Raw genomic sequence first — 225332 nt, 5'->3', positions numbered from 1 at the left:
GGGGCCGCCGATCTGGGAGGTCGTGTCGAGCTATCTGCAGCGCCAGAAAACCGTTCGTCTCGAGCCCAACCGGGCCGTCAAAGTCTCCGGAGTGTGACGACGATGTCCAAGGACAAACTACTTCCCTCAGCCACACGCGCGTCGCGCCGTGGTTTCCTGACCGCAGCCGGCGGTCTTGCCGCCACGGCGCTGGCCTCGCAGGCGCGTGCCGGCGTCGGCAATCCCGCCAACCAGCCGCCGAACGTGCCGGAATGGACGCGGACCCTCGGCGAGGGCGTCGCTGTGCGCCCCTATGGCAAGCCGTCGAAGTTCGAGAAGGACGTCGTCCGCCGCGACGTCGAATGGCTGACGGCTTCGCGCGAATCCTCGGTCAGCTTCACGCCGCTGCATGAGCTCGAAGGCATCATCACGCCGAACGGGCTGTGCTTCGAGCGCCATCACGGCGGCGTGGCCGACGTCGATCCGGCCGATCACCGGCTGATGATCCATGGCCTGGTCGAGCGGCCGCTGCTGCTGACGCTCGACGAGCTCAAGCGCTACCCGCGCGTCAACCGCATCCACTTCATGGAATGCGCGGCCAACTCCGGCATGGAGTGGCGCGGCGCCCAGCTCAACGGCTGCCAGTTCACGCATGGCATGATCCACTGCGTGCAATATACCGGCGTCTCGCTGCGCACCCTGCTCGAAGAGGCCGGCGTCAAGACCAACGGCAAATGGCTGCTGGTCGAGGGCGCCGACTCCGCGTCGATGGATCGCAGCCTGCCGATCGAGAAGGCGCTCGACGACTGCATCATCGCCTACAAGATGAACGGCGAGGCGCTGTATCCCGAGCAGGGCTATCCGATGCGCCTGGTCGTGCCGGGCTGGCAGGGCAATCTCTGGGTCAAGTGGCTGCGCCGTATCAAGGTCGGCGACCAGCCTTGGCACACCCGCGAGGAAACCTCGAAATACACCGATCTTTTGCCGAACGGAAAGGCGCGGCGCTTCACCTGGGCGATGGATGCCAAGTCGGTGATCACGAGCCCGAGCCCGCAGGCGCCGATCAAGCACGGCAAGGGCTTCACGATCGTCTCGGGACTGGCGTGGTCGGGCAACGGCAAGGTCAAGCGCGTCGACGTGTCGCTCGATGGTGGCCGCAACTGGTGGCCGGCGCGGATCGACGGCCCAGTGCTCGACAAGGCGCTGACCCGGTTCTACTACGAGTTCGACTGGAACGGCGAGCCGCTGCTGCTGCAGTCGCGCGTCCAGGACGAGACCGGCTACGTCCAGCCGTCCAAGGCCGAGCTGCGCAAGGTCCGCGGCTACAACTCCATCTATCACAACAATGGCATCCAGACCTGGCATGTGCAGGCAAACGGTGAGGTCGAGAATGTCGAGGTCGCCTAAGCTCATCATTGCCGCCGCAGCGCTGGCAGCGCTTGCGGGCTCGGTGGCGTTCGCCGGCGGTCCGAGCGAGAAGACCGAGGCCAAGTCCGATGCCAAGCCGGCGCAGCGCTTCAACATCGGCCGCGCGCCGAGCGCCGAGGAGATCCGCGGCTGGGACATCGACGTCCGTCCGGACGGGCAGGGGCTGCCAGTCGGCAAGGGCACCGTCGCCCAGGGCGAGAAGCTGTTCATGGACAATTGCGCCAGTTGCCATGGCGAATTCGGCGAGGGTGCCGGCCGCTGGCCGGTGCTCGCCGGCGGCAAGGGATCGCTGACATCAGACAATCCCGTCAAGACGGTCGGTTCCTACTGGCCCTACGCCTCGACGCTGTTCGACTACGTCCGCCACGCGATGCCGTTCGGCAGCCCGCAGTCGCTGAAGGTCGACGAGTACTACGCGCTGGTTGCCTATGTGCTGTATCTGAACGACGTGATCACCGATCAGAACTTCGAGCTGAGCAACAGCAATCTCGCCACGATCAAGATGCCGAACGAGGGCGGGTTCATCATGGATGACCGGAGCACGAGCGAGAAGGCGTTCTGGCAGAAGGATCCTTGCATGAAGAACTGCATCGCGCCGGTCAAGATCACCGGACGCGCGACAGCGGTCGACGTCACGCCGGAAGACAAGGACGGCAAGCCGCGAGGCGTCGAGTGAGGATTGCCGGATGCAGCCGCCGCCAGATGCTGTTGGCGGCCGCATCCGTCGCCCTGGCCGGAAGCGGGGTTGCGTCCATCGCCACTGCAGCCGAGCCACATAGGCTCGCGTTGCAGATCAGCGACGAGGATCCTGCCAAGATGCGCGCGGTGCTCGACGTGGCCGCGAATGTCTCCCGCCACTATTCGGGCGAGGGCGCGGAGGTCGAGATCGTGATCGTTGCGTTCAATGGCGGCCTCGACATGCTGCTGGCCGACCGCTCGCCGGTGAAGGAGCGGGTGCTCGGCTTCGCCAAGTCGATGCCCAATGTGAGCTTCATCGCCTGCGGCAATACCTTGGAGACGCTCGCGAGCAAGGAGGGACGGCAGCCGCCTCTGCTCGACGGTGTCACGGTCGTCAAGACCGGGGTCGCGACCCTGCTGGAGCTGTCCGAGAAGAACTGGACGATCGTGCGTCCCTGAGGAATTTGCGATGCGGTGGTGGCTCGCTCTTGTCGTCTCGTTCATTGCGTCGATCGCCTTCGCGGCCGAGGAGCCGCGCGAGCTCACGATCGGCGGGCGTACGGCGCTCGGCACGCTCCGACTGCCGGCGCAGTCTGGACCGGATGTACCGCTGGTGCTGATGACGCACGGCACGCTCGCGCACAAGGACATGGAGACCATCCAGGGTCTGTCCAAGGCGTTGGCCGAGCGGGGGATCGCGTCGCTCGCGCACAATCTCGTGCTCGGTCTCGATCGCCGCACTGGCATGTACGATTGTGCCAAACCCCATGACTATGTGACGGACGATGCTGTCGTGGAGATCGCCGCCTGGCTGAGTGAAGCGCGCAAGACGTCGTCGCACGTCTTCGTCCTCGGTCATTCGCGCGGCGCCAATCAGGTCGCGCGCTATCTGGCCGCCAATCCCAAAGCGGCGGTCGACGGTGCGATCCTGCTGGCGCCCGCGACGGCGAGCATCGAGGCCGGTTTGAGAGACGCCTATGCGGAGAGCTACGGCCAGCGATTGGCGCCGCTGCTCGACAAGGCTGAGGCAGCGATCGCCGCCGGGCGCGGCGGTGATTGGATGTCGGTGCCGGGCTTCATCTATTGCCGCGATGCCAAGGTGACGGCGCGCGCATTCGCAGCATTCTATCGCGCCGACCGGCGTCAGGATACGGCGGCGCTGGTCGCCGATGTGAGCCTGCCGGTTCTGGTGCTTGCGGCAGCGCAAGACAAGACGGTACCGGACGTGGCAGCGTCGTTCGCGCCGCTGGCGTCACGCGCCGGCAGCCGTGTCCGACTGGAGACGATTGACGACGCAGATCACTTCTTTCGCGATCTCGCCGCCGAGGATGCCGCTGATCGCATCGCAGGATTCATTGCAGCCGCGCGTTAGGAGCCACCATGGAACGTCGATCTTTGATGCAAGCCGGTCTTGCCGGCCTGTTTGGAATCTTCGGTGTCAGCAGCGCACGCGCGGCGACGGAATCTCCGCGCCAGCGCGTCGCCTATCATCTCGCCGATCAGGACCGCGCCCTGTTCGTTCTCGGCAACCTCCTGAACCACGTCGATGGCACCGGAGGACCTGGACGCGCAGACATTCGCCTGGTGATCCACGGTCCGGGCTTGCGGGCCTTTCATGCGATTTCGGCCGACCAGACCATCTCGGCTCTGGCCGAGCGCCTCATGAAAGCCGGCGTCGGCTTCGAGGCCTGTGCGAACACCATGAAGGCGCAAGGCGTGAAACTCGACGATCTCTTGCCAGGGTTCGCGGTGGCGGAGAAGGGCGGCGTCGTGCGCCTCACGGAGCTGCAGCAGAGTGGATACGCCTACCTGCGCCCGTGACGGGCGCATGCGTCCTTGCCGATGCCGCCCGGCATGTTGAGCGGCAGGCCTGAACGACGGGAGCGCCTGTGCTCACCGCATTGATCGACCTTCTGGGTGAGGAGCTGGTGTCGCTGCTGTGCGGGCTCGCGGCCGGCGGCGCGTTCGGCTTCTTCGCCCAGCGCAGCCGCTTCTGCCTCCGGGCGGCCACGGTCGAGTTCGCGCGCGGGCAGGGCGGTCCGCGGCTGGCGGTGTGGCTCCTCACCTTCGCCTCGGCGCTGCTGGGCACCCAGGCGCTGGTGGCGATGGGCCTGCTCGACGTCTCCGAAGCGCGCCAGCTGGCGCAGCAGGGCAGCATTTCCGGCGCGATGATCGGCGGCACGCTGTTCGGCTGCGGCATGATCCTGGCGAGAGGCTGTGCCAGCCGTCTGCTGGTGCTCTCGGCCAACGGCAATCTGCGGGCGCTGCTGTCCGGCCTCGTCTTCGCGGTGACGGCGCAGTCGGCCTATCGCGGCCTGCTCGCGCCGGCACGCGAGTGGCTCACCAATCTTTGGCTCGTCGACGGCGGACCGTCGCGCGACATCATGAGCCTGTTCGGCGGGGGGACGCCCGAGAAGCTCGGCTTCGGCATGCTGTGGTTCCTGGCCGGGCTCGCCGCCGTGTCGAAGTTTCAGGTTGGCCCGAAGATCCTGCGCTCGGCGGTGGCCGCGGGCGCGGCGGTCGCCGGGGGCTGGCTCCTCACCTATCAGCTCGGCCAGGCCTCGTTCTCGCCGGTGCCGCTGAAGAGCCTGACATTCAGCGGTCCTTCGGCGGAGCTGCTGATGCAGGTGCTCGCCAGCCCGCAACTGAAGCCGGGCTTCGATCTCGGCATCATTCCGGGGGTGTTCATCGGCTCGTTCGTTGCGGCTGCGCTGGCGCGTGAACTCAATCTCGAAGGCTTCTCGGATGGGCGCGGCATGCGCCGTTACATGATCGGCGCCGTCCTGATGGGATTCGGTGCGATGCTGGCGGGCGGCTGCGCCGTTGGCGCCGGCGTAACCGGGGCATCGGTGTTTGCGCTCACAGCGTGGATCGTGCTCGGTGGCATGTGGTTGGGTGCGGCCGTCACCGATTTTGTCGTCGACCGCTGGCTGTTCGCCACCAAGCCGGCGCAGAGCCCGGTTCAGTCGCCCTCCGTCATGCCTTCTTGAGGCATCCTGCGGAAGCGAGCCTGCTTCTGCTGAGCGGCATTGGACATGCGGCGTCAAGGTGCAGCATCCATGAATCTCCGGGACCTGTCTGTCACAGGCTCGTCGACGCGTGGCGTGTCGGCGCACTTCAAGCCTCCGACGAAGAACATTGTCTGATCAGATCGGATCGAGCCCGAAGACACGCGTCTTTGCGTCGTCACGCCGGAGCGCAGATCGCGTAGTCCGCGGATTGGCCACAGGAGATGCGTGCCGAACACGGCATTCGGACCATCGTGCCCGATCATGACGTTGGTAGATTCCAGTCTGGAAATCCCGCCCGTTAACCAATTTGCGAAGGTCGGGTGATACCGTCGCGAGGGGACGACGCAATCATGCGGCGGACCGATACGAATCGCCGGGACTACGAAAGGCACGCGTGATGTCGCAACTCTCCATTCGAGCAAAAATGGCGGCCGTCATTGCGCTGCTGCTGGTGGCGATGACCATCGTCGGGTTGCTGGCCGTCCGCGGCATGCAGACAATCAATACGCATACCGAACAGATCGCCAAGAACTGGCTGCCGAGCGTGCGCGTGCTCGGCGAGTTGCGTTCGGCGATCAATCTCAATCGGGCGCAGCTGCGAGCCTACATGACGGCAGATACGACTGAGGAGAAGGACAATCTCGACCGCAACATGAAGGCAACGCTCGCCGTCATCGCGACGGCGCGCCGCTCCTATGAGGCGATGATCTCGTCGGCCGAGGAGCGCAGCCTGTTCGAGAGCTGGTCGCGGGGCTGGGAGCAATATGTCAAGGCTGCCGATGGTGTGCTCGAGGTGCTGCGCGCAGGGAACGGCAACGCGACCAAGCAGGCGAGCGATCTGTTCAACAAGACGGTCCGGAGCGTCGCCAATCAGTCGGACGAATTTCTTCGAAAGCTGATTGACCTCAACAATCGTGGCGCCGACGCCGAAACCAAGATCGCCGCGGATGGCTATGCCGAGGCATTTGCATTGATGTCGACGGTCATCGTCCTTGCCGTTCTCACCGGCATCGGCGTCGGAAGCTGGTTCGTTCGCGACATTTCCCGGTGCATCGCTTCCATCATCAGGCCGATGCAGGCGCTCGGTGAGGGTAACCTGGCGATCGAGATCCCCTATCGCGGTCAGAAGACCGAAGTAGGCATGATGGCCGACGCCCTGGAGGTTTTCAAGACCGCCTTGATTGCGAAGAAGCAGGCCGACGATATCGCTTCGAGAGAGGCAGAGGTGAAACTGGAACGCGGCCGGCGCCTCGACGAGATCGCTGGCCGCTTCGAGGCCGTGGTCGGCGAGATCGTCGACACCGTGTCCACGGCATCGAGCACTTTGGAAGGTCACGCCGGCGGGCTCAGCAACACGGCGAGCCGCGCACAGAACCTGGCCACATCCGTCACCGCGGCTTCCGAGGAAGCCTGCACCAATGTGCAGTCGGTGGCATCTGCGACCGAGGAGCTCTCCGCGTCCGTCAACGAGATCAGCAGGCAAGTCCAGGATTCAGCCCGGATGGCCAATGAGGCGGTGGCACAGGCCCGCAGGACCAATGAACAGGTCAGCGAGCTCTCGAAGTCCGCTGCCCGCATCGGCGACGTCGTCGAGCTGATCAATACGATTGCCGGACAGACCAATCTGCTCGCGCTGAATGCAACGATCGAGGCCGCACGCGCCGGCGAGGCCGGCCGTGGATTTGCGGTGGTCGCATCCGAGGTCAAGGCGCTGGCCGAGCAGACGGCGAAGGCCACGGGCGAGATCGGCCAGCAGATCTCCGGCATCCAGTCCGCCACCCAGCAATCGGTCGGTGCCATCCGCGACATCAGCATCACCATCGAGAAATTGCAGGAGATTTCGTCGACGATCGCATCGGCCGTGGAGCAGCAGGGCGCTGCCACGCAGGAGATCTCGCGGAACGTCCAGCATGCGGCGGCGGGAACGCAGCAGGTCTCAGCCAACGTTGCGGATGTGCAGCGCGGTGCCGTCGATACCGGAGCCGCCGCGTCCCAGGTGCTGTCCGCCGCGAAATCGCTGGCCAACGACAGTGCCAGACTGAGCATGGAAGTGAAGAAGTTCATCGCCGGCGTGAGAGCCGCCTAGGAACTCGCAGCGACTGAGAGCCGCGCAGATCCGATCTCGCCGCCATTCGCCGGCCCGCGTCGGAGTGCTGGACAGGTGCGCAGGCCCGGCCACCACGCGCCGGGCATCGCTTCTGCGTTGGCCTGCGAGCCTCATCTCGAGGACTTCTCCCGCGGCCGCGGCAAGCGGCGCGACCGAGTCGCGTGGTGACGATGGACCTGCGAGAGGCCGCGCCGACATGAACAGAGCGTGGGGCTGCGGCGGATCATGCTCCACTGCGGCTTGCTCGGGCCTGCCATCCCCGAGGTCGTCCGTGCCGCTGATTCCTCGCCGTCACGCTGCCGCAGGACCTCGCCTTTCACCTATCGGCACCGGCCGATTTATAATTGCATAAATTCGAATATATGCATATAGTGGCGTACGTCGGTCGCGGCGCTGGGCCGCGTCAGCAGGGAGGACCCGTCGTGGCAATGATGAACGACGTCATGGTCAAGGATCTGGGCGAGTCCGGGCGCATCGACTGGTCGCCTTATCTGGTCGGCGCCGGCATCGGCATCCTAAGCTGGGTGGCCTTTGCCGGGTTCGGCGATCCGCTCGGCGTGACGACGGCGTTCTCGCGCATCGCGTCGCTGTTCGCCGTGCCGGTGATCGGATCCGACGCCGTCGCCGCCAACAGTTATTGGAAGTCGATGCCGCTGAAATGGGATTATGGCGTCTGGTTTCTGGTCGGCATTCCGCTCGGCGCATTCCTGTCCGCGGTCATCTCCGGCACGTGGCGACTGGAGCTGGTGCCAGAGGTCTGGAGGGAGCGCTTTGGCCCGTCGGTGTTCAAGCGCTTCGTCGCTGCGTTTCTCGGCGGCATCGTCATCATGTATGGCGCGCGTTTGGCCGGCGGCTGCACCAGCGGCCACGGCATTTCAGGCGGTCTGCAACTGGCGCTGTCGAGCTGGCTGTTCCTCGCCGTGATGTTCGCGACCGGCCTGGTGGTGTCGCGCGTCATGTTCCGCAAAGCATAGGAGAAGGGCCATGACGTCATTGATGAGCATCGCCGGTCCGCTGTTGATGGGCGCCGTGTTCGGCTATCTCCTGCAGCAGGGCAAGGTCACGAGCTGCAACGTGATCGAGAACCAGTTCCGGCTGCGCGACTTCACCGTGCTGAAGGTGATGGGCACGGCGATCGTGGTCGGCGGCATCGGCGTTCTGCTGCTGGTCGATACCGGCAACACCAAGTATTACGTCAAGGACGCCAACATGCTTGCGGTCGCGCTCGGCGCGGCGCTGTTCGGCGTCGGCATGGTGGTTTACGGCTACTGCCCGGGCACTGCGCTCGGCGCCATTGCCAGCGGCAGCGTTCATGCTGCAGTGGGCGCTTTCGGCATGATCGTCGGGGCGATCCTCTATGCGCTGAGCTTCGACTGGGTGAAGGCCCATGTCCTGAATGTTTGGGCGCTCGGCAAGGTGCGGCTGCCCGACATCACCGGCGTGCCGGATGGCGTCTGGTTCGCCGCGCTCGCGATCGGTGCAAGTGCGTTCTTCTTCTGGGTCGAAGCGTCCGCGGCCAAGGCGAAGCGGACACAGGGCTAGGCTGAGTCGCCCGAGTGCCCCTATGTCAAACAGTGAGAGGTTCCTCCCATGCTATCAGGACTGTTCAGCAGGTTGACCGGGTCGACCAGCGTGCCGGCGATCGAGCATGATGAGCTGGTGCGGGCGCATCAGCAGCGGAGCTGCGTCATCGTCGACGTGCGCGAGCCGCATGAGTTCAAGGGCGGCCACATCCCCGGCGCCGTCAATCACCCGCTGTCGCGTTTCGACCCGGGCAGCCTCGTGCACGACAAGCCGGTGGTTCTGATCTGCCAGGCCGGCGGCCGCTCGGCCACCGCCCTGCGGCGGGCGCTGTCGGCCGGGCGGCAGGATATCCGCCACTATGCCGGCGGCATGAGCGGCTGGCGGGCGCGCGGCGGTCCTGTCGCCTGAACGCGCCCTGCCGGACAGGTCGGACGCTCTGCTCTGTCAGCATGTTCCGACGGGACTTGTGAAGGGTTGAGGTGAAGTGATCTGCAACCAGCATGGATTGCGGCAGGTTAAGAGCAAAGTGTGCGGCGGAAGGCTCCGATAGCCGTTCCCGCCCCGCAGCAGCTAATTTGTTGTTGGTCCAGTCCATTGGTTGACTCGTTCAGGAATAATTAGTTGCAACGCTGCAATACTCGAACACCGGTCGACGTTCGAGGATCGCATGTTGAAGTTTGTTGGCTTGAGAACCCGGATCACCCTTTCTCTGGTGATCGGTGCGGCAGCGACGGCCCTCTTCGTGCTGCTGGTCGCCATGTGGATCATCGGCGGCATCATCGACCGCGCCAATGAGCGCGAGCTCCACGCCCAATATGACGCCTTCAATTCGCGCCTGCAGCTGGAGTCGACCCGCGCGGAAGCCATGAGCGCGGTGGTCGCCAAGATCCCCGCAGTCCAGGACGCCATGGCGCAGAACGACCGCGACGCCTTGATGCGGCTGTTCGGCGCGGGCATGGCCAGCCTGAAATCCGATTACGGCGTCGACCAGTTTCAGTTTCACACGCCGCCAGCGATGTCCTTCCTGCGGGTGCACCAGCCGGCCAAGTTCGGCGACGATCTGTCGGGATTCCGCAAGACGGTGGTGGCCGCCAACACCGACCGCAAGCCGATCGTCGGGCTGGAGGGCGGCGTTGCCGGCCTCGGCCTCCGCGGCGTCGTACCGATCGTTTCCGCCGGCAGGCATCTGGGCTCGGTCGAGTTCGGCCTGACCTTTGGCCAGAACTTCTTCGACGAGTTCAAGCGCAGCCGGAATGTCGAGGTCGCGTTCCGCCTGGCTGGCGACACCGGCTTCAAGCTGTTCGCGACGACGATCGGGGAGACCTCCTTCTTCGCAAGCGGCGACTATCGGGAGGCATCGGCCGGCAGCTTCCTGTCGCGCCAAGGACAGCTCAAGGGTGTTCCGGTCGTCGCGCTGCTGGGCCCGATCAAGGATTTCTCCGGCAAGCCGATCGGGGCCGTCGAGATCATCATGGACAACAGCGAGTTCATCCAGGCTCGCAATCGCGCCGGGGCGTTGGCGATCGGGATGACGCTGGCCGGCCTCGTGCTGATCGCGCTCGCCGGGCTGTTGATCGCGCGCGGCATCTCCCGCCCGATCGTCCAGATGACGAGCGCGATGCGCGAGCTCGCCGACGGCAACTTGGACGTTCGCGTCCCGGCCGACTGGCGCAAGGACGAGGTCGGACAGATGGCACGCGCCGTTTCGATCTTCAGGGACAACGCCGTCCGGATGAGGGATCTGCAGGCGGAGCAGGAGAAGGCCCAGGCTCGTGCCGAGGAGGACCGGCGCCGCATGCTGATGGAGGTGGCCGATGGCTTCGAGGCCAGCGTCCGCGGCGTCGTCGACGCCGTGTCGGCTGCGGCCATCGAAATGGAGGCGACCGCCCGTTCGATGTCGGTGACGATCGATCAGTCGAAGCAGCAGGCCCTGACGGTATCGCAGGCGTGCGGCTCCGCGTCGGACAATGTCAACACCGTTGCCTCGGCGGCCGAGGAGCTGTCATCCTCGATGAACGAGATCAGCAAGACGCTCGAGCGTGCGTCGTCCGTGGTTCGCAAGGCCGCGGACGAAGGGCAGCAATCCAACGACAAGGTGCAGCGGCTCAACATTGCGGCCAGCAAGATCGGCGAGGTCGTCGCACTCATCACCCAGATCGCCAGCCAGACCAATCTGCTGGCGCTGAATGCGACGATCGAGGCCGCGCGCGCCGGCGAGTCGGGCAGGGGATTCGCCGTCGTCGCTAGCGAGGTGAAGACGCTGGCGACCCAAACGGCCAAGGCGACCGAAGAGATTGGTGCTCAGATCGCCGCGGTTCAGGCCGAAACCGCCGCCGCGGTCCAGAGCATCGGTATGATCTGCACCACGATCCAGGAGGTCGACGAGATCTCGACCATCATCGCCTCATCGATCGCGCAACAGGACGCCGCGACCCGCGAGATCGCCGGCAATGTGAACGTCGTCGCCGGCAAGACCCAGGACGTCACGCGCAACATCGAGGGCGTCACGTCCGGGGTCGTGCAGACCGGCCACGCCGCCAACGAGGTGCTGTCGGCGGCCGGCGAGCTCGCGCAGCAGTCGACCCGGCTGCGTAGCGAGGTCAACCAGTTCCTAGCCCATATCAGGGCGGCCTGACCGGTCGTTGGGTGGTTGAAGTATCAAGCTCGCCGACACGCCGATCGCTCCGGCGTAGCCACGGGCGCGAGCTGGGGTGGGGGCTCCTGTCCCGTGGCTCATCCCTGCTTCGCGGCCGCCTTCTCGAGCCGCTTCGCCATCACGCGCCAATAGGTGCCCGGCATGAAGCGCTGCAGGAGATCCATGAAGCGCGCATCGCCGCCAATCAGGATGCGGGGCTCATTGCGCTCGATGCCCTCGATGATCCGCAACGCGGCGTCGCGCGGGCTGGTCCTGGCAAGCCGCTCGAACCGCTCGATGGCCTGCACGCGGCGCGCATTGTCGGTCATGCCCTGGCCGGCGCGGGCATTGCGCGCAATCGCCGTGGCGATGCCGCCGGGATGCACGACGGACAGCCGCACGGGACTGCCGGCGGCTGTGAGCTCGTGACGCAGGCTCTCGGAAAATCCCCTTACCGCGAACTTTGCCGCGGCGTAGGCCGATTGACCGGGCGGAGCGATGATGCCGAAGATCGAGGACAGGTTGACGACGTGCGCTTCGCGCTGGCGCGAAAGATGCGGCAGGAACGCGCGCGTGCCGTGCACGACGCCCCAGAAATTGATGTTGAACAGCCACTCCATCTCCGCCTGATCGATCTCGGCGAAGCTGCCGAACAGTGCCACGCCAGCATTGTTGACGACGATGTTGAGGCCGGGATGCGCGCGGGTCGCGTCTACTGCGAACTGGGTGACTGCAGCCACATCGCTGACGTCCAGCCGGTGCGTGGTCACCTTGCGGCCGGTTGCGGTGAGCTCGGCGGCGAGGCTTGCGAGGCCCGCCTCGTCGCGGTCGGCGAGCGCGAGATCGCAACCGCGGGCCGCCAGCTCCTGCGCCAGCGCACGGCCAATGCCGCTGGCTGCGCCTGTCACGGCGGCAGATGCGCCTCGAATGATCGTCATTGTCGCTTCACTCCCCTGATCGACCGGTTCTACGTGCCTGTTCCAATTGCAGCTGGGTTTTCGGCCACTTTTTCTGATTGGAACCGAACCATCCGGCCGTTCAGCTTTTAACTCACATTACTTTGCGAGCACACATTCGTGGAGGACCTGCATGGGACAGTCGCAACCTTTTCGCGCCACCGCACTGATCGTGGAAGACGATCTGGCGCAGCGCGAGATGATCACGCTGCTGCTCGAAGAGAGCGAGTACGACGTGATCGCGTGTGAGAGCGCGGAGGCCGCCGAACTCGTCCTGAACAAGCCGGGTCATCGCATCGTGCTGCTGATGACCGACGTCAATCTGGCGGGCCGCATGAACGGGGTCGAGCTTGCCCATCTCGCCAAGGCGCGTCACCCCCACATCAATGTGGTCGTCACTTCTGGCCGGCCGTTGTCGCAGCCGCTGCCGGGCGGCACGAAGTTCTGGAGCAAGCCGTGGGCGCCGCTGGACGTGCTGCGCGAAGCCGAGGTGACGCTCGAGCGCACGCCCGATATCAGGTGAGGCGTGTTGCGTGGCAACCGCCGACCGGTGGAGACGTAGGATCGGCTACCGGGTCGAGCTGACTGAGAGCCGGGTGGAAGCCGCGCTCCCACCCGGGAAGTGCAACTACTTCTTCTTGGCGGCCTTCTTGGTCTTCTTCGCAGCTTTCTTGGTGGCCTTTGCGGCCTTCTTCGCCTTCTTCGCCATGGAATCCTCGTCAGGAGTTGATGGATTGCAACGCGACTTTGAGGCTTCGCTGGCGCACGCCAGCCATGCATCAGCCTCGGGTGTCGATCCCAGCAGATTCGCGAAGCTCTGCCTCACGCTGTCACCCGCGCGGTTGCGCTTATCCACAGCTCGATGCATTCGCCGGCCAGCTGCGCCGCTGGCGCTCGGGGCGTGACAAGGTTAGCGGATCGTAAAAGGTGTCTTCATTGATTCAAAACCAAGGCGCAACCTTGGTTGGGCCCTTGAGGAACCGTTAACTGCGCCGCGCCCATGTTGCCTCGAGCAACAGGGTAGCTCATGCGCGCGGCGTTATTGAACATCGAGGACAGGACCTGCGGCGTCCTGCTGTCGGGATGCTGAACGTTCCGACGCTGTGGACCGCCTTCGTGGTCAATTTCCTCGCGTTGGGCCTGATCTGGGCCTACGTGATGCGCAGCTATCCCAATCTGGATTCGGCGCGGTACTGGACGGCATCTGCGTTCATGTGCGCGCCGGCGGCGGCGTTCGCGCTGACGCGGTTCTATTTCGGCTCGTTCGTTCCGCTGCTGGTCGGCGGCTCGCTGATGACCTTCGCGATCTGCCTCGCGGCGATGGGCGTCGAGCGCTTCTATGGCTCCAGGGCGTCGTGGCGGCTGAGCTTGACCGTCGTCGCGATGACCTGCTCGTCGATCGCATTTTTCCAATACGGATACGACCACGGCCCGCTGAGGATCCTGTGCTACTCGATCGGGCAGGCGGTCCCCATGGCGATCATCGCGCGGCTGGTGCTGGATGCGAGGCGCGGGCCCGTCAATCCGGGAGCGCGGCTGGCCGGCCTGCTGTCCGTTCTGATCATCGCGGTGTTTGCCGCGCGCTCGATCGGGGCGTTCATCGGCGCCGATTTCAATTTCAGCCGCTCCACCAGCGGTCAGGCCGCCGCGGTGCTGCTGCTGATCTTCCTGTCGATGTCGCTCAATTTCGGCTTCCTGCTGATGGCGGTGGACCGGCTGCGCAACGAGGTCGCCGACCTCGCGCTGCTCGACGATCTCACCGGCGTCGCCAACCGCCGTCACCTGATGCAGCGCCTGAGCGAGGAATGCGCGCGCGCCGAGCGCTCGCGGCGGCCGTTCGCGCTATTGGTGATCGATCTCGACGGCTTCAAGATCATCAACGACACCCATGGCCATGCTGCCGGCGATGCCTGCCTGCAGCACTTCACGCTGATGGCCCAGACCCGGCTGCGCCCCGGCGACATGCTGGCGCGCACCGGTGGCGACGAATTCTGCATCGTGCTGCCGGCGTCCGCCTTGCGCGAAGGGGCGATGATCGCGCGGCGCATCCTGCAGGTCTGCCGCGACGATGCGGAGGCCTGTGCCGGCGCCGAGGTGCCGATCGAGGTCTCGATCGGCATCGCCGAATGGACCGAGGATGTCGGCGCCTTCCCCGACCGGCTGATGGCGCGGGCGGACCAAGCGCTCTATGCCGCCAAGAAGGAGGGCAAGAATCGCTATGCCGTGTTCGCCGCCGACCACGAGACACCGACATTGGCGCCGGACCAGATCGAGCCGATGATGGCGCCGCGTCGGCAGGATGCCGCCGCCGGGTAGCCGGTGCTATCGTTGCCGACCATGAGGCCGGTCCTGTTCTCCCTCCGCGCAGCGCTCGCGCTGCTTCTCGTCGCGCTGCCTCTGCCTGTTGCGGCTGAGGATCTCACGTCGCTCGCCCGTTCGTCGGGCACGCCGGACATCCCGGGACTGAAGATGGTCTGGCTGGCGCCGTGGGGCGATCCGCACCTCGCCCATCCCTGGACCAACATCATCGTCCACCAGACCGAGGGCCCGGCCGGGTCGGCGCGAGCGGGGGCGCTGGCGCAGGCCAAGAATCCGAAACGGCGCGGCGTCACCGTGTGGGTGGAAACCGACGGCACGGTGTATTGGGCGGTGCCGGACACCCTGGTGACCTTGCATGGCGACGGCGCCAACCGCAACGACAGCCGCTATATCGACAACGGCCCCACCTATCGCAAGGTCGTGCGCGACAATTCCATTGGAGTGGAGTTCGCCGGCAACTATCCCGACGTCACCACGCCTCCGACGGACGCCCAGGTCGCCGCCTGGCGCGTGCTCTCGAAGCTGCTTCGGCTGCGCTATGGTATCGCCCGGGAGCGGATCTATGCGCACAACTGGATCGACTACAAGGACGCCCGCTACTGCGAGGGCTGTGCGCTCGCCGAGCTCGCCCGCGCCGCGCCCGACTAACTGCACCTAACAAGAAGCCGGCGTCTCCGCCGGCTCCGATCGCATCCAAAAACCACCTTCAAGCAAGCCGCGCGTCTAGTGCGCGGCCTCCAGGGCCGCCGCTTCCTGCCTGGCGATGGCGCCCTTGACGGCGGACTGCACCTTCTCGAACGCGCGCACCTCGATCTGGCGCACGCGCTCGCGCGACACGCCGAACTCGGCCGCCAGGTCCTCGAGCGTCATCGGCTCGTCGGCCAGGCGCCGCGCCTCGAAGATGCGGCGCTCGCGCGCGTTGAGCACGCCGATCGCGCCGTTCAGCGCCTGCCGCCGGTGGTCGTATTCCTCGTGCTCGGCCATGATGGCTTCCTGGTTGGGCGTATTGTCGACCAGCCAGTCCTGCCATTCGCCCGCTTCGCCGTCGTCGCGGATCGGCGCGTTCAGCGAGGCGTCGCCGCCGAGGCGGCGGTTCATGTCGACCACGTCCTGATCGGTCACGCCGAGGCGCTTCGCGATCAACTTGACCTGATCCGGATGCAGATCGCCTTCATCCAGCGCGTTGATGCGGCTCTTGGCCTTGCGCAGGTTGAAGAACAGCTTTTTCTGGTTCGCGGTGGTGCCCATCTTCACGAGCGACCACGATCTCAGAATGTACTCTTGTATCGACGCCTTGATCCACCACATGGCGTAGGTGGCGAGGCGAAAGCCCTTCTCGGGCTCGAACCTTTTCACCGCCTGCATCAGGCCGACATTGCCTTCCGAAACGACTTCGGATATCGGCAGGCCGTAGCCGCGATAGCCCATGGCGATCTTGGCCACGAGCCTGAGGTGGCTGGTAACGAGTTTATGCGCTGCGTCGCTGTCGTCATGCTCGCGCCAACGCTTGGCGAGCATGTACTCCTCCTGCGGTTCCAGCATCGGGAACTTGCGGATCTCGGCGAGGTAGCGTGAAAGTCCCGATTCTCCGTTGAGAACCGGCAGTGTAGCTGTACGGGCCATCGAGCGCCCTCCAGTTGGTTCAGGCCCCCGATAGCGGCGGGCCAGGCAAAGCGGTCGCTTGGTTAAAGCCGGCCGGTTTGCGACGTTCCATGCGTCGACCATTCGACGCAGGCGCAACATACACCATTTTCGCCCCCCGGTGGAAGGATTCCGGGGGTCACGTCCCCGTGTGGCTGCCATAACCTGTTGGCATGCTTGCGGTTTTCTGAAGGTGCTGCGTCATAGCGCCGCTCGCAGGGCGTCTCTCAAAAGCATGAGATCCTTTGGCAGCTCCGATTCCCAGTGCATTATTTCTCCCGTCCGCGGGTGCTCGATGACCAGCAGATAGGCGTGCAGCGCCTGCCGCCCGAGCGCCGCGAGCGCGTCCCGCGCGGCCGGCGCGAGCTGGTTCGCCTTGGTCTTGAAGTGCGGGCCATAGACGGCATCGCCGAGCAGCGGATGGCCGAGATGGGCCAGATGCACCCGGATCTGGTGGGTGCGCCCGGTCTCGAGATGGCAGGCGATCAGCGACGCCACCGGCTTGCCGTCGCGGCCGGCAAAACTCTCCCGCACCTCGTAATGGGTGATGGCCTCGCGGCCTTTGGGCCGCACCGCCATCTTGTCGCGGGCATGCGGATGCCGGTCGATCGGGGCGTTGACGGTGCCATGCGGCCGGTGCGGCACCCCCCACGCGAACGCCAGATAGCCGCGCTCCATCGCGCCGGTGCGGCCGTGGTCGGCGAACTGCGCGCTCAGCGAGGCGTGCGCGTGATCGTTCTTCGCCACCACCATCAGCCCGGTGGTGTCCTTGTCCAGCCGGTGCACGATGCCGGGGCGCTTGACCCCGCCGATCCCGGAAAGACTGGCGCCGCAATGCGCGATCAGCGCGTTCACCAGTGTTCCCGTCTCGTGTCCGGCGGCGGGATGCACGACGAGGCCGGCCGGCTTGTCGATGACGACGATGTCGTCGTCCTCGTAGATGATTTTCAGCGGGATCGCCTCGGCCGCGGGCTCGGCGGCGACAGCCTCCGGCACGTCGATTGTGATCGTGTCGCCGGCTGTGACGTGATAAGCGGGGTCCCGCACGGCCTCGGCGCGGAGCGACACCTGTCCGGCCAGGATCAGCGCCTTCAGCCGCGACCGCGACAGCTCCGGCAGCCTGGCTGCCAGCACGCGATCGAGCCGCGGCGAGCCTTCGTCGCCGGCGACAATGACCGTCATCAGACCGTGGGATTGTGAAGTCGAGATGTCCATGAACTCTACCGTTGCGCCCGAGCCGTCCTCGCCCGAGCAGGCCCAGCTGATGGCGCGGCTGCGGCGCATGATGATGATCGCGGGCGTGACCACCTCGATCGCGATCGCCGTGCTTCTGGTCGCCATCGGCTACCGCCTTTTCCGCGGCGATGGAAGCACGGCGTCAGGCCCGGACCTCACCGCGATGCTCCCGAAGGGCGCCCGCATCGTCGCCACCGGCACCGCCGGCGACCGCCTGGCGGTGACCCTCGATGTCGGCGGCACCACCGAAATCCGCACCTTCGACGCCAAGACCCTCAAACCCACCGGCCGCCTCCGCTTCGCGGTGGAGCCGTAAGGGGCAGGGGCGGTTTCGCCCGGCCGCCAGCACTTGCGCCTGAGGGCCCATCTCCCCCGCCACGAGCAGTCAGCGCCTCCCCCGCCTGCGGGGGAGGTCGCATCGCATCGAAAGATGCGATGCGGGCGGGGGAACTCTCTCCATTGGCACCGGCGACGTGGCGCCCCCACCCCAACCCTCCCCCGCAAGCGGGAGAGGGAGCCCACCGCCGTCGCGGCCGCCTGACTCCATCCCCATTGATGACCACTTCCCTCACCACCCGGGCAGTGAGCTCCCCTCCCCCTTGCGGGGAGGGGTCGGGGGTGGGGGTCCCCACGGGGATTCTCTCCTCCGCCCGCCCCCACAAATTCTGCATCCCCCGTCTTGCGGCGCGGCGATTTCGAGGCTATGCGGTTCACCTCACGCTCCCTTCGTCTAGCGGTTAGGACGCGGCCCTCTCAAGGCTGAAACAGGGGTTCGATTCCCCTAGGGAGCGCCATTTCCCGGCGCTCACCCCTCAATCTCCGGCCTGTACGCGCGGCTCCTCAGCCTCGCGGCGCGTTTGCGCGTCCGAGCTTTGCTCTTCGGGACGCCCTTCATAAAGAAGGGCGCAGGGAAGGCCGGGTGCAGGCCGCACCCATGGCCCGCCTGCAGAAAGAAAAGCAGGCGGCAGTCACCACAGGATTGGCCGAACAACCGGCCTTCCCTGCGCGATGGGTTGAACGGCTGCTCCGTGCTCTCCCAGGGGACCGGGCTTGCTTGCCCCCGTCATCGGGATGTCGCCGATCAAGACACCAGCGTCGGGGTGTCGGGACCACACGGCTTGACCGTCCGCTCAAGGTCGTTCGTCCGCACGCGAAACGCGCACTGCGACCCCAGGCGGCCACCGCATCTCCCGCTCCACGGTCCGTGACGATCGCGAAACGCCCCTTCAGTGAGCGCGAGACGGCGAAGAGCATCGATCTGATTTGCCCGACGACACAAGGGGGAAGTTGCCCGACGGAATGCGGCAGATTGGCACGACGGGCAGTTTGAAGTAGGCTGATGGAGATTTTGAGCCAAGACCGCTACGACCTGATCGCAGTCGGCGTCATCGAGCTAAATGCACTATCACCGTAATGCTGGACTATCGGCCATTAACGTCGCGGGCCGCCGAATGTCATCAGACAAAAAAGTTGGCACACGCCAGGCAGCCACGTCGACGGCGAACGAATATTTTGGTATCGCCATCGTATGAAAATTTCTGCCATAGATATCTTTTGCGGCATAGGCGGTCTCAGCTACGGCTTCAAGCAGGAGGGTATCAAAGTCCTCGCAGGCTTCGATTCCGATCCGTCCTGCAAGTATGCCTTCGAGACGAACGTGAGGGCGACCTTCCACGAGGTTGATGTAAAGGCGCTGACCGGGCGCCGACTTAAGACAGTATTTGGCAAGGAAAAGTGCTATCGAGTGCTGATTGGGTGTGCTCCGTGTCAGCCGTTCTCCAGCTATACGAAGCGGTATCGGAAAAGGCCGGAGACTAGCGATGGTCGCTGGCAATTGCTCGTCGAGTTCTCTCGTCTGGTTAGACAGTCTCGTCCGGACGTCGTGTCGATGGAAAACGTGCCACGACTATCAGCCCATCCGATCTTTGATCAATTCATCCAGGAGCTCAAATCACTTGGATACCACGTGACCTATGCGAATCTTCGCGCCGAGAGATATGGCGTGCCCCAGCGTCGTACTCGTCTGGTCGTCTTCGCATCGCGTTGGGGAGAGGTAAGAATCCCGCGAGCAACCCACGCTGACCGCATTAAAACCGTGCGCGAAGCAATCGGAGCCTTGCCGGAGATCAGGGCCGGCGAGGCTTGCGCTACCGATCGAATTCACTTCGGAAGAGGTCTTTCGCCGAGAAACTTGCAGAGGATCAAGGCTACCCGTGAGGGCGGCAGTTGGAAGGACTGGGATCCCGAACTCCAGTTAGAGTGTCACAAGAAGAATAACGGCAAGTCGTTCCGCAGCGTGTACGGACGCATGCGCTGGGACGAGCCTTCTCCTGTGATCACCACCCAGTGCCTTGGTATCGGAAATGGTCGCTTTGGCCATCCGTCTCAGGATCGCGGTATTTCGATCAGAGAAGCAGCACTACTGCAGTCATTCCCGAAGACGTTCCGTTTTGTGCCACCGAAAGAGCCCATCAACGGGCTCGTGCTTGCGCGCCAGATCGGAAATGCTGTCCCGGTAAGGTTAGGACGGATCATAGCCCGCGCGATAAAGAGCCACTTGAAGGAAGTTTCAAACGCCTCGACTGTAGCCGCTGAATAAGCAATCGAAGCGCTTTCGAAGGATCACGCAACAGATCTTTTTCCCAGAGGCGAATGACGCTCCATCCGTGACGTCTCAGGCGGGCCGTCTGACGCCGGTCTCTTTCGACATTATTGACTATTTTTGTGATCCAGAATTCACGTCGAGCCGACTTGAAGGATCGGTACAGAGCGCGACGGCCACCATCGATCAATAGTCGACCATGCCAGAAATCACCGTCGACAAAAACTACGACCCTCTCATCTAAGAAAGCGAAGTCGGCGGTGCACTTCAAGATCGACACTTGCCGCCTATAGGCTAGCTTGGCTCGCTTCAATGCCGTTTCGAGCACGGACTCACATTCGGTCCCTTGACGTCGAATCGCTCGCATCCGCATTGACGTTGCGGCGGGAATGCTACTCATCTGGAGGACTAATAATGAAATTGGGACTTCCTGTCGGCATCACCAGCGTCGGATACCATCCTTCCGGTCGGGCCGCATCGCCGACGTACAACAGCACGAGCGCGGGAAGATTATTGCTTGCCTGACGAATAATCCTGACTTCGTTTCCCGACAGTCGTGCGCGTGTTCGGCTCGGATCGCCATCGAGCTTGCGGACATAAACGAACCCAAAATCCCCATTTTGCTGACGATAGTTGTTCAGAATTTCTATGACGGCATCTGGATTCCAGAGACCGGGGTCATCCTCGACCAAGGGAACAGCGTTGACCAAATCGATTACCTCTTGGAAAGGCACCGCAGTGACGCGAGCTTCGCGATCGTCAGAAACGATAGGCACGCGAAGCTCCTCCAGCTTTTGTAGGATCGGCTGCGCAAGGGTGGCATCCATGCGGATGCGGCGAGGAATGACTTGCTCTGTGCCGGCTGGAATAACGCGAAGATAGCTGCTGTCAACCGCGTTCGGCCGCGTAGCTCTCGTTCCTCGGGGAACGAGAAGGATGGGTCTGGTGCCTGCCGGGTCGCGGCTCAACAAATCGCGAAGGCTGTTCTCCGACTCGTGAATCCCTCGGAAATTTGCCGCTACGCCTCGCGGGACGAACACGCGAGTATAAGGCATCAAGTCGTTTCGATAGCCATACATTCGGGCATGTTGCCAGACTGTGTCCATCTGCGAAACCTTTGCTTCCCTGACGTAATAAGTCACGAGGAGATCTTCGATGGTTAGGCCACGACCCAGGATGTTTCCACCGATGAAGAAATTGATCCTAGGTCCGGGATCACGCGGCAATTCCGTCTCCGAATTGAAGACGATGATCGTGTCCTGTTCGACAACCGTCCTGAGCCGGTCGATCAACGCTTCCAGTGCGGGCGGGTTCTGCACCGTTCGAGTTAGCTCCTGATAAGCGTCGCCGAACCTTTCAATCGCACCAGCACGGTCGCGTCGCAGAAGCCTCCTAACTTCTGTGAGGTGACGCCGAACGTGATTTTCCAGCATCGTATGATGTCCAATACTGGCGCTCGCGTGGGATAGGTGCTTGAACCCCTCTTCTGGCCATCGGCCTGCGGCCGTTGCACATGTAGTCGCCGCAATTAGGAAAAAATCGATCGAACGCGCTAAGCCGCTCGGCACCTGCCGACGCGATATGGCCTGCAGTTCGTTCGGGGGAACGAGCACCAGCGGAGGTGGAGGATCGCCGGAATCGGTCGGGTCAAATGCCTCGAAAAACTGCTCGCCTCCACAATAGCCGGCGCCGGCTTCCAGCAAGAGTGTCTCATCCGGCCGAATCGGAGACTCGGGAGGCTGCAAAAAGAAAACGTAGGGCGTTGCAGTCACCTGGACATAAAGTTTATGAGGAAATATCTCTCCGAGGGACTCACCCTCTTGTCCCGTCTTCGGATTATCGAAGACGCGCCGATGGATGGCGCTAGGGATGTCCGGTGCACTTGCTCTGCCTTCGGCGCGCGCCTTCACAGTCGTATCAGGGGTAGCGGCATCTGCTTCATCATCAAAGATCAAGGTCGGATAGGAAGGCGCGTCGATCTCCTGAAGAAATGCTACGATCTGACCTAGATGAATGTCGTTCTTTGCTGAGACGAGGACGATTCCGTCTTCTGGAAGAGAGTCCCGGAGTTCGTCCTCGAGACCCTCCCATTCATACCGGCCCATGCTGGGACGGCGAGTGGAGAAGACGCGAGGGCCACTCAGGGCTCTGAACCGATTTGCAGTCTGTTCAACCAATATTAGGTTGTCCGACGTCAAGACGACAATGACGCGGAAGCCGTTATCAAGGCACAAAGCCGAGGTCAGGATCATGGCGGCGGTTTTTCCGCTTTGAACACGACCATACATCAACATTGTTGGCGATCGGTTGGCCAAAATCGGCTCTTCCGTTGCCACCGCTGAACCATCTGGGCCCACTTCTCCGGCTGCAACAGCCGTCGAGTATTTCTCGATGAGTTTTTCCGTAAAGCCGATTGCTTGCTGCTCTGCAGCGTTAACGGCTGCAACTGGCATAGGTCTGTTCCGAAGCCCATCCACAAGATTTTGCCGAGTCCCACCCAAAACCGGGCCGTCTGTTCTAATTGGCATTGCGGAGAACCTTAGAAAGCGCTGTCGTAGTGGTCGGTAAGAACCGAGTCCTGCCACCTAAGAGCGATAATTGATTTTGGTCGGCGTGCCAAGCCTTGCACATCGCTTGCGCAAACGGAGTTCCGTTCCAAAAAACCGAGACAGTAGCGACTTTCTGACAACCGCAAAGCCCTGACCGGGCCGCCGATCGTCTGAGGCGGCGCGTCTGCTGGGCCGCTGTTTGGGCAATCTTGTGCAGTTGGTGTCGTGCGCGAACTGAAGAGAGCGAGGAAGTGACGAAAACCTAACTCGGCGCAAAGTGGCAGCCCTTGCCCGAACCCAATTACGAATTTCGGTGACGGTGCACCTAACTGCCGTCGTGGACCGATGGTCTCAGGGCACTATTGCGTGTTTAGGCTGCCAGCCGTCGTTCCCCGGAATATTTGATGAGTACAAGATATCTCGGTATCTGTCAGAGGTCATGAATGCGTTATTGTGGTCATCGGAACAACGCTGGCAATTTCGGAGACTGCGGGGGCTTGGGACCATGTCTATTCATCGCTTCGGTCTAAGTGCGCTCTTTGTGGTTTGGTGCAGCGCGGGTCTCTCTCAAGAAATTAAAGACATACAGACCTTTTACCGGAGCCTTGAGTCGGAGACTCACGCCGATTACCAAAGATTTTGGGATGGCGTAGCGCTCGAGGACAAACGGAAGATCGCGCGGGGGAAGGCACCATCCTCAAGTAGTGAACGAGCGGAGGCCGAAAAGGGCATCAAAAGCCTGCTATACAGTGTCGCGGTAGCGAAAGCTAATTGCGTAGAGCAAGCGGTCAATCGTGCAGTTGGCGTTGATCAGCGCATGCAGGTGATGAACAATTGCCTCAAGGAGAAAACGGATCAGTTCCTCAAGTTCAGCAAGGCGAGCGAATATGCTCCCGTCGTTCCCCGCCTAAAGAGCGCGCGATGCGAAATGAGATCGCGCGATTATGACAGCGAACTGAGATTTCCACCTTTCGAGTTCTTACGTGGCCCGGATAATCAAGAGCCACATCTCTTCGACTACAAAGCTCTTTTAGAATGCCTAATTTCCGACCGCGATTAGCCGAGTTTCACTCATGAGGTTACTGCAACCTCACCGCCAAATTCAGCGGCCCCCGAAGCCCGAACCCATGCCACCGCACGCGGGCCGCATCCACCAGCTCCATCCCCGGAAACCGCTCGAACAGCATCGGCAGCAGGATGGCGCCGACGGTGCGGCGGGAGAGGTGGGCGCCGGCGCAGTGGTGCGGGCCGTTGCCGGATGCCTGGTGGGGGTTGGGGTCGCGCAGCGCATTGTAGATCTCGCCGTCGGTGAACAGCTTCTCGTCGTGGTTGACGGAGGCCTGGATGGTCATCACGGTGTCGCCCTTCGGGATCAGGCAGCCGCGGATCTCGGTGTCCTCCATCACCAGGCGTGAGCTCGCCTGGATCGGCGCCACCCACCGCACCCTTCCTCGAACGCGGAGCGCCACTTGTCCTGCGCGCGCACAGCGGCGAGCTGCTCCGGGTTGGTGAGCAGGCCGTAGAGGATCGTCAGCAGGGCGTCGCACGGCTCGTTGATGCCGCGGCAGCGGCCTCCGCACAGGAATGTGCGAGACGGGACGTTCGCCTTTCGAGATCGCCGCTACGGCGTCCAGTTCCCCGGGCCGAGCAGGGTCGGAGGAATGAGCGCGCCGGTCATGGCGTGGATGAAGTGGAATCTCGTGCAGGCCGGGCAGCTCACGGTCTCGAAGGTCACGGTCTCGAACCGACAGTCGTCCTTCGGCTGGTGCAGGATGGCATCGACCTCGGACCCTGTCTGGGGGCAGCGAAATGTGATCGGACAATCCATCATCCCATCTCCGGTGCAGACTCGAAAGTTGGGTCGCCGCAGGTTGCGCCTGATTCTCCGGGGTTGACTGAGCAATATTGACCAGCCGCGCGCGTTCGCCTCTGGCAGTCTGGTCGCGGGATACATTGGGAGACGCGCTCGAACGGCCGCTTCGTCCCGCCCGAAAGGCCCCGAGGCGGATCAAGCGTCGCTTCAGGCCCGCTGTATCACGGGGCGTCCAGTCGTGGCCGCCGCCCGCGAACGGCGCGTCATGGCGTCGCGGGCCGTGCGGCGACGTCGAAGCCTGGATGACGATCATGCCGGGGAGCTGATCATGATCGCGAATTCCATCTTGCGACGATTGACGCTTCACCTGAAGGAGACACGGATGTTGATCGATGTCAGGACCGATGGAAACGTCGAGGACGGCGAGCAGTTGTCGCAGGGCGTGAAGGCGTCGCTTCATGCGGTGCTCCATCGCTATGAGGATCAGGTCAGGCGGATCGACGTGCAGCTCAGCGACGCGGTGAGCCACAAGCCCAGTCACGACGACAAGAGCTGCAAGATCGAGGTGCACCGTGACGGCGGCGAGCCGATCGTCGCGGCGCATCAGGACAGCTTCATGGAGCAGGCCGTGCGTGGCGCGGTCCACAAGCTGAAGCGCGCGCTCGACCATGCCTTCGGCAAGGAGGCGGTGTCCGATCAACTTCGGGATCATCGCTAGACGCGTGGCGGGACGGTTTGCCGGCAAGGCCGCCGGGTGGGAGATCCGATGATGGACATGCTTGCTGAGATCACCGACATCGGGCCGCAGCCGCAGGCGTTCGACATCGAGCGGGCGACGCGGGACAATGCCAATTATCGGTCGGTCGCCTGGAGCGGGCGCTATCTGCAGGTGACGCTGATGTCGATTCCGGTCGGCGGCGACATCGGCCTGGAGGCGCATCCGAAAACCGATCAGTTCCTGCGGCTCGATGCCGGCCGCGGCCGGGTGCAGATGGGATCGAGCGACGGCGTCCTGATCGCAAGGAACCAATGGTCCGACACGGAGATTGGTATCGAGACCGGGCTGGCCCCACTCCGGCGATGCCGCACAGGAAGGCCTTTCAATGAACAAGCGCAAATCAAATGGCTCCCACAAGGGGAACAGCGCGAAACCCGTCGTGGCGAAGCCGGTACCAATGCCCAAACACGCCGACGCGACAGCGAGGCAGAAGCGCGCTCGCGTGCTAACCGAGTTCGTAAGCTCGGACGCAGACGAACTGCAGGCAGTTCCGGAGACCGAAACGAGGCTCCCGGGACGATCAGCCCAGGAGACGGAAACGATCCTGCCGCCGCTCCCGCCTCTTGAGCCCGAATCCGCGCCGGCGCGCCTGCCGCCTCTCAGCGAGCTGAAGCCCGATGCCGTTCAGCCGGTCGGCGCTGGGACGGACTCGCACGAAGCCCAGCCAACCCCGATCGCTGAAGCCAGGGCGGCCGATCCCTCGCCCGTGGCGGGCGGACCGCCGCCGGCGCTCGCCGGCATGGAGGCCTGCCAGACTCTGCTTATGGAGATGACGCGAGACAATCTCGATTTGGCGGCCAGCCTCGCCACGATGCGCTCGCCTCTCAGCATGTTCGGCGTCGCGACCACGTTTGCCGGCAGACAGATCGACATCTACCGCAGGTTCACGAAGGCCGTCGTCGAGATCGCCGCCGGGCCTGCCAAAGCGCGATAACTCGAACGTGGTGATCCCAACCAACCCGGGGCCGGCTCAGGTGCACTGAGACAACGCGAAGAACAACGCCCTTCGTGCCGGTCCTACTGCAGCCGTACCGGCAGATTGAGCGGGCCGCGGAAGCCGAATCCGTGCCACCGCACGCTCGCGGGATCGGGCAGCGTCATCTTCGGGAAGCGCTCGAACAGCATCGGCAGCAGGATGGCGCCGACGGTGCGGCGGGAAAGGTGGGCGCCGGCGCAGTGGTGGGGGCCGTTGCCGAAGGCCTGGTGGGGGTTGGGGTCGCGCAGCGCGTTGTAGTGCTCGCCGTCGGTGAACAGCTCCTCGTCGCGGTTGGCGGAGGCCTGGATGGTCATCACGGTGTCGCCCTTCGGGATCAGGCAGCCGCGGATCTCGGTGTCCTCCATCACCAGGCGTGAGCTCGCCTGGATCGGCGCCACCCAGCGCACGCCTTCCTCGAAGGCGGAGCGCCATTTGTCCTGCGCGCGCACGGCGGCGAGCTGCTCCGGATTGGTGAGCAGGCCGTAGAGGATCGTCAGCAGCGCGTCGCGCGGCTCGTTGATGCCGCCGCCGATCGCGATCTTGATGTTGGCGATGATCTGGCTTTCAGGGATCGGATTCTTCGCGTTGACCATGAAGGAGAGCGCGGAGGAATCCGGCGCGGCACGGACGCGCGCCATGTTGGCGCGGATGCAGCGGTCCATCTCCGCGTTGGCGATATCGGACGCGTCGAACGGCCCCGGCGTCCAGCCGAAATTGCCGGCGCCGTCGATCAGGGCCTGCGACCAGCGCTGCATGTCCGCATCGCTGGCGTCCGGGATGCCCATCACTTCAGCGAGGATGCGCGCGGCCAAGGGGCCGGCGAGGGCGGGGAACAGATCGACGATCTCGCCGCGCGGCAGCCGGTCGAGATAATCAGTGGCGAATTTGGTGTAGAGCGGCTCCCAGACGGCTTCGATCGTCTTCGGCATCAGGGCCGGCATCATCGCCATGCGCTCGGCGCGGTGCTCGTCGTGATCCTTGCGCATCAGGGTATGCGCGAGGAAGGCGCGCTTCATCGGCGTGTTCGGATCGTCGGACGAGAACAGCGCCGCATTGTCCTTCACATATTTGGTGTCGGCCGCCTTGGTGAGGAACGTCCGGCCCACCGACTTGACCCGCAACACCGGCGCTTCGCGGCGCAGGCGCCGGTAGATCGGATAGGGATCGCGCGTCAGCTCCGCGATGGTGATGGTCTCGTCCAGGGGAGCCAGGGTCTGAGCCGGGGTCGCGGTCGGCATGGGGCGCTCCTGTGGGATGCGGGCCAGCGCGTGTCTCACCTCAAGGATAGTGGCCGGGACGGACCCGTGCAATCCTGGTCCGATGCATTGGCCGGGACGAGCGTCCGTGCTGAACGAATTCTGACCTCGCCTGTTCCGTTCCTTCAGCGATTCCGCGGGTTTGCGGTGACAGCCGGAGGGGCGACATTCCGCCCTGCGGGGCGTCAGCTCCGACATCGTCGGCGCTCCACCGCCATTGCAGGACGCGGATGGATCGCGAGATCGTCGTTGCCAGCGCCTCTGCGCAACGCGGTGCGACGTGCGCTCCGCGGGGCGGCTGTGACGCGGCGTTCGGGCCGAGAATCCCGGCACGCATTCAGCCGGTCAGTCCTGCGCCGCCGGCGAGGCCTCCTGCGGCCTGGTCAGCAGCGCTCCTTCGCGGCGCAGGTGTCCTGCGTCGAGAAGACTTCTGAGACTGCCCTGCACGGTCTCCCGCAGCTGGGCGCTGGTCGACCCGAAGCCGAACAAGCGGGCCACCGCCTGGATCAACTGGTCCTCCTCGGCACCGAAGTTCTGCTCGACAATCTGCATGATGGCCGCCTTGATCTCATCCGGCGGCAGCATCTCGGGCTTGCGCAGGGACTGCGATTGCACGTCCTCGCGCGTGCGGACGACGATCGCCTGTCCGGGCACGGCGTAGAACGGACCTCCGGCGATCTGTCCCCTCGCAACTGCCGATCCCAGCGCCGCTCTCACGGCATCGCGGATGCGATTGCCGGCGCGGGCAAGGCCCCAGGCCGATCTGATCCGGACGATGATTTCCGATTCATGCACCGGCCCCTCGATGGCGACGATCTCGACGACATGCCGCGTCATGTCGGCAAGCGGCGTCTCGTGCGGCTCGATCTCCCGACGGACGCGCAGCTTCGCCTCTTCATAGGGGGCCACCGTCGGTGCCTGTGCGAGGATCTCCTGAGGGCGCTGCTCGGTCTGCTCCGGCGCCGGCACATCGGAGGTTGCCGGAGGCTCGGGTTGAGCTCGCGCAGTCCCTTGGTCGATGTCCCGCCAATGCGCCTTCGCAGCGTCGATCGCGCGGAGGACCTTCTCGGTTTCCTCCTTGGGACGGAGAAACCAGTCGGTCGACCAGATGCGATGCAGCACCCAGCCATGCGCTTCCAGCACATTCTGCCGAAGGCGGTCGCGGTCTCGCGCCGAACGAGACGCATGGTACTGGGCGCCGTCGCATTCGATTCCGAGCAGGAAGCGGCCCGGCTTGTCGGGATCGACGACGGCGAGGTCGACGAAGAATCCGGCGGTGCCGATCTGGGTCTTCACGTCGTGGCCGAGCGCCCGCAGCCTTGCGGCGACCTGCTCCTCGAACACCGAGTCGGGATCGCGCCCGGTCTCCTGCGCGATGCCGAGCTGCCCCGTCTGCGCGAAGGTCAGGAACGTCTTCAGGGCCGCGATGCCGCGGCCCTTGGCGCGCGACAGGTCGATGTCGTCGCCGGTGATCGACGAGAACACCTCGCATCGGAGCTTGGCGCGCGAGATCAGCACGTTCAGCCGGCGCTCGCCTCCGTCGGAGTTGAGGGGGCCGAAGCTCATCGAGACGAAACCTTCCTTGGTTCGCCCATAGCCGATGGAGATGAAGATGACGTCGCGTTCGTCGCCCTGGATGTTCTCGAGGTTCTTCACGAAGAACGGCTCGCTGGCCCCGCGGACGAAGAAGCTCTCCGTTGCCGGGTTTTCCTTGCGCAGGATTTCGAGCTGATCCTGGATCGCCTGGCGCTGCGCCACCGAGAAGGTCGCGACGCCAAGGCTTCGGTCCGGCGTCTCGCGCGCATGGCGCATGACGGCCTCGGCGACGAGCCGCGCTTCCCTAGGGTTGGTCCGGCTGCTGCCGCGTTCGTAGTGCGCATCGGGGTTGTAGTTGAACTTCAATCCCATTCCCGCGACGGCGTCGTACGGGCTCGGCACGATGAACAGCCGGTTGTCGTAGAACTGCTTGTTGGAAACGGCGATCAGCGACTGGTGTTTGCTGCGATAGTGCCAGTTCAGCATCCGATGCGACAGGCCCTTGGCAAGGCAGAGGTCGAGAATGCTCTCGGCGTCCTTGACCTGGAAGGTCGGCTGATCCTCGTCGTCATTGTCCTCGTCGTCGTTACCTGTCAGCTTCGCGAAGAAGCGCGTCGGCGGCAGCTGCCGCTCGTCACCGACGACCACGATCTGCCGGCAGCGCGCGACCGCGCCGAGCGCGTCGACCGGCTCGATCTGCGAGGCCTCGTCGACCACCAGAAGATCGAAGGCGATCGCGCCAGGCTTGAGGAACTGGGCCACCGACAGCGGGCTCATCAGGAAGATCGGCTTGATCTGCTGAATGACCGGACCTGCCCGTTCCAGGAGCTGGCGGATGGGCAGATGATTGCGCTTCTTGGCAAGCTCGCCGTTCAGCACACCGAGCGGCCCGATGCCGCCGGCGTTGCGCGGCAGGGCCGCGGCATGCTCGTGGGCGATCTGATCGCGGGCCAGTTGCATCCGTGCGACGTCGAGCTTGCGGAAGCCGTCGACCAGCCGATCGTGCGATTCGCCGTCGAAACGTTTCAGTTCTGGATGATCGGCGAAGATCACGCTGCGCATGGCATCGTAATAGGACCGGTCGAAGGCGGCTTCGAGCGCTTCGCCCGGCAAGGAGCCGTCGAGCGTGCGGTCGACCAGCGCGGCGAGGCCTTGCGCGCGCGCAAGGCGGACCCGGCCCATGAACGCGATCCAGCGGGTGAGGCGCTCGGTCGCGCTCTGCCACTCCGACAAAGTCTGCGACAGGTCGGCCAACCGGATCTGGTCGCCGGCCTCGAGCGGGATGCGGGCAGGCTCCAGCTGGAGAGAGTCGATCAGCCTGCCGAGGCCGGACCTCAGACTTGCGAGGTCGTGGTTGAGCTGTTCGATCGATTGCCGATCATCGGCCGACAAGGCCAGCTGCGTCAGCCGCTGGCGCGTTTCGTCGTTTGCGAACGGCTTGGGGAATGCACTCCACCAGGTCGCCAATCTGGACAACGCATCCCAGTCCGACCGTTCCTTCTGCCACGCCGTTCCGAATGCGGTGCTGCCGGCAGCTTCGACCTCCGCGAAGGACCGGCGTGCGGCTTGCGCCGCGATGAGGCCGTCGAGCAGCAGGAGCCGCTGCTCCAGCGTTTTCGGCATCGGCACCTTCAGGTACGAGGCCAGCAGCGCCACCTGCTCGCGATAGCGCGGGCTGAGCAGGCGCAGCCAGGAGCGGCCCTTCTCGGCGATGACCTTGCGGCACTCGGCGATCGGCGCATCCCAGGCGGCCTCGACGAAGGCGCTCTCGAAGGCCGTCCTCAATTTCGCGTAACGCAGCCCCTTGTCGATGATGTCCGTGATGAGTCCGGTCTGGCTCCAGACGCCGTCGCGGAAGGACGTCCGATCGCACTCCGGCATCGCGGCCGCGGCCTCGGCGAAGGCGAGTATCCCCGCGGCATCGGCCAAGGTGGCGGGCGGCGGGAGATCGAGCAGCGTGCCGAGGCGGGCCGCGCCAGTGGATACGCTGCCGACAACGTTCGAAATGTCGTCGAGCGATTTTCGCAGCTCGGTCATCTCGGCTGGATCGAGCGCGTCGCGGCCGACACCGCGCCAGGGATGCAGGTGCGGCGCGCCGTCGGCCGCAATTCGTTCGGCGAGTTCGGCGATCAGCTCACGCCGCCGCTCCAGATCCAGAGGAGACCAGGAGGGGGCGCCCTGCAACGGATAGGGATGCTGCGCGGAGTTGTCCCCAGAGCGCACGAGATGACCCAGCAGCCTGAACGGTGTCAGCTCGCTCGGCTGATGCGGCTGGTGCATCATCTCCGCATGCCGGTTGAGGCCGTCCCGGCTGTCGGTCAGGCGCTGCACCAGCGTGGCTTCGCCGCGCGGGACCGGGACCTCAGCCGATTTGCAGCGTTTCAGCTCTTCGAGCAGAACGCGCTTGTTGGCCTTGTTGGAGTGCAGCTCCAGCGCGAGCGCGCCGAGACCGACATGCTTCAACCGCCGGTGCACGACCTCGAGCGCCGCCATCTTCTCGGCGACGAACAGCACCGTTTTCCCCTCGGCGGCAGCCGACGCGATGATGTTGGTGATGGTCTGCGATTTGCCGGTTCCAGGCGGTCCCTTGACGACGAGGTCGCGTCCGCGGACCACTTCCTCGATTACCACGGCCTGCGATGAATCCGCATCGACGACATGGTTCATCGCCACTGGTTGGATGACGGAATCGATCTTTCTGTCGTCGGCCACGATCGGCTCCGCGCCCTCGAAGCCGTCCTGAAGCAGCGCTGCGATGAGGGGGTGACGATCAAGGCCACCATCTGCCGGCCAATTCTCGGGATCCAGATCGCGATACATCAGGAACTTGGAGAACGAGAAGAAGCCGAGAACGATCGCGTCCGCCCTGACCTCCCACCGCTGCTTGGTGGCGACCGTCTCCGCGACGCCGGCAAGATAGGTCGCGATGTCGACGTCGTCCTCGTCGCCAAAATCCTCGATCTTGAGTCCGAATTCGGCGTCGAGCTTGGCCTGGAGCGAGAGGTTCGGCGACGGCGGCTCAGCGCGCGAGACCAGGTGAAACCGATCGGCGGCGCTGCTGCGTTCCAGGCGGACGGGCAGCAGGACGAGCGGTGCGAAGCGCTCGACATCGGATTTGTCGTCCTCGAACCATCTCAGCAGCCCGAAGGCGAGATAGAGGATATTGACGCCCTGTTCTTCCTCGAGCGTTCGTGCGTCGTACCACATATCCAGCAGGCGCTTCTGCAGCGCCTCCGATGACAGCCGGGTCCTGAGCCGGGTGTCCGGCTGCCGCGTCTGCGACTCCGAATCATCACCTTCCTGGTCCACCTTGGTGGTCGGCGTGTCGGATCGAGGTGCCGGCACGCTCAAGGGCAGGGTGCCTTCCGCCTCCGCAGTCTCTGCCTTCGTCGGAAGGAACGTGAAGCGCTTGCCTTCGCCGAGAAGCTCGAAGAGCGCAGCAGAGCGCGCGCCGACGATGTCGATGGTGCGGATGGTCTTGGTCTTGAGCGGGATGTGCACGAGCCGGTTGCGCGTGCCCAGATCGAGCAGCGCGCGCCGGTCCGCCAGCAATCGGTCTCGTACGGATGTGGTTGCCACGTGCAATCCTCCTGCGATTCGAGGATTGCAACCCGGAATGATCGCGGTCAAGCATCCGGCACGGTGGAGAAGCGGTCAATGAGCGATGGTTCATCTTCCCCATGAAGAGGTCTCATCTCCCAATCGAGGGAGATGAGACTCGTATGTTCCCAGGCCGCCTGTTCCTAGGCCGCTGCCTTATGCCGCGCCAGTTCCGTCTTGTAGAGCTCGAACTCCTCGGCGATGGCACGGGCGATCGACGGCCGCGCGCGCAGGCGCTCGTAGTACGCCTTCACGGCCGGCCATCTCGCGAGCTGGACCGGCGGCGTTGCCATGGTCCAGTTGATCACGGTGACGAGATACGCGTCGGCGACCGTGAAATGATCGAGCAGATAGTCGCGATCCCGCAGATGGTTCTCGAGATGATCGAGCCGCGACAGGTTCTTTTTCAGGACATGAGCCTTCATTTCCTCGGGCGCGGTCTTGTCGAGGATCGGAATGAACAGGCCCTTGTGCAGCTCGGTGCCGATGAAGCAGAGCCATTGATGCAGCCGGCTGCGGTCCATGCCGGGGCCGGTGCCGAGCTTCGCCTCGGGGAAGCGATCGGCGACATATTGCAGGATCGCGGCGTTCTCGGTCAGCAGGTCGCCGTCATCGGTGCGGAGCGTCGGGACGAGCCCGAGCGGGTTGACGGCGCGGAAATCGGAGCCGTCGTTGAGGACGATCTTGGTCTTGGGATCGACCTCGAGATAGTTCGCCTTCGCGCCGGCTTCGTAGAGCGCGATGCGGGTGGCGAGCGAGCAGGCGAGCGGCGAGAAATACAGGTCCATGGACGTCTCCCTCGGGCTCCGGACCGGAGCATTGGTTGATTTTTATACTGTCTCGCATAATATGGGCTCGGTCAAGGAATTTAGTGCGAAATGGTACAAAAAAAGAAAGGGCCGCCGCAAGGCGACCGTCCGATAGAAAAGGCGGGTGCCCCCGACCAGCCGAAGCGGCGCGGGAGGCCGCGGGCGTATGAGCCGGATGTCGCGCTCGGCAAGGCGCTCGACCTGTTCCGGTCGACCGGCTTCGCCGCGACCTCGCTCGACGATCTCAGCGCCGCCACCGGCATGAACCGGCCGAGCCTCTATGGCGCGTTCGGCGACAAGCGCGAGCTCTACATCAAGAGCTATCAGCGCTATCGCGACAATGCCCGCGCCCTCATGGGCGACGTCTTCAGTAACGATTGGCCGGTGCGACGGCAGCTCGAGCAGATCTTCGCCACGGCGCTCGACATCTATCTGTCGGGCGAGGAGGGACCGCGCGGCTGCTTCACGGTGATGACGGCGGGCTCGGAGGCTGTCGCCGACCCCGACATCCGCGCCATGGTGCAGAACGCGCTGACCGAGCTCGACAAGGCGTTTGCGCATTGCTTCCGCCGCGCCAAGGAAAAAGGCGAGCTGCCGGCCGACGCCGATCCCGTCGTGTTGGCGCGTCTGGCGTCGGCGACGATCCACTCGATCGCTGTCCGGGCGCGCGCGCGGGCGCCGCGTCAGGAGCTGGAGGCGATCGTCGCCGGCGCGATCGATGTGATGGTCGGCAACAAATAGCGGTTCAATATCCCCTGACGCGATCGACCAGATTGCGCAGCGCCCCGCCGGCCTCGAAGGTCGCGATCTGCTCGGCGACGTAGCGCGAGATCGCGTCGGCGTCGGTGTCGGCCGCATTGTGCGGCGTCAGCACCACCTTCGGGTGGCTCCAGAACGGGCTGTCGACCGGCAGCGGCTCCTGGCCGAACACGTCGAGCGAGACCGAACCAAGTGTGCCGTCGTCGAGGCAGGCGAGGATGTCGGCCTCGTTCTGCAGGCCGCCGCGCCCGGCATTGATCATGACGGGGGCGCCGAGCGGCGAGCTGCGCCGAAGCCTCGCGAACATCTTGCGATCCAGAATGCCGCGCGTGTCCGGCGTCAGCGGCAGCAGCGACACCAAAATGTCGGTCCGCGCCAGGAACGCATCCAGCTGCGCCGCACCGTGGAAGCACTCGATGCCGTCCGCCTGCTTTTCGCTGCGGCTCCAGCCGGCGACCTGGAAGCCGAGCCGCTTGAGCACTTCGGCCGCATCGATGCCGAGCGTACCCAGTCCGAGAATACCGACTCCGATCGCGGCCGCCGGCCATTGATACTTGGGCGCCCAGCGCCTCACGCGCTGCGACTCGCGCAGATACAGCTCCTGCCGATGATGCATCAGCACGTGCAGCACGACATATTCGGTCATCCGCGCCGTAAGATCATCGACCGCGACCCGGACCAGCGGCACGCTCGGCAGCGTCTTGTCGGCCATCAGTGCGTCGACGCCCGCGCCGAGATTGAAGATCACGCGCAGGTTCGGAAAGCCGGCGAGCTCGCCGGGGACCGGCTTCCACACCGCGGCGTAGTGCACCTCCGCCGGATCGAGGCTCGCATCCGGCAGCAGCACCACCGGGCGGTCGCCGCAGACGTCGTCGAAACGCGCCTTCCAGCGCTGCGGCGACCAGTTATCGGTGCCGCCATGGATCAGGAGCGCCAGCGCGCCTTTGGTCATCGGGGGGTCCTCGAGCTTATGTGACGTGTTCCACATACCAGATCGCGCGCGCAGGCCAATCTCCAGCCATCAACACGGAGACATCGTCATGCGCAAATTGCTTCTCGCCGCCGCTTTCGTCATCGCATCCGCCTCGGTCCAGGCTCAGACCATCGATGTCGGGTCGATCCTGTCGGCCAACGGCATTTCCATTGGCAAGGGCGGCGGTCAGCCGCAGGCCGCCAGTCAACAGGGCGCCGCGGACGGCATGGCGCAAGGTGCGGGCGGCCAAGGTGCCGCAGGGCAAGGTCAGGGGCAGGGCCAAGGCCAGTCGCAGCGCCAGACGGGCCGAGCCAGGCAGCCGCGCGAGAGCGCGCAGGAGACGCGGGCGCGCAACATCGCGGCCAAGTACGGCATCTCTTGGTAGGCGGCTTGTTCCTGCAGGCGGAACCCGCGAAAATACTTCGTGGGTCTGTCGGCCGGAGGCATACTCCGCCGTCTTGAAGACGAATGGAGATGACTTCCGATGCTGTATGCACTGCTCTGCTATCATGACGAGGATGTCGTCTGCGCCTGGAGCAAGGACCAGGATGCCGCGGTCATGGCCAAGCTTGCGGTCATCCAGGAGAAGCTCGCCAAGCAGGGGCGGCTCGGGCCGGTGGCGCGGCTGCTGCCGACCACGGCCGCGACGACGCTCCGGAAGGAGGATCCGCCGCTCGTCATCGACGGCCCCTATGCCGAGACCAAGGAGCAACTGCTCGGCTTCTATCTCGTCGACTGTGCCAATCTCGACGAGGCGCTCGAGGTCGCGCGCGAGCTCGGTGAGGCCAATCCCGGCGGCTCCTACGAGATCCGTCCCGTCGGCACGTTCAGGCCGGGTGGAGCGCTGGCATGACCGATACGGCCTGGATCGATGCAGCCCTGACATCAGCACGTCCCCAGGCCGTCGGCGCGCTGCTGCGCTATTTCCGCGACCTCGACACGGCGGAGGAGGCATTCCAGAACGCCTGCCTGCGCGCGCTGAAGAGCTGGCCGCAGAATGGTCCGCCGCGCGATCCCGCGGCGTGGCTGATCATGGTCGGACGCAACGCTGCCATCGACGATGTCCGCCGCGCCCGCCGCGAGCAGCCGCTGCCGGAGGACGAGGCGATCTCCGATCTCGACGACGCCGAGAGCGCGCTGGCCGACCGGCTCGACGGCTCGCATTATCGTGACGACATCCTCCGCCTGCTGTTCATCTGCTGCCACAGGGAGTTGCCCGCGACGCAGCAGATCGCGCTGGCGCTGCGCGTGGTGTCCGGGCTGACGGTGAAGCAGATCGCCCGCGCCTTCCTGGTCAGCGACGCAGCGATGGAGCAGCGCATCACCCGCGCCAAGGCGCGTGTCGCGCAGGCCAACGTGCCGTTCGAGACGCCGGGCGCGGTGGAGCGGTCGGAGCGCCTGACTGCGGTCGCCGCCATGATCTACCTGATCTTCAACGAGGGCTATTCGGCCAGCGGCGAGACCGCCGCGCTGCGCCAGCCGCTGTCGGAGGAGGCCATCCGGCTGGCGCGGCTGCTGCTGCGCCTGTTTCCGAGCGAACCGGAGATCATGGGGCTGACGGCGCTGCTGCTGCTGCAGCACGCGCGCAGCGCTGCCCGCTTCGATGCAGAGGGGATGCCGATCCTTCTCGACGACCAGGATCGCTCGCTGTGGAACCAGCCGATGATCGCGGAAGGCATAGCCCTGATCGACAAGGCGATGCGCCATCGCCGCAGCGGCCCGTATTTGATCCAGGCCGCGATCGCGGCGCTGCATTCGCGTGCCGCGCGCCCCGAGGACACCGATTGGACGCAGATCGATCTGCTCTATGGCGCCCTGGAAGTGGTGCAGCCCTCGCCGGTGGTGACGCTCAATCGCGCCGTTGCGGTGTCCAAGGTCCGCGGCGCCGAGGCGGCGCTCGACCTGATCGCGCCGCTCGAAGGGCGGCTTGCCAACTATTTCTATTTCTTCGGCGTGCGGGGCGCGCTGCTGATGCAGCTCGGACGCGCCGACGAAGCACGGACCGCCTTCGACCGCGCCATCGCGCTGGCGCACAGCTCGGCGGAGGCCGCGCATATCCGCATGCAGCTCGACCGGTTGATGCGCGACGGCTCGGGCTCGGGTCGGCCAGTGAAATCTTGCCGAGATTCGATCTAAAATTCTGCACCGGGCTGTCGGGGGCTCGCTCCTTCATTCGTCCTTGGAGCAGCATCACGGGGAGGAGCTGCAGATGACGACGATCACCTTGGAAGAGCCGGTCTCGCGCGCCGAATTGTGGAGCGGCCGCATCCTGAGCGGGCTGGTGACGCTGTTCCTCCTGTTCGACGGCGCGATCAAGCTCGTTCCTCTGCCCGTCGTCACGGAAACGCTGGACCAGATGGGCTATGGTGCCAGCGACGCCATGGCGCGTGCGCTCGGGCTCATCACGCTTCTCTGCACCGTGCTCTATATTCTGCCGCCGACATCGTTCGTCGGCGCGATCCTGCTGACAGGCTATCTCGGCGGCGCCATCGCCTCCCATGTCCGGATCGGCAGTCCGCTGTTCAGCCATGTCCTGTTCGGCCTCTATCTCGGGCTGATGCTGTGGGGCGGCTTGTGGCTGCGCGACCGCCGGCTGCGCGCGCTGCTGCCGCTCTCGCGCTGACGAATGATCTTTCAACCAAGGAGGATGACGATGATCTGTCCCTATCTGACGTTCAACGGCGACTGCGAACAGGCGTTGAAACACTACGGCGAGGTGCTCGGCGCCAAGGTCGACATGATGATGCGCTATGGCGAGGCGCCGCCGGAGATGCCGTGTGCGCCGGAGCACAAGGACAGGATCATGCATGTCCGCTTCTCGATCGGCGGAGGCGTCCTGATGGCCTCGGATTCGCCGCCCGAATATTATCAAGGCAAGCCGCACGGAATCTCGGTTTCGCTCCAGATCGCAGACCCGGCCGAGGCCGAGCGCAAGTTCAACGCGCTGCTTGCAGGTGGTGCCGTCACCATGCCGTTCGGCAAGACCTTCTGGTCGAAGGGCTTCGGCATGGGCGTCGATCGCTTCGGCATTCCGTGGATGATCAATTCCCCGGCGGAAGGCTACGCGGCGTGACGCCGCTAGCGGCACGAGGGGTACATCGCCTTGAGCTCGCGCCCGCGCAACAACAGAAGCCGCGACGTCAGGCCGCCGCGGCGCTCGATCCAGCCGCGCACCGGCGTGGGATAGGTCTGCAGCACCAGCTTGGAGGCTTCGGGTTCCGCATAAACGCGGCCGCGCCGGTCGACCGAGCGTGCGGCGTGGAAGCCGAGGGAGGCTCGCCGCGTCACGCAGATGCGGTCCTCGGGCACGACGCTGAGCACCAGCGTGCAGGCCGACAGGCAGGGACCGTCGATGATGACACGCTCCCCGGAGGCGCGCACCTTCTCGAACAGATCGAGGAACGGTCCCACCTCGCCGCCGGGCGAGGAGATGATGCGGACGTCGGCGCGCGCCAGCATCGTCGCGATCCCCCACAAGAGGACGGCGAGCAGCAAGGTCAGGATGATGCGCGTCCGGCTCGGCATCGTTTCATGTGTTCCTGCGTTGGCCGCGCAAGGTCGGCAATCCGATTCCCGCGGCATCGAAGCCGCCATCGACGGCCAGGATCTGTCCGGTGATATAGCTGGAGCGTTCGGAGCTGAGAAACAAGATGGCCTCGGCGAGCTCGTCCTCGAGGCCGTAACGGTTGAGTGGAATGGCGTCGTGATAGTCGGCGCGGATCTCCGGCGTGTGCACGTCCTTGGCCATCGCGGTCTCCACCGGGCCCGGCGCCACCGCGTTGACGCGGATGCCGGCGGAAGCGAGCTCGACCGCGAGCTGCTTGGTCAGATGCGCCAGCGCCGCCTTGCTGGTGCCGTAGGCGGAGCGCAGCGTCGAGGCGCGGACGGCTGAAATCGAGGTGATGTTGACGATGGTGCCGCCGTGCTCGCGCATCAGCGGCACCGCGGCGCGCGTGCACAGAAACGGCCCGGTCAGGTTGACGTCGAGGATGCGTTGCCAGTCGGCTTCGCTGGTTTCCATGATCGGGGCGAAACGCGCCACGCCGGCATTGTTGACCAGTGCATCGAGACGACCGAAACGGCCGGCAATGCGCGCCAACGCATCGGCGACCATCGCCGCGTCCGCGACGTCGCAATGCAGCGCGAGCGTTCGATCGGGGGATTTGAGTGCCGATGTGGCGTCGTCGAGCAGCGTCTTCTCGATGTCGAGAAGCGCCACGCGCCAGCCTTCGTGCAGAAATCTCTTTGCCGTCGCCAGCCCGATGCCGCGTGCCGCCCCGGTGATCAGGGCGACCTTGTCAGTCAGCGTCGTCGTCGATGTTTCCGTCACGGGGGTCGACTCCTCGGGCCGGCAGCCCGGCTCTCCTCGTCGTTGAGTCCTAACATGCGCTGCGCGGATCGGCTGTGAAGGCCGTCACATCTGTCAGTGTACGTTCAATCCAGCTCCGAGCGATGCGTATAGCCAGCGAAGTTCGTGGGCGTTGTCAAACAGCCAGGGGTGGTAACGACGACGTCAATTCGCGCGGTGTCGAAGCACCCGAGTCGTGCTCGCCCTGGCCTCCCTCTCGGGTCGGAGGGCGCAGGGAAGACCGGGAGCTTGCCCGCCCCATGGCCCCCGCGGGAAAAATGCACGGGGCAGGAACCACAGATTCGGCTGAGACATCCCGGCCTTCCCTGCGCGATGCCCGGGGACCGGCTGTCTTGCCCCCGTTTCCGCCACAATACGCTCCCGCATCGGACACGGCATCAGCATCGGGATGCCAGGGACCACATGATTTCGCCGTACGCGCCGCGTTGTTCGTCTGCGTGTCCTCATATGAGCATGATCTTGTCGGAAAGCTGTGGCGCAATAGCCGTCAACGGCCTCCGGTTCCGAATCATGCTCCACGCTGCAACATCGACGCGTCCACCGAATCCTGCTCCCCACGTTCGTGACGACCGCGAAACGTCCCTCTCGATCGGGAACAGGACGTGGCTAAAGGAGCATGAATTCTGGAAAGGCGAAAGAGGGATTTTTTTACGGGAAGCACTGGACAAGGGTGATCGACTTGAAAGTCTTCAGGAAAAGAGCAGCCTCTCCAGGCGCATTTCCCCGTGGAATTGGACAGTCCCGCCGTCGGCTGATTTGCCCGTCGTCGGGTGGCTCTCGGACGTGTCCGGGACGAATCTGAACCGGTAGCGTAGAGTTTAAGAGTCTCGGTAGAATCGACATGGGCGATCTATTCATCAGCCGGCGAATCACCCTCGTCAGAACCACGGAGCTGCACGCTTTGTCGCACGGGTCGAATGGTCTGAGGCGCGGGTGCGGCGCGTTGCTGTTGTCGTGCATTGTCCTCGGGCTCGCGGCGTCCGGCGCGGCCGGAGCGGATGGCAGCGTTGCTGCGAAACCGGCAGAGACCGAGCAGGCTGCGCACGATGTCGCGCCGCCGCAGCAGCCGCAGACGGTGGAGCCCGAGACGGTGGGGCGGCCGTCGGACGTGCAGACGCCGGCTCTGAAAGTGGTCGTTCCACCGACCGAGCCTGCGAAGCCGATCGCGGTCGAGCGCAAGGGCGACCCGCGGAGCGACGCCAAGACCACGAAGAATCTGTCGGTGCCTCAGCGCGCGCTGCCGGCCGACGTCGCGCAGATGATCGGCCGCAAGATCTGGCTCAACGAGGCCGGGGGACGGCGCGACGCGATCACGTCGTGGAATGCGGGTGAAGAATTCGCCTCGCTGGGAATCGGGCATTTCATCTGGTACCCGTCCACCGCGAAGCCGCCTTATGAAGAGGGTTTTCCGGGGCTGATCGCATTTCTGCGCAAGGGCAAGACGCCGTTGCCTGCATGGCTCGACAAGACGCCGATTCCGGCATGCCCGTGGACCAGCCGGGCCGACTTCAAGCGGAATTTCAACTCGCCGCAAATGCGGCAATTGCGGCAGTTCCTGCTCGACACGATTGCGGAGCAGACGCAGTTCCTGGTGGCGCGTGCGCAAGGCGCGATGGACAAGATCCTCGCCAACACGCCCGACAGCGCCGAACGCGAGCACATCGTCGCGCAATATTCGCGGGTCGTGCGCGCCTCCAACGATCTCTACCCGCTGATCGACTACATCAACTTCAAGGGCGAGGGCACCAATCCGTCCGAGACGGCCGTGGACAAGGAGACGGGCCAGCGCCAGGGCTGGGGTCTCAAGCAGGTGCTGCTCAAGATGAACGGCACCACCACCGAGTCCAAGGCCGTGCTCGCCGAATATTCCGACGCGGTGCAGGTCGTGCTGCAACAGCGGGTTCGCAATCTGCCCTCGAACCGCGTGTGGGAGGCGGGCTGGCTGCGTCGCGCCGAGACCTATCGCCGTCCGATCGCGCAGCTCGAGCAGGCCCCCGAACGCGCCCCGCGCAAATCATCGCGCTACAGGGCCGACAACACGCGGTTCTGATGCGGGAAGCGACGCGCACGATCCGTGCGCGTCGCGAGGCATGCGATCATCGGCCGCCTGTCTCGGCCTTCTTGGCAGCGACGACGTTCTGGTAAGCGGCTTGCAGCCGCTCGCCGACGCTCGGTCCAGCCCTCCTGCGCCGTTTCGCGCCGAGATGGGTTTCACGCAGCTCGTCCATGAATTCGGCCCACATCTTCGGGCCGCCTTCCATCAATAGCTTGGCGCGGATGCCGAGCTCCTCCGAGACGGGCAGATACTTGTAACCCCAGCCCGCCATCTGCGCGAGGATCGGCAACAGCTCGATGCCCTGCTCGGTCAGGGAATAGATGCCCTTCTGCTTGTGGCTCGGATCGTCCTCACGGCTGATGATGCCGGCCGCGAGCAGCGTCTTCAGCCGGTCGGCGAGAATGTTCGAGGAGATGCCCTCCTCCGAGCCGCCGAGCAGCTCGCGATAGTGCCGGCGATTTCCGAACATCATGTCGCGGATGATCAAGAGGCTCCATTTATCCCCCACCACTTCGAGCGACAGGTTGATCGGGCAGCCGGAGCGCTGAGGGTCGGACATCGAAGTCTCGTGAGCAGGGATCGCGCATAAACCGCTTGCAATATTGCACCGGTCTGGGCATTCTCCAACTGCTTGCAAAATGAAAGCAGTCAGGGAGAGGCAGTCGATGGCGAGACTGGTGATGTGGAACATGATGACGCTGGACGGCATGGTTGCGGGCCCGAACGGCGACATCTCCTGGCACGAGGATGTGTGGGGCCCGGAGCTGGAGCAGATCTCCGAGACGCAGCTGCACGAGGCGGGCGGATTGCTGTTCGGCAGGGTGACCTACGATCTGATGGCCGGCTATTGGCCGACCGAGAAGGGCGTGATCGCCGACGTCATGAACAGCATCCCCAAATACGTCGCCTCCCGCACGCTGTCTCGCCTGGCATGGTCAAACGCGCATCTGCTGGGTCCGGAGCTCGCGGCCGAGGTCGACAAGCTCAAGCAGGAGAATGCCAAGGACCTGTTCCTGTTCGGCAGCGCCGACCTCGGCTCGACGCTTGTGGCACACGACCTGATCGATGAGCTTCGAATCGCGATCAATCCGCGCGTGCTTGGCGCCGGACGGCCGCTGTTCAAGCCGGGGCAGGCCTCGAAGCTCAGCCTGATCGACAGCCGGGCGTTGTCCAACGGCGTTGTCATCGCGCGCTATGCCCCCGTTCGGGGCGTGTGAGCCCATATCTCGCGGCGCGCTCCGGGTTCCGGGGCAGCGCAGGTCTTTCCACTCACATCATCCGTGCGTCAAGGGCCTCACCTCAACCCTCTCCCGGTGAACAGCGGGCCGCGGGAGCGCACCGTTCTGCGGCCGCGCGTTCGGGACCAAACAACTTGTTCTCACTCAACTCAGCAGGAGCGTACGATGTCCCTGACCCTTTACTATCATCCGCTGTCGTCGTTCTGCTGGAAGGTGCTGATCGCGCTGTATGAGAACGACGTTTCGTTCACGCCGAAGCTGATCAATCTCGGTGACGCGGATGAGCGCGCGGCGTTCTTGAAGCTGTGGCCGATCGGTAAATTTCCCGTGCTGCGCGACGAGCAGCGCACGATTCCGGAATCGAGCATCATCATCGAGTATCTCGACCAGCACTATGCGGGCAGGACGCGCTTCATTCCCGATGATCCCGATCTCGCTTTGCGGACACGTCTGCGCGATCGCTTTCTCGACCTCTATCTGCACATGCCGACGCAGACCGTCGTGTTCGACCGGCTGCGGCCGGCCGATGCCCGCGATCCGCTCGGCGTCGCCGACGCCCGAAGCCGGCTCCGCACGTCCTACGCCATGCTCGAGGCCGAGCTGCCGCCGCGTGGCTGGGCGATGGGCGACCCTTTCACCCTGGCGGATTGCGCGGCCTTCCCGGCGCTGTTCTACGCCGACAGAGTGGAGCCGCTGGGTGATGGGCTGCCTGGGGTCACAGCCTATCTCGACCGGCTCAAGGCGCGGCCCTCCGTCGCGCGGGTGCTCGCCGAGGCCGAGCCTTATTTCCACATGTTCCCGCAAGAGCCGGGCTGAACCGGGAACCCGGCCAAAATAATTGCGGGAGCGTGTCGGCCGTGCCGGGGCCGGATCGTCCTACTGATGAGGGCAGGGCAGTCCTGCCGGACAGCATCAGGGGAGAGCAGCCATGCGGTTCATGGTGATCGTGAAGGCGACCAGGGACACGGAAGCCGGAATCCTGCCGACCACCGAGGAGTTCGCGGCGATGGGCCGGTTCAACGAGGGCTTGGTGAAGGCCGGCATGATGGAGGCCGGCGAGGGCCTGCATCCGACCGCGAAGGGGGCGCGCATCGACTTCTCGAACGGGACGCCGAGCGTCGCGCGCGGTCCGTTCGATCTCTCCCGCGATCTCGCGGCGGGCTTCTGGATGCTCAAGGCCGGCTCGCTCGAGGAGGTGATCGAGCACATGAAGCGGGCGCCGTTCCCGAGCGGCGAGATCGAGATCCGCCAGGTCTATGCCGCGGAGGATTTCGGCGAGACGTTCACGCCCGAATTGCGTGAGCGGGTCGAACGGCTGCGTGCGCAGGCCGCCAAGAGCTGAACCGACCCTGATCAAGAGAGGAGGATAAACGCGATGCGATTCATGATGCTGATGATCCCGCTCGGCTATGAGAGTGCGCCGCCGGACGTGCAGCTCGATCCCGAGCGTGTCAAGGCGATGATGCGCTACAACGAGGCCCTGAAGGACGCCGGCGTGCTGATCACGTTGGAGGGCCTGCATCCGCTGTCGATGGGGGCGCGGGTCTCGTTCGCGGGCGGCAAGCCTGTGGTGACCGACGGCCCGTTCGCGGAGGCCAAGGAGGTGCTCGGCGGCTATTGGATGATCGAGGTCGCCTCGCGCGACGAGGCGATCGCCTGGGCCAGGCAGTGCCCGGCCTCGGACAACGAGATCATCGAGATTCGCCAGGTCCAGGAGATGGCCGACTTTTCCGAGGAGGTGCAGCAGGCGGCGGCGGGCTTCGCCGAGCTGCCGCATGCCGGCCGTGTCTGATCGATCCGTTTCACAGCAGGAGAGGGAAGTGCAATGAGTGACAACAGCAACACCTATCTCGCCGTCTTTCTCGGCAGCAAGACCAGTCCGGTCTGGAAAGCCTGGGAGGCGCTGTCCGAGACGGAGCGCAATGCCAGGGGACAGCAGGGCATGGCGGCCTGGCATGCCTGGGTGGACCAACACAAGGACGCGATCGTCGCGATGGGCGGGCCGCTCGGCAAGACCAAGCGGGTCGACAAGGGCGGCGTCAACGACATCGCCAACGAGATGGGCGCGTTTACCGTGGTCCGCGCCGCGTCGCACGAGGATGCCGCGAAGATGTTCGTCAACCATCCGCATTTTGCGATCTTCCCGGGCGAGCGGGTCGAGATCATGCCGGTGCTGCCGATTCCGGGCGGCTAGTTGAGCGGCCTGCAGGGCGGAGCACGTCGGCCGAGGTGAACGTCCCGCTTGCTGCGGGCGCCCGGCGTTTGTGCCGGGCGCGCTGATCCCGCGGCGACTTCGGTGCCACCCTGCCCCTTGCGGGGGCCCTCAAGGGGCGAGGGTGGCACCTGTTCGCGGGGGGCTTAACCGAACGGCGCGATAGAGCGTCCCGGAAGTCGGCGGCTGACCCCGCCCAAAAGTCGCTGGCTTCCTTCGACCCGGCTCATGTAAAAGCCATTTACATGAGCTGGCGCAAGGAAGAGCGCCGCGCCGAGCGCGGCTATCATCACGGTAACCTCAAGGAGGCGCTGCTGCAGGCGGCGCTCGACCTGATCGCGCAGAAGGGGGCTGCCGGCTTCACCTTTGCCGATGCGGCCCGCATGGCCGGCGTCAGCCCGGCCGCGCCCTATCGCCACTTCCGCGACCGCGATGAACTGCTGTCGAGCATCGCCCAGCGCGGCTTCGAGCAGTTCGAGGCGCAGCTCTCGGCGGCGTGGGACGACGGCCGGCCCGACACCGTCACGGCGTTCGAGCGCGTCGGCAAGGCGTATCTGGCATTTGCCCGTTCGGAGCCTGCGTTCTACTCGGCGATGTTCGAATCCGGCGTGCCGGCGGACTCCACCGCGGGCCTGTTGGCGGCGGGTGAGCGCGCTTTCGGCGTCATTCGGGCCGCCGCGGAGCGGCTGGCGGCGCTGGCGCCGCCCGGGATGCCGCGGCCGCCGGCCCTGATGATGGCGCTGCACATCTGGTCGATGGCGCATGGCATCGCCTCGCTGTTCGCGCGCGGCGATGCCGCCCGGCGCAAGCTGCCGATGTCGCCCGAGGAGCTGCTGGAGGCCGAGCTGCTGATCTATCTGCGCGGGCTCGGCTTCCCGACCGACCGCCGGCCTGCGCCGTCCTCCGCTGCCGAGCCGCCGCCGCTGCCGGACGATGACAAGCCGGCAGGGCCCTGGGGCCGCCCGAAATAAGGTTCAAAGAACGCCGAAAAATAATTCGAGCGACGCGTCAGGCGGTCGCCTTGACAAAATCCCGGGTTGAGCTAGCTATGTAAATGTTATTTACATTCACACGGCATGGCGCCGCGAATGGAGAGGGAGATGGCCTACACCGCAGATGTCAATCGTTGGCGCGGTTCGGAGGAGGAGCAGAGGTACCGGCCCCGCATGATGGAGTCGCCCTGGCATCCCGGCTGGATCGCCGTGACCGTGCTCGGCTTCATCATCTGGTGGCCGATCGGACTTGCCCTTCTCTTTTTCACACTCGGGAGCAGAAAGATGTCGTGCTGGAACGGCGGCGATCGCTGGTCGAACAAGATGGAACGGATGCAGTGGAAGATGGACCGCATGCGCGACAAGATGGAGCGCCGCGGCTTCGGCTTCGGTTTCTCGCAGCCGGCTTCGAGCGGCAACCGCGCCTTCGACGAGTACCGCATGGAGACCCTGCGGCGGCTCGAAGAGGAGCAGCAGGAGTTCCGTGACTTCCTGACCCGGCTGCGCCACGCCAAGGACAAGGAGGAGTTCGACGCGTTCATGGCCCAGCACAAGCCGCGTCCGACCCCGCCGAACGACCAGCCGCAGAGCTGATCGCCTCTCACCTGACGCCGCAGGGCTTTCAGCCCCCGCCCTGACGGCACAAGACGCCCGCCTGCGGTTCCCCCGCCGGCGGGCGTTTTGCGTTCTCCGATACCGCCCGCCTGCGGCGGCTGGCCGCTGTCCGCCGCCGGCCAAAACGGTCAAGCGGCTGATCACAAAGGCTCTATCTGGCTGGTCCGGCTGGACCTTTGACCTCGGCAATACTCCGCGGTAACCCCGCCTTAACCCCGGAGGGGGTTTGGTTAAGGGGCGCTTACGCGCGCCAAGAGCCCTTGTTTTGACACGTTGGCAGAGGAAGCAGGCCGCTTATGGCTTCGGCGGGCCTCTTAAAGCGATCAGTTCAGGGTTTTCTCGCGCAGGCGCTTTCCGCCGCGACGGCATCCGGCATGGAACGGCGGCTGCATGGTCCCGGGCATCCCGGGATGATTGGTTGAGAGGATACTGCAGATGTCTGTCGATAGCGGCGGCCTGTCCCTGATCGATCTGTTCGGCAATGCCGGCTGGGTGGTTCGGATCATCATGCTCGGCCTGATCTCCTGCTCGATCTGGGTCTGGGCGATTGCGATCGACAAGATGTTCCTGTTCTCGCGGACCCGCCGCTCGATGGACCGGTTCGAGCAGGCCTTCTGGTCCGGGGAATCCATCGAGGAATTGTACCGGGTGCTATCGGCGAAGCCGACGCAGTCCATGGCGGCGTGCTTCGTGGCGGCGATGCGCGAGTGGAAGCGCTCGTTCGAGGGCCACGCGCGCTCCTTCGCCGGCCTGCAGATGCGCATCGAGAAGGTGATGAACGTGTCGATCGCGCGCGAGGTCGAGCGGCTGGAACGCCGTCTCCTGGTGCTCGCCACGGTCGGTTCCGCCGGCCCGTTCGTCGGTCTGTTCGGCACGGTCTGGGGCATCATGACCAGCTTCCAGGCGATCGCGGCCTCCAAGAACACCTCGCTGGCGGTGGTCGCGCCGGGCATCGCGGAGGCGCTGTTCGCCACAGCCATCGGCCTGATCGCGGCCATCCCGGCGACGATTTTCTACAACAAGTTCTCTTCGGAGGTGAACCGGCAGGCGCAGCGGTTGGAAGGCTTCGCAGATGAATTTTCGGCCATCTTGTCCCGTCAGATCGACGAGCGGGGATGAGGGCAGGTATAGTGGCATCCGGATCGTGAGTACCACAGCATGGGCATGAGCATGGGCAGCGCGTCCGGCGGCGGTGGTCGCCGCGGTCGGCGCAAGGCGGCCGTGATGGCGGAGATCAACGTCACGCCGATGGTCGACGTCATGCTGGTGCTGCTGATCATCTTCATGGTCGCGGCGCCGCTGCTCACCGTCAACATCCAGGTCGACCTGCCCCAGGCGCAAGGCGGCTCGGCCTCGACGGCCGACGCCAAGCCACCGCTCGAGGTCACCGTGAAGAAGACCGGCGGCGGCTGCGCGTCGAAGGTGGACGTGTATCTCGGTGACTCGCCGATCGCGATCAACGAACTTGGGCCGAAGATCAAGGCGATGAAGGAGGTGGGCGCCGGCGGCGGCGACAACGTCGTCAAGATCCGCGGCGATCGCGACGCCTGCTACTCCGACATGATGAAGGTGCTGGGCCTGGCGCGCGATGCCGGCTATCGCGCCAGCATCGTCGTGCTGCCGGATCAGGGCTCATGACGTCGAAGGACCTCATCCGGTTCGTGCGCACGCGCAAGGGGACAGTGCTGTCCGTCGCCCTGCACGTGCTCGTGCTGTGCTGGGGCCTGTTCAGCTTCTCCGCGCGCTCGATGGTGGCGCCGCCGGAGGACCTTGTGCCGGTCGACGTGATCTCGGAGGACAACAGCTCGAAGGCCAAGGCCGGCGCGCTGACGGGCAAGAAGGAATCCCAGAAGCTGCTGGCCGACAAGATCGGCGAGAAGAAGCCGACCGAGGACATCGTCGGCAAGGTCGATACCAAGCAGGTCACCGAGACCGACGCCGCGCCTGAGCCGCAGCCCAAGCCGGAGAAGCCGGTCGAGAAGAAGCCCGATCCGCCGAAGCCGGTCGAGAAGCAGCCGGATACGCCGAAGCCGGTGGCCGAGAAGAAGCCGGAGCCGCCGAAGCCCGCGCCGGCCGAGAAGCCGAAGCCGGAGGAGAAGAAGCCGGACCCGTTCAATCCGGACCAGATCGCCAGCGTGCTCAACAAGGACAAGGCGAAGCAGCCGCCGAAGCCGCAGGCCGCCGCCGCGCCGCCGGAGCCGCCCAAGCACAAGAGCGAGCGCAAGTTCGACGCCGAGAAGATGGCGAGCTTGATCAATCAGAAAGATCCGACGCGGCAGGCGGTCACGGGATCCGAGATCAATGCGAATGCGGCGCTGGGCTCGGTGCGAGGAACGGCAGAGGCCAATGTCGCGAGCTGGCAGGCCGCGTTCCAGGAGGCGGTCACCCGCTGCTTCAATGCGCCCTATAGCGGCGTGGATGAAGACAAGATCTCCGTTGATCTCGATATCCAGCTACGGCCGGATGGATCGCTCTTTGCTGCTCCCGCCGTCGTCGGCATGACCGGACCGTCCCGTACCGTCAGCCTGGCCATGGCGGAAAATGCCAAGCGTGCGGTCGAGAACTGTGCGCCCTACGCGTTTCTGCCGAAGAACCGGTACAATGAGTGGAAGTTGATACCCGCGACATTCAACCTCAAAATGATGAATTCGATGCGAGGCCGAACTTGACGACACCTCCGACGCGCAAGATAGGATCCACCACGCGGCGCCAGGTTCTGCTGGGCGGAGGAGCCGCCATGGCAGCCTTGGGCGCGGGGCCCGCGTTCGCGCAACGTGTGATTATCGGCCCTGGCGAGTTCAAGCCGATCCCGATCGCGATTCCGCCATTCGTGCCCGGCGGTGCCGGTGACGCCGATGTCGGCAACGGTATCGCACAGGTGATTACCAACAATTTCAAGCGCAGCGGGTTGTTCGCGCCGGTGGACCCGGCCGCCTTTCCCGAGCGCATCAGCAATTTCGAGGCCCCGCCGCAATTCGCGAGCTGGAAGCCGCTCGATCTGCGCGGGCTCGTCACCGGCCGCGCGACGCGGCAGCCGGACGGGCGGCTGAAGGCCGAGTTTCGGCTGTGGGACCCGAACTCGGGCCAGCAGCTCACCGGCCAGCAATATGTGACGGCGCCGGAATACTGGCGGCGCATCGCACATATCATCTCGGACCAGATCTACACCCAGATGACCGGCGAGAAGGGCTATTTCGACAGCCGCGTCGTGTTCGTCGACGAGAGCGGCCCGTCCGAGCGGCGCGTCAAGCGGCTCGCGCTGATGGATCAGGACGGGGCCAACGTCCGCTACCTCACCCGCGGCGCCGACCTCGTGCTGACGCCGCGGTTCTCGCCGTCGAGCCAGGAAATCACCTACATGGAGTTCGGGCAGGGTGACCCGAGGGTCTATCTGTTCAACATCGAGACCGGCCAGCGCGAGATCGTCGGCAACTTCCCCGGCATGTCGTTCTCGCCGCGGTTCTCGCCGGACGGCCAGCGCATCATCCTCAGCCTCCAGCAGGGCGGCAACTCCAACCTGTTCGTGATGGATCTGCGCTCGCGCACGACGACGCGGCTCACCGACACGCCGGCGATCGACACCTCGCCGTGCTACTCGCCGGACGGCAGCCAGATCTGCTTTGAAAGCGATCGCGGCGGCAAACCGCAGATCTACGTAATGTCCTCCAGTGGCGGCGCAGCGCAGCGCATCTCGTTCGGCGAGGGCAGCTACTCGACGCCGGTGTGGTCGCCGCGTGGCGACTTCATCGCCTTTACCAAGCAGGGCGGCGGCCAATTCGCGATCGGCATCATGAAGACGGACGGCTCGGGCGAGCGCATCCTCACCGCCGGCTTCCACAACGAAGGGCCGACCTTCTCGCCCAACGGCCGCGTGCTGATGTTCTTCCGTGACCCCGGCGGCACCGCTGGTCCTTCGCTATATTCGATCGACGTCTCCGGCCGCTTCGAGCAGAAGGTGCCGACGCCGGGCTTCGCCTCGGATCCGGCTTGGTCGCCGCTGCTGTCGTGATGGAGCGAGCCTCTGGGCCCGCTCACGTCGTGGTGGACGCGATTTTTCCAGTCGCGCGATGCGTGTTCTATGGAAAGGCAGAACTATTAGTTGTAGTAGCCGGGTAGTGTTTGCCTAGTTCTCTGAATTTTCGAGCGAATTCGTGCACTTCGCGAACGCGGAAACGCTCCGCTAACGATGTTCCCTCAGAAAGACTTCACCTGCGAGCGGTAATGTTTGTGCACCGAACAGGACGCGTGCGCACGAATGCAGCTTGCCACTCAGAACGGAGAAGACGATCGAAAGTTGTCGCCTGCGATCCAGGCGGCTCTCGTCGACTCCCTCTTCCAGGATCCCGGCCCGATGTTCGCCGGCGCACTCTGCGCCGCCGTCGCCGCCGTCATGACCGCGATCAAGAGCGGCGACGTCAATCTGTGGCCGTGTGCCGCGATGCTGATCATCGCAGGGGCGTTCCGTTCGCTCGACATGCGCTACTATCGAAGCCTGTGCGACAACGGCCGCCTCACGCAGGAGGCGGTCGAGCGCTGGGAGGTTCGCTACCAGATCGGCGCCATGATCTATGCGCTGGTGCTCGGCGTCTGGTGCGTGGTCGCCCTGGTCGACAACAGCGACCCGGTGGTGCACCTGATCGCGATCACGGTGACGCTCTGCTACATGTCGGCGGGCGCGGGCCGGACCTACGGGCGGCCCTGGATCTTCCACGTCCAGATCCTGCTCGCCTGCGGACCGCTCGCAGTGGCCCTCGCGATCCACGGCAGCCCTTATTACCTGGGCATGGCGGCGTTCTGCGTCCTGTTCTTCGTGTCGCTGAAACACATCTCGACCAACCTGCAGCGGATCTTCGTCCAGGCCTTCGTGGCGCGCGAAAGCGAGGCCGCACTGGCCAAGCAGTTCGATACGGCTCTGAACAACATGCCGCACGGCCTGTGCATGTTCCGCTCCGACGGGCGTCTGGCCGTGATGAACCATCGCTTCGGCCAGATGATGAGCCTGCCGGATGACATCCTGCAGCGTGGCGGCAAGGCGGCCGACATCATCAACGCCTGCGTGATTGCAGGCTCGATCTCCGCTTCGAGCGGCCGGCTGATCCTGGCCGAGATCGAGCACACCAAGACCCATAATGTCATTACCAGCGATCCCGACGTCGCGCGCGACCGGTCGCTGTCCTGGACCTTCCAGCCGATGGCCGACGGCGGCGCCGTGGTCCTGCTCGAGGACATCACCGAGCGCCGGCATGCCGAGGCGCGCATCTCGCATCTGGCGCGCTACGACGAGCTCACGACCTTGCCGAACCGCGTCAGCTTCCGCGACGAGATCGAACGGCTGCTCAGGATTCCGCAGCGGCACGGCGAATTGTCCGCGCTGCTGTTCGTCGATCTCGACCGCTTCAAGCAGGTCAACGACACGCTCGGCCACCCCTGCGGCGATCAACTGCTCTGCGCGGTCTCCGAGCGGCTGCGCGACATGCTGCGTCCTGAAGACTTCGTCGCGCGCTTCGGCGGCGACGAGTTCGTGGTGTTCCAGCGCAACATCCGCTCCAACGACGACGCGGCGATGCTGGCGCGCCGGATCGTCGACCAGCTCAGCGAGCGCTACAAGATCGACAATCACCTGGTCGAGATCGGCGCCAGTGTCGGCATCGCCATGACCGCGCCGGGGATCAGCGCCGACACCCTGCTGAAGAATGCCGACATGGCGCTGTATCGCGCCAAGGCGGAGGGACGCGGCACCTTCTGCTTCTTCCGCGATGAACTCGCCCAGACGGTGGAAGCACGCCGCATCCTCGAGCTCGACCTGCGCAAGGCGCTGGCGAACGAGGAGTTCGAGCTGTTCTACCAGCCGCTGGTCAACCTGAAGTCCGGCAAGATCTCGACCTGCGAGGCGCTGCTGCGCTGGAACCACCCGGTGCGCGGCACGGTCTCGCCGGTCGACATCATTCCCGTCGCCGAGGACATGGGCCTGATCGTTGATCTCGGCCGCTGGATCCTGCGCAAGGCCTGCCTGGAATGCATGAAATGGCCGGATGCGGTCAGCGTCGCCGTCAACTTCTCGCCGCAGCAGTTCCATCAGCGCGATGTGCTCAGTGAGGTCCGCTACGCGCTCGAAGTGTCCGGGCTGCCGCCGCATCGGCTCGAGATCGAGATCACCGAATCCTCGCTGTTGCGCAACACTCAGCTCACCCACGATGTGCTGTCGCAGCTGCACATGCTCGGGGTCCGTATTTCGCTCGATGATTTCGGCACCGGCTATTCGAGCCTCAGCTATCTGCACAACTTCCCGTTGGAGAAGGTCAAGATCGATCGCTCATTCCTCGAAGGAATCGACAGCGATCGGCCGCTGACCCTGTTGCGCGGTGTCGCAAGATTGTCCGCCGATCTCGGCATGTCGGTGGTGGTGGAGGGCATCGAGACCAACGAGCAGCTCGAACTGGTCAGCGCCGACGGTACGGTCACCGAGGCGCAGGGCTATCTGTTCAGCCGGCCCGTCCCCGCCATCCGCATCCGGCAGCTCCTGAATGCATCGCATGGGCGCCGTTCGAGCGACGGGGCGATCGCGGCCGCCGGCGGGACACGTTCGATCGCTTGATCGCCCGACCTCCGCCTTGATGCGGTGGTGCCGGGAAAGACCGACCAGTGCTGAAGGCGGCTCTGTGCGCAGCATCCCGCCGGTCCGAGCATGGCTCGTATGGGAATGGCAATGTAACAACCCCACGTCGCATCGTTCGGAAACATCGCACGTGCATGCCAAGCGAATCCGTTTCGATTTGATACGCAAGTGATCCGAAGCAATCGTCCAGCGTAGCATCCAATCCCGTAAGTCACGGTTACGCCTCCGGGATTCTACGTGCCGTTAACTTTGTACCGGCGAAAGCTTTGCGTCGGCATTAACCCGCTGTTAAGCTCATACTGCTCGTAGGAGTTGTGTGAAAAGGGGTTGCGGATGAAGTCGGCGGCTAGAGTGAGTGCCGTTGCTGAGCAGAAGTCGGATGTGCTGGAGAACGTGGACTATCGACTGGCGTTGACTGCTGAAGACAAGGACGAGATCTATCGGCTGCGCTACCGCGCCTACCTGCGTGAAGGCGCCATCCTGCCGTCGCCCAGCGAACGCGTCAGCGACGAATATGACGATCTTCCCAACAGCTTCATCTTCGGCGTCTACGTCAATGGCGAGCTCTACAGCTCGATCCGCATCAGCGTGCTGAACTCGCAATGGCGCCGATCGCTGTCCTCGGACATGTTCGCCGACCTGCTGCATCCCGAGCTCGATCGCGGCAAGGTCATCATCGACCCGACTCGGTTCGTCGCCGACCATGAGAAGGCGCGGCTGTTTCCGGCGCTTCCCTATGTGACCGTCCGGCTCGGCTACGTTGCCTGCGCCCATTTCAATGCGGACATCGGTCTCGCCAACGTGCGCCCCGAGCATCGTGCGTTCTACAAGAAGGTGTTCCTGCAGGAACCATGGGGTGAACCGCGGCTCTACTCCGGTCTCACCAAGCCGGTCGGCCTGGTGGCGGCGCATTATCCTTCGATCCGCGATCGCGTGTTCCAGCGCTTTCCGTTCATGCGATCGAGCGCGTTCGAGCGACGGATGCTGTTCGATCGTCCGGCGCCGGACGCCTTCACTGATTCGTTCAGGATTCACGCGGTCGCGAGGGCTGGCTGATCGTCGGCCGATATCGGGGCCAGTTCGGCCGTCCGGCCGGTTCGCACCGTGGCAGCGATGCAAAAATCAGCGAAAAAGCGCCCTGCTGCAGGCGCTGAGCGGCTTGCCTTCACCCTGGCGCCACATTTACAACCCATTAACCATCGCGGTCGCTTTTCGGGTTTCGTTAGCATTTGACGGGGTTCGGCAAGACCCCATCAAGGTTGACGGAACGTTCGCTTAACCATCGCCCTGTAGACCGGATGGCAGTCTAAGAACGTGAGCGTGGAGGCTCCGGGAATGAAATATCAGATGCGTATCCTCCAGGGATTGAAGTTGGCCGCCGTGCTGGCCGTGGCGCTGTCGATGGGCGCCTGCGCCAACAAGAATCTCACCGGGGCCGACGGGGCGATGGCCAGCGCTGCGACTCCAGGCAGCCAGCAGGACTTCGTCGTGAATGTCGGCGATCGCGTCTTCTTCGAGAGCGATCAGACCGATCTCACGCCGCAGGCGATCGCGACCTTGGAGAAGCAGGCGCAGTGGCTGCAGAGCTATCCGCGCTACTCCTTCACGATCGAGGGCCACGCCGACGAGCGCGGCACCCGCGAGTACAACATTGCGCTGGGCGCGCGGCGCGCGCAGTCGGTCCGCAACTTCCTGGCGTCGCGCGGCATCGACCAGGGCCGCATGCGCACGATCTCCTACGGCAAGGAGCGGCCGGTGGCGGTCTGTAACGACATCTCGTGCTGGTCGCAGAACCGCCGTGCGGTGACGGTCCTGAACGCCAGTTCATAAAGCTGAACGAATCCGTTGCTGATGAAGCCGGCGTCGCCCATCGACGCCGGCTTCATCGTTTGTTGTCGGCGGGTCTCGGCCGGACTTGGTTTTTTCTTCGCTTGAACGTCATTTGTATCCGTCGCATTTCTGCTTTACAGCCACGCTCACAGGCCTGTTTTCAACGTCTCGCCGATCTGGTCGTCAGGGCAGCATGTCGTTCATGTTTCTTCCACGGAGCGCCGCCGCGATCCTCGCCGCGCTCGTCATTTTCTCGTGCCAGGCATTTTCGTCGCGGGCGCTCGCCCAGACCGATGATGATGATCCCGAGATCCGGATTCAGCGGCTCGAAAATCAGCTCCGGCAACTGACCGGTCAGAACGAGGAGCTGCAATATCGCAATCGCCAGCTCGAGGAGCGGCTGCGACAACTGCAGGGCGCAGCACCTGGGGGCGCCGCCGCGGCGCAGCCGACCGCGGCCGCGCCGGCGCAGGCCAATCCCGCCTACGGCCAGGCTGCTCAGCCGGCCAACGGCCAGCAGCAATATGGCCAGCAGCCGTACGGCCAGCCGCAACAGGCCTATCCCCAGCAGCAGCCGGGCTACGCGCAGCCGCAGGCCGGCGCGCCGGTGCAAATCGTCCAGGAGCCCGCGGCCCCTGGCCGGGGCCGCCGCGGCGATGCGTTCGATCCGAGCCAGAATCCGACGGCTCCCGGCGCCCCGCAAGCGCTCGGCGGCGGCCAGTTGCCGATCCAGCCGGGTGGCGGCCAGCCCGCCGGCCGTCCCGCCGGCGATCCCACGACTCTCGCCAACACGGGCGGTCGCTATCCCCAGGGTGCTCCGCCGGCCGCCGCTCCCGGCGCTGGCGGACTGGAGACCGCGCCGCCGCGGCAGACGCCGCGCGACGAATACGACCTCGGCATCGGCTACATGCAGCGCCGCGACTACGCGCTGGCCGAGCAGACGATGCGCAACTTCACCCAGAAATATCCGAACGATCCGATGGTCGGCGACGCGCAATACTGGCTCGGCGAGAGCTTCTACCAGCGTCAGCAATATCGCGATGCCGCCGAGGTCTTCCTCGCCGTGACGACGAAATATGAGAAGTCGGGCAAGGCGGCGGATGCGCTGCTCCGGCTCGGCCAGTCGCTGGCCGCGCTGAAGGAGAAGGAGGCCGCCTGCGCCGCGTTCGGCGAAGTGACGCGTAAATATCCGCGCGCCTCGGCGGGCGTGAAGGCGACCGTCGATCGCGAGCAGAAGCGGGTGAAGTGCTGAACGTCCCCGGGCGAGGGGGAGCCTCTCGCCTATAATCGGCGGGGCGGGTAGGCTGCGGCGCCATGTCGAAGGCCCGTTCCGAAGCCGATCCTGCGATCTCCGCAGCCGAAGCCGAGCGCCTGTTCGCCCCGCTTTCGGGGGCGCCCGCGCTGGTGCTCGCCGTGTCGGGCGGTCCGGATTCGATGGCTCTGATGTGGCTCGCGGCGCAGTGGCGCGCGGGGCTCGCGGAGGGGCCGCGCCTTGTGGCCGTGACGGTCGACCATGCGCTGCGGCGCGAGTCCGCCCGTGAAGCCCGCATGGTGAAGGAGACCGCGCGCAGGCTGGCAATTCCACACCGGACCCTGCGCTGGAACGATGAGAAGCCGGACACTGGGATTCCCGAAGCGGCGCGCCTGGCAAGATATCGCCTGCTGGCACGCGCCGCGCGGCAGGCTGGCGCCGGACACGTCGTCACCGCCCACACCCGTGACGACCAGGCCGAGACCGTGCTGATGCGACTCTTGCGCGGCAGCGGCATCGCGGGGCTCGCGGCGATGGCACCGCTCAGCGAGCGTGAAGGGCTGTTGCTGGCGCGGCCTCTGCTCGACGTTGCCAAGGCCAGGCTGGTGGCGACGCTGCGCTCGGCCGGCATCCCTTTCGCAGATGATCCGACCAATCAAGATCCCGCCTTCACCCGGCCGCGGCTGCGCGCCCTGATGCCGGCTCTGGCCGCCGAGGGCGGCGATGCCCGGACGCTGGCGACGCTGGCCGACCGGCTCGGACGGGCCAATGCCGCGATCGAATTGATGGTGGATGGCGCCGAACGCTATCTTGCACTGCGCGCGGCCGGGAGCAGGCCGGTGGGCGCGATTCACGGCGAGACCTTCGAGGCGCGCGCCTTTGTCGCACTTCCAGCCGAAATCAGGCTGCGGCTGCTGATGCGCGCGATCAACCGCGTTGGAACCGAAGGTCCCGTGGAACTCGGCAAGGCAGAGTCGCTGCTGGCGCGGCTGGACCGGACTCTTGCGGAGATCGCAGATGGTGGTACGTCTGCTCCGGGCAGGCTAAAACAGACCCTGGCTGGTGCACTGGTAAGCATGACGAGAGAGACGATCCGCATCACGCCCGCGCCGCCGCGGCGGTCGCGCGGGGTCTGAAGCGGTTCACCGCCTTCGCGGACGCTTAACCACCTGCCTTGGCGGCGCTTTCCCGCGCCATTTTTTGAGCGGGAATCGGGCTAGGATGCGATAAATAGTCCTTTCTAGTTCCCTTGGCATTGCGGCGAGTGGTACCTAGATTACGAGATGGTCGACCGGGGGATTCCCTCGTGGCTACCCAGGGATGAGTCCGAGGACGAACGGCCGCGATCCGCGCGACCACGAAGGAAAATCGATGAACGCCAATCTGCGCAATTTCGCCCTTTGGGTCATTATTGTCCTGTTGCTGTTGGCGCTGTTCACACTCTTCCAGAACCCGGGGCAACGCGCGTCGTCGACCGACATCAACTTCTCGCAGCTGTTGACCGAGGTCGATCAGGGCAATGTGCGCGACGTCGTGATCCAGGGGCCGGAGATTCACGGCACCTTCAAGAACGGCTCGTCGTTCCAGACCTACGCGCCGAGCGATCCGAACCTCGTGAAGCGCCTGTACGACGCCAAGGTCAACATCCAGGCCAAGCCGCCCGGCGACAACGTGCCGTGGTTCGTGTCGCTGCTGGTGTCGTGGCTGCCCTTCATCGCGCTGATCGGCGTCTGGATCTTCCTCTCCCGGCAGATGCAGGGCGGCGCTGGCAAGGCGATGGGCTTCGGCAAGTCGCGCGCCAAGATGCTGACCGAGGCGCATGGCCGGGTGACGTTCGAGGACGTCGCCGGCGTCGACGAGGCCAAGCAGGACCTGCAGGAGATCGTCGAATTCCTGCGCGATCCCGGCAAATTCCAGCGGCTCGGCGGCCGCATCCCGCGCGGCGTGCTGCTGGTCGGCCCTCCCGGCACCGGCAAGACGCTGATCGCGCGTGCGGTGGCCGGCGAAGCCAACGTACCGTTCTTCACCATTTCGGGTTCTGACTTCGTCGAGATGTTCGTCGGCGTCGGCGCCAGCCGCGTCCGCGACATGTTCGAGCAGGCCAAGAAGAACGCGCCCTGCATCATCTTCATCGACGAGATCGACGCCGTTGGTCGTCATCGCGGCGCCGGTCTCGGCGGCGGCAATGACGAGCGCGAGCAGACCCTCAACCAGCTGCTGGTCGAGATGGATGGCTTCGAGGCCAATGAGGGCGTGATCCTGATCGCGGCCACCAACCGGCCCGACGTGCTCGATCCGGCGCTGATGCGTCCCGGCCGCTTCGACCGCCAGGTCGTGGTCTCGAACCCCGACATCATCGGCCGGGAGCAGATCCTCAAGGTTCACGTCCGCAAGGTGCCGCTGGCGCCGGACGTCAACCTCAAGACAATCGCCCGCGGCACCCCCGGCTTCTCCGGCGCCGACCTGATGAACCTCGTCAACGAGGCCGCTCTGACCGCCGCCCGCCGCAACAAGCGGATGGTAACGCAGTCCGAGTTCGAGGAGGCCAAGGACAAGGTGCTGATGGGCGCCGAGCGCCGCTCGATGGTCATGACCGAGGAAGAGAAGATGCTGACCGCCTATCACGAGGCGGGACATGCGATCGTCGGCCTCAACGTCCCGAGCCACGACCCGATCCACAAGGCGACCATCATTCCGCGCGGCCGCGCGCTCGGCATGGTGCAGTCGCTGCCCGAGGCCGACCGCCACTCGCATACCCGTGAGTGGTGCGTCTCGAAGCTTGCGATGATGTTCGGCGGCCGTGAGGCCGAGGTGCAGAAGTTCGGTCCGGAGAAGGTGACCAACGGCGCCACCGGCGACATCCAGCAGGCCACCAACCTCGCTCGTGCGATGGTGATGGAGTGGGGCATGTCCGACAAGCTCGGCCGCGTCCGCTACCAGAGCAACGAGCAGGAGGTCTTCCTGGGTCATTCGGTGGCGCGCTCGACCAACATCTCCGACGATACCGCCCGCCTGATCGACTCCGAAATTCGCGGCCTGATCGAGGCCGGCGAGCAGGAGGCGCGCCGCATCATCACCGAGAAGCGCGACGACTGGGAAGCGATCGCCCAGGCGCTGCTCGAATACGAGACGCTGACCGGCGAGGAGATCAACGACCTCCTGAAGGGCAAGAAGCCGAACCGCGAATCGGCGATCGAGCCGTCGACGCCACGGGCGTCGGCCGTGCCGCCGGCCGGCAAGCCGCGGCCGCGGCCCGATCCGGGCCTGGAGCCGCAGCCTCAGGCGTGAGCCAGGGTTGATATGCAACGGACATCCGGCGGTCAGCCCGTCTGATCCGGAAGATTAAGAGAAACGACAGGCCCGGCTTGCAGCCGGGCCTTTTGTTTGCTTGGAGATCGGTGCCGGCGGTGGTCCGAACCGCGGGTTATGAGCGTGGGAGAAGTCCGTGTGTTGACGGGGTTGCCGCGGACCGCATCCAGCGGCGCCGCGCGCATCACGGCTTGTCGAACCAGGCCTTCCACTGCGGGACGGCGGTCGCGAACGTGCCGCGATGGCTGGTCGGTCCCGTCGACACCGCCTCGACCTTGCTGTTACCGGCCCCGATCGCCTGCTGGTAGGTCATCGCCAGGCGGCCGAGACCGGTCGAGATCGCCTCGTCGGTCTCACCGTAATAGTTGCGCACCGGCGTCTTGATGATCCAGCGATAGGCCTGCGTCTGCGCGACCAGGCGGCCGTAGGCCGACGCCGCGAAATACTCCGCATCGAAATAGTCGGGCTTGAGCAGCTTGTGCAGATCGGTCGGGACGTCGGCGACGTTGAAGGGCTCGCGCTCATAGGCCTTGCGCGCCACATCGTAGTAGCTGTCGCTGATCACCGAGCGCGCCAGCCCCGGCACCGCATAGTAGTTCTCGAACGCGAACGCCGACAGGATGAACAGCGAATTGACCCAGGCGGCGTCGTTCTTGCGCGGGAAGCTGAGGAAGCCGTTGAGCGCCACGGACACGTCGACAGGAGCGCTCGCGGTCGCCGCCGCCGTCACCGGCACGCCGGCGCTTTCGAGCTTCTCGAGAAAGGCCATGGTCACGAAGCCGCCTTGCGACCAGCCGGCGATGTCGAGCCTGGCGCTCGTCAGCTTCATCTGGTCGAGCACCGCGCGGCTCGCCCGCAGCATGTCGTAGGTGGCCTGCTGATGGCTGGCCTTCACCATGTAGCCTTCTGGCTCGGTCGAGATGCCCATCCCGAAATAGTCGGCGCCGATCAGCAGATAGCCTTGTCCTGCGAACTGCGCGATCATCAGCTGGGTCTCGGGCGACTGCTCCGGAAACGACGGCACCTCCTGCTTCCCGTACACCGTGCCGTGCTGATAGGACACCATCGGCAGGCTGGTCTCGCCGGTCTCGGGCACCGCGAGCAGGCCGGTCGCCGTGATCGGCTTGTTGCCGCGCTCGGGGATGACGGACGCATAGGTGACGCGATAGAGCCGGACGGCGTTGCGGGCCGGGGTGTAGGTCACCGAAACGCCCGCGAATTTCGGCGTGTCGACGGTGAGGATGGTGTTCAGCCGGGCGACGTCCCAGCGGGCCAGATATTCATAGCTGACGTCGGAGGAGACGCGCACGGGCCCCTTGTCCTGGGCGCGGCTTGCGGCCGGCCAAATGACGCAGACGAGCAGGGCGATGAGAGCGCGATGAACGAACATGGGATCTCCCCGGCCTGCCGCCGTTGGTTGCATTCGGACCCCTGCGATACAGTTTGCGAGTAAACAATCGGTGCGGCGCCGGCAGTCGCGCGCCGCTGCCCGCGCTTAAGCCTTCTTCAAGCGTCCGCGCCTATGTCTCGATCGGGAATGCATCCATGCAGCGCGGGGCGAGGTCCAGATGGCCGACAATCCTGATGCCGCCGCGATCCCATCGCAGCGTCGTGACGTTCCGCTCGGCCTGTTCGCGGCCTGCTTTGCGCTCGCCTGCATCAACGCCTCGTTCTTCCCGGCCGGACTGTGGTCGGGCACCTGGATCTGGGACCAGGCCGGGCTCGGCATTCCGACGGACTTCGTCAATGTCTGGGCGGCCGGCAAGCTCGCGCTGCAGGGACATCCGGCGCTGGCCTGGGACTGGGACGTGCAGCGCCAGGTCGAGCTCGCTCTGCTGCGGCAGGATTTTCCGGGCTACTTCGCCTGGCACTACCCGCCGCCATTCCTGTTCGTCGCGGCGTTCCTGGCGCAGTTTCCCTACACGCTCGCCTTTGTCGGCTGGGTCTATGCCAGCTTCGTTCCCTATGCGCTCGCGATGCGCGCGATCGTCGGCCGCGGCTTCGGCCTGCTGCTCGCAGCCGGCTTTCCGGCCCTGTTCTCGAACGCTCTGGTCGGGCAGAACGGATGCCTCACCGCCGCGCTCGTCGGCGGCACACTCTATCTGCTGCCGGTGCGGCCGGTGCTGGCGGGGATCTGTCTCGGCCTGCTGACCTACAAGCCGCAATATGGCCTGCTCTTCCCGATCGTGCTGATCGCCACCCAGCGCTGGACAGCCTTCATCTCTGCGAGCGTCACCGCCATCGTGCTGGCGCTGCTGTCATGGCTCGCCTTCGGGTTGGAGAGTTGGCAGGCCTTCTTGCATTGGCTGCCGATGTTCTCGCAGGCGTTCCTGACCGAGGGCAAGGCGACCTGGTGGAAGCTGCAGAGCCTGTTTTCGCTGGTCCGCTATTTCGGCGGCTCGGAAGCGCTCGGCTGGACCTTCCAATGGGTGCTGACCGCGGCCGTTGCGATCGTGCTGGTGATGCTGTGGCGCAGCCCCGTGCGCTATGCTCTGAAGGCGGCCGCGCTGGCCGTCGGACTGCTGCTGACGACGCCTTATCTGTTCATGTACGACATGATGGTTCAGGCCATCGCCGTGGCGTGGCTGGTGCGGATCGGCCTCGCCGAGGGCTTTCGCCGCTACGAGCTGCCCGCGCTCGGCGGCATCGCGGCGCTTCAGATCACGTTCATGCTGTCCGGGATTCCGCTTGGGCTCGCCGCCAATCTGATCATGGCCGGCTTGGTGCTGGCGCGCGCCGGCTCGTGGTGGCGTCGGCAGCCGGCGCCCGCCGGCAGGGCGCTCGCGCACGCCTGACCCATCGATCGCGCAGCGCAGGGTCATGATTTCTCTTGTCTTATCGCCTGAACAGGTGTTCAGTTCTTCCCAGCCATTTGTGAGGTCGATCCTCCAAAAATACTGAACCAGCGTTCGCCGGGTGCCCTGGACGAGCGCGTCCGGGACGAGAAACGCCATGGTCTATCGGCGAACCCATCAGGTCGTGAAGCGGCTGGCGGCCCGCCGCAGTGCGATTCTCGCAGCCGCGCGCGAGACTGCTGCGGAAGGCGGCATGTCGGCCGTCCAGATCGCCCCGGTGGCGATCCGGGCCAATGTCGCAGCCGGCACCGTCTATCGCTACTTTCCTTCCAAGGCCGATCTGATCTCGGAGCTGATCGCGGAAGTCTCGCGCGACGAGCTCGCTGCCGTGCGGCGCGCCGCCGATGCCGCGCCTGGGCCGTCCTCGGCCCTGGCTGCCGCGGTATCCACGGTGGCAGTGCACATCCTGTCGCAGCGCAAGCTCGCCTGGGGCATCCTGGCCGAGCCGGTCGACGTCGACGTGACGGCGTCACGGATCGCGAGCCGCCGCGAGATCGTCGGCGAGATCGCCTCGCGGATCGACGCGGCCGTCCGCGCCGGCCACCTTCCGGCGCAGGACACCCAGTTGGCCGCGACCGCGCTGCTCGGCGCGCTGCACGAGGCGCTGGTGGGGCCGCTGGCGACCGAGAATCCCGACGACCCTGCCAAACTCCGCGACACCGTTCAGGCGGTCACCCTGCTGGCGCTGCGCGCGGTCGGCGTCATGGATGCGCGTGCGCGCGGTCTCGTCGTGCAGGCCGTGCTGCCGGTCAGGAGCCTGGTCGGCGCGTAGTCCGCGTCACCCATGCCTGTCGGGCAAGGCCGCGCTTAAGCAAGGATTCACCCGTCGCGGCGATGGTGGGGGCTGGCGCGCTGCGAGAGGCCGCCCTTGCCTCACTCCAGGTGTCTCCTCGGACGATGTCGATTGCACGCAACCCTCTGGCGACGCGCCTCGTCATCGCCGGATCGGCCGCCGCCGGCGCCGTCTATGCGTATCTCGCCGGCGAGGATATCAACTGGGACTGGCAGAACTATCACGACTATGCCGGCTTCGCGCTGCTGCACGGCCGCTTCGATGTCGATGTGGCGCCCGGCGGCTTTCAGAGCTTCCTCAATCCGCTGATCTACCTGCTGCCTTACGCGGTCCGCCACGGGCTCGAGGCGCCGTGGTGGGGCGTCGCGCTGGGCGCGCTGCACGGCCTCAATCTCGCGCTGGTCTATTGGGTCGCGCGCGTGCTGCTCGGGCGCGCGGCTGACGCATCCACGCTCAGCGCCGCTCTCATCATCGCCGCCCTCAGTCCGATGGCGCTGTCCGAGGTCGGCACCAGCTTCGCCGACATTCTGACGACCATTCCGATCCTCGCCGGCATCGCGCTGATCTTCGGGGAAGATGACGCGCGCGGCCGCCGTTTCGTCGCCGCGGGCCTGCTGATCGGCGCGGCCACGGGATTGAAGCTCACCAATGCGACGTTTCTGGTCGGAGCGGGCGTGTCGCTGCTGCTGGTGGCGCGGCCGTGGCGCGCGATCGTCGCGTTCGGGGCCGGCAGTGCGGCCGGCGCGATCGTGACCGCGGGGCCGTGGGCGCTGAAGATGGCGCGCGACTACGGCAGCCCGCTGTTTCCATTCTACAACACGATCTTCCGTTCGCCCGAAGCGCCGCAGGCCTCGATCGTCGATACGCGCTTCATGCCGCAGGGACTGCTCGATGCGCTCGCCTATCCATTCTATTGGGTGATCGGCAAGCATCCCTCGTCGGAATGGCCGTTCCGCGATCCGCGCTTCGCCATCGTCATCGTGCTGCTCGTCGCGCTGATCGTCACCGGCCTGTGGCGGCGGCGCGAGGTGCTGCCGCTGCGCGAGCGTCGCCTCCTGATCTTCTTCTGGCTCAGCTACGTCCTGTGGATGCTGGCCTTCTCGATCCAACGCTATCTGATGCCGCTCGAGCTGTTGTCGGCGCCGCTGATCGTCCTGCTGCTCATCCGCCTGATCGATTCCTGGCAGGCGGGCTCTGGCCTGGACGTGTCACCGTCGCGGCGGATGACGCAAGCCGTCACGGTGATGGCCGCGCTCGGCATCGCGCTGGCGTCGCAGCCGACCGACTGGATGCGGCGGTCGTGGTCGGACCCCTATCGGCCGCAGCTCGCGGCCAACCTGCAGCGTCCGGCGACATTCCTGCTGCTGCAGAAGCCGCTCGGCTACGTCACGTCGTTCCTGCCACAGGGCTCGCGCGTCTATCAGTTGTCCGAGCTCGTGGTGCCGATCGTGCCTGGCGGCGTGCTTGACCGCCGGGTTCGCAACGGCCTCGCCAACCCGCTGCCGGGAGGCGTATGGGCGCTGTATCTGTCCAGAAGCCCGGCCGACAACCCGCCGCGGCTCGAGGTGCTCGCCGACTACGACCTCCAGATCGATGCGTCGCGTGGCTGCGAGCGCATTCCTGGCGCCGCCGGCATTGCCATCGAGGCCTGTCCGGTGATCGCGCTGCTCAAGCCCCCGTCCACGGCCGGATTGGGTGCGATCGATACGACCCAATAGGTCGTCTCAGATATGGGCGTCGCTCGACGGCCCGACATAGGCGATCCGCACCATGTTCGTGGTGCCGGGCGTGCCGAGCGGCACGCCGGCGACGATGATGACGCGCTGTCCGGCGCGGACGAACCCGTCGCGGAACGCGATCGAGCCGGCGCGCTCGACCATGTCGTCCTGGTCGCGCGCGTCCTCGGCCACCACGCAGTGCACGCCCCAGACGACCGACAAGCGGCGCCCGGTCGCCAGATTGGGCGTGATCGCGACCACCGGCGGCTTCGGCCGCTCGCGCGCGACACGGATGGCGGTGGAGCCGGACGAGGTCCAGCAGATGATCGTAGGAAGATCGAGATTTTCCGCGATCCGCCGCGCGGCCTCGGCGATCGCATCGCCCGCGGTCGATTCCGGCTCGGGACGCTGCGCCGCGATCACCGAGCGATAGACCACGTCGCGCTCGACCTCCTCGCCAATGCGGTTCATGGTCGAGACCGCCTCGACCGGGTATTTGCCGGCGGCCGACTCGGCCGACAGCATGATGGCGTCGGCGCCTTCATAGACGGCGGTGGCGACGTCGGAGACCTCGGCGCGGGTCGGCACCGGCGACTGGATCATCGATTCCAGCATCTGCGTTGCCACCACCACCGGCTTGCCGGCGCGGCGCGCCAGCCGGGTCATCTGCTTCTGCAGTCCGGGCACGCGCTCCAGCGGCAGCTCGACGCCGAGATCGCCGCGCGCCACCATCAAGGCATCGGAGACATCGATGATGTCGTTGAGCCGGTCGATCGCCTGCGGCTTCTCGATCTTGGACATCACCGCGGCGCGGCCGCGGATGATCTTCTTGGCTTCCAGCACGTCGTCTGCGCGCTGCACGAATGACAGCGCGATCCAGTCGATGCCGACGTTCAAGGCTGCATCGAGGTCGGCGCGGTCCTTCGGCGTCATCGCCGAGACCGGCAGGTCGGTGTCCGGCAGGCTCACGCCCTTGCGGTCGGACATCCTGCCGCCGATCACGACCCGGGTGACGGCGCGGGTCGGCGAGGTCTCCTCGGCGATCAGCCGCACCTTGCCGTCATCCAGCAGCAGCGCATGTCCCGGCTGCAGGGCGGCCAGGATTTCCGGATGCGGCAGGTGGACCCGCGTCACATCGCCCGGCGTCTTGTCCGAATCGAGCACGAAGCTCTGGCCGTTGTTGAGCTGAACCGGGCCCTCGGCGAAGGTGCCGAGCCTGAGCTTCGGGCCCTGGAGGTCGACCAGAATGCCGATCGGGCGGCCGTAGCTCGCCTCCACGCTGCGGATCGTGGCCACCAGCTCCCGCAACTTGTCGTGCGAGGTGTGGCTCATGTTGATCCTGAAGATGTCGGCTCCGGCCTCGAACAGCTTGCGAATCATCGTGCTGTCCGAGGAGGCGGGACCGAGCGTGGCGAGGATCTTGATGCGTCGCAGCCGCCTCATGGCTTGGGTGCTTGCCCTGGCGGCAGGGCCGGCGCGGCCGCCGGCGGCGTGCCCTGCGGCCCATTCGGCAGACCGGGGACGTTGCCTCCGGGCCCGAGCGTGCCCGGGATACCCGGAACGCGCTGCTGCGCCGGCTGCTCATTGGCCTCCGTGAGCTGCACGGTCCAGGCACGCTGGTCGCCGGTGTCGACCTCGAAGAAGCCGGTGCGGTCGAAGCCTCGGGCCAGGCAATTGTCGGTGCCCTTGATGGTGAATTCCTTGTCACGCGAGCACATGAAGGCCTGTCCCGACCATTCACCGCCGCGGTCATAGTCCAGCGCATAGATGTAATAATAGCGCGCCACCAGCGTGCCCTTGAGCAGCGTCTCGCAGCTGCGTGACGACACGTTCCACCAGCCTTCCGTGGTCCAGCCTTCGGCGTCCTTGTAGCCGAGGGCGATCCCGACCCGGCTGGAGGTGTTGTTGCAGAGCCGAAAATCGGCGGCCGCCGGGGACGACCACAGGCAGAGCGCGGCCAACCCAAGCAGCGAAAGCAGTCCGTAACCGGGGCGGAAGGGATTGCGATGCAAGAGAGAGGAGATTTTCGGGATCATTGCGCGACGCTATATCAACCGTTGAACGATGTCGCTGGGCTTGGCTGCGGCCATCAACGCCATGACGATCTCGTGCGAAGCCGCTGCGATCCAGCGCCTCGCTCCTCCTGACGGTGCTGCGATATGGCCAAATCTGCGACGAAGCCTCATTATATAGCAGACATCCGTCACGGCGCGGAACAGGGAACAAAGAGATGACGATGGACAGCACCACCCGGACCGAGCTCGAAGCCGCCGCCTTTCGCCGGCTCGTCGAGCATCTGCGGACCAGAACCGACGTTCAGAACATCGATCTGATGAACCTGGCAGGCTTCTGCCGCAACTGCCTCTCCAACTGGCTGAAGGACGCCGCCGACGCCCAGGGGGCGCCAATGACCAGGGACGAGAGCCGCGAGGCGGTCTATGGCATGCCCTACGAGCAATGGAAGGCGAAGTACCAGCGCGAGGCGAGCGCCGAGCAGCACGAAGCGTTCAAGAAGGCGCATCCGGGCCACTGAATCCGGAACGAGCGCGCAGGAGACGCGCTGTGTTGCCCTGCGCGCGCGAGTCCAGACTTGGCAGGGGCTTCGAACGGCGAATCGGGTGCTGCGCGCGATGGCGACGAAACACAAGTGGCGCGGGCGGCTTGCGCGGGCTTGACGCTGCGCAGGCCAACAAGATGTGGGCGCTCTGTGGATGAGGTCGATGTCGCCTTGACGCAGGGCACGCCAGATTTGAGGGTTCGCGGCGAACACGCAGCGCCCTTTGGCGCCTTCCTTGGACACAGAGTTCCACTCAGGAGTATCAGATGGCCACCTCCGCCGCCGCGAAGGACGACGACTCGCCCGCGACCCGCTTTGCCGTAGACCAGCTCAAGTCGATCATCGAGCGGATCGAGCGTCTCGAGGAGGAGAAGAAGGCGATCTCCGAAGACATCAAGGACGTCTACGCCGAGAGCAAGGGCAATGGCTTCGACGTCAAGGCGCTGCGCACGATCATCCGGCTGCGCAAGCAGGACCCGAACGAGCGCCAGGAAGAGGAAAGCATCCTCGAGACCTATATGCAGGCGCTCGGAATGATCTGAGCAGCCGGCCTCGCTCACCAGCAGGAGACCTCCGCCGGCCCCTGACGGGGCATTCGCTTTCTCGCGATTCGGCTCGGCGCGCCGGCGGCATGCGCGTGCTGCGGCGATCGACGCCGCACTCCAAACGCGTCAATGCTGAGGAGAACGACGAAGCCGGCCGCCTCGGCGTCAGCGCAAGGCTGCGGCGCGCATGGCGAAGGATTTGGTTTCGAGCTTGATGATCGCCGGCCCTGTGAACTGGTCATAGCTCAGTCCCGGCGTCGGCTCGGCGGCGAAGCTCATCGCCAGCGCGACCTGCGGCTTGACGAAATAGCTGCGCATCACGGTGAGGTCGACCTCGCCCATTTTCGTCACGGACATCGATGACGATGCGCTCGGCGTCAGCATGATGGCCCGCATCCAGGTCGAATCGGGGCCCTTGGCCGCGGAGATTCGCGTCGCCATCGTGATGGCGCCGTCCTGACCTTGCCCGTTCTTCGCGGCCACCGGGGCGGGCTCCGGCGCCGGCGTGACGCTGCGGGTCGCCGGGCGGGAGTTTCGCACCGGGATGGCGGTCGTGGAGGCGGCATTGGCGCGATCGAGCGGAGAGGAGGCCGGGGGCGCGAAGGCCATGGCCTGCATCAGGCTCGCGGTCTGTTGCTGATCGATCGACGACAGCGCACGGCGCGCCGTGATCGCGGCAACCTGCTCGGGGGTTGCCTGCTTCGGCGTCCCAGGATTGTCACCCCAGAAGCCGCGCGAATTGATGATGTCGGCGACGCTCTGCGGCGCGCCGTCCCTGGATTTGCTGCCGACAGCACCCGTCGTTTCGGACTTCGTCTCGGGCCTGGTCGCCACGGGGTGAGCGGCAGATTGCGCATCCGCGGAGGCCAACTGCAGCGCATTGGCGATCTTGCCACGCGCGGTGGCGGCTTTGCTGTCCACCGCTCGCTCGGCGGTCCGGCTGTCCTTGTCGGAGCTCTTGTCAGCCGGCTTGGCGGCGAGTGCCGCGGTTTGGACCGGCTTGGCGTCGGCCTTGCTCTCGCTCTCGCCAGACTCGTCGTCATCCTCGCTCGGACGACCGCGGAACAGCCGTGCAAACAGGTTGGGGCGGCTGGACGACGCGTCATCGCCATTGCCGCGTTTCTCGATCTCGGCCTTCGCCAGCTCATAGCCCTTGAGCGGAACGCCGTTGCTCGGCACGTGAACGGTCTTTCCGTCCGGGAAGACGCGGGCAAGCTGGTCAGCCGTCATCCGCGGCCAGTGCCGGATGTTGCCGGTGTCGAGGTGCACGAAAGGCGAGCCGGAGGTCGGATAGAAGCCGACACCGCCGCGCTGCAGGCGCAGGCCGGCGAAGCGGATCTGCTCCAGCGGCACGTTGGGAATGTAGAAATCCATCGCGTGGCCCAGCATGTGCTGGCTGTGCCGCGCCACACCGGAATGCGCCGAGCGACGGCGCAGCATCGAATTGGTGGCGGGCGACCGGTACGACGAGATGATCTGGATCGGCTGCTTGGCGTCGACGTCGCGATAGACTTCCCAGAGGATGTCGAACAGGCGGCGGTCCATGACCGTCTCGTCCTGGGTACGCCAGTCGCGGAGGAAGTGATTGAGCTTCTTCAGCGCGTCTTCGTCATAGCGGCCCTCGCGCTTGAAGGTGACCGTCAGGTCCTCGCCGGAATGGGTGTGGTGGAAGGAGAGGGTGTGGGTTTCATTCAGCGCCGCTGCGTCATGCACCGAGCCGGCGCCGATGAGCAGCAGCAGCGCCGCCAGCCCGCATTGGCATCCAGCCTTCCAACCCGCCCTCGTGAGCGAAACAGATTGGCGCGCGAAAACAGACAGCAAGATGCAGCCCACCCCGTCGACGAGCGTTTACTCGATTACCCTCTTGCGGCCCGTCCGGCGGAAGAGAGAGGAAACGCTTACCTAAGGCGGGATGGTTAAGGGATACTGACCGGCCCGCCCCCCAATTACCCTTAACATATACTCTTGAGTGTGGCGAAAAAGAGCCATCGAATCTTGGTTGATCCTTGTGGTTAACCTAAAGCAAAGGCCCCGCCGATCGGCGAGGCCTTTGATCTCCAAACGGAAATTGTGACCGTGATTGGCGGCCTGATCAGCGGGTGAAGACCCGCCGGGCAGGACGGCCGACCGGCGCCGGCGGCGTCGGCGGGCCACCGCCACCGAACAGACGCTCGAAGAAGTTCGGGCCGGAGGAGAAGCTGTTGTCGCTGAGGCTGACCGAGTTCGGCAGCGCCCCCTTCGGACGCGCGTAGCTGGGTTGGGCGTGGGCGACGACGTTCTCGAGATCCTTGCCGCGGTTGTTCTTCAGGATCGCGATCATGGTGGCGTCGCGGCCATAGATGTCCTTGCGGAATTGCAGCTTGCCGGCATCGTCGACGAAGGCGGTCTGGTAGGTGATGTTGACCGGGATCGGCGTCGGGAATTTCAGGTCGATCTCGCTCCGGCCGTACATGCTGCGGATGCGCTCTGGCGTGTAGCGCTCGTTCGGCATGGTGATGTTGAGCAGCACCGACGCGTACTGATCCGGATACTGCACGCGCATGCAGCCGTGGCTGAAGGCGCGCTCGTCACGGGCGAACAGGTTCTTGTCCGGCGTGTCGTGCTGATAGACCAGGAACTTGTTCGGGAAGTTGAAGCGGATGCGGCCGAGCGCGTTGGCCTCGCCCGGCGGCTGCGAGATGTGGATCGAGCCGTCGCGCGCGCGCTCCAGCCGCAGGCCCATGCGGTCCAGCACGGTCGGGTCCTGCTGCAGCGCCGGCAGATACTCGTTGTAGATGATCGACGGCGGCACGTTCCAGGTCGGATTGACCGTGATGAACTTCATCGTCTCGCTGAGCAGCGGCGTCGCATGCTGCCCGGGCTTGCCGGTCACCACGCGGGTGGTCCACACCTGCGCGCCGTGCTGCATCACCTTCAGCGTGTAGTCGGGAATGTTGAGGATCACATAGGCGTCGCCGATCGCAGGCGCGCCGAGGTCGCGCGGCAACCAGCGCCAGCGCTCCATGTTGACGAGGACCGTATCGATCTGCTTGTCACGCTTGGGCGTGTTCAGCGCCTTCACGGTGCGGTCGTCGAGCACCCCGGTCGGCTTGAGGTCGACACTCTCCTGGAACTTGCGGACGGCGGCGGCGACCTTGGCGTCGTAGCGGATGTCGTCGGCATTCTCGGTGAGACCGAGCTTGGCGCGCAGCTTGGGCACGCGCGGGTCGGACATCTGCGCCTCGGCTTCCTGCGCATTCTTGCCGCGGGCCGGGGTGTATTTCAGCGGCTGGCCTTCGTCGATGATGACGGGCGCGCCGTCGGTGACGCCGCGCAGCTCGGCAAGCTTGGCCTTCAAGAGCTTGTAGAGCCGGTGCGGCGGGTTGTAGCTCTCCAGCGCCGCGGAGGCGTCCTTGGCGCCGGTGACGTTGGCCAGCACCTCGTTCGGGTCGATCGGGTGCTCGGGATACTGGATGTCCGCCGAGACCTGCGACCAGTGCATGCGGCCGCTCTGCGCCTGGCGGGCGTAGTCCATCATGCTCTCGGTGAGCCTGAGATCGGCCTCCGCCAGTGCGTCCGGTGCGGAGGCTGCGGCCGCGAAGTCCGGCACCGGATAGTCGCCGGGATTGAGGCCATCGGCCGCTGCATCCTTGAGACGGGCGATGACGCCCTTCGCGGCGGCCGTCAGGTTGCCGCCCTGGGTCCAGATCGGCGCGTAGTCGCGGCCGGTGTAGAATTTCTCGACGGCGGCGCGTTCGGCCTTGCGGTCGAAATACCTTGTCGCCTTGGTCGCCATCAGGTCGCGCAGACGGTCGGCAACCGGCTGATCGGCGGCGGGAACGGTGCTGGCGGCCTTGACCGGCTCTGGGACTGTCGCGGTCGCAGGGGCTGCTGCAGGCGGCGTGGCGATGGTCTTGGCAGGATCGGCCGCAGGCGCCGCGGCAGAGTCGAGCGGCTTGGTCGTCGTCTCCGGCGCCTTGGCCGGGTCGGGCGACACGGTGGCGGTGGTGTCGAGTTTGAAGTCGCTGGCGGTCGGCGGCGGCACGTTGGCCGGCTCGGGGAACGGGATCGCCGCATCGATGGCAAGCTCGGCCGCGCTGCTGCGGGGCGGATCGCTCTGGGCGAAAGCGGAGGTCGAGGACACCGCGAGGAAGGTCGCCGCGACAGCCATGAGCACGCGGTCATATCCGCCACGGGTGGTCACACAATCTCGCATCGTCAATCCCTCGGATGATCTGTCCCGGCTGGAACAGGTGTAACAAGGTCGATCTGCCAGCTTCGGCGTCGGTACCGCCGGTGAGGATGGTTCACGTCTGCACGCAATGATTCACGCCCAAACGATACTCAAGCCCCACTTCTGCGGCCAGCGCCACACGGGACAACTCACGACAAACTGACTCTTGGGAAACCCCGGCCAAACCGATCGTGCGCTTGTGCCACGCGTTATTTCCTTTGTCTGTCACCGCAAGGCAACGGTTCAGATGTTCCAGTGTTGCCAAGACTTGCGGCCTTTTTCGGACGACAGCCGAGCGCGACCATGGTGAGGATCCGAGCGGCTCAGCCAAGCGGCGGGCTTTCCGTCGCGGGCGTCTCGCCATTGGCTTCGTCGAGCTTGCGGTAGAGCGTCGAGCGTCCGATTTTGAGGCGGCGCGCCACCTCAGACATCTGGCCGCGGTAATGGGCGATGGCGAAACGGATGATCTCATGCTCCATCTCCTCGAGCGGCCGCACCTCGCCGCTTGCGGTGAGCAGCGGCAGGAACCCATGCGAGGGCAGGGGGGCAATGGGGACTTCACTCCCCGGCACCATCGCAGGCAGGGGAGGAACGGGCCGCTCCACGGTGAGGGCCGGCGCAGGCTCCACCGGCGGCGCGTGGGTGGGAATCAGCGGAAAATCGGCAACGCTGAGCTGGTCGCTCTCGCCCATGACGACGGCGCGGTAGACCGCGTTTTCCAGCTGGCGGATATTGCCGGGCCAGTCGAGCTTGGTCAGATAGGCGACGGCCTCGCCGGTGATGCCCGAAATGGCGCGGTTCTCCTCAGCCGCAAACCGCGCGAGGAAATGCCGCAACAGATGCGGGATGTCCTCGCGGCGGGTGCGCAGCGGCGGAACGGTGAGCGGCAGCACATGCAGCCGGTAGAAGAGATCCTCGCGGAAGTGGCCTTCCTTGACGCGGTCTAGCAGCCTGCGATTGGTCGCCGATATGATGCGCACGTCGACCTTGACCGGCTTGCGGCCGCCGACGGCTTCCACGGCGCCCTCCTGCAGGGCGCGCAGCAGCTTGACCTGGGCGGTGAGCGGCAGCTCCGAGACCTCGTCGAGGAACAGCGTGCCGCCATGGGCTTCGACGAACTTGCCCATGTGACGCTCGGTCGCGCCGGTGAATGCGCCCTTCTCGTGGCCGAACAGGATCGATTCCACCAGATTGTCCGGGATCGCGCCGCAATTGACGGCGACGAACGGCTTCGTCTTGCGCTCGCTGGTGCCGTGGATCGCGCGGGCGAACAGCTCCTTGCCGACGCCCGATTCGCCTTCGATCAGCACGGGAATCGACGAAGCCGCGGCCTTCTCCGCGATGCGCAGGATCGGCGCCATCGCCTCGGCGCGGGTGATGATGTCCGCGAAGGTCAGGCGCCCCTCGCGGCTGTGCCGGATGCGCTGCAATTCGCCCTTCAGGGCCGAGGTATTGAGCGCATTGCGCAGGGAGACCTGGAGCCGCTCGATGCCGACCGGCTTGACGACGAAATCCTGCGCGCCGGCGCGCATCGCGGAGATCACGTTGTCGATGCCGCCATGCGCGGTCTGCACGATCACGGGTATCGAGATCCCCGTCTCGCGCATCTTGGAGAGCACGCCCATGCCGTCGAGGCCGGGCATCACGAGGTCGAGCACGATGGCGTCGATGGGGCCGGCATCAGGATTCGTCAGCTTCTCGATGACGGCGTCACCGGTCTCGACGACGACCGCCTCGTAGCCGCATTTCTGCACCATGTTCTCCACCAGCCGGCGCTGGACCGGATCATCATCGGCAATCAAAATGCTGGCAGCCATGGCTTTCCTTGCACGCTACGACTATCTGTCTCGAATCGGGGCACTCTCGCCGACGCCGATTAACGCAACCTTAAACCTCGCTGATCGGGATAAACGTTCGAACAACAGGTTACCCATCCGATGACCTCGCGCGCCTCTTCTGCCCTTCGCAAGCCGACCAAAGCTGCTTCTCCGCCCAAAACCGCGTCAAAGACTGCCAAGGCCAAGCCGGCCAAGAAGTCCGTCGTCAAGACTCCGTCGAAGCAGGCAGCCGCCAAGACCAAGCGTGGCGCGACGGCCAAATCGTCTGCAAAGCCGGCGAAGAAGGTGGTCGCGGCCAAGACGGGGATCGGGACGCTGCCCGAATGGAATCTCGGCGATCTTTATATGGGCATCGACGCGCCGGAGATCGCTCACGATCTCGCGAAGATGGATGCCGAATGCGTCGCGTTTGAGACCGACTACAAGGGCAAGCTTGCCGAGCATGTGGCGCGCGAAGACGGTGGCGAATGGCTCGCAGAAGCCGTGCGGCGCTACGAGGCGATCGACGACCTCGCCGGACGGCTCGGCTCCTTCGCGGGTCTCGCGCATGCCGGCGACAGCGTCGATCCTGCGATCTCGAAATTCTACGGCGACATCTCGGAGCGCCTGACGGCCGCGTCGACGCACCTGCTGTTCTTTCCGCTCGAGCTTAACCGCATCGACGATGCCGTGATCGCGCGCGCGATGGAGACGCCCGCGCTCGGTCACTACCGGCCGTGGATCGAGGATCTGCGCAAGGACAAGCCGTATCAGCTTGAGGATCGCGTGGAGCAGCTGTTCCACGAGAAGTCGCAGACCGGCTATTCGGCTTGGAACCGGCTGTTCGACCAGACCATCGCCGGTCTACGGTTTCAAGTCGGTGGCAAGGAGCTTGCGATCGAGCCGACGTTGAATTTCCTTCAGGACCGTGACGGCGCCAAGCGGAAGGCCGCCGCCGAGGCGCTGGCCAAGACCTTCAAGGCCAATGAGCGAACGTTCGCGCTGATCACCAATACGCTCGCCAAGGACAAGGACATCTCCGACCGCTGGCGCGGCTTCCAGGACGTTGCGGATTCGCGCCATCTCAACAATCGCGTCGAGCGCGAGGTGGTCGATGCGCTGGTGGCCTCGGTGCGCGCGGCCTATCCGAAGCTGTCGCATCGCTACTATCAGCTCAAGGCGCGCTGGTTCAAAAAGAAGAAGCTCGCGCATTGGGACCGCAACGCGCCGCTGCCCTTCGCCGCCAATGCCACCATCGCCTGGCCCGAGGCCAAGAACATGGTTCTGACGGCGTATCGCGGCTTCTCGCCCGAGATGGCCGACATCGCCCAGCGCTTCTTCGACCAGAGCTGGATCGATGCGCCGGTGCGGCCGGGCAAGGCGCCAGGCGCGTTCTCGCATCCGACCACGCCCTCGGCGCATCCCTATGTGTTGATGAACTACCAGGGCAAGCCGCGCGACGTCATGACGCTCGCGCATGAGCTCGGCCATGGCGTGCACCAGGTGCTGGCAGCGAAGAACGGTGCGTTGATGGCGCCGACGCCGCTGACGCTGGCCGAGACCGCGAGCGTGTTCGGTGAGATGCTGACCTTCAGGCGCCTGCTGTCCGAGACCAAGGACGCGAGGCAGCGCCAGGCGCTGCTCGCCGGCAAGGTCGAGGACATGATCAACACGGTGGTGCGGCAGATCGCGTTCTATTCGTTCGAGCGTGCTGTCCACACCGAGCGCAAGAACGGCGAACTGACCGCGGAGCGGCTGGGACAGATCTGGCTGTCGGTGCAGACCGAGAGCCTCGGCGAGGCGATCGAGATCAAGCCGGGCTACGAGAACTTCTGGATGTACATCCCGCACTTCATCCATTCGCCGTTCTACGTCTACGCCTATGCCTTCGGGGACTGCCTCGTGAACTCGCTCTACGCCGTCTACGAGCATGCCGCCGAGGGGTTCGCCGAGCGCTATCTGGCGATGCTCGCGGCCGGCGGCACCAAGCACTATTCGGAGCTGCTCGCCCCGTTCGGCCTGGACGCCAAGGACCCCAGGTTCTGGGACGGTGGTCTCTCGGTCATCGCCGGGATGATCGACGAGCTGGAGCGGATGGGGTAGGGGCGTATAACATGTGTTGAACGGGTCGGAGAGGCGCGCCGGCGAGGTCAGCGAGGCCAGCCTGACGCGCTGGATCCGTGATAATTGGCCTTGCCAATAGGGCGATCGGAAAAGGTGATAAAACTGCCTTGCATGCCAGCCGTTGCCCTTGCATCGGCTTTGGGGTATGCGACCTTAACAAAGCATATTTTCTCTGGGGGACCCCGATGGCAAACCATGGCGAGATCGCCTACTCGACGGCTGACGGCAACGACTATCTGGCGCATGAGGCCACCTACGAGGGCTTCATCAGGCTGGTGAAGTACGGCACGATCAGCGTCGCTCTCATCGTCATCTTGATGGCTATTTTCCTCGCTTAATGTCGCGATCGGCCCGCCGGCATCCCCGCTGGCGGGCCTTCAGCTGACTGCCGAAGCCGATTGCTGACCAGGCGTCACGCTGTAGCCCATGGACGTCCCGCCCTCTTAAAGCTCGCGCGCGCATTCGCGCCGGAGGCCTCATGAAGATTGCCGTCGCCAAGGAAATCGACCCGTTGGAGCCGCGGGTCGCCGCCTCTCCCGACACGGTGAAGAAGTTCAAGGCGTTGGGTGCCGAGATCGCGGTCGAGCCCGGCGCCGGCATCAAATCCGGCCTGCCGGATTCGGAGTTCACGGCGGCGGGCGCAACCGTGAGCGCCGATGCGCTCAAGGACGCCGACATCATCATCAAGGTGAAGCGGCCGGAAGCCTCCGAGCTTGCCAACTACCGGCGTGGCGCCTTGGTGTTCGCGATCATGGATCCCTACGGCAACGATACCGCGCTCAAGGCGATGGCCGATGCCGGCATTGCCTCGTTCGCGATGGAACTGATGCCGCGCATCACCCGCGCCCAGGTGATGGACGTGCTGTCGAGCCAGGCGAACCTCGCCGGCTACCGTGCCGTGATCGAGGGCGCCGAGGCGTTCGGTCGCGCCTTCCCGATGATGATGACCGCGGCCGGCACCGTGCCGGCGACCAAGGTCTTCGTGATGGGCGTCGGCGTCGCCGGCCTGCAGGCAATCGCAACCGCGCGCCGGCTCGGCGCCATGGTCTCCGCCACCGACGTGCGCCCCGCCACCAAGGAGCAGGTGGAGAGCCTCGGCGCCAAATTCCTGGCGGTCGAGGACGAGGAGTTCAAGAACGCGCAGACGGCCGGTGGCTACGCCAAGGAGATGTCCAAGGAGTACCAGGCCAAGCAGGCGGCGCTGACGGCGGAACACATCAAGAAGCAGGACGTCATCATCACAACCGCGCTGATTCCCGGCCGTCCGGCGCCGCGCCTCGTCACCATGGAGATGGTGAAGTCGATGCGCCCGGGCTCGGTTCTGGTCGACCTCGCGGTCGAGCGTGGCGGCAATGTCGAGGGCGTCAAGCTCGGCGAGACTGTCGAGATCGACGGCGTCAAGATCATCGGCTACCCCAATCTCGCCGGCCGGGTCGCAGCGTCCGCCTCCGGCCTGTACGCCCGCAACCTGTTCTCCTTCATCGAGACGATGATCGACAAGAAGGAAAAGACACTGGCGGTCAACTGGGACGATGAGCTGGTCAAGGCCACGGCTTTGACAAAGGATGGCGCCATCGTCCACCCGAACTTCCAGCCGAAGGCCTAAGGAGCAGAGCCATGGAACATGTCGTCCAAGCCGTCGACCCCTTCGTCTTCCGGCTGTCGATCTTCGTGCTGGCGGTGTTCGTCGGCTACTTCGTGGTGTGGTCGGTGACGCCGGCCCTGCACACGCCGCTGATGTCGGTGACCAATGCGATCTCCTCGGTGATCGTGGTCGGCGCGCTGCTGGCGGTCGGCGTTCCCATGCTCTCGAGCGGCAGCGGTCTGGCGCGAGCGTTCGGCTTCGTCGCGCTGATCTTCGCCTGCGTGAACATCTTCGGCGGCTTCCTCGTCACCCAGCGCATGCTGGCGATGTACAAGAAGAAGTCCAGGTAACAACGCCGCACGACGCGGGATGACAGGCACAACGGGGCATCTGCAATGAACGCCAATCTGTCGGCACTCCTTTATCTCGTGGCAGGTGTGCTGTTCATCCTGTCTCTTCGCGGGCTGTCGAGCCCGGCCTCGAGCCGGCAAGGCAACTTCTTCGGCATGGCCGGCATGGCGATTGCGGTCGCCACCACCCTGGCCGGGCATCCGCCGGCGGATGCGATCGCCTGGGTGCTCGTCATCCTCGGCGTTGCGATCGGCGGCGGTATCGGTGCGGTGATTGCGCGCCGGGTGCCGATGACGTCGATGCCCGAGCTCGTGGCGGCGTTCCATTCGCTGGTCGGCATGGCCGCGGTGCTGGTCGCCGCCGGCGCGTTCTTCGCGCCGGAAGCCTTCGACATCGGCACGCCCGGCAACATCCATCCGCAGAGCCTGGTCGAAATGTCGCTCGGCGTCGCCATTGGCGCGCTGACCTTCACCGGCTCGGTCATCGCCTTCCTCAAGCTGTCCGCGCGGATGAGCGGTGCACCGATCATCCTGCCGGCGCGCCACATCATCAACATTGCGCTCGCGGTCGCGCTCGTTTTCTTCGTGGTCCGCCTGGTGATGACCGGCGGCGGCTTCGACTTTCTGATGGTGACGCTGCTGGCGCTGGCGCTCGGCGTGCTCATGATCATCCCGATCGGCGGCGCCGACATGCCGGTCGTGATCTCGATGCTGAACTCCTACTCGGGCTGGGCCGCGGCCGGCATTGGCTTCACGCTCGGCAATTCGGCGCTGATCATCACCGGCGCGCTGGTCGGCTCGTCCGGTGCGATCCTGTCCTACATCATGTGCCATGCGATGAACCGGTCCTTCATCTCGGTCATCCTCGGCGGCTTCGGCGGCGAGACCGCCGCGGCCGGCGGAGCGACAGGCGAGCAGAAGCCGGCCAAGCTCGGCTCGGCCGACGACGCGGCCTTCATCATGAAGAACGCCTCGAAGGTGATCATCGTCCCCGGCTACGGCATGGCGGTCGCCCAGGCGCAGCACGCGCTGCGCGAGATGGCCGACACGCTGAAGAAGGAAGGCGTCGAAGTGAAATACGCGATTCATCCGGTCGCGGGCCGCATGCCCGGCCACATGAACGTGCTGCTCGCCGAAGCCAACGTTCCCTACGACGAGGTGTTCGAGCTCGAGGACATCAACTCGGAATTTGCCCAGGCCGACGTCGCCTTCGTGATCGGCGCCAACGACGTCACCAATCCGGCGGCCGAGGAGGACAAGTCCTCGCCGATCTACGGCATGCCGGTGCTGCAAGTCTGGAAGGCCGGCACCGTGATGTTCATCAAGCGCTCGCTCGCCTCGGGCTATGCCGGCATCGACAATCCGCTGTTCTACCGCGACAACACGATGATGCTGCTCGGCGACGCCAAGAAGATGACCGAGAACATCGTCAAGGGCATGTAGCCCACGGCGTCGGGAGCCATGACGTTTCTGAAATGGCTCCTGATCGTCGTGGCGGCGGTCTACGGCATCGTGCTTGCGACCCTGTTCGTCCGCCAGCGTGCGATGCTGTTTCCCATTCCGCCGGTCGGCCGCACGGCACCGGCTGCAGCCGGGTTTCCTCAGGCTGAGGAGCATGTGCTGACCTCGGCCGATGGCGAGCGGGTCATCGTCTGGCATGTGCCGGCGAAGCCGGGCCGCAAGGTCGTTCTGTACTTCCCGGGCAATGGCGATTTTCTTGCCGGCGTGGCGTCGCGCTTCAAGGCGCTCACGGCCGACGGTACCGGTCTCGTTGCGCTTTCCTATCGCGGCTATGCGGGGTCCAGCGGCAGTCCCAGTGAGCCCGGGCTGCTGCAAGATGCCGCAGTCGCCTATGCGTTCACGACAGAGCGCTACGAGGCGGGACGGATCGTCGCCTGGGGCTTTTCCCTCGGCAGCGGTGTCGCCACCGCCATCGCGGCGGAGCACCCGATCTCCAAGTTGATCCTCGAAGCCCCTTATACGTCGACCGTGGACGTCGCCTCCGCGATGCTCAGGGTCGTCCCGGTCAGCCTGCTGATGCGCGACCGCTTCCAATCCGACCAGCGCATCGCCAATGTGCATGTGCCGCTGCTGATCATGCATGGCGAACGGGATCCGGCGATTTCGATCCGCTTCGGGGAACGATTGTTCGCACTTGCGCATGACCCCAAGCGCTTCGTACGGTTTCCCGGTGGCGGACATAACGACCTGGATCTTTTCGGTGCGACTGAGACGGCAAAGAGCTTCATCGACAATCCGTAACGTCCGTGGATCGCGGTGGCCGGCCCTGCGCGGGACCATCCTGCTCCTTGTCTTTGCGAGCCTGCCGGTGCAGGCGCATGCGGCCGGGCTGAACGGCTCCGCGATGACCTGGCCGTTCGCGCTGCCGTTCGCGGGACTGCTGTTGTCGATCGCGCTCGGGCCGCTGCTGTTTGCCAGGTTCTGGCATCATCACTACGGAAAGATCGCCGCGGCATGGGCCTTGGTGACGTTGGCGGCGTTGACCTGGAATGCAGGGCTCGGCACGGCGCTCGACGCCTTCGTCCACGCGCTGCTCGCCGAGTATCTCAGCTTCATCGTGCTGCTGTTCGCCCTCTATACGGTGGCCGGCGGCATCCTGGTGACCGGCGACATCAGAGGTACACCTGCGACAAATACGGCCATCCTGGCACTCGGCACGATCATCGCGAGCGTCGTCGGCACGACGGGCGCCGCGATGATCCTGGTGCGCCCCCTGATCCGCGCCAATCTGAGCCGGCCGCATAATGTGCATGTGCTGATCTTCTTCATCATTCTGGCCGCCAATGTCGGTGGTGCACTGAGCCCGCTCGGCGATCCACCGCTGTTCGTCGGTTTTCTGCGTGGTGTCGACTTCTTCTGGACGACGCAACATCTCTGGCTGCAGACCGCGATCGTCGCCGGATTGCTGCTCATCGTCTTTGCCGCTACCGACTGGTGGCGCTTCCGCGCGGAGAAGCTTGCGTTGCAAGCGTCCGTAACAAAGGAACCGGTGCGCATTCGCGGCCTCATCAATGTCGTTTTGATCGCCGCGATCGTTGCCAATACGCTGCTATCGGCGACCTGGAAGCCGGGCATCTCCTTCGACGTCTTCGGCACGCATGTCGAGCTTCAGAACCTCGTGCGCGATGCCGTCCTCGTGACGATCGCCGGACTGTCGCTGTGGCTGACGCCGGACGAGCACCGCGAGGCGAACGGGTTCAACTGGGAGCCGATTCGAGAGGTCGCCAAACTGTTCGCGGCGATCTTCACCGCGATCGTCCCGGTCATCGCCATGCTGAATGCGGGGCGCAGTGGCTCTTTCGGCTGGCTCTTGGATGCCGTCACGACACCCGCCGGCGCGCCGCGGGAGGTCGCCTATTTCTGGTTCACCGGGCTGATGTCGGCCTTCCTCGACAATGCCCCGACCTATCTCTTGTTCTTCGAATTGGCGGGCGGCGATCCCAAGGTGCTGATGGGCGAACTCTCGGGAACGCTGGCGGCGATCTCGATGGGCGCAGTCTACATGGGCGCGCTGACCTATATCGGAAATGCGCCGAACTTCATGGTCGCAGCGATCGCCACTGAGCGCGGCATCAAGATGCCGAGTTTCTTCGGCTACATGCTGCGGGCAGGTGCCGTCCTCATTCCGCTGTTCGTGCTGCTGACCGTGCTTCCGATCCATCCGCTGCTCAGCCCGCATTGACCTGATCGACGGCACTTTCAGAGACCGTCTAGGTTGACCCGGTCACGGCCGGACCGCGTGACGATCGCCTCGCGGTCGCGCATAGTCGGACAGAACGGATCGAAGGACGCGAATCATGAGCGTGAAGGGCGCAACGCCCGCATCATCGGTGATCTTTCCCGGCCTGGCGGTCGCGCTCGTCGCGATCGTCACGGCGACGCATTATGACTTCACGCCCTCGGCCGCCGGCGTGGTCTTCGCCGCGGTGCTGCTGGTGATTCTGTTCGGCACGGTGTTCGCGGCCGTGCACCATGCCGAGGTGATCGCGCATGAGATCGGCGAGCCGTTCGGCACGCTGCTCCTGACCCTGGCGGTGACGGTGATCGAGGTCGCGCTGATCGCCACCATCATGCTCGGCGACAAGGCTGCGCCCGCGCTGGCCCGCGACACCGTGTTCGCGGTCGTCATGATCGTGTGCAACGGCCTGGCCGGCATCTGCATCTTCATCGGCGGCCTGCGCTATCGCGAGCAGGACGTGCTGGTCTCCGGTGCCAATCTGTATCTCAGCGTACTGTTCACGATGGCAACCATCACACTGGTGCTGCCGAATTATACCTTGACGTCGCCTGGTCCGGTGTATTCTGCCGTGCAGATCGCCTTCGTCAGCGTCGTGACGATCCTGCTCTACGCGGTGTTCCTGTATACGCAGACCACCCGCCATCGGGATTATTTCGTCGGCGGCTCGGCTGGGTTCGCCGATGACGATGTCCGGCTGCCGCGTGCGAAGCTGTTGCTCAGTGTCGGGCTGCTGCTGGTTGCACTGCTCGCTGTGGTCCTGCTTGCCAAGAAGTTCTCGCTGGTGGTCGACGCCGGCGTTGCCGCAACGGGGGCGCCGCAGGCGGTCGCAGGCGTGCTGGTGGCGCTGTTGATCCTGCTGCCGGAGAGTGTCGCCGCCCTCTCGGCCGCCCGCGCCAACGACCTTCAGAAGAGCATCAATCTCGCGCTTGGCTCCTCGCTCGCCACCATAGGGCTGACCATCCCGGCAGTGGCGGTCGCCGCCCATGTGCTCGACAGGCAGCTCGTCCTCGGGCTGGACCCGCAGGGAACAGTGCTGCTGGTCCTGACCTTCGTCCTGAGCATGCTGACCTTCGGCACCGGACGGACGAACATCCTGTTCGGGCTGGTGCACATGGTGGTGTTCGCGATATTCGTGTTCCTGCTCTTCGTCCCCTGATTCAAGAGATCCCCCATGCTCAGCGCTCAGTCCGACGTCCAGGTCGATACGCCCGAAGTCCGCGTCACGGAGTGGCGGCTATTGCCCGGCAGTGCCACGGGGCGCCACGTTCATGAGATGGATTACGTGATCGTGCCGGTCACCGCGGGCGAGATGACGATCGTGGCGCCGTCCGGCGAGCGCTCGAAGGCGCAGCTCGCGGTCGGCAAATCCTATTTCCGAAAGGCCGGTGTCGAACACGATGTGCTGAACGAGACCGGTTCCGAGATCGTTTTCCTCGAAGTTGAATTGAAGCCGTAACCAATTGTTTACCGGGATGCCGCTGATTGTGGTATCTTGAGCCGGCGATCCGGAAGCTGTGGCAACACCCTCGGATTGCTGGCTCCGGTTTCAAAGGATTTCAGGAAACGACTTTTCGGCGGTCGCGTCTGCGCGGAGTGCAGTCTGCGAGCTTCGGAAGGTGTGGGATGGTCCCTTAATTGTGCCTCAAAGTTCCCGCAAATACCGCGCGGGAGTGGTCAGCATGCTGAAATATCTCACAAAGTTCGCCATGGAGATCATCCCGTCGGTGGTTGCCACCATCATCGGGGCCTACATCGTCAATCACTACATCAACACCAAGCCGGACTCGCCGCCATCGACCGTGGCGTCGGTGGCGTCGGCTGCCTACGCCAAGCTCACCGGCTCAAAGAGCGACGCTCCGAAATCCACGGGCAAGGGGACCGACCCTGCCAAGCTGGAAGCGAAGGCCGATCCCAAGTCTGACGCCAAGCCGGCGGAAACGTCGAACGAGATCTCGAGCATTCCCGCTCCCGGCATCAAGGCCAAGGGCGTGTCCGAGAAGTCGCTGGCCGACAAGGCTGCAGAGAAGGCAGTCGAAGTGAAGCCGGCCGAAACGGCGAGCCTCCCGGCCGATCCGCAGGCCTCGCGCCATCCCGCGTCGCCGCGGGAAAAGCTGATTGCGCGCGGTACTCCGGCCGAGGCCCCAGCGACCCAGCAGGAAGATCGCCGGGATGCCGCTGATCTCGCCCGCGCGGCGATCGAGCGGTTGCGCGCGAGCGAAGGTACCGGCAAGACGGCTGTCGAGAAGCCGTCGAGCGACGCACCCCGGGGCGCTGGCGAGGCGCCGCGCATCGCGACCGTCGCGCCACCGGTGTCGCCGGTCCGTCCGCTGCCGCCTCCCGTGACGGTGTCTGCGCCACCGGTCGAGCAGGGCTTTGCCTTGCCGTCGGCCTCGAGCCCGCCCTACACGGGATCATTGCAGCCGGACGGGCGCCCGACGCCTCCGGCGGAGATCCCTGTCCAGCAGTTGCGTCCGCTCGACCTGCGCGCCGACAAGACTGATCCATCGATCAAGGACCAGATGTCCAACGTGGCGCAGGACATGATGTCCGCAGCCAAATCGGTGTTCCACTCGGTGTTGCCGAAATAGCTGACCGAATCGTTCGCCGACGTGATCGAGGCGGTGGGCCCGGGCGGTCTGCCGCTTTTTCTTTGGAGTGGCGAACTCTGCAGCGATGCGAGGAGTGGCGGCGCAACCCGGATTGACCCCGGTCGCCGGATGGCAGGAGGCATGAAATCAAAGAGAGGCGCCCAAAACAAAAACGCGAGCCAAAGGCCCGCGCTTCAGACGACGTCAGATCAATCTGGCCAGATCAGCGCGGCGCGCTGGGACGGGCACCTGCACCCGGACCACGACCAGCACCACGGTCGCCGCCGGGGCCAGCGCCGAACACCGGCTTCGGCTTCATCGGCAGCAGGCCTTCACGCTGCAACTTCTTGCGGGCCAGCTTGCGCGCACGACGCACGGCTTCGGCCTTCTCGCGGGCTTTCTTCTCGGACGGCTTCTCGTAATGGCCGCGAAGCTTCATCTCGCGGAAAATGCCCTCACGCTGCATCTTCTTCTTGAGCGCCTTGAGGGCTTGATCGACATTGTTATCGCGAACGAGAACCTGCACGCGGCATCCTCTTTCTCAGTCTATCGGTTTGAAATCTGGTGAAGCCAGGGCTGGCAGATGGCCGCGCCCTTGACCTTGAGCGCGCCCGTGTATCAGAGGACATCCTCGCTGTCCACCCGCTGACGGGCTCTTGACCGCAAGTTTAACCCCGCCGGAGCGGTTTATTTCAGCCCTGCCTCGGCGGCAGTGGTGAGACCTGGGTCACATGCCCCATCTTGCGGCCCGGACGAGCGGCGCCCTTGCCGTAGAGATGCACGGTGGCGCCCGGAACCGTGAGCCACTGCTCGTAGCTGTCGATCTCGTCCCCGATCAGGTTCGTCATCGTGACGTGACCGTGGCGCAGCGGCTTGCCGAGTGGCCAACCGGCGATCGCCCGGATGTGCTGTTCGAATTGGGAAATCGAGGCGCCATCGAGGGTCCAGTGGCCGGAATTATGCACCCGCGGGGCAATTTCGTTGACCAGGACGCCTGGAGTGGGACCGTCCGACACCACGAACATCTCCACGGCCAGCACCCCGACGTAGTCGAGGGCGGTGGCGATCCGGCTGGCAATGTCCCTGGCCTCGTCGGCGAGCGCATCAGGGATACGCGCCGGCGCCCGCGACACCTTCAGGATGTGATCGCGATGCTCGTTCTCGGTCACGTCGAAGCACTCGACCTGACCGTCGGCCGCTCGGGCCGCCACGACCGAGATCTCGCGCTCGAACGGAACGAACGCTTCGAGGATGGCCGATTTGGTGCCGAGCTCGGCCCAGATCCGCTCGAGATCGTCACCCTGTTGGATCTTGATCTGACCCTTGCCGTCATAGCCAAATCGCCGCGTCTTCAGCACGGCCGGTAAGCCGATCCGGAACGCAGCTTCGCGCAAGGTGGCGACCGAGGACACATCCGCATAGGGCGCGGTGCCGATGCCCAGCGAGGTGACGAAATCCTTCTCGGTGAGGCGATCCTGGGTGGTCTCGAGCGCCGAACGCCGCGGCAGCACCGGGCGTCTGGCCGCCAGCACCATGGCCGCAGCCGAGGGGACGTTTTCGAACTCGTAGGTGACGACGTCGACATCATTGGCGAACAGCTCGAGCGCCTCGACGTCGGCATATTCGGCGCAGGTTGCGTTCAGCACGACGTCGAAGGCGGGGGAGTCCGGGTCCGGCGAGAACACCTGGCAGCGCAGCCCCAGCCGCGCCGCAGCAAGCGCCAGCATGCGGCCGAGCTGGCCGCCGCCGAGAATACCGATGGTGTCGCCGGGCTTGAGCTTCACCCGATTGGAGTCGGTCACGCCGTGCCCTCCGGACGTTCGGCGATCGCATTGGTCTGCGCCTGGCGCCAAGCCGACAGACGGCCGGCGAGCGCGGAGTCCGAGAGAGCGAGCACGCTGGCCGCCAGCAGCGCTGCGTTAATGGCGCCGGATTTGCCGATGGCGAGCGTTCCGACCGGAATTCCGGCCGGCATCTGGACGATGGAATACAGCGAATCGACTCCCGACAGCGCCTTCGACTCGACGGGAACGCCGAGCACGGGCAGTTCCGTGAGCGAGGCCGTCATGCCCGGCAGATGGGCGGCGCCGCCGGCACCGGCGATCACGACCTTGTAGCCCGCCGCCTTGGCACCCTTGGCGAAAGCATACAGCCGGTCCGGGGTGCGGTGCGCCGAGACGATCCGGGCGTCGTAGCTCACGCCCAGGGCGTCAAGCGTCTCGGCGGTATGGCGCATGGTATCCCAGTCCGACTGGCTTCCCATGATGATGGCGATCGGGGCGGTCATGACCTCAATTCTTCTCGGGAATCCATCAGCATGGGCCGGAGTATAGGATCGGTCCTGACAGCGGCAAGCCATGGCATGGAGGTCCGAATGGACTATCCTGTCTTGGTCAAGCCCGGCAAGCCCAAACGATGGCGCGGCAGGTGTCCGATGAAAAAGAAGCGCATGGCGGCCGCGTGGCGAGCCGGGAAGCGAAGAACCCGGTACCGTCATCGGCCTTCGCGGCGCGCGCGGGCTCCTGAACCCGGTTCCGTACCGGCAGGCGCGCGGCACACGATCCGACGCCTCAAGGCCGAGTTGGCGACAGCACAGGCCCGGATCGCCGAGCTGACGGCCTCCGCTGAGCGCGATTTCCTGCTCGACATCTTTAATCGTCGCGGCTTCGCCCGCGAACTCCATCGTTCCATCGCCTTCATCAAGCGCTACGACGCGACCGGTGCTCTCATCGTGCTCGACGTCGATCGGCTGAAACCGATCAATGATACGTTCGGCCATGCCGCCGGTGATGAGGTCCTGAAGGCGGTTGCGCGTGTCCTCGGCGAGCATGTCCGATCCTCCGACGTGATCGGTCGGCTCGGCGGCGACGAGTTCGGCGTGCTGCTCTGGCACCTCAGCGCGGCGGACGCACATGCCAAGGCGACGGAGCTGGAACAGGCCATCGACAGCCTGACCTTCACCTTCGGCGATCAGACCGTGCGTGCCGGCGCGTCGGCCGGGATTGCCCTTCTCGACAAGCGCGTCAACCCAGTACGTGCGTTGGAGGAAGCCGACCGTGCGATGTATATGCGCAAGGCCCAGCGGAGGTACGAGAGCCCCGCGCACGGCACGGCCCTGTCGGGCGACCAGCGGTGACGCTCGTGGGCCGTCCGCTCCGATGACAGAGCTGTGCACGGCGCTCACAACTCGCCGAGATCGTCGGGCAACTCGCCGAACTTGTGCAGCAGCCGGGCGTCGCAGAATTCCCCCAGCAAGGGATCCCCGCTGCGGCTGAAGGCAATGGCGCCGATGTTGTCCGGCAAGCGCGACATCGCTTCGGCACGACGCAGCGCTGCGGACGAGCTCTGGCATTCCTCGGCCGCGCCTGCGACCAGCATCCCAGTCTCGTCCCGTCTGAACGGCATGGCGACGTAATAGGTGATGTCAGGCATTGCACGCACCTCCCGGCCTTCGTCGAAGCTGCGAGCGAGCGCGGTGGCAATCGTCCGGAGAGCCTCGACGGCCTAGGGCTCAGGCCGCATTGTTCTGCGCATCGTCCGAAATGGTGTTGGGCATGCAGCCGCAGGAGATTGCCGCCCGCAGCTCCTGCAGCTCCAGCTCGAGATACTCGTTCGCCATGATCAGCGCCTTGATCGTGGAGCGCAGATTGCCGTCGCACATCGCGATGGCTTGGTCACAGGCCTGTTCATAGAGGCGATCCTGTGGGGAGAAGGAGGCGGGCATCACAACCATCCTTGTTGTCGTCAGGAGTTACGAGGGACTGGTCCGATTGTTCTCTTTTTGTTCTTGTTGTCAAGGCGCTTCGGCAAATCCTGCACCGCTGTTGCGTATTGCTTGTGTGCATACGGTCAGCCGTGCTGACGCTTCGCCTCAGGCGATGATGTCGGGCGTGATCTGGTCTTCGATGAAGGCGATCCGATCGCGTAGCAGAAGCTTCCGCTTCTTCAGTCGTTGCAGCCGCAACAAATCGGGGGCGGGCGATTGATGCAAAGCGTCGATCGCCGCGTCGAGATCGCGGTGCTCCTGCTGCAGGCGCGCGAGTTCGGCCTGCAGTTCGCGCTCGTCTTGGTCAGCCATGATCTATGATAGCAAAAAAGCGGAAGGAAGTGGAAAGCCTTGCGAAGGCGGGCGCAAATATTGCGCCTGCGAAGCTGATAAGCAAGTCGCACTCCTCGAGATCGGTGCAGCTGTCCCGTGAATTTCGGGTTGGCGCCGGCTTTAGATTCGTCCGGATCTGCTCACGCTTCGTTACACACGGCGCTCAAATTTGCATGTGCGGTCTTTTGGCCCCATCGACAGGTCAAGCGACTTGTGTACACTCATTAGCCCTGGTCGAATCTCAGGTTCACCTACCGAGGAGGTTTCGAATGGCCATTCAGGCGCATCTCGTTGAACTGGAGCGTAAGCATAAAGTTCTTGAAAACGAATTGCATCAAGCTCTCCTGCATCCATCGACGGACGACCTGCGAATTGTCGAACTGAAGCGACGCAAACTGATGGTGAAGGATGAGATCGAGCGCTTGAGACAGGTAACCAGCGAAACACTTCACTGACATGTGACCATCATCCGCCGTACCATCTGATCGTAAGACCGTGCGCCTGGGATGGTGACGAGTCCATCCCAGACGCAACTCCAATCAAATTAGTTGCGATATACGATGACGCGGACGCATCTGCCTGCGTTGTCTGCCGGCGCATCTATCGCGACACGCCGTTCATCGCGATATCTGGGGTCTTCAGCTCGAGGCGAGATCGCAGACGTGAGCCGCAATCGCGAGCGATGACGTCAATCCAGGCGATTCAATTCCGAACAGATTGATGAGTCCGGGCACCCCGTGATCGCGCGGGCCCTGAATGACGAAATCCTGCGACGCCACGGCCGGCGGTACGATCTTCGGCCTGATACCGGAATAGCTCGGCATCAGCGCCCCATCCGGCAGCGACGGCCAGTACTTGCGGATCGCCGGGTAGAAGCGCTCGGCGCGCGCCGGATCGACCGTATAGTCGATCCGGTCGATCCACTCGACGTCGGGGCCGAATCTGGCCTGGCCTGCCATGTCGAGCGTGAGGTGCACGCCGAGGCCGCCTGGTTCCGGCACCGGGTAGATGAGCCGGCTGAACGGTGCCCGGGCGCTGCAGCTGAAATAGTTGCCCTTGGCGAGATAGGCCGTCGGCACCAGCGACGACGGCATGCCGTCGATCAGCCGCGCCAGCTCGGGCGCGTCGAGGCCGGCGGCGTTCACCAGCAGCCGGCAGCTCAGCGTCATCGGTTGCGCGCCGCCCGCATCGACCTCGATCGATCCCCCGGTCGCCTTGGCCCGCAGCAACGGCGTGTGGAAGGCGAAGGCACCGCCGGCGTCCTCGATCTCGCCGCGCAGCGAAAGCATGAAGGCATGGCTGTCGAGGATGCCGGTGGACGGCGACAGCAGCGCAGCCTGGCAGGCCAGGGCCGGCTCCAGCGCCAGCGCTTCGGTTCCGGATAGCAGCCGCATACCTTCGACACCATTGGCTTCGGCGTGCGCGCGGATGCCCTGCAGCTTCTCGGTCTCGGCCGGATTGGTCGCAACGATCAGCTTCCCGCAATTGCGGTAGGGCACGCCATGGTCGTCGCAATAGCGGTAAAGCATGCGCTTGCCGGCCACACAGAAGCGGGCCATCAGGCTCCCGGCCTTGTAGTAGATGCCGGCGTGGATCACTTCGCTGTTGCGAGACGAAGTGACGGTTCCGATACCCTCGGCCGCCTCGAGAACGATGACCTCGCGTCCGGCCCGCGCCAATTGACGTGCGACGGCAAGTCCGACGACGCCGGCGCCAACGACGACGCAATCCACTCTATCCATGCATAGTCCTGAGACGATTGGGAGAAGTCATGTCTCGCTGCAATCCCTGGTGGGTGGAACCCCGGTCCGGAGTGCGAGGGCCCTTAGCAAACCATTCATCATAAGGCGCCATTGACCAAATTTGCTTCGTCTTTTTCGAAGTTTGCAGAACCCGTTTACCCGATCCCAATAGGTGAAGCCAGATACTGTCGCCGAATACCGCGGGTGATTGATGGCTGGCAAGAATTGGCAGGCGAGCGACCGAAACGCGTTTTCTGCGCGTGTCGTTGCGGCCTCGGTGGCCGCCATGGCAGCGTGGGCGGCTGCGCCGACCCGAGCCTGGGCCGCTTCCGCCGATTTCTCGCCCTCCGGTTACCTGGCCACCATCGAGCCGGACGTGCTCTGGAAGGTGTTGATCGCCGGCGTTGTCGTCTGCGCCTTCCTCGCGTCGGTCGTGATCTGGATCCATTCGGCCTTGCGGCGCGCCAAGCGGGCACAACTGCGGCGTAATGTTTTCATCAGCTCCGCGCTCAACAATCTGAGCCAGGGGCTGATGCTGACGGACGCCGCCAACCGCGTCGTCTTCTACAATCATCGCTTTCTCGAGATCTACGGCATGAGCCGGGCCGACATTCCGCCCGGTTGCACCGGCCGGGATCTGGTCGAGTTGCGGCGGCAGCGTGGCCTGCTCAATCTGACGGTCGAGGACTATGCTCGCCAGGCGCGGGCACCGGACGGGTGCCTGACCGAACTGCCCGACGGGCGTGTGGTGCGTGCCCAGATTTTCCGCCTTCCCACCGGAGGATCGATCGGCATCCATGAAGACTGTACGGTGCAGCACCGGCTGGAGCGCGAGCTCGCCTCGACCAAGCAGTTCCTGGAATCGGTGGTCGATCAGGTTCCCGTCTGCGTCGCCGCCAAGAACATCGAGGACGGCCGCTACATCTTCGCCAACCGGGCGTTCGAGCAGTTCGCGCAGGTGCCGCGGGATCAGATCATCGGACGGCGCCCGAGCGACCTGTTCGGCGAGGAGACCGCGGCCGACATCGCGGCGGCCGATCGCGAAGCGATGCTGGCACCTGGCACCACCTATTGCAGCGAACTCGTGGTTCAACGCGGTGACGAGAAGCGCATCCTGGACGCCCACCGGGTCGTTGCACGCAACGACAAGAACGAACCGCAATTCCTCATCGCGCTGTTCGACGATGCCACGGAGCGGCGATCGCTGAGCCGCGAGCTGGAGAACAGCAAGAAGTTCCTGGAACTGGTTGTCGACAACATTCCGGTTTCGCTCATCGTCGAGAGCGTCAGCGACGGCCGTTATCTGCTCGCCAACCGCAGCGCCGAGATCATCCTCAACCGCAAGCGCGAGGACGCCACGGGCCTGACCACCGCCGACATCTTCAATCCGCGCGAGGCCAGACTGATCACGGCGCGCGACGAAGCCGCCATCAAGAAGCGGGGCCTTCTGACCGAGGAACATCCGATCTCGACCAAGGACGGCCTGCGGCTGTTCCTGACCCGGCGGGCAACCGTGCTGGGCGAGACCGGCGAGCCGCAATATCTGATCAAGACCTATGAGGACGTCACCGACCGGCGCCAGACCGAATCGCGGATGGCGCACATGGCCTATCACGACGGCCTGACCGATCTGCCGAACCGCGCCGCGTTCCTGCAGGCCCTGAGCCAGATGATCGAGGCCTGCGCGGATACGGACGAGGAGTTCGCGGTCCTGAACGTCGATCTCAAGGGCCTGAAGGACGTCAACGACGTCTTCGGCCACGCCATCGGCGACAAGCTGTTGATCGAGGTCGCCCGTCGCGTCCATGCCGTTGCCCGGGGCGGGGTGGTCGCGCGGCTCTCCGGCGATGAGTTCGGGCTGATCATCGACGGCAAGCAACCGGAAACGGGCAGGGCGCTGGCCGAGCAATTGGCGGCGGCGATCGCGGTGGACTTCCAGATCGAGGGCAAGTCGATCCGCACCGCGCTGACGACGGGCATCTCGGTGTTCCCGCACAATGGTTCGGATCCGGCGTCGCTGCTCGCCAATGCGGGTGCCGCTCTGTTCCGCGCCAAGGCCAAATCGCGCGGCAGTATCACCTTCTACGAGCCTGAAATGGATCAGCAGATTCGCGACCGCCGCGTTTTGCATCAGGAGCTGTCTGTCGCGATCAAGCATGGCGAACTGTCGCTGTACTTCCAGCCGCAGGCCGTCTCGGGCCGCACGGTCGACGCCAGCGAGATCATCGGCTTCGAGGCGCTGGCGCGCTGGCAGCACCCGGTCCGGGGTTTCGTGCCGCCGAGCGACTTCATTCCGCTCGCGGAAGAGAGCGGCCTCATCGTCGAGATGGGCGAGTGGATCCTGCGCGAGGCCTGCCGCGAGGCGGCGTCGTGGCCGAAGCCGCTGCAGGTCGCGGTCAACCTGTCCCCGGCCCAGTTCGTCCATGGCGACCTCGTTGCGCTGGTCCACTCGATCCTGATCGAGACGGGGCTCGCGCCCGGCAGGCTCGAGCTCGAGATCACCGAGGGTGTGCTGATCGAGGATTTCGATCGCGGTGTCGCGCTGCTGCGCCGGCTGAAGGCACTCGGCGTTCGCGTCTCGATGGACGATTTCGGCAGCGGCTACTCGTCGCTGAGCTACCTGCAGGCATTCCCGTTCGACAAGATCAAGATCGACCGCGCCTTCGTCATGAACATCGGCCGCAATCCGCAATCGGCGGCGATCATTCGTGCGGTCATCGGTCTGGGTCACGGCATGAACATGTCGATCGTGGCGGAAGGCGTCGAGACGCCCGAGCAGCTTGGCTTCCTCGCCGAGCAGGGCTGCGACTCGGTTCAGGGCTATCTGCTCGGCAAGCCCCTGCCGATCAACAAATACGACGGCATTGTCGGTCGCGCTCACGACGACGACGTCGCGTCCGTTCGCAAGACGGGCTGACCAGGCACGCCGGTCAGAGGCTGTTGCGCAACAGCGCGAATTTATCCGCGCGCACGACAGCTCGGCCGCTACGAGAATCATTTCCGCCGGTCTACGATCATTCGCCCTGGCACGCTCGAAGACCTTGCGTATGGCGGACTACGATCTTGCGATCATCGGCGGCGGTCTGAACGGCGTCAGCCTGGCACGCGATGCGGCCGGCCGCGGCTTGCGCGTGATCCTGGTCGAGCAGGGCGATCTTGGCGGCGCCGCCTCGTCGGCCACGTCGCGGCTGGTGCACGGGGACCTCGCGGCGCTGGAGCGCCGCGGCTTTCTGCGCGTGCGCCGCGCGCTCGCCGAGCGCGACGTCTGGCTCACGGTCGCGCCGCATCTGGTGCGGCCGATCCGCTTTGCGATTCCGGCTCACGCCAATGAGCGGCCGCCATGGCAGCTGCGCGCAGGGCTCTGGCTCTACGATCGCCTCGCTACGCGCAACCGGCTGCCGGCCGCGTCGGTGCTCGACGTCACGCATCATCCGATCGGCGATGCCCTGAAGCGTCCGATCGGGACGGCGTTCGACTATTCCGACTGCGTGGTCGACGATTCCCGCCTGGTGGTTCTGACCGCGATGGATGCCGCCGAGCGCGGCGCAGAGATCCGCACCGGCGCCCGCTGCGTGCGAGCCGACCGTGACCATCTATGGCGGCTCGCCATCATCGACCGCGGCCATCGCCGCATCGTCACTTCGCGCGCGCTCGCCAACGCCACCGGCGCGTGGAGCGTCTCGACGGCGGAAACCGTGCTGCGTCAGCCGCCGCCGCGGGTCACCGCGCGGCAGGTCAGCCAGATCATCGTGCCGCGGCTGTTCGATGTCGAAGCGGTCTACGTGTTTCAGAATTCGGATGGAAGGCTGATCTTTGCCCAGCCCTACGAGCAAGATTTCACCCTGATCGGCACGGTGGCCCACGGCTTCAAGGGCGACCCAGCCGTGGTGGCGGTGCCGGCGGCGGACGTGGCCTATCTCTGCAAGGCGGCGAACCGCTATTTCCGCTCGGACGTCCAGCCCGCGGATGTGGTCCGGAGCGTGTCCGGCGCCAACATGATGGTGCTGCGTGCTGCCGACAGCGGGGAATTGGAAACGATCGTGAGCCTTGATGCCGGCCGCGCCAAGGAGCCCGCCAAGGCGCCGCTCCTGACCATGTGCGGCGGCGATGTCACGACAGCCCGGTACCGGGCCGAGCGGGCGGTCTCGCGGCTTGCGCGCTTCTACCCGATGTCGCCGCGCTGGACTGCGAGCGCGCCGCTTCCGGGTGGCGATTTCGCCTGGGATCGGTTCGAGGATCTCGTCGACGACGCACGGGAGCGCTGGCGCTTTCTCGGCGAAGCCGAGGCCCGGCGGCTGGTCGGCGCCTATGGCACCCGGCTGGCGGAGATCCTCGGCGGGGCGAGATACCGGGCCGATCTCGGACAGGCGTTCGGGCCGAAGCTGACGGAGGCGGAGGTCCGCTACCTCATGACGCGCGAATGGGCGCGGTTTCCCGACGACGTTCTATGGCGGCGGACCAAGCTGGGCCTGACGCTTCCCGCTGCCGAACGCGATGCGCTCGCCGCGTTCATGGCGACGGTCGCCTGTGGCCGGGGCTCGCCGCAGGCCGCTGACGCGAGCGGGGATAGTCCGGCCCGTGCGGTTGAGCTGCAATCCATGGGCGGCTAGCTTGCCGACCGGCCGGGCGTTGTGTCCGGGCAGGGTGATTTGATCAGGACATGGCTGACGACATCGCAAATCCAGCGCCCGCCGAGGAGCCGGCGGCATCACCACTGCCGGAACCGCGCCCCGATCCTCAGCCGCCGATCCTGCGGATCGAGAACGTCGTCAAGACCTTCGGCAGCTTCCGCGCCGTCGACGGCGTCTCGCTCGACATCCGAGCCGGCGAGTTCTTCGCGCTGCTCGGCCCCAGCGGCTGCGGCAAGACGACCTTGCTGCGCATGCTGGCCGGCTTCGAGACGCCGGATGAAGGGCGCATCCTGCTATCGGGCGAGGAGATCGCGCAGGTGCTGCCGCATCAGCGGCCCGTCAACATGATGTTCCAGAACTACGCGCTGTTCCCGCATCTGAACGTGCGCGACAACATCGCCTTCGGCCTGAAGCGCGCCGGCATGCCGCGCGCCGAGATCGCCACCCGCGTCGCGGAGATGGTGGCGCTGGTCCGGCTCGAAGGCCTGGAGAAGCGCAAGCCCGATCAACTGTCCGGGGGACAGAAGCAGCGCGTCGCGCTGGCACGCTCGCTGGCGCGCCGGCCGAAGGTGCTGCTGCTCGATGAGCCGATGGCGGCGCTCGACAAGAAGCTGCGCGAGAGCACGCAGTTCGAGCTGATGGAGCTGCAGCGCAAGCTCGGCATGACCTTCATCATCGTCACCCACGACCAGGAGGAGGCGATGACGGTGGCGAGCCGGATCGGGGTAATGAACGCGGGAAGGCTCGAGCAGGTCGCTGCACCGCGCCGCCTGTATGAAGAGCCCGTGTCGCGGTGGGTCGCGGAGTTCGTCGGCGACATCAACCTGTTCGAGGGCGAGGTGACCGCGCGTGAGTCGCACCGGCTCCGGATCACGACCGCCGCTGCCGGCGAGCTCGCCGCGGCGCAACCCGTCACTCCGATCAGCGAGAGCAAGGTCGCAGTCGCGATCCGTCCCGAGAAGATCCGCCTCGCGCTTCGCCGGCCGGCGGCTGATGCCGCAGCGATCAACTGTGTCGAGGGCGCCATTTCCGATGCGAGCTATCTCGGCGGCAAGACCGTGTACAAGATCAAGCTCGACGGCGGCGCTGTCCTGCACGCGTCGCAAGCCAACACGGCCCGGCTCGACGCCGACGGCTATGGGCTGAACCAGCGCGTCGTGGCCTGGTTCACGCCCGATGATTGCGTGGTGCTGGAGCGATGAGCGCGCGCCGCATCTTCTCGCGTCCGGCGCGATTTGCGGCGATCGCGCCTTACGTCTGGATGGTGCTGTTCTTCCTGGTGCCGTTCGCCTTCGTCGCCAAGATCAGCCTGTCGCAGACTGCGATCGCGCAGCCCCCCTATACGCCGGTGTTCTCGCTGGCTGATGGTTTGTCGTCGCTTCGGGATGCATTTGCGGCGCTGTCGCTCGACAATTTCCGTCTGCTGCTGTCGGACGATCTGTATCTCGCGTCCTATCTGCGCAGCGTCGTCGTCGCGGCGACGTCGACCGCGATCCTGCTCCTGATCGGCTACCCGATCGCCTATGGCATGGCGCGGCTGCCCAGGCGTTGGCAGGGCATCGCGATGATGCTGGTCATCGTCCCGTTCTGGACCTCGTTCCTGATTCGCATCTATGCCTGGGTCAACATCCTGCAGCATGACGGCCTGTTGAACCAGATCCTGCTCGCGCTGCATCTGGTGTCCGCGCCGGTGGTGTGGCTGTCGACGGACAGCGCGATGTATGTCGGGATCGTCTATTCCTATCTGCCCTTCATGATCCTGCCGCTGTTTGCGACGCTGACGAAGCTGGAGCCGGCCCTGGAAGAGGCCGCCGCCGATCTCGGCGCCTCGCCGCGCCAGACCTTCTGGCTGGTGACGTTTCCGCTGTCGCTGCCAGGTGTCGGCGCCGGCGCGCTGCTGTGCTTCATCCCGATCGTCGGCGAGTTCGTCATTCCCGATCTGCTCGCCGGCTCGAAATCGCTGATGATCGGCCAGACGCTGTGGCTTGAATTCTTCACCAACAAGGATTGGCCGGTGGCTTCGAGCATCGCCGTCGTGCTGCTCGCGGTGCTGCTGCTCCCGCTTCTGCTCTACGACCGGCTGCAACGCCGGCAGTTGGAGGAGAGCAGGTGATGGATGGCGTACAGCAAGGCACGTTCTCTCGCTCCCCTCCCCCTTGCGGAGAGGGGTTGGGGGTGGGGGTCCGCATCGGCGATCTTTGCTGGGTGCCCCTCTCCCTGACCCTCCCCCACAAGGGGGGAGGGAACGGAGAGGGTTTCACTGGGATTGAGGGAGGAGGAGATCGTGCCTAATCCCTCCCGCCTGTCGCGCTTCAACGTCGCCTCGCTGACGCTTGGGCTCGCCTTTCTTTACCTCCCGATCCTGATCCTGGTGATCTATTCGTTCAACGCCTCGCGGCTGGTCACGGTCTGGGGCGGCTGGTCGCTGCGCTGGTATCACGAGTTCTTCAACGACCGCGCGATGATCGATGCAGCCTGGATGAGCCTGCGCGTCGGCGCCACCTCGGCGACGGTGGCGACCTTGCTCGGCACCCTTGCCGCGGTGGCGCTGTCGCGCGGCCAGGGATTTCGCGGCCGCATGCTGTTCTCCGGCATGCTGTATGCGCCGCTGGTGATGCCCGAGGTGATCACCGGCCTGTCGCTGCTGCTGCTGTTCGTGGCGCTGGAGGCCGAGCGCGGCTTCTGGACGGTGACGCTCGCCCACACGACCCTCACGATGTGCTTCGTTGCGGTGATCGTACAGTCGCGGCTGGTCTCGCTCGACCGCAGCCTGGAGGAAGCCGCGATGGACCTCGGCTGCGATCCCTTGCGCGCGTTCGTGATGGTCACCTTGCCATTGATCGCCCCGGCGGTGGTCGCCGGCTGGATGCTCGCCTTCACGCTGTCGCTCGACGATCTCGTGATCGCGAGCTTCACCACCGGCCCGGGCTCGGCGACATTGCCGATCCGGATCTATTCGGAAGTACGGCTCGGGGTGAAGCCGGAGATCAACGCGATCTGCACGCTGGTGATCGGGCTGATTGCCGTGGTGATCGTCGTGGCGTCGTTAGCTTCAAAGCTGTCGAGTGATCGCGGCGAGAGCGCTGCGCCACTATAGAAGTCGTCATTGCGAGCGTAGCGAAGCAATCCAGGGCCGCGCCAGGACTCTGGATTGCTTTGCTACGCTCAAAATGACGGAGAATGCTGCGGCAGCGTCGCTCAGGCCTCGAACAGATGCAACGCGGCGGCCACAACCGTGCGGTGGATCGCGCCGCGGTCGACCGACGGCGGATCGACGCAGCACGCCGGGTCGGCGCTGCGTCCGAGCGCGGTGCTCTTCGGCAGGAACACATAGTGGCCGGCCTCGTCGGCAACGACATCAAAGGTGCTGCCGCTGAGCCGCTCATGCAGCCAGCGCGCGGATGGCAGCAGGGCGTCCCCACCGCCGACCATGATGCGTGCGGGTACGCTGATTGCGGCGACGCTCTCGTCGGAGAAGCCCTGCACCGATCGGCCCGGCGCCAGCAGCAGCGCAGCCTTGATGCGGGGATCGCGATAGGAGGCCGACATCCGCCCCCAGGAGTCGCGGAAGATCTGGCTCTTCTCCATCAGCCGCGGCAGATGATCGACGAGATCGGGAAACTCGCGCGGTCCGCGGCCCAGATTGGCGCCCGGCTCGAACGGCGAGCGGAGCATGATGGCGCCGAGCAAGGCGGTGGCGGTGACGCCGCCGAGCGAATAGCCGACGGCGTAGATGCGGTCGGGGTTGATACGGCCTTCGAAATCGGGATGAGCGGCGATGTGGTCGATCAGCAAGGACATGTCGCGCGGGCGTTCCCATGAGCAGAGGAAGCCCTCTGCCCGGTAGGGCTCAGCGTTGCTGTTGCCATGATGATTGACGGCGACCGCGACAAAGCCGCGGGACGCCAGCTCGCGCGCCAGCCATTCGAACTGCAGGCCGTTGCAGCCGGTGCCATGCGAATACACGACGAGCGGGCAAGTCCCGTTGGGACCGAGCGGCGCATCCAGCGCCGCAGGTCCCGCCTCGAACCATCCTTGCGGCCATGGGGCGACCGGAAGCGCTGCTTCGATCGCGCTATCCGCGGCCGGATACCAGGCGAACCAGTCGATGGGCCGCGGCCCGTCGTCGTCCCAGTTCGGCCGCGAAGCGTCGGCGAACCGTCCCTGACGAAATCCGACCCTCATCGCTCCGTCACGACTTCACGGCGCCGGCGGTCAGGCCGCCCACCATGTAGCGCTTGAAGGCATAATAGACCGCCGCGGGCGGCAGCGCGTAGATGAAGCCGGTGGTCATCAGGAGCTCCCACGGCGAATCGTCGGCGGCCAGGAAGTTGCCGAGCGCCACGGGCAGCGTGATATCCTTGTCGTTCGACAGCAGGAGGAACGCGTAGAGGTACTCGTTCCAGGCCAGCAGCACCGCATAGGTTCCGATCGCGACCAGCGAGGGCATCATCAGCGGCACATAGACGAGGCGGAAGATCTGCAGCGGGCTGGCGCCATCCATGACGGCGGCCTCGTCCAGCTCGACCGGCAGCTTGTCGGAGGCCTGTTTCAGCACCCAGATCGCGTAGGGCGAGGCAATCGTCACCATCGCCAGGATCAGCGACCAGTCGTTGTTGAGCAGGCCGTATTTGCCCATGGTGCGATACATCGGCACCGCGAGGAACGCCGCCGGGATGAAATAGGTGAACAGCGCGAGGTTCATCACCACCCGGCTGCCGGGCACGCGCAGGCGCGAGATGGCGTAAGCCGCGCAAGTCGCGATCACCAGGGTCAGCGCGCCGACGGCGGCGGCAATGATGACGGAGTTGCCGAACTGGATCCAGAAGTCGCGCAGGAAGTAATGCTGCTGATGGAACACGATCGAGAAATTGTGCAGCGTCGGATGGTCCGGCCACAGCTTGCCCGAGAACGCGTCCTCCTTCGGCGAGATCGCGAACAGGAACATGTGGTAGATCGGGATCATCGTCCAGATGAAGACGGGGATGCCGATCAGCAGCAGCCGGGCCTCGGTGCCGACTTCGCGCAGGGTGGGGAGCTTCATCGCGACAACCGCTTCATCATGAAATAGACTAGGGGGAGCACCAGCGGCATCGCGCAGACGATCGAGGCCATCGCGAGGCTGAGCTGATCGAGCCGGAGATAGCGGATGCCGAGTGTCGCCAACACGTGGGTGAGATCGGCCGGACCGCCGCCGGTCAGGAGATACACGCTGTTGAAGTCGCCGAGCGTCCAGATCATCGAGAGCAGCGTGCAGGTGACGTAGAGCGTCTGCATCGACGGCCAGGTGATGTAGCGGAACTTCTGCCACCAGGTGGCGCCGTCGACCTCGGCGGCCTCGAACAAATCGTGCGAAATCGCCAGCCGCCCGGTCATCAGGATCAAGGTCCAGAACGGCAGCGACTTCCAGATGTGCATGCCGATCGCCATCGACAGCGCGACCGTCGGGTCGTTCAGCCAGTTGGGGCCATCTTCGCCGGTGAACTTGAAGATCAGCTGGTTCACCACGCCCCATTCGGGATTGAGCATGAAGCGCACCGACAGGATGGTCGGGATCGAAGGCACCGCCCAGGGCAGGATGAAGATGACCGACAGCCATTTGATCCAGCCGCGCTGCTGAATGAAGAAGCCGGACAGGAACAGTGCGATCACCATCTTCAGATTGATGCCGACCACAAGGAAGATCAGCGTGTTGACGGCGGCGCGCGCGAAGATGGGGTCGTTATACAGCGCGACGTAGCTGGCCGGCTCCCGGGCGAGCCACAGGCCGTAGCCGACGGGATAGACGACGAAGGCGAGGAAGACGAGCAGATAGGGGGCAAGCATGACGATGCCCCACACCTGTGACGGTGTGAGCAGCACCGGGCGCGGCGCCTCCGCGAGTGCGGAATCGGAAGCTGAGAGCGTGATCGCCATGGTCGTTTTTCCCGGGTCGTCTCTTCCCGCCTATAAGCCATCCCGGCCGCATGCGCTGCGGCCGGGTTTTGTTGTCGTTGTCAGGATCTCGAGCTAGTGCCTCGCGAGGCGAGAGACTAGCCGGCGACCTCCTTCAGCCGCGCGATCAGCTCGTCGACGGCCTTCTCGACCGGCACCTTCTCGCTGACCACGCGGTTCATCGCCTTGGCCCAGACGTTCTCATTGTTGAGGATCGTGAACTTGTAGTTCTTGGTGAAGTCGAACGGCGTCGTGCCGCCGGTGAACTGGGTGTAAACGGCCTTGCGATGGCGGTCGGCCTGCCAGAACGGGCTCTTCTGGCCTGCGGTCGTCACCGGGAACCAGCGGCCCAGCGCGCCCTCGATGTAGGGGCCGAGGTTCTCCTCCTGCATCAGGAACTTGATGAATTCCTTGGCCTGCGCCTTGTGAGGAGCATTGGCGAAGATCAGTCCGGTCTTGACGTCGGAGCGGTACTTGATCGGCGTGCCGTCCGGCTTGTTGGGGAAGGACGCGGTGATGATGTCCTCCTCATAGGCCTTCTTGCCGGCCGCGCGCTGCTCGGGCGTCAGCGCCGGGTTGGTGGAGTCCTCGAACCACTTGGCCGCGATCGAGATCGTGAAATTGTGGGTCATCACGATCGTCTTGTTGTGGAACGCGACGTTGTTGTCCGGATCCTTCCAGGTCGTGGACGAGGGCGGCGTGCAGCCCTTGATGTAGGTGTCGGTATAATCCTTCATCGCCTTGACGAGGCCGTCGCGCACCTTGGGGTCGTCGACCAGCAGCTTGCCGTCGTCGTCTACCAGCTTGACGTTGTAGGCGTCCATAAAGGTGTAGAACGACTGGAACGAGTCGGTGGATTCCACGCCCATCGGCTGACCGACGCCATACATGCGCTGGCCGGTGGCCTTGCGGACCGCCGGCTGCACCTTGTCGCACCAGAACGTCCAGTAGTCTTCCCACTTGGTGGGGATGTCGCTCTGCTTGAAGCCGGCCTTGCTCAGCAGGTCGCCCCAGATCTGGACGTGCATGCTCTGTTGCTTCAGCGGGAAGCCGTAATAGGCCTTCTTCTTGGTGACGTTGTTGTAGAGGTAGGCGGTCTCGAGCGTGTTCGGAGCGAACGCCGACTTCATCGGCTCCAGGATGTCGGTGAGATCCTCGAGCTTGCCTTCGTAGGCCCACTTGCCCTGGGCCTGAACGTCGTAGGTGTCGGCATAGGCCACGTCGGGCACGGTGCCCGAATCGAGCGCGGCGACCGTCTTCGGAATCATGTCCTGGATCGCGTATTGCGACAGCTCGACCTTGATGCCGGTCTTGGCCTCGAACTTCTTGACGACGTTGAGCAGCGCATCGTCCTCGGACTTGTAGAAGCCCTTGCTCCACCAGATCGTGATGGTGTCCTGAGCGATGGCTGGTGCTGCAGCGCAAAAAAGCCCGGCGGCTGCGACTGCGATCGAAAGCGCACCCATTCCCCTGGATTTCACGTGTCTCTCCCTGATCCGCCGATCTTGCTTGATCGGTTGCGGCCGGACACTAGCCCAGGGACCCGACGTGATCCAGAAGTAATATATCAGACATAGGTCGTGACGGCGGCCGCGTATCGGCACGCGAAGCAAGCCGCGTCGGTCAGTTCTGCTTGGTGGGAGGGTCGCCCGTCGGAGCGTCAGCCTGCGGCGCAGTGTCTGGCTGCGCCGGGCGCAATCCGCCGCCGGTGAATCGTTCCAACACCGAGCGCACCGCATCCCTCGTCTTGCGGTCCTTGACCGCATCGAGCAGAGGGGCGGCGGCCGGAGCGCGGCGGATCAGGCTTTCCGGATCGGGAAAGATCAGTGGATCTTCCCAGGGGCCCTGGACAACGAAAGGCAGTTCGAAGCCGTTGCTGCCGTTGCCGGACGACAGCAGGCTCGCGACGCCCTTGAAATCGTATTCCCGTGTCGGCACCGAGGCCGTACCGGTCATCGTGATGCGCGCGGTCGGGCTCTCGACGCGGATGTCCTCTGCGGTCGCGATACCCTCGGAGAACTTGACCGCGATCGTCAGCGAATCGTAAGGCGTCGAACCGGAGCGGAAATTGCCGCCGCGCGACAGCGGGCTGCGCTCGAGGCGCTTCAGGAGCTGCTCGACGTTGAAGCCGGAGATCGCGCCATCGCGGCCCTGCAGGTTGGCGCTGCCGTCGAGCGACTGGGCGAGCCCGAACGGGCTCGAGCCCGAAGCCGTCAGCGAGACGTTGAGATTGCCGCGTCCCGACAGCGACGACACGCCGAACATCTCGTTCGCGCAGGCCTGCAGATCGACATCGTTGAATTGCAGCTCAGCCTTCACGTCGGCCACGGTGTCGGCACGGGCGATTCCGAACGAGCCGCGCACGATGCCGCCATACATCTGAGCCTCGCCGACCGAGAGGGCGAGCACGCCGTTGCGCAGGTTGGCGCCGAAGGCCGTGCGTCCGATTTTCGAGGAGCCGACCGTGACCTTTGCGGCCGATAGCCGCATGTCGAGGTCAGTGGTGGACAAGGCCTTGAGGTCGAAGAGTTGCCGATTCCAGTCGCGGGCCCCATTGGCCAGCAGCCGGACCGTCGAGATGTAGGGGGTGAAGTCGAGCGCGTCGGCCGCCAGCGTCGCCTGCAGCGTCTGCCGGCCGTTATTGGCGTAGGTCATCACGCCTTCGGCGGTATTGCCGTCGAGTTCGACGTTGACATTGGTGAGGGCGATCGAGGCGCCGACCACGTTGGCGCGGGCACGCAAGGCGAAGCGCCCGAAGCCGCCGCCGCCGAGCGGCGTCTGCCCCGTCCAGCGCAGCGCATCGCGGAGCGAAGGGCTATCCACCGTCAGCATGCCTTCCATCAGCGCGCTGGTGCGGTTCGCGACCGTGCCGTCGAAGGCGACTTTCAGCGGCGCGCTGGCGAGCCGCATCTTCAAGCCGGACCGGTCCCCCGACAGCGCAGCCAGGAAGTCGCTGACGCTGATGGAGCCCTCGATGCGCTGGCCGCGCCAATCGAACTGCCCGGTCGCCGCGAACGAGCGCGAGATCGACGGCCAGGCGAGCGACAGGTCGATATCGTCGAGCCGCTCGGACGCGTGGTGGGCGGTGTCCTCGTAGACCAGGATGCCGTCCTGAATGCGGATCTCGGAGAACGACATCTGGCTGTCGGGCCCCGGACGCATCGTGCGCGCGATGGTCTCGATGAAGGGAGTCCAGTTGCTGTTGCCGTCGGCCTCGCGGGTGACGTTGATCTGCGGCCGCAGCATCATGACATCGGCGATTTCGAACCGCTGCAGCAGCAGCGGCAACAACTGCAGATTGGCGGTCAGCACGTCGACGCGCAGGGCCGGATCCGCGGTGCCGCTGCCCTTCAGGCCGACATCGTGGAACGAGACATAGCTGCCCGGAAACAAGGAGACGTCGATATGTCCCTTGACGACGAGCTCGAGCCCGGTCACGGCGCGGATCTGGCTCTCCACCGCCTGCCGCAGTGCCTCGCGATTGACCAGCCAGGAGCTCGCCAGCAGGGCCACGAACGCGATGCCCAGCAGCACCGCGATCGGTGTGCCGAGGCGCCTCATTCCTTGGGCCATGGTCACGGACATGTCCTGGGATCGTCGGATCGCTGGTTACGCGGGATGGGCAGGGTGCGCCGAAAACCCCTGCCAACATCAACAACTTGATGCGCTTTCTTGACGCTTTCAAGGCCACGCCGCCGGTGTGGCCGGATTGCGGCGGAGCCCTGATATTCCGGACTCCGGATCGCCACGGAGGCGCAGGCTGGTGCGACAGCTAAAGCAGGATGTGCGCGTTGGGAAGGCATCATTGACGCATTGCGAAGATTTCGCCTAATAATCCGGTCGATATCCGCGCGCGGTCGCCGCTCTCCATCAGGTCATTCCCGTATGAACAAGGTCTATCCGGACGCCAAATCCGCCCTTGCCGGCCTCCTCAAGGACGGCATGACCATCATGTCGGGTGGGTTTGGTCTTTGTGGCATCGCAGAAACGCTGTCCGACGCCATTCGCGAGTCCGGGGTGAAGGACCTCACCGTCATCTCCAACAATGCCGGGGTGGACGGCATCGGCCTCAGCCGGCTGCTGGAGACGCGGCAGATCAAGAAGATGATCTCGTCCTATGTCGGCGAGAACAAGCTGTTTGCCCAGCAATATCTGGCCGGCGAGCTGGAGCTCGAATTCTGCCCGCAGGGCACCCTGGCCGAGCGCATCCGCGCCGGCGGCGCCGGCATCCCGGCCTTCTTCACCAAGACCGGCGTCGGCACGCTGGTCGCGGAGGGCAAGGAGGTGCGGGAGTTCGACGGCGAGAAATATCTGATGGAGCGCGGTCTGTTTGCCGATCTGGCGATCGTGCACGCCTGGAAGGGCGACACCGCCGGCAACCTCGTCTACCGCAAGACCGCGCGCAACTTCAATCCGATGATGGCCACTGCGGCCAAGGTGACGGTCGCGGAGGTTGAGCATCTGCTGCCGGCCGGCCAGATCGATCCCGACCACATTCATACGCCGGGCATCTTCGTGAAGCGCATCATCCAGGTCGGAACTGCGCTCAAGCGCATCGAGCAGCGCACCGTGCGCAAACGTGAAGCCGCCGCCGCAGCCGGGGAGGAAGTCTGATGGCCTGGACGCGAGAGCAGATGGCGGCGCGCGCCGCCAAGGAGCTGCGGGACGGCTACTACGTCAATCTCGGCATCGGCATTCCGACGCTGGTCTCCAACTTCATTCCGCCGGGCGTCGACGTCGCGCTGCAGAGCGAGAACGGCATGCTCGGCATGGGTCCGTTCCCCTATGAGGGCGAGGAGGATCCCGACCTCATCAATGCCGGCAAGCAGACCGTTACCGAGCTGCCGATCACCAGCTATTTCTCGTCAGCCGAATCCTTCGCCATGGTCCGCGGCGGCCACATCGACCTGTCGATCCTCGGCGCCATGCAGGTCGCCCAGAACGGCGATCTCGCCAACTGGATGATCCCCGGCAAGATGGTGAAGGGCATGGGCGGCGCGATGGATCTCGTCGCCGGCGTCAAGCGCGTGGTCGTGGTCATGGAGCACAGCGCCAAGGACGGCCCGAAGCTGCTCAAGCAGTGCACCTTGCCGCTGACCGGCGAGCGCGTGGTGGACATGGTGGTGACCGATCTGGCGGTGTTCACGATCGACAAGCACGGCAATGACGGCATGGCCCTGATCGAGCTCGCCGACGGCGTGACGCTCGACGAGGTCAAGGCCAAGACCGAAGCCGAGTTCCGGGTCGCGCTGAAGAATGCCTGAGGGCGCGGCTACCAGCGCCGGCACAGCATCTCCGCGACCTTGACGGCGAGCCGGCATGCCGCTCGCCGCGGCGGGCTCGCAGCAGTGGACTGCGCGGTCTCCGCCAGCCCCTGAATGATGAGACACGGCACACTGCGGCTGAGGCAGATCAGCCCCATCGCATAGGCCATGTTATCCGTCGCAAGCGCGCCTGGAAACGCTGCCGAGATCTCGGCATTCGTGCCGTCGCCATCGCACGTCACCGTCATTCCTTCGAAGAACACGCCGATGTCATCCAGCATGCCATCCGCGGCCTCGTGCGCGAGGCGGCAAAGCTCGGGATCGGCCGGAATGATCATTCCGCTGTCATCGACCAAGGGCGGCTCGGCAATGCTGAGCGCGTCGCGCAGCTTGATCTGAATCCGGAATGGCGCGACCGAGGTGGCGATGACGAGATCACCGGGGCCGGCGCCGACGAATCGCGGGCCGCGGGCCGCGTGCGGGAGATTCGGGCCCAGTGCTTCGGCCCGTCCCGGCATGATCAGCCACTGCGCCCCATGCTCTTCGATCGCCACTGCGGCCGCGCTCGCCACCTCGGCCATCGATCGCCCGAGGCACACGACCGCATGGAAGCAGGAATGCCTGATGATGGCGCGCGCCGCGTTGCGCTGTTCAATCAGTGTGCCCGCGCCCATGGCCTGGACCAGGGCTTCGATATCCTCCGGCGTTTCGACCACGAAACCGATCGTGTTGGCTTTGGCATGGAGAAATCGCAGCGCGTCGAGCATCGCGTTGATGCTGGCCTTCTCCCGACCATCGAGCTGCTGCCACAGCGCTTCGAGCACGTCCAGGGAGGCCTCGATGTCGGCGCCGATCACGCCCTGGCCGAGCGGGCGGCCGGGTGTCTCGCAGCGATAGAGCTCTTCGAAGGCCTGCAGGACGGTCCTGCGGTCCTTGACGGCGTAGGCTCCTTGCAGGATGCGCGCGAGAACCTGGGCGCGCTTGCCAAGTTCGAGCGGAACGGCGAGCCAGGCAAAATCAGCCAGCTCGGCCGCCTGCTCGCTTGCGGCGCGCTGGAATTCGCCGACGACCTGACCGTAGTGCCAGCTCAATTGCCACGGCGTCACCTGCCGTCCGCGATACCTGCCGCGCTCGATGCGTTCGAGCGATTGCGCCTGCAACTCGTTGCGCAGGTCGGGATCTATTCCCGATGCGCGGGAATCCAGCAGACGATAGGCGCGTGTTGCGATCGCCGGTCCGAACCATTCGTGCTCGGGGTCGCCGACCGAGAGACCGCTCGGCATGCGGATGTGGACGGTCCTGCGAAACTGGTCGAGCTCGCGTCTTGCGACCTGGGCCGCGGTCACCGAAACCTGCTGCACCTCGCACAAACCGTCGACCACACTGGCCCAGTCCCAGAAGTCGTCGCCATAGAACGGAATGCGATATTGGCGGCTCGCGACGATCCGTGCGCAAGCCTGTTCGATGGCGGGAGCCACGCGATCGAGAATATCCTTGCGCGCCAGCGCGCCGTCCGTGAGACATTGGTGCACGAGACGCGCCGCGCCCGCATTCACCACGTGCCAGTCCCTGGCGGCGAATTTAGGCGACGTCCGCAGATATTCGAGCGCGTCGATGAGGCAGCGTCCAGCCAGTGCGCGGGGCGAATCGTCGTCGAACCAGCTGGTGTTGCCAATTCCGTAACCATGCAGGTCGGACGTGAAGAAGACCGGCGGATGTCGAGAATTCACACTCGCCTCCTGGTCCGCTTATCGCGTCTCTCAACGAAAATTGTCTAACGTTTGTAGCTTACATCTCGCAATCGAAAGTTGATTTTGCGTGACTGTCATTTGTGCCAGTGTCAGGGCACCGCCGATCCGGCACCGGCGTGGGTTGCTGTCGAGCGTGCTTAACGCTGAGCACGCCGCGTCAGGCGCGAATGGCGCCGAGGAGCCGGCTGAGACGCTGCGTCATGCTGCGGCTCCATGAGGGCTGTTCGCGGACCAGCCGGAAGCCGAGATTGGCAGGTGGCGTGCCGGAGGCGCAGCCGCCGGCGCGCGCGTCGCGGATGAAGTCGGTCACGTAGGCTCGATGCGCGCCTTCGGCCAGCCGCACGCCGCAATTGCTGACGGTCTTGGTGACGCGACCTGCACTATCCTGCGTCTTGCGTGTGAAGCAGGTCGAGGTCCACTCCCAGACATTACCCGCGAGGTCGGCAATGCCGTGCTCGTTGATGCCGAAGCTGCCGAAGCCGCGCGTCTCGGAGTCCTCTTGCAGCGCGGCTTCCCGCTCGTAGCGGGCAATCCAGCGTCGGGAGGGATCGGCGTCGTCGATCGAGACGCCATCGTCCTTGAAGCGGCTGCCCGCTGCATAGGCCCACTCGGTATCGGTCGGCAGACGATAGCTGTGGCCGGTCCGGTGTGAGAGCCATTCGGCGTAGGCCACCGCGTCATGCCAACTCACCTGCACGGCCGGGCGATCGCTGGCGATGGGAACGTTGCGATCGAGCGCGCGGCACGCATGCGCTTCGACGCAGGCGTGGTAGTCCGCGGCACTGACCTGGTTCGTCATGATCGTCAGCGGATGATCAAAGCGGACCGTCGTGATGGGCGCTTCGGCCTGCCGCCCGCTGCGGAGATGGTCACCGGAGTCGCGGTAGCTGATCGTACCAGGTGCGATCTCGGTGAGGGCGGGGCCGTCGAAGTCCGCAACGCGGTTTGGCAGATCGGCAAGGATCGGTGCCATTGCGGTCGGGCCAGCCAATCCGACGACGCAGGCGATGGTGAGCTTGAGCTTGAAAGCGAGCAGCATGGCAGCACACTCAGGAGAGTGGGGGCCGGATACGCCGGCCCCCAGGGCCGATCAGTTCGTCGTGCCGGTCGGAATGTCCGCCGGGGCCTTGACCTGCGTCATCAGGTCGTCATTCCACTTGCCTTCGACCTTGAAATGGGCCGTCGCGCCGAGATTGGCCGCCTCGATCAGGTTGTGGGTGACGTAGGCGTAGATGCCGGGCTGCAGGAATTTGTAGAGCGCGGCGCCTGCCGAGCCGCCCCGGATGAACCAGGTCTCGAGCCCGGTCTCCGGCGCGTTGGAAAATTTGCCGGTCTCCCAGACATAGTCGCCGTGGCCGCCGATCAGATGCGGACGACTGTCGCGGTTCGCCTGCGAGTGCACGATCAGAACGTTCTCGCCGACATTGGCCGTGAGCGCATTCTTTCCGGTGAGCGCGCCGGCCTTGCCGTTGAACACCACATGGGTCGGCGTGAGCTTGCGCATGACCTCCTCGGTGTCGCTATAGGCTTCGCCGGGCGAGTCGTAGGACTTGAAGTTTCCCTTCTCGTCGCGCGGGACGTAGAGGTCCTGCTCGCCGATGTAGTAGACGCGATCGTAGCGCAGCGCGTGTCCGCGGCCGTCATTGAGACCGTCGCGCGGCAGCACCATCACGGCGCCGTTCATGCCGGAGACGACATGCCAGGGGATCATCGGTCCGCCGGGGGCGCAGTGATAGACGAACACGCCGGTCCGCGTCGCCTTCCAGCGTAGCACGACCTGTTCGCCCGGATTGACCAGGGTCAGCGCGCCGCCGCCCAGCGCTCCGGTCGCGGAGTGGAAGTCGATGTTATGCGGCATGCTGTTGGTCGCGGGATTGACCAGGGTCACCTCGACATAGTCGCCCTCATGGACCACCATCAGCGGGCCTGGCATCGAGCCGTTGAACGTCATGGCCTGGAAGGTGGTGCCCTTCTCGTCGATCACCATCTTCTTTTCCTGGACCACGAGCTTGAACTCCATGATCTTGGGCCCCTGCTTCGTCGCCTGCTCGTGCGCATGCACGAACGGCGGAGCCACCAGATCGACCTTCTGGCGCGGCAGCTTGAGGTCCTCGGCCATCGCGGGAGCCGCAAGCATCATCGCGGCGATGGCTGCACTGAACATGGCGGTGCGGCGGGTCAACATGGATCGCTCCTTCATTGGATCTGTTGTAGTGCCGCAATCATCATGCTCCCGTTGGAACTCGGCTTGTTTGTGCTGCAACAAGCAACTTCGCAATTGCGGAATCAGGCGGCAGATCTTGAGCGAATTTGGCGCGGCTGCGCCCGCGCAGCGCGCGAATGAGTTGCATCGGCGCGCAGTTTCGTGGGAGGCCGGACAGGGTGCGGAGCAAAGCGGGCCGGACTGTCCCGCGCGACGACGCGATAAGATGATAGGATCTGTCCGTCTGCCCATACGGCACGAGAATCGCGGGCGCTATGATGCGCGCTTCAGAGCGCAGCTCTGGACCGATCGACGATGGGCTCCCGAACTCGTCAGCTCAGCCAGCGCACCGCCAGCAACACGACGAAGGCCACTGCCGCCGCGATGCAAAACACCGTGGTCATGAACATGGCGATGTTGCCGAGCAGGCCTGTCGGCCCCGACTCGTCGCGGAACGATTCGAAGCCGTCGGACTGGGGGATATGGCCGCGGATGCCGGCGAGGAGAGCAAATGAACGGATCAGCAGTTGCACAGCTTCCATTGCGATTTCCTCGAATCGTCGATGATTCGATGATGACGGGAAATGAGCCGGCCACTTTGAGGAAGCGCAAAGTCCGCGGTGATCACCGGCGTTCTACTGCTCCAACAGGGTATCTGCCGGCCGCGCCTTGAGAAAGCTCAAGGTCGTCCCTCTTGCCTTGTGTCAAGAACCTCCGAACCCCAGGTCGACACGCTCAGGTGACAGGCAGGACATGAGACCAGATCTTGCAGCATGCTACGGACAGGAGCGCCTCCCGCGCTACACCAGCTATCCCACGGCGCCTCATTTCTCCAACGCGGTCGGCCCGTCCACCTACGCAGAATGGCTGCGTGCGATACCAGCAAGCGCGACGGCATCGTTGTACCTGCACGTGCCCTTCTGTCGCTCGATGTGCTGGTATTGCGGCTGCAACACCATGGTCGCCAAACGCGACGAGCCGATTGCGGTCTACGAATCGGCACTACGTTGCGAGGTCGACATGGTGGCGCGCCAGATCGGCCGGCGGCTGCAGGTCGGGCACATCCATTTCGGCGGCGGCACGCCGACCATCATGGCGCCGGAGTCCTTCGTCGATCTCGTCGGATCGCTGCGCCATTCCTTTTTCGTGTTGCCATCGGCGGAGATCGCCATCGAGATTGATCCGCGCACGCTGACGGCGGAGATGATCGCGGCGCTGGGGGTGAGCGGGGTCAATCGCGCCAGTCTGGGCGTGCAGAGTTTCGATCCGCGGGTGCAGCAGGCGATCAACCGGGTGCAGAGCTTCGAGCAGACTGCGGCGGCCACGAACGGGTTGCGTCAGGCCGGCGTTGCCGGCATCAACTTCGACCTGATCTACGGACTGCCGCATCAGAACGTCGAGTCGTGTCTCGACACCGTCCGGCGCGCCATCGACCTGCGCCCCGACCGGCTCTCCGTGTTCGGCTACGCTCATGTGCCATCGTTCAAGACGCACCAGCGCAAGATTCAGGACTCGGCGTTGCCGGACAGTCTGGAACGCTACGATCAGGCCTGCGCGATCGCTGACGCGCTGAAGGACGCAGGCTACGTCCAGATCGGGCTCGATCATTTCGCCTTGCCCACGGACCCGATGACCATCGCGTTCCGCGAAGGCCGGCTGCATCGTAATTTCCAGGGCTACACGACCGATGCCAATGATCTGCTGCTCGGCTTCGGCGCCTCGGCGATCGGACAGCTGCCGCAGGGCTATGTCCAGAACGCGCCGCAGGTCCGGGCCTATGAGCAGAAGATCGCGTCCGGCAGCCTCGCGACCGTGAAAGGCTATGGCCTGACCGATGACGACCGCCTGCGGGCGGACATCATCGAGCGCATCATGTGCGACTACGGCGTGGATCTCGACGTCATCTGCACCCGCCATGGCACGGACACCGACGACATGCTGAGATCGGCGCCGCGGCTGCAATCGCTGATCTCCGACGGTGTGGTGGAGCTCAACGGCGGTGCGCTCGCGGTGACCGAGCATTCCCGGTTCCTGGTGCGCAGCGTCGCTGCGGCGTTCGATGCGCATCTCGACGCGTCGAAGCAGCTGCACAGCCGGGCGGTCTGACTGTCGAGGTGCCGCGGTGCTTGTGCCGCGACAAAGACCGCAAAGGGCATGCCCGCTACCGTTCGCGCTGGAATGGAGGCGCGCATGCCAATCTCCTTCGATGAACTGGTCGACGATGTCATGCGGCGAAGGCCGGAGACGATCGGCGTCTTTCTTGCTTTCCAGATGCGTTGCGTCGGTTGCCCGATCGCCTGTTTTCACAACGTCGCGGATGCCTGCCACGAGCATGGCGTCGATCCCGACGCGTTCCTCGCCGCCCTGTGTGCCTGCTCGTGATCAGGTGCGGGATGCGGCCGCGTCGCCGGCGCCCTGCTGCGCCAGCAGCACGATCTTGTGCGGCTCGCGCAGGACGATCTTCTGACGGCCGCTTTCGACCAGGCCGAGCTGCTCCCAGCCGGAGAGGATGCGGCTCACCGTGTGCAGCGTCGTCCCGGTCATCTGCGCAATGTCCTGCCGGCTGATCGGGAAATCGATCTGCACGCCATGATCGAGCTTGCGGCCGGCCTGGTTGGCGAGCCGAAGCAGCGCATGCGCGATGCGCTGCTCCACCTGCTGCGTCGACATTTCGATCACGCGCGCGTGGGTTTCCTGCAGCCGCTGGCCGACCGTCTGCAGCGTGTTCGCCGCCAGCGATGGGAACTTCGCGACCAGCCGCGGCCATGAGGCGGACGGCCAGGCCAGCACGATGCTGTCGTCGACGGCGGTCGCTGTCGCCGGATAATGTTGGAGTCCGATGGCGGGGGCGACGCCGAACGTGTCCCCTGGCACGACATAGCGCACCACGATCTGGTCGCCGGTGGGCGTCGTCTTGCTGGCGCGGACATGACCGTGGAGCAGCAGGAAGAACGAGGTCGCATCGGCGCCCTGCTCGAACACCGCACCGTTGCGGGGGACGCGAAGGGAGCGGGCCTCCCGCAGCACGTCCGTGAGATCCTCAGCGGACAGCCCTGCAAACAGCGGCAGATGCGCGACCAGCGAACGGTCGATGGAAGCCATGATGTTCTCCGGGGCCGGATTCGGCTCAATTTTGCGGCGCTCAATAGCACGTTTTTGCGATCCGTCGGAAGTTTGTGCTGGCGCAAGCCATAGTGGGCGACGCGCAACTACATGTTAAGCACAGCGCCGCGATCGGTGCGGTTCCCGTCCTTCATCGAGCGAGCTTGCACATGGCCATTCCACGCAACTATCAGGGCTGGACCGTCCTCGCCAACGGGTTCAGGCCGTTCTTCCTGCTCGGCGCGCTCCAGGCTGCGCTGGCGATCCTGATCTGGCTCCCGGCCTTTTACGGTGAGCTGAAGCTGAGCTCGGGCTTTGCCCCCCGAGACTGGCACGTGCACGAGATGCTCTACGGCTACCTGCCGGCCATCGTCACCGGCTTCCTGTTCACGGCGATCCCGAACTGGACCGGACGGCTGCCGATCCGGGGCCTGCCGCTGCTCACCCTGGTGCTCGTATGGACAGCCGGACGACTGGCCGTCACGGTGTCTGCGCTGGGTCCCTGGTGGGCCGCGCTGCTGATCGATGCGAGCTTCCTCGTGCTCGTCGTCCTGGCCGCGGCGCGCGAGATCGTCGCCGGGCGCAATTGGCGCAATCTGCCGGTGGTCGCGATCGTCACGGTGCTGTGCGTCGGCAACATCGCCTTCCACGTCGAGGCCCATCTGCGTGGCTCGGCCGATTACGCGATCCGCGTCGGCGTTGCCGTGATCGTGCTGCTGCTCGCGCTCATCGGCGGCCGCATCACGCCGAGCTTCACGCGCAACTGGCTGGTCAAGCACAATCCCGGCCGGCTGCCGGCGCCGTTTGGCCGCTTCGACATCGCGGTCGTGCTGTTCAGCGCGCTGAGCCTGCTCGGCTGGATCCTGGTTCCTGAGAGCGCGCCGACCGCGCTCGCGCTGGCTGCGGCCGGCATGTTGCATGTGGTGAGGCTCGCGCGCTGGGCCGGCGATCGCACCTTGCGCGAACGGCTGCTGGTCATCCTGCATGTCGGTTACATGTTCGTCCCGCTCGGCTTCCTGCTCACGGCGGCCGCCAGCCTCGGATGGATTCTGCCAAGCGCCGGGCTGCATGCCTGGATGGTCGGAGCCGCCGGCATCACGACGCTTGCCGTGATGACGCGGGCCACGCTCGGCCACACCGGCCAGGCGCTGACGGCCGCGCCCGCGACCCAGGCGATCTATCTGGCGATCATCGTCGCAGCGGTGACGCGGGTCTGCGCCGCAGTGGCGCCGGCGCACGGCGAGGTGCTGCTGCACGTCGCGGCGTTGGCCTGGATCGTCGCATTCGCCGGCTTCGTCCTGGCGTTCGGTCCGCTTCTGCTCGGTCTCAAGCGTCGGTCACTGGCCGTGCGGCGGGCGGGATCGGCTCAGCCGGTGCTCTGATTGCGCGCCACGGCGCGGGGAAACACCACCTCGATCAACGTGCCGGATTTCGGCGCCGCCTTGATATGAAACTGCGCCCGGTTGGCTTCGACCAGCGCCTTGGTGAGCGACAGGCTGAGACCGGCGCCATCGGGGCCTTGCTCGGAAGCCGAGGGCGCACGGAACGGTTCGAGCGCGGCGGCCACCTCCTGATCGTTCAGGCCATGACCGGTGTCGCGCACGCGCAGCGCGACCTCGCCGAAATCGGTCAGCGCGGTCGAGACGATGACCTGGCCGCCGGGATTTGCCAGCGAGATCGAGGCCGAGATCAGGTTCATCGCGATCTGGCGCAGCGCCCTTGTGTCGGCGATGACCGGCGGCAGCAGTTGCGACAGCGAGGTGCGGATGATGATGCGGGCGCGGTTGGCCTGCGGCTGCATCACTGCGACACAGCTCTCCACCAGCTCGTTGAGGTTCTGGCTGGTGAAGGTGAGCTCGAGCTTGCCGGTCTCGATGCGCGACAGCTCCAAGAGATCGTCGATCAGGGAGACGACGCGCTCGCCCGAGGCGCGGATGTCCTTCATGTATTCGGCGTAGCGCGTGTTGCCGATCGTGCCGAAACGTTCGCCGATCATCACCTCGGCAAAGCCGATGATCGCGTTCAGCGGCGCGCGCACCTCGTGGCTGATCCGGGCCAGCATGTCGGCCTTGGCGTTGGCGGCCCGATCGGCCACGCGACGAGCCTGCAGCAACTCGCTATCGCCGCGATGGAGTTGCGACAGGTCGCGGAACACGGCAAAGAAATTCGGACCGTCGGGCCGGGTCCGGCCAATTGCCATCGACAACGGAATGACGCCGCCCTGAGCGACCTTCCCGAGCACCTCGCGGCCCTGATCGAGCCCGCTCGACGCGCCGTCCTGCTGCACGCTGTCGAGGTCATCGAGCACGAGGCGGGCGCTTTCCGGCGCGAACAGCTCGATCAGGTTACGGCGCACCAGCGCCGCGCCATCGTAGCCGAACAGCGCCTCGGCGCTGCGGTTGCAGGCGTGGATGTTGCCGCCGGCGTCGAACATCAGGATGCCCTCGGCTGTGACGTCGAGGATCGCCGCAAGATCTTCGGCTTCGGCGTGGCCGGCGGCCGGAGGCGGGGCCACGACCAGGGGGGCCGGTGCAGCCGAGGCCGGCGCCGACATCGGTGCGGCGTCGGCCGCCGTCGGAACCGCGGCTGCGGTGCCGGGCGCCGGAGCGAAGATCAGGGCATGGGCGGTATCGCCGTCCCAGGTGATCGTGAACAGGCGGGCTTCCGCCTTCACCTCCTCGCTGGAGGAGCCGTCGGCGGCCGAGATCGTGACGGGGGTGCCGGCCTCCGACTTGTTCGACGCGGACGACACGCCCGGCTCGACATAGAGCGCATCGAGCCCGCCTGCCTGCTCCAGAGCCGCAAGATCGGCGTAGCCCATCTGCCTGAAGAAGGCCGGATTGCCATAGAGCAGCCGATCGAGCCGGTAGATCAGCATGCCCGTCGGCAGCAGGTCGAGCAGGATGCGGTCGCGCTGACTGTCGCCCTGGGCCGGCGGCTCCTCGGGGCTGAGCCATTCGGTCTGCAGCTCCGCGCCATGATCGGTCGCCGTTTCCGTCGCCGACGGAGCCTGCTGCTGCGGCGGGACCGACGGATCGCTCACGCGCGATCCCGGCTCGAGCGCCGCACTCGCGACGCCCGCGGCTGAGTTGCGGATCTCGCCTTCGAGCCGAGCCGACAGCTGACGCGCGAGTTCATGGAACGCACTGTTCTCCACCGGCGTGAGCACCGGATGCTTGGACTCGCCCGGAGCGCGGAACGGGACCACGTTCCCGGTCGTTTCGAGCCCGATGCCGTCGATGTGGTGTACGTCCGGCGCAATGGAAGCCTCACGCGATGACGCAGTGACGTTGTCCTGCTGCGGCGGCACATCTGCGGCCTGCACATGGTCGGATTGGGCAGGTTCGGTTTCGTCGGCGTCCGGAGCATCAGTCGCGGCTGCATCGGTCGATGCGGGGCGACGCAGTGCGGCCAGCCGGTCCAGGGCGTCGAGGTCGCGACAGACGCCGAAGCCGCGATAGCCGGCATGGGTTCTGTCCTCCGTCAGGACAGGCAGTCCCGACAATTCGACCGCAAGCCGCTCGCCCTCCGCGGGCCAGCTGACGACGATCCCGCTCCAGGTCTCTTTCGTTTCGATCGCGGCACTGATTCGCCCTTCGGGATCGAGGCCTAGCGATGCAGCGAGCTCATGCCAGGGATGGCCGAGCTTGGCGGCGCTGTGCCGCCCGATCAGGCGGGTGAATTCATCGGAGCCGATCGAGAACCGTCCCTCGGCATCCATCTGCCAGGAAAATCGGAGCGGATGGCGGCGGCCGACTGAAGGGTCCGCCGCGCCGGAATCGACAGGATGCGCGTGATCTTCCGTTTGCGGCGCCGACGCCTTGAACAGGTCGGCCTCGGCCGGATCGTCGATCAGCAGGAACTCGGCCGGCGCTTCGTTCGACAGCGCGGGCGATTCGTCGTCGGTTTGGCGTTCAGTCATTGCATCCATCGGAAGAGGAGGCGAAGTCACGACCGCGGGCCCAGCGGCAACGCCCACGGGGGCTGGTGATGCCGGGGCGGCATCTGCGGTTGGCTCAGGTATTGGCGCCGTGCCCGGCGCCTCGATCTCCTCGGCAGGGGCCGGCATCGGGACGGCCACCAGCCCGACCTGGTTGCCGCTGCCGATGCGGTAGAGCGCTGCGCGCTCCGTGCCGAACGTCACCTCGGCCATGCCATCGGCCAGCGCCGCCCTGCGTATCCCGACGAAATCCGGCTCGCTCAGGTCGCGCATGCCAAACAGGCGCCGTCCGGCTGAACTGATGCCGGCGAACTGACCGTCCTGGGTGAATGCGATCAGCGCATGCTCACTCGTCTCCACGAGCCGCTTCAGGCGATCCGCCAGGGGGAAGCTACGTCCACCCCCGTCGGTGCCGGTGATCAGCACCGCGCGCGTGCCATCCGGCAGATCGATCCGGGCGCAGCCGCAGGTCGCGAGCGTGCCGAGCTGCGCGCCGAAGCCACGGAGGCGTTCGAGCCGCAAGGCGCCGGTCTCGGGCAGCCGCCGTCCCAATTGAGCGACCTGGCGACGATGCGCGTCGGCAGGGCCGAGCGTCTTAGCAATCAGCGCCGCTGCGCTCGCCGCGCCGAGGGCGCGCGCACCGGCCGCATTGGCCCACAGCACACGGCTGCCATCGGCCGACCATAGCCAGGCCGGCAGACTGCCGGCGGCGTGGACGGCCAGCCGGGGGTCGCTGAGGGCCTGCAATTCGAGATCGGCGTAGGTCATGGGCGACGACGGCAAACGGCTCTTGTGATGTTGATCGGCCGACGTTGATCGGCGGTCGGAACTGGTCGCGTTAAGAATTCGTTACTATCGCGCGTTTTGAGGGCCGAGGTCCACGGCGGGGCGGCGCTCCTGTCCTGCTAAAGCTTGGATAACCTTAATGTGTTCCTCGTGAGCCGCAGTGCGCGGAATCGCGGCGACCCCGGGCGATGGCGGAGGCAGGCTTCAACCAGGCACGTCAGACGTTCGAGAAGTTCCTGGCTGGAGCGGAGGCGACGGCCGGCTCGCTCGAACACCGCAGCACGACGGTGCGGGCCGGGGCCAAGGACATCGGCGCCAAGGTCTTGTCCTACGCTGAAAAGAACGTCCAGTCGTCGCTCGACTACGCCCAATCGCTGGTGCACGCCAAGGACCTGCCCGAGGTGCTGCGGCTGCACGGCGAATTTGTTCAGGGCCAGATGCGGTCGCTCGCCGAGCAGGCAAGCGAAATGGGGCAGGCTATCGGCAAGGTTGCGATCGACGCCACAAAGCCTAAGGCCTGACGGAACGTTCTCCGCTCCCGAAAAATCTGGAAGCGGGTGCGGCAAACAGTTCCTGATAGTGGAATTTCCGTTGCGTTGCACAAAAGCGCCACGATATAGCTCTACGCGAGGTTGTTACCTCCCAGGGGCGGTTCCTCTGCGTGATCCGAAGTGACGTCCCGATTGCCGGGACGGTCCAGTCTCAATGTTTCGAAGGATGCATGCCATGACCAATGCCACCGATCCTTTCTCCGCGTCCATCATCCCGTTCGAGGTTCCCGAACAGATGCGCGCGTTCGCCGAAAAAGGCGTGTCCCAGGCCCGCGAGAACTACGCCAAGTTCAAGGACGCAGCGGAAACCCACAATTCGGCCATCGAGGCCTTCTTCGCCAACGCCAGCAAGGGCGCCGGCGCCTACTCGTCCAAGGTCATGGAATTCACGAAGGCCAATACCACGGCTTCGCTCGACTTCGCCCAGGAGCTGTTCGGCGTGAAGTCGCCGTCGGAGGCGATGGAGCTGTGGACGGGCTTCGCGCGCAAGCAGTTCGAGACCTTGACGGCCCAGGCCAAGGAGCTAGGCGAGCTCGGCCAGAAGGTTGCGGCCGAGACGGTTGAGCCGATCAAGGAAAGCGCCACCAAGCTGTTCAAGACGGCGGCCTGAGGGCCAGCCTCAAGTCTCGCCGGGTGCGCGGTACGGGCCGTGTGCCGGCATGGACGGCGGGAGACCATGACCCGGGCGCGTTCGCGGCCGGGTTTGCTTTCTGGGGCTCGCCGTTTGCACGGGGGCTCGTTCGGGCCGAAGCGGCGTCAAAAAACGCCGTCACGGCAGGGGACTTTATCCGTTCTCGGCCTTGCCAAATTCGCCCGTTGCACCTAGTTTCCGGCCCGTTCGGACGCCCCCTCGTGGGCCGTCCCATGCGGATGCAGTTGTAGCTCAGTTGGTTAGAGCGCCTGTCTGTGGAACAGGAGGTCGGTGGTTCGAGCCCACCCAACTGTACCATGGCCACGCCCATCGCTGTGCCGTTCGCAAGCTCACCTCCATCCGTGCTCCGCGCCCCATTGATCCTGCGCCGTGATTTGTAGCCCCGTCGCGACCTCTCGCGCAGGGCCGGGGCGTGGGGCGCAGAGCTTTGGTCGCGGAAGCCCGAGCCCCGTCTCCGTATTTCGACGGATATATCGCCGGATCGTGCGCTCGCTTGCGGTTTTGCTGCGCCGGATCGGTAGCACGGCGTGGCGCCGTTGCTTGCGAATCCGATCTCCTTCAATCACAGTTGGCGGCAACGAGGGGGAGGGGGCGATGAGAGGGATTGATCTCGATCCATGCATCTCTGCCGTACTGATCGCTATAGCCGCGCTGTTAGTCCCCGTAACCGCACGGGCCTATACCGCCGAGCAGGAGCAGGCGTGCACAGGCGATGCGTTCCGGCTTTGTAGTTCCGACATTCCCGATGTCGATCGTGTCACCGCCTGCATGGTCCGCCGCAAGGCCGAGCTGTCGCCGCCATGCCGCGCCCAATTCGGGCCGCCAGAGCGCCAGACAGCGTCATCGGGCCGCGCGGAGCGGCCGATGAGCATTCGTCCTGTCACCAGGAAGCCGGTCACTGCGCGCGCCGGCAAATCGAAGAAGTCGACGCGACCGGACGCGACCTGAGCGATGCCGATGGCCGCATTTGGCGGCACCGGGAATGATGGCGGTCCTCGACGCGCAGCCTCAACATGTAAATGCGATGGGGCATGACCGGATGTTGTCGAACATCGCGGCCTGATCTGCTGTTTTGCCTGCTTTGGTGTGACTCAAAAACCAATGCGTTTCGGCAATCAGGAGTTACGTCTTATCGATCGCTAAATTTATCTTCCGCGAATCAGTCCGCTGATTCATTTTCGCTGCCGGGGTCAATCTGGAGGCCAAGGTATGAACGTTATTGTTTTCGCATCGCGTAAGGGCGGTTCAGGCAAGAGCACCCTGGCCGCCCATCTCGCTGCGCAGATCAAGTCGAGCAAGTCTTGTCTGCTCATCGATGCCGACCCGCAGGGGTCGCTGACGCTTTGGCACAAGCTGCGCGGCACCAACGAGCCGCCGATCAAGACGGCCGTGAACTCGGTGAGCGCGATCGTGTCCGCCGCCCGCCGCGACGGCGTCGAATGGGTGCTGATCGATACGCCGCCGACCATCTCGGCCGTCGTCGAGGATGCGATCAAGAACGCCACCATGGTGATCATCCCGGCCCGCCCCGGCGTGTTCGACGTCAACGCGGTACAGGAGACGATCCAGACCTGCCGCGCCGCGCGCAAGCCCTACGCGGTCGTTCTCAATGGCGCGCCGGCGCGCCGCGACGATGCTGAGAGCCCGATCGTCACCATCGCCCGCGAGGCGCTGGCGAAGTTCAAGGCCCCGGTGTGGGGCGGCCAGATCACCAACCGCGCCGATCTGCTGATGGCGCTGGGCCAGGGTGAAGGCGTGCGGGAATATTATGCGGAGGGCCGGGCTGCGGCCGAGATCGCACGCCTCTGGGCTGCGATCGAGCGTTCGGTGCGGGCGATTCGCGGGACTGTGTCGGCCAACGGCGCCATGCACAAGCAGGCGGCCTGATCGCGGCATCAGATGAGGCATCGACGCGCGGTCTTCCGCGCGTTTTTTGCGTCGGGTCACACGATCTGGCGTGAGTGCCGACCTCGCGCCGCGCGCGAGGGCGCGGCGAGGTCAGGCAACCATCAGGAAATAGAAGGCGATTGCCGGCGTCAGGGTCAGGATGACGGACCAGATCCCGACCGCCCAGAGAATGTCTTCGACGCTGAACCCCTGGTGCTCAGGGTATGGATGATCCTGCAAAGCCACGACGCCCTCGCGCTCTTTGATGTTTTCAACATCCATAGCGGAACATCTTTAAACACGAGGTTGCGGACTGCGCCGCTTTTGATCGCGTTTGTTAGCTCGGATTAACCACGGAGATTCTGCTCCGGCTCCGCAGCGGCGGCGCGGCTCTGCCTGGCCGTTCCGATCGGGAAGGCAAGGCAGAGCCGGCGAATAGGTTGGGGCGTGCTCAGGCAACGCGGTTCTGCGTGGTCGTCGGCTGGCGCCGCTCGATCTGCTGATCCAGCCGTGCGGCGAGGTCGTCGCCAACCTCCACCATCGGCAGCCGCACTTCGGGGCTCGCAATGACGCCGGTGCGCGCCAGCCAGTACTTGGCCGGTGCGGGGCTCGGCTCGGTGAACAGCAGCCGCGTCAGATGCTCGACCTGCGCCCAGCACGCTGCTGCCGCGTCGTGACGGCCGGCCTTCACGTGCTGCAGGATTGCGACAAACGTCTCGGTCTCCAGATGTGCCGAGAGCAGGATGGCGCCGTCGGCACCGGCCTGCAGCGCATCGAAGCTCTGGGCGTCTTCGCCCGTCAGGATATGAAAGCCAGCGCGCCGGCGCGTGATCAGGTCGCGCGTCTGCGTGCGGTTGGCGCAGCAATCCTTGAGCCCAGCGATGGCGGGATGCTCGGCGAGCTGCAGCAACGTCTCGTTGTCGAGGCCGACCGCCGACCGATAGGGAATGTTGTAGAGCACGATCGGATGGGCGGTGCGGTCAGCCAACGCGGTGAAATGCGCCAGCAGGCCGCGCTGCGACGGACGCACGTAAGGCGGACTCGAGATCAGATAGAACTCGATCGGCCATGACGCGGTTCGGTCGAGCGCTTCGATCACCTCGGCCGTCGCCCCGCCGCCGACACCAAGACAGATCGGCAGCGACCGGCCGGTGGTGTCGAGCTCGTCCCGGACCACGCTGATCAGACGGGCGCGCTCGTCCCATGACAGCGCCAGTCCTTCTCCTGACGTGGCACCGAGCACCAGTCCATCGATCCGCTTGGCAGCGTAGTGCCGAACCAGACTGCGTAAGGATGGTTCGTCGAGCGCGCCATCGCGGAACGGCGTGATCAGGGGCAGCCAGAGGCCCTGCAGTCGGGTCGTAACGTCGGTCATGGTCCATCTCCTTGGGTTGGCAGGAGCCGGAGACGGGACACGCAAAAAAGCCCCGTCCTCGCGGCGGGGCTGGTGATGCGGCGGTGAATTCGAGAGATTCTAGCGCGCGCGTCCACATGTCCCCGGGAGGGGAGCCTTTTTCGACGACAACTTGGCGTACGAAGACGTGGACATGCGATCTAGATGCGCGGTGCGGGCGATGCTGTCAACGCCGCATCGGGCACGACACGGAAACATTCGGCAAAAAAATAGCCGGGCCCAAATGAGCCCGGCTGGAGGTATTGGCCAAAGCGGCCGACACAATCACCTTCCAAGAGGGATTTCTGAACGCTCGCGCCACTGGAGGAGGGGGACAATGCGCAACGCCAACGCTCAGCACATCCTCAGTATGGGCTCTCGCATGGCGTCGCAGCAACCATGCAAGCCGCATGTCAGACATGCACAATCTTACGCCGGCCAGCGCTGCGCTTTGCTCACGACGAAGTCACGGAACACTTGAACGCGAGCGACCGTTTTCAATTCCTCGGGATAGACGAAGTAGGTGTCGAGCTGGATCGAATCCGACTCTCCGAACAATTGCACGAGACGGCTGTTTTCCTCGACGAGGTAGTCCGGCAGCGCGGCGATGCCGAGTCCTTGCTGGCAGGCGCGGACCAGGCCGAGAATGTTGTTGACCCTGAAATAGGCCTCGCGCGGACCGGAGCCGTTGCGGCCGGCATCGACCAGCCAGCTGCGGTTCTGGAGATGCGGCGCGACTTGGCCGTCGGCCAGCATGATGATGCGATGATCATCGAGCTCGTCGAGCGTGCGCGGCGTGCCGAAGCGCTTGACATATTCCGGTGAACAATAGGCGTGGAAGCTGATCGCGAACAGCTTGCGCTGGATCAGATCGGGCTGAGTCGGCTTGCGGGTGCGGATCGCCACGTCCGCCTCGCGCATCGACAGATCAAGCTCCTCGTCGGTGACGATCAGCGAGATCCGGATCTCCGGATAGAGCGCGGTGAATTCTCCGAGTCGCGGGATCAACCAGTTGATGCCGACGCCCGGCGTGGTCGTGATCTTCAGGTCGCCGCTCGGGCGCTCGCGGCTGTCGGTGAGCTTGGCGCGCGCCGCCTGCAGCTGCATGAAGACGTCATGCGCGGTTCGGAACAGAAGGTCGCCTTGCTCCGTCAGGATCAGCCCGCGGGCGTGGCGGTGGAACAGCGAGACTGCGAGCTCCTGCTCGAGCGCGCTGACCTGGCGCGACACCGCCGATTGCGACAGCCCGAGCTGCTCCCCGGCATGCGTGAAGCTGCCTGCTTCCGCCGCTGCGTGAAACACCTTCAGCTTGTCCCAATCCATATCCGTAAATCCATCCCGTGATCGTGGCATCGTCAGTTCATTCCGCCGCGGCGCGTTCGCTCGCGGCGTGGGCGAGGAAGCGTTCGGCCTCGAGGGCGGCCATGCAGCCCATGCCGGCTGCGGTGATCGCCTGCCGATAGGTTTCATCGGCGACGTCGCCGGCTGCAAACACGCCGGGAACGGAGGTCGCGGTCGAGCCCGGCGCCACCTCGACGTAACCGGAAGGCTTCAGTTTCAGTTGCCCCGCGACCAGCTCGGTTGCCGGCGCGTGGCCGATTGCAACGAACACGCCATCGGCGGGCAGCTCGGTGAGCGCGCCGGTCTTGACGTTCTTGAGCCGGACATGCGTGACCTTGGATGGCGAGCTGGCGCCGCAGATCTCATCGAGGGCGCTGTCCCAGACGACCTTGATCTTGGGATGCTTGAACAGCCGCTCCTGCAGGATGCGCTCGGCGCGGAAATGGTCGCGCCGGTGCACGACGGTGACGGTCGACGCGAAATTGGTCAGGAACAGCGCTTCCTCGACCGCGGTGTTGCCGCCGCCGACGACGACGACTTCCTTGCCGCGATAGAAGAAGCCGTCACAGGTCGCGCAGGCCGAGACCCCGAAGCCCTTGAACGTTTCCTCCGACGGCAGCCCGAGCCAGCGCGCCTGGGCGCCGGTGGCCAGAATGACGGTCTCGGCGAGGTAGACGTCACCGGAGTCGCAGGTCAGGCGGAACGGACGCTGTCCCAGCTCCAGCTTGGTCACGAGGTCCGTCTTGATCTGGGCGCCGACATGCGTCGCCTGCTTTTCCATCTGCTCCATCAGCCAGGGACCCTGGATGACGTCGGCAAATCCCGGATAGTTCTCCACGTCGGTGGTGATGGTGAGCTGGCCGCCTGGCTGGATGCCCTGAATCAGCACCGGCTCTAGCATAGCTCGTGCCGCGTAGATCGCCGCCGTATAGCCAGCAGGGCCGGAACCGATGATGACGACTTTGGCATGGATCGGAGCTTGCATGTGGCCGAAGACTCGCTGGAAAAGGGAGGATTACCGACGCAGCGAGCGGAATGCGCTGAAGAAACGCTCCGAAGCCCCATCGAAAATGTCAAATCCAAGTCTAAGCCATCTGGCAAGCTATGCAAGAATTGCAACGCATCTCGGCGAATTTTCCCTTCACGAGCCGGTCAACAGGGGAAATCTAAAGCAATAAAATTGCGTGGATTGACCGGCTTGCGCTAAGAGAGTTGCCCATCGTCGCCCGGCGCCCCCTGCGCCTCCTCCTGTTCCGCCAGAGCCCACAATCCCCGTGTCCAAGAATCTTGATGAGATCGATCTCAAAATCCTGAGCGAAATTCAGGCCGACGGCAGGATCACCAATGTCGAGCTCGCCAAGCGGGTCGGCATCTCGCCGCCGCCTTGCTTGCGCCGCGTGCGGACCCTGGAGGAGGAAGGCTACATCACCGGCTACCGGGGCCTGCTCGACCCGCGCAAGCTCGGCTTCGACGTGACCGTGTTCGCCTCGGTCCACCTGTCGAGCCAGGCGGACGCCGACCTGAAGGCGTTCGAAGAGTTCGTGCGGTCCGAGCCGCTGGTGCGGGAATGCTGGATGCTGTCCGGCGAGGTGGACTTCATCCTGAAATGCGTGGCGCCGGACATGGCGACGTTTCAGGAGTTCGTGACCCACCTGACGGCGGCACCTCACGTGCGCAACGTGCGAACGTCCCTGGTGCTGCACAACTCGAAATACGAGGCGGCGGTGCCGCTCGAGGTCAAGGGACGCAGCTAGGCCCACCGCCATTCCGGGGTCGCCTCGTTCGAGGCGCCCCGGAATGACTGTGAGTGAAAGCCTACGCCTTCTTACGCAGCATCGCGTCGAGGCTGATCGGACCCCCGCCGGCCGTCGCCAGATAAAGGCATGAGAAGCAGAATGCGATTGCCGCGGTGCCGTTGTTCAGGAGCGGCAGCCACACCGGCTCACCTGTCTTGAACATGTGACCGAGGAAATAGGCGAAGGCCATCTGACCCGACAGAATGAACGCGACGGGCCGCGTGAGCAGACCCACCATCAGCAATCCGCCCAGCACGAGCTCGATCAGGCCGGCCGTATAGATGAGCGGCGGAATGTTTGCGAAATACGGAAGCACTGGAAACTTGAAGATCTTCGCCACGCCGTATTGAAACAACAACAGACCCGTGACGAAGCGAAACAGGCTGAGTACAGCCGGTTGCCATTTCGAGAACATCTGCTCCATGTCGATCATCCCCCAATCAAAGCCATCATGATGCGACGGACCGGACCCATCCTCCCGGCACGGCTCGTCGGTTCTGCACTAGCTCATTCCCGAAAGCCCGTCACCGGCGTGTGGCCTGGAGCCCGATGAATTGACCGTGTGCTGCCGAACGCCATTGTGCCGCAGTGCGGCCGGCCAAACGACGAAGGGCCGCGCCTTCGCGCAGCCCTGGTTTCGTCCGAACGGTTACAGGCACCGCTCCGGTGCCTCGGGTCCTCAGCGCCACTCGACCTTGGCGATCTCGTAGGACTTGGCGCCGCCGGGCGCCATGACCTCGACGGTAGTGCCCATCTTCTTGCCGATCAGCGCGCGCGCCAGCGGCGAGGTGATCGAGATCTTGCCCTTCTTGGCGTCCGCCTCGACCTCGCCGACGATCTGCCAGACCGTCTTCTTCTCGGTGTCCTCGTCGATCAGGGTCACCGTCGCGCCGAACTTGATCGTGTCGCCGGAGAGCTTGGTCACATCAATGATGTCGGCGCGCGCGAGCTTGTCCTCGAGCTCGGCGATGCGGCCCTCGTTGTGAGACTGCTCTTCCTTGGCGGCGTGATATTCCGCGTTCTCGGACAGGTCGCCATGCGAACGCGCTTCCGCGATATGTTCGATGATGCGCGGACGGTCCACCGATTGGCGCTGCTTGAGCTCGTTCTCCAACGCGGCGTAGCCCATCGAAGTCATGGGAACCTTTTCCACCATCTCTTCTCGTCCTTCAGTCGTGCGGGCGGGGGCGCGCACGATCAGCATCTTCAGAATAGGCCTTTGCGGCTCAAAGCAAAGCCTCAAGGCCCGGCAAGACCGTCCCGTCAAAGGCCGGTACAACATCGAACGGGGCGGCGAGTTCCTGAAAGCTTCTATTGCCGATTGTTGCCAACCGCTTAGCGGGCGTTCGCCCGCACGCTGCGATTAGTTTTCGGAAAAGTAACTCTGCAGGGTGCGGACCTCAAGGTCTCCCCCGAGATAGGCACGGATGCCTTGCGCGGCCGCCACGGCACCCGAAAGAGTGGTGTAATACGGCACTTTATGCAAGAGGGCAGCGCGCCGCAGCGAGCGGCTGTCGGCCAGCGCCTGCGGGCCTTCGGTGGTGTTGAAGACCAGCTGGATGTCGCCGTTGGTGATGGCGTCCACGATGTGCGGCCGGCCTTCCAGCACCTTGTTGATCTTCTCGGTCGGCACGCCCTGGTCGGTCAGGAAGCGCTGGGTCCCGGAAGTCGCTACCACCTTGAAGCCGAGTTCGTGCAGCATCCGCACCACCTCGGTGATGCGCGCCTTGTCGCTTTCACGCACCGACACGAACACCGTTCCTTTGCGCGGCACGCGTGTGCCGCCCCCGAGCTGGCTCTTGGCGAACGCCACGGCGAACGAGCGGTCGATGCCCATCACCTCGCCGGTGGAGCGCATCTCCGGGCCGAGCACGGTGTCGACGCCGGGGAAGCGGGCGAACGGGAAGACTGATTCCTTCACCCCGACATGCTTGAGCGCGCGCTTGGTCAACCCGAAATCGGCGAGCTTCTCGCCCGCCATGATCCGGGCCGCAATCTTGGCGACCGGCGTGCCGACCACCTTGGCGACGAAGGGCACCGTGCGCGAGGCGCGCGGATTGACCTCGAGCACGTAGATCGTGCTGTCCTTGATCGCATATTGCACGTTCATCAGGCCCACGACGTCGAGCCCGAGCGCCAGCTCGCGGGTCTGCCGCTCAAGCTCGGCGATGGTCGCCTCGTCGAGCGAATGCGGCGGCAGCGAGCAGGCGGAATCGCCGGAATGGATGCCAGCCTCCTCGATGTGCTCCATGATGCCGACGATGAAGGTGTCCTTGCCGTCGGAAAGGCAGTCCACATCGATCTCGGTGGCGTCCGACAGGTAGCGGTCGAACAGCAGCGGGTTCTTGCCCAGCACCGTGTTGATCTGGCCGGTTTTGTCGTTGGGATAGCGCGCCTTGACGTCGGCCGGCACCAGCTCCGGCAGGGTGCCGAGCAGGTAGTCGCTGAGCTGGTTGTCCTCGCGGATGATCTGCATCGCGCGGCCGCCGAGCACATAGGACGGGCGCACCACCAGCGGCAGGCCGAGATCGGCCGCCACCAGGCGCGCCTGCTCGACCGAATAGGCGATGCCGTTCTTCGGCTGCTTCAGGTGCAGCTTGTCGAGGATGCGCTTGAAGCGGTCGCGGTCCTCGGCCAGGTCGATGGCTTCCGGCGAGGTGCCGAGGATCGGTACCTCGGCGGCTTCGAGCGCGCGCGCGAGCTTCAGCGGCGTCTGGCCGCCGAACTGCACGATGACGCCATGCACGGTGCCGTTCTTGCGCTCGGTGGCGATGATCTCGAGCACGTCCTCGGCTGTCAGCGGCTCGAAATACAGCCGGTCGGCGGTGTCGTAGTCGGTCGAGACCGTCTCCGGATTGCAGTTGACCATGATGGTCTCGTAGCCGGCATCGGCCAGCGCGAAACAGGCATGGCAGCAGCAATAGTCGAACTCGATGCCCTGGCCGATCCGGTTCGGGCCGCCGCCGAGAATGATCACCTTCTTCTTGTCCGACGGCGCGCTCTCGTCGCCGAGAGCGCCGGCAAACGGCGTCTCATAGCTCGAATACATGTAGGCGGTCGGCGAAGCGAACTCCGCTGCGCAGGTGTCGATTCGCTTGAACGCCGGACGGACGCCGAGCGCCTGCCGCTTGGCGGCGACCTCGGCTTCGGTGGTGTTGGCGAGCACCGCGAGCCGCGCGTCGGAGAAGCCCATCGCCTTCAGCGTGCGCATGCCGCTGGCATTCGGCGGCAGGCCATGACGGCGAACCTTGTCCTCCATCTCGACGATGCCGCGCATCTGCGCCAGGAACCACGGATCGATCTTGCAGGAGTTGAAGATGTCCTCGTCCGACCAGCCGAGGCGCATCGCCTGCGCCACCTGGAGCAGGCGGTTCGGGGTCGGCGTGCCCAGGGCGGCGCGGATCGCATTCTTGTCATCGCCGCGGCCGAGCCCCTCGATGTCGATCTCGTCGAGGCCGGTGAGGCCCGTCTCCAGGCCGCGCAGCGCCTTTTGCAGGCTTTCCTGGAAGGTGCGGCCGATTGCCATGACTTCGCCGACCGACTTCATCGAGGTCGTCAAGGTGGTCGAGGCGCCCGGGAATTTCTCGAAGGCAAAGCGGGGGATCTTGGTGACGACGTAGTCGATCGTCGGCTCGAACGAGGCCGGGGTCGCGCCGCCGGTGATGTCGTTGGCGATCTCGTCCAGCGTGTAGCCGACCGCGAGCTTGGCCGCGACCTTGGCGATCGGGAAGCCGGTCGCCTTGGAGGCCAAGGCCGAGGAGCGCGACACGCGCGGATTCATCTCGATCACGACCATGCGGCCGTCGGCCGGGTTGACGCCGAACTGCACATTGGAGCCGCCGGTCTCGACGCCGATCTCGCGCAGCACCGCCAGCGAGGCGTCGCGCATGATCTGATATTCCTTGTCGGTCAGCGTCAACGCCGGCGCCACCGTGATCGAGTCGCCGGTGTGCACGCCCATCGGATCGAGGTTCTCGATCGAGCAGACGATGATGCAGTTGTCGTGTTTGTCGCGGACGACCTCCATCTCGTACTCCTTCCACCCGAGCACCGATTCCTCGATCAGCACTTCGTTGGTGGGGGAGGCATCGAGACCGCGCTCGATGATGTCGAGATACTCTTCCTTGTTGTAGGCGATGCCGCCACCGGTGCCGCCCATGGTGAAGGAGGGACGGATGATCGCGGGCAGGCCGATCTCGGACAGCGCCATCAGCGCCTGTCCCAGCGCATGCTCCTGATAGCGCTTGCGGCGCTCATTCTCGCCGAGCGTCCATTGCCGGTCGAGCTCGTCGCGCGCGGCCCCCGACAGCGTCTCCCGCTCCGCCAGATATTTGTCGCGATACTGCTTCTTCAGCGCCGACGCATTGGCGAGCCGCGACTTCGGCGTCTGCAGCCCGATCTTCTCCATCGCATTGCGGAACAGCTGGCGGTCCTCGGCCTTGTCGATCGCGTCAGCCGTCGCGCCGATCATTTCGACGTCGAACTTCTCCAATGTCCCCTGCCGGCGCAGCGACAGCGCGCAGTTCAGCGCGGTCTGGCCGCCCATGGTCGGCAGCAGTGCGAAGCCGCCGGGGATGACGTGGCGTTCCTTCTCGATGATCCTGGCGACGATCTCCGGCGTGATCGGCTCGATATAGGTCGCATCGGCCAATTCCGGATCGGTCATGATCGTGGCCGGATTGGAATTGACGAGGACGACGCGATAGCCCTCCTCCTTCAGCGCCTTCACCGCCTGCGTACCGGAATAGTCGAATTCGCAGGCCTGGCCGATCACAATCGGACCGGCGCCAATGATCAGGATGGTCGAGATGTCGGTTCGTTTCGGCATTCAAGCTCACGGGCAAGAAACGGGCAGGAATTGGGCACAAAAAAAGGGCGCGCGTGCCGCGCGTCCCCGAAGGCCAAGGCGCGACCATTGCTCGCGCGCGAGCGGTCTTTAGACCAGTTTCCTCTGAGCGAAAAGGGTTTTGGGCCGAAATCAACGGCCAATTTGGCCGAAGAGGGTCTGAGGGGCGCCGTGCCGTCGCTGGCTCGCTAAGCCGAAGCTGCGGCAGCGAAGGCTGGAGGCCCGGCCTGGACTTGAACCAGGTTCAAGAGCGTTGCACCGCTCTTCGCGTCGTAGCTTCCGCCACCGGGCCGGGGGTGATCTTACCTCTCACGGCCGCGTGAGCCAGCCCATGTTTCAGTTAACCCTAATCCGGTTGCTCGATGTTGTGGGTCACCGCGTGGGCTGGTGGCTCGGCCGGTCACACGGTTCCCATTGCTGGCTGCGCCACGAAGGTCATGCGCCAAGGATTGTGGCCAATATTCTTCGGCGCCCGGACGGCGCTGAGGCCGGCCTTCTTCAGCCGCGCCAGGATCTCGGCCTCGCTGTAGCGCTGCAGGCCGACCTTGGTCCGCAGCTGCCGGTAATCGGACAGGGCGGTGGCGACCAGCCCGACCATGGCATCCTTGAGGAAACCGTCCCGTGCGGCGAACATCAGCAGCGCGAGCACGTCGCGGCCCATGCCGACGTCCGGACGCAGGACGTCGCCGAGGACGAACTTTCCCGACGGCTTCAACAGCCGCCTGATCACGGCCAGGGCTGCATCGAATTCCGCCTCGCTCATGTACTGGGCCACGGAGTTCATGACCACGAGGTCGATCGAGCCTTCCTGCATGTTGCGCAGCTCGTCCAGCGACCGCACGCGGATCTTGGTGTTGGGGGCGAAGCGCGCGATCAGCCGGCCGCGCACGCCCGGCGCCGGCTCGGCCAGGATGAGCGTCATGCAGGCGTCGGCGACCTTGGTGGCCGACAGGGCCTCTCCGCAGGAGTAGTCGAGAACGACCGCGTCGGGCGACGGAATATAGCCGACGATGTCGCGCGCGATCCCCTGGAAGTGCAGGTCGCGATGCAGCTTGCTCGCATAGATCGTGTGCGTGGAATCGTAATAGTCGATCCAGTCGTCCATGGCGGGTTCCGGCAAACACAGTTCCTTGATCGGAACTGGAGGGGTCAGCGAGCGTTAACGGGTCCGATCACCCGTGTCCATCGCTGCTTCTAACAGGAAGGCTGACCCGTGAGTAAAGCAAAGACCGACAAGACCGCCCCCGAGCTCGATACCCCGACCGATTTGTCGCCGGACGCCGTGAACAAGATTTCGACGGCGTTGAACACGCTGCTTGCCGATGCCTTCGCGCTTTACCTTAAGACCAAGAATTTCCACTGGCACGTCAGCGGCCGGCACTTCCATGACTATCACCTGATGCTCGACGAGCAGTCGGACGCGATCTTCGCCACGACTGACCAGCTCGCCGAGCGAGTTCGCAAGCTCGGCGGCACCACGCTGAAATCCATCAGCCAGATCAGCAAGCTGCAGACCATCAAGGACAACAACGAGGAGTATGTGCCGCCGCGCGAGATGTTGCGGGAGTTGATGGAGGACAACAAGCACGTCGCGGCTGCGATGCGGAAAGCGCACGAGCTGTGCGACCACAATGACGATCCGGCCACGGCGGGATTGCTGGAGACCTTCATCGACGAGACCGAGCGCCGCACCTGGTTCTTGTTCGAAGCCAGCCGCCAGGAAGGCAGCAACGCGGCGTAGGCGGGCCAGCGTCGAGTTGAGGTCCGGGCGCGCTGCGAGGACGTGGCGCGCCGGTCCGGCCTCGATGCCGGCCTCCGGCTCATACCATGCCAGGCTATGCGGAGTGGCCGAGTGCCGACCAGCTCCGATAGATCATGTAAGCCGCCACCACGAATACCACCGTGGCAAACACCTTGTTCAGGGTGCCGCGCGTACCGGACAGGCGAGCCGCCAGCTTCGCACCGACCAGGCCACCGGCGATGCCAGCGACGAGAAAGGTCGCCGCCAGCGCCCAGTCGACCAGTCCCGACAGCGCGTAGTTTGCTGCGGTCGTCAGTCCGAACGCCGTGACGGACACGAGCGAGGAGCCGATCGCGTAGAGGATCGGCATGCCCGTCGCAAACATCAGAGCCGGAACGATCAGGAAGCCGCCGCCGATGCCGAAGAAGCCGGACAGCGTTCCCGTGCCGAAACCGAATGCCAAGAGCGGCAGCAGATTGTCGCGCGAAAGCTTGACGTCCAGCTGGCTGTTCGTGCCGCGCCTGCGCAGCATCAAGAGGCCGATCACGATCATGACCAGGGCGAACAGCAGCAGCAGCTTCTGACCGTCGACCATCTTGCCGAGCGTCGAGCCAGCGAAGGCGCCGACCACGCCCGTTGCAGCAAACACCAGCGCGCAAGGCCATTTGACGTTCCCGGAGCGGGCATGATTGGCGAGATTGGCCGCCGCGTTGATCGCCACGGCGACCGCGCTCGTGCCTATCGCGACGTGGGGATTGCCGACGCCTACCAGATACACCATGAGCGGCACGGCCAGCACCGATCCGCCCCCGCCGATCAGGCCGAGCGTGAATCCGACGAAAGAGCCGGACAGCGAGCCGAGCGCAAGCTGGGCAGCGGACAAGGTCATCCTGCGATGCTCCGGACTGGCGTGCCGCGCCGGTGCCCGGCCGTTGCCAAATGGGAAAGCCGAGCCGCGACGTCTGCCGCGTGCTCGGTGGGGCGAGGGGTGTCCTAGAGTGCGTTGAGCGGGACTTTCAGGAAGCGCCGGCCGTCCTGATCGGGCGTCGGCAGCCGTCCCGCCTTCATGTTCACCTGCAGGGAGGGGATGATCAGCTTGGGCATGTCCAAGGTGCGGTCGCGCGCCTCGCGGGCGGCGACGAACTGATCCTCGGTGATGCCGTCGCGGACGTGGATGTTGTGCGCGCGCTGCTCGGCCACCGTCGTTTCCCAGCGGATGTCGCGGCCGTTTGGACCGTAGTCGTGGCACATGAACAGCCGCGTCGCGTCAGGCAACTCCAGCACCCGGCGGATCGAGCGATACAGCGTGCGGGCATCGCCGCCAGGAAAGTCGGCGCGTGCCGAGCCGCCGTCCGGCATGAATAGCGTGTCGCCGACGAAGGCGGCGTCTCCGATCACATGAGTCATGCAGGCCGGCGTGTGCCCCGGCGTATGCATGGCGAAGGCGGTGATTGTGCCGATCCGGTAGGTGTCGCCATCATGGAACAGGCGGTCGAACTGGCTGCCGTCGCGCTGAAACTCGGTGCCTTCGTTGAAGATCTTGCCGAACGTCTCCTGCACCATCCTGATGTTGGCGCCGATGCCGATCCTGCCGCCCAGCCTTGACTGGATGTAGGGCGCTGCCGACAGATGATCGGCATGGACATGGGTCTCGATCAGCCAGTCCAGTTGCCAGCCGCGATCCTCGATCAGGGGAATGATCTCGTCGGCCGAATGCGGTGCGATGCGCCCCGATGCATAGTCGATGTCCATGACCGAATCGATCACCGCGCAGGCCCGCGAGCCTGGGTCCTTGACCACATAGCTGACGGTGTTGGTGGCGCGATCGAATAACGGTGTGACCTCGGGTTTCACTGACAGGTCGACCGGATGAGGAATGCCGGACATTCAAGCCTCCCTCATTCTGAAGCGACCGTGGCGAGCGAGGGCCGGCGGCTCGAGAGCATGCGGGCTGCGGCCATTCCGATCATCATGGCCGTGACGAACAGGACGATGGCAGGCGAGCCGTAGCCGAGCGCCACGAAGGCCGGGCCCGGGCAGATGCCGGCGAGGCCCCAGCCGATGCCGAAGATCGCAGGGCCGGTCGCGATCCGCCAATCCAGCGTCTGAAAGGATGGCAGGTGGAATTGGTCACCGAGGACGGGACGCCGGCGCCGGAAAACCAGTCGGAAGCCGGCGAAGGTGACCCCCACCGCTCCAGCCATCACGAGGATCAGGCTCGGATCCCAGCCGCCGAAGCGGATCGCCGCGAAATCGAGGAAGTTGAGCACCTTCTCTGGATTGGACATGCCCGAGAGCAGCAGCCCGAGTCCGAAGATGAGGCCGACGGTGAACTGGACGAAAATGATCATGGTGCCTCACAGCACGTGGCGAACGAGGAAGGTGGTCACGACCGCGGTGGCCATGAACACCAGCGTGGCGACGATCGAGCGCGGCGACAGGCTGGCGATGCCGCAGACGCCATGACCCGAGGTGCAGCCGTTGCCCCAGACCGCCCCGAAGCCGACCAGCAGCCCGGCTGCAGCCATATCGATCGGACCGACCTCCAGCTTCAGCGGCGGCAGGCTCCCGCTGACGATGCGGACGGCAAGGGCGGCCGCGACCAGCCCGCTGATGAAGGCGAGCCGGCCAGCGAGCGCGCCGTCCCAGGGCGGCAACAGTCGCGCGGCAATGCCGCTGACGCCGGCAATACGGCCGGTCAGGCCCATCAGCATGACGGCTGCAGCGCCGATGAGGGCGCCGCCTGCGAGCGCCGTGACCGCTGTATACTCCGTGATCATATCGTCCTTGATTCCCTCGTCGGGGGGGATGTTGCAATCGGCTATCATGTGCATTATTGCATATATACGAAAATGAAGAAGTAACAATCATGACAACACAGGCCAGGCGCAAAACCCGTGAGGCCATGGTGGCGGCGCTCGACGACAAGGCGGAGGAGGCGGCGGGCCTGCTCGCTGCCATGGCGAATTCGAAGCGCCTCATGGTGCTCTGCAACCTCATCGACGGCGAGCGCGCGGTCGGCGATCTCGCCGAGCAGGTCGGGTTGCGACAGGCGGCGCTGTCGCAACATCTCGCGAAGATGCGCGCGCTCGATCTCGTCGCCACCCGGCGCGATGGCCAGACCATCTACTATCGGCTGGCGAGCCGGGAGGTCCGCGAGATCCTGCAGACGCTGTATCGGCTGTATTGCGCCTGATCAGCGCGCCTGGTGCCACAGGCGGGTGAGCGGGCCGCCCGCGCCGAGCACAGGATCGGTCGCGGGCAACGGCACCTCCGGAATGGTTTTCGATGCGCGGGCGTGGTTCTCCGGCGTCGGCCGCGTGATCTGCATCTTCGGTCCGGGCGGATAGGCACCGACGATGCAGAAATCGCTGCTGGCAGCGATGCATTGATGTCCAGTGCCGGCCGGCAGGATGGCCACGTCACCCGGCCTGAGCTCCAGCTCCCGGCCCTGATCGCCGCCGAAGCGGACCCGCGCCGTTCCGCCGGCGACACCCAGCGCCTCATGCACGGTCGCATGATAGTGCAGATAGTCGTAGACGCCGTTGCGCCACATGTCGCCCCAGCCATTGGCGGCGAACACGCCCTCGATGTCGGCCGCCGGATCGGCGCCGTCCAGATCGATGACGGCCTTGTAGACCAGGAACGGCAGCGGATTATTGGGCACCAGGCCGTCATCCGCGAACACGATGCTGAGCGGTTCGATCGACTTGACGGGGGGCGAGGGGGCGGCAGGCATGGCGACCTCGGAACAAAGGATGGGGCCTCGCCCTATCAACCGGCCTGCGCGGCCGCCGTTCCAGGCTCACGCCTTGGGCAGCTCGAACACCAGGCAAGTCGTGGTGGCGTGCGCCAGCAGGCGCCCTTGCGAATCGGCGATGCGTGCCTCGGCGGTCGCGGCGCGGCGTCCGAACGATAGCGTCCTGCCCTCCGTTCTCACGGTGCCGGTGGTCTCGGTCATTGCCTTGATGAAGGAGACCTTGAATTCCAGCGTGGTGTACCCGCTGCCCTGCGGACACATCGTGTGGACGGCGAGCCCCATCGCGGAATCCAGCAGGATCGCGGCGTAGCCGCCATGCACCGAACCGATCGGATTATAATGCCGCAAGGCCGGCACGCTGTGCATGACGACCTGGCCGGGCTCGGCGCTGCAATCGAACGGCACGACGGTCTGCATGATCGGCGGCTGCGGCAAGGTCCCGGCGAAGATGCCCCGCACGAAATCGAGCCCGGGCATCGAGGCCAGTACCGCCAGGGGCACCACGCCGAATTCAGCGCGCGAATCCGTCTCGCTCATATCGTCGATCTCCAATGTATGATGATCATCATATGAATGCAGTGCGAAAAGATCGAGGACAAAGCAGATGCCGGCGATCACAAGATTGCGGACAGAAAAATGCCCGGGACCAGCCCGGGCATTTCGAATCGTGTCCAGCTGCCGACCTCAGGCCGCGCTACGCTTCTTCTCGCGCATCAGCTCGGCGAAGCGCTGAAAGAGGTAATGCGAGTCGCGCGGGCCGGGCGAGGCTTCCGGGTGGTACTGCACCGAGAACACCGGTTTGCCCTCGAGCTGGATGCCGCAATTCGAGCCGTCGAACAGCGAGATGTGGGTCTGCGTCGCGCCCGACGGCAACGTATCCTGGTCGACCGCGAAGCCATGGTTCATCGAGGTGATCTCGACCTTGCCGGTGGTCTCGTCCTTGACCGGATGATTGGCGCCGTGATGGCCCTGATGCATCTTCTTGGTCTTGGCGCCGACCGCAAGCCCGAGCATCTGATGGCCGAGGCAGATGCCGAAGGTCGGCGTGCCCGACGAAATCACCTGCTGGATGACCGGGACTGCATATTTGCCGGTCGCGGCGGGATCGCCGGGGCCGTTGGACAGGAACACGCCATCCGGCTTCAGCGCCATGATGTCCTCGGCCGAGGTCGTTGCCGGCACCACCGTGATCTTGCAGCCGACGCCGGCGAGCAGGCGCAGGATGTTGCGCTTGATGCCGTAGTCGATCGCGACGACGTTGAACTCCGGATGGGTCTGCTGGCCGAAGCCCTCGTTCCACACCCAGGGGGTCTCGTCCCAGGTGAAGCGCTGCGCCGAGGTGACCATCGGCACGAGGTCCATGCCCTCGAGGCCCGGCCACTCCCGCGCTTCCTTCTTCAGGGCGTCGAGGTCGAAATTGCCGTCCTTGGCATGCGCGATCACGGCATTCGGCATGCCCTTGGAGCGGATCAGCGCGGTCAGCGCCCGGGTGTCGATGCCGGACAGCCCGATGATCCCGCGGGCACGCAGCCACTGGTCGAGATGGCGGGTGGCGCGGTAGTTCGACGGATCGGTGATCGCGGTGCGCAGGATCACCCCGCGCGCGCCCGGCGTCGCCGCCATGTTCACCGTCTCGATATCCTCGTCGTTGGTGCCGACATTGCCGATATGCGGGAAGGTGAAGGTGATGAGCTGGCCGGCATAGGACGGATCCGTCAGGATCTCCTCATAGCCGGTCATCGCAGTGTTGAAGCAGACCTCGCCCACGGCGTGGCCTTCGGCGCCGAGGCCGTAGCCTTCCAGCACCGTGCCGTCGGCGAGCACGAGGAGCGCGGTCGGTTTATGGTCCGGCCAGGCGGCGTCAGTATCGATGTGTGTCATGAGGCCCCTACATAGTGCCCCGGGCGCGCGGCGTCAAAGCGGGAAGCGGCCGATTCACATGCGATTTCGGTCAATTCGGCCGGAGTTTCGAGGCATCCGACCGGAACGAATGCGGAACCGTGTTGTTTCGGGTGGGCGAACCGCCTAGACCAGCGCCAATGGATTTTGAGAGGGCGAGAGCATGCTGCGCGACGACATCAACAACGCGGTCAAGGAGGCGATGAAGGCCAAGGACGAGCGCAAGCTGTCCACCCTTCGCATGGTGAACTCGACCTTGAAGAACGCCGACATCGCCGCGCGCGGCGAAGGCAAGCCGCCCTTGACCGACGCCGACGTGCTCGCCGTGCTGCAGAAGATGATCAAGCAGCGTCAGGAGTCGGTCGAGCTGTATGAGAAGGGCGGCCGCGCCGAGCTCGCCGCGGGCGAGCGCGAGGAGATCGCGGTCATCTCGGCCTATCTGCCGAAGCAGATGAGCGACGACGAGGTGAAGTCGGCCATCTCCGCCGCCGTCGCGGAGACCGGCGCCGCCGGCATGAAGGACATGGGCAAGGTGATCGCCGCGCTGAAGGCCAAATACACCGGCCAGATGGATTTTGCCAAGGCGAGCGCGCTGGTGAAGGCGGCGCTGTCGGGCTAGGCCGCGCGACGCGACGAGCCGCCCCACATCGTCGTGCCCGGGCTTGTCCCGGGCATCCACGTCTTTAAGACTGTCATCAAGAAGAATGACGTGGATGGCCGGGCCTTCGCCGCGCCGGGGGCTTCGGCCCCGCAGGCGGGTCTTCGCCGGCCATGACGGAGAGAACAATGCTCAAGGAAACGTCCGACTACGACCAGCTCACTCGCGACTTCCGGTGGGACATCCCGGCGCAGTTCAACATCGCGGTCGCGACCTGCGATCGCCACGCCGACGGCTCGGGGCGCCTGGCGCTGATCGTCGTCGAGGAGGACGGCGCCGCGCGGCGTGTCTCATTCGATGCGCTGCGCGACTCCTCCTGCCGCTTCGCCAACGTATTGAAGGCCGATGGTCTCGCGCAGGGCGACCGCGTCGCGGTGTTCCTGTCGCAGTCGCTGGAGCTGCCGATCGTCCATCTGGCGGCGTTCCGCGCCGGTCTCGTCTCGGTGCCGCTGTTCACGCTGTTCGGCGAGGACGCGCTGCAATTCCGGCTGCAGAATTCCGGCGCCAAGGTCGTCGTCACCGACGCCACGGGCCTTGCGAAGCTTGCGCGCATTCGCGACCACCTGCCGGAGCTCAAGACGATCTATGTCACTGAGGGCGACGGCCTCGGCGCCCGAGCCTTCTGGCCGACGCTGGAGCGCGCCTCGGATCAATTCCCGACCGTCGCCACGTCGAGCGACGACCCTGCCATCATCATCTACACCTCGGGTACGACCGGAAATCCCAAGGGCGCGCTGCACGCCCATCGCGTACTGCTCGGCCACCTGCCCAATGTCGAGATGGTGCACGGCTTCCTGCCGAAGCCCGGCGACGTCATGTGGACGCCGGCGGATTGGGCATGGATCGGTGGCCTGTTCGATGTGCTGTTTCCCGCATGGTATCACGCGATCCCGGTGATTGGTTATCGCGCCAGGAAATTCGAGCCGCAGGCCGCAATGCAACTGATGGCGGACTACGCCGTCCGCAACGTGTTCTTGCCTCCGACCGCGCTGAAGTTGATGCGCCAGGCCAATGTCAAGCACGAGGGCGTCAAGCTGCGCAGCATCCTCACTGGCGGCGAGTCGCTCGGCGCCGAGCTGCTCGACTGGGTGCGCGCGACCTTCGGCATCGATGCGCACGAGATCTACGGCCAGACCGAATGCAATCTCGTCGTCGGCAACAATGCGAGGCTGTTTCCGATCCGGCCGGGCTCGATGGGCAAGGCGACGCCGGGCTTCGAGGTGCTGATCGTCAACGCCAAGGGCGAGGAGCTGCCGCGCGGCGAGAGGGGCATCATCGGCGTGCGTCAGCCCAATCCCTGCACCATGATCGAATATTGGCGCAATCCGGAGGCGACGCGGAAGAAGTTCGCGGGTGACGTGCTGCTGACCGGTGATCTCGGCACCCAGGATGACGACGGCTATTTCTGGTATGCGAGCCGCGAGGACGATGTCATCACGTCGGCCGGCTATCGCATCGGCCCGGCGGAGATCGAGGACACGCTGCTCAAGCATCCGGCAGTCGCGCTGGCGGCCGTCGTCGGCATTCCCGACCCTGTGCGCACCGAGGCCATCAAGGCGTGGATCGTGCTGCGCCCCGGCTTCGTTGCGAATGACACGCTGTCGCGGGAGATCCAGGACTTCATCAAAGTGAAGCTCGCCGCGCACGAATACCCCCGCCACGTTGAATTCACCGACACCCTGCCGATGACGGCGACCGGCAAGGTGCTGAGGCGGGAGTTGCGGGCGCGGGGGTAGGGGGCTCCCGTTCGTGGGTGCCCAATGGTGCGCCTGGCTCCCTCGCCTCGCTGGCAGTCCCGCGCGGCACGACGGATGGCGACAGACGAGTGCAAAACTGCATCGTCATATGTGATCGCTCCGCCCCTCTGCCCACAAGTTGAAATTGAAATCCCCGCCCTCCCGCTGTTAGCATCACGGCAACAACAACATTCAGGAGGGACCGCCGATGACCGCATCCGTCTCGGGACGATCCGATCCCGTGGTGCGCCGCATCACCACGGCCGATATTGCCGAAGCCTTGACGCAAGGCCTCCGCGATTTTCAGGCTCAGCCCATGTTCGGCCTTGCTTTCGGGCTGATCTATGTACTCGGCGGCATCAGCATCGTGCTGTGCGTCACCGCCTTCGGGATGGTCTACTTGGCCTATCCGCTGGCCGCAGGGTTTGCGCTGATCGGCCCGTTCGTCGCGATCGGTCTCTACGAGGTCAGCCGCCGCCGCGAACTCGGCCAGCCGATTTCCTATGGCGGGATCTGGCGCACGATCACTTCGCGCGGCGAGATCGGCTGGATGGCGTTCGTGACGCTATTTTTCTTCATCATCTGGATGTACCAGGTGCGCCTCCTGATCGCGCTGCTGCTCGGGCTCAATGCCTCGTTCTCCAGCATCAAGGAGTTCATGACCGTGGTGCTGACGACCAACGAGGGTCTGCTCTTCCTCGCGATCGGCAATCTCGACGGCGCCGCTCTATCGCTGGTGCTGTTCTCGCTCACGGTCGTGTCGTTTCCGCTGCTGCTGGAGCGCGACGTCGATTTCGTGACGGCGATGATCACCAGCGTGCGCGCGGTCGTGACGAGTCCCGGCCCGATGATCGGCTGGGCCGCCGTCATCACCGTGCTGCTGATCATTTCGGCATTACCGTACTTCCTCGGGCTGCTGGTCACTGTGCCGGTGCTGGGCCATGCGACCTGGCATCTGTACCGCCGGATCGTAGCTCCGGCATAAGGCAAGGGCGAGCCGCGACGTAGGTTCGATGGCGCATGGACGCCGTCGAACGGGCTCGTTTCGAAACGCGGCTCGCCGGTGGTCCGGCCGGCCCCAATGTCGGAGGAGGATGATGCCGGACAACATCGCGTTGTTTGCCACGATCGTCTTGTTGCTGCCGATGTTCTATCTGCTGCTGGCCGCGCCGGCCTTTCTGCTGGTGCGGCTCGACATCGTGCCGGTCACCCGGCTCCTGCGCGGCATGTTCGACTCCTACTTCGTGGCGCTTTCGATCGCTGGCGGCATCGGCGCGCTCGCCGTGCTGGCCGACGGCCGCCCCGTTCTGGGGCTGGGCATTGGGCTGATCGCGGCGTTCGCGCTGCTCTCGCGCCGCTGGTTTCTGCGGCAGATGGACGCGCGTATCCGCGACAGGGATTCTGGCGATGCGACGGCCCTGCGTCGGCTGCGTTGGTTACATTGGGGTGGCATGCTGAGCAATGCGGTCCAGGTCGGCGCCGTCCTCGCCAGCATCCCACAGATCGCCGCGGTGTCGTAGCAGGCCTTGTCGTTTAAGGTACTGCAATCCCCATCGCCTTCAGGGCCGCCAGCATGCGCGTCGGCGGCGTCATCTTCACCGCGAGCGGCTTGCCCGTCTCGAGCACGCTCTTGAGGCTCGACAGGATGGCCGGCCAGCCCTGGCGTCCGCCAGACAGGATGTCGTCGGAGAGCGGCCGCTCATGCGCTTCAGTCATCGTGAGACGGACGGCGTCGCCGGCCGGTTCGATCTCATAGGTCACGAGCGTGCGGCCCAGTGCCTCGACGAGGCCGGGCCAGTTGACGTCCCAGGTGACGGTCAGCCGGTGCGGCGGCTCGCAGACGATCACCTGGCCGCTGATGTGTTCGGAGCCGTCCGGCGCGCGCACGATGAAGGCGCCGCCCGCCCTCAGTTCGGCTTCCACGGCGAAGCCGAAGAAATATTGCCGGCTGAACTCGGCGGAGGTCAGCGCCTGCCACACCTTCTCAGGGCTGGCGGCGATGTAGATCGTGTAGACGGTGGCGGGCTTGAACTTTGCAAGATCCATCGCTCAGACTCCCTTGCCGAGCGCTGACATCGGGATCACCAGCGCCGTTCCGGTCTCAAGCAGACTTTTTAGGCCGGACATGATCGCGGGCCAGCCGTTGGAAACCGCATCGAGCAATCTCCGTGCCCCTTCGAAGCCTTCATGCGTCAGGGTCAGCTTGACGGAGTTGCCGTGCTGTTCGATCGCGAACACGACCTTGGTCGGCTGCTCGTTGCGAAACTCGTCTTTCAGGACGTGCTGGAAGGTGTAGGAGAGCCGGCGTGGCGGATCGAACTCCAGAATCTGGCCGACATCCGTCGCCATCCCGTCGGTCACCAGCGTGAACGGCGAGCCGACGCGCCAGTCGGAATGCAGTTCGGTGCCGAACCAGTAGCGCTTTGCGAATTCGTTTGATGTCAGCGCTTCCCACAATTTCTCGGGCGTCGTCGCGATATACGTGACGTAGACGAATTCGGGCTTACTCATCGCGCTCCTCCAATTGCCGCTTCAACTCGCTGAGCGCGGCGAGCTTGCCGCGCTCGAATTTCCTGATCCAGCGCTCCCCGATGTGATGGATCGGCACCGGATTGAGATAGTGCAGCTTCTCGCGGCCATGCCGGATCGTCGCGACCAGATTGGCCGCTTCCAGAATGGCAAGGTGCTTGGTCACGGCCTGTCGCGTCATCGCGAGGCCGTCGCAGAGTTCGGTCAGGGTTTGCCCGTTCCGCGCGTGGAGCCTGTCGAGCAGGGCGCGTCGTGAGCCGTCCGCAAGCGCCTTGAAGACATCATCCATGTGAGAAAGAATAGGCAACCAAATGGTTGCGTGTCAAGAACGCTGCGCTGTGGATCGCGCGAGGACAAGCGGGCTTTCCTCTGCAGACATGTCGTGCATTAGTGAGCGCCTCATTCGCATCGAGGCGCCTCATGTCCCTGCAAGTCTATCTCGCCTTCGTCGCCGCCTGTATCGGGCTGGCGCTGCTGCCGGGTCCCGTCGTGACGCTGCTGATCGCCAACGGTCTGCGCCACGGGACCCGCGCCGCGCTCATCAATATCGCCGGCGTGCAGACCGGGCTGGCGATCGCGATCGGCATCGTCGCCGTCGGCCTGACGTCGCTGATGGCCACGATGGGCTATTGGTTCGAATGGGTGCGGCTGGTCGGTGCGGCCTATCTGGTGTGGCTCGGAATTCAGCTCATCCGCTCGCCGATCGAGGGGATCTCTGCGGGCGAGGCGCCGCCACCGCCGCCGCGCGGCGGCTTTTTCCTGCAGGGGCTGCTGGTGCTGCTCTCAAACCCGAAGGTGATGGTGTTCTTCGGCGCGTTCCTGCCGCAGTTCATGGACATGAGCCGGGATCACGTGCCGCAGGTCGGTTTGCTCGGCGTCACTTTCATGGTGATCGCGGGTCTCACCGACGCGATCTATGCGCTGCTCGCGGGCCGTGCGCGAAAACTGTTCTCGGCCAGGCGGACGCGGCTGGTGTCGCGCATCTCCGGCGGCTTCATGATCGGCGGCGGCGTGTGGCTGGCGCTGACCCGGGCACGGTGAGCACGCGTTCGGCCCCGCGGCCGCATCGCCGTCTGCTGACGCGCGCTACAGGCTGATCGTCCCCTTCACCACCGGCGCGACGTCGCCGCCGATCCAGATCGTGTCGCCGTCCTGCGCGACATGGACGCGGCCGGCGCGACCGAGCACGGTGCCCTGGGAGGCGACATATTGCTTCGGAGCAATTCCGGCTCCGATCAGCCATTGCGCCAGACTTGCATTGAGGCTGCCCGTCACCGGGTCCTCGCCGCCGCCCCACATGAAGCCGCGGACCTCGTAGTCGGCATCTGTGCCATCTTGCGCCCGATCCCATGGCGCAACAACGCCGATCGGCTGTTGCGGCAGCGACGCCGGATTGTAGCGGATGTCGAGCAGCGCGCGGCGCGAGTCGATCAGCACGCCGATCCAGCCCGGGCCGTTGTCGATCCACTGCACGGCGCGCATCGTGCTCGTTGGGATGCCGAGCGCTGCTGCGATCCTGCTCGTCAGCTCGGCATCGACGGCGCCGGAGCGGCGGAGGGGCGGGGCGGCGAAGGCGAGGCGATCTCCGTCACGCTTGATGCGCACGAGGCCCGCGCCGCATTCCTGCACCACATGCTCGCCCTTTGGCCGGCCGCCGAGCGCGAGCCATACGTGGCATGAGCCGAGCGTCGGATGGCCCGCAAAAGGCAGTTCGCGCTGCGGGGTGAAGATGCGCACGCGATAATCAGCGCCCGGATTCTGAGCGCGTGACAGGAAGGTCGTCTCGGACAGATTGGTCCAGTTGGCGATCGCCTGCATCGCTGCATCGTCGAGGCCGTCGGCCTCGGCGATCACGGCGAGCGGGTTGCCTTTGAAGGCGACCTTGGAGAACACGTCGACTTGATGGAACGGAAGCGCGAGCATTGCGGTGCCCTCCTCGATGTCGGCGTCAGTCGCGCCAGAACGGCTTGTTGGCCTCTTCCTGCACGACCACGGGATCAAGGCCGCAGTCGCGCATCTGCTCGCGATCGAGCATCGCCAGTTCGGACCGCCAGAACAGGCGCCGCAGCCAGAGTTGCGGGACCTGGAGCAAATTGCTCTTTCCGTGGGCAACCTGCGGAGTTGCCCAACGCTGCGCCAGGGAATATGCCATGAGTCACCTATCGCTCTTCAATTGCGTTGTTCGAAGAGCAATCGCGCAGTACATATCTCGGTGCAATCGAAACATTGCTCTCGGTGCAATATAGCATGAATGCTTCGTATACGGCCCTGGTGGACGACATTGCCGAGGACATCGCCAACGGCAGGCTGAAGGCCGGCGACCGGCTGCCGCCGCAGCGTCAGTTCGCCTATGAACGGGGAATTGCCGCATCCACGGCAGCGCGCGTCTATGCCGAATTATTGCGCAGGGGTCTGGTCGTGGGCGAGGTCGGGCGCGGCACCTTCGTCGCGGGAGAGGCGGTACCGGTACCACCCTCGCTGCGGCTGGAGCCGTTCGATGGCCGCATCGATCTCGAGTTCAATTTCCCGACCCTGCCGGATCAGGCGGCCCTGATCGCGAAGTCGCTTGCCGCATGGCAGCGGCCGGAGAAGCTGGCGCCGGTGCTGGCGCCGATCACGCAGCGGCGGCTGGCCGAGGCCGGGCGCACCGCCGCGGCCTTCTTCGCCAGCGAGCGCTGGCGCCCGCGCGCGGAGAACTTCGTCTTCGCCGGCAGTGGTCGGCAGTCGCTGGCTGCGGCGATCTCGGCGCTGGTGCCGGTCGGTGGCCGGCTCGGCGTCGAGGCCGTCACCTATCCGATGATCAAGGGCATCGCGGCGCGGCTGGGCGTGACCCTGGTGCCGCTCGCGATGGACGGCGAGGGCGTCCGCCCGGATGCCCTGACCAAGGCGCACCGCGCGAGCGCGCTCAACGCGATCTACATCCAGCCGGTGATGCAGAATCCGCTCGGCCTGACGATGAGCGAGGCGAGGCGCGAGGAGATCGTGCGTCTGGTGCGCAAGCACGAGCTGATGATCATCGAGGACCTCGTCTACGGCTTCCTCAGCGATCAGGTCTCGCTGGCGACGCAGGCCGAGGAGCGTGTCGTCGTGGTCGACAGCCTTGCCAAGCGGCTCGCGCCGGGGATTGCGGTCGGTTTTCTCTACGTGCCGGGAAGCATGCGCGAAAAATTCGCCGCCACGGTGCGCACCGGGGCCTGGTCGGTGACGTCGCTGGCGCTGGCCGCCGGCATGGGGCTGCTCGCCGACGGCACGGCGGCCGAGATCACCAGGCGCAAGCGGGCCGACGCGCTGGTGCGGCAGGCGATCGTCGCCGAGTGCCTCGCCGGCCATCACATCGAGGCCGATCCGCGCTCCTACCATGTCTGGCTGCATCTGCCGGAGGGCTGGCGCGCCGAAGCCTTGACCGCCGCGGCCGCGCGCGCCGGCATCGCGATCACGCCGGCGAGCGCGTTTGCGGTGGCGCACGGCCATTCACCGAACGCGGTGCGGCTCGCGCTCGGCCTGCCGAGCCATGACGATCTGCGCACGGCGCTGTGGCGGCTCGCGGGCCTGCTCGCCCATCACGACGCCTCCGACATGACGGAGTAGCGGGCTAAGCGAGACCCTTGCTGCGCAGCTCGACCTCGATCTCGCCGAGAATGCGGATCAGCCGCTCGGCCCAGCGCTGCTGGTCCTCGGGCTCGGCGATTTCGTTCTGACGAATCTCGATGCCGGAATTGATCAGCCCGCGCGCCTCGCCATGCACGGGGATGGTGTAGTCGGTGCCGTCGCCGACCGCATAGGGCTGATTGTCGCCCACCACGAGATCGGGCTCGGCCCGCAACGCCCTCAACAGCAGCGGCGGCAGCACACGGTCGTGCTGATACAGCGTGCCAATGTGCCAGGGCCGCGCGATGCCCGCATAGACCGGCGTGAAGCTGTGCAGCGAGACGAGGATGGTCGGCCGCCCCGCGGCCTTGCGCGCATCGAGCACCTCGGTGATGCGGTCGTGATAGGGATCGAAGATCGCGCGGCGCCGGAGCTCGGCGTCCTCATGCGTCAGACCCTCATTGCCGGGGATCGTGGTGCGCTCGCTGATCATCGGAATCGCGTTCGGCGCCTTCGGCGAGCGGTTGCAGTCGATCACCAGCCGCGAATAGCGCTGCGCGATCAGATGCGCATCGAGCGCCCGCGATACGGCCTCCGCGACGCCGGCGATACCGATGTCCCAGGCGATGTGCCGCTCCAGTTCGCTTTCGGGCAGGCCGAGATCGCCGAGTGCGCGCGGCAGCAGGCGGCCATAGTGATCGCACGTGAAGAACAAGGCCGACGCCCCATCGGCGTTGCGCTCGAGCACGGGTGGAACTTCGTCTGGCTGGAGGAGTCGATGAGTGTTGCTCGTGCCGGACACGGTCATGCTGCCTCCCGTTGCTTCATGAAGCGGCAGACCGATCTCGGATTGGGCAGACGGATGAGGATTGGGCCGGCGGACATCATGATGGTCGCCCAAACGATGCTGATTCTGGCGATCATTCACAAGACAGAAGTTCGCAATGGGCCTACGGTCCGGGCTGGATGAGGCTGGCGCATCGTGCCGCTCGAACGGGGCGAAGGAGCCTTCATGCTGATCAAGGTTGGATTTGAGATCGCCTATGCGGCTCCGGCGGCAACGCCGATGGTGATCATGCTGTCGATCCATCCGTCGCGCTTTCCCGACATCGTCGGCACCGAGACGATCACGACCGAGCCCAAGGTGCCGATCAAATTCTACAACGACAGCTTCGGCAATCTCTGTGGACGGCTGGTGGCGCCGGCCGGCGGGGTCACCTTCCACGGCAGCGCCATCGTCCGCGACAGCGGGCGGCCGGACGCGATCGATCCCGGCGCCCAGCAACTGTCGATCGAGCAGCTGCCCGATGAGCTTCTGCTGTATCTGATGCCGAGCCGCTATTGCGAGACCGACAAGCTGGCCGAGGTCGCCTGGTCGTTGTTCGGCAGCGCGCCGGCGGGATGGGCGCGCGTGCAGGCGATCTGCGACTTCGTGCACAGCCACGTCACGTTCGGCTATGAGCACGCCCACGCCATGAAGTCGGCGCACGACGTCTATCAGCAGCGCGCCGGCGTCTGCCGCGACTTCGCCCACCTCGCGCTGACCTTCTGCCGCTGCACGGGCATTCCGGCTCGCTATTGCACCGGTTATCTCGGCGACATCGGCGTGCCGCCGGACCCTGTCCCGATGGATTTCTCGGGCTGGTTCGAGGTCTATCTCTCGGGCCGGTGGTACACGTTCGATGCCCGCCACAACGTGCCGCGCATCGGTCGCATCCTGATGGCGACCGGACGGGACGCCGCCGACGTCGCGCTGTCGACCTCGTTCGGCCTGATGACCCTGACCAAATTCCACGTCGTCAGCGATGAGATCGCGGCCGCCTGAGCAGAGAAAGGCGCGGCCGGCCGCCGCTTCGCATCATCGGCGATCGCCGCTATAGACGGGCCATGACCACCGATCTCCTGTTCGTCTACGGCACGCTGATGCGCGGCTTCGACCATCCGATGGCGCGGCTGTTGTCGGCCAATGCCGATTTTGTCGCCGAGGCAAGCTGCCGTGGCCGGTTGTACCGCATCCAGCATTATCCCGGCCTGGTCCTGTCCGATGACGCGGCCGATCTCGTCCATGGCGAACTGTTCCGGCTGCGCCAGCCCGAGCCGATGCTGCGCGAGTTCGACATGTACGAGGCCTGCGGCGAGGGCTTCGCCGCGCCCACCGAATATCTGCGCCGGTGCCTCGCAGTGACGCTGGCCGACGGCGCGGCCCGCGAGGCCTGGACCTACGTGTACAACTGGCCCGTGGACGAGGTCGCCCGCATCGCCTCGGGACGGTTTTTGGCGCCCTAAGTCTCTCCGCGCCGTCATTCCGGGACATCGCGCAGCGATGGGCCCGGAATCCATAACCACAAACGGTGCGAGGACACGCAGTGGCGCGGCCGTCCCGCCTCACGACTGGTCGTGGTTATGGATTCCGGGCTCGCCCTGCGGGCGCCCCGGAATGACGAGAGGAGAGGGCCGTGCCTGTGAATAGCCCGGACAAGCCGGAGGAAGTTCACATTTCGTACACGGGTGCCTATATGCCTAGGCCACCACCACAGGACCACCAGCCCGCTCATGGCCCGCTTCACGCCGGAATTTCTCGATGAGCTGCGCGCCCGGCTTCCGGTCTCGGACGTCGTCGGCAAGCGCGTGAAGCTCAAGAAGGCCGGGCGCGAGTGGAAGGGGCTGTCGCCGTTCCAGCAGGAGAAGACGCCGTCCTTCTACGTCAACGACCAGAAGGGTTTTTATCACGACTTCTCGTCCGGCAAGCACGGCAACATCTTCGACTTCGTGATGGAGACAGAGGGCTGCAGCTTCCCCGAGGCTGTGGAGAGGCTCGCGGGAATCGCCGGCCTGGCGCTGCCCGCGGTCACGCCCGACGCGGCGCGCCAGGAGCGGCAGCGCAAGACGCTGTACGACGTGATGGAGCTGGCGGCGAAGTTCTTTTCTGACACGCTGGCGTCCCGTCATGGCGCGCGCGCCCGCGGCTATCTTGCCGATCGCGCGATCCTGCCGCAGACGCAGCTCCAATTCCGGCTTGGCTACGCGCCGCCGGATCGGTTCGGCTTGAAGGAATATCTCGGCGCCCAGGGCGTGCCGGTGGCCGACATGGTCGAGGCGGGATTGCTGGTCGGCGGCGACGACATTCCCGTGCCGTATGACCGCTTCCGCGACCGCGTGATGTTCCCGATCACCGATCTCCGCGGACGCGTCATCGCCTTCGGCGGTCGCGCGCTGCAGAAGGACGTGCCGGCGAAATACCTGAACTCGCCGGAGACGCCGCTCTTCCACAAGGGCGACAACCTCTACAATCTCGCCAGCGCCCGTCAGGCCGCCCATAACGGCGCGCCGATGATCGTGGTCGAGGGCTATGTCGACGTCATTGCGCTGGTCGCGGCCGGCTTTGCCGGCGCCGTGGCGCCGCTCGGCACCGCGCTGACCGAGAGCCAGCTTTCGCTGATTTGGAAGATGGTCGACGAGCCGATCCTCTGCTTCGATGGCGACCGCGCCGGCCAGAAGGCGGCCTATCGTGCCGCAGACCTTGCTTTGCCGCATCTCAAGCCTGGCAAGAGCCTGCGCTTCGCGCTCTTGCCCGAGGGACAGGATCCCGACGATCTCGTCCGCTCCGGCGGTCGCGGCGCGGTCGAGGAGGTGCTCAAAATCGCAAAACCCCTCGCCGAGGTGATCTGGTCGCGCGAGATCGAGGGCGGCAGCTTCAACACCCCGGAGCGCCGTGCCGCGCTGGAGGCGCGGATCGGCCAGCTCACCGGCGGCATCACCGACGAGGTGGTACGGCGCTACTACAAGCAGGATCTCGGCGACCGGCTGTACCGGGCGTTCGCCCCGGACGGCGGCCGAGGGTTTGGCCGCGGCTTCGGTGCCGAATCAGGACGGCGTTTTGCTCCCCGCAGTCCCGGTTCCGGACAGCCTGGTCGGTTATCCACAGGAGGCGGCCGCCGCGGCGGACCGCCATCCACAGGCCAGGCCATGGCCCGCGGCCCCTACCAGGCGGCGAGCCCCCAGCTCGCCATGAGCCCGATCATGCGCGGCCAGCGCTCGGCGATCTCGCGCCGGGAGGCCCTGATCCTGCAGTGCCTGATCAACCACCCCTGGCTCCTGCACGACCACCTGGAGGAGGTCGCCGCGCTGGAGCTGGCCCATCCCGAGGCGCACAAGCTCCGCGCCGCCATCATCGCCGCCTTCGCCCACGACCACCACCATTCGCCGGATCCGGACGAGCAGGCCGAGAAGATGCGGGTCGATCTGGAGAAGGCAGGCTTTTCCGAGCTTCTTCAACGGGTTGAGCGCGCGATCACGACGGCGGCAGTGTGGGCGACCAAGTCGGGCGCGGCGCGCGATGACGTTCTTGCGACCTGGCATCAGCTGGTTGCCTTGCATCGGCAATGGCACTCCTTACTTAGGGAATTGAAGGATGCCGAGCTGGCGCTGGGCGAGGAGCCGAGCGAGCCGAACATGGGCTGGTTGAGGGACGTGAAGGCCAGGATGGCCGAGATGGACGGCACCGAAGCGCTGATCGAAGGCTTCGGGGAACTGTCCGGACGCACCAACCGCAACGTGTAGACGGGACGCCCGGCGCCCTGTCGCCAGTTGAGCACATTTCGGCCCGGTCCGCCCGCGCGGTATCAGGTCCGCGCGAAAAGACTCGCCAAATCCATGGTTTGGCTGCAAAAACAGGGTTAATCGAAGTTTAAGAGGTCCGGGGCATTTTCTGCGGCAGATGGGTTGGTTTCGCTGTCGGACACCGCGCCTGCATGTCGGGCGCCGGATTCGATTGCAAAACCGGTATCGCTTTTGCAAGAAACGCGCGCCGGTCCGAAAACGGGACGACACCAGCGTAGGACGAAACGAGCGACGGGCTTCAGGGGGTGGCGACGTTAAAAGTGCGCCGCCCTTTCCGCGTCGAGAACAGTTTGAGTAGAGCAGGCGGGCGCCGCGATGCCAAGGGCTACGATGCCACGGGCGGAGCGGGCGCGTTTCGGGAGCAATGAATGGCCACGAAGGCAAAGACGCTGCAGGTGAAGGACAAGGAAAAGGACGACAAGGCCGCGGACGCTCCCGAGAAGGACGCCGCCGATGCGCCGTCGCCGTTGCTCGACCTGTCGGACGCCGCCGTCAAGAAGATGATCAAGCAGGCCAAGAAGCGCGGCTTCGTGACCTTTGATCAGCTCAACGAGGTCCTGCCTTCCGACACTACCTCGCCGGAACAGATCGAAGACATCATGTCGATGCTCTCCGACATGGGCATCAACGTGACCGAGGCCGAGGAGGCCGACGAGTCCGACGAGAAGGACGACGGCGAGGACGAGACCGACAACGAGCTTGTCGAGATCACCCAGAAGGCCGTCACCGAGGTCAAGAAGTCGGAGCCCGGCGAGCGCACCGACGATCCCGTGCGCATGTATCTGCGCGAGATGGGCACCGTCGAGCTGCTGTCGCGCGAGGGTGAAATCGCCATCGCCAAGCGCATCGAGGCCGGCCGCGAGGCGATGATCGCGGGCCTCTGCGAAAGCCCGCTGACGTTTCAGGCCATCATCATCTGGCGCGACGAGCTCAACGAAGGCAAGATCTTCCTTCGCGACATCATCGATCTCGAAGCCACCTATGCCGGCCCTGAGGCCAAGGGCGGCATGAATCCGCAGATCGCCGCGCCGGTGAATGGCGAGGGCGCTGCGGCCGAGGGCGGCGAGGTCCAGGCCGCGGTCGCGCCGCCGGCCGCCCCGCAGCAGCCGACGCCGTTCCGCGCCGCGCCGAACGGCGCGCCCGCCGAGGAGAAGGATCCCGGCGAGGCGGCGGCCGAAGCCGACATGGACGACGACGAGTTCGAGAACCAGATGTCGCTCGCCGCCATCGAGGCCGAGCTGAAGCCGAAGGTGGTCGAGACCTTCGACAAGATCGCGTCCGAGTACAAGAAGCTGCGACGCCTGCAGGAGCAGGACATCGCCAACCAGCTGCAGAGCGAGTCGCTGTCGCCCTCGCAGGAGCGCAAGTACAAGAAGCTCAAGGACGAGATCATCGTCGAGGTGAAGTCGCTGCGCCTCAACCAGGCCCGCATCGACTCCCTGGTCGAGCAGCTCTACGACATCAACAAGAAGCTGGTCTCGTTCGAGAGCCGGCTGATGCGCTTGGCCGACTCCCACGGCGTCGCGCGCGAGGACTTCCTGCGCAACTACCAGGGTTCGGAGCTCGACCCGCGCTGGCTCAACCGCGTCTCCAAGCTCTCCGCAAAGGGCTGGAAGAACTTCGTCCATTACGAGAAGGACCGCATCAAGGACCTGCGCCAGGAGGTGCAGGCCATGGCCGCGCTCACCGGTCTGGAGATCGGCGAGTTCCGCAAGATCGTGCACTCGGTGCAGAAGGGCGAGCGCGAGGCCCGTCAGGCCAAGAAGGAGATGGTGGAAGCCAACCTCCGTCTCGTGATCTCGATCGCCAAGAAGTACACCAACCGCGGCCTGCAGTTCCTCGACCTGATCCAGGAAGGCAACATCGGCCTGATGAAGGCGGTGGACAAGTTCGAGTATCGCCGCGGCTACAAGTTCTCGACCTACGCCACCTGGTGGATCCGGCAGGCGATCACGCGCTCGATCGCCGACCAGGCCCGCACCATCCGCATCCCCGTGCACATGATCGAGACGATCAACAAGATCGTCCGCACCTCGCGCCAGATGCTGAACGAGATCGGCCGCGAGCCGACCCCGGAGGAGCTCGCCGAGAAGCTCGGCATGCCCTTGGAGAAGGTGCGCAAGGTCCTCAAGATCGCGAAGGAGCCGCTCTCGCTCGAAACCCCCGTGGGTGACGAGGAGGACTCTCATCTCGGCGATTTCATCGAGGACAAGAACGCGATCCTGCCGATCGACGCCGCCATCCAGTCCAACCTGCGCGAGACGACGACCCGCGTGCTCGCCTCGCTCACCCCGCGCGAAGAGCGTGTGCTGCGCATGCGCTTCGGCATCGGCATGAACACCGACCACACGCTGGAAGAAGTCGGCCAGCAGTTCTCGGTGACCAGAGAGCGCATTCGTCAGATCGAGGCAAAGGCGCTGCGGAAGCTGAAGCATCCGAGCCGGTCGCGGAAGCTGCGGAGCTTCTTGGATAACTAATTCGGCCACCGATTGGTCGTCATTGCCGGGCTTGACCCGGCAATCCATCGAGACATCAACGGCGGGCCGAAAGGCCCGTCTTTTTGTTTGTTCTGCTCATGGTTCCAGCGCACGAAAGAAGAGCTTCCGATGTCCTCGACTCTGTTCGCGAGCATGCGCCTGCTCGACAAACTCGGCCTTCACTTCTTCATTGAACGAACGCGCCCCGATACGATCCGCCTGTCGGTGACGTTGGTAGGCGAGCGGCTCGAGATCGATGTGTTCGAAGATGGCCATCTCGAATTCAGCCGCTTCCGCGGCGACGAGAGTGTAGAGGGCGGCTACGAAGAGCTGATGCTCTTTTTGCAGTCTCAAGGGGAGTGAGCATGCGCATCCAATCATCGCTGGACGCGGTGCCTGCGTAGTTCGTGTTGCATGCTCCGGTTGTCCGTCATTGCGAGCGAAGCGAAGCAATCCAGAGCTGCGCGTACGATTCTGGATTGCTTCGCTCGCAATGACGAGGGGCGGCGCTGAGGTGTCCGGGTTAGCCGACACGACCTCTTGTCCGCAAATGTCCGTGTCCTTGCTGCAAGAGGCCGAACTTTGCGCAGACGGCGTTGGGCGATCGGCTGCTAGGAATTGGCGCCTCACCGGACGCCTATCCCATGCATGACGACGAGTTCTCATCGGCCGCAGCGCACGACAGCGCCGCCGCGATCTGGGCGCCGCTGCGCCCCTTCATCGCCGCCGAGGCGCGTCTCGCCGCGCGGGCGGCGCAGCAGCCCTGGACTGCAGCCCTCTACGAAATCCTCCGCTTCGGCGTGAAGCAGGCTTGGGCCTGCCTGTTCGGCGGCATCGCGGTGGCGCTGATGCTGCTGACGTGGCGGTTCTATCCGGCGAACGCGCCGCTCGCGCGCTACGATTTTCTCTTCCTCTGCATGCTCGGCGTCCAAGCCGCATTGCTCGCTGCGCGTCTGGAGACATTCGAGGAGGCGAAGATCATCCTGATCTATCACCTCGTCGGCACCGCGATGGAGCTGTTCAAGACCGCGACCGGCTCGTGGATCTATCCCGAGCCAAGCCTCATCAAGCTCGGCGGCGTACCGCTGTTCTCCGGCTTCATGTATTCCTGCATCGGCAGCTATCTCTGCCGCGTCTGGCGGCTGTTCGACTTCCGCTTCACCGGCCACCCCTCACGGCGCTGGCTGATCGGCTTGAGCGCGGCCATCTACCTCAACTTCTTCACCGACCATTACGGGATCGATCTGCGGGTCGTGCTGTTCGGCTGGGCGGCGCTGCTGTTCGCACCGGCGACCGTTCACTTCAAGGTCTGGCGCGTGCACCGGTCGATGCCGCTGCTGCTCGGGCTGGTCCTGGTGTCGCTGTTCATCTGGCTGTCGGAGAACATCGGCACCTTCACGCGGGTCTGGCTCTATCCGCAGCAGGCCCATGGCTGGGCCATGGTGTCGCCGGCCAAGCTCGGCTCGTGGTTTCTGCTGCTGATCATCAGCTACACGCTGGTCAGCCTGATCAACCGACCGAGGGCGATGGAGCAGGGCAGGGCGGTGAGGCCGGCCGCCGTCGAGCCGGAGCGAGAGGCGGCGTGACGGTCGGATGTGGGTCGAGATATCTCCGCGTCGTGCGCGGGCTTGTCCCGCCTGCGCGGCCGAAGCCGCTTCGTCGCGGCGAAGGCCCGCCCATCCACGTCATTGCGACGTCAACGACGCGGATGGCCGGGACAAGCCCGGCCATGACGCGTAACCCATGATGAGGTCGTTCGTGGTACGCAGTTGATCGTGGGCACGCGGCCGCCTGGCGGCGGTCGCTTTGCCCACCCTACGGCAGCTCGGCCGGCCTACTTCTTCTTCGCCCCAACGCGCTCGAGCGACTTGATCTGAAGTGGCGGGCGGCCGGATTTTTCGGCGATCTCGCGGTCCTGCTCCATGATGAAGCCGCGCGCGGGCTCGTCGCCGTCGAGGCCGCCGAGCAGCTCGGCCGGGACGCGCCGGTTGGAGCGCTGCGAGCCGTCCTCGTAGGTCACGTTGAAGAAGGCGAATTCGCCTTTGGGATTGGAGCCGGGTTTTTTCGCCATGGATGGCGCTTTACGGCGGCGGGACCGGTCCGGTCAATGCCAGAAAATGCTTATCCGCTGCCCGAATTTGACTTTTTCGTCATATGGTTTTCGCCGAATCGGCAGGGCGGCCGGAGCGATCACGGACCGGCCGGCGGGGTCCCGAAACACCTCGATTTTGCCGGATGAAAGTGCGTTCATCGTGGACGTCTCACCCCGCCGCGAATGCAGCCCATGTCGATGCCCCAACTCACCATCTGGTACAACACGCGCTGCCCGGTCTGTGACGCCGGCATCGACTGGCAGCGCAACAAGCTGCTGGCGCTGGTCAAGTCGGGGCGGGTCGCGTTCAAGGACATCAACGAGCAGCCCGACGCGCTGGCCGCATTCGGCGCCGATGTCGACGCCGTCCGCCGCCGCCTGCACGCGACCGACGAGGACGGCGAGCTGATCACCGGCGCCGACGTGGCGCTGCTGCTGTGGGCGCTGACGCCGGGCGAGGGCTGGCTGGCGACCCTGTTCGGCAACCGCCTGGTGCGGCCGCTGACGCGGTTCGGCTATGACCGGTTTGCCGATGTGCTGTTCGCCTGGAACAAGCGGAGGGGGCATTGGTGAGCGAGAGCTGCCGCTTGAGCCAAGGCTTCGGCCGCTGGCGCGGTCGACTCCCCTCCCCGCAAGGGGGAGGGGAGCGCACCGAGCGCGTGGTAACAGCTCGCCTCTACCGCCTCCGCACCTTCACCCGCGCATGCACCCGCGTGCCGCCGTGCGGGCCGTCGTCATCATCACCGCGGCCGAGCGCCATGATCGCGGTGCCCATCGCGGTCGAGCCGAAGGTGACGAAGAACGAGCCGAGCAAGAGACCGATGGCGACGACGGGCGAGTGGTCGGCGAAGATCAGGTGACGCAGGCCCCAGGGATCGAGCAGCAGCAATCCGCCGACCAGCACCACGGCCATGCCGAGGCCGAGCGCGAGATTGATCGCGAGCAGGCGGAACAGAGGGATCTGGAGCAATCGGCGCTGGCGTTGATTGTGCTGCATCGGCGATCTCCCGAGGGATCGTGAACGACAACGATATCGTAGCACCGTCCGCGACCGGCTCAAGGCCGGAGCCGCTCGGGGCGGGCATGGCTGCGCCGCGTGCGGCGCGCCGATTTGGGACAGGAGGCGGGAGTGTCCCGGCGGCCCTCTCTTGTCCGCGGACCTCGCGCGCACGAGGCGCCCGCGGCACATCTCGCTCCGTCATTCCGGGCCCCCGCGCGCTCCGGATGACGCCTCATTGAAACCGGAGCCGCGGCCTCACGCCGCCTCGCCCTCGGCCACCCCGTGCTGCCTGGCGATCACGCTCTGCCAGACGCTGGCGATCGCGCGTTGCGTCTCCGGCGCGATCAGGCAGTGGCCTTCATTGTCGAAGCCGCAGAAGCGCACCGAAGGATCGTGCCTCACCTCGACCAGCGCCTTGTTGATCATCTCCAGCGAGGCCATCACTTGGCCGATGTTCTGCAGCCGCGTGTGATGCAGGATGTCGATCAGGCGGAACATCATGATCGGCGGCTGGCCCATCGCGATGCCCGGCCGGCCGAACTCGAAGAATACGTTCACCGCGGGCAGCGCGCTCTGGATCTGCGCCAGGACCTTGGCCGCATCCTCGACGCTGCAGGCGACGAGATGCGCGCTCTGGGCGGGGAGGGTAGGCGTCAGCGGCGCCTCCGGGCCGAGCCCGAGACCCGACAGCACCTGATGCTCGATCCAACGCCGCACCTCCGGCGGCGCCGAGCGGATCTGGTCGGTCGACAGCGTAATCCCGATCATGGCGATCTCCATTTCGGCCGCGGAGCTTAGGGCGTCATGATGGCACGGTGTTGACGAGGATCAAGCGGCCGCGCCGGCGCAGCGCCTCAGGGCGCCACCAGTTCGACGCGGCGGTTCAGCGCGCGGCCCGCATCGGTGGCATTGCTGCCGACCGGCGCGAGCAGGCCGACGCCCGCGGTGCGCAGCCGCGCTGGCGCGATGCGATAGCTGCGCGAAAGCTCGGCGGCGACCGCCTCGGCGCGCCGCCGTGACAGATCGAGATTGTAGTCGTAGCTGCCTTGGTTGTCGGTATGGCCGACGATGAAGACGCTGAGCTGCGGCTGGCCGGCGAGCAACTGCGCGATCTGCTCCAGTGTCGGCCGGCTCTCCGGCTTCATCGTCGCCTTGTCGGTGTCGAAATAGATGCCGTAGAGCGCGATGTGGCCCTTGTCGCCGAGGCCCTTCGCCATCTCGGCTGCGCTCACCATCTTGTTCTCCATCGCGCCGAGCTCGGCAACGGTGAGCTGGGCGTAGATCTGCTGGTTGTTCTGGCTGACCAGCACGCTGGCAAAGGTCTCGCGGCCGCCGGCCTCCTTGCGGCCGGCAAAATAGCGGTAGTCGAAGCCATCGGCCCACATCTGCGGAACCGGCAGCAGGTCGATCGCCTCGGTGAAGGGAATGCCGCCGCAGGCGTCGGTGTCGCAGGCGAGGAGCTTCTCGAAGCCGGCCTTGGCGAGCTGATTTTCGAAATTGCGCGACACTTCGAGGATCGAGGGACCCGGCGCGGTGCGATAGGCGATTCTGACGACGCGACCCTCCAGGCGTCGCTCGTCGGTCGCCTTGTCCGCCTTGAACGGCGCCGCCTGCAGCCGCACCGCATCGAAATCCTTGGCGACATAGCCGGTGATCACGCTGCCGGCGAAGCGGCCGATCCCGGGGTAATCCTTTGCGCCCGCCACATCGCCCGGCTGAGCGGCCGCGGGCGCCAGGCCGTGACACATCAGGGCCGCGACCAAGGTGAGCTGTGCCAGTGTGCCGAGCCGGAACATCATCGTCATGGGGACCTCTCCCGAAAAGTGGCGCCAACGCTCGTGGTTTTCAGAACGCGCGCTTGGATCGGCGCGCGAAAACGGCGCGACGTCGGACGAGGCACGCCCTGCATGAGTGGCGACGAGCGCGCCGACCGTTCAAAAAAAGATGACGATGGGGTGCGGTTCGGTGGCTATCGCCCGCCGGCTGGCCTGGTACCGCCAAATCAGGCATTGTGACGGCGTCCGCCGCCGGACTGCCGTCATCATGCTCTCATGCAGGGACCTTTCTCCTCATGTCCGTTGTCCGCTTCCTTGTTGCCGTCGCGATCCTCTCCTTTGCCTCTCCCGCTTTGGCCGCGCGCTGCGGCGGCGACTTCAATACCTTCATCGCGGGCGTCTCGGCGGAGGCGCAGAGCGCCGGCGTCTCGGGCGGCACGATCAGCCAGGCGCTGTCGGGCGTGACGCTCGATCCGGCCGTGCTCGCCTTCGACCGCCGCCAGCGCTACACCTTCAACAAGAGCTTCGAGCAGTACGTCTCGACCCGCGTCGGCGCGGGCCGCATCAATGGCGGCCGCGCCATGCTGCAGCGGCACGCCGCGCTGCTGTCGCGCATCGAGCAACAATATGGCGTGCCGCGCCAGATCCTGGTCGCGATCTGGGGACTCGAGACCGATTTCGGCAAGGGCGACATGGGCAAGCTGCCGGTGATCCGCACGCTTGCGACCTTGGCGCATGACTGCCGCCGCACTGAGCTGTTCCAGGGCGAGCTGCTGGCGGCGCTGAAGATCGTGCAGCGCGGCGATCTCACTCTGCGCGACCTCGTGGGCGCCTTCGCCGGCGAGATCGGCCAGACCCAGTTCCTGCCGTCGTCCTACATCAAATACGGCGTCGATTTCGACGGCGACGGCCGCGTCGACCTGCGCCACTCCACCGCGGACGTGCTGGCCTCGACCGCCAACCTGCTGCACAGCAACGGCTTCAAGATGGGCCAGCCCTACGACGAGGGCTCGGCCAATTTCGACGCGATGCGCGAGTGGAACAGGGCGGTGATCTACCGCAAGACGATCGGCTACTACGCCGATCAGCTGATCGGGCGGTAGCGTTATCCGTCGCTCGCCCCTTGCTCTCAGGTCCCGTGCATGCGCGGCGAGTGACGGGGATCGCTTCAGAGGAGACGGGTCATGTCGCAGTCGCCGCCACGACCGTTCGCCGCGTTCGCGACCCAGGTCCAGCGCCAGAGCGGGCTGCGCGCCGCGATCACCTCGGCCTATCGCCGCGCCGAGCCGGAGTGCATCGCGCCGCTGCTCGATCTCGCCGCGCTCCCGGAGGCATCGTCGGCACGAGCGGCCGGTCTGGCGCGGGATCTGGTCCTGCGTCTGCGCGGCAAGGCGCAATCCGGCGGCGTCGAGGGACTGATCCACGAATATTCGCTGTCGAGCCAGGAGGGCGTGGCCCTGATGTGCCTGGCCGAGGCGCTGCTGCGGATTCCGGACACCGCGACGCGGGATGCGCTGATCCGCGACAAGATCGCAACCGGCGATTGGCGCGCCCATATCGGGCACAGCCCGTCGCTGCTGGTGAACGCCGCGACCTGGGGCCTCATCGTCACCGGCACGCTGACGGCCGCGGCCAGCGAGGACAGCCTGGCGTCGGCGCTGACACGGCTGATCGCCCGCGGCGGCGAGCCGATCATCCGCAAGGGCGTCACGCTCGCCATGCGCCTGATGGGCGAACAGTTCGTGGCCGGTCAGACCATCGACGCGGCGCTGTCGAACGGCCGTCCATGGGAAGCGCAGGGCTTCCGCTACTCCTATGACATGCTCGGGGAGGCCGCGACGACGGCGGAAGACGCCGCGCGCTACTTCGCCGCCTACGAGGCGGCGATCCATGCGATCGGGCGGCACGCGGCCGGTGCCGGCATCTACGAAGGGCCGGGCATCTCGATCAAGCTCTCGGCGCTGCATCCGCGCTATGTCAGCATCAAGCGCGACCGCGTCATGGACGAGCTGCTGCCGCGGCTGAAGCGGCTGGTGCTGCTCGCGCGGCGATACGACATCGGCCTCAACATCGACGCCGAGGAAGCCGACCGTCTCGACCTGTCCCTCGATCTGCTCGAGGCGCTCTGCCTCGATCCGGATCTCGCCGGCTGGAACGGCATCGGCTTCGTCATCCAGGCCTATCAGAAGCGCTGCGCCTTCGTCGTCGATTGGCTCATCGACCTCGCGCGGCGCACGCGGCGCCGGCTGATGGTGCGCCTCGTCAAGGGCGCCTATTGGGACAGCGAGATCAAGCGCGCCCAGGTCGATGGCCTGGAGGACCTTCCGGTCTTCACGCGCAAGCACCATACCGACGTGTCGTACCTCGCCTGCGCCCGCAAACTCCTGGGCGCGCCCGACGCCGTGTTCCCGCAGTTCGCGACGCATAATGCGCGGACGCTGGCATCGATCGTGGAGATGGCCGGCCCCACCTACGCGCGCGGCCAGTACGAATTCCAGTGCCTGCACGGCATGGGCGAGCCGCTCTACGAGGAGGTTGTCGGACCCGCACGGCTCGGCCGGCCGTGCCGCATCTACGCGCCGGTCGGCTCGCACGAGACGCTGCTGGCCTATCTGGTGCGGCGGCTGCTGGAGAACGGCGCCAACACCTCCTTCGTCAATCGCATCGCCGATCCCGCCGTCTCCGTCGACGATCTGATCGCGGACCCCGTCGCCATCGTTCGCGCGTCGGAACGCCCGGGCGCGCCGCACGACAAGATCAGGCGCCCGCCCGAGCTGTTCGGCCCGGACCGCGCGAACTCGGCCGGCTTCGATCTCTCCGATCAGCGCGCGCTGGCGCGTCTCGGCGAAGGCCTGGTCACGAGCGCGAGCCTCGATTGGACGGCTGCGGCGCCGGGAGCGACCACCAGCGAAGGCGCGCGCCGCATTCGCAATCCCGCCGACCGCCGTGACGTCGTCGGCGCGGTCAGGGATGCCGCGCCTGCCGAGATCGAGGCGGCCCTGTCGCGTGCGGCGAACGCCGCGCCGGCCTGGGCCGCGACCAGCCCCCGCGCGCGCGCCGCATGCCTGCGCGCCGCGGCCGAGACGATGGAGGCGCGTCGCCTCGTCCTCATCGGCTTGATCGTCCGCGAGGCCGGCAAGACCTTTGCGAACGCCGTCGGCGAGGTGCGCGAAGCCGTCGATTTCCTGCGCTATTATGCGGGCGAGATCGAACGTCTCTCCGAGGGCGATAGTCCCGACCCGCTCGGCCCCGTGGTGTGCATCAGCCCGTGGAATTTTCCGCTCGCGATCTTCACCGGCCAGGTCGCGGCGGCGCTCGCGGCCGGCAATCCGGTGCTGGCGAAACCTGCCGAGGAGACGCCGCTGATCGCCGCCCAAGCGGTTCGCATCATCCATGAGGCCGGCGTTCCAGCGGATGTCCTGCAATTGCTGCCGGGCGACGGCCGCGTCGGCGCGGCGCTGGTTGCTGACGCCCGCGTCCAGGCCGTGATGTTCACGGGATCGACCGACGTCGCGCGGCTGATCCAGAAACAGCTTGCCGAGCGCCTCACCGTCCATGGACAGCCCGTGCCGCTGATCGCGGAGACCGGCGGCCAGAACGCGCTGGTCGTGGATTCCTCCGCGCTCGCCGAGCAGGTCGTCGCCGATGTCATCACCTCCGCCTTCGACTCCGCCGGCCAGCGCTGCTCGGCGCTGCGCATCCTCTGCCTGCAGGACGATGTCGCCGATCGCATCCTGTCGATGCTGCGCGGCGCGATGGCCGAGCTCGAGCTCGGCGATCCGAGCCTGCTGTCCGTCGACGTCGGGCCGGTGATTTCCGACGAGGCACGCGACACCATCTCCGCTCATGTCGCGTCGATGCGCGCCCGCGGTCATGCGGTGGACGAGCTGCCGCTGCCGCCGCAGGCGGCGCACGGGACTTTCGTTGCGCCGACCATCATCGAGATCGCCAGCATCTTCGATGTCGAGCGCGAGGTGTTCGGCCCCGTCCTCCACGTCCTGCGCTACCGTCGCGAGCAGCTCGCTGACCTCATCGACGCGATCAACCTCACCGGCTATGGCCTGACCTTCGGCATCCACTCGCGGATCACGGAGACAATTGCGCGGGCGTCGGGCCGCAGCGCCGCCGGCAACATCTACGTCAACCGCAACGTGATCGGCGCGGTCGTCGGCGTGCAGCCATTCGGCGGCTCCGGCCTGTCGGGGACCGGGCCGAAGGCCGGCGGTCCGCTGTATCTGCGCCGGCTGTTCGCGATGCCGCCGCGCCAGCGGCTCATGGCGTCGCAGTCTGACGCGGTCTTGCGCTCTTATCTCGACGGGTTGCGCGCCAGCGGACACGCCGAGGCGGCGCTGGCGTGCGAGGCGCATGGGCCCCAGGTGCGGGCCGGGCTCGAGATCGAGTTGCCAGGACCCGTCGGTGAACAGAACATCTATCGCATCACCGCGCGCGGCGTCGTCGCTGCACTGGCGAGAAGCGAGCAGGCGTTGCTGGTCCAGATCGGCGTCATTCTGATGACCGGAAACGACGCGTTCGTCGAACGCGCCAGCCCTGCTTGTGCCGTGTTGGGACCGCTCACCAGCCGGCTGCGCGGCCGCCTGCGGATCGTCGACAGCTGGCGGGCTCTCGGCGATCTGCAGGCCGTGCTTGCCGACGGCGAGGCGGATGAATTGATCGCGCTCGGCCGCGACCTCGCCACGCGCCCCGGACCGATCGTCCCGCTCGTCACGCCGCGCGCCAGCGACGGCTGCTACGATCTCGACCGGCTGGTCACCGAGGTCAGTCTCTCCACCAACACCGCGGCCGCCGGCGGCAATGCCAGCCTGATGTCGATCGGCTGAGAAGACAGGTATTCCGTCCCGGGCTGGCTCGAGGCCGCAGGACAGGATAGGGGAGAACACCGTCATCGTCGGCCCGCTCCGCCCGCTGACGCACGCTTCGCTCCGATCGAGGACATCTGATGTCGACCATCCTGTTCAAGAATGCCGCTCTGCTCGACCCGCTGCAGCCGGAGCTGCTCGAGGGGCAGCACGTGCTGGTCGAGGACCATCTGATCAAGGAGGTGTCGGATCAGCCGCTGCGGGCGAGCGCCGATCAGACCATCGATCTCAAGGGCAAGACGCTGATGCCCGGCCTGATCGACCTGCACGTGCATGCGATCGCGGTCGAGCTCAATCTTGCGCAACAGGTGCAGATGCCGAACGTGCTGGTGACCCTGCGCTCGGCGCTGCTGCTCAAGGGCATGCTGCGGCGGGGCTTTACGACGGTGCGTGACGCCGGCGGCGCCGGCTATCCGCTGAAGCAGGCCGTCGATACCGGCCTTACCGAGGGCCCGCGGCTGTTCGTCTCCGGCCGGGCGCTCAGCCAGACCGGCGGTCATGGCGACATGCGGGCGCGGACGGATTTCCTCTCCGACAACGCCCCTTGTCCGTGCTGCGTGCGCGTCGGCGCGCTGGCCCGGGTGGCGGACGGCGTCGATGCGGTGCGCAAGGCGGTGCGCGAGGAGCTGCAGATGGGCGCCGACCAGATCAAGATCATGGCGTCCGGCGGCGTGGCCTCGCCGACCGATCCCGTCGGTGCGTTCGGCTACTCGGAGGACGAGATCCGCGCCATCGTCGCCGAGGCCCGCGCGCGGCAGACCTACGTCCTGGCGCATGCCTACACGGCGGAAGCCATCGCCCGCGCCGTCCATTGCGGTGTCCGCACCATCGAGCACGGCAATCTGGTCGACCTTCCGACCGCGCGCCTGATGGCCGAGAAGGGCGTCTATGTCATCCCGACGCTCGTCACCTATGAGGCGCTCGCCAATGAAGGCGCGCAGTATGGCCTGCCGCCGGAGAGCGTCGCCAAGATCGCCGATGTGCGCGATGCCGGCCTGCGCTCGCTCGGCATCTACCGCGACGCCGGCGTCAAGATGGGCTTCGGCAGCGATCTCCTGGGGCCGTCCCAGCGCCTGCAGAGCGATGAATTCCGGATCCGCGCCGAGATCCTCGGCGCCCGCGAGGTCATCGCCAGCGCGACCGTGATCGGCGCCGAGGTGCTGGGCATGGAGGGCAAGCTCGGCCGCATCGTGCCCGGCGCCTTCGCCGACCTGCTCGTGGTCGAGGGCAATCCGCTGCGCGACGTCTCGTGCCTGCTCGGCCAGGGCGATCACATTCCGCTGGTGATGAAGGCCGGCAAGGTCCACATCGACCGGCTGAACGCCTGAGGCAACTCGGCGCCGAAATCCACCGGGCCAATGGTCGACAGTCCCAGCGTTTGTGCGCGCTGTCATGCGGGACGTCCATCGTCTCTCCGCCGCCTCGACGCTGCGGGCGCCGACATCTGCGATGAGTGCTTCTTGGAACGCAGTCATTCGGCCTCGCGGCGCTCCGTGCGTCCGAGTTGTGCGGGTCGTTTCGCCCTCATCGACGAAGAGGGCGCAGGGAATGCCGGGAGCTGGCCGCCCCCATGGCCCGCCTGCGAAAAAAATGCAGGCGGCAGGTACCACAGGTTCAGCCGAGACATCCCGGCATTCCCCGCGCGATGGTTGGGCGGCTTATACGTCCTCTCCCCGGGGACCGGCTGTCTTGCCCCCGTCACGGACGGATCATCGTCACCGTCCGCTTGGCCTCAGCACCGGGAGGCCAGGACCCTACGATTTCGCCGGCGCATCGGGCTCGTTCGTCCGCACGATTGCTCGCGCTGCGATCCAATGCACCCACCGCATCCCGCACCCACGTCTCGTGACGATCGCGAAGCGCCCCTCATTGCGGGACGGGATGCGCACAGTCAATCATGTCTTTCTGAAAAACGAAAGTAGAATATTTTCCGTGGGAGGACTGGACAAGGGTGATGTGCTTGAGGCGGTGAGTCAAATCAGATTTTGGGCGCATCGCATCAGAGGTTGACTTGTCGGTCGTGCGCGCCTGGCTCCGGGCCCGCGCGAGTCTCGAGAAGCATTTCCGCTCAAGCCCAGCAGCCCGACGTCTCTGGCGGCGGCCGGAAGGTCCGAGAAGGGCGAACAACGGACATCAAAACATGCTAAAGTCGCGGCGGCTAACAGCACGCGCGAAGTGATGGGGACCAGGCAACAATGGGGCCTGATCCACGCAATCACCCCTTTGCCGTCATTGCGGTCTTTCCCCCGCCCATCCCGTTTTCAACGCGTTACAAGGACCTCCACCTACGCTGGCAGCATGGTGGCATCACCCAAGGCGCCACGCTTAAACTCGATCAATTCGACAGAAATGTCCGGACCAAGCTGGCTTTGTAGGTCGGCAACCACACCATTCAAATTCGAACTAGATGGCTCCATGCAAGCGATCAAGAGAACGTCCGGACGAATACGCCGAGCGGCAGCAACAAGTTGTTCTCTTTGAAATTTATCGAGGCCGGGGGAACTCTTCGCTTCGCAGAGGTAAACGTCCCCGTCGACGACCGCCAAGGCGTCGACTTCGACCGTCGGACCGTCCTGGTCCTCAGGATACGATTCCCAAAGCTTGATGGATGGAGCAAAGTAGAACGAGCTTCGCGCACGTTCGGAGAGCTGCCATAGCGTCCATATGGCCGCCTCGATCCCGTGCTCGCGGTAGGCCTCCAAGATGAAGCCGTTGGGACGAAACTGCCAATCACCTGATACGGGCGCAGATTGTTTCTGTTTGCAGACTTGGCATTCCAAGACGCCTTGCATGCCATCAATGGCGACCCAGTTGCGGTTGTAGCACTGTCGGCACTGCCACTCGCGACCCTGAAAAAGCACCTTCTGCCGACAGAGGTGTTGGATCGACCGATCGAGGCGCTTCGGATCGAGATAATGCGCCTTGTCTTCCTCGGAGACAGGACCGTTCTCTTGAAGCTCCTTTTCGACCAGTTTGACCCAATCACCGTACAATGTCGTATAGTCAACAAGTCGGTCCATCTTCCCGACTTTGCGCCCAAAGCGGATCGCTTCGCGAGCGAGCCGGTCAAACTCGTCATCGGTGCGAAATTCCAAAGCTCCCTGGCGACGGCTTAGCCGCTTGCGCAGAGTCGTCAAAAACTCGGTGCGAAGCTCCGGGTTCTTCTCAACAGGCACCGCTCCAAGTCCAATCAGGATGTCTCGCCAGAACCCATTCATGAATGCATCAAAAGCCTCTGGTATCTGATCAAAATGCTCGAGGATCGCGACAAGGTAACGCCCTTTGTCAGACAGCTCCGCATAGGCATAGCGCTCTCGCTTCGTCGGCTGATCCGGCCTATTCCGATGGAAGGGAAGCCACTCCTTCCTTACACAAAGGGCAGTCAGAAAAGCTTCGATGTCTTCCGGAATTGTGATCGAGACAGAACGTTGGTCCTGGGATCGAGGTAGCGACAATTGTCCCGAGCGAATGACCCGGGTCACCTGCTGTTCGTAACGTTCAGGTCCACCGTCTTGCCAATTAACTTTGAACGCCGTTTCCAGTCGAAGACGACGAGGCAAGTCCCAGTCATGGCGGACGTTCGAGAACCGGCAGTGATCATGCAGGCGATCGATCCTTAGATTGACCATCCAGCTCCCTGCACGTAGCCCTTCGGGAGGGGGCGCTTCCCGCATATGCCAGGGCAGAGTCGGCGGCACGTACGCATTATTTTCCCTGAACTCAAGAACCTCGTGGCTGCGTACTTCCGTATGAGATAACCTATACCGGTACTGAGGCTCGTAATTAAACGGCGGGATGCAAGCCGCGTGATCGTCGTGGTGCACGCAAGATATGGCAGACGGAAAATCCGATGAGCGCATTGACTGCGCGACGCGGTCGAGGTCCGCCTGCGACAGCGAACAAGATCGTATCGTAACGTCCGGCGCGCCTCGCGAGGTCCGTTTTCCGCGTTGACGGATGATGGTCTTGATTAGACCGATAAATTCTGGGTCCGTGAACTGAGACGTCGGAATACGAAGAGCCGAGATGGCACCAATCCACTGTTCTTCCTGCCGATGATGCTGATTCCAGAAGAGGAGCCGGTCATCGAGGCTATCGCCAACGAAGAGGTTGAATCCCTCCGACCATTCACTGTAATCCGTCGCGAGATAGGGGGCAAAAAGATCCGAGGCGATTGAAAGAGGAAGGATTTCGCTCGGCTTGCCGAGTTCTTCTAGGATACATCGCTCATCGGTCAGGTAATCGCTACGTGGCGTCTTGCCCAGAAAAGTGTTTTCGAGCGCATCTTTGGAAATGAGCGTAAGCGTACCAAACAAATCCGTATGAAATCGCGGCACGATCGGCTGATAGGATTTGCTCAGAAACCCGAAATTCTCCTGAATAAACGGGCTCTCGCTTCCATCATAAAACTTGTCAATGATCCGGAGATTCGAAATCCGGCCACCGAAACCAACGCTCCGTGTAAGTAGCACGGGCACGATCGAGAGACTGCGGAGGCCCTGAATGGGCAGTTCTAGCCGAGAGTGAAGGCCATCACCTCCAGTAAGTCCGGCCGGATCGTGATAAATAAGGTGAGTGGGACAGTATCTTTCGTGGATATGGGCAACCAAGGACTCTTGAAGCAGAACGAAACTGCAGATTATGTCAGGGTCGTGGTAATCAAGCCACTTAGTATAGCGAGGGTCGATGGCGTCGGGCTTAGTTGGAACGATTAATGTACGGCGGCCTCCCCAACGGCCATAGGCCTCTGCGAAGATGCAATCAAGCAAGATGTCTGAGCAGTTAGCGACATCAATCAGGTACGCGACCCGCAATGGTCGCGGGCTGCCCACAATGAACAGTGGATTCGGCTTCTCCCACATGGTTTCTTAAGCCTACAATAAATCTTTTGGCCCGGCCATTAGAAGGTTACACCATACGCCCTCTCGCTTGGCCGTCGACCAAAGTACCGACTTAAACAGGGCGAACTGCGACTTGCGGAGCACACGTCCGTTCAGGGCTGAACGCGGACGCCGGTCATTCGGTCGCGAAGGTCTGCAGTTGACCAGTGGATAAGCTCGTCAACACGGGTCGGAATTTAATCTCCTTCATTCGGCCCGCACGGTGAAGCGTCGAGCAGCCACGTGCGGCGAACGTCGCGGACGGCTAACGCCCGCGATCAGCTCGCCGCGACATCTGCGCGGGCCTGCACGCCGCGCGCGAACCGGCCGAAGCGCAGCGCCAGCGTCGGCAGCACCAGCAGGTTGAGGGCCATCGAGGTCAGGAGTCCGCCCAGGATAACCACGGCCATTGGTCCCTCGATCTCGCGGCCCGGCTCGCCGGCGCCGAGCGCGAGCGGCAGCAGGCCGAGGCCGGTCACCAGCGAGGTCATCAGGATCGGCACCAGGCGGTCGGCGGCGCCGGCGATCGCGGTCTCCAGGGTCCAGGCGCGGCCTTCGACGACGACCAGATGCTCGTAATGCGAGATCATCAGGATCGAGTTGCGCAGCGCGATCCCGAACAGCGTCACGAAGCCCACCATCGAGCCCAGCGACAGCACGCCGCCGGTCAAGGCGACCGCGATGACGCCGCCGACGAAGGCGAACGGCAGGTTGATCAGCACCAGCACCAGGTTGCGCCAGTGCCCGGTGACGAAGGACAGCAGCAGCACGATTCCGATCGTCGCCAGCAGCGAGTTCACCAGCAGGTCGCGGCGCGACTTGGCCTGCGCCTCGGCCGCGCCGGTGAACTCGACATGGGCGCCCGGCGGCAGCTTGACCTCCTTGGCGATCTTCCGCTTGGCCGCGGCGACGAAGGATTCGAGATCGCGCTCGGTCACGTTGGCGGTCACGGTCTGCACGCGCTGCCCATTGCGATGAAGCACGACGTAGCGTCCTGCGGTGCCGTAGACATCCGCGACCTGCTTCAGGAGGATGTAGGCGCCGCCCGGCGTCCGGATCGGCATGTTGCCGATCTCGGTCGGGCGTGCCGTCGCATCGGGATCGAGCTTGACGATGACGTTGAAGACCACGTTGCCTTCATAGGCCTGGCCGACCACGTCGCCCTGATAGGCGGTGCGGATCAATTCCAGCACCTCGACCGCGTCCAGGCCCCAGGATTGCAGATCGGTCGGGCGCAGGGTCACGTTGACCTGCGGCATGCCCGGCGGCGACTGCTGCTGGATGTCGATCGCGCCCCAGACCTCGCCGAGCTCGCGCGCGATGTCGCGCGCCGCACGCTCGAGATCGTCGAGATCGGGGCCGAACACGTTGATGACCACGGCGGCGTTGAAGCCGGACAGCGTCTCCTCGATGCGCTCGGTCAGGTAGGTCTTGATCGACAGGTTGATGCCGGCGAAGTTGGCGAGCGCGGCGCGGATGCGCTGCTGCGCCAGCTCCTGCTGTTCGCCGGATAGCCCCGGCTTCAGGTCGACCTCGATCTCGCTCGAGTGCGTGCCCGCGGTATCGACGCCGGCTTCGGCGCGGCCGGCATGCTGCGCCACGCTGCGGACCTCCGGCACGCCCTGCAGGGCCTCGGCGATCAGCGTGCCCAGCCGCAGCGATTCGTCGAGCGAGGTGCCCGGCAGCGTCGAGACATGGAGGATCAGGTGGCCTTCCTTCAGGTCGGGCAGGAAGGTGCCGCCGAAGAACGGCACCAGGCTTGCGCCGCCGGCGGTCACCAGCACGGCCGTCAGCATGACCGACTTGGGAAAGCGGCCGAGCCGCCGCAACAGCGTCTCGTAGGCGCCGCGCGACCAGCGCACCAGCGGCGGCTCGCGTTCCTCGCGCGGCTTCCGGCCGGCCAGCAGCAGCATCGACAGCGCCGGCGTGACCGTCAGCGCGACGATCAGCGAGGCCACCACGGCGAGGATGTAGGCGATGCCGAGCGGTCCGAACAGCCGGCCGGCGAGGCCCGGCAGCGCAAGTATCGGCACGAACACCAGGAGCACGGCGAAAGTCGCATAGGCGACCGCGCTGCGCACCTCGAGCATGGCATCGTAGACCACGCGCGCTTCGCTGCGCGGCGACGGCAGGCCTCGGTTCTCACGCAGCCGGCGCACCACGTTCTCGACGCCGATCACGGCATCGTCGACGACCTCGCCGATCGCGATGGCGAGACCGCCAAGGGTCATCGTGTCCAGGCTCTGTCCCATCCATTGCAGGGCCAGCACGGCCGATAACAGCGACAGCGGGATCGCGGTGCAACTGATGACGGAAGTGCGCCAGTCATAGAGGAACAGGAACAGCACGATGATGACCAGGGCGCCGCCGATCAGCAGGGCGAACAGCACGTTCTCCGTCGCCGCATCGATGAAGGTCGCCGGACGAAACAGATCGGCGTGCAGCTTGACCTTCTCGCTGTCGAGCGCCGGCCGCAGCTCCCGCAGCGCGGCCTCGACGCGCGCCGCGACGTTGCGCGTGTTGGCGCCGAATTGCTGGCTGATCATCATCATGATGCCGGGCCGGCCGTTGATCAGCGCGCCCCCGATCGGCGGCTCCGGCGCGTTCACGACCGTCGCGACGTCGCCGAGCACCACGCTGGCGCCGCCCTGGTGCAGCAGGACCGTGCGCGCCAGCTGCTCGGGTGTGAGCGACTGGCCCTGCGTCTGCAGGATGACCCGTTGATTGGCCGTGTCGACGAAGCCGGCACCGCGCACGCCGGTGGCCTTGCGCGCGGCGGCGAGGACGTCGTTCATGCCGACGCCGAAGCGGACAAGGTCGTCGGATCGCACCTGCACCTGCAGCGACCGGATGTCCCGGCCATAGGTCGTGACCTGCGCCACGCCCGCGACGGCCAGCAGCCGCCGGCTCACGGTCCAATCGGCGATCGTGCGCAGATCCATCAGCGAGCGCTGCTCGGAGGTCAGCCCGATCGCCAGCACGGTGCCGGCCGCCGGCACCAGCGGCGTCATCGATGGCGCCCGCACGCCCTGTGGCAGGCTGCCGGCGACGACCGCGAGTCGCTCGGTCACCAATTGCCGCGCCCGGAACACCTCAGTGCCGGGCTGGAAGATAACCGAAATGACGGACAGGCCCTGGATCGACGACGACCTCATGCTCTCGACGCCGGCGAGACCGTTGATCGCGATTTCGATCGGCTGCGTGACCAGCACCTCGACCTGTTCCGGACTGAGCCCGGGGGCCTCGGTCTGGATCGAGACCTGCGGCGGCGCGAATTCGGGAAACACCGCGTAATTGGCGCTGCCTAGCGAGAAGATGCCGTAGCCGAGAATGGTGCAGGCCACCCCCAGCACGATGCCGCGGAAGCGGATGGCAAACGAGATCAGCGCCGCCTGGGGGCCGGTCGCGGCGCCGCGAACGCCGTCAATCATCGTCGCCGCCGCCGCGCAACTCGCTCTTGGCCTCCTCCGACAACAGCACCTGCGCGCCGCGCAGAACGATCTCGGAGCCCGACGGAATGTCCTGCACGACATAGTCGTCGTCGGACACCGGTTGGTCGGTGCGGATCGGATGGCGCTTGAAGATCTCGGGACCGGCGCGCAAATAGACCCACGAGCGGCCCTGCCATTGCACGATCGCGGTGTCCTCGATGAAGACGCCGTCGAACGACTTGCCCGAGGGCACGTAGGCGGTGGTGTTCATCCCTGGCAGCAGCCCGCTGTCGCCGGCGGCGACGAAGTAATAGCTCACGCCCTGGATGCGCGGATCGGTTCGCGGCGCAGCCGACAAATAGCGCAGATCGATGTTGGCGCTGCGGGTGGGCGCCTGCGCCAGCGCGCCGCGCGGCGGCCCGGCCAGAGTCACGCCGGGCGGCAGCGTGACCTGCACCAGCAGCTGCTCGCGTTCGATCAGTTGCACGACCTGCGGCGAACGCTCGATGATGCCCTTGCCGATGACCGCGCCCCATTCCTGCCGCGCCGTCGCCATCAGGGTCTTCACTTGCGATTCGGCGGCAGCCAGGCTGGCTTGATCGGTCCGGAACGTGCCCTCCGCCGCCTCCGCATCCTTCCGCGGCATCGCCGCCGACTGCACGAGGTCGCGGGCGCGCTCGAATGCGAGTCTTGCGACGTCGAGTTTCGCTTGTGCCGTCTGCAGCTGCGCCTGGGCATTGGCGTAGTTGTTGGTCAGGTCGGTCAGCCTGGCGACGTCCAGCACCGTGCCGTAAGCGCGAAACTGTTCGGGATGGGATTCCGCCGCCAGGACGGCGGTCTGGAGTCCGATCTGCTTCTGTTGCGTTGCGGAAAGCTTGACCGTCGCCGGCTCCCGGCCTGCCGCGCCGTCAGACTGCGCCTGCGCGCGCGACGACAGGGAAACCACCATGAACAGCACGGCACCGCATGCGGCCGCAGCTCTCGTCCGTTGCCTCACCATGCAGTCCCGGCCCCATCGATCGGGGAAACGTCTGGATGACGTTGATGTCGCTGCAACAACAGCTACTTCAGCTTCGAGGGTGTTTCAAGCAGCACCGGCTGCGGGGCCATCGCGGACGTCCTGCCCACGCGGCTTCCGTCGGATGCGATCACGGTACTTGCGGAGGGGAGCGCGTAGCGCGATGCACGCAGGCGCCAATGCTTGTGGCGCCTGCCTTGCAAGCGAGCCGCATCCGCGGCGGGTTCGTGGCCGAACATGGACCGCAGCCGCGCTGCGGCGTGGAGATCGGGCGTTCGGCATGCGTCGGGATATTTCTTCTTGAGTGTTAGAAGTATTCTTAGACACATTCCAGCGTATTCGTCCGCAACCCAAGCTTGTTGCCGGCCACGCGTGCCGCGCTACACAAAAAGCCCAGACTAACAAACTTGTTAGGCACGATTTTCCTCATCGAATGACCCGGGATTTTTTCCCGATTCCCCGACAGGGGCGAGAATCGTCACATTCATCTACCTGTCGGGTCATTGATGTGACCTCACTTCGCCATACCCCTCCGCAACGAGTCGGGAGTTCCGTCGACGTTGCAGCGAGGCAAGCTTGTCCACTCTGAACCCACCCTTCGATCGCCCGGCGCACCGCGATCACGCGCAGGGCCATCCTTGTCGGTCAGCCTCTCGCCGAGCTCCCGCCGACGTCGCGGCCGACTTCAGAGAAGGATCTGTGCGATGAGCCAGCTGGTGAATGTGCGGCCCAACGAGGCCGGCGCGGGCGATCGCAAGGCGCAGAGCAGTGCAGCCGATCACGGCATGCGGCTGCTTGGTGCTATCGGCGCGGCGGCCCTGGAGCCGCAGTCGCCGACCGACGCCTGGGCGTTCTCGACGAGCGAAGCGCTCGGCACGGGATCGGTGGTCGAGCCGTTGCAGGACGTGCTCGGCAGTCTGACCGAGATCATTCGGGCCGAGGGCTCCCCGGCGGAGCGGCAGCCGGATCATCCATTCGCCGACGATCATGGCTTCGCGCTCGACCAGGAGGAGCTGGCGGGTCTGCCGGGCGTGGTGCTCAATACCTTCGATGTTGACGGTCCGGTGTGGCTCGCCGTCGAGGCGCTTGCTGCGACACAGCCCCCCGCCATCGACTACGATCTCAAGATCTGGGTCGAGCCGTCGTCCGAGCCCGACCGTCGTCCATCGCCGCACGAGAGCATCGTGGTCACGGTCGATGAGATGGAGAAGAACCGCCTCACCTTCGCCCGCCACGCACGGCCCGAGGATTTTTCGCCCGCCCCGGCGCTGGGCGCCTGGACCGGACGGCTGCGTCTGGAGCAGCGTCCTGACCTCGTGCAGCGGATCGAGCGCTATATCAGCGGGCCATGGACCGCCTGGGCCGACACCGAGCGCATGCGCCGCCGGACCATGGCGATCCATCAGCGGCTGCGCGACATGGCGGCCACGGCCGGCGACGATCAGGCGATCGAGGTCATGTGGGGCATCGCGCTGTCATCTTGGCGGCAGGGCGGGCGCGAATTCGAGTTGCCGCTGTTCGAGCGCGCGGTCGAGATCGAGATCATTGCGCGTCCGGATGCCGAGGTCAGGGTCCGGCCGCGCTTCGTCGGCGCAACCGTCAATTTGAGGGCGCTCGATGCCGTGGCGCCGGACGTGGCGCTTGCCGTGCGCGACAAGCCGGATCGCCTGGTCGAGGCGCTCGAGCAGCGCGCAGAGCTGTCGCCGTTCACGCCGATCGGCATCGATCAGATCCTGAGCGCCGCAGGCGCGCAATCCGGTTACAAGACGTCGCGCAGTCTCGCGTCTTCGGACGATGCGCCGGCCATGGAGGCCTCGGAGGCCGCGCGCACGTCGGGACGCTGGGTCATATCCGCGCGGCGGCGGCCGGAGAGCCTCGCCATGCGCGACATCGACCGTCTCAAGAACGCGATCGAGCATGCGCCGCAGAGTGAGTGCTGCCTGTCGGGAGCCGTGAGCGCGCTGCTCTCGCAGCCGGATGGACGCGGCCACGCCAATGCGCGCCGGCACCTGTCCGGCATCGTCGGCGGCCCGATCGACCTTGCGCCTGCGCCCAAGCCTGCTGCGGTCGAGCAGGGCGATCTGTTCTTCCCGCTGCCGGCTGTCGCGGAGGATGTCGAGGTCGTACGCGAACTGTCGCGGTCGGATGGCCTGATGGTCCAGTCTGTCGAACGCGACGATCGGATCACGGCGCTCGTCAACGTCGTCTGCCATCACCTCGCGCTCGGCTCGCGCGTCCTCGTCGTGTCCAGGGACGAGGCTGCACTTTCGCTGCTGCATCAGAAGCTGCCGCCGGCCATTCGCGAGCTGACCGTCAGCTCGACCGGCTCCGACAAGGACGTGCTCAGGAAGGCCGAAGCCCTGGCGGGCCGGCTGCAATCGATCCTGGATACGCCAAATCTGCGCGATCAGGTCGGGCAGATCGGCCGGCTCGAACGCGACATCATCTCGAAGCGCACGCAGATCGCATCGCTCGACGACGAGATCGCCGAGATCGTCCGGCGCAATCTGCGGCTCGCCGGCGGCTTGCCGGAGCTGCCGTTCGATTTGTTCAAGGCGCTGGTCGGCGAGCAGGACGCGCATGCCTGGTTCACCGACCGGCCGAAGCACCTGCTCGCGGCCACCGACCCGCTCGTGACGGCGGTCGACAATGCACGCGAGGCGCGGCTGCGGCTTGCCGCTGATCTCAAGCACATCGATGTCGAGTTGCCGGAGCTCGCGGCGCTTCCCGACACCGCCGCTATCCTGCGTCTGCACGCGGAGCTGCAGCACCAGGCAGGGCTGACGTCGGACGCTGGCCGCGACGAGGATCTCGCGCTCGACGCCATCGCGACCTTCGGGCTCGACGCAACCAACCGCCTGGCGGCCGATCTCGATGCGCTGGTAGCCGGCCATCGCGCCATCGCCGAGGAGACCTGGCTCGCGCGGCTGTCGCCGCTCGGCGCCGCCAAGGCCGACGCTCCCGCGGGTCTCGACAAGGTCGTGGGGTGGGCGCGTGATGCGTCGTTCCAGCTGTCGCGGAGTGCCGAATTCGCGAGGCGCCAGGTGCAGGCGCCGGTCGAGGCGTTCACCAGGAAGGACGCGATCCGCGTGGTCGAGCGGCTTGCGGCCGGCGAGAAGCCGTTCGCGCGGTTCTCGCCCTCGCGCCGCGCGCTGAAGGCCGCCGTCGAAGCGATCACGGTGGACGGTGCCTCGCCGTCGAAGCCGGCGGACTGGCAATATGTCGGGCGCTTCCTGCTGTGGCGCCACGACCTGCATGCGTTGCGCGCGCGCTGGACGTCGATCGCAACGCAGATCGGTGCACCCGCGCTTCAATTGGAATCGGCGCGGGCGTTCGATGACCTCGAGCACATCGTCAAGAGCGTCGAGGCCGCCATCGTGACGGCCGCGCTCGCCGTCCGCAGCGTGGCCGATGCCTGCTCCAAGCTGTCGGTGCCGGACGGCGACGTCAGGGCGATGCTGGCCGATGCACAGCGGCTGGCCGCGTTCGGCGCGGCGATTCGGACCGTCATGACGCGCGTATCGGGACCGCTGATCGAACTCGCTCGCCTCGGCGAATTGTTCGCCCGGGCGGGAGAACTCGCCGTCTCCGTTCAGGAGAACGTGCTGTCGCGGGTCGGTGACGCCGAGACGGAGCCGCAGGAGCTCGAAACGCGGTGGACAGGCATTCTCGCGACCATGGAGAAGATCCGCGAGGCCAGCCCGGACTACGAACTCGTCAGGACCGCCTGCCGGATGGTGACTGCAGCGGGCGCGCCGAGTCTGGCGCAGCGGCTGCGGTCCGCGCCGGGCGCGGGCGAGGCGAAGGATGCGGCGACGCTCGCGGAATGGGTGGCGGCCTGGAATTGGGCCGTGCTGATGCGGATCGAAAGTCCGGAGGAGCGGCAGCTGCTGCATGACCTCGCGGCTCAGCGCGCGCGGCTGGAGACGCGGTCGCTGGCCTTGTTCGAAGCGGTGATCGGCGCCCGCATGTCGCTGGGCATCGCGCAGAATGCGGGCGTCGCCGTCAGGCAAGCGGTGAAGCGGTTCAGGGACTCGATGCAGAAGATGGCGTCGGCCTGCTCCGGTCCGACCGCACGCCGACTTCGGCTTGCTGCGCGCAGGTCTCTCGACGGCTGGCTCGAGGAGATTCCCTGTCACGTGATGCCGGCCTGGCGTGTCGCCGAGTTGCTGCCGGCCCGGATCGGCACCTTCGATCTTCTGGTCGTCGACCACGCCTCGCGCTCCGATCTGCGCGAACTGACGGCGATGCTGCGGGCCCGCAAGGTTCTGATCAGCGACGAGCGTCACGACGACGGAGCCTTGGTCGAAGCCGGCCGCAACGATCCTGTTGTCAAACGCACCGAGACGAACACGCTGCGCCGCGTTCCACCAGCGCTGCGGCGGCTGCTGATGCCGGGTGCCTCGCTGCGCGATCTCGCCGCGATCCTGTTTCCCGATCGCATGATCGAGCTGCGCGCGCGCCCTGCCGGCGTCGAGGCAGCCTCGGTCACAGCTGCGCTGCTGCCCGCCGATACGTCCAGACCGGCCGATGCACCAGCCGCCGAGCTGCCGCGGCCGGCCCGCGCGGCAGCGCCCGCGCCGAAGCAGCGGCCGCAGCCACGGCAGGTCTTCACGACGCACTCGCTCGAAGAGGAGATCGCCACCGTCGCGAAATATCTCTCGATGGCTCGCCGCTCGGGGACGGACATCGTCACGGCTGCCGCCGGCAAGCCGGGCGCGCCCGCTATAGCGCAGCGTGCCGAGAGCCGCGCGGCTGCGCCCAAGCCCTCGCCGGAGATTCGCGTGCTGCGCCGGCGTCCGCCGCGCGATCCGGCCGCGGACATCGTGACGCCGGTTGTGACTCCGGCTCCGCCTGCGCTGCCGACCGTCGCGCAGCCAGCCACGGTCGAGCCGACCCAGCCGAGCGCGGCCGCCGTCGCTGAAGCGCCGGTCATCGTCGCCGATCGGGCTGCGGTGCCGCAGCGCCCTGCCGAAAAAAAGGTGGTTACGGCGGAGATCGAGGCGGAGTCCACGGGCGCCGCGCCGGCAGAGCCCGTGAAGCCTGCCGTCGTTGCGACACCCGCTGCGGCAGCGGCTTCTGCCACCACTGAGCCCGCTGCCGCTGCTGCGGCTACAGCCTCTGCTGCGACTTCTGCAGCGCCGGCGACCGAGATCAAGATTCATCCCTCCCTCGTCGCGATGGCGTTCAAGGCGACGGAGAACGCCGCGGCACCACACCGCCGTCGGCCGAGCCGGCGGGTGATGGCGTTTGCCGCGGCCGGATTGCTGGCAGTCGTCGGTGCGGCGGTGTCCTGGGAGCGCGCGTCGGAATGGATCCAGCTGTCCCTGAGCGGTGCGACGGCAGCGTCGGCTCTGCCGAGCGAACCGGGCGCCCATAAGGTCAGTGCAGAGCGGATCACGCCCGAGGCCAAGCCGGTGGTTGAGGCCAAGCCGGTGGTTGTCGCCGCGGCCGAGGAGCATGCCACGGTCGGCATGAGCGTGCCGGTCAGCACGCCGGCGCAGGCGTTCCTCTATCATGAGGATCCGCAGGATCCGAAGGGCAAGCGTTATCCTGGCAAGGTCACCTGGTCGATCGAGCAGACCAAGGGGCCGCGACTCGATACGGCGCCGGCGATCAAGGGTGAGATCGAGATCGAGAACGGCACCAAGGCCACGATCTCGCTGCGGCGGAACGCCGACATGGAGATGCCGGCGAGTCACATCATGGAGCTCAAGTTCGACTGGCCGGATCAGTCGGTCAGCGGCCTGACCAGCCTGAGGGGCATCGGCCTGAAGGGCGAGGAGGCCGAGCGCGGGACGGCGCTGGTGACCCAGACCGCCCGGGTGACACCGAAATACTTCATGGTCGCGCTGTCGGCCAACGAGGTCGATACCAAGCGCAACCTGATGCTCCTCAAGGGCAAGCAGTGGTTCGACATTCCGATCGTCTACGAGGGCGGCAACCGGGCGCTGCTGTCGATCGAGAAGGGACCCGACGGCGACCGCGTGTTCAAGGACGTGTTCGCCAGCTGGGGTCAGTGACGGGGTTGGCGGGCATCACGAGCGAGGACAGCATGAGCGAGAGTTCAGCGTTGCAATGGCTGCGGGCTCCCAAGCTCGCCGAGGATGCGCTGCCGGAGGATTCCCGCGCGGTGGCCTGCCGGCGCTGCGGCCGCACGGTGCAGGTCTCGCTCAGCCCGATGCGTCCGCCGAGCTTCCTGCGCGTCGAGGATCAGGTCGAGTGTCCCGAGGTGCAGGAGCGCTGGACCGGCAAGAGCGAAGGCGGGCTGTTGCTGATGATGTGCGGCGCGCTCGAGCAGTCGCTCGATGCCGAATGGGAGATCGCAGAGCCGGAGAGTGCGGCTCGACGAGAACCTGCACCAGTCTCTCCGGTGCGCCCGTCACCCGCGCCGGCGGCGTCCCTTCCAGACAGATGGGACGACGGCAGCGACGGTGATCAGGAGGAGGCGGGTGAGGGCGGCCGGCTGAAGGCCGCGTTCGCACCGGCGGCAGGTGCGCGCAAGAAGCTGATCCGCGGAGCGCTCGGCGTCGTGGTCCTCGGCATCGTCTTCCTCGGCGGCGTGCTGTTGCCGCTACGCGAGATCAGGCTGCTGATTCAGGCGCCGCCTGGGTCGGCCGGATCGTCGAGCTCGCAGCAGGAGGCGCAGTCCGCCGCGCCGCTGCCTCCGCCGCGCCGGATCCTGCTGGAAGCCGCCGGCGCGCGCCAGGACGCCGCGCGATCGCCGTCCAGCGCCTTCATCGCGCCGCGCCAGGATGCTCCGGCACTCGAGGCGACGCTGGCGCGATCATCCGACGCGGCAGCCATTCCGCGGCCCGCGCCGGCGGCGGAAGCCGGGCCGAAGCTGCGCGTGCCTGAGCTGGTTGCGATCGCCGGTGGCAGCTTTGCGATGGGCGGCGACGACGAGTCCGAGCAGCCGGCGCATCAGGTCAGCGTGCGACCGTTCTCGCTCGGCAAGCATCCCGTGACGATCGGCGAGTGGAAGCAGTGTGTCGCCGCGGCAAGCTGCGCCGACATCGCGGCCGGTGCGGATGATCGTCCGGTCACCAACCTGAGCTACGACGACACGCAGGCCTATCTCGCCTGGCTGTCGAAGGCGACCGGCAAGTCGTTCCGGCTGCCGACCGAGGCCGAGTGGGAATATGCCGCGCGCGGCGGCCAGCGCACCCGCTATTGGTGGGGCGATCGCATGCGCCCCGGCATGGCCAGTTGCAAGGGCTGCAACGGCACGGGCGACGCCGAGACCGACCAGCCGCCGAAGATCGGCAGCGTCCAGGCCAATCCTTACGGCCTGTTCGACATGGGCGGCGGCGTCGGCCAGTGGGTCGCCGACAGCTGGCACAAGAACTACAAGGGCGCGCCGGCGGACGGATCGGCCTGGCTCGAGGAAGGCAGCTATGCCCGTGTCATCCGCTCGGGATCGTGGAAGAACGGCGCCGCCGATGCGCGGGCCGGCAGCCGCGACCGCTATGACGGCCGCATCCGGCATCCGACCCTGGGTTTCCGCGTCGCGCTCTCACCATAGGGGATTTGCATGCTGCCGAGGTCTGCGCGACTCTGCCTCATCCTGACCGCATCGCTCGTGCTCGCGCCGTCATTGGCGCCGGCCAAGGGAACGAAGGCTGCGAAGGATGCCCGCGTCTATTTCATCTCTCCTGCGGACGGGGAGACGGTGACCGGGCCCTTCATCGCTCGCTTCGGACTGCGCAACATGGGCGTTACCCATGCGGGCGACGATTTCGCCGGCAGTGGCCATCATCATCTTCTGGTCGACGTCGACGAGACGATGCAGGCCGGCGAGGAGATTCCGCGCGACAAGAAACACGTTCATTACGCAGCGGGGGAGACGGAGGCGCGGATCGAATTGTCGCCCGGCAAGCACACGCTGCAGCTCGTGCTGGGCGACACCAGGCATCTCAACTTCGATCCGCCCGTGATCTCCGAGAAGATCATGATCACGGTGAGCAAGCCGAACGGAGGCGAGCAGGAGGCGCGCGCGACGCGCAGCGTCACCGTCCGAAGCCGACCGCAGATCCGATCCGTACCAACCGAGCCGCCGGCCCAGCCCGAGCCGTCGCCGGAGATGACGAAGTCGCCCGAGAGCTCCGACTTCATCAGCCGCGTCTTCTCCGGAACGAAGTGACGAGCCTTCCATTCCCGACGGCCGGGCGCGTGATGCGCGTCGCCTTGCGCGCGACCGTGGGACGCAAGCTCGCTCGCTCCTCGAGGATCCATCGCTGAGGGCGGCGCTTGTCGCGCGATGGCGGCAAGGACGATCCATCATCATCCTGCCCCTGCCGCAGCGATGGAATGACGCATGTCGAAATCCGCGCCAGGGCTCGCGAGGCATGCGCCGCACTGGGCGGCGCAAGCGCACCTCACCCGGCAAATGGCCGCTCGTCCTGGCGCGCGTCCATGGCAGATCCCGACGCAAAAGGGGACGTCGTTGCCGAGGCATCCGACACGTCGTTTTCCTGCAGCGACTCGCCATCCTGGTCGGCAGTCCGTGTCGGCAAGGGCATTGCCCGCGCCCAGGATCAGGATGGCTGCGCCGTTGTCCGCACGGATGTGCGTTTGACGGCCGGACGATGCGTGCGCAAGCAGCCGCATCGTCATCATCCACCATCGATCTCGATCCGGTCGTGCGAACGATGGCGACGCTCAAAAAAAAATTCTGAGGCTTAAGGTCGCAGCCTTGTAGCTGTCGGTTCCTTTCTCGCCTCACCATGGTCACAGCGGCAATCGGGCAGGAGTGTGGTCCCGCACACAGCGCCGGCCACGCCTTGTGCGGGAGCAAAGCGCATGCGCCTCGCGATGATGCTGCTACATCCTTGCGAATCAATATCAGTTGCAATGCGCGGGGAACCGCGCGCGTTGTCGAGTCCTGAAAAGATCAGCAGCCTGCCGACACGGTTCAATCCTGACGGGACCGCATGTGAGTTCGCATCTCAGCGACATTGCGGCCGGATGCGGAACGTTTCGAGCCGCGCCTGCGTGATCGAGGCCATCCGCCGCGGCTGATGATGTCCAAGTTTCGTTGAAATCTCCTCCCCTTTGTAGCCTGCGCATCGAGCGCTGTTGGCGCCGATGGCGCAGTCTTCGAGGAGGGATTTGATTATGAAGGTCATCAAGCTGATGGGCGTGGTCTTGGCGGCGGGTCTGGCGTCGGGCTCCGCAGCGCTCGCCGACGGCTACAAGGATTGCACCAAGCTCGACAAGGCGTCGTGGAAGACCACCGCCGAGGCCGAGGCAAAGGCGAAGGCCGCGGGCTACGAGGTTCGACAGACCAAGATCGAGGGCACCTGCTACGAGGTCTACGGCGTCAAGGGCGGTAAGCTCTATGAGCTGTTCTACAGCCCCGAAGACCTCGCGCTGAAGCACACCAAGGCGAAGTGATCTGATGGTCATGCGTGACGCAGGCCAGGCACAGCGGAGCGTCTTCTCCGAGACGCCGGCGAACTCGGGTTCGGGGACCGTAGCGGTCTGGGATTTTCCGCTGCGCGTCTGGCACTGGTCGCTCGCGGCCTTCGTGCTCGTCGCCTGCGTCACGCCCAACACGTTCGATCGCCTGCATCGCCTGGCGGGCTATGCCGTCATCGGTCTTCTCGCCTTCAGGCTGATCTGGGGACTGATCGGCAGCCGTCATTCGCTGTTTGCGCGGATCAGCCTCAAGCTGCGGGCGGCGCCTCAGTACATCGTGGGCATGTTGCGCGGAGAGACGGGACGCTATCTGGGCCTGAACCCGGCAGGGGCCGCGATGCTGGTCGTGATGCTTGCGCTTCTGATCGTCTCGACCATCAGCGGCGTCATGCAGGTCTCGATCCGGTTCTTCGGCGTCGGCTGGATCGAGCAGGCGCATGCGCTGTCGTCCAATGCCATCATCGCCCTGATCGCCGTGCATGTGCTCGGCACGGTGTGGATGAGCGTGCTGCAGCGGGAGAATTTGATGCGCGCGATGGTGACGGGACGCAAGCGCGTGCCTGGCATCATGCGCGCCGCGCCTGCGGTGGCGCGCAGCGTCGCACGCCAGAGCCCGGAGCCCGAGCCGATGGCGGACGAGGAGCACGTATCCGTTGTACCCGATCTGCCGCCCCTGCGCGTGAATCCGGCCCCCGGCACCGCGAAGCCTGCGCGTATGCCGCGATCCCTCAGCATTCACGACAGGCGGCTGGGGGTCGGCAGGTGAGACGGCGGGCATCGGTCGTGTGCGCTCGCCGGCGATATGTGCGTGCAGGCCCGCGCCTGATTTCATTTCTAGTGCGCGCAAGGCTTGTCCGCGCACGGCTCGAGCTGGATGGGCGCACACGCATATTGCGGTCCATGCCGCGTGAGACCAGCACGAGCGTGTCCCTTCGTGCATCTCGCTCGCACTCGTCTCGATGAGCGGGCGCATGAGGATCATGCATGTGCTGTGCGCAGCGTAGGCGGTCGATCGTGAGTCTCGTGTGGTTCGCGGCGCGCGACGGCGCTGCATGACCTGTCGTGTCTCATATCAGCACAGATGCGAACTAAGGCGATTGTGCTGCTACCGACCGCAGTGACCGCTGATTTTCGTCGTTGTCATTCGGCGCTGTGCATCGGCGATGCTCGAGCCCGCGCGTTTGCGCGGCGACTTGACGCCGTACAACTAATAAATTCGCGCGCTTTGTCGCACACACAGATGTTGTCAAATTTCGACACGGCAAATTGCCGCATTCGGGACTTTATAGTCGTTCTATGAAGTGTCGAAGGCTCGTCGAAACAGGCGAGCGCTGGAAGACGTTCGGCACATTCGGGTGAATTCGGGACAGGGACATACAGCATGAATCTCTTTGGGAAGGTACAGGCAGCAGGAGCCGCCGTGCTGTTGATCGCGGCGTTCGCGCTGCCGGCAGGTGCGGCTGAGACGACCATCGAGATATCGGTCAAGGACAACAAGTTTCAGCCGGCGGAGATGAAGGCGCCGGCCAACACGCCGATCGTGTTCAAGGTCAAGAATCTGGATGGCGCGCCGGTCGAGTTCGAGAGCGAGCCCCTGGAGTTCGAGACGGTGATCAAGCCCAACATGGAAGGCGTCGTGAAGGTCAAGGCGCAGAAGCCGGGACGCTACGAATTCTTCGACGACTTCCATCAGGGCAACAAGGGCGCGCTGATCATCGAGTGATCCGACCTTCGACGCCGTGATGCCGGGATGCGTCACGCCGCGGGCGCCGCGCTTCGCGGGTTGCCGAACTCGACGGAGACGAGGCTCTTTGGAACGGGCAGCACGAGAGACGGTCGCTTCCAGACGTGGCATCGGTCGCGACGTCTCACGGTGCCAGGAGGAGACGGTTGCGATCACCGTGCTGCTCGTGACGCTGTTCGGAGTCGCGCCGTCCTACGGTCAGGCCGTCACGCCGGGGAGTCAGGTCAGGGCCTATGCAGATCCGGGGACCACCGACGCCGGACCGGTGGTGGTCGTACCCAATCGCCGCCGCCAGCCGGTGAGGCCGGCGAACAGCAATGGACCGCTGGTCATTCCGCAGGTGATCGTTTCGCCGGGCGGGGTCGAGCCGGAGCCGAAGGCGGCCACGCAGGTGGACGAGGCTCCACCGCCGCGGCCGCGGTCTCCGATCGATGCGGGCGCGGGCGCGCTCCCGCAGGCCGCGCGCCGCGAGCCGGCGCCGCGTCTGGCTCCGGTTCGAAACGGCTTTTTCGGTGCACCGTCCGCCGGCCTCCTGGTCGGCGGCTGCCTGTCGACGCCGGGCCGGCTGTCGGTCACGAACGTGCCCAATCGCTGCCTGGACGCGCTGGCGTTCGCCGTCAGTCCGCCGCCGGCCACGCGTGGCGTGCTGCCGCGCAACCTGCCGCCGATTCCGCGACAGGATGCGCAGCCGATTCCGCCCGTTCTGGCGGACAAGCCCAAGATGCGGCTGCCGCCGGTGAACAAGGGGCAGAAGCCGCAGGAGCAGCCGCAGCCGCCGATGATGGCGGAAGACCCCTATGAGCCCAAGGGCATCACGGTGGGAAACTTCATCCTGAAGCCTGCGTTCGAAATGTCCTCAGGCTTCGACAGCAATCCCGGCCGTGTGCCGCAAGGCAAGGGCTCGGCCTTCGTCAGCGTTGCGCCGGTCCTGCTCGTGCGCTCTCAGTTCGAGCGGCATCTGCTCAACGCCGATGTGCGCGTCGGCTACATCGACTATGCGAAGCTCCGGCAGCTCAGCAGGCCTACCGTCGACGCCAAGGTGAATGGGCGCTACGACATCACCGATACGTTTGCGCTCAACGGCGAGGGCCACGTTGCCGTCGATGCCGATGATCCCGGCACGCCGCGCTTCGCCGGCCGGTTCGCCAGGATTCCGCTCGCCTCCACCGTCGGCGGCTCGGCGGGCGTCACCAAGCGGTTCGAGGAGGTCGAGGTCTCGACCAAGGCCGCCATCGACCGCGTCGCGTTCCAGAACGCGCCGCTCGTCGACGGCCAGATCGTCAGCAATGCCGATCGCAACTTCGTCCAATACGGCTCGCAGAGCCGCATCACCTACAATCTGACGCCGGAGATCCGTCCCTTCGTCGACGTCGCCGTCGATCGCCGCGTTCACGACATCGCGGTCGATGCCGAAGGCTTCCGCCGCGACTCCACCGGGACGGCGGTCGAGGCCGGCGTGACCTTCAACTACGCCGACAAGCTGACAGGCGACGTCGCCGTCGGCTATCTGACGCGCCGCTATCAGGATCCGATGCTCAAGCCGGTCAACGGCTTCATTGCCGACGCCAATCTGACATGGCAGTTCGCCAAGGAGACGGCGATCGCGCTGGGGGCCAAGTCGCAGGTGGTGGAGATCACCGAGCCCGGCATTTCCGGCGTGCTCAAGCGCGACGTCACCGTCGGCATCGAGCATCAGTTCGAGCCCTGGCTCGTCGGCACGTTCCTCGCCGGCTATGGCGAGGACGCGTTCACCGGCACGACGCGGGTCGACAACCGCTATCTGGTCGAGCTCGGCATGCTCTACAAGTTCTCACGCCTGCTGCAGCTCAGGGCCAGCGTCCGGCGCGAGGAGACGCGCTCCAACTTCCGCGAAAACAATCTGTCGGCGACCGTGGTGCAGGTCGGCGCGCGGGTACAGTACTAGACGAACGTTTCCATCCAATCGGCATGCGTGGTGGGTTGAGTCCCCACAGTCTCCAACGCTGTCGTGCCTCGCGAAAGCGGGGCATCCAGTACTTCCGTGGCGGCAGATGCCGAACCGAAACGTCACGGCGTACTGGATCGTCCGCCTCGGACGATGACAGCGAGGATACCCATCTCCGAATATGAGAGGAGACTTTGGAAAAGGTCGTCTCGCGGGAATTCCGGCCGGATACGGAAAGGTCTCGCGTTCCTTCGTCCGCGCGACCTAGGCCCAGCAGACGCAAAAAGCAGCGCTCGCGCCATTGCGAACGCTGCCAAGTCTTCAAGATACACGCGTCGAACGACGCACGGTCTACTTCTTCTGGTTGAAGTTCACGTCGAGGCTGAAGCTGAACTGATCGTCCGTCAGTCCGGACGGCGGCGCAGGCACAGGGTCGGAGCGGCGGATCATCGCCAGCGCGGCATCGTCGAACATCGAGTCGCCGGACGACTGCATGACGGACGCAGAAACCACCTTGCCGGCCCGGCTCAGCACCAGCGCCACCTTGACCGTGCCATTGTGCTTCTTGCCTTCCGGATAGCGCTTGTGCAGCTCGAAATAGGCGCTGATCTTTCGGCCCCAATCGTTGGTCAGCTTCTGCTTGTCCTTGCCCATTCCCGGATTGGGGGCCTTGGCCGTCTCGGCCGGCGGCGCGGCCTCGTCCAGCGCCTTGCGGGCCGATTCTTCCTGCGCAGCAGATGCGACCGACGCCTCGGCCTGCTGGGTTGCCTGCTGCTGTTCCTCCTTCTCCGGCTTCTTGGGATCGTTCTGCGTGACGACCCGATCGGCCTCCTCCTCTGTCTCGGTCGGCTTGTCCTTGACGGCGTCGGACTCCTTGACTTCGGCGGTCTGCTGCATCTGCTCCGGCGCAGCTTCGGCCGCGTCGCTGTCGGGACCCGGCGGAAGATCGTTGTCCTCGACCTGGGGAGAGGCGATCTCGAGCGCGAATTCGGCGCCGGCCGCGCCGAGACCGCCGTCCGCGTCATTGCCGCTGAGATGGACGACCGCGAGCGCGGCGCCGCCACCGTGCAGCATGAGGGCGCCGATCGCGGCTGAGATCCACAAGCGGCGCGATGCTCCCTGATACTTGTGTTCGACCATTCTTCAGTTCCGTCGTTTCACTGGTTTCAATGTGCAGCCTGGGCGGCGGCCTGTGAGACGCCTTCGACAGTCACGAGCTTGATCTTCGGATAGCCGCCGGTCCGCAGCAGCTCCATCACGTCCATCAGCTCTCCATACGCCACGCCCCGGTCGGCGCGCAGGAAGATGAACTTGTCCTTCGCCGCCTCGGGGATGTGCTCGAGCGTGCTCACCAGGCTCGCCCGTTTCACCGGCTCCTCGCCGACGAACAGCGTCAGATCCGGCTTGATGCTGACATAGATCGGCTTGTCCGGCTTCTTCTGCGGCGTGGCCGTCGATGTCGGGAGATCGACCGGCACGTCGACCGTCGACAGCGGTGCCGCCACCATGAAGATGATCAGCAGCACCAGGATCACGTCGATGAAGGGCGTGACGTTGATGTCGCTCGTCTCGCCGAGATCATCGTCGCCATCGCCTTCCGAGAGAGAGACGGCCATGGAGCTACTCCGCCGCCAGCGCCATCGGAGGCGCAGAGTGGACGTGGATCGGCTCGAAGCGCTCGCCGTGATGGCTGCTGTGGTGGCTCTGGCCGCGATCCAGATCGCGCGACAACATCCGGGCGGTGGCGCCGGAGGACCGGTTCACGAGCTCCATGTAGCCCTTCGTCACCCGTGTGAAGTGATTGTAGATGATCACGGCCGGGATCGCGGCGACGAGGCCGATGGCGGTTGCGAGAAGCGCTTCGGCGATGCCGGGCGCGACGACGGCGAGGTTCGTGGTCTGCGACTTCGAGATGCCGATGAAGCTGTTCATGATGCCCCAGACCGTGCCGAACAGGCCGACGAAGGGCGAGATCGAGCCGATCGTGGCGAGCAGGCCCATGCCGGTCCGGCAACGCCGGCCCTCGGCACGTACGATCTCGGAGAAGCTCGACGCGGCGCGCTCGTTGACGCCGTGAGACGGCAGTTCGGACGACATTCTGATCTCGTGCATGGCGGCGTCGATCAGAGCCGTCAGCACGTTCTGGCGTGATCCCAGCGCGAGCTTGGCTTCCGACAGCCAGCGTACGTCGTCGACCTTGCGCAGCGCGCCGCTCAGCTTCCGGCGCAGGATGGAGAACTCGATGGTCTTGGCGATGAAGACGGTCCAGGTCGCAAGCGAGGCGAGCGCGAGCCCCATCATGACCGACTTCACGAGAATGTCGGCGGCCAGGAACATCGACCATGGCGACAGATCATGCGGCACGTGTGATGCCGCTTGCGCACCGCCTTGTGCCGCGCCCTGGGCCGGCTTCTCTGCCTGGTCCTTCGCCTTGTCGCCCGCTGCCGTGTCCGTGACGGCTTCGGTCGCGGTCGACGGTTGGGTGTCGTTCGTTGCGGCGGCCGGTGCCTGGTTCGTTGCACCAGCTTGCGGCGTGGTCGCGGCCGGAGCCGGCGAAGGCGCGGCCGTCGTCGCGACGCCGTTGGTCGTCGAAGCCGCTGCCGTGGGCGCGGGCTGGGCAACGGCGGGGGCTGTCTGCGCCTGTCCGACGGTCATCGGCTTCGGAGCCGCGCCCTGAGCTTGAGCTGCGTGCGCGACGGGAGCCGGCGCACTGGCGGCGTTGGCGGGCGCAGCGGCAGGCGCCTGCGTGGCGGCCGCCGTCGTCGGAGCCTGAACGGATTTCGCGCCGGTCGGCGTCGTCGGACTCGGTGTTGTGTTCTGCGGGGCGGTGGCAGCCTGGCCAGGTCTCGGCGACGTGGCCGGCTGCTCGGCATGCGCCATGGCGCCGGCCGAAACGGCTGCGATCACCGCTCCTACATGAAGAACGATCCTGAACATGTTGCTGCGTACCCCTTGGTAGTTATCTTCTCTGTAATGCTTCTAGTCGTAACCCGGCTGTTTTGAGACGGCGCGTTGACTCAAAGCGGGAACATCAATGTCGGCAGTCACTCCGGTGAGTGCGATGCCAGATGAAAAATCGAATCGTGTGATCTGCGTAACAGCTCGCGATGCTGCCCATCGCGTCATAACTCCCTGAAAGTCCTGACCTGGGGCGCGACGAGCCGTGCACGGTTCCGCCAACGCGGCTGCCTGTCACGCAAATGCCGCCGTTCGGTCTTCCATCAATTCTAATTAGTCGGCGCCGGCGTGATGGTCCCGTTCGGTGGGCGCGAGGGCATCACGCGCGTTCTTCGAGACGTGATGCCGCCGGAAAGGGCTCGAAAGCGTCGAGATCCGAATCAGGGTGCGGTGGAATCAGGTTTGTTTGAAAAAACGGGCCCCGCGCGATCTGGTCAAGCCGCGAGCGGTGGCTGAAGTTCGCGAATCGCACACGCTTGCCGGCGTAGCAAGATCGTGCTGCTCGCAAGCGGCGGTCTGCCGGCAGTCAAGGACGTGTGACAGCTCAAGGAAGAGACAGGCGGCCGCTTGTGAGGTGGACGGTGGTCCATCGCGAAGGCTGAGAACGGCTCCGCAGCGATGTGGTCATCGTCCGAACGAATGAGCCGGGCTGCATGTGTGCAACCCGGCTCGTAGACGATCGAAAACAACGTGAGCATGGCGACCGAAGGCGGATATTGAGACGCGCGTTTCCTTGGAAGCAGCGGTCGATGCCGGGTCTATCGCTTGCCATCTCGACCGCTGTCATGCTCCGCGAAGGCAGTGCATCCAGCAATCCGCGAAGATGATGAACCGAGATGTCACGGCGTACCAGATCGTCCGCGTTCGCGGACGATGACAGTGAGGGTCTACATATCTGCATCAATAGGGCTGGAACGTTGAAAACGGTCGTCTAGTTCTCGGCCCAGTAGCGGATCAGGTTGTGATAGAGGCCGGTCAGCCGCACCATCTCCGGATCGTCGCGTCCCATCCGCTGCGACAATCCCTGGATCGTCGTGTCGAGATCGAAGATCATGCTGCGCGCGAGGGGATCGCGGATCATGCTCTGCAGCCAGAAGAACGAGGCGACGCGGACGCCGCGCGTCACCGGGGTGACCATGTGCAGGCTCGAGGCGGGATACAGCACGAGGTCGCCGGCCGGCAGCTTGACCTGGTGCGAGCCGTACAGATCCTCGATGACCAGCTCGCCGCCGTCGTAATCCTCCGGCTCGGACAGAAACAGCGTGACCGAAAGGTCGGTGCGAATGCGCAGGCCGGTGAGCGTGTCGCCGCGGACCGCGTTGTCGACGTGGATGCCGAAATGGTGGCCCGACTCCGCGCTGTAGCGGTTGAACAGCGGCGGGAAGATCTGCTGCGGGATGGCGGCGGCGAGAAAGCGCGGATTGGCGGTCATCGCCGAAATGATGCGGTGGCCGAGCTTGCGCGCCACCTCGCTGTCGGGCGGCAACTGCTCGTTGCGCTTGACCATGGCCGACTGGGCGCCGGCCGTCGAGCGACCGTCCTCCCAGTCGCTGTCGTCCATGATGTGGCGGAAGTCCGCCACATCGTCTTTGCTCAAAACTCCGGGGACACAGATCAGCATGAACTCATCACTTGATGTATGCCCAGGCTTGGGTGTGCGATCAGAACCGCCCGGACAGGACGATCGACGCGCTTCGTCCCGGACCGACGAGCACGAACGGGGTGGCACTCTGATAGAGAGCGTCGTAGTAGAGCTTGTCGAAGATGTTGGCAACAAACAGCTTCGCCGTCCAGTTCTTGTCGAGCTTGGCTTCCGCGAACGCATCGAAGCGCCAGTAGCTCGGCAGCTCCGTGCCCTGGTTCGCCGCCAGCCAGGTGCCGCCGAAGATCTTCGAGCGGTACACCGCCTGGCCGCCGATCTCCCAGGTGTCGTTGATCTGGTACTTCGTCAGCAGGCTGAACGACTGGTGCGCGGTGTTGGCGAGCTGCAGGCCGACATTGCTGGTGAACAGCGCGGTGTTGGCTGGCGGGATGTTCGACTTCGTCACCTCGGACTGCATCAGCACGATGCCGCCGAAGATGCTCCATTTGTCGGTCAGCTTGCCGCCCGCCTGCAGGTCGATGCCGCGGATGCGGTAGGCGGCACCGGCCGAGAGACACGGCACGGAGCCGATGGTGCCTGCCGGATACGGGCAGTCCGCGGTGGCCTGCGCGGCGCTGGTGATGTTGCGTGACTCGCGGGCGTTCTCCTTCTCGGTCTGGAACAGCGCTCCGGTGACCAGCAGGCGACCGTCGAGCAGCTCCCACTTGGTGCCGATCTCGATCGAGGTGTTCTTCTCGGGCCCGAAGATCTGGTTGGCGCCGCCATTGGTGACCGCCGACAGGCCGCCATATTGCGGGCTGAGGCCGTCGAACTCCGCGCCGACCGGATTCGACGAGGTGGCGTAGGCCGCATAGAAGCTGGCGTAGGGCACCGGCTTCAAGGTCATGCCGACGTTGAAGTTCGGCATGCCGCTGGAGGCCGCCGTCGAACCCGGCGTGTTGGCGACGCCGTTGACGGTGCCGAAGCCGTCGACCCGGACGTCGTATTTGTCGTAGCGCACGCCGCCGTTGAGGATGACGAGATCGCGGTAGTTGACGCTGTCGAGCGCGTAGACGCTCGCCGAGTCGATCTTCACGTTCGTCGGGAATTGTCCCAGCGACGGAATGCCGAACGGTAGGTTGGTGAACTGCGGGTTGAACACGCTCACGCCCGAGAGCGAGCCGCTGCCCGCGAACGCCAGGCCCTGCTGCTCGGATGTCAACCCGGTGTAGCTGTTGATGCGCGCCTTTTCCTGCGAGACTTCGAGCCCCGCGAGCACGGTGTGCCTGAAGTTGCCGGTATCGAACTTGTAGGTCGCCTCGAGCTGGTTGGCGAGCACGTCGGTCTGCTGGAAGCGGCTCTGCGGATTGGCCCGGATCGTCGAATTCGACAGCGGGTTGGTGAGCGTCGGGCCTTCCGGCAGCGTGCCGATGTAGTTCAGGGTCGAGCGCGACACCCGGATCTTGTCGGAGATCGTCAGGTCGGGCGTGACCTTCACCTCGGCGTTGAACGTACCGATGTCCTGTCCGACACGCGAGAAGTCGCGGTTGACGAAGCCGTACCAGGCGTTGCGCGGCGAGCCGACCTCGGGGAACGGCGCGCCGGCGGTGAGCGTGCTCGGCCGATAGTAGGGAACGCCGAAGTCCGGACGGCCGGTCACCTCGTTGTGGATGTAGTTGGCGGACAGGGTCACGGTGTCCAGCGGCGTCCACTTGGTGGCGACGAAGCCGCCGTTGCGGTTGTCGGTGACGTAGTCGCGGCCGGCCACGCCGGCATCCTGGAACAGGCCGCCGACGCGGGCAGCGAAGGTCGGCGTGATCTTCTGGTTGACGTCGATCACCACGCGCTTGGTCCTGTCGGTGCCGAGCGTGGTGTCCATGTTGTAGAAGCTGTTCTCGGTCGTGGCCTGCTTGGTCACGATGTTGATCGCGCCGCCGGTGGTGCCGCGGCCGGCGAAGGACGACGCCGGGCCGCGCAGGATCTCGACCTGCTCGGTGAAGAAGTTCTCGCGCACGGAGACGCCGGCGTCACGCACGCCGTCGATGAAGACGTCGTTGCGGGCGTCGAAGCCGCGGATGAAGAAGCGGTCGCCGAACGCGTTGCCGCCTTCGCCGGTGCCGAGCGTCACGCCGGCGGTGGAGAGCACCGCGGATTTGAGGCTGGTGGAGTTCTTGTCCGCCAGGATCTCCTTGCTCAGGACGGTGACGGTCTTCGGCGTGTTGAGCAGCTTCTCCGGAAACTTGCCGGAGGCCTGCAGCCGCTCGCCCTTGTAGTCGGAGGCGGGGCTGGAATAGGGGTTGCGGTCGGGCGGCAGATTGCTCTTCGGCGCCGCGGCCTGTTGCTGTTGTTGCTGGCGGGCGGCGCGGCGCATCGCGTCGCGGGCGCGGACCTGGTCCGCGGTCGGGCGCGAGGCGGCCGGCTTGGGGCGCGCCACCGGGGCTTCGACGGTGACGGACGGCAGCGGCGCCTGTTGGGCTTCGGCACCGGAGAACGAGGCAACCGCGATCAGGCTCGCGACTGCCGAGACTTTCACACCGGAAATCTCGGGAGATGGATCCCACTCGTGTCCGCTTGCCCCTCGCAAGCTCCTTGGAAAGACTGCCTTACCCATACTCGACCACCCCATTCGTTACGCAAAACTTTGACTTGGGTTCGCTTGAACGCCCGCAACCGGCGCGCGCTTGTTGCGAATGCAAGTCAAGAAGCGGGGGAAAGCGGCCCAAAGCTGGTTCCGCCGGTGGCCGGAATGCGAAAAGTTTCCATCCATTTCTGAGAATGAGAGTTGTTTGCAGACTGTCGCCCCGTAGCAACAGTTGAAATCTCCTGGTTGAACCGATCTCCGTCATTCAATTGCTGATGAGAGAATTGGTGGTCCTTCACGTCGTCTCGCGAGGTGGATCGTTCGCTTGACGATCACTTCGGTCGATCTTCGGTTCGAGCTGCTCCCCGCCGCGTCGCGAGATGCGGCGGGAATCTGGCGAATCCGTTGCCTGATCGGGGCGCGTGTGCGGCTCGGAACTTCGCCGTGGTGATCAGGTAGAACGCGGCGCCCGGAGCGACCTGGGTGAACGGGACGTTGCCGCGGTGGCAGGTGTCGGAATGGAGCGGTTGGTGAGGTTCCGAGCGTAGACCTTCATGCCGGGGGCCGGCATCTGCAGCGGTCTCGACCGTGAGATCAGCGGCGCTCGGCGATGATCGCGACCGGCCCGCCGCCGTCGGGACCCTGATGCTCGGCGCCGCCTGAGACGAACAGGTCGGTGAAGCCGAACAGCCCGGCCAGCGCGCCGCCGACGAAGGCGCGGGCATGGCGGGTGGAGGAGACGTCGCTGTCATCCAGCATGGTATGCCGCTGGCCGCGCAGCCGGCCGCTCTGCGCCGCCTCCGCCTTCGCGAGCACCGCGGCGATGCGGCTGCGATCGGCCGCCGCCACCTGGCCCGGCACGTTCAGGCCGAGCCGGGCGAGCGCCTGCCGGGCCGGCTCGATGTCGATAGCATCGCCCATGACGGCATGATCGATCGCGAGCGGCCCGCTCCAGGTGGCCGACATGCCGGCCACCATGATCTCGTGGTCGAGCAGCTCGACGCCGCCCGAGGTGGCCGCGCGCCCGCTGTAGCGCGAGACGTCGGCGCAGATCGTCGCGTCGGAGACATCGGCGGCGGCGAGCTCGCCGAGCGCGATCGCGACACCCAGCGCCGAGGCGCCGCGCGAGAAGCCCATCGATTTCAGCGTATCGCGCACGGCGGTGCGCTGTCCCCGGGCCTCGACCGCCTCGATGCGCTCCATCGTCAGCAGCGGACATTTCACCTGCACATAATGGACGTCGGAAGGATCGCTGATGCCGGCGTCGGTCATTGCCGCGCGCACGCCGGCGGCCACGAGCTCGACCTGCGGCATGCGGCCGAGATGCTCGCCCGGCAGCGCCGGCGTGCGCGCGCGCCCCAGCGCCAGCGATGCCGGGAAAGCGCGCGGCGCCGCGGCGTCATCCCCGTCGCGTGCCTCGAACACGATCATGTGCGGCGACAGCGCGCCCTCGGTGCCGCCCGACATCACCATCGCGATCTGCCGCACGGCGTCGGCTGCGAGATAGCGGCCGAGCAGCGTCTCCAGCGAGCGCACGGCGAAGGCGCGGGTGAAGTCGTTGACGCAGCCATTGCCCTCGGTCTTGCCGAGAATGGCGACGATGCCGGCGGGATCGATCGCGCCTTGCGCGATTCCGGTCTCGAGCGCGCCGACATCGTCCGGGCTGCGCATCGGCAGGCGGTGAACGTAGGCGCGGCGCAGCGTGGTCGGCATGTCGAGAACTCCTGTCGGGCGTCCGGCGACACTAGGCAATCACGAAGCCGCGCGCGACGGTGTTCCGGGATGGTCCGCGTGCTATCCTCCGCAATCCCATCTCGACGACCGGTGATCCATGCCTCTCTGGACCTGCTTTCAATGCGGCGCGCAGTTTCCCGATACGAAGGCGCCGCCCGGCCATTGCGTCGTCTGCGAGGACGAGCGGCAATATGTGAATTGGAAGGGACAGAGCTTCCTCAGCCGCGACGACCTTGCTGGCCGGCATCAGGTCATCTGGCGCGAGGATGACGGCCTGACCGGCCTCGCTCTGGACCCGAGCTTTGCGATCGGCCAGCGCGCGCTGCTCGTTCCCGAGCCGGACGGCTGCGTGATGTGGGACTGCATTCCCTTGGCGACCGATGCGGCCATCTCCCGCGTCCGCTCATTGGGCGGCCTGAAGGCCATCGCGGTGTCGCATCCGCACTACTATGGCGCGGCCGCCGATTGGAGCGCCGCGTTCGGCAACGCGCCGGTCTATCTCCATGGCGACGACCGCGCCTTCGTCACCCGGCCGCATCCGGCGATCGTGCCATGGACGGGCGATCGCCTCGCCATCTCGGATGACGTCGTGCTGCTGCGGACCGGCGGGCATTTTGCCGGCGCCACCATCCTGCATTGGCGCAAAGGTGCCGGTGGCAAGGGCGCGCTGTTGACCGGTGACATCGCGATGGTGGCGATGGATCGCCGCCACGTCAGCTTCATGTACTCCTATCCGAACTACATCCCGCTCGGCGCGGCCGCCGTGCGCCGCATCGCCGATGCGGTCGCGCCGCTGGCCTTCGATCGCATCTACGGCGCCTGGTGGCAGAAGAACATCGCCGACGATGCGAAGGCGGCGTTCGATCGCTCGGTGCGGCGTTATCTTCAGGCGATCGCTTGAGCCGCCAGCTTTGCGGAATCCCCGTAAAGTAACGGGGCATTAGGCACAACCAGAAGGTTGTTTCAGGGCATCTTGCAGTCTTTGGTCGGATGGTATCGAAGTATCCCGGGCGGAATGGGGTACCTCAATGCATTTGCCATCGTGCTCGTCGGCGACCGGCGCCATCGTGCCGGCCGGGCTCCTCGTGCATTCAGACCTCCGATCAGCTCCCCATCATCCGGTGTCCGCCTCCAGCGCCGGCGACCTGTCCTGGCGCTGGATTCTGTTGGCGCTGGTGCTCGCCATCGTGCTCGCGGTGCCGTTCCTGCTGGTCGATGTCCCGCCGGTGCTCGACTATCCCAACCACCTCGCGCGGCTGTTCGTCCTGGCGCATCCCGACGATCCCGTGCTGTCGCAGATATACGCGCCGAACTGGCGCATCCTGCCCAATCTCGGCATGGACGTGATCGGCGTCGCGCTGCTGCGCGTCACCGACGTTCATGTCGGCGGCCGCATCCTGCTCGCGCTCAGCCTGTTCGCGCCGCTCGTCGGCGTCATCACCTATCACCGCGCGGTGTTCGGCCGGCTCTCGTTGTGGCCGCTGGCGGCCGGCATCGTCGCCTATGACGGCGTCTTCCTGCTCGGCTTCATGAATTTCCAGCTCTCGCTCGGCCTGGCCCTCGGCGGCGCCGCCGGCTGGGTGGCGCTGCGCCGTCGGGGCGGCTGGCTGCCCGCGATCGCCTGGGGCGCCATCGCCGCGGCGGCCGCCTTCCTCTGCCACATCTTCGGCCTGCTGTTCTTCGCGGTCCTGATCGGCGCCGGAGAGGCCGATCGGTTGTGGCGGCTGCGCCGGTCGCCGGTCCTGGCGCGGGAGTTCGCTGTCGCTGCCTGTGCGCTCGGAGTCACGCTCAGCCCGGCCGTGCTGCTCTATGGGCTCTGTCCGCTGGGCGAGGGTGGATTGCAACTCGGCGACTGGGACGGACCGCCGAAGCTGTGGCGCATCATGACGCCGTTCCTGACAACCAGCGCCGAGCTGACGATCATCACGACGGTCGTGGTGATGTCTGTGTTGGTCCTCGTCCGGCGCCAGCTCGTCGTCGCGCCGGGCGTTCCGCTGGCGCTGGCGGCGCTGTTCGTCGCCTTCGTCGCCGCGCCGTGGACGGCGCTGGGAGGAACGTTGATCGACATGCGCTTTGCCGCGATGTGCGGCCTGCTGCTGTTCGCCGGCTTGCAGCCGGTCGTGTCTGGCAGGAAGGCGGTGCTCGTCGGCATCGTCCTCTCGGGGCTGATGTTGATTCGGACCGCGGATATCGCATCGGCATGGATCGATCACAGGGTGGACCTTGCCGAACTGCGCGCGGCGATCGCGCATGTGCAGCCCGGCGCGCGCGTCATCGCCGCGCATGGCCACGAGCAGCCCGTCTCCAGCCGGCGCGAGCGGATCCTGCCCGGATTCCGCTACGTCGATTCCCATATGGCGGCGCTGCTCGTGATCGAGCGGCGGGCGTTCTGGCCGCTGATGTTCGCCCATCCGAACCAGCAGCCCATCACGGTCCGTCCCTCTTTCGCTCGTCTTGCGCAGCCGCTGGCCGAGCCCGCCGCGTGGCGCTGGCTGCAACCTGACACGCCGCCCGCCGACGTGTTGCCGCTCGCGCGCTATCTGGCCGGCTGGCGGTCGAACTTCGATGCTGTCCTGCTGCTCGACCCGCCAGTCCCTGAGCAGCCGGTCGCCGGACTCACGCCGCTCTATCTCGGCAGCTACATCCAACTGTTCCGCATCGGGCAGGGCACCGGCACCACCGCTGTGCAGGAGCCTCAGCCCGCTCCGCCGGCGGCCTCACCTTCGTGAAGCCGGAACGACGGCCGCCGCTCCCCATCCGTCTCCGGTGATCCTTTGTCGCCGTTCGGCCGTTGCCTTGCGCTGGCCGGGCGCTAGGCGCGGTCGGTGGCGCCACAACGGAGAAGCGACATGCAACGCATCGTGCCGGGGCCGGGCCAGGAATCGGTGTGGGACTATCCGCGGCCGCCGCGGCTGGAGCGCTGCACGGCGCGGCTGCGCGTCGCATTTGCCGGCGTTACCATCGCCGACACGCAGGATGGCCATCGCGTGCTCGAGACCAGCCATCCTCCAGTCTACTACATCCCGCCGCAGCATGTCGCGATGCAGTGGCTGCGGCGCGCGCCCGGCCGGTCGTTCTGCGAGTTCAAGGGCGTCGCCGGCTACTGGACGCTGGAGGTCGGCGGCCGCGTGTCCGAGCAGGCCGCCTGGAGCTACGAGCAGCCGACGGCGCCATTCGCACCGATCGCGGGCCATCTGGCGTTCTATGCCTCGCGGGTCGAGGCCTGCTTCGTCGGCGACGAGCGCGTTGCCGCGCAACAGGGCGATTTCTACGGCGGCTGGATCACCTCTCGTGTCGTCGGACCGTTCAAGGGCGGGCCGGGTACGCGGCACTGGTAGACAGGCTCCCGTCCCGATGCATGATCCGGTCGCCGATCCTGATCGTAGGGATGAATGGTGACGGCAGCCTGCGCATGCAGCGCGGCCTGACTTGGCTGGGGCCGCAATCCCTGCCGGACCAGATCTCATCTTCACGACGCCGGGGGAATGCCATGCGACGGTTGATGAAGTTTCTGCACACGATGGGCGCGATCGGCATGATGGGCGCGATGGCCTGCCTCGTCGTGCTGCTCGGCCTCATCCCGCAGCCGTCGGTGTCGCTCGCGCACTATGCCGAGATGCGCGCGGCGATGGGCGCCATCGTGCGCTACGTGTTCTTCCCCTCGCTCGGCCTGACCCTGGTCGCCGGCCTGCTGGCGATCGCGATCAACCGCGCGCTGCACAGCGCCGGCTGGGCGCTCGCCAAGCTCGCTTCCGGCATCCTCGTCTTCGAATGGGGCTTTGCCGCCGTGCAGGGACCGATGCAGGAAGCCGCCGAGGAGGCCGCGCGCGCCGTCGCCGGCCAGATCGATCCGGCGACGCTTGCGCCCAACTTCGGCACCGAGCAGGGCGCCATCTGGGTCATGCTCGGCGTCGCCACCGTGAACGTCATCCTGGGCGTCTGGCGGCCGAAGTTTACGAATTTGCCGGATTGAACGGCGACGAGATTGTCCGACGTCGGTTGCGGTCAGCTTCCAGCATTCTGCGCCGCGAGTGCCGCTCTCGCGTCTCCCCTCCCCCTTGCGGGGAGGGGTCGGGGGTGGGGGTCCCCACGGGCGGTGTCTCGATAGCTCGGATCGATTGGCCGCTGTTGGGCTGACCAGCCCGAACGAAACTCCGCGCCCGCGGACCCCCACCCCCAACCCCTCCCCGCAAGGGGGAGGGGAGCGCACCGCCGCCGCCGCGTGATCTGCGGATTTTGCGAAATTGCTCTTGCTATTTTTCCGAAATCATGTTTTTCTCTCCCCATCCCGCCTCGTGCAGAGGGACGTACGCGTCGTCACGAACGTGGAGGTGGGCTGCGATGGACGTGACGGCTGCGCCAGACGAGCGCAGTCCGGCGCGGACGGCGAAGTCGTGTGGTCCTGGCCTCTCGACGCTGAGGTCAAGTTCGCTTTCGATGCTGTGACGGCTCGGGGCGGGCGATGGGGGCAAGAACGCCGATCCCCAGGGAGAGCACGAAGGACACCGTTAAAACCGATCGCGCGGGGGAGGCCGGTTGTCAGGCCCGACCTGTGGTGACTGCCGCCTGCTTTCTTGTTGCAGGCGGGCCATGGGCCGCGGTCAGCACCCGGCCTTCCCCGCGCCCTCTCATTTTCAGAGGGACGACTGCCGCATCACTCGGGCACCGATCGTGCCGCGGGATCGCGAACACGCATGCAAGATCACATGTTCAGGATGGCATCAGGGGGCGGGCCCGCGGCCTCCGACGACGCGCATTGTCTTCAGCTGGTCATGCCCGACGCCAGCGCCGCCGCGGCGCTGACGCCGGCCATGTCGACGTTTTCAGAGCTGCGTCGCCCGCAGCTCGATCGTGAGCGGTACGGTCGTGCGCCGGGCAGCCGGATCGGCCGGCATCTGCAGCACGCGGGCGCGCTGGCCGGTGGCGAGGTCGGTGACCTTGACGATTCGGCCATTGGAGAATTCGAGCGCATCGTGATGTTCGGTCGGCTTGTTGGTGTCGACCTGCCGGAAGCGGGCGAGATGGGCGCCGACCTTGCGCCGGAAGAAGAAGCCCTTGATGCGGACATCGTCTTCGAAGGCGAGCTCCGTGCCCGGCCGCAGGCAGACGGCGGTCAACGGGTCGTCCTTGGTGCAGAAGCCGCGGGTCTCCGTGCCGGGAAATCGACAGGAGACCAGCACGTCGGCAGTTTTGGCATCGCGGGAAGCAACAGTATGGAGGCTGTAGTCACACATGGGGAGCTCCTGAAGGCCGCCAGCACTGAGGCCGCAACGGCGTAGCAGGAGAGTTGTTCCATGTTGTTGCAGCCCGTCTGTTCGAGGACACCCGCCGCGGGACCGGCCGGCGGCGGGAACTCGCGATCAGGTGAGATGCGCAGCTTCTTCGGCCTCGTCCTCGGCGGCGCCCCAATGCGAGGCGTCCTTGATGGTCGGATCGATCAGCTCGCCGCGCAGCAGCGCCAGCGGCGACTTCCAATACAGCGCGATATTGTGGAACGGGTCGGTCAGCACCTTGAAGGCCCAGATCAGGCCCGTCGAGACATCCTGCATTGCAAACAGCTGAATGACGCGAAACAGACCGCCGCCGATGCCGACCGCGAGCCAGAGCAGGCCGACGTGGCGGACGAAGTCCATCCGGCCGGTCGGCTCGGCGAACAGGCCGAACAGCGTCGGAAACGCGAACAGCGCCACCGGCACCAGGCCCCACACCGTCAGCAGCACGATCTTGCGGGTCTGATTGTAGCCGACCTTGACCGCCTCCTTGTAGTCATTGCTGACGCCGTTGACGTGGTCATAGCCGTTCGGTTCGAAGAAGAAGTGCCCGGTCTGCCGCGTCAGCATCGCGAGCCAGCCGACCAGACCGGCCATCGCCGGATCCTTGAACAGCAGCGCATAGCACACGAGGAAGATCACGGCGCTGACCAGGTGCAGCGTCTGATTGATCCGGCTCTGATGATAGTAGCGATAGTCGTCGAAGCGCTGCGTCTGCAGCGTCTTGTAGTAGCGCGACATGCGAATCCCCGTGCCGTTGTGGAACGAGGCGAAGACGTAGAGGGCCTCGGTGAAGGTGGCGTGACATTATGATGTTGTCACAATGAAACCGACCGGGATCGGATCGGGAGCCGCAATGTGCGCAAGCGAGCGGACTCTGCGCCGGCGCACGACTCGCCGGCTGGTCTCTCTGTCTGCCGCAAAATGCGGAGAAACGGCTTTGATCCGGATCAAAGCCGGCTGCCGATGTGACGTGTTGCGGCCTGCGTCAGCCGGCGGGCGACCTTGCCAGCCGGATCGCCTCGCTCAGGATCGCCCGGTCACCGATATGGTTGGCGAGCAGCAGCACCAGCCTGGCGTTCATGCGCAGCGCCTCGTCCTCGCCGAGGTCGCGCTGGCCGCCGATCAGCTCGGCATAGAAGTCGTCGGGATCGCTGATGTTCGGGGTGAGGGTCAGGCTCATGCTGCAAGCTCCTGCTGGACCGCGCCGCGCCTGCCGCAGGCGCGCCGGACCGCGTCCGTGATCGCGTCCCCGTCGAACTGCGGCCAGCGGGCGGTGACATATTGATCGGGACGGAACAGATAGGTCGTGCCGGGCGAGGCGCCGTATCGTGCCGCGAGCAGGCCCGTGGCATCGGCGATGTCGCGACCGACGACGATCACCTGCGCCGTGATGCCGTCGATGGTGAGCTGCTCGGCCGTCACGGCGGGGTCGAACGTGACCACGGTGAAGCTGGAGCCGAGACAGTTCAGCAACCAGCCGGGCTCGCCCGCGATCGTCACCGGTGCATCGGCGGCATTGGTGCCAGGCGTCATCGCGCCGGGGACGTTGCCGCCGTCGGGCGTATTCAACGACGACGCGACATAGGGCGTCGGCGTCGACAGCCGGCCGCTGTTGACCAGCGGCCGCGCAAAGCCGTGGTTCTGTGCGAGGTCGAGCACGGCGTCGCGGTAAAGGCGACTGGCTTGCGTCTTCGGCGTGATGAAATCGGTCGCGCGCGTCGAGTTCAGGATGTTGTCGTCGGCGGCAAAGGCGCGCTCCTCGTGATAGCTGTCGATCAGGCTCTCCGGCGCCTCGCCGCGCAGCACCATTGCCAGCTTCCAGGCGAGGTTGTCGATGTCCTGCACGCCGGTGTTGGCGCCGCGGGCGCCGAACGGCGACACCTGGTGCGCCGCGTCGCCCGCGAAGAGGACGCGGCCGTGACGGAAATTGTCGATCCGGCGGCAGGCGAACTGATAGATCGACACCCATTCGAGCTCAAATTCGGTGCTCTCGCCGAGCATGGCCCGGATGCGTGGGATCACGCGCTCGGGCTTCTTCTCCTCGTCCGGATTGGCGTCCCAGCCGAGCTGGAAGTCGATGCGCCAGATGTTGTCGGACTGGCGATGCAGCAGCACCGACTGTCCCGGATGGAACGGCGGATCGAACCAGAACCAGCGCTCGGTCGGATACTCCGCCTTCATCCTGACGTCGGCGATCAGGAAGCGGTCCTGAAAGAACTGAACCGTGAACTCGGCGCCGACCATGCGCCGCGTATCGGAATTGGCGCCGTCGCAGGCGATCACCCACTGCGCCTCCATGGTGAAGATGCCGTCCGGCGTCTCCACCGCGAGCTGCGCGGAGTCGTCGGTCTGCTTGAGGCTGACGAGCCGATGCTTCCAGCGCAGATCGATCAGCGGAGTCCTGTTGCAGGCATCGACCAGAATCTCCTCGAGATAGTATTGTTGCAGGTTGATCATTGCCGGCCAGCGATGGTCGGGCTCGGGCAGCAAATCGAATTGATAAGAGAGCTGGTCGCGGAAGAACACCTTGCCGATGTTCCAGCTCACGCCCTTTTCCACCATCGGCGCGGCGCAGCCGAGCCGATCCCAGATCTCGAGCGGGCGCTTGGCGTAGCACACGGCGCGGGAGCCGATGCTGACGGTATCGTTGTCGTCGAGCACGACCACGGGCTGGCCGCGGGCGGCGAGATCGAGCGCCGCTGTCAGGCCGATCGGCCCGGCGCCGATCACGACGATCGGATGGCGGCGGGTCTCGCCGCTGCGCTGCTCCGCCGAGCAGACATAGGGAAATCGCGGATAGACATAGTTGCTCATGGCTGCCTCGCCTGGCGCGTTGCGGTCGGGACTGTCGGGACGAGCAATCGCTCAGTCGCTGCCTGCGAATTCCTTCTCGTGCATCCAGGCGGTGTGCCGCGGCGGCTTCTTGGTGGTCGCCCATTCGTCGACCATGGCGTGGGCGACCGACTTCATCCGCGCGATCTGCTCGGGCGTTGCAGTCCAGGCCGCGATCTCCAGCCGATGGCCGCTCGGATCATGGAAATAGATCGACTTGAAGATGGTGTGGTCGGTGATCCCGACGACGTCGAGGCCGGCGGCCTCGGCGCGCGCCTTGGCTTCTTCCAGCTCCTCCATGTCCTTGACCTGGAAGGCGATGTGCTGGGTCCATTCCGGGGTGTTCGGATCGCGCCCCATCGGCGGCGAGTTCGGCAGCTCGAAGAAGGCGAGGATGTTGCCGTTTCCCGCATCCAGGAAGATGTGCATGTACGGATCGGGCGCCTTGGTCGAGGGCACCTTGTCCTCGGCGATGGCGCCGAGCAGGTCCATGTTGAGGACCTTCTTGTAGAACTCGACCGTGGCCTTGGCGTCGACGCAGCGATAGGCGACGTGATGTATCTTCTCGATCTGCATGATTGTCCTCCCGTTGTTGCCAGGATAGTAACGAATGATACGATTGTGCGGCATTGATCCAGATCAACCCGACCGGGATCGGATCGAGGTCGCCAGGGGCTGGAAGGACGAGGACAGAGACGCAATGACGAAGCCGGCCACCGACATGCGCGACCGCAAGCAGGGCGAGGCGGCCACGGAGCGCGAGCTCCGATTGCAGCGCTATTTTCCCTACCGGCTGGCCCGGCTCGCCGAACAGGTGTCGCTGGCGGTGGCGGAGGTCTATGCCGACCGCTTCGCGCTGTCGCGCCAGGAATGGCGGATCCTCGCGGCGCTCGGCGAGCAGCCGCGGCTGCCGACCAAGGAGATCGGCCGGCTGACGACGCTCGACAAGATGAACGTCAGCCGCGCCATGCAGAGCCTGGAGGCGCGCGGCATCGTCAGCCGCAGCCGCGATCCCGAGGATGGACGGGAGCGGATCGTAGCGCTGACGGCCGCCGGGCGGGCGCTGTACCGCAGAATCGTGCCCCATGCGCTGGCGCGCGAGGCGGAGCTGCTGAGCGTGCTTTCGGCCGCCGAGATCGCGACCCTCGACACGGTCATCGACAAGCTGCTCGCGGCCGCCGAACGATCGCTCGATGATCCCCCCGGCCGAAAGGCTTGATCGGTGCCGCCGCCGCGCTATATCGACGGTCTCTCTCCACCCCTGATAGCATGGGCCAACGTACGACGATGACCGACACCGCCACCGTTAGCCATTCCTTCCAGGCCGAAGTCTCCGAGCTGCTCCATCTGATGGTGCATTCGGTCTATTCCGAGACCGACATTTTCCTGCGCGAGCTGATTTCGAACGCCTCGGACGCCTGTGACAAGCTGCGTTACGAGGCGATCGCCAGACCCGATCTGATCGGCGACGGCGAGGCGCCGCAGATCCGCATCATCCCGAACAAGGCCGCTGATACGCTGACCATCGCCGACAGCGGCATCGGCATGGAGCGCCAGGAACTGATCGACCATCTCGGCACCATCGCCCGCTCCGGCACCAAGGCGTTCGTGCAGAAGCTGGCCGAGGCCAAGGACGGCACCGGCCTGATCGGCCAGTTCGGCGTCGGCTTCTACTCGGCCTTCATGGTCGCCGACCGCATCGTCGTGATCAGCCGCCGTGCCGGCGGCAGCGAGGTCTGGACCTGGACCTCGTCGGGCGGCGCGGGCTTCGAGGTCGCGCCCGCGTCCGAGGAGGATGCCAAGCGGGTGACGCGCGGCACCGAGATCGTGCTGCACCTCAAGGACGACGCCAAGAAATATCTCGAAACCTATGAGATCGAGCGCATCGTCACCGCCTATTCCGACAACATCCAGTTTCCGATCATGCTGGTGCCGGAGGAGGGCGAGCCGCGCCAGATCAACTCCGCCAGCGCGCTGTGGCAGCGCTCGAAGTCCGAGCTGACGTCCGAGGACTACAGCAAGGCCTACAAGTCGATTGCGCACGCGTTCGACGAGCCGGCGATGACGTTGCACTACCGGGCCGAGGGCCGCTATTCCTACGCGGTGCTGCTGTTCGCGCCGTCGACCAAGCCGTTCGACCTGTTCGAGCCGGCGCGCAAGGGCAAGGTCAAACTCTATGTCCGCCGCGTCTTCATCACCGATGACGCCGACCTGATGCCGGCCTATCTGCGCTTCATCCGCGGAGTGATCGACAGCGAGGACCTGCCGCTCAATTTGTCGCGCGAGATGCTGCAGAACAATCCGCAGCTGGCGCAGATCCGCAAGGCCGTGACCACGCGCGTGATCGGCGAGCTGGAGCAGCTCGCCGACAAGGATGCCGAAAACTTCGACAAGATCTGGGATTCGTTCGGCGCCGTGATCAAGGAAGGCCTGTACGAGGATTTCGAGCGCCGCGACAAGCTGCTGGCGCTGTCGCGCTTCACCACGACATCGGGCGAGCGGCGATCGCTGAAGCAATATGTCGAGGGTCTCAAGGAGAACCAGACCGAGATCTATTTCCTGGTTGGTGACAGCATCGAGCGGCTGAAGTCCAATCCGCGGCTCGAGGCCGCCAAGGCGCGCGGCGTCGAAGTGCTGCTCCTCACCGATCCGGTCGATGCGTTCTGGACCTCGGCACGGCTGGAGTTCGACGGCAAGCCGCTGAAGTCGCTGAGCCAGGGCGACATCAATTTCGACCCGATCCCGGTAACCGAGCCGACGCAAGCGGACGAGGCGCAGCCGGCGGCCGACGAAGCCAACACGATCGCGTTGATCAAGGCGAGCCTCGGCGACCACGTCACCGACGTGAAGGTCTCGACCCGGCTTACCACCAGCGCGTCGTGCCTGGTGGCCGGCAGCCATGGTCCGGATCGCGAGCTGGAGCGCATCCTGTCGCAGCAGGCGCGCGGGGCGCGCACCAAGCCGATCCTCGAGATCAATCTGCGCCATCCGCTGGTCGTCGCGGTCGCCAAGGCCGCCGCCGACAAGGCCAAGGTCGACGATCTGTCGTTCCTGCTGCTCGAGCAGGCGCAGATCCTCGACGGCGAACTGCCGGAGGATCCGGCCGCCTTCGCGGCCCGTCTCAACCGGCTGGTGCTGCTAGGCGTCGCGGGGGCCTGAGGCAGGCGGGTCGCCGGGCGCGGAGGTCAGTTCTTCGCGCTCACCTGCGGGACCAGCTTGCGCCAGTGCATGATCTCGGCGCGGTAGGTCGCGGCATAGACGCCGACGTCGCCGGTGAGCGGCGTGGCGCCGACCTCGGCGAACTGCCTGCTGATGTCGGGATCGGCCAGCGCGGCGTTGATCTCGCGGTTGAGCAGCTCGACGATGGCTTTCGGCGTGCCGTGCGGCACCGCGACGCCATAGAAGCCGGAGGTTTCGAACGCCGGCAGCACGTCGGCGACCGGCGGCAGATCGGGGAAGGCGGCGGCGTGCTCGCGCGTCGTGACGGCGAGCGCCCGGACCTTGCCGCTGCGCAGGAGGTCGACGGCGGAAGCGGCGTTGTCGAACATCGCGTGGATATGGCCGGAGGCGAGGTCGGTCAGGGCAGGCCCCGAGCCACGATAATGCACGACTGACCAGGTGATGCCGCCGAGGGTCCGGAACAGCTCGGCCGACAGCAGCTGGACGGTGCCGGGACCGGCGGAGCCGACGCTGAGCTTGCCCGGGTTGGCCTTGGCATAGGCCAGGAATTCCGGCAGCGTCTCGACCGGCAGCTGCCGGCTGACCAGCAGCAGCAGCGGCATGCGCGCCATGCCGGCGACGGGGACGAGATCTCCGTCGGCGCCGGGCGGGCCGTCGGTCGAGGCCGTAATGACGTTGGCGGTCGAGGTCGCAAGGATCGTGTAGCCGTCCGGCGCGGCGCTCGCGACGCTCTTGGTGGCGGTCGCGCCGCCCGCACCCGGCCGGTGATCGAGCACGAAGGGCTGGCCCAGTCGGCGGGTCAGCCGGTCGCAGATCAAGAGCGACAGCCGGCCGGTGGCTCCGCCCGGGGCAAACGGAATGACCCAGGTGACGGGCTGAGCCGGATAGGGCGCATCAACTCCGGCGAACGCCGTGGTCGAAGTCATGGCTGCAACGCTGCTCCAGGCGGCGCAGCGCAGCAAGGCGCGTCGTGTCATCGTGTCCTTGGGCATGCCGGCCTTCGCGTTGGCATGTTCTGGGAGCGGTACGCTAACCGGCATTTCCGAGAACTTCGTAAAGGATCGCATTCGCATCAACAGCGACGCACTCTCGGCCGGTTAACCCTCCCGATTAACGGCCGGTCAGGCCACCCGGCCTATAAGCACGCCGAATTGGGGTGAGGGCGTTCATGAACTCCGGACAGTCGGATCGATCTGTGGAACTCAGCACGGCCCCTCGGAAGCCGTCGGCGGCGAAGATCTGGCTGAAGGCGATCGAGCTGACCTCGCGCATCGAGGCAGAGCCGGCGCGGCTGTTCGCCGACGTGGTGGATGACTGGGCCGCGAAGCAGCCCGAACGGCCGGCGCTGATCTCCGATCGCGAGACGCTGAGCTATTCCGCCCTGTCTGCGCGCATCAACCGATACGCCCGCTGGGCGCTGGCCAACGGCATCGGGCCTGGCCACACGATCGCTTTGATGATGCCGAGCCGGCCCGACTACCTGGCCGCCTGGCTTGGGATCAGCCGCGTCGGCGGCGTGGTTGCGCTCATCAACGCCAATCTCGTCGGCCCGTCGCTCGCGCATTGCATCAATGTGGCTCGGCCAGTCCAGGTGATCGTCTCCAAGGACTTGCACGAAGCCTATACGGAAGTTGCGCCGTTGATCGCGGGCGGGCCGCGTGTCTGGGTTGCCGACGGCGGCGATCTCGACGTCGCGATCGCCGCGATGGATACGCACGCGCTCGACGCAACCGAGCGCCGCGCCGTGACGATCAACGACCGCGCGCTGCTGATCTACACCTCCGGCACGACGGGCCTGCCCAAGGCCGCCAGCATCAGCCATCGCCGCATCATGAATTGGGGCGGCTGGTTTGCCGGCCTCACCGGCGCAGGTCCCGACGATCGCCTCTATGACTGTCTGCCGGTCTATCATTCCGTCGGCGGTATCGTCGCGCCCTGCAGCATGCTGCGCGCCGGCGGTGCGGCGGTGCTCGCGGAGAAATTCTCGGCGAGCAATTTCTGGCGCGACATCGTCCGTCACGATTGCACGCTGGTGCAATATATCGGCGAGCTCTGCCGCTACCTGCTGGCCGCCGCGCCATCCGATTTCGACCGCGCCCATCGGCTGCGGCTCGCCTGCGGCAACGGAATGCGCGGCGACGTCTGGGAGGCGTTCCAGGCGCGTTTCGGCATTCCCCAGGTGCTCGAATTCTATGCCGCGACCGAAGGCAACTTCTCACTCTACAATGTCGAGGGCAGGGTGGGATCGATCGGGCGCGTGCCGTCGCTGCTTGCGCATCGCTTTCCCGCCGAAATCATCAAGCTGGATGCCGACCAGCGCGCACCCTTGCGCGGACCCGACGGGCGGTGCCTGGTCTGTACGCGCGGCGAGACCGGCGAGGCCATTGGCCGCATCGGTACGGCGGACCAGGGAGGCGGCCGCTTCGAGGGCTATACCGACACGGGCGAGACCGAGAAGAAGATCCTGCGCGACGTCTTCGCCAAGGGCGACGCCTGGTTCCGCACCGGTGACCTGATGCGCCAGGACGACCAGGGCTTCTTCTATTTCGTCGATCGTCTCGGCGACACCTTCCGCTGGAAGGGCGAGAACGTCGCGACCAGCGAGGTGAACGAGGCGATCCTGCAATGTCCCGGCGTGTTGGAAGCATCGACCTACGGTGTTGTCGTGCCCGGCAGGGACGGACGCGCCGGCATGGCTGCGCTCGTCGTCGGCGACAGCTTCGATCTCGATCGCCTCTCTTTAGAACTTGCCCGCCGATTGCCGCCCTATGCGCGGCCGGTGGCGCTCCGCATCACGTCGTCGCTGCAGTCGACCGAAACATTCAAGCAGAAGAAGCAGGAACTGATGCGCGACGGCTTCGATCCGTCGATCGTGCACGAGCCGCTCTACGTGCGCGACGCCGGGACGGGTGCCTATTGCCTGCTCGATCGGGATCTCCATGCGCGAATCCTCGCCGGCGAGGTTCGTTTGTAGATGATTTTAATCATAGGCCATGATGGGTATTTACCAACGGTCCCGAAAGATGGCTGGCAAGTCCGGCTTCCTTCACCTTCTCGTCCTATGGTCGGTTTCATCGTTTGAACAGTGAGCGGATTGGCCCATGTCGGTACGGTTAAGAATCATTGCAGCGATCAAGCAGATTGCGGACGAGCAGAAGGTCAAGCTGCCGCCGCTGACCGACGAGCTGACGTTGCACGAGACCGGCTTCGACTCGCTCGCTTTCGCCATCCTGGTCGCCCGTCTCGAGGACGATCTCGACGTCGATCCGTTCACCCTGTCCGAGGATGTGACGTTCCCCAACACGATAGGCGACTTCATCGGGGCCTATGAGAATGTCCCCGCGTGAGATCTTCGCCCTTCGCGACCATCTCGGGGCGGCGCTGACCGAGCGGACGATCTCCGATCCCGGTCACGTCCTATCGCTCGCCGAGCTCTCGCGCGGAAGCTGCCTCCGCGGCCGCAGCGCAGAGCTCAACGGACGTTCGGTGCTGCTGGCGACGTCCGGTCAGTTGCTCGCCGGCTTGGCGCTGATCGAGATCGACGGCGTCGCACGGCGCCTGCTGTTGTGTCCGCCGGATCTCAAGGGCGAGCATCTCGCCAGCATCATCGCCGATGCGGACATCGACGTCATCGTGACCGATGAGGTCCAGCGTTTCGACGCCTGCGGCGCGGATCTCGTGATCGAGGTCGCCTTGCCGCAGCCTTCTGCCGAGGTGGTGCAGACGGTGCGCGCCACCGAATGGCTGATGCTGACATCAGGCACGTCGGGCGTGCCGAAGATTGTCGGGCATACGCTCGAGGGCCTGTGCGGCGCGATCATCGGCGACCGCCCCGTACCTGGCGAAGCCATGCCGGTGTGGGCGACCTTCTACGACATTCGCCGCTATGGCGGCCTGCAGATCTTCCTGCGCGCCATCGTCGGCGGCGGCTCGATGGTGCTGTCGGATCCCGGCGAGGGGCTCGCGGACCACATCGCGCGTCTCAACGCGCGCGGCGTCACTCACATGTCCGGAACGCCGTCGCATTGGCGCAAGCTGCTGATGAGCGGATCGGTCGAAGGCTTTACGCCGCGCTATGTGCGTCTCTCCGGCGAGATCGCCGACCAGGCCGTGCTCGACGGATTGAAGCAGGCATTTCCCGACGCTTCGATCGGTCATGCCTACGCCTCGACGGAGGCCGGCGTCGGCTTCGCGGTCAATGATGGGCTGGAGGGTTTTCCTGCGACGCTGCTCGGCGAAGGCCGCGGGGCCGTCGACATGAAGGTCGTCGACGGCTCGCTGCGCATCCGCTCCAAGCGCGCCGCGCACGCCTATGTCGGACGCGCTGCCGCCGCCCTGACCGACACCGATGGTTATGTCGACACCGGTGACATGGTCGAGCAGCGCGGCGATCGCTACTACTTCGTCGGACGCCGCAACGGCATCATCAATGTCGGCGGGCTCAAGGTCCATCCCGAAGAGATCGAAGCCGTGATCAATGGCCATCCCGAGGTGCGGATGTCGCGCGCCAAGTCGCGACGCAGCCCGATCACCGGCGGCATCGTCGTCGCCGAGGTCGTGCTGACGGCGGATGCCGATCCGGCGCGGAGTGAGACGGTCCGCAATGAGATCCTCGCCGCGTGTCGCGCGCGTCTCGCGGCCCACAAGGTGCCGGCGATGATCCGCGTCGTGCCAGCGCTCGACGTCACTCCGGCCGGCAAGCTGGCGCGCGCCGATGCATAATGTTCTCGTCACCGGCGGCAGCCGTGGCATCGGGCTCGCCATCGCGCGCAGGCTCGCGGGAGCGGGCTATGACGTCATCGCGGTGGCCCGCCGGGAGAGCGACGAACTGCGCGCCGCGATGGCCGAGTTCAGCGCCAGCAGCGCCGGCATTCATTTCCGCGCCTGCGACCTCAGCATCGTTGATGAACTACCGGCCTTCGTGAAGTCGGTGCGCGACGAGTTCGGTCCGCTCTATGGTCTCGTCAACAATGCCGGTCTCGGGACCGAGGGCCTGCTCGCGACCATGCACAATTCGGAGATCGAGGCGCTGGTGCGGCTCAACGTGCTGGCGCCGATGATCCTGACGAAATACGTCGTTCGCCACATGATGGCAGCGGGCGAGGGGCGGGTGATCAACATCTCCTCGATCATCGCCTCTACCGGCTACAACGGCCTGTCCGTCTACGGCGCGACCAAGGCGGCCGCCAACGGCTTCACGCGCTCGCTGGCGCGCGAGGTCGGCAAGGTCGGCATCACCGTGAACGCGATCGCGCCGGGCTTCATCGCCACCGAGCTGACGCAGAGCATGGACGAGGAGCAGCAGCGGCGCATCGCCGGCCGGAGCGCGTTGCGGCGGCTGCCGGAAACCGATGACGTGGCGGCGATGGTTGAATTCCTGCTCGGCGACGGCGGGCGCAATGTCAGCGGCACCGTGCTGACGGTCGACGCAGGCAATACCGCCTGAGGCCATTTGCGGCGATCGGTCGCTCTCGCCGTTGATTTCGCTCAAGCGTCCGACGGGCGGCAGCAGCGATAGTGCCGACGCAATCCGGAACCGGTATCCATGTTCGAGCGCATTCTGCGGTGGACCCTCGTCGCAATCGCAATCGCGGGCCTCGCCGCGGGCGGCCTCGCGCATGTGCTCGGTCGCCCCGATCTTGCCGGGATCGCGTTCACGGCCTCGACCGTTCCTGTCATCCTGGGGCTGATCGTCTCGATCGTCCGCGATTTCCTGGCCGGCCGCATCGGCGTCGACGCGATCGCGCTGGTGTCGATGAGCGCGGCGATCATCCTCGGCGAGCCGCTGGCCGGCGCTGTCGTGGCGCTGATGTATTCCGGCGGCAACGTGCTGGAGGACATTGCCGTCGCCCGCGCCGAGCACGATCTGCGCGCGTTGGTCGATCGCGCGCCGCGCGAGGCGCATCGCCGCCGGGGCGACGAGATCGACAACGTTCCGATCGCCAGCGTCGCGGTCGGTGATCGCCTGATGGTCCGCGCCGGCGAGATCGTCCCGGTCGACGGCATGGTCGAAACAACCATCGCCGTCGTCGACGAGTCGGCGCTCACGGGCGAGCCCATCCCGGTGATGAAGACGCGCGGGATGGCGATCCTGTCGGGATCGGTGAACGCCGGCGACACGTTCGAAATGGCCGTCACGGCGACCGCGGGCGAAAGCACCTATGCCGGCATCGTCAAGCTGGTGACGACGGCCCAGACCGCGAAAGCGCCGTTCGTGCGGCTAGCCGACCGCTACGCGCTGATCTTCCTGCCCGTAAGCCTCGCTATTGCGGGGGCCGCCTATTTGGCCTCGGGCGATCTGATCCGGAGTCTTGCCGTGCTGGTGGCGGCAACGCCGTGCCCGCTGATTCTCGCCGCACCCGTCGCTTTCATTGCGGGCGTGGCGCAGGCGGCCCGAAGCGGCATTCTGGTCAAAGGCGGCGGCAAGCTCGAGGCGCTCGCGCGTGCCCATACCGTGCTGTTCGACAAGACGGGCACGCTGACCGTCGGCGGCGCGCGGCTGCTCTCGGTCGACGCGGCACCGGGCGAGGACGCCGATGCGGTCCTGCTGCTCTGCGCATCGCTCGAGCAGGCCTCGCACCACGTGGTGGCGCACGCGATCGTTCAGGCCGGCCAAGCCCGCGGGCTGAAGCTGAAGGTGCCCGAACAGGTCAGGGAGACGATGGGCTCGGGCCTCGAAGGGCTGATCGATGGCCGCCCTGTGATGGCCGGCTCGCGCGACCTCGTGCTCGGCAGCCGCACGCCGCCGGCTTGGGCGGCGCGCGCGATCCGCCGCGCGTCATGGCGTTCGGCCCTGATCGTCTTCGTTGCGATCGAGGGGCGCCCGGTCGGGGCGCTGCTGCTGGCGGACGAGCTGCGCGCAGACACGCCGCGGGCGATCCGCTGGCTGCGCGAGGCCGGCATCGCGCGCATGGTCATGGTGACCGGGGACCGCGCCGCGGCCGCCCAGGCGATCGGCGCGGCGCTCGACCTCGACGCCGTGCTGGCGGACCGTGTCCCCTCCGACAAGGTGGAGGCGGTCAGGAGCGAGCAGCGGCTGCATCCCACCATCATGGTCGGCGACGGCATCAACGACGCCCCGGCGCTGGCCTGCGCCGACGTCGGCATCGCGCTCGGCGCCCGCGGCGCCAGCGCCTCGTCGGAAGCCGCCGACGTGGTCATTCTGGCCGATCGGCTCGATCGGGTCGGCGAGGCGATCGTGATCGCGCAGCGCGCCCGACGCGTCGCCCTGGAGAGCATCTTCGCCGGCATGGGCCTGTCGTTCGTCGCGATGGGGGCCGCCGCCTTCGGGCTGCTGCAGCCGGTACCTGCGGCCCTGGTCCAGGAGGCCATCGACGTCGCCGTCATCCTGAACGCGCTCCGCGCTCTGTTCCCGGCTGGACGCAGCAAGGCCGGCCGGATCACGGCCGAAGACGGCCGAGGGCTCAGGCATGATCACCAGGCGCTGCTGCGCGGCCTCGATCGCCTGCGCTCGATTGTCGATGCGCTCGACGAGGTCTCGCCCGACGGCGCCGTGGCGCTGATCATGGAGGCAAACGGCGTGGTGCAGGACAAGGTCGTGGCGCATGAGCGCGACGACGAAGGATCGGTCTATCCGAAGCTCGCGCGGCTCCTGCAGGAGAGCCATGGCCTGTCGGCGATGAGCCGGGCGCATCGCGAGATCCTGCATCTGGCGCGGCTGCTCGGCCGGCTGGTCGAGGATCTGCCGTCCGAGCATGTGGACCGCTATCTGATCCGCGATGCGCAACGGGTGATCGAGGCGATCGAAACGCTGGTGCGCATGCACACGGCGCAGGAGGACGACATCTATGAGGCCGTGGTGGCGCGCTCGGCCGCCTGAACCGTTCGCGTCAGCCCGGATGCCGCGGCAGGTCGATCCGTTCGTTGGCAAATTCCGCAGGACCTTCGATCAGGCGGCGGATCCGCCGCTGGCGCTCCTCGGCCGACAGGCTCGGATCGAGCATCCGATCGATCAGCCGGATCGCATTCTGCTCGATGGCGACGGGATCCCGTGACGTGGGCTGCCCGGCTGCTGCCGGCCGCGATGCATGCAGGCCGATCGTGAGCAACTGGCCGATGGCGTCGGAGCGTGTCATCTGGTGAGCCTCCGCCCAGGCGTCGATCTCGGCGGTGAGCTCCTGGGACAGCTTTACCGCACTCACCGCATCATGTCCCAGCCGGACGGCCGGGCTGTGATCCCTGCGGACGTCGGAGAATGGCGTCATGTGTTTGCCGGACGTCATCTGCCTGTTGATCATATCAGCCTAAAGTATGCGGGAGGGACTGGGATTTGATTTCGATCAAGGACGTCCTAAGAAAGCGGCCTCTCGCGGCGGTTCCGCCGCCGGATGCCACGCGTGTCGCTGCTGCCAGGCAGGCCACGGAGCTTAATACTGCAGACAGTCAGCAAGCCCATGCGATTCCTCCACACTTTCCAAGTCTATGATTTCCTCGACACGCTCGTCAGCCTGTTCGCAGCTTTCGTGCTGGGCACGCTGATCGGCGCCGAGCGGCAATACCGGCAGCGCAGCGCCGGCCTGCGCACCAACGTGCTGGTCGCCGTCGGCGCGGCCGCCTTCGTCGATCTCGGCAACCGCCTGACCGGTGCCGACGGCGCGGTGCGGATCATCGCCTATGTGGTGTCGGGCATCGGCTTCCTCGGCGCCGGCACGATCATGAAGGAGGGCATGAACGTCCGCGGGCTCAACACCGCTGCGACGCTGTGGGCATCCGCCGCGGTCGGCGCCTGCGCCGGCGCCGACCTGATCGCGCAATCCGTGGCGCTGACCGTGTTCGTGCTGGCCGGCAACACGCTGCTGCGGCCGCTGGTCAACGCGATCGACCGCATCCCGCTCAATGCGCAGACGTCGGAGGCGAGCTACGAGATCGTCCTGACCACCGACGGGCTGCGTGCCGCCGAGCTGCGCGAGGCGCTCGACGAGCGGCTGGAGGCGGCCAAATACCCGGTGCGGGAGACCGAGGTCGTCTATCGCTCCGAGGACATCGTCGAGATCGTCGCGACGCTGGTGCCGCTCGCGGTCGATACGGTCGATCTCGACCGCGTCGTGTCCGAGCTGGCGAAGCTCGCCGGGGTCCGTCATGCGACCTGGAACGTCAGGGCGCTGGTGTGACGGCATTGCCGGACCAGCATCGCCGCACCGGCGGCGGGGCGCTCGCCACACCTCGTGGCTGCCGGCCGCCGGCGGCCGTGGCAAGCTCCCCACCCACGTCATGGTTCGATATCCCCTGCATCGCTCATCGCGCCCATGCGAAAGTTCCATGTCGCGCCTGAACCATCGCTGAATGCAGCGCCGTCAGTCGTCAGGCGTGCGGCAGCTCCATCGTCAGTGCCCGCCGCGGGCGAAGATCTCATAGAAGCCGAGCACGATCTCGCAGGCGATCAGGATGACGACGATGACCTCGAGCCGCAGCGAGCGCTTGGTGTCGATGATGTCGGCGAGCGTGGTCGCCGTCTCGGCGATCACCGCGAGCTTGCGGTTGAGGGTGTCCTCGCGCTCTTTCAGCTCATACTCGTCCTCGAGCCGCGCATAGAGCCGCTCCAGATCTGGCCGGTCCCACAACACGTCCGGCTTTTCGCCGACGGCCACGCGGCCGGAGACGCGGTGCTGCACCAGCAGCGCCTCGCCGAGCAGCTTGAGCATCGCCACCCGGCTCTTCGATGTTCGTCCCAGCATCGCCAGCTCGCGCGCGAACGGCTCGATGGTGTCGAACACGTTGGCGATCTCGCGCTCGCTGCGGCCGAGCACGACGCTCTTCGCCAGCGCATCGGCGACGATGAGCAGTCGCTCCAGCGACAATTCCTTGACCAGGACCGGGCCGCCGACCGGGATCGGCTCGTCGGATTCGCGCGCGACCTGGACCTTGGCCGTCTCTTCCTCGTGGGGCGCGATCGGGCCGAACAGCCGCGCGCTCAGCCGGTCGAGGAAGTTGATCTCCTCGGCCACCGACAGGCCGATGAAGACGACGACGCCGTAGCGGAAGACCACGGCAACTCCCGTCTCGCCGATGCGGACCGCAAGCGGCGTCGCCGACAGCACCTGGCCTTCGAAGCCGGCGGTATTGATGCGGTCCGCGATCTGGAGCGCGCGGGCGGCGAGTTGTGGAACGGGGGAGGAGTCGGCCATGATGGTGAAAGGCTAGCACGTCGAGCCCGACAGAACGATAACGCGGCGCAAGCCTGGCGACACGTCCGTTGCCGAATATCGCTGCCTGAACCCGCTTGACAGGAAGGAACGTAGCTCCTCATTGGACGCGCACCCCGGATGGATGCCTCTCGATGTCGAAGACCAGTGCTGCGGACTACTATGCCTCGATCCCGGTGTTTCGCGGCTTCGCGCGCCTGATGGAGCCGCAGCTCTACCAGCCGGTGCCGGACGACTGGCTGATCGGCACGGCCGACATCGTCGAGTCGACCAAGGCGATCGCCGACAGGCGCTACAAGGCGGTCAACATGGCCGGGGCGGCGGTCATCGCCGCGGTCACCAATGCCTTGGAGGGGCGCGAATTCCCGTTCGTGTTCGGCGGTGACGGCGCCAGCTTCGCCGTCAGCCCGGATGACGAAGCGGCCGCGCGCGAAGCCCTTGCCGCCACCGCGACCTGGGTCAGGGAGGATCTCGCTCTCGCGATGCGCGTCGCGCTGGTGCCCGTGACGGCGATCCGCGCGCAGGGGCTCGACGTCCGCGTGGCGCGCTACGGTCCGTCGGCCAATCTGTCCTATGCGATGTTCGCGGGCGGCGGAGTGGGCTGGGCCGAGGCCGCGATGAAGCGGGGCGAGTTCGCGATTCCCCCGGCGCCGTCCGGTGCGCAGCCCGATCTGTCCGGACTCTCGTGCCGCTTCGAGGAGATTCCGGCGGCGCGCGGCGTCATCCTGTCGGTGCTGGTGCTGCCGGCTCCCGGCGCGGATGCGCAGGCCTATCGCAAGGTGATCGAGGAGATCATCACCCTCACCGAGCGCAGCCCCGATGCCGGGCGGCCGGTGCCGGCCGGCGCGCCGGCGTTGCGATGGCCGCCGCAGGGATTTGGCTACGAGGTCCGCGCCGCGCGCGGACCGCTGTTGTCGCGCTGGGCCCGCGTGCTCGGACGTACGCTGTTCGTCTATGCCGTGATGCGGTTCAACATCAGCATCGGCGGCTTCGTGCCGGATCTCTACAAGCAGCAGGTGGTCGAGAATTCCGACTTCCGCAAATATGACGATGCGCTGCGCATGATCCTCGACTGCACCGACGAGCTCGCGCAGGAGCTGGAGCGCCGGCTCGGCGCGGCGGCTTCGCGCGGCATCGTCCGCTACGGGCTGCATCGGCAAGATGCCGCGATGATGACCTGCTTCACGCCGTCCGCGATCCGGCCGGATCACGTCCACTTCATCGACGGCGCGCGAGGCGGCTACGCATCGGCTGCGACCGCGCTGAAGGCCGCGGTCGCCTGAGAGTGATCAGCGCGCGCGGGTCCAGGTCTCGCCGCCGCACAGCGATCCGACGCAGCCTTCCACCTTCAGCGTATCCAGGCCGGAGACGGAGATGTGGCTGGTGTAGCTCTGGCCGTCATCGGCGTTGTAGATCTTGCCGGACCATTTGTTCGGCCCCTCCGAGTGAACGCCTTCGAACAATTGCAGGCCGATGATCGGGCGGTTGGCCAGCGCGCGATTGGGATTCTTGTTGTCGACGGCCGGCTTGCCGGTGTCGGTGTCCATCGGCTCCTTCAGCCACACGACGGTGCCGCAGAGATTGGCGCCGCATTTGGCGACCTTGATCCTGGCGTCGCCCGCCTGGGTCAGCCAGGTGCCGGTCGGATCATCGGCGGCCAAAGCGGGCTGCGCCATCACGACGGTCGCCAGCGCAAGACCAGCCAAACGCAATTTCCAAATCATCTTACCCCCGTTGAAGCCGCGTTTCCATAACAGCAAACGGCGCAGTTGCAATCGCAGAGGAGCGGTTGTCCAAAGCGGGATCATCACGATCAGGTGCATGGCTGCCGAGCCGTCTCAATTCCTTGTTCGGTTGTCTCATGCATGTGCCGGGAAATGGTTTTGATTGCGGCAACAAACTCGGCTGTCGTCCCGGCCCTTGAGCCGGAATCCATACCCCCAGGGAGCGGTTCGAGACGCGCCGGCGATTGGCTTTTCGCATCTCGCGTCGCCGCCGCGTATGGGTCCTGGATCGGCGCCATGCCGCGCTGGCGCGCGTCACGGCTTGTCCGGGACGACGACGGCGGGTGAGGCGGTTTCACGGTTCAAACAGCGATGGACATGGCTTTGCAGTCTCGCGGCGCATCGCGCCCGAGGTCTGCGATCAGTTCGTCCCTCTCGAAATGCAGAGGGCGCAGGGAATGCCGGGTGAAGGCCTCACCCATGGCCCGCCTGCGAAAAGAATGCAGGCGGCAGGTACCACAGGCAAAGCCGATTCAACCGGCATTCCCTGCGCGACGGTCTTCACGCTTATACGCAGTCTCCCTGGTGCGCCGGGCTTGTTGGCCACCATCCCCAGCGCCATGCGTGAGCATTGCGCCAGGTTGACACCAGCTTCGGGGTGTCAGGACGCTGCGACTTCACGTCCGCGTGCTACCGTTCGTCCGCACGCCGATAAGCATGCTGCGGCAGCAACGCGGCCATCGCATCCCCACCTCGCGTGTCGTGACGATCGCCCGCTACGCCCCTCTGCGGTGAGGCGGGATGCCGGGATACAAGCATGATTTCTTGAAAAACGCAAGCGAATTATTTTTTTCGGAATACGGGGCCATGTGCTCCGCTGTCGTCCCGGCCTCGAGCGGGGACCCATCCTCCGCAGCGGACATCATGGGCAAAGTGCCATGACCAGCGTGCCTCAAACGTCTGCCTGGGGGTAGGTCGTCCCGGATCTGCGCGCGCGTACCGCGCGCTTGTCCGGGACGACAGGGGAGAGCGGCCTCACCACGGCAATCCGCAGAGATCGATGGTGCCGCGGGTCGGCGCAGTGCGCTTGACGTCGTGCACGAGCGCAGACAGCGTGTCGAAGCGGATGCGGCCCTGGTCGGGCTGCTCGGCGTAGACGTCGCCGTCGAACGGGATGAAGCCCCTTGCGCCGTAGAAGGCGATGCGATCCGGCGCGCAGAACAGCACGGCGTAGTTGATCGAGTCTTCGTGCCGCAGGGTCTGGATCGCGGCGTTGAGTCCCACGGTGGCCAGGCCACGATTGCGCACGTCCGCGCGCGTCAAAACGCCGCCGATGCCGCCGATGTTGACGTTCTGCCCGTTCCATTTCACCAGGCGGCGATAGATGCCGACGTGGCAGAGCAGGTCGCCGCTCTCGTCTTGCACCAGCACGCGCAGATCGGCATGCGCAAAAGTGATACCTGCCCAGGGTAGGCTCGCGACCACCTCGGGCGGCCAGATCGCGTCATACAGCGGCTTCGCCAGCGGCCAGGACGTGTCTCCATTCAGGACCTCGATCTCGATGCTCATCAAATCGGCTCGCTTTTTCCAGAATCACGGTGTTTTACGGCGTCGGAACCTTCTATAAGGAGGTCCCGTTAAATCCCGTCTTCTCACAAGTTGCGGAACCGACCCCATGACCTTTACGCTCCCCCCTCTGCCCTACGCCTATGAAGCCCTCGGCCCCTACATGTCCAAGGAGACGCTCGAGTACCACCACGACAAGCATCACCAGGCCTATGTGACCAACGGCAACAATGCGATCAAGGGGACCGAATTCGAAGGCAAGTCCCTCGAGGAGATCGTCAAGGGCTCGTTCGGCAAGAACCCCGCCGTGTTCAACAATGCCGGCCAGCATTTCAACCACATCCATTTCTGGTCCTGGATGAAGCCGAACGGCGGCGGCTCCAAGCTGCCCGGCCGGCTCGAGAAGAAGATCGACGAGGATCTCGGCGGCTTCGAGAAGTTCAAGGCCGACTTCGCGGCCGCCGGCGTCGGCCAGTTCGGCTCGGGCTGGTGCTGGCTCTCGGTCAAGAACGGCAAGCTCGAAATCTCCAAGACCCCGAACGGCGAGAACCCGCTGGTGCACGGCGCGACCCCGATCCTCGGCTGCGACGTCTGGGAGCACTCCTACTACATCGACTATCGCAACCGCCGTCCCGACTATCTGAAGGCGTTCGTCGAGAACCTGATCAACTGGGATTACGTCGACGAGCTCTACGGCAAGGCGATCTGATCGCTGACGCAAGCAAGTGACCAGGGCGGCGGCTTCGGCTCGCCGCCCTTTTTCATGGCAAGGCTTTTGACGAGGGCGATCCTTGCAAGAGCGGCGCCCTTGCGGCAAGAGTTTTGCTCCATTCGCGACGAGGGCAGGGCATTCCGTCTCTCGATGCGGTCTGCAGGTAAGGTCCCGTGAATCAACTGGTCGGATTTCTTCTCGTCTTCTTCGGCGGCGGCTGCGGCGCCTCGCTACGGCACGCGATCAACATGGCCAGCGCCAAGGCATTCGGGACGGACTTCCCGTACGGCACCTTCATCATCAACATCACCGGCTCCACCGTGATGGGTCTGATCGCCGGGTATCTCGCCTTCAAGGGCGGCGCGCCCCAGCATTGGCGGCTGTTCCTGATGACCGGCATTCTTGGCGGCTACACCACGTTCTCGGCGTTCTCGCTCGACACCGCGCTGCTGTATGAGCGGGGCGCGTTGGGACTGGCTGCGGTCTACGTGCTGGGGTCGGTGGGGATCTCGATCGCCGGCCTGTTCGCCGGCCTGGCGCTGGTGCGGTATTTCAGCTGACGCGCTGGTTGACGCGAGGCGGTCTCTCTCCGCCGTCATTGCGAGCGCAGCGAAGCAATCAGAATCCCTCCGCTTGGGCAGCCTGGATTGCTTCGCTGCGCTCGCAATGACGGGGTGAGACCACGACCTCCGATGCCACAAACGCCCCGCCTGCGGTGGACAGCGGTGATGTTATAATGTAACATCATGACGAAATGACGCAGTCTGCCCTCGATAGCCACGGCCATTCGCATGCGCACGGGCACAGCCATGGTCACGGTCATGCCCACAGCCACGGTCCCGCGGCGCCGCATCCGGCGCAGCCCGCGCCGTGGTCGATCCTGCGCATGCCGGTGACGACGCGGCTCGGCGCGGCGCTGGCGGCGAGCGCGGTGCTCTGGCTGATCGTCTGGCTGGCGATGCGATGATGACGGCCATGGTCCAGCTGCAATTCCGCGACGTGACCCTGGGCTACGACCGCCACCCCGCCGTGCATCACCTTACCGGTGAGGTCGCGACAGGGGCGCTGCTCGCCGTGGTCGGCCCCAACGGCGCCGGCAAGTCGACGCTGTTTCGCGGCATCGTCGGGCTGTTGAAGCCGCTCGCCGGCACCATCGCCGCGGCCGGCCTGAAGCCGCGCGAAATCGCCTATCTGCCGCAGATCGCCGATATCGACCGCTCCTTCCCGATCTCGGTGTTCGATTTCGTCAGCACCGGACTGTGGCGCAGCACCGGCATGTTCGGCGGCATCGGCGCGGCCGCGCGCGAGAAGATCGCGCAGGCGATCGCGGCCGTCGGCCTCACCGGCTTCGAGGGTCGCGGCATTGGCACGCTCTCGGGCGGCCAGATGCAGCGCATGCTGTTCGCGCGCGTCCTGCTGCAGGATGCCCGCGTGATCGTGCTCGACGAGCCGTTCAATGCGATGGACACGAAGACCTCGGCCGACCTGTTGCAACTGATCGAGCACTGGCATGGCGAGCGGCGCACCGTGCTGGCGGCGCTGCACGACATGGACATGGTGCGCGCGCATTTCCCGCAGACCCTGCTGCTGGCGCGCGAGGCCGTGGCGTGGGGACCGACGGCGGAGGTGCTGACCGCCGATAACCTGTCGCAGGCGCGTCGGATGTGCGAGGCGTTCGACGATGCCGCCGCGCCCTGCGTGCCGGCGCAAGCCTCCAAGGCGGCATGATGCTGCGCGAGGTGCTGTTCGCTCCGTTCTCGGATTTCGAGTTCATGCGCCGCGCGCTCGCCGCGGTCATCGCGCTGTCGCTCGGCTCCGGACCGATCGGCGTCTTCCTGATGCTCAGGCGCATGAGCCTGGTCGGCGACGCCATGGCACATGCGATTCTTCCCGGCGCGGCGATCGGTTTCCTGCTGTCGGGTCTCAATTTGTTTGCGATGACGACCGGCGGCCTGATCGCCGGCTTTGCCGTGGCGCTGCTATCGGGCCTCGTCTCGCGCTCGACCGGGTTGAAGGAGGACGCGTCGCTCGCGACCTTCTATCTGGCGTCACTGGCGATCGGCGTCACCATCGTCTCGGTCAAGGGCACCAACGTCGATCTCTTGCACGTGCTGTTCGGCAACATCCTGGCGATGGACGACCCGACCTTGCTGATGGTCGCGACCAACGCCACCATCACGCTTGTCGTGCTCGCCGTGATCTACCGCCCGCTGGTCGTCGAGAGCGTCGATCCCTTGTTCCTGCGCACCGTGAGCCGGGCGGGCGCGCCGGCGCATCTGATCTTCCTCGCCCTGATCGTCGTCAACCTCGTCAACGGCTTCCAGGCGCTCGGCACCTTGCTCGCGGTTGGCCTGATGATCCTGCCGGCGGGGATCGCCCGGTTCTGGTCGCGCGACGTCACGCCGATGATCTGCATCGCGGTCGCCTCTGCGATCGTCTCCGGCTATGTCGGGCTGGTGCTGTCGTTCCAGACCCGCATTCCCTCGGGGCCTGCGATCATCCTGGTCGCGTCCTTGCTCTATCTCGGCTCGGTGCTGTTCGGACGCGTGGGCGGCGTGCTTCCGCAACTGTTTCCGGGACGCCACCTCGAAGCCTGAAGTCGATGCCCATGAAACGCCTGTTGCCCACCCTGAGCCTGCTGTTTGGCCTTGTTCTGATCGTCCCCGCATCGGCCGAGACCCGGCTGAAGGTCGTCACCAGCTTCTCGATCCTCGCTGACTTCGTCCGCCAGGTCGGCGGTGACAAGGTCAATGTCGCCTCGCTGGTCGGGCCGGACAGCGACGTGCACGTCTACACGCCGACGCCGCATGATGCGAAGGATGTCGGCGCCGCGCAGCTCCTGATCGTCAACGGCCTCGGGCTGGAGGGCTGGCTGCCGCGGCTGCAGCAGGCCTCCGGCAGCAAGGCGCCGATCGTCGTCGCCACCCAGGGCATCACCCCACGCAAGCGCGGCTCGGATGCCGATCCGCATGCCTGGCAGTCGGTCGGCAATGCCAAGGTCTATGTGAAGAACATCCGCGATGCGCTGGTCGCGGCCGACCCCGCAGACGCGGAGGTCTTCAAGGCCAATGCGGAGCGCTATCTCGGCGAGCTCGATGCACTCGACCGCGAGGTCCGCGCCGAGATCGACAAGATCCCGGTCGAGCGGCGCAAGGTGATCTCGACCCATGACGCCTTCGGTTATTTCGCCGATGCCTATGGCGTCCAGTTCATCGCCCCGCTCGGCGTCTCCACCGAGACCGAGCCGTCGGCCCGCGACGTCGCCGAGATCATCCGCCAAGTGAAAAAAGCCGGGATTCCGGCCGTCTTCCTGGAGAATTTCAACGATGACCGGCTGGTCGGCCGGATCGCCGCCGAGACCGGCGCGAAGATCGGCGGCACGCTGTATTCCGATGCCCTGAGCGAGGAAAAGGGTCCCGTTCCCACTTACATTGCCATGGTCCGGCACAATATAAGGGCTCTGACGAGCGCGCTGGTCCGTTAGGGTTCTCGAGCCCTCGCGGTAGTGCGCTTTTGAGCCATTTTCGACGCGATCTGAGGTTTTCGGAGTGAGCATGTCCGACGCGAGCAAGACACCAGTGACGGTCCTGACCGGCTATCTCGGGGCCGGCAAGACCACGCTTCTGAACCGCATCCTCTCGGAAGACCACGGCAAGAAGTACGCCGTCATCGTCAACGAATTCGGCGAGATCGGCATCGACAACGACCTCATCGTCGGCGCCGATGAGGAAGTGTTCGAGATGAACAATGGCTGCATCTGCTGCACCGTGCGCGGCGATCTCGTGCGCATCATCTCCGGCCTGATGCGCCGCAAGGGCAAGTTCGACGCGATCATCGTCGAGACCACGGGGCTCGCCGATCCGGCGCCGGTGGCGCAGACCTTCTTCGTCGACGAGGACGTGCAGAAGAACGCGCGGCTCGACGCGGTCGTGACGGTGGCCGACGCGAAGTGGCTCTCGGACCGGCTCAAGGATGCGCCGGAGGCGAAGAACCAGATCGCGTTTGCCGACGTCATCGTGCTCAACAAGACAGACCTCGTCACCAAGCCGGAGCTCGCCGAGGTCGAGGCGCGCATCCGCGCCATCAACCCCTACGCAAAGCTGCATCGCACCGAGCGCTGCCAGATCGCGATCTCGGATGTGCTGGAGCGCGGCGCGTTCGATCTCGACCGCATTCTGGAGATCGAGCCGCAATTCCTCGAAGCGGGCGACGATCACGATCATCACCACCATGATCACGACCACGGCCATGATCACCATCATCATCACGATCACGGCCTGAAGCACTATCACGACGAGGAGATGCAGTCGCTGTCGCTGCGCTCCGACAAGCCGCTCGATCCGTCGAAATTCATGCCGTGGCTGCAGAACCTGGTGCAGACCGAGGGCGGCAAGATCCTGCGCTCCAAGGGCATCCTGTCGTTCCAGGACGATGACGACCGCTACGTCTTCCAGGGCGTGCACATGATGCTCGAAGGCGATCATCAGCGGAAGTGGAAGCCCGACGAGGCGCGCCAGAGCCGCGTCGTCTTCATCGGCCGCGAGCTGCCGGAAGACGCCATCCGCGAAGGCTTCGAACGCTGCATCGTGACCTGATGACGTCGTTCGACCAGGGCGGCGAGGCCGCATCGATCGTCTCCGTCACCGACAAGGTGAAGCCGGTCTCGCTCGGCATGGCCGTCACGGCCGTGCACTATCTCGGCGATCGCGCCGCCTTCGTCGGCACCGAGGAGAGTGTCGCTGTCGTCGACGGCGACGGCGAGATCAGCAAGGTGGATGTCACCGGCGGCGGCATCCTGTCGGCGGTGTCGGACGGATCGCGCATCCTGATCGGCGGCGATGACGGCAAGGTCTCGTCGCTCGACAAGGCGGGCAGCGTCAGCGTGCTCGTGACCGATCCGAAGCGGCGCTGGATCGACAACGTCGCCCTTCATCCGGATGGTGCGATCGCCTGGTCGGTGGGCAAGACCGCGTTCGTGCGTCAGCCCAAGGGCGAGGAGAAGTCGCTCGAGGTGCCGTCGACTGCGGGCGGACTTGCGTTCGCGCCGAAGGGCCTGCGGCTCGCGATCGCGCACTACAACGGCGCCACCTTGTGGTTTCCCAACATGGCGGGCGAGCCGGAATTTTTAGGCTGGGCCGGCTCGCATCACGCCGTCACCTTCAGCCCGGACAACAAGTTCCTGGTCACCGCGATGCACGAGCCGGCGCTGCATGGCTGGCGGCTCGCTGATAGCAGGCACATGCGGATGACCGGCTACCCCTCGCGGGTGAAGTCGATGTCCTGGGGCAGCGGCGGCCGTTTCCTGGCGACCTCGGGTGCCGACATGGTCATCCTCTGGCCGTTCGTCGGCAAGGACGGCCCGATGGGCAAGGAGCCGGCGA

At 65.5% G+C, this 225332-nt stretch carries 205 protein-coding genes, 3 tRNA genes and 1 pseudogene (2 of these 209 cut by a window edge); 125 read left to right on the top strand and 84 right to left on the bottom strand.

What is annotated here, in order from left to right; translation table 11 throughout:
* The 12 genes from soxB to ACQR1E_RS27220 all read left to right on the top strand — a co-directional run.
* On the top strand, positions 1 to 97 hold the 3' portion of the coding sequence (gene soxB / locus ACQR1E_RS27275) for a thiosulfohydrolase SoxB (protein WP_316176139.1). The gene continues 1598 nt to the left of window position 1, outside the view; only the last 97 of its 1695 coding nucleotides appear in the window; its start codon lies off the left edge, out of view; the stop codon is at positions 95 to 97.
* Positions 98 to 102: 5 nt separating this feature from the next.
* On the top strand, positions 103 to 1386 hold the full coding sequence (gene soxC, locus ACQR1E_RS27270; protein ID WP_316166781.1) for a sulfite dehydrogenase: 1284 nt from the start codon (positions 103 to 105) through the stop codon (positions 1384 to 1386).
* A complete protein-coding gene (locus ACQR1E_RS27265; protein WP_315772271.1) occupies positions 1325 to 2083 on the top strand; it encodes a c-type cytochrome in 759 nt (252 codons plus the stop codon). Before soxC ends, ACQR1E_RS27265 begins: the two co-directional genes overlap by 62 nt.
* 26 nt (positions 2084 to 2109) lie before the next feature.
* Positions 2110 to 2544 carry a DsrE family protein gene (locus ACQR1E_RS27260; protein ID WP_315718331.1) on the top strand — a complete coding sequence of 145 codons (435 nt, stop codon included), beginning with the start codon at positions 2110 to 2112 and terminating at the stop codon, positions 2542 to 2544.
* A 10-nt stretch (positions 2545 to 2554) separates the two neighbouring features.
* A complete protein-coding gene (locus ACQR1E_RS27255) occupies positions 2555 to 3457 on the top strand; it encodes an alpha/beta hydrolase (RefSeq protein ID WP_315718304.1) in 903 nt (300 codons plus the stop codon).
* 8 nt (positions 3458 to 3465) lie between these two features.
* Positions 3466 to 3906 (top strand): DsrE family protein, encoded by a 441-nt coding sequence (locus tag ACQR1E_RS27250; protein WP_410052702.1) that lies wholly within the window; start codon positions 3466 to 3468, stop codon positions 3904 to 3906.
* Positions 3907 to 3974: 68 nt separating this feature from the next.
* Positions 3975 to 5075 (top strand): YeeE/YedE family protein, encoded by a 1101-nt coding sequence (locus ACQR1E_RS27245; RefSeq protein WP_315754833.1) that lies wholly within the window; start codon positions 3975 to 3977, stop codon positions 5073 to 5075.
* Between the two features lie 418 nt (positions 5076 to 5493).
* Positions 5494 to 7182, top strand: coding sequence for a methyl-accepting chemotaxis protein (locus ACQR1E_RS27240; protein WP_434897812.1), 1689 nt, complete (start codon positions 5494 to 5496; stop codon positions 7180 to 7182).
* A 452-nt stretch (positions 7183 to 7634) separates the two neighbouring features.
* A complete protein-coding gene (locus ACQR1E_RS27235; RefSeq protein WP_315754875.1) occupies positions 7635 to 8177 on the top strand; it encodes a YeeE/YedE thiosulfate transporter family protein in 543 nt (180 codons plus the stop codon).
* 10 nt (positions 8178 to 8187) lie between these two features.
* Positions 8188 to 8745 carry a YeeE/YedE thiosulfate transporter family protein gene (locus ACQR1E_RS27230; RefSeq protein WP_434897811.1) on the top strand — a complete coding sequence of 186 codons (558 nt, stop codon included), beginning with the start codon at positions 8188 to 8190 and terminating at the stop codon, positions 8743 to 8745.
* A 48-nt stretch (positions 8746 to 8793) separates the two neighbouring features.
* Positions 8794 to 9135 (top strand): rhodanese-like domain-containing protein, encoded by a 342-nt coding sequence (locus ACQR1E_RS27225; protein WP_315718300.1) that lies wholly within the window; start codon positions 8794 to 8796, stop codon positions 9133 to 9135.
* A gap of 259 nt (positions 9136 to 9394) precedes the next feature.
* On the top strand, positions 9395 to 11362 hold the full coding sequence (locus ACQR1E_RS27220; RefSeq protein WP_316176145.1) for a methyl-accepting chemotaxis protein: 1968 nt from the start codon (positions 9395 to 9397) through the stop codon (positions 11360 to 11362).
* A 98-nt stretch (positions 11363 to 11460) separates the two neighbouring features.
* Here the strand turns inward: ACQR1E_RS27220 and ACQR1E_RS27215 are convergent, their stop codons facing one another.
* Positions 11461 to 12300: an SDR family NAD(P)-dependent oxidoreductase gene (locus tag ACQR1E_RS27215; RefSeq protein ID WP_315754829.1), complete on the bottom strand. Its 840-nt coding sequence runs from the start codon at positions 12298 to 12300 to the stop codon at positions 11461 to 11463.
* Positions 12301 to 12451: 151 nt separating this feature from the next.
* Here ACQR1E_RS27215 and ACQR1E_RS27210 point away from each other — a divergent pair, with 151 nt between their 5' ends.
* Entirely contained in the window at positions 12452 to 12841 is a 390-nt protein-coding gene (locus tag ACQR1E_RS27210) for a response regulator (RefSeq protein ID WP_315718298.1), read from the top strand.
* Between the two features lie 105 nt (positions 12842 to 12946).
* On the opposite strand, the gene ACQR1E_RS27205 is transcribed toward ACQR1E_RS27210, so the two are convergent.
* Entirely contained in the window at positions 12947 to 13174 is a 228-nt protein-coding gene (locus ACQR1E_RS27205; protein ID WP_315718297.1) for a hypothetical protein, read from the bottom strand.
* A gap of 227 nt (positions 13175 to 13401) precedes the next feature.
* On the opposite strand from ACQR1E_RS27205, the gene ACQR1E_RS27200 reads away from it, so the two are divergent.
* A complete protein-coding gene (locus ACQR1E_RS27200) occupies positions 13402 to 14634 on the top strand; it encodes a GGDEF domain-containing protein (RefSeq protein ID WP_434897810.1) in 1233 nt (410 codons plus the stop codon).
* 21 nt (positions 14635 to 14655) lie between these two features.
* Positions 14656 to 15285: a peptidoglycan recognition protein family protein gene (locus ACQR1E_RS27195; protein ID WP_315718295.1), complete on the top strand. Its 630-nt coding sequence runs from the start codon at positions 14656 to 14658 to the stop codon at positions 15283 to 15285.
* A 75-nt stretch (positions 15286 to 15360) separates the two neighbouring features.
* Here ACQR1E_RS27195 and rpoH read toward each other — a convergent pair whose 3' ends face one another.
* The gene (rpoH, locus tag ACQR1E_RS27190) at positions 15361 to 16260 is read right to left on the bottom strand and encodes an RNA polymerase sigma factor RpoH (RefSeq protein ID WP_315754871.1); all 900 of its coding nucleotides are present in this window, start codon (positions 16258 to 16260) and stop codon (positions 15361 to 15363) included.
* Between the two features lie 219 nt (positions 16261 to 16479).
* The gene (locus ACQR1E_RS27185; RefSeq protein WP_434897809.1) at positions 16480 to 17460 is read right to left on the bottom strand and encodes an RluA family pseudouridine synthase; all 981 of its coding nucleotides are present in this window, start codon (positions 17458 to 17460) and stop codon (positions 16480 to 16482) included.
* Positions 17461 to 17491: 31 nt separating this feature from the next.
* On the opposite strand from ACQR1E_RS27185, the gene ACQR1E_RS27180 reads away from it, so the two are divergent.
* From ACQR1E_RS27180 to ACQR1E_RS27170, 3 genes are all read left to right on the top strand, one after another.
* Entirely contained in the window at positions 17492 to 17830 is a 339-nt protein-coding gene (locus tag ACQR1E_RS27180) for a hypothetical protein (protein ID WP_315718294.1), read from the top strand.
* A 403-nt stretch (positions 17831 to 18233) separates the two neighbouring features.
* Positions 18234 to 18308 (top strand) — tRNA-Glu (locus ACQR1E_RS27175).
* 734 nt (positions 18309 to 19042) lie between these two features.
* Positions 19043 to 20113: a DNA cytosine methyltransferase gene (locus ACQR1E_RS27170; RefSeq protein ID WP_434897808.1), complete on the top strand. Its 1071-nt coding sequence runs from the start codon at positions 19043 to 19045 to the stop codon at positions 20111 to 20113.
* Here the strand turns inward: ACQR1E_RS27170 and vsr are convergent.
* Both vsr and ACQR1E_RS27160 read right to left on the bottom strand, forming a co-directional pair.
* Complete coding sequence (gene vsr / locus ACQR1E_RS27165; protein WP_434897807.1) at positions 20046 to 20516, bottom strand: DNA mismatch endonuclease Vsr; 471 nt, start codon at positions 20514 to 20516, stop codon at positions 20046 to 20048. The two genes, ACQR1E_RS27170 and vsr, sit on opposite strands and share 68 nt — an antisense overlap.
* Complete coding sequence (locus tag ACQR1E_RS27160) at positions 20509 to 22569, bottom strand: Z1 domain-containing protein (RefSeq protein ID WP_434897806.1); 2061 nt, start codon at positions 22567 to 22569, stop codon at positions 20509 to 20511. The genes vsr and ACQR1E_RS27160 overlap by 8 nt, the downstream gene beginning before the upstream one ends.
* A 601-nt stretch (positions 22570 to 23170) precedes the next feature.
* Between ACQR1E_RS27160 and ACQR1E_RS27155 the strand changes: the two genes are divergently transcribed.
* Positions 23171 to 23725: a hypothetical protein gene (locus ACQR1E_RS27155; protein ID WP_434897805.1), complete on the top strand. Its 555-nt coding sequence runs from the start codon at positions 23171 to 23173 to the stop codon at positions 23723 to 23725.
* 19 nt (positions 23726 to 23744) lie between these two features.
* Here the strand turns inward: ACQR1E_RS27155 and ACQR1E_RS27150 are convergent.
* Positions 23745 to 24226, bottom strand: a pseudogene (locus ACQR1E_RS27150) (cytochrome P450); the annotation flags it as partial.
* Between the two features lie 60 nt (positions 24227 to 24286).
* Positions 24287 to 24493: a hypothetical protein gene (locus tag ACQR1E_RS27145; protein WP_316189465.1), complete on the bottom strand. Its 207-nt coding sequence runs from the start codon at positions 24491 to 24493 to the stop codon at positions 24287 to 24289.
* 367 nt (positions 24494 to 24860) lie between these two features.
* On the opposite strand from ACQR1E_RS27145, the gene ACQR1E_RS27140 reads away from it, so the two are divergent.
* The 3 genes from ACQR1E_RS27140 to ACQR1E_RS27130 all read left to right on the top strand — a co-directional run bounded on the left by ACQR1E_RS27140 (position 24861) and on the right by ACQR1E_RS27130 (position 26190).
* Positions 24861 to 25196: an HPF/RaiA family ribosome-associated protein gene (locus ACQR1E_RS27140; protein WP_434897804.1), complete on the top strand. Its 336-nt coding sequence runs from the start codon at positions 24861 to 24863 to the stop codon at positions 25194 to 25196.
* A gap of 48 nt (positions 25197 to 25244) precedes the next feature.
* Positions 25245 to 25823, top strand: a complete 579-nt coding sequence (locus ACQR1E_RS27135; protein WP_434897803.1) for a hypothetical protein — start codon at positions 25245 to 25247, stop codon at positions 25821 to 25823.
* Between the two features lie 139 nt (positions 25824 to 25962).
* A complete protein-coding gene (locus ACQR1E_RS27130) occupies positions 25963 to 26190 on the top strand; it encodes a hypothetical protein (protein ID WP_315717607.1) in 228 nt (75 codons plus the stop codon).
* A gap of 83 nt (positions 26191 to 26273) precedes the next feature.
* On the opposite strand, the gene ACQR1E_RS27125 is transcribed toward ACQR1E_RS27130, so the two are convergent.
* The 3 genes from ACQR1E_RS27125 to ACQR1E_RS27115 form a co-directional block, all read right to left on the bottom strand.
* Positions 26274 to 27470: a cytochrome P450 gene (locus ACQR1E_RS27125; protein WP_316226757.1), complete on the bottom strand. Its 1197-nt coding sequence runs from the start codon at positions 27468 to 27470 to the stop codon at positions 26274 to 26276.
* A 363-nt stretch (positions 27471 to 27833) separates the two neighbouring features.
* Entirely contained in the window at positions 27834 to 32603 is a 4770-nt protein-coding gene (locus ACQR1E_RS27120; protein ID WP_434897802.1) for a DUF3320 domain-containing protein, read from the bottom strand.
* A gap of 164 nt (positions 32604 to 32767) precedes the next feature.
* The gene (locus tag ACQR1E_RS27115) at positions 32768 to 33412 is read right to left on the bottom strand and encodes a glutathione binding-like protein (protein ID WP_316186032.1); all 645 of its coding nucleotides are present in this window, start codon (positions 33410 to 33412) and stop codon (positions 32768 to 32770) included.
* 90 nt (positions 33413 to 33502) lie between these two features.
* Here ACQR1E_RS27115 and ACQR1E_RS27110 point away from each other — a divergent pair, with 90 nt between their 5' ends.
* Positions 33503 to 34174: a TetR/AcrR family transcriptional regulator gene (locus ACQR1E_RS27110; RefSeq protein ID WP_315717603.1), complete on the top strand. Its 672-nt coding sequence runs from the start codon at positions 33503 to 33505 to the stop codon at positions 34172 to 34174.
* A 4-nt stretch (positions 34175 to 34178) separates the two neighbouring features.
* Here ACQR1E_RS27110 and ACQR1E_RS27105 read toward each other — a convergent pair whose 3' ends face one another.
* Positions 34179 to 35144, bottom strand: coding sequence for a 2-hydroxyacid dehydrogenase (locus tag ACQR1E_RS27105; RefSeq protein WP_434897801.1), 966 nt, complete (start codon positions 35142 to 35144; stop codon positions 34179 to 34181).
* An 88-nt stretch (positions 35145 to 35232) separates the two neighbouring features.
* Between ACQR1E_RS27105 and ACQR1E_RS27100 the strand changes: the two genes are divergently transcribed.
* The 5 genes from ACQR1E_RS27100 (at position 35233) to ACQR1E_RS27080 (ending at position 38238) form a co-directional block, all read left to right on the top strand.
* Complete coding sequence (locus ACQR1E_RS27100) at positions 35233 to 35550, top strand: hypothetical protein (RefSeq protein ID WP_315717601.1); 318 nt, start codon at positions 35233 to 35235, stop codon at positions 35548 to 35550.
* A gap of 99 nt (positions 35551 to 35649) precedes the next feature.
* On the top strand, positions 35650 to 36018 hold the full coding sequence (locus tag ACQR1E_RS27095; protein WP_315717600.1) for a YciI family protein: 369 nt from the start codon (positions 35650 to 35652) through the stop codon (positions 36016 to 36018).
* The gene (locus tag ACQR1E_RS27090; protein ID WP_434897800.1) at positions 36015 to 37301 is read left to right on the top strand and encodes an RNA polymerase sigma factor; all 1287 of its coding nucleotides are present in this window, start codon (positions 36015 to 36017) and stop codon (positions 37299 to 37301) included. The genes ACQR1E_RS27095 and ACQR1E_RS27090 overlap by 4 nt, the downstream gene beginning before the upstream one ends.
* A 73-nt stretch (positions 37302 to 37374) precedes the next feature.
* Entirely contained in the window at positions 37375 to 37788 is a 414-nt protein-coding gene (locus ACQR1E_RS27085; protein ID WP_434897799.1) for a DoxX family protein, read from the top strand.
* 30 nt (positions 37789 to 37818) lie between these two features.
* Positions 37819 to 38238 (top strand): VOC family protein, encoded by a 420-nt coding sequence (locus ACQR1E_RS27080; protein WP_434897798.1) that lies wholly within the window; start codon positions 37819 to 37821, stop codon positions 38236 to 38238.
* Between the two features lie 5 nt (positions 38239 to 38243).
* Here ACQR1E_RS27080 and ACQR1E_RS27075 read toward each other — a convergent pair whose 3' ends face one another.
* Together ACQR1E_RS27075 and ACQR1E_RS27070 are read right to left on the bottom strand one after the other, a co-directional pair.
* Positions 38244 to 38690, bottom strand: coding sequence for a hypothetical protein (locus ACQR1E_RS27075; RefSeq protein ID WP_315717596.1), 447 nt, complete (start codon positions 38688 to 38690; stop codon positions 38244 to 38246).
* Between the two features lie 4 nt (positions 38691 to 38694).
* Positions 38695 to 39495 (bottom strand): SDR family NAD(P)-dependent oxidoreductase, encoded by an 801-nt coding sequence (locus tag ACQR1E_RS27070; protein ID WP_315717595.1) that lies wholly within the window; start codon positions 39493 to 39495, stop codon positions 38695 to 38697.
* A 988-nt stretch (positions 39496 to 40483) separates the two neighbouring features.
* On the opposite strand from ACQR1E_RS27070, the gene ACQR1E_RS27065 reads away from it, so the two are divergent.
* A complete protein-coding gene (locus ACQR1E_RS27065) occupies positions 40484 to 41584 on the top strand; it encodes a hypothetical protein (RefSeq protein ID WP_434897797.1) in 1101 nt (366 codons plus the stop codon).
* Positions 41585 to 41630: 46 nt separating this feature from the next.
* On the opposite strand, the gene ACQR1E_RS27060 is transcribed toward ACQR1E_RS27065, so the two are convergent.
* The gene (locus tag ACQR1E_RS27060) at positions 41631 to 42149 is read right to left on the bottom strand and encodes a winged helix-turn-helix transcriptional regulator (protein WP_434897796.1); all 519 of its coding nucleotides are present in this window, start codon (positions 42147 to 42149) and stop codon (positions 41631 to 41633) included.
* 106 nt (positions 42150 to 42255) lie between these two features.
* On the opposite strand from ACQR1E_RS27060, the gene ACQR1E_RS27055 reads away from it, so the two are divergent.
* The 17 genes from ACQR1E_RS27055 to ftsH all read left to right on the top strand — a co-directional run bounded on the left by ACQR1E_RS27055 (position 42256) and on the right by ftsH (position 59633).
* A complete protein-coding gene (locus ACQR1E_RS27055) occupies positions 42256 to 42807 on the top strand; it encodes a dihydrofolate reductase family protein (protein ID WP_316202631.1) in 552 nt (183 codons plus the stop codon).
* A gap of 186 nt (positions 42808 to 42993) precedes the next feature.
* Positions 42994 to 43644 carry a glutathione S-transferase family protein gene (locus tag ACQR1E_RS27050; protein ID WP_434897795.1) on the top strand — a complete coding sequence of 217 codons (651 nt, stop codon included), beginning with the start codon at positions 42994 to 42996 and terminating at the stop codon, positions 43642 to 43644.
* A gap of 112 nt (positions 43645 to 43756) precedes the next feature.
* A complete protein-coding gene (locus ACQR1E_RS27045; protein WP_316171489.1) occupies positions 43757 to 44170 on the top strand; it encodes a YciI family protein in 414 nt (137 codons plus the stop codon).
* Positions 44171 to 44203: 33 nt separating this feature from the next.
* Positions 44204 to 44620, top strand: coding sequence for a YciI family protein (locus tag ACQR1E_RS27040; protein WP_315717588.1), 417 nt, complete (start codon positions 44204 to 44206; stop codon positions 44618 to 44620).
* A 33-nt stretch (positions 44621 to 44653) separates the two neighbouring features.
* Positions 44654 to 45022 (top strand): hypothetical protein, encoded by a 369-nt coding sequence (locus ACQR1E_RS27035; protein WP_315717587.1) that lies wholly within the window; start codon positions 44654 to 44656, stop codon positions 45020 to 45022.
* Positions 45023 to 45285: 263 nt separating this feature from the next.
* Positions 45286 to 46011, top strand: a complete 726-nt coding sequence (locus ACQR1E_RS27030; RefSeq protein WP_315717586.1) for a TetR/AcrR family transcriptional regulator — start codon at positions 45286 to 45288, stop codon at positions 46009 to 46011.
* Between the two features lie 129 nt (positions 46012 to 46140).
* The gene (locus ACQR1E_RS27025; protein ID WP_315717585.1) at positions 46141 to 46626 is read left to right on the top strand and encodes a DUF2852 domain-containing protein; all 486 of its coding nucleotides are present in this window, start codon (positions 46141 to 46143) and stop codon (positions 46624 to 46626) included.
* A 456-nt stretch (positions 46627 to 47082) separates the two neighbouring features.
* A complete protein-coding gene (gene tolQ / locus ACQR1E_RS27020; RefSeq protein ID WP_315717584.1) occupies positions 47083 to 47766 on the top strand; it encodes a protein TolQ in 684 nt (227 codons plus the stop codon).
* A 39-nt stretch (positions 47767 to 47805) separates the two neighbouring features.
* A complete protein-coding gene (locus tag ACQR1E_RS27015) occupies positions 47806 to 48285 on the top strand; it encodes an ExbD/TolR family protein (protein ID WP_316166871.1) in 480 nt (159 codons plus the stop codon).
* Positions 48282 to 49316 carry a protein TolA gene (locus ACQR1E_RS27010; RefSeq protein ID WP_315717582.1) on the top strand — a complete coding sequence of 345 codons (1035 nt, stop codon included), beginning with the start codon at positions 48282 to 48284 and terminating at the stop codon, positions 49314 to 49316. The genes ACQR1E_RS27015 and ACQR1E_RS27010 overlap by 4 nt, the downstream gene beginning before the upstream one ends.
* Before the next feature lie 68 nt (positions 49317 to 49384).
* The gene (gene tolB / locus ACQR1E_RS27005) at positions 49385 to 50656 is read left to right on the top strand and encodes a Tol-Pal system beta propeller repeat protein TolB (protein WP_315717581.1); all 1272 of its coding nucleotides are present in this window, start codon (positions 49385 to 49387) and stop codon (positions 50654 to 50656) included.
* A 246-nt stretch (positions 50657 to 50902) separates the two neighbouring features.
* Positions 50903 to 53242: a putative bifunctional diguanylate cyclase/phosphodiesterase gene (locus ACQR1E_RS27000; RefSeq protein ID WP_315826695.1), complete on the top strand. Its 2340-nt coding sequence runs from the start codon at positions 50903 to 50905 to the stop codon at positions 53240 to 53242.
* Positions 53243 to 53596: 354 nt separating this feature from the next.
* The gene (locus ACQR1E_RS26995) at positions 53597 to 54319 is read left to right on the top strand and encodes an N-acyl amino acid synthase FeeM domain-containing protein (RefSeq protein WP_315717579.1); all 723 of its coding nucleotides are present in this window, start codon (positions 53597 to 53599) and stop codon (positions 54317 to 54319) included.
* Between the two features lie 279 nt (positions 54320 to 54598).
* A complete protein-coding gene (gene pal / locus ACQR1E_RS26990) occupies positions 54599 to 55093 on the top strand; it encodes a peptidoglycan-associated lipoprotein Pal (RefSeq protein WP_172133860.1) in 495 nt (164 codons plus the stop codon).
* Positions 55094 to 55295: 202 nt separating this feature from the next.
* Positions 55296 to 56345 (top strand): tol-pal system protein YbgF, encoded by a 1050-nt coding sequence (gene ybgF, locus ACQR1E_RS26985; RefSeq protein ID WP_315826697.1) that lies wholly within the window; start codon positions 55296 to 55298, stop codon positions 56343 to 56345.
* A gap of 62 nt (positions 56346 to 56407) precedes the next feature.
* Positions 56408 to 57481, top strand: a complete 1074-nt coding sequence (tilS, locus tag ACQR1E_RS26980; RefSeq protein ID WP_316166872.1) for a tRNA lysidine(34) synthetase TilS — start codon at positions 56408 to 56410, stop codon at positions 57479 to 57481.
* Positions 57482 to 57716: 235 nt separating this feature from the next.
* The gene (gene ftsH, locus ACQR1E_RS26975) at positions 57717 to 59633 is read left to right on the top strand and encodes an ATP-dependent zinc metalloprotease FtsH (protein WP_315717576.1); all 1917 of its coding nucleotides are present in this window, start codon (positions 57717 to 57719) and stop codon (positions 59631 to 59633) included.
* A 205-nt stretch (positions 59634 to 59838) separates the two neighbouring features.
* Here ftsH and ACQR1E_RS26970 read toward each other — a convergent pair whose 3' ends face one another.
* The gene (locus tag ACQR1E_RS26970; protein WP_434897794.1) at positions 59839 to 61044 is read right to left on the bottom strand and encodes an alpha/beta hydrolase family protein; all 1206 of its coding nucleotides are present in this window, start codon (positions 61042 to 61044) and stop codon (positions 59839 to 59841) included.
* A 178-nt stretch (positions 61045 to 61222) separates the two neighbouring features.
* On the opposite strand from ACQR1E_RS26970, the gene ACQR1E_RS26965 reads away from it, so the two are divergent.
* From ACQR1E_RS26965 to ACQR1E_RS26955, 3 genes are all read left to right on the top strand, one after another.
* Positions 61223 to 62449: a glycosyltransferase family 87 protein gene (locus ACQR1E_RS26965; protein ID WP_434897793.1), complete on the top strand. Its 1227-nt coding sequence runs from the start codon at positions 61223 to 61225 to the stop codon at positions 62447 to 62449.
* A 157-nt stretch (positions 62450 to 62606) separates the two neighbouring features.
* Entirely contained in the window at positions 62607 to 63281 is a 675-nt protein-coding gene (locus ACQR1E_RS26960) for a TetR/AcrR family transcriptional regulator (protein ID WP_315717573.1), read from the top strand.
* A gap of 125 nt (positions 63282 to 63406) precedes the next feature.
* A complete protein-coding gene (locus ACQR1E_RS26955) occupies positions 63407 to 65020 on the top strand; it encodes a glycosyltransferase family 87 protein (RefSeq protein ID WP_434897792.1) in 1614 nt (537 codons plus the stop codon).
* A gap of 6 nt (positions 65021 to 65026) precedes the next feature.
* Here the strand turns inward: ACQR1E_RS26955 and pyk are convergent, their stop codons facing one another.
* Positions 65027 to 66463 (bottom strand): pyruvate kinase, encoded by a 1437-nt coding sequence (gene pyk / locus ACQR1E_RS26950; protein WP_315753929.1) that lies wholly within the window; start codon positions 66461 to 66463, stop codon positions 65027 to 65029.
* Positions 66460 to 67056, bottom strand: a complete 597-nt coding sequence (locus ACQR1E_RS26945; protein ID WP_315717570.1) for a DUF1036 domain-containing protein — start codon at positions 67054 to 67056, stop codon at positions 66460 to 66462. The genes pyk and ACQR1E_RS26945 overlap by 4 nt, the downstream gene beginning before the upstream one ends.
* Before the next feature lie 194 nt (positions 67057 to 67250).
* Here ACQR1E_RS26945 and ACQR1E_RS26940 point away from each other — a divergent pair, with 194 nt between their 5' ends.
* Complete coding sequence (locus tag ACQR1E_RS26940) at positions 67251 to 67553, top strand: DUF1244 domain-containing protein (protein ID WP_315717569.1); 303 nt, start codon at positions 67251 to 67253, stop codon at positions 67551 to 67553.
* A gap of 290 nt (positions 67554 to 67843) precedes the next feature.
* Positions 67844 to 68119 (top strand): DUF2312 domain-containing protein, encoded by a 276-nt coding sequence (locus ACQR1E_RS26935; protein ID WP_008961835.1) that lies wholly within the window; start codon positions 67844 to 67846, stop codon positions 68117 to 68119.
* Positions 68120 to 68287: 168 nt separating this feature from the next.
* Here the strand turns inward: ACQR1E_RS26935 and ACQR1E_RS26930 are convergent, their stop codons facing one another.
* From ACQR1E_RS26930 to ACQR1E_RS26920, 3 genes are all read right to left on the bottom strand, one after another.
* Complete coding sequence (locus ACQR1E_RS26930; protein ID WP_316175051.1) at positions 68288 to 69943, bottom strand: DUF882 domain-containing protein; 1656 nt, start codon at positions 69941 to 69943, stop codon at positions 68288 to 68290.
* Between the two features lie 271 nt (positions 69944 to 70214).
* Positions 70215 to 72272: a L,D-transpeptidase family protein gene (locus ACQR1E_RS26925; RefSeq protein WP_315826750.1), complete on the bottom strand. Its 2058-nt coding sequence runs from the start codon at positions 72270 to 72272 to the stop codon at positions 70215 to 70217.
* A gap of 386 nt (positions 72273 to 72658) precedes the next feature.
* Positions 72659 to 74152 (bottom strand): sigma-54-dependent transcriptional regulator, encoded by a 1494-nt coding sequence (locus tag ACQR1E_RS26920; protein WP_434897791.1) that lies wholly within the window; start codon positions 74150 to 74152, stop codon positions 72659 to 72661.
* Between the two features lie 120 nt (positions 74153 to 74272).
* Here ACQR1E_RS26920 and ACQR1E_RS26915 point away from each other — a divergent pair, with 120 nt between their 5' ends.
* The 10 genes from ACQR1E_RS26915 to ACQR1E_RS26870 all read left to right on the top strand — a co-directional run bounded on the left by ACQR1E_RS26915 (position 74273) and on the right by ACQR1E_RS26870 (position 84559).
* Positions 74273 to 76255 carry a M3 family oligoendopeptidase gene (locus tag ACQR1E_RS26915; RefSeq protein ID WP_434897790.1) on the top strand — a complete coding sequence of 661 codons (1983 nt, stop codon included), beginning with the start codon at positions 74273 to 74275 and terminating at the stop codon, positions 76253 to 76255.
* A gap of 206 nt (positions 76256 to 76461) precedes the next feature.
* Positions 76462 to 76614: an aa3-type cytochrome c oxidase subunit IV gene (locus ACQR1E_RS26910; protein WP_316175050.1), complete on the top strand. Its 153-nt coding sequence runs from the start codon at positions 76462 to 76464 to the stop codon at positions 76612 to 76614.
* A 140-nt stretch (positions 76615 to 76754) separates the two neighbouring features.
* Positions 76755 to 77882 carry a Re/Si-specific NAD(P)(+) transhydrogenase subunit alpha gene (locus ACQR1E_RS26905; RefSeq protein WP_315717564.1) on the top strand — a complete coding sequence of 376 codons (1128 nt, stop codon included), beginning with the start codon at positions 76755 to 76757 and terminating at the stop codon, positions 77880 to 77882.
* Positions 77883 to 77893: 11 nt separating this feature from the next.
* Positions 77894 to 78211, top strand: coding sequence for a proton-translocating transhydrogenase family protein (locus tag ACQR1E_RS26900; protein ID WP_315717563.1), 318 nt, complete (start codon positions 77894 to 77896; stop codon positions 78209 to 78211).
* Between the two features lie 45 nt (positions 78212 to 78256).
* Positions 78257 to 79654 (top strand): NAD(P)(+) transhydrogenase (Re/Si-specific) subunit beta, encoded by a 1398-nt coding sequence (locus ACQR1E_RS26895; protein WP_315717562.1) that lies wholly within the window; start codon positions 78257 to 78259, stop codon positions 79652 to 79654.
* An 18-nt stretch (positions 79655 to 79672) separates the two neighbouring features.
* Positions 79673 to 80473 carry an alpha/beta hydrolase gene (locus ACQR1E_RS26890; protein ID WP_434897789.1) on the top strand — a complete coding sequence of 267 codons (801 nt, stop codon included), beginning with the start codon at positions 79673 to 79675 and terminating at the stop codon, positions 80471 to 80473.
* Positions 80474 to 80576: 103 nt separating this feature from the next.
* Positions 80577 to 81914 carry a sodium:proton antiporter gene (locus ACQR1E_RS26885; protein ID WP_434897816.1) on the top strand — a complete coding sequence of 446 codons (1338 nt, stop codon included), beginning with the start codon at positions 80577 to 80579 and terminating at the stop codon, positions 81912 to 81914.
* Between the two features lie 115 nt (positions 81915 to 82029).
* Positions 82030 to 83127, top strand: a complete 1098-nt coding sequence (locus ACQR1E_RS26880) for a calcium:proton antiporter (protein ID WP_315810575.1) — start codon at positions 82030 to 82032, stop codon at positions 83125 to 83127.
* 15 nt (positions 83128 to 83142) lie between these two features.
* Positions 83143 to 83427, top strand: a complete 285-nt coding sequence (locus tag ACQR1E_RS26875; protein WP_315717559.1) for a cupin domain-containing protein — start codon at positions 83143 to 83145, stop codon at positions 83425 to 83427.
* 223 nt (positions 83428 to 83650) lie between these two features.
* A complete protein-coding gene (locus ACQR1E_RS26870) occupies positions 83651 to 84559 on the top strand; it encodes a hypothetical protein (protein WP_316166883.1) in 909 nt (302 codons plus the stop codon).
* A gap of 223 nt (positions 84560 to 84782) precedes the next feature.
* On the opposite strand, the gene rpsU is transcribed toward ACQR1E_RS26870, so the two are convergent.
* From rpsU to purE, 3 genes are all read right to left on the bottom strand, one after another.
* Positions 84783 to 85085 (bottom strand): 30S ribosomal protein S21, encoded by a 303-nt coding sequence (rpsU, locus tag ACQR1E_RS26865; RefSeq protein WP_315717557.1) that lies wholly within the window; start codon positions 85083 to 85085, stop codon positions 84783 to 84785.
* Between the two features lie 166 nt (positions 85086 to 85251).
* On the bottom strand, positions 85252 to 86361 hold the full coding sequence (locus ACQR1E_RS26860; protein WP_315753912.1) for a 5-(carboxyamino)imidazole ribonucleotide synthase: 1110 nt from the start codon (positions 86359 to 86361) through the stop codon (positions 85252 to 85254).
* Positions 86358 to 86846 carry a 5-(carboxyamino)imidazole ribonucleotide mutase gene (gene purE, locus ACQR1E_RS26855; RefSeq protein WP_315826706.1) on the bottom strand — a complete coding sequence of 163 codons (489 nt, stop codon included), beginning with the start codon at positions 86844 to 86846 and terminating at the stop codon, positions 86358 to 86360. The genes ACQR1E_RS26860 and purE overlap by 4 nt, the downstream gene beginning before the upstream one ends.
* An 87-nt stretch (positions 86847 to 86933) precedes the next feature.
* Here purE and ACQR1E_RS26850 point away from each other — a divergent pair, with 87 nt between their 5' ends.
* Entirely contained in the window at positions 86934 to 87695 is a 762-nt protein-coding gene (locus ACQR1E_RS26850; protein WP_315753908.1) for a GGDEF domain-containing protein, read from the top strand.
* Between the two features lie 44 nt (positions 87696 to 87739).
* Here ACQR1E_RS26850 and ACQR1E_RS26845 read toward each other — a convergent pair whose 3' ends face one another.
* The 3 genes from ACQR1E_RS26845 to ACQR1E_RS26835 form a co-directional block, all read right to left on the bottom strand.
* On the bottom strand, positions 87740 to 87991 hold the full coding sequence (locus ACQR1E_RS26845; protein ID WP_315717553.1) for a hypothetical protein: 252 nt from the start codon (positions 87989 to 87991) through the stop codon (positions 87740 to 87742).
* A gap of 79 nt (positions 87992 to 88070) precedes the next feature.
* Positions 88071 to 88283 carry a hypothetical protein gene (locus ACQR1E_RS26840; protein ID WP_315717552.1) on the bottom strand — a complete coding sequence of 71 codons (213 nt, stop codon included), beginning with the start codon at positions 88281 to 88283 and terminating at the stop codon, positions 88071 to 88073.
* 147 nt (positions 88284 to 88430) lie between these two features.
* Complete coding sequence (locus ACQR1E_RS26835) at positions 88431 to 88637, bottom strand: YdcH family protein (RefSeq protein ID WP_009028242.1); 207 nt, start codon at positions 88635 to 88637, stop codon at positions 88431 to 88433.
* 290 nt (positions 88638 to 88927) lie between these two features.
* Here ACQR1E_RS26835 and ACQR1E_RS26830 point away from each other — a divergent pair, with 290 nt between their 5' ends.
* The gene (locus ACQR1E_RS26830) at positions 88928 to 89113 is read left to right on the top strand and encodes a YdcH family protein (protein WP_315717551.1); all 186 of its coding nucleotides are present in this window, start codon (positions 88928 to 88930) and stop codon (positions 89111 to 89113) included.
* A gap of 183 nt (positions 89114 to 89296) precedes the next feature.
* Here the strand turns inward: ACQR1E_RS26830 and ACQR1E_RS26825 are convergent, their stop codons facing one another.
* Positions 89297 to 90400: an NAD(P)/FAD-dependent oxidoreductase gene (locus ACQR1E_RS26825; RefSeq protein ID WP_315826707.1), complete on the bottom strand. Its 1104-nt coding sequence runs from the start codon at positions 90398 to 90400 to the stop codon at positions 89297 to 89299.
* Positions 90401 to 90611: 211 nt separating this feature from the next.
* Here ACQR1E_RS26825 and ACQR1E_RS26820 point away from each other — a divergent pair, with 211 nt between their 5' ends.
* The 5 genes from ACQR1E_RS26820 (at position 90612) to ACQR1E_RS26800 (ending at position 98128) form a co-directional block, all read left to right on the top strand.
* On the top strand, positions 90612 to 93317 hold the full coding sequence (locus ACQR1E_RS26820) for a sensor domain-containing protein (protein WP_315826708.1): 2706 nt from the start codon (positions 90612 to 90614) through the stop codon (positions 93315 to 93317).
* A 130-nt stretch (positions 93318 to 93447) separates the two neighbouring features.
* Complete coding sequence (locus ACQR1E_RS26815) at positions 93448 to 95010, top strand: glycerol-3-phosphate dehydrogenase (RefSeq protein WP_315826709.1); 1563 nt, start codon at positions 93448 to 93450, stop codon at positions 95008 to 95010.
* 50 nt (positions 95011 to 95060) lie between these two features.
* A complete protein-coding gene (locus ACQR1E_RS26810) occupies positions 95061 to 96233 on the top strand; it encodes an ABC transporter ATP-binding protein (protein WP_315717547.1) in 1173 nt (390 codons plus the stop codon).
* On the top strand, positions 96230 to 97144 hold the full coding sequence (locus ACQR1E_RS26805; RefSeq protein WP_434897788.1) for an ABC transporter permease: 915 nt from the start codon (positions 96230 to 96232) through the stop codon (positions 97142 to 97144). Before ACQR1E_RS26810 ends, ACQR1E_RS26805 begins: the two co-directional genes overlap by 4 nt.
* Positions 97145 to 97315: 171 nt before the next feature.
* Entirely contained in the window at positions 97316 to 98128 is an 813-nt protein-coding gene (locus tag ACQR1E_RS26800; protein WP_315753898.1) for an ABC transporter permease, read from the top strand.
* Positions 98129 to 98229: 101 nt separating this feature from the next.
* Here ACQR1E_RS26800 and ACQR1E_RS26795 read toward each other — a convergent pair whose 3' ends face one another.
* The 5 genes from ACQR1E_RS26795 to ACQR1E_RS26775 form a co-directional block, all read right to left on the bottom strand.
* Positions 98230 to 99216 (bottom strand): alpha/beta hydrolase family protein, encoded by a 987-nt coding sequence (locus ACQR1E_RS26795; RefSeq protein ID WP_434897787.1) that lies wholly within the window; start codon positions 99214 to 99216, stop codon positions 98230 to 98232.
* 7 nt (positions 99217 to 99223) lie between these two features.
* Positions 99224 to 100075, bottom strand: a complete 852-nt coding sequence (locus ACQR1E_RS26790; RefSeq protein ID WP_315717543.1) for a carbohydrate ABC transporter permease — start codon at positions 100073 to 100075, stop codon at positions 99224 to 99226.
* Positions 100072 to 100947, bottom strand: a complete 876-nt coding sequence (locus tag ACQR1E_RS26785) for a carbohydrate ABC transporter permease (protein ID WP_315826712.1) — start codon at positions 100945 to 100947, stop codon at positions 100072 to 100074. Before ACQR1E_RS26785 ends, ACQR1E_RS26790 begins: the two co-directional genes overlap by 4 nt.
* A gap of 116 nt (positions 100948 to 101063) precedes the next feature.
* On the bottom strand, positions 101064 to 102446 hold the full coding sequence (locus ACQR1E_RS26780; RefSeq protein ID WP_315717541.1) for an ABC transporter substrate-binding protein: 1383 nt from the start codon (positions 102444 to 102446) through the stop codon (positions 101064 to 101066).
* A gap of 142 nt (positions 102447 to 102588) precedes the next feature.
* Positions 102589 to 104538, bottom strand: coding sequence for an AsmA family protein (locus tag ACQR1E_RS26775; RefSeq protein ID WP_434897815.1), 1950 nt, complete (start codon positions 104536 to 104538; stop codon positions 102589 to 102591).
* Between the two features lie 312 nt (positions 104539 to 104850).
* Here ACQR1E_RS26775 and ACQR1E_RS26770 point away from each other — a divergent pair, with 312 nt between their 5' ends.
* Both ACQR1E_RS26770 and ACQR1E_RS26765 read left to right on the top strand, forming a co-directional pair.
* Positions 104851 to 105579 carry a CoA transferase subunit A gene (locus tag ACQR1E_RS26770; RefSeq protein WP_315717540.1) on the top strand — a complete coding sequence of 243 codons (729 nt, stop codon included), beginning with the start codon at positions 104851 to 104853 and terminating at the stop codon, positions 105577 to 105579.
* Entirely contained in the window at positions 105579 to 106229 is a 651-nt protein-coding gene (locus ACQR1E_RS26765; protein WP_315717539.1) for a 3-oxoacid CoA-transferase subunit B, read from the top strand. The genes ACQR1E_RS26770 and ACQR1E_RS26765 overlap by 1 nt, the downstream gene beginning before the upstream one ends.
* A gap of 8 nt (positions 106230 to 106237) precedes the next feature.
* Here the strand turns inward: ACQR1E_RS26765 and ACQR1E_RS26760 are convergent, their stop codons facing one another.
* From ACQR1E_RS26760 to ACQR1E_RS26745, 4 genes are all read right to left on the bottom strand, one after another.
* Positions 106238 to 107959 (bottom strand): hypothetical protein, encoded by a 1722-nt coding sequence (locus tag ACQR1E_RS26760; protein ID WP_434871666.1) that lies wholly within the window; start codon positions 107957 to 107959, stop codon positions 106238 to 106240.
* 178 nt (positions 107960 to 108137) lie between these two features.
* The gene (locus ACQR1E_RS26755) at positions 108138 to 109019 is read right to left on the bottom strand and encodes a formylglycine-generating enzyme family protein (RefSeq protein WP_316171503.1); all 882 of its coding nucleotides are present in this window, start codon (positions 109017 to 109019) and stop codon (positions 108138 to 108140) included.
* A 51-nt stretch (positions 109020 to 109070) separates the two neighbouring features.
* Positions 109071 to 110165, bottom strand: a complete 1095-nt coding sequence (gene nirK, locus ACQR1E_RS26750) for a copper-containing nitrite reductase (protein WP_315754991.1) — start codon at positions 110163 to 110165, stop codon at positions 109071 to 109073.
* Positions 110166 to 110515: 350 nt separating this feature from the next.
* On the bottom strand, positions 110516 to 110725 hold the full coding sequence (locus ACQR1E_RS26745) for a hypothetical protein (RefSeq protein ID WP_315754993.1): 210 nt from the start codon (positions 110723 to 110725) through the stop codon (positions 110516 to 110518).
* A 211-nt stretch (positions 110726 to 110936) separates the two neighbouring features.
* Between ACQR1E_RS26745 and hemN the strand changes: the two genes are divergently transcribed.
* Together hemN and ACQR1E_RS26735 are read left to right on the top strand one after the other, a co-directional pair.
* Positions 110937 to 112289: an oxygen-independent coproporphyrinogen III oxidase gene (gene hemN, locus ACQR1E_RS26740; protein WP_316171504.1), complete on the top strand. Its 1353-nt coding sequence runs from the start codon at positions 110937 to 110939 to the stop codon at positions 112287 to 112289.
* Positions 112290 to 112361: 72 nt separating this feature from the next.
* Entirely contained in the window at positions 112362 to 112565 is a 204-nt protein-coding gene (locus tag ACQR1E_RS26735) for a DUF1858 domain-containing protein (protein WP_409998699.1), read from the top strand.
* On the opposite strand, the gene ACQR1E_RS26730 is transcribed toward ACQR1E_RS26735, so the two are convergent.
* Positions 112566 to 113285, bottom strand: coding sequence for a Crp/Fnr family transcriptional regulator (locus tag ACQR1E_RS26730; RefSeq protein ID WP_315754997.1), 720 nt, complete (start codon positions 113283 to 113285; stop codon positions 112566 to 112568).
* A 170-nt stretch (positions 113286 to 113455) separates the two neighbouring features.
* Between ACQR1E_RS26730 and ACQR1E_RS26725 the strand changes: the two genes are divergently transcribed.
* A complete protein-coding gene (locus tag ACQR1E_RS26725) occupies positions 113456 to 114667 on the top strand; it encodes an NnrS family protein (protein ID WP_315826716.1) in 1212 nt (403 codons plus the stop codon).
* Here the strand turns inward: ACQR1E_RS26725 and ACQR1E_RS26720 are convergent.
* Positions 114652 to 117993, bottom strand: coding sequence for a sensor histidine kinase (locus ACQR1E_RS26720; RefSeq protein ID WP_434897786.1), 3342 nt, complete (start codon positions 117991 to 117993; stop codon positions 114652 to 114654). The genes ACQR1E_RS26725 and ACQR1E_RS26720 overlap by 16 nt on opposite strands.
* 206 nt (positions 117994 to 118199) lie before the next feature.
* Here ACQR1E_RS26720 and ACQR1E_RS26715 point away from each other — a divergent pair, with 206 nt between their 5' ends.
* The 5 genes from ACQR1E_RS26715 (at position 118200) to ACQR1E_RS26695 (ending at position 121101) form a co-directional block, all read left to right on the top strand.
* Positions 118200 to 118532 (top strand): phasin family protein, encoded by a 333-nt coding sequence (locus ACQR1E_RS26715; RefSeq protein WP_434897785.1) that lies wholly within the window; start codon positions 118200 to 118202, stop codon positions 118530 to 118532.
* Between the two features lie 205 nt (positions 118533 to 118737).
* Positions 118738 to 119172, top strand: a complete 435-nt coding sequence (locus ACQR1E_RS26710) for a phasin (RefSeq protein ID WP_434897784.1) — start codon at positions 118738 to 118740, stop codon at positions 119170 to 119172.
* A gap of 262 nt (positions 119173 to 119434) precedes the next feature.
* A tRNA-His gene (locus ACQR1E_RS26705) sits at positions 119435 to 119511 on the top strand.
* Between the two features lie 297 nt (positions 119512 to 119808).
* Positions 119809 to 120162: a hypothetical protein gene (locus ACQR1E_RS26700; protein WP_315717526.1), complete on the top strand. Its 354-nt coding sequence runs from the start codon at positions 119809 to 119811 to the stop codon at positions 120160 to 120162.
* Between the two features lie 261 nt (positions 120163 to 120423).
* Positions 120424 to 121101 (top strand): ParA family protein, encoded by a 678-nt coding sequence (locus ACQR1E_RS26695; RefSeq protein WP_231327589.1) that lies wholly within the window; start codon positions 120424 to 120426, stop codon positions 121099 to 121101.
* A 111-nt stretch (positions 121102 to 121212) separates the two neighbouring features.
* Here ACQR1E_RS26695 and ACQR1E_RS26690 read toward each other — a convergent pair whose 3' ends face one another.
* The 4 genes from ACQR1E_RS26690 to trxB form a co-directional block, all read right to left on the bottom strand.
* Entirely contained in the window at positions 121213 to 121383 is a 171-nt protein-coding gene (locus ACQR1E_RS26690; RefSeq protein ID WP_315717524.1) for a hypothetical protein, read from the bottom strand.
* Positions 121384 to 121552: 169 nt separating this feature from the next.
* Positions 121553 to 122476, bottom strand: a complete 924-nt coding sequence (gene dapA / locus ACQR1E_RS26685) for a 4-hydroxy-tetrahydrodipicolinate synthase (RefSeq protein WP_434897783.1) — start codon at positions 122474 to 122476, stop codon at positions 121553 to 121555.
* A 447-nt stretch (positions 122477 to 122923) separates the two neighbouring features.
* A complete protein-coding gene (locus ACQR1E_RS26680; protein WP_315717522.1) occupies positions 122924 to 123847 on the bottom strand; it encodes a LysR family transcriptional regulator in 924 nt (307 codons plus the stop codon).
* A gap of 7 nt (positions 123848 to 123854) precedes the next feature.
* The gene (trxB, locus tag ACQR1E_RS26675) at positions 123855 to 124820 is read right to left on the bottom strand and encodes a thioredoxin-disulfide reductase (protein WP_315717521.1); all 966 of its coding nucleotides are present in this window, start codon (positions 124818 to 124820) and stop codon (positions 123855 to 123857) included.
* A 289-nt stretch (positions 124821 to 125109) separates the two neighbouring features.
* Here trxB and ACQR1E_RS26670 point away from each other — a divergent pair, with 289 nt between their 5' ends.
* A complete protein-coding gene (locus tag ACQR1E_RS26670) occupies positions 125110 to 125589 on the top strand; it encodes an Lrp/AsnC family transcriptional regulator (RefSeq protein WP_015664493.1) in 480 nt (159 codons plus the stop codon).
* A gap of 61 nt (positions 125590 to 125650) precedes the next feature.
* On the opposite strand, the gene ACQR1E_RS26665 is transcribed toward ACQR1E_RS26670, so the two are convergent.
* From ACQR1E_RS26665 to ACQR1E_RS26645, 5 genes are all read right to left on the bottom strand, one after another.
* On the bottom strand, positions 125651 to 126055 hold the full coding sequence (locus ACQR1E_RS26665; RefSeq protein WP_315717520.1) for a DoxX family protein: 405 nt from the start codon (positions 126053 to 126055) through the stop codon (positions 125651 to 125653).
* Between the two features lie 255 nt (positions 126056 to 126310).
* Positions 126311 to 126787 (bottom strand): transcription elongation factor GreA, encoded by a 477-nt coding sequence (gene greA / locus ACQR1E_RS26660; protein ID WP_315717519.1) that lies wholly within the window; start codon positions 126785 to 126787, stop codon positions 126311 to 126313.
* Between the two features lie 207 nt (positions 126788 to 126994).
* Positions 126995 to 130459: a carbamoyl-phosphate synthase large subunit gene (gene carB / locus ACQR1E_RS26655; protein WP_434897782.1), complete on the bottom strand. Its 3465-nt coding sequence runs from the start codon at positions 130457 to 130459 to the stop codon at positions 126995 to 126997.
* A 233-nt stretch (positions 130460 to 130692) separates the two neighbouring features.
* Positions 130693 to 130769: transfer RNA gene (locus ACQR1E_RS26650), tRNA-OTHER, on the bottom strand.
* A gap of 108 nt (positions 130770 to 130877) precedes the next feature.
* Positions 130878 to 131582 carry a class I SAM-dependent methyltransferase gene (locus ACQR1E_RS26645; RefSeq protein WP_434897781.1) on the bottom strand — a complete coding sequence of 235 codons (705 nt, stop codon included), beginning with the start codon at positions 131580 to 131582 and terminating at the stop codon, positions 130878 to 130880.
* Between the two features lie 108 nt (positions 131583 to 131690).
* On the opposite strand from ACQR1E_RS26645, the gene ACQR1E_RS26640 reads away from it, so the two are divergent.
* Positions 131691 to 132218: a Dps family protein gene (locus ACQR1E_RS26640; RefSeq protein ID WP_434897780.1), complete on the top strand. Its 528-nt coding sequence runs from the start codon at positions 131691 to 131693 to the stop codon at positions 132216 to 132218.
* A gap of 94 nt (positions 132219 to 132312) precedes the next feature.
* Here the strand turns inward: ACQR1E_RS26640 and ACQR1E_RS26635 are convergent, their stop codons facing one another.
* The 4 genes from ACQR1E_RS26635 to ACQR1E_RS26620 all read right to left on the bottom strand — a co-directional run bounded on the left by ACQR1E_RS26635 (position 132313) and on the right by ACQR1E_RS26620 (position 134998).
* Positions 132313 to 133107 (bottom strand): sulfite exporter TauE/SafE family protein, encoded by a 795-nt coding sequence (locus ACQR1E_RS26635; protein WP_315717515.1) that lies wholly within the window; start codon positions 133105 to 133107, stop codon positions 132313 to 132315.
* A 104-nt stretch (positions 133108 to 133211) separates the two neighbouring features.
* Positions 133212 to 134105 (bottom strand): MBL fold metallo-hydrolase, encoded by an 894-nt coding sequence (locus ACQR1E_RS26630; protein ID WP_434897779.1) that lies wholly within the window; start codon positions 134103 to 134105, stop codon positions 133212 to 133214.
* A gap of 11 nt (positions 134106 to 134116) precedes the next feature.
* Positions 134117 to 134569: a DUF6691 family protein gene (locus ACQR1E_RS26625; RefSeq protein ID WP_316202645.1), complete on the bottom strand. Its 453-nt coding sequence runs from the start codon at positions 134567 to 134569 to the stop codon at positions 134117 to 134119.
* Between the two features lie 6 nt (positions 134570 to 134575).
* Positions 134576 to 134998 carry a YeeE/YedE family protein gene (locus ACQR1E_RS26620; RefSeq protein WP_434897778.1) on the bottom strand — a complete coding sequence of 141 codons (423 nt, stop codon included), beginning with the start codon at positions 134996 to 134998 and terminating at the stop codon, positions 134576 to 134578.
* Between the two features lie 89 nt (positions 134999 to 135087).
* On the opposite strand from ACQR1E_RS26620, the gene ACQR1E_RS26615 reads away from it, so the two are divergent.
* Positions 135088 to 135414, top strand: coding sequence for an ArsR/SmtB family transcription factor (locus ACQR1E_RS26615; protein ID WP_315717511.1), 327 nt, complete (start codon positions 135088 to 135090; stop codon positions 135412 to 135414).
* Here ACQR1E_RS26615 and ACQR1E_RS26610 read toward each other — a convergent pair whose 3' ends face one another.
* The 3 genes from ACQR1E_RS26610 to carA form a co-directional block, all read right to left on the bottom strand.
* The gene (locus ACQR1E_RS26610; RefSeq protein WP_434897777.1) at positions 135415 to 135957 is read right to left on the bottom strand and encodes a cupin domain-containing protein; all 543 of its coding nucleotides are present in this window, start codon (positions 135955 to 135957) and stop codon (positions 135415 to 135417) included.
* A 66-nt stretch (positions 135958 to 136023) separates the two neighbouring features.
* On the bottom strand, positions 136024 to 136515 hold the full coding sequence (locus ACQR1E_RS26605) for a PaaI family thioesterase (RefSeq protein ID WP_434897776.1): 492 nt from the start codon (positions 136513 to 136515) through the stop codon (positions 136024 to 136026).
* A gap of 147 nt (positions 136516 to 136662) precedes the next feature.
* Positions 136663 to 137859 (bottom strand): glutamine-hydrolyzing carbamoyl-phosphate synthase small subunit, encoded by a 1197-nt coding sequence (carA, locus tag ACQR1E_RS26600; protein ID WP_434897775.1) that lies wholly within the window; start codon positions 137857 to 137859, stop codon positions 136663 to 136665.
* Between the two features lie 181 nt (positions 137860 to 138040).
* On the opposite strand from carA, the gene ACQR1E_RS26595 reads away from it, so the two are divergent.
* The 4 genes from ACQR1E_RS26595 (at position 138041) to ACQR1E_RS26580 (ending at position 141791) form a co-directional block, all read left to right on the top strand.
* Positions 138041 to 138496: a GatB/YqeY domain-containing protein gene (locus ACQR1E_RS26595; protein WP_434897774.1), complete on the top strand. Its 456-nt coding sequence runs from the start codon at positions 138041 to 138043 to the stop codon at positions 138494 to 138496.
* Between the two features lie 167 nt (positions 138497 to 138663).
* Positions 138664 to 140271, top strand: a complete 1608-nt coding sequence (locus ACQR1E_RS26590) for an acyl-CoA synthetase (RefSeq protein ID WP_434897773.1) — start codon at positions 138664 to 138666, stop codon at positions 140269 to 140271.
* Between the two features lie 208 nt (positions 140272 to 140479).
* Positions 140480 to 141256 carry a DUF2189 domain-containing protein gene (locus tag ACQR1E_RS26585; RefSeq protein WP_315717506.1) on the top strand — a complete coding sequence of 259 codons (777 nt, stop codon included), beginning with the start codon at positions 140480 to 140482 and terminating at the stop codon, positions 141254 to 141256.
* 112 nt (positions 141257 to 141368) lie between these two features.
* A complete protein-coding gene (locus ACQR1E_RS26580; protein WP_315826724.1) occupies positions 141369 to 141791 on the top strand; it encodes a hypothetical protein in 423 nt (140 codons plus the stop codon).
* 13 nt (positions 141792 to 141804) lie between these two features.
* On the opposite strand, the gene ACQR1E_RS26575 is transcribed toward ACQR1E_RS26580, so the two are convergent.
* From ACQR1E_RS26575 to ACQR1E_RS26565, 3 genes are read right to left on the bottom strand one after another with little or no spacing between them, the layout of a single operon-like run.
* Positions 141805 to 142317, bottom strand: coding sequence for an SRPBCC family protein (locus ACQR1E_RS26575; RefSeq protein WP_315717504.1), 513 nt, complete (start codon positions 142315 to 142317; stop codon positions 141805 to 141807).
* A 3-nt stretch (positions 142318 to 142320) separates the two neighbouring features.
* Positions 142321 to 142782 (bottom strand): SRPBCC family protein, encoded by a 462-nt coding sequence (locus tag ACQR1E_RS26570; protein ID WP_316171518.1) that lies wholly within the window; start codon positions 142780 to 142782, stop codon positions 142321 to 142323.
* Positions 142775 to 143089, bottom strand: coding sequence for an ArsR/SmtB family transcription factor (locus tag ACQR1E_RS26565; protein WP_315754598.1), 315 nt, complete (start codon positions 143087 to 143089; stop codon positions 142775 to 142777). Before ACQR1E_RS26565 ends, ACQR1E_RS26570 begins: the two co-directional genes overlap by 8 nt.
* A gap of 131 nt (positions 143090 to 143220) precedes the next feature.
* Between ACQR1E_RS26565 and ACQR1E_RS26560 the strand changes: the two genes are divergently transcribed.
* Positions 143221 to 143841: a LysE family translocator gene (locus tag ACQR1E_RS26560; protein ID WP_316171520.1), complete on the top strand. Its 621-nt coding sequence runs from the start codon at positions 143221 to 143223 to the stop codon at positions 143839 to 143841.
* A 45-nt stretch (positions 143842 to 143886) separates the two neighbouring features.
* Here the strand turns inward: ACQR1E_RS26560 and ACQR1E_RS26555 are convergent, their stop codons facing one another.
* Positions 143887 to 144723: a PhzF family phenazine biosynthesis protein gene (locus tag ACQR1E_RS26555; protein ID WP_316171522.1), complete on the bottom strand. Its 837-nt coding sequence runs from the start codon at positions 144721 to 144723 to the stop codon at positions 143887 to 143889.
* 25 nt (positions 144724 to 144748) lie between these two features.
* The gene (locus tag ACQR1E_RS26550; RefSeq protein WP_315717499.1) at positions 144749 to 144892 is read right to left on the bottom strand and encodes a hypothetical protein; all 144 of its coding nucleotides are present in this window, start codon (positions 144890 to 144892) and stop codon (positions 144749 to 144751) included.
* A gap of 86 nt (positions 144893 to 144978) precedes the next feature.
* On the opposite strand from ACQR1E_RS26550, the gene ACQR1E_RS26545 reads away from it, so the two are divergent.
* Positions 144979 to 146388 (top strand): PLP-dependent aminotransferase family protein, encoded by a 1410-nt coding sequence (locus ACQR1E_RS26545; protein ID WP_315754592.1) that lies wholly within the window; start codon positions 144979 to 144981, stop codon positions 146386 to 146388.
* A 4-nt stretch (positions 146389 to 146392) separates the two neighbouring features.
* Here ACQR1E_RS26545 and ACQR1E_RS26540 read toward each other — a convergent pair whose 3' ends face one another.
* Complete coding sequence (locus ACQR1E_RS26540) at positions 146393 to 147196, bottom strand: N-formylglutamate amidohydrolase (protein ID WP_315810603.1); 804 nt, start codon at positions 147194 to 147196, stop codon at positions 146393 to 146395.
* A gap of 204 nt (positions 147197 to 147400) precedes the next feature.
* On the opposite strand from ACQR1E_RS26540, the gene ACQR1E_RS26535 reads away from it, so the two are divergent.
* From ACQR1E_RS26535 to ACQR1E_RS26510, 6 genes are all read left to right on the top strand, one after another.
* Complete coding sequence (locus ACQR1E_RS26535; protein WP_316171526.1) at positions 147401 to 148213, top strand: transglutaminase-like domain-containing protein; 813 nt, start codon at positions 147401 to 147403, stop codon at positions 148211 to 148213.
* 62 nt (positions 148214 to 148275) lie between these two features.
* Positions 148276 to 148674 carry a gamma-glutamylcyclotransferase family protein gene (locus tag ACQR1E_RS26530; protein ID WP_316171528.1) on the top strand — a complete coding sequence of 133 codons (399 nt, stop codon included), beginning with the start codon at positions 148276 to 148278 and terminating at the stop codon, positions 148672 to 148674.
* A gap of 267 nt (positions 148675 to 148941) precedes the next feature.
* Positions 148942 to 150948: a DNA primase gene (gene dnaG, locus ACQR1E_RS26525; RefSeq protein WP_434841629.1), complete on the top strand. Its 2007-nt coding sequence runs from the start codon at positions 148942 to 148944 to the stop codon at positions 150946 to 150948.
* Between the two features lie 428 nt (positions 150949 to 151376).
* Positions 151377 to 153485: an RNA polymerase sigma factor RpoD gene (gene rpoD, locus ACQR1E_RS26520; RefSeq protein ID WP_315717492.1), complete on the top strand. Its 2109-nt coding sequence runs from the start codon at positions 151377 to 151379 to the stop codon at positions 153483 to 153485.
* A gap of 12 nt (positions 153486 to 153497) precedes the next feature.
* Positions 153498 to 153848, top strand: a complete 351-nt coding sequence (locus tag ACQR1E_RS26515; protein ID WP_315754583.1) for a hypothetical protein — start codon at positions 153498 to 153500, stop codon at positions 153846 to 153848.
* Positions 153849 to 154129: 281 nt separating this feature from the next.
* Entirely contained in the window at positions 154130 to 155071 is a 942-nt protein-coding gene (locus ACQR1E_RS26510; RefSeq protein ID WP_316171532.1) for a DUF817 domain-containing protein, read from the top strand.
* Positions 155072 to 155319: 248 nt separating this feature from the next.
* Here ACQR1E_RS26510 and ACQR1E_RS26505 read toward each other — a convergent pair whose 3' ends face one another.
* Positions 155320 to 155556 carry a hypothetical protein gene (locus ACQR1E_RS26505; protein WP_315716474.1) on the bottom strand — a complete coding sequence of 79 codons (237 nt, stop codon included), beginning with the start codon at positions 155554 to 155556 and terminating at the stop codon, positions 155320 to 155322.
* Between the two features lie 219 nt (positions 155557 to 155775).
* Between ACQR1E_RS26505 and ACQR1E_RS26500 the strand changes: the two genes are divergently transcribed.
* Entirely contained in the window at positions 155776 to 156150 is a 375-nt protein-coding gene (locus ACQR1E_RS26500; protein ID WP_315716704.1) for a thiol-disulfide oxidoreductase DCC family protein, read from the top strand.
* Between the two features lie 103 nt (positions 156151 to 156253).
* On the opposite strand, the gene ACQR1E_RS26495 is transcribed toward ACQR1E_RS26500, so the two are convergent.
* The 3 genes from ACQR1E_RS26495 to ACQR1E_RS26485 form a co-directional block, all read right to left on the bottom strand.
* Entirely contained in the window at positions 156254 to 156574 is a 321-nt protein-coding gene (locus ACQR1E_RS26495; protein ID WP_315716475.1) for a hypothetical protein, read from the bottom strand.
* 258 nt (positions 156575 to 156832) lie between these two features.
* Positions 156833 to 157345, bottom strand: a complete 513-nt coding sequence (locus ACQR1E_RS26490; RefSeq protein WP_315716476.1) for a hypothetical protein — start codon at positions 157343 to 157345, stop codon at positions 156833 to 156835.
* Between the two features lie 86 nt (positions 157346 to 157431).
* On the bottom strand, positions 157432 to 158376 hold the full coding sequence (locus ACQR1E_RS26485; protein ID WP_434872242.1) for an OmpA family protein: 945 nt from the start codon (positions 158374 to 158376) through the stop codon (positions 157432 to 157434).
* 272 nt (positions 158377 to 158648) lie between these two features.
* On the opposite strand from ACQR1E_RS26485, the gene ACQR1E_RS26480 reads away from it, so the two are divergent.
* The 3 genes from ACQR1E_RS26480 (at position 158649) to ACQR1E_RS26470 (ending at position 164557) form a co-directional block, all read left to right on the top strand.
* Positions 158649 to 159455 carry a lytic murein transglycosylase gene (locus ACQR1E_RS26480; RefSeq protein WP_315754577.1) on the top strand — a complete coding sequence of 269 codons (807 nt, stop codon included), beginning with the start codon at positions 158649 to 158651 and terminating at the stop codon, positions 159453 to 159455.
* 81 nt (positions 159456 to 159536) lie between these two features.
* Positions 159537 to 163190 carry a trifunctional transcriptional regulator/proline dehydrogenase/L-glutamate gamma-semialdehyde dehydrogenase gene (putA, locus tag ACQR1E_RS26475; protein ID WP_434897772.1) on the top strand — a complete coding sequence of 1218 codons (3654 nt, stop codon included), beginning with the start codon at positions 159537 to 159539 and terminating at the stop codon, positions 163188 to 163190.
* Between the two features lie 119 nt (positions 163191 to 163309).
* The gene (locus ACQR1E_RS26470) at positions 163310 to 164557 is read left to right on the top strand and encodes an amidohydrolase family protein (protein WP_434897771.1); all 1248 of its coding nucleotides are present in this window, start codon (positions 163310 to 163312) and stop codon (positions 164555 to 164557) included.
* A gap of 957 nt (positions 164558 to 165514) precedes the next feature.
* Here ACQR1E_RS26470 and ACQR1E_RS26465 read toward each other — a convergent pair.
* The 3 genes from ACQR1E_RS26465 to ACQR1E_RS26455 form a co-directional block, all read right to left on the bottom strand.
* Entirely contained in the window at positions 165515 to 168091 is a 2577-nt protein-coding gene (locus ACQR1E_RS26465; protein WP_434843626.1) for a hypothetical protein, read from the bottom strand.
* 296 nt (positions 168092 to 168387) lie between these two features.
* Positions 168388 to 171540 carry an efflux RND transporter permease subunit gene (locus ACQR1E_RS26460; RefSeq protein ID WP_434897770.1) on the bottom strand — a complete coding sequence of 1051 codons (3153 nt, stop codon included), beginning with the start codon at positions 171538 to 171540 and terminating at the stop codon, positions 168388 to 168390.
* The gene (locus tag ACQR1E_RS26455) at positions 171533 to 172540 is read right to left on the bottom strand and encodes an efflux RND transporter periplasmic adaptor subunit (RefSeq protein WP_434897769.1); all 1008 of its coding nucleotides are present in this window, start codon (positions 172538 to 172540) and stop codon (positions 171533 to 171535) included. Before ACQR1E_RS26455 ends, ACQR1E_RS26460 begins: the two co-directional genes overlap by 8 nt.
* Positions 172541 to 173262: 722 nt before the next feature.
* Between ACQR1E_RS26455 and ACQR1E_RS26450 the strand changes: the two genes are divergently transcribed.
* The 7 genes from ACQR1E_RS26450 to ACQR1E_RS26420 all read left to right on the top strand — a co-directional run bounded on the left by ACQR1E_RS26450 (position 173263) and on the right by ACQR1E_RS26420 (position 185646).
* Positions 173263 to 178581, top strand: coding sequence for an AAA family ATPase (locus tag ACQR1E_RS26450; protein WP_434897768.1), 5319 nt, complete (start codon positions 173263 to 173265; stop codon positions 178579 to 178581).
* Between the two features lie 32 nt (positions 178582 to 178613).
* Positions 178614 to 180083, top strand: coding sequence for a formylglycine-generating enzyme family protein (locus ACQR1E_RS26445; RefSeq protein ID WP_434897767.1), 1470 nt, complete (start codon positions 178614 to 178616; stop codon positions 180081 to 180083).
* 9 nt (positions 180084 to 180092) lie between these two features.
* A complete protein-coding gene (locus ACQR1E_RS26440; protein WP_315716490.1) occupies positions 180093 to 180701 on the top strand; it encodes a DUF4399 domain-containing protein in 609 nt (202 codons plus the stop codon).
* A 974-nt stretch (positions 180702 to 181675) separates the two neighbouring features.
* Positions 181676 to 181954, top strand: a complete 279-nt coding sequence (locus ACQR1E_RS26435; protein WP_315716492.1) for a PepSY domain-containing protein — start codon at positions 181676 to 181678, stop codon at positions 181952 to 181954.
* Between the two features lie 10 nt (positions 181955 to 181964).
* Positions 181965 to 182744, top strand: coding sequence for a cytochrome b/b6 domain-containing protein (locus ACQR1E_RS26430; RefSeq protein ID WP_434897814.1), 780 nt, complete (start codon positions 181965 to 181967; stop codon positions 182742 to 182744).
* 615 nt (positions 182745 to 183359) lie between these two features.
* The gene (locus ACQR1E_RS26425) at positions 183360 to 183701 is read left to right on the top strand and encodes a cupredoxin domain-containing protein (protein ID WP_315716494.1); all 342 of its coding nucleotides are present in this window, start codon (positions 183360 to 183362) and stop codon (positions 183699 to 183701) included.
* 88 nt (positions 183702 to 183789) lie between these two features.
* The gene (locus ACQR1E_RS26420; protein ID WP_316167912.1) at positions 183790 to 185646 is read left to right on the top strand and encodes an outer membrane beta-barrel protein; all 1857 of its coding nucleotides are present in this window, start codon (positions 183790 to 183792) and stop codon (positions 185644 to 185646) included.
* Between the two features lie 351 nt (positions 185647 to 185997).
* Here the strand turns inward: ACQR1E_RS26420 and ACQR1E_RS26415 are convergent, their stop codons facing one another.
* The 6 genes from ACQR1E_RS26415 to ACQR1E_RS26390 form a co-directional block, all read right to left on the bottom strand.
* On the bottom strand, positions 185998 to 186786 hold the full coding sequence (locus ACQR1E_RS26415; protein ID WP_315753745.1) for an energy transducer TonB: 789 nt from the start codon (positions 186784 to 186786) through the stop codon (positions 185998 to 186000).
* 26 nt (positions 186787 to 186812) lie between these two features.
* A complete protein-coding gene (gene exbD / locus ACQR1E_RS26410) occupies positions 186813 to 187262 on the bottom strand; it encodes a TonB system transport protein ExbD (RefSeq protein ID WP_315716497.1) in 450 nt (149 codons plus the stop codon).
* 4 nt (positions 187263 to 187266) lie between these two features.
* On the bottom strand, positions 187267 to 188583 hold the full coding sequence (gene exbB / locus ACQR1E_RS26405) for a tonB-system energizer ExbB (protein WP_434897766.1): 1317 nt from the start codon (positions 188581 to 188583) through the stop codon (positions 187267 to 187269).
* A 952-nt stretch (positions 188584 to 189535) separates the two neighbouring features.
* Positions 189536 to 190225: a Fe2+-dependent dioxygenase gene (locus ACQR1E_RS26400; RefSeq protein WP_434897765.1), complete on the bottom strand. Its 690-nt coding sequence runs from the start codon at positions 190223 to 190225 to the stop codon at positions 189536 to 189538.
* A gap of 40 nt (positions 190226 to 190265) precedes the next feature.
* Positions 190266 to 192797, bottom strand: coding sequence for a TonB-dependent receptor (locus ACQR1E_RS26395; protein ID WP_316186071.1), 2532 nt, complete (start codon positions 192795 to 192797; stop codon positions 190266 to 190268).
* 564 nt (positions 192798 to 193361) lie between these two features.
* Positions 193362 to 194480 carry a ring-opening amidohydrolase gene (locus tag ACQR1E_RS26390; RefSeq protein ID WP_316167908.1) on the bottom strand — a complete coding sequence of 373 codons (1119 nt, stop codon included), beginning with the start codon at positions 194478 to 194480 and terminating at the stop codon, positions 193362 to 193364.
* Between the two features lie 118 nt (positions 194481 to 194598).
* Here ACQR1E_RS26390 and ACQR1E_RS26385 point away from each other — a divergent pair, with 118 nt between their 5' ends.
* From ACQR1E_RS26385 to ACQR1E_RS26370, 4 genes are all read left to right on the top strand, one after another.
* Positions 194599 to 195402, top strand: a complete 804-nt coding sequence (locus ACQR1E_RS26385; protein ID WP_434897764.1) for an MBL fold metallo-hydrolase — start codon at positions 194599 to 194601, stop codon at positions 195400 to 195402.
* Between the two features lie 127 nt (positions 195403 to 195529).
* Entirely contained in the window at positions 195530 to 197230 is a 1701-nt protein-coding gene (locus tag ACQR1E_RS26380) for a hypothetical protein (RefSeq protein WP_315753734.1), read from the top strand.
* A gap of 120 nt (positions 197231 to 197350) precedes the next feature.
* The gene (locus ACQR1E_RS26375; RefSeq protein ID WP_315753732.1) at positions 197351 to 197839 is read left to right on the top strand and encodes a DUF427 domain-containing protein; all 489 of its coding nucleotides are present in this window, start codon (positions 197351 to 197353) and stop codon (positions 197837 to 197839) included.
* A 152-nt stretch (positions 197840 to 197991) separates the two neighbouring features.
* On the top strand, positions 197992 to 198474 hold the full coding sequence (locus ACQR1E_RS26370) for a hypothetical protein (RefSeq protein WP_315828454.1): 483 nt from the start codon (positions 197992 to 197994) through the stop codon (positions 198472 to 198474).
* An 850-nt stretch (positions 198475 to 199324) separates the two neighbouring features.
* Here ACQR1E_RS26370 and ACQR1E_RS26365 read toward each other — a convergent pair.
* From ACQR1E_RS26365 to ACQR1E_RS26345, 5 genes are all read right to left on the bottom strand, one after another.
* Positions 199325 to 199735, bottom strand: coding sequence for a hypothetical protein (locus ACQR1E_RS26365; RefSeq protein WP_315716509.1), 411 nt, complete (start codon positions 199733 to 199735; stop codon positions 199325 to 199327).
* Between the two features lie 126 nt (positions 199736 to 199861).
* A complete protein-coding gene (locus tag ACQR1E_RS26360) occupies positions 199862 to 200512 on the bottom strand; it encodes an Mpo1-like protein (RefSeq protein ID WP_316171297.1) in 651 nt (216 codons plus the stop codon).
* A 247-nt stretch (positions 200513 to 200759) separates the two neighbouring features.
* On the bottom strand, positions 200760 to 200954 hold the full coding sequence (locus tag ACQR1E_RS26355; protein ID WP_315716512.1) for a DUF2783 domain-containing protein: 195 nt from the start codon (positions 200952 to 200954) through the stop codon (positions 200760 to 200762).
* Positions 200951 to 202588 carry an FAD-dependent oxidoreductase gene (locus ACQR1E_RS26350; protein WP_434897763.1) on the bottom strand — a complete coding sequence of 546 codons (1638 nt, stop codon included), beginning with the start codon at positions 202586 to 202588 and terminating at the stop codon, positions 200951 to 200953. Before ACQR1E_RS26350 ends, ACQR1E_RS26355 begins: the two co-directional genes overlap by 4 nt.
* A gap of 51 nt (positions 202589 to 202639) precedes the next feature.
* Positions 202640 to 203182: a VOC family protein gene (locus tag ACQR1E_RS26345; RefSeq protein WP_315716514.1), complete on the bottom strand. Its 543-nt coding sequence runs from the start codon at positions 203180 to 203182 to the stop codon at positions 202640 to 202642.
* 124 nt (positions 203183 to 203306) lie between these two features.
* Between ACQR1E_RS26345 and ACQR1E_RS26340 the strand changes: the two genes are divergently transcribed.
* Both ACQR1E_RS26340 and htpG read left to right on the top strand, forming a co-directional pair.
* On the top strand, positions 203307 to 203825 hold the full coding sequence (locus tag ACQR1E_RS26340) for a MarR family winged helix-turn-helix transcriptional regulator (protein ID WP_316167899.1): 519 nt from the start codon (positions 203307 to 203309) through the stop codon (positions 203823 to 203825).
* 68 nt (positions 203826 to 203893) lie between these two features.
* Positions 203894 to 205765, top strand: coding sequence for a molecular chaperone HtpG (gene htpG, locus ACQR1E_RS26335; RefSeq protein WP_315716516.1), 1872 nt, complete (start codon positions 203894 to 203896; stop codon positions 205763 to 205765).
* Positions 205766 to 205791: 26 nt separating this feature from the next.
* Here the strand turns inward: htpG and ACQR1E_RS26330 are convergent, their stop codons facing one another.
* Positions 205792 to 206778, bottom strand: a complete 987-nt coding sequence (locus ACQR1E_RS26330; RefSeq protein WP_434897762.1) for a Bug family tripartite tricarboxylate transporter substrate binding protein — start codon at positions 206776 to 206778, stop codon at positions 205792 to 205794.
* A gap of 176 nt (positions 206779 to 206954) precedes the next feature.
* Between ACQR1E_RS26330 and ACQR1E_RS26325 the strand changes: the two genes are divergently transcribed.
* From ACQR1E_RS26325 to ACQR1E_RS26305, 5 genes are all read left to right on the top strand, one after another.
* Complete coding sequence (locus ACQR1E_RS26325; RefSeq protein WP_434897761.1) at positions 206955 to 208760, top strand: long-chain-acyl-CoA synthetase; 1806 nt, start codon at positions 206955 to 206957, stop codon at positions 208758 to 208760.
* A gap of 127 nt (positions 208761 to 208887) precedes the next feature.
* Complete coding sequence (locus tag ACQR1E_RS26320; RefSeq protein WP_434897760.1) at positions 208888 to 209133, top strand: acyl carrier protein; 246 nt, start codon at positions 208888 to 208890, stop codon at positions 209131 to 209133.
* Positions 209120 to 210508 carry an AMP-binding protein gene (locus tag ACQR1E_RS26315; protein WP_434897759.1) on the top strand — a complete coding sequence of 463 codons (1389 nt, stop codon included), beginning with the start codon at positions 209120 to 209122 and terminating at the stop codon, positions 210506 to 210508. Before ACQR1E_RS26320 ends, ACQR1E_RS26315 begins: the two co-directional genes overlap by 14 nt.
* Complete coding sequence (locus ACQR1E_RS26310; RefSeq protein ID WP_315810637.1) at positions 210501 to 211232, top strand: SDR family NAD(P)-dependent oxidoreductase; 732 nt, start codon at positions 210501 to 210503, stop codon at positions 211230 to 211232. The genes ACQR1E_RS26315 and ACQR1E_RS26310 overlap by 8 nt, the downstream gene beginning before the upstream one ends.
* A 99-nt stretch (positions 211233 to 211331) precedes the next feature.
* Entirely contained in the window at positions 211332 to 213626 is a 2295-nt protein-coding gene (locus ACQR1E_RS26305) for a heavy metal translocating P-type ATPase (RefSeq protein WP_434897758.1), read from the top strand.
* Between the two features lie 10 nt (positions 213627 to 213636).
* Here ACQR1E_RS26305 and ACQR1E_RS26300 read toward each other — a convergent pair whose 3' ends face one another.
* Positions 213637 to 214044, bottom strand: a complete 408-nt coding sequence (locus ACQR1E_RS26300) for a hypothetical protein (protein WP_315716524.1) — start codon at positions 214042 to 214044, stop codon at positions 213637 to 213639.
* A gap of 156 nt (positions 214045 to 214200) precedes the next feature.
* On the opposite strand from ACQR1E_RS26300, the gene ACQR1E_RS26295 reads away from it, so the two are divergent.
* The gene (locus ACQR1E_RS26295) at positions 214201 to 214917 is read left to right on the top strand and encodes an MgtC/SapB family protein (protein ID WP_434897757.1); all 717 of its coding nucleotides are present in this window, start codon (positions 214201 to 214203) and stop codon (positions 214915 to 214917) included.
* A gap of 213 nt (positions 214918 to 215130) precedes the next feature.
* On the opposite strand, the gene ACQR1E_RS26290 is transcribed toward ACQR1E_RS26295, so the two are convergent.
* Positions 215131 to 215931 (bottom strand): RMD1 family protein, encoded by an 801-nt coding sequence (locus ACQR1E_RS26290; protein WP_409977997.1) that lies wholly within the window; start codon positions 215929 to 215931, stop codon positions 215131 to 215133.
* Positions 215932 to 216083: 152 nt separating this feature from the next.
* Here ACQR1E_RS26290 and ACQR1E_RS26285 point away from each other — a divergent pair, with 152 nt between their 5' ends.
* The gene (locus ACQR1E_RS26285; RefSeq protein ID WP_315716526.1) at positions 216084 to 217232 is read left to right on the top strand and encodes a DUF3095 domain-containing protein; all 1149 of its coding nucleotides are present in this window, start codon (positions 216084 to 216086) and stop codon (positions 217230 to 217232) included.
* A 6-nt stretch (positions 217233 to 217238) separates the two neighbouring features.
* Here ACQR1E_RS26285 and ACQR1E_RS26280 read toward each other — a convergent pair whose 3' ends face one another.
* Together ACQR1E_RS26280 and ACQR1E_RS26275 are read right to left on the bottom strand one after the other, a co-directional pair.
* Positions 217239 to 217673, bottom strand: a complete 435-nt coding sequence (locus ACQR1E_RS26280; RefSeq protein WP_434897756.1) for a DUF2147 domain-containing protein — start codon at positions 217671 to 217673, stop codon at positions 217239 to 217241.
* A 1035-nt stretch (positions 217674 to 218708) separates the two neighbouring features.
* The gene (locus tag ACQR1E_RS26275; protein WP_315753701.1) at positions 218709 to 219242 is read right to left on the bottom strand and encodes a GNAT family N-acetyltransferase; all 534 of its coding nucleotides are present in this window, start codon (positions 219240 to 219242) and stop codon (positions 218709 to 218711) included.
* Between the two features lie 106 nt (positions 219243 to 219348).
* On the opposite strand from ACQR1E_RS26275, the gene ACQR1E_RS26270 reads away from it, so the two are divergent.
* From ACQR1E_RS26270 to ACQR1E_RS26235, 8 genes are all read left to right on the top strand, one after another.
* Positions 219349 to 219948 carry a superoxide dismutase gene (locus ACQR1E_RS26270; protein WP_315753699.1) on the top strand — a complete coding sequence of 200 codons (600 nt, stop codon included), beginning with the start codon at positions 219349 to 219351 and terminating at the stop codon, positions 219946 to 219948.
* A 176-nt stretch (positions 219949 to 220124) separates the two neighbouring features.
* A complete protein-coding gene (gene crcB / locus ACQR1E_RS26265) occupies positions 220125 to 220511 on the top strand; it encodes a fluoride efflux transporter CrcB (protein ID WP_315753697.1) in 387 nt (128 codons plus the stop codon).
* Between the two features lie 194 nt (positions 220512 to 220705).
* A complete protein-coding gene (locus tag ACQR1E_RS26260; RefSeq protein ID WP_315753695.1) occupies positions 220706 to 220918 on the top strand; it encodes a hypothetical protein in 213 nt (70 codons plus the stop codon).
* On the top strand, positions 220918 to 221679 hold the full coding sequence (locus ACQR1E_RS26255; protein ID WP_315753694.1) for a metal ABC transporter ATP-binding protein: 762 nt from the start codon (positions 220918 to 220920) through the stop codon (positions 221677 to 221679). The genes ACQR1E_RS26260 and ACQR1E_RS26255 overlap by 1 nt, the downstream gene beginning before the upstream one ends.
* Positions 221676 to 222548 carry a metal ABC transporter permease gene (locus ACQR1E_RS26250; RefSeq protein ID WP_409999051.1) on the top strand — a complete coding sequence of 291 codons (873 nt, stop codon included), beginning with the start codon at positions 221676 to 221678 and terminating at the stop codon, positions 222546 to 222548. The genes ACQR1E_RS26255 and ACQR1E_RS26250 overlap by 4 nt, the downstream gene beginning before the upstream one ends.
* 11 nt (positions 222549 to 222559) lie before the next feature.
* The gene (locus tag ACQR1E_RS26245; RefSeq protein ID WP_434897755.1) at positions 222560 to 223435 is read left to right on the top strand and encodes a metal ABC transporter substrate-binding protein; all 876 of its coding nucleotides are present in this window, start codon (positions 222560 to 222562) and stop codon (positions 223433 to 223435) included.
* A 70-nt stretch (positions 223436 to 223505) separates the two neighbouring features.
* Positions 223506 to 224546 (top strand): CobW family GTP-binding protein, encoded by a 1041-nt coding sequence (locus tag ACQR1E_RS26240; RefSeq protein ID WP_409997649.1) that lies wholly within the window; start codon positions 223506 to 223508, stop codon positions 224544 to 224546.
* On the top strand, positions 224546 to 225332 hold the 5' portion of the coding sequence (locus tag ACQR1E_RS26235) for a WD40 repeat domain-containing protein (RefSeq protein ID WP_315716535.1). The gene runs 233 nt beyond the window's last position; the window shows 787 of its 1020 coding nt (coding positions 1-787); its start codon is at positions 224546 to 224548; its stop codon lies beyond the right edge, outside the window. Before ACQR1E_RS26240 ends, ACQR1E_RS26235 begins: the two co-directional genes overlap by 1 nt.

Origin of the sequence: Bradyrhizobium sp. HKCCYLRH1030 (genome assembly GCF_051168395.1) — a bacterium.
Taxonomy (GTDB): Bacteria; Pseudomonadota; Alphaproteobacteria; order Rhizobiales; family Xanthobacteraceae; genus Bradyrhizobium.
Note: the sequence above shows the minus strand (reverse complement) of the source record. Positions and strands in the feature narration are given on the sequence as shown.

Excerpts from the sequence above, each read along its gene's own strand:
- ACQR1E_RS26245 (WP_434897755.1), top strand. The coding sequence starts at position 222,560 with ATGAAACGCCTGTTGCCCACCCTGAGCCTGCTGTTTGGCCTTGTTCTG.
- ACQR1E_RS26565 (WP_315754598.1), bottom strand. The coding sequence starts at position 143,089 with ATGGATGATGTCTTCAAGGCGCTTGCGGACGGCTCACGACGCGCCCTG.
- carB (WP_434897782.1), bottom strand. The coding sequence starts at position 130,459 with ATGCCGAAACGAACCGACATCTCGACCATCCTGATCATTGGCGCCGGT.
- ACQR1E_RS26375 (WP_315753732.1), top strand. The coding sequence starts at position 197,351 with ATGCAACGCATCGTGCCGGGGCCGGGCCAGGAATCGGTGTGGGACTAT.
- hemN (WP_316171504.1), top strand. The coding sequence starts at position 110,937 with ATGAGACCAGATCTTGCAGCATGCTACGGACAGGAGCGCCTCCCGCGC.
- ACQR1E_RS26255 (WP_315753694.1), top strand. The coding sequence starts at position 220,918 with ATGACGGCCATGGTCCAGCTGCAATTCCGCGACGTGACCCTGGGCTAC.
- ACQR1E_RS26810 (WP_315717547.1), top strand. The coding sequence starts at position 95,061 with ATGGCTGACGACATCGCAAATCCAGCGCCCGCCGAGGAGCCGGCGGCA.
- ACQR1E_RS26345 (WP_315716514.1), bottom strand. The coding sequence starts at position 203,182 with ATGCAGATCGAGAAGATACATCACGTCGCCTATCGCTGCGTCGACGCC.
- ACQR1E_RS26960 (WP_315717573.1), top strand. The coding sequence starts at position 62,607 with ATGGTCTATCGGCGAACCCATCAGGTCGTGAAGCGGCTGGCGGCCCGC.
- ACQR1E_RS27045 (WP_316171489.1), top strand. The coding sequence starts at position 43,757 with ATGCGGTTCATGGTGATCGTGAAGGCGACCAGGGACACGGAAGCCGGA.
- ACQR1E_RS27050 (WP_434897795.1), top strand. The coding sequence starts at position 42,994 with ATGTCCCTGACCCTTTACTATCATCCGCTGTCGTCGTTCTGCTGGAAG.
- ACQR1E_RS27220 (WP_316176145.1), top strand. The coding sequence starts at position 9,395 with ATGTTGAAGTTTGTTGGCTTGAGAACCCGGATCACCCTTTCTCTGGTG.
- ACQR1E_RS26435 (WP_315716492.1), top strand. The coding sequence starts at position 181,676 with ATGAAGGTCATCAAGCTGATGGGCGTGGTCTTGGCGGCGGGTCTGGCG.
- ACQR1E_RS26285 (WP_315716526.1), top strand. The coding sequence starts at position 216,084 with ATGTCGAAGACCAGTGCTGCGGACTACTATGCCTCGATCCCGGTGTTT.
- ACQR1E_RS27265 (WP_315772271.1), top strand. The coding sequence starts at position 1,325 with ATGGCATCCAGACCTGGCATGTGCAGGCAAACGGTGAGGTCGAGAATG.
- ACQR1E_RS27030 (WP_315717586.1), top strand. The coding sequence starts at position 45,286 with ATGAGCTGGCGCAAGGAAGAGCGCCGCGCCGAGCGCGGCTATCATCAC.
- ACQR1E_RS26290 (WP_409977997.1), bottom strand. The coding sequence starts at position 215,931 with ATGGCCGACTCCTCCCCCGTTCCACAACTCGCCGCCCGCGCGCTCCAG.
- dnaG (WP_434841629.1), top strand. The coding sequence starts at position 148,942 with ATGGCCCGCTTCACGCCGGAATTTCTCGATGAGCTGCGCGCCCGGCTT.
- ACQR1E_RS26260 (WP_315753695.1), top strand. The coding sequence starts at position 220,706 with ATGACGCAGTCTGCCCTCGATAGCCACGGCCATTCGCATGCGCACGGG.
- ACQR1E_RS26395 (WP_316186071.1), bottom strand. The coding sequence starts at position 192,797 with ATGGGTAAGGCAGTCTTTCCAAGGAGCTTGCGAGGGGCAAGCGGACAC.
- ACQR1E_RS26505 (WP_315716474.1), bottom strand. The coding sequence starts at position 155,556 with ATGGCGAAAAAACCCGGCTCCAATCCCAAAGGCGAATTCGCCTTCTTC.
- greA (WP_315717519.1), bottom strand. The coding sequence starts at position 126,787 with ATGGTGGAAAAGGTTCCCATGACTTCGATGGGCTACGCCGCGTTGGAG.
- ACQR1E_RS26925 (WP_315826750.1), bottom strand. The coding sequence starts at position 72,272 with ATGGCTGTCGCGGCGACCTTCCTCGCGGTGTCCTCGACCTCCGCTTTC.
- ACQR1E_RS27125 (WP_316226757.1), bottom strand. The coding sequence starts at position 27,470 with ATGCCGACCGCGACCCCGGCTCAGACCCTGGCTCCCCTGGACGAGACC.
- ACQR1E_RS26450 (WP_434897768.1), top strand. The coding sequence starts at position 173,263 with ATGAGCCAGCTGGTGAATGTGCGGCCCAACGAGGCCGGCGCGGGCGAT.
- ACQR1E_RS27080 (WP_434897798.1), top strand. The coding sequence starts at position 37,819 with ATGATCTGTCCCTATCTGACGTTCAACGGCGACTGCGAACAGGCGTTG.
- ACQR1E_RS27095 (WP_315717600.1), top strand. The coding sequence starts at position 35,650 with ATGCTGTATGCACTGCTCTGCTATCATGACGAGGATGTCGTCTGCGCC.
- ACQR1E_RS26315 (WP_434897759.1), top strand. The coding sequence starts at position 209,120 with ATGTCCCCGCGTGAGATCTTCGCCCTTCGCGACCATCTCGGGGCGGCG.
- ACQR1E_RS26250 (WP_409999051.1), top strand. The coding sequence starts at position 221,676 with ATGATGCTGCGCGAGGTGCTGTTCGCTCCGTTCTCGGATTTCGAGTTC.
- ACQR1E_RS26530 (WP_316171528.1), top strand. The coding sequence starts at position 148,276 with ATGACCACCGATCTCCTGTTCGTCTACGGCACGCTGATGCGCGGCTTC.
- ACQR1E_RS26460 (WP_434897770.1), bottom strand. The coding sequence starts at position 171,540 with ATGATTGACGGCGTTCGCGGCGCCGCGACCGGCCCCCAGGCGGCGCTG.
- ftsH (WP_315717576.1), top strand. The coding sequence starts at position 57,717 with ATGAACGCCAATCTGCGCAATTTCGCCCTTTGGGTCATTATTGTCCTG.
- ACQR1E_RS26830 (WP_315717551.1), top strand. The coding sequence starts at position 88,928 with ATGGCCATTCAGGCGCATCTCGTTGAACTGGAGCGTAAGCATAAAGTT.
- htpG (WP_315716516.1), top strand. The coding sequence starts at position 203,894 with ATGACCGACACCGCCACCGTTAGCCATTCCTTCCAGGCCGAAGTCTCC.
- ACQR1E_RS26765 (WP_315717539.1), top strand. The coding sequence starts at position 105,579 with ATGGCCTGGACGCGAGAGCAGATGGCGGCGCGCGCCGCCAAGGAGCTG.
- ACQR1E_RS27100 (WP_315717601.1), top strand. The coding sequence starts at position 35,233 with ATGCGCAAATTGCTTCTCGCCGCCGCTTTCGTCATCGCATCCGCCTCG.
- ACQR1E_RS27170 (WP_434897808.1), top strand. The coding sequence starts at position 19,043 with ATGAAAATTTCTGCCATAGATATCTTTTGCGGCATAGGCGGTCTCAGC.
- ACQR1E_RS26615 (WP_315717511.1), top strand. The coding sequence starts at position 135,088 with ATGACAACACAGGCCAGGCGCAAAACCCGTGAGGCCATGGTGGCGGCG.
- pyk (WP_315753929.1), bottom strand. The coding sequence starts at position 66,463 with ATGAGGCGGCTGCGACGCATCAAGATCCTCGCCACGCTCGGTCCCGCC.
- ACQR1E_RS26560 (WP_316171520.1), top strand. The coding sequence starts at position 143,221 with ATGTCCCTGCAAGTCTATCTCGCCTTCGTCGCCGCCTGTATCGGGCTG.
- ACQR1E_RS26590 (WP_434897773.1), top strand. The coding sequence starts at position 138,664 with ATGCTCAAGGAAACGTCCGACTACGACCAGCTCACTCGCGACTTCCGG.
- ACQR1E_RS27195 (WP_315718295.1), top strand. The coding sequence starts at position 14,656 with ATGAGGCCGGTCCTGTTCTCCCTCCGCGCAGCGCTCGCGCTGCTTCTC.
- ACQR1E_RS26645 (WP_434897781.1), bottom strand. The coding sequence starts at position 131,582 with ATGGACGACTGGATCGACTATTACGATTCCACGCACACGATCTATGCG.
- ACQR1E_RS26490 (WP_315716476.1), bottom strand. The coding sequence starts at position 157,345 with ATGATCGGGATTACGCTGTCGACCGACCAGATCCGCTCGGCGCCGCCG.
- ACQR1E_RS26730 (WP_315754997.1), bottom strand. The coding sequence starts at position 113,285 with ATGGCTTCCATCGACCGTTCGCTGGTCGCGCATCTGCCGCTGTTTGCA.
- soxC (WP_316166781.1), top strand. The coding sequence starts at position 103 with ATGTCCAAGGACAAACTACTTCCCTCAGCCACACGCGCGTCGCGCCGT.
- ACQR1E_RS27260 (WP_315718331.1), top strand. The coding sequence starts at position 2,110 with ATGCTGTTGGCGGCCGCATCCGTCGCCCTGGCCGGAAGCGGGGTTGCG.
- ACQR1E_RS26775 (WP_434897815.1), bottom strand. The coding sequence starts at position 104,538 with ATGGCCCAAGGAATGAGGCGCCTCGGCACACCGATCGCGGTGCTGCTG.
- ACQR1E_RS26455 (WP_434897769.1), bottom strand. The coding sequence starts at position 172,540 with ATGGTGAGGCAACGGACGAGAGCTGCGGCCGCATGCGGTGCCGTGCTG.
- ACQR1E_RS27145 (WP_316189465.1), bottom strand. The coding sequence starts at position 24,493 with ATGGATTGTCCGATCACATTTCGCTGCCCCCAGACAGGGTCCGAGGTC.
- putA (WP_434897772.1), top strand. The coding sequence starts at position 159,537 with ATGTCGCAGTCGCCGCCACGACCGTTCGCCGCGTTCGCGACCCAGGTC.
- ACQR1E_RS26880 (WP_315810575.1), top strand. The coding sequence starts at position 82,030 with ATGAGCGTGAAGGGCGCAACGCCCGCATCATCGGTGATCTTTCCCGGC.
- ACQR1E_RS27240 (WP_434897812.1), top strand. The coding sequence starts at position 5,494 with ATGTCGCAACTCTCCATTCGAGCAAAAATGGCGGCCGTCATTGCGCTG.
- ACQR1E_RS27200 (WP_434897810.1), top strand. The coding sequence starts at position 13,402 with ATGCTGAACGTTCCGACGCTGTGGACCGCCTTCGTGGTCAATTTCCTC.
- exbD (WP_315716497.1), bottom strand. The coding sequence starts at position 187,262 with ATGGCCGTCTCTCTCTCGGAAGGCGATGGCGACGATGATCTCGGCGAG.
- ACQR1E_RS27110 (WP_315717603.1), top strand. The coding sequence starts at position 33,503 with ATGGTACAAAAAAAGAAAGGGCCGCCGCAAGGCGACCGTCCGATAGAA.
- ACQR1E_RS26720 (WP_434897786.1), bottom strand. The coding sequence starts at position 117,993 with ATGACCTACGCCGATCTCGAATTGCAGGCCCTCAGCGACCCCCGGCTG.
- ACQR1E_RS27075 (WP_315717596.1), bottom strand. The coding sequence starts at position 38,690 with ATGCCGAGCCGGACGCGCATCATCCTGACCTTGCTGCTCGCCGTCCTC.
- trxB (WP_315717521.1), bottom strand. The coding sequence starts at position 124,820 with ATGCAAGCTCCGATCCATGCCAAAGTCGTCATCATCGGTTCCGGCCCT.
- ACQR1E_RS26995 (WP_315717579.1), top strand. The coding sequence starts at position 53,597 with ATGAAGTCGGCGGCTAGAGTGAGTGCCGTTGCTGAGCAGAAGTCGGAT.
- ACQR1E_RS26820 (WP_315826708.1), top strand. The coding sequence starts at position 90,612 with ATGGCTGGCAAGAATTGGCAGGCGAGCGACCGAAACGCGTTTTCTGCG.
- dapA (WP_434897783.1), bottom strand. The coding sequence starts at position 122,476 with ATGACCGACGTTACGACCCGACTGCAGGGCCTCTGGCTGCCCCTGATC.
- ACQR1E_RS26895 (WP_315717562.1), top strand. The coding sequence starts at position 78,257 with ATGAACGCCAATCTGTCGGCACTCCTTTATCTCGTGGCAGGTGTGCTG.
- ACQR1E_RS26885 (WP_434897816.1), top strand. The coding sequence starts at position 80,577 with ATGACCTGGCCGTTCGCGCTGCCGTTCGCGGGACTGCTGTTGTCGATC.
- ACQR1E_RS26465 (WP_434843626.1), bottom strand. The coding sequence starts at position 168,091 with ATGTGGGAGAAGCCGAATCCACTGTTCATTGTGGGCAGCCCGCGACCA.
- ACQR1E_RS26555 (WP_316171522.1), bottom strand. The coding sequence starts at position 144,723 with ATGCTCGCGCTTCCGTTCCATCAAGTCGACGTGTTCTCCAAGGTCGCC.
- ACQR1E_RS26280 (WP_434897756.1), bottom strand. The coding sequence starts at position 217,673 with ATGATTTGGAAATTGCGTTTGGCTGGTCTTGCGCTGGCGACCGTCGTG.
- ACQR1E_RS26425 (WP_315716494.1), top strand. The coding sequence starts at position 183,360 with ATGAATCTCTTTGGGAAGGTACAGGCAGCAGGAGCCGCCGTGCTGTTG.
- ACQR1E_RS26340 (WP_316167899.1), top strand. The coding sequence starts at position 203,307 with ATGACGAAGCCGGCCACCGACATGCGCGACCGCAAGCAGGGCGAGGCG.
- rpoH (WP_315754871.1), bottom strand. The coding sequence starts at position 16,260 with ATGGCCCGTACAGCTACACTGCCGGTTCTCAACGGAGAATCGGGACTT.
- ACQR1E_RS26905 (WP_315717564.1), top strand. The coding sequence starts at position 76,755 with ATGAAGATTGCCGTCGCCAAGGAAATCGACCCGTTGGAGCCGCGGGTC.
- pal (WP_172133860.1), top strand. The coding sequence starts at position 54,599 with ATGAAATATCAGATGCGTATCCTCCAGGGATTGAAGTTGGCCGCCGTG.
- carA (WP_434897775.1), bottom strand. The coding sequence starts at position 137,859 with ATGACACACATCGATACTGACGCCGCCTGGCCGGACCATAAACCGACC.
- ACQR1E_RS26385 (WP_434897764.1), top strand. The coding sequence starts at position 194,599 with ATGCCTCTCTGGACCTGCTTTCAATGCGGCGCGCAGTTTCCCGATACG.
- ACQR1E_RS26360 (WP_316171297.1), bottom strand. The coding sequence starts at position 200,512 with ATGTCGCGCTACTACAAGACGCTGCAGACGCAGCGCTTCGACGACTAT.
- ACQR1E_RS27210 (WP_315718298.1), top strand. The coding sequence starts at position 12,452 with ATGGGACAGTCGCAACCTTTTCGCGCCACCGCACTGATCGTGGAAGAC.
- ACQR1E_RS26945 (WP_315717570.1), bottom strand. The coding sequence starts at position 67,056 with ATGATCCCGAAAATCTCCTCTCTCTTGCATCGCAATCCCTTCCGCCCC.
- ACQR1E_RS26910 (WP_316175050.1), top strand. The coding sequence starts at position 76,462 with ATGGCAAACCATGGCGAGATCGCCTACTCGACGGCTGACGGCAACGAC.
- ACQR1E_RS26850 (WP_315753908.1), top strand. The coding sequence starts at position 86,934 with ATGGACTATCCTGTCTTGGTCAAGCCCGGCAAGCCCAAACGATGGCGC.
- ACQR1E_RS26785 (WP_315826712.1), bottom strand. The coding sequence starts at position 100,947 with ATGGCGATCACGCTCTCAGCTTCCGATTCCGCACTCGCGGAGGCGCCG.
- ACQR1E_RS27010 (WP_315717582.1), top strand. The coding sequence starts at position 48,282 with ATGACGTCGAAGGACCTCATCCGGTTCGTGCGCACGCGCAAGGGGACA.
- ACQR1E_RS26320 (WP_434897760.1), top strand. The coding sequence starts at position 208,888 with ATGTCGGTACGGTTAAGAATCATTGCAGCGATCAAGCAGATTGCGGAC.
- ACQR1E_RS27255 (WP_315718304.1), top strand. The coding sequence starts at position 2,555 with ATGCGGTGGTGGCTCGCTCTTGTCGTCTCGTTCATTGCGTCGATCGCC.
- ACQR1E_RS26690 (WP_315717524.1), bottom strand. The coding sequence starts at position 121,383 with ATGGATGTTGAAAACATCAAAGAGCGCGAGGGCGTCGTGGCTTTGCAG.
- ACQR1E_RS26570 (WP_316171518.1), bottom strand. The coding sequence starts at position 142,782 with ATGAGTAAGCCCGAATTCGTCTACGTCACGTATATCGCGACGACGCCC.
- ACQR1E_RS26710 (WP_434897784.1), top strand. The coding sequence starts at position 118,738 with ATGACCAATGCCACCGATCCTTTCTCCGCGTCCATCATCCCGTTCGAG.
- ACQR1E_RS26625 (WP_316202645.1), bottom strand. The coding sequence starts at position 134,569 with ATGATCATTTTCGTCCAGTTCACCGTCGGCCTCATCTTCGGACTCGGG.
- ACQR1E_RS26510 (WP_316171532.1), top strand. The coding sequence starts at position 154,130 with ATGCATGACGACGAGTTCTCATCGGCCGCAGCGCACGACAGCGCCGCC.
- tolB (WP_315717581.1), top strand. The coding sequence starts at position 49,385 with ATGGCAGCCTTGGGCGCGGGGCCCGCGTTCGCGCAACGTGTGATTATC.
- ACQR1E_RS27185 (WP_434897809.1), bottom strand. The coding sequence starts at position 17,460 with ATGACGGTCATTGTCGCCGGCGACGAAGGCTCGCCGCGGCTCGATCGC.
- ACQR1E_RS26630 (WP_434897779.1), bottom strand. The coding sequence starts at position 134,105 with ATGTCCGGCATTCCTCATCCGGTCGACCTGTCAGTGAAACCCGAGGTC.
- ACQR1E_RS26400 (WP_434897765.1), bottom strand. The coding sequence starts at position 190,225 with ATGCTGATCTGTGTCCCCGGAGTTTTGAGCAAAGACGATGTGGCGGAC.
- ACQR1E_RS26955 (WP_434897792.1), top strand. The coding sequence starts at position 63,407 with ATGTCGATTGCACGCAACCCTCTGGCGACGCGCCTCGTCATCGCCGGA.
- ACQR1E_RS26790 (WP_315717543.1), bottom strand. The coding sequence starts at position 100,075 with ATGAAGCTCCCCACCCTGCGCGAAGTCGGCACCGAGGCCCGGCTGCTG.
- ACQR1E_RS26770 (WP_315717540.1), top strand. The coding sequence starts at position 104,851 with ATGAACAAGGTCTATCCGGACGCCAAATCCGCCCTTGCCGGCCTCCTC.
- ACQR1E_RS26610 (WP_434897777.1), bottom strand. The coding sequence starts at position 135,957 with ATGCCTGCCGCCCCCTCGCCCCCCGTCAAGTCGATCGAACCGCTCAGC.
- ACQR1E_RS26355 (WP_315716512.1), bottom strand. The coding sequence starts at position 200,954 with ATGAGCCTGACCCTCACCCCGAACATCAGCGATCCCGACGACTTCTAT.
- ACQR1E_RS26970 (WP_434897794.1), bottom strand. The coding sequence starts at position 61,044 with ATGTTCGTTCATCGCGCTCTCATCGCCCTGCTCGTCTGCGTCATTTGG.
- ACQR1E_RS26275 (WP_315753701.1), bottom strand. The coding sequence starts at position 219,242 with ATGAGCATCGAGATCGAGGTCCTGAATGGAGACACGTCCTGGCCGCTG.
- ACQR1E_RS26605 (WP_434897776.1), bottom strand. The coding sequence starts at position 136,515 with ATGAGCGAGACGGATTCGCGCGCTGAATTCGGCGTGGTGCCCCTGGCG.
- ACQR1E_RS26665 (WP_315717520.1), bottom strand. The coding sequence starts at position 126,055 with ATGGAGCAGATGTTCTCGAAATGGCAACCGGCTGTACTCAGCCTGTTT.
- ACQR1E_RS26845 (WP_315717553.1), bottom strand. The coding sequence starts at position 87,991 with ATGCCTGACATCACCTATTACGTCGCCATGCCGTTCAGACGGGACGAG.
- ACQR1E_RS26480 (WP_315754577.1), top strand. The coding sequence starts at position 158,649 with ATGTCCGTTGTCCGCTTCCTTGTTGCCGTCGCGATCCTCTCCTTTGCC.
- ACQR1E_RS26575 (WP_315717504.1), bottom strand. The coding sequence starts at position 142,317 with ATGGATCTTGCAAAGTTCAAGCCCGCCACCGTCTACACGATCTACATC.
- ACQR1E_RS27105 (WP_434897801.1), bottom strand. The coding sequence starts at position 35,144 with ATGACCAAAGGCGCGCTGGCGCTCCTGATCCATGGCGGCACCGATAAC.
- ACQR1E_RS27090 (WP_434897800.1), top strand. The coding sequence starts at position 36,015 with ATGACCGATACGGCCTGGATCGATGCAGCCCTGACATCAGCACGTCCC.
- ACQR1E_RS27025 (WP_315717585.1), top strand. The coding sequence starts at position 46,141 with ATGGCCTACACCGCAGATGTCAATCGTTGGCGCGGTTCGGAGGAGGAG.
- ACQR1E_RS26390 (WP_316167908.1), bottom strand. The coding sequence starts at position 194,480 with ATGCCGACCACGCTGCGCCGCGCCTACGTTCACCGCCTGCCGATGCGC.
- exbB (WP_434897766.1), bottom strand. The coding sequence starts at position 188,583 with ATGTTCAGGATCGTTCTTCATGTAGGAGCGGTGATCGCAGCCGTTTCG.
- ACQR1E_RS26715 (WP_434897785.1), top strand. The coding sequence starts at position 118,200 with ATGGCGGAGGCAGGCTTCAACCAGGCACGTCAGACGTTCGAGAAGTTC.
- ACQR1E_RS26965 (WP_434897793.1), top strand. The coding sequence starts at position 61,223 with ATGGCCGACAATCCTGATGCCGCCGCGATCCCATCGCAGCGTCGTGAC.
- ACQR1E_RS27055 (WP_316202631.1), top strand. The coding sequence starts at position 42,256 with ATGGCGAGACTGGTGATGTGGAACATGATGACGCTGGACGGCATGGTT.
- ACQR1E_RS26915 (WP_434897790.1), top strand. The coding sequence starts at position 74,273 with ATGACCTCGCGCGCCTCTTCTGCCCTTCGCAAGCCGACCAAAGCTGCT.
- vsr (WP_434897807.1), bottom strand. The coding sequence starts at position 20,516 with ATGAGTAGCATTCCCGCCGCAACGTCAATGCGGATGCGAGCGATTCGA.
- ACQR1E_RS26840 (WP_315717552.1), bottom strand. The coding sequence starts at position 88,283 with ATGCCCGCCTCCTTCTCCCCACAGGATCGCCTCTATGAACAGGCCTGT.
- ACQR1E_RS26805 (WP_434897788.1), top strand. The coding sequence starts at position 96,230 with ATGAGCGCGCGCCGCATCTTCTCGCGTCCGGCGCGATTTGCGGCGATC.
- ACQR1E_RS27225 (WP_315718300.1), top strand. The coding sequence starts at position 8,794 with ATGCTATCAGGACTGTTCAGCAGGTTGACCGGGTCGACCAGCGTGCCG.
- ACQR1E_RS27135 (WP_434897803.1), top strand. The coding sequence starts at position 25,245 with ATGATGGACATGCTTGCTGAGATCACCGACATCGGGCCGCAGCCGCAG.
- ACQR1E_RS26415 (WP_315753745.1), bottom strand. The coding sequence starts at position 186,786 with ATGGTCGAACACAAGTATCAGGGAGCATCGCGCCGCTTGTGGATCTCA.
- ACQR1E_RS26695 (WP_231327589.1), top strand. The coding sequence starts at position 120,424 with ATGAACGTTATTGTTTTCGCATCGCGTAAGGGCGGTTCAGGCAAGAGC.
- rpoD (WP_315717492.1), top strand. The coding sequence starts at position 151,377 with ATGGCCACGAAGGCAAAGACGCTGCAGGTGAAGGACAAGGAAAAGGAC.
- ACQR1E_RS27250 (WP_410052702.1), top strand. The coding sequence starts at position 3,466 with ATGGAACGTCGATCTTTGATGCAAGCCGGTCTTGCCGGCCTGTTTGGA.
- ACQR1E_RS26240 (WP_409997649.1), top strand. The coding sequence starts at position 223,506 with ATGTCCGACGCGAGCAAGACACCAGTGACGGTCCTGACCGGCTATCTC.
- ACQR1E_RS26745 (WP_315754993.1), bottom strand. The coding sequence starts at position 110,725 with ATGGAAGCTGTGCAACTGCTGATCCGTTCATTTGCTCTCCTCGCCGGC.
- ACQR1E_RS26835 (WP_009028242.1), bottom strand. The coding sequence starts at position 88,637 with ATGGCTGACCAAGACGAGCGCGAACTGCAGGCCGAACTCGCGCGCCTG.
- ACQR1E_RS26935 (WP_008961835.1), top strand. The coding sequence starts at position 67,844 with ATGGCCACCTCCGCCGCCGCGAAGGACGACGACTCGCCCGCGACCCGC.
- ACQR1E_RS26755 (WP_316171503.1), bottom strand. The coding sequence starts at position 109,019 with ATGCTGCTCGCTTTCAAGCTCAAGCTCACCATCGCCTGCGTCGTCGGA.
- ACQR1E_RS27015 (WP_316166871.1), top strand. The coding sequence starts at position 47,806 with ATGGGCATGAGCATGGGCAGCGCGTCCGGCGGCGGTGGTCGCCGCGGT.
- ACQR1E_RS26920 (WP_434897791.1), bottom strand. The coding sequence starts at position 74,152 with ATGGCTGCCAGCATTTTGATTGCCGATGATGATCCGGTCCAGCGCCGG.
- ACQR1E_RS26900 (WP_315717563.1), top strand. The coding sequence starts at position 77,894 with ATGGAACATGTCGTCCAAGCCGTCGACCCCTTCGTCTTCCGGCTGTCG.
- ACQR1E_RS26370 (WP_315828454.1), top strand. The coding sequence starts at position 197,992 with ATGCGACGGTTGATGAAGTTTCTGCACACGATGGGCGCGATCGGCATG.
- ACQR1E_RS26725 (WP_315826716.1), top strand. The coding sequence starts at position 113,456 with ATGGCCATTCCACGCAACTATCAGGGCTGGACCGTCCTCGCCAACGGG.
- ACQR1E_RS26500 (WP_315716704.1), top strand. The coding sequence starts at position 155,776 with ATGCCCCAACTCACCATCTGGTACAACACGCGCTGCCCGGTCTGTGAC.
- ACQR1E_RS26445 (WP_434897767.1), top strand. The coding sequence starts at position 178,614 with ATGAGCGAGAGTTCAGCGTTGCAATGGCTGCGGGCTCCCAAGCTCGCC.
- nirK (WP_315754991.1), bottom strand. The coding sequence starts at position 110,165 with ATGTTGACCCGCCGCACCGCCATGTTCAGTGCAGCCATCGCCGCGATG.
- ACQR1E_RS26305 (WP_434897758.1), top strand. The coding sequence starts at position 211,332 with ATGTTCGAGCGCATTCTGCGGTGGACCCTCGTCGCAATCGCAATCGCG.
- ACQR1E_RS26485 (WP_434872242.1), bottom strand. The coding sequence starts at position 158,376 with ATGATGTTCCGGCTCGGCACACTGGCACAGCTCACCTTGGTCGCGGCC.
- ACQR1E_RS26620 (WP_434897778.1), bottom strand. The coding sequence starts at position 134,998 with ATGATCACGGAGTATACAGCGGTCACGGCGCTCGCAGGCGGCGCCCTC.
- ACQR1E_RS27180 (WP_315718294.1), top strand. The coding sequence starts at position 17,492 with ATGAACTCTACCGTTGCGCCCGAGCCGTCCTCGCCCGAGCAGGCCCAG.
- ACQR1E_RS26875 (WP_315717559.1), top strand. The coding sequence starts at position 83,143 with ATGCTCAGCGCTCAGTCCGACGTCCAGGTCGATACGCCCGAAGTCCGC.
- tolQ (WP_315717584.1), top strand. The coding sequence starts at position 47,083 with ATGTCTGTCGATAGCGGCGGCCTGTCCCTGATCGATCTGTTCGGCAAT.
- ACQR1E_RS27085 (WP_434897799.1), top strand. The coding sequence starts at position 37,375 with ATGACGACGATCACCTTGGAAGAGCCGGTCTCGCGCGCCGAATTGTGG.
- ACQR1E_RS26890 (WP_434897789.1), top strand. The coding sequence starts at position 79,673 with ATGACGTTTCTGAAATGGCTCCTGATCGTCGTGGCGGCGGTCTACGGC.
- ACQR1E_RS26815 (WP_315826709.1), top strand. The coding sequence starts at position 93,448 with ATGGCGGACTACGATCTTGCGATCATCGGCGGCGGTCTGAACGGCGTC.
- purE (WP_315826706.1), bottom strand. The coding sequence starts at position 86,846 with ATGACCGCCCCGATCGCCATCATCATGGGAAGCCAGTCGGACTGGGAT.
- ACQR1E_RS27235 (WP_315754875.1), top strand. The coding sequence starts at position 7,635 with ATGAACGACGTCATGGTCAAGGATCTGGGCGAGTCCGGGCGCATCGAC.
- ACQR1E_RS27215 (WP_315754829.1), bottom strand. The coding sequence starts at position 12,300 with ATGACGATCATTCGAGGCGCATCTGCCGCCGTGACAGGCGCAGCCAGC.
- ACQR1E_RS26535 (WP_316171526.1), top strand. The coding sequence starts at position 147,401 with ATGCTGATCAAGGTTGGATTTGAGATCGCCTATGCGGCTCCGGCGGCA.
- ACQR1E_RS26680 (WP_315717522.1), bottom strand. The coding sequence starts at position 123,847 with ATGCCACGATCACGGGATGGATTTACGGATATGGATTGGGACAAGCTG.
- ACQR1E_RS27230 (WP_434897811.1), top strand. The coding sequence starts at position 8,188 with ATGACGTCATTGATGAGCATCGCCGGTCCGCTGTTGATGGGCGCCGTG.
- ACQR1E_RS26365 (WP_315716509.1), bottom strand. The coding sequence starts at position 199,735 with ATGTGTGACTACAGCCTCCATACTGTTGCTTCCCGCGATGCCAAAACT.
- ACQR1E_RS26580 (WP_315826724.1), top strand. The coding sequence starts at position 141,369 with ATGCCGGACAACATCGCGTTGTTTGCCACGATCGTCTTGTTGCTGCCG.
- ACQR1E_RS26325 (WP_434897761.1), top strand. The coding sequence starts at position 206,955 with ATGAACTCCGGACAGTCGGATCGATCTGTGGAACTCAGCACGGCCCCT.
- ACQR1E_RS26735 (WP_409998699.1), top strand. The coding sequence starts at position 112,362 with ATGGAGGCGCGCATGCCAATCTCCTTCGATGAACTGGTCGACGATGTC.
- ACQR1E_RS27040 (WP_315717588.1), top strand. The coding sequence starts at position 44,204 with ATGCGATTCATGATGCTGATGATCCCGCTCGGCTATGAGAGTGCGCCG.
- ybgF (WP_315826697.1), top strand. The coding sequence starts at position 55,296 with ATGTTTCTTCCACGGAGCGCCGCCGCGATCCTCGCCGCGCTCGTCATT.
- tilS (WP_316166872.1), top strand. The coding sequence starts at position 56,408 with ATGTCGAAGGCCCGTTCCGAAGCCGATCCTGCGATCTCCGCAGCCGAA.
- ACQR1E_RS26470 (WP_434897771.1), top strand. The coding sequence starts at position 163,310 with ATGTCGACCATCCTGTTCAAGAATGCCGCTCTGCTCGACCCGCTGCAG.
- ACQR1E_RS26430 (WP_434897814.1), top strand. The coding sequence starts at position 181,965 with ATGCGTGACGCAGGCCAGGCACAGCGGAGCGTCTTCTCCGAGACGCCG.
- ACQR1E_RS27140 (WP_434897804.1), top strand. The coding sequence starts at position 24,861 with ATGTTGATCGATGTCAGGACCGATGGAAACGTCGAGGACGGCGAGCAG.
- ACQR1E_RS26310 (WP_315810637.1), top strand. The coding sequence starts at position 210,501 with ATGCATAATGTTCTCGTCACCGGCGGCAGCCGTGGCATCGGGCTCGCC.
- ACQR1E_RS26330 (WP_434897762.1), bottom strand. The coding sequence starts at position 206,778 with ATGCCCAAGGACACGATGACACGACGCGCCTTGCTGCGCTGCGCCGCC.
- ACQR1E_RS27115 (WP_316186032.1), bottom strand. The coding sequence starts at position 33,412 with ATGGACCTGTATTTCTCGCCGCTCGCCTGCTCGCTCGCCACCCGCATC.
- ACQR1E_RS26595 (WP_434897774.1), top strand. The coding sequence starts at position 138,041 with ATGCTGCGCGACGACATCAACAACGCGGTCAAGGAGGCGATGAAGGCC.
- ACQR1E_RS26380 (WP_315753734.1), top strand. The coding sequence starts at position 195,530 with ATGCATTTGCCATCGTGCTCGTCGGCGACCGGCGCCATCGTGCCGGCC.
- ACQR1E_RS26635 (WP_315717515.1), bottom strand. The coding sequence starts at position 133,107 with ATGACCTTGTCCGCTGCCCAGCTTGCGCTCGGCTCGCTGTCCGGCTCT.
- ACQR1E_RS26440 (WP_315716490.1), top strand. The coding sequence starts at position 180,093 with ATGCTGCCGAGGTCTGCGCGACTCTGCCTCATCCTGACCGCATCGCTC.
- ACQR1E_RS26795 (WP_434897787.1), bottom strand. The coding sequence starts at position 99,216 with ATGAGGGTCGGATTTCGTCAGGGACGGTTCGCCGACGCTTCGCGGCCG.
- ACQR1E_RS26270 (WP_315753699.1), top strand. The coding sequence starts at position 219,349 with ATGACCTTTACGCTCCCCCCTCTGCCCTACGCCTATGAAGCCCTCGGC.
- ACQR1E_RS27160 (WP_434897806.1), bottom strand. The coding sequence starts at position 22,569 with ATGCCAGTTGCAGCCGTTAACGCTGCAGAGCAGCAAGCAATCGGCTTT.
- ACQR1E_RS27155 (WP_434897805.1), top strand. The coding sequence starts at position 23,171 with ATGTCTATTCATCGCTTCGGTCTAAGTGCGCTCTTTGTGGTTTGGTGC.
- ACQR1E_RS26495 (WP_315716475.1), bottom strand. The coding sequence starts at position 156,574 with ATGCAGCACAATCAACGCCAGCGCCGATTGCTCCAGATCCCTCTGTTC.
- ACQR1E_RS27035 (WP_315717587.1), top strand. The coding sequence starts at position 44,654 with ATGAGTGACAACAGCAACACCTATCTCGCCGTCTTTCTCGGCAGCAAG.
- ACQR1E_RS26540 (WP_315810603.1), bottom strand. The coding sequence starts at position 147,196 with ATGACCGTGTCCGGCACGAGCAACACTCATCGACTCCTCCAGCCAGAC.
- ACQR1E_RS27000 (WP_315826695.1), top strand. The coding sequence starts at position 50,903 with ATGCAGCTTGCCACTCAGAACGGAGAAGACGATCGAAAGTTGTCGCCT.
- ACQR1E_RS26870 (WP_316166883.1), top strand. The coding sequence starts at position 83,651 with ATGCTGAAATATCTCACAAAGTTCGCCATGGAGATCATCCCGTCGGTG.
- ACQR1E_RS26940 (WP_315717569.1), top strand. The coding sequence starts at position 67,251 with ATGACGATGGACAGCACCACCCGGACCGAGCTCGAAGCCGCCGCCTTT.
- ACQR1E_RS26825 (WP_315826707.1), bottom strand. The coding sequence starts at position 90,400 with ATGGATAGAGTGGATTGCGTCGTCGTTGGCGCCGGCGTCGTCGGACTT.
- ACQR1E_RS26585 (WP_315717506.1), top strand. The coding sequence starts at position 140,480 with ATGACCGCATCCGTCTCGGGACGATCCGATCCCGTGGTGCGCCGCATC.
- ACQR1E_RS27060 (WP_434897796.1), bottom strand. The coding sequence starts at position 42,149 with ATGTCCGACCCTCAGCGCTCCGGCTGCCCGATCAACCTGTCGCTCGAA.
- ACQR1E_RS26700 (WP_315717526.1), top strand. The coding sequence starts at position 119,809 with ATGAGAGGGATTGATCTCGATCCATGCATCTCTGCCGTACTGATCGCT.
- ACQR1E_RS26300 (WP_315716524.1), bottom strand. The coding sequence starts at position 214,044 with ATGATCAACAGGCAGATGACGTCCGGCAAACACATGACGCCATTCTCC.
- ACQR1E_RS26295 (WP_434897757.1), top strand. The coding sequence starts at position 214,201 with ATGCGATTCCTCCACACTTTCCAAGTCTATGATTTCCTCGACACGCTC.
- ACQR1E_RS26350 (WP_434897763.1), bottom strand. The coding sequence starts at position 202,588 with ATGAGCAACTATGTCTATCCGCGATTTCCCTATGTCTGCTCGGCGGAG.